The organism is Stenotrophomonas sp. C3(2023) (genome assembly GCF_032911385.1).
In the GTDB taxonomy this organism is placed as follows: domain Bacteria; phylum Pseudomonadota; class Gammaproteobacteria; order Xanthomonadales; family Xanthomonadaceae; genus Stenotrophomonas.
Genome location: NZ_JAWJLO010000001.1, coordinates 115343 through 346028 on the forward strand (window position 1 = coordinate 115343; position 230686 = coordinate 346028).

Sequence of the window (230686 nt, forward strand, 5' to 3'; positions counted from 1 at the left end):
AGCGGTGTCAGCAAGACGTTGCGCCAGGTACATGCCGGAGGACGCCGGCATGCGCTTGCAGGACCTGCCACGCACGCTTGAGGACACCCTGGAGGGGAACACGCAATGGATTCGTTGAACGCACGTCGCCGCGCCGCAGGCGCAACACCGTACAGTCTGCTCGCGCTGTCGATCGGCCTGGCGCTGGCTGCCGGCACCGCTGCCGCCCAGCAGACCCCCGAGCAGGCCGCCGCCGGCATGAACGCGGTGGACCTGGACAAGGTCGAGGTCAAGGCGACCTACCGCGAGAGCCTGCAGCAGTCGCTGGATGAGAAGCGCTACAGCATCGAGCAGGTCGACGCGATCTACGCCGAAGACATCGGCAAGTTCCCCGACCTGAACCTGGCCGAGTCGATGCAGCGCATCGCCGGTGTCTCCATCGATCGCGAGGGCGGCGAAGGCCAGCAGATTTCAGTGCGTGGCCTCGGCTCGGACTTCACCCGGGTGCGCGTCAATGGCCTGGAAGCCCTGTCCACGGCGGGCAACGGTTCCAACGGCGTCAACCGCGGCCGCGGCTTCGACTTCAACACCTTTGCCTCCGAGCTGTTCAGCCGGGTCAAGGTCAACAAGAGCCAGTCGGCACAGATGGACGAAGGCTCGCTCGGCGCCACCGTCGACCTGCGCGCTTCGCGCCCGTTCGATTTCGACGGCTTCCAGGCGTCGCTCAACGGCCAGTACGGCTTCAACGAGCTTTCGCGCAGCAAGGACCCGCGCATCTCCGGCCTGATCAGCAACACCTGGGGTGATGGCCGCTTCGGCGCGCTGATGTCGGTGGCCTACAGCAAGCGCACCATTTTCGAGGAAGGCTACAACCCGGTGCGCTGGGAGCACGGCAACTACCGCAACTCCAACCAGTCCAACGCCAACAACAACGGCACCTACGGGTTCTGCAGTCCGGTCGGCTACGACCCGCAGACCCCGCGCAACCCGCTTTCCAACGAGACCGCGCAGGGCGTGGGCAGCGCGGCCAACCAGGCGCGCAACAATGGCTGGGGCAGCTACGGCATCGATGCCACCCACTGCGGTACGGGTATCGACCGGCCGGCAGCCACGCCGGAGAACATCGCCGCCTACGAAACCGCCACCAATGCGTGGATTCCGCGCTACCCGCGTTACATCCGCACCGAGCACAACATCGAGCGGCTGGGCGTCACCGGTGCGTTCCAGTTCAAGCCCAACGACGACACCCTGCTCAACCTGGACCTGATGTATTCCAAGCTGGACAAGGACCAGCGCGAGGATTCGATCGGCGCCAACCTGCACCGCACCGCGCAGTACGGTGGCAAGACCCAGATCGCTGTGCGCGAGGCGCAGGTCGACGCGCAGAACCGGCTGGTCTACGGTGTGTTCGACAATGTCGACTTCCGTACCGAGTCGAGCGCCATCGAGGAAAGCACCGAGTTCAAGCAGTTCAGCCTGAACCTGGAACACCGCATCAACGACGCGGTGCGCGTGGACGCGCTGGTCGGCCGCTCCGAATCGACCTTCGAGCGCCCGGTGTTCTCGATGGTCAGCTTTGACAACAGCAACCTCGACGGCTTCGTGCTGGACATGCGCAACGGCGCCAGCATGCCTTCGATGACTTTTCCGTTCGCGCTCAACGACCCGGCATCGTGGGACTGGCTGGGCTACGGCACCGCACCGGTCAATGCCAATGGCACCGCGCGCGGCGGCAACATCAGCGAAGTGCGTCTGAACCCGCAGTACGTCGACAACACCTTCGACACCGCCAAGGTCGACCTGACCTTCAACATGTCGCCCACCTTCACCCTGCGCGCTGGCCTGGCCTACAAGGACTACCAGATGAGCACGCAGGAGTACCGCAACATCAGTTACGGCCGATTGTCGCAGGCGCTGCCGGACGGGCTGACCGTGGGTGACCTCAGCACCCAGCTCGGTGGTTTCGGCAAGGGCCTGGACGGCAACACACCCAATGGTTGGCTGATTCCCAACTTTGACCGCATTGCCGAGCTGCTGGACATCTACTGCAACTGCGATACCGGCACGCTGGGCGGTGATTACCGTCTGGCCGGCGTGGGCCACTTCGGCGCCTCCAACAACAACTTCGACGTCAACGAGAAGAGCTACGGCAGCTACCTGCAGCTGGACTTCAACACCGACCTGCTGGGCCGTCCGTTCCGCGGCAACCTCGGTGTGCGCTACGTGCGCACGCAGATCGCCGCCAGCGGGTATGCTCCGTGCCAGGCCGCCAACGTCGGCGATCTCTCCGATGCCTGCGAGCCGTTCCTGGGCGTGGCCAACGCCTCTTCCGAAGCAGGCGAGCGCCTGCTGGTGCCGACCACCGTCGGCCACAGCTACGATGACTGGCTGCCGGCACTGAACCTGGCATGGGATGTCACCGACAGCGTCGTGCTGCGCTTCGGTGCGGCCAAGACCATGGCCCGGCCGACCCTGTCCAACCTGTCGCCCAGCGTCAGTGGCGGCCCCACCGCGTTCCTTGACGAAGACCGCTACTACTCGATCAACCTGGGCAACCCCAAGCTTGATCCGTTCCGCTCGACCAACTACGACCTGAGCGCCGAGTGGTACTTCAACGAAGGTGCCCTGCTGTCGGCGGCGCTGTTCTACAAGGACATCGACACCTATGTGCAGCGCACGCGCCTGCTGACCACCTGGGCCGACATGGGCTACTCGCTGGACCTGCTGCCGGCCGGCTTCAGCCCGAACACCCTGTTCAACGTGCAGAGCTACTTCAACACCCCCGGCGGCCCGTTGAAGGGCTATGAGCTGACCTACCAGCAGCCCTTCAGCTTCCTGCCCGGCTTCTGGAAGAACTTCGGCATCCAGCTGAACTACACCCACGTCGAATCGAAGATCAAATATCTCTTCAGCTCGGGCACCGGCAACACCATCGTCACCACCTACACCGAGAACGACCTACTCAACCTGTCGCCGAACTCGTACAACGCCACCGTCTACTACGACGATGGCCGCTTCAGTGCGCGCGTCAGCACCAGCTACCGCGACGCGTACATCAACCAGATCCTCACCCGCGAAAGCGTCTGGGATCTGGACGGCAATCAGTTCGCCACTGCCGATGTCACCGGCAAGTACAGCGTCAAGAACGTGGACTTCAACATGTCCTGGAAGTTCAACAAGAACCTCACGATGAGCTTCGAGGCGATCAATCTGCTGGACACCGCGGACGAGCGCTATGTCGACTCGGCGCTGTCACTGCCTGACCGTTACACCCACACCGGCCGCCAGTACTACCTCGGCCTCCGTTACAAGTTCTGAGCGTGAGCACGCTTCCGCTGATGGCAACGCGCCGGTCACCTGCCCTCTCTCCGTGGGGATCGGTGCGCTGCCTCGGCGGGGCACCTCCCCGCCTGCCACGCCTGGCCCCGCGACGCCGTTCCGGCGCCGCCCGTTGTTGAAAGGAAGGTTCCATGTCACACGCCGTTGCCCCCCGTTCGTTGCGCCCACGCCTGCTGGCGCTGGCCTGTGCCCTTGCCACCAGCACGCCGGTGCTTGCGGCGCAGACGCCGACGCTGCTGTTCCATGTGGACGCCAGCCACGGCCTGGATGCGGTGGTGGCCAGCGGTGAAGCGGTTCCCAACTTCCGCGACAAGGTGCAGGTGGTCGACGATGCGGCGCTGGGCAAGGCGATCCAGTGGCAGGACGATGGCGTGCTGGCGTGGGATGCGCCGGGCAACATCCAGGCCCAGCGCGGCACCCTGGCCTTCGACTGGCGCCCGCGTTACGCCGTGGGCGAAGCCCCCTTCGTGATCTTCCGCGTCGGCTATGCCGACCACAGCAGCTGGGACATGGCCTGGCTGCGCATCGACTGGAACGGGCAGGGCTTTGATGCCTTCGTGACCGATGCGAACCTGGCCCGCACCCGCGTGTCGTTCAAACTCGACAAGCGCCCGGACCCGAAGCAGTGGCTGCACATGGCCTTCGCCTGGGATGAAGACCACGGCGTGCGTCTGTTCATCGATGGCCGCGAGGTGGCGCGTGTGGAGACCACCGGCGACTACGATGCCGCGCTGGATCAGCTGGGTCTGGCCGGCCGCGTGATGGCACCCTACCAGGTGCAGAGCCGTTACAACTTCCTGCGCGGCAGCGATTTCCAGCACATCCGCGTCTACGACCGCATGCTCGATGGCACGGCGGTGGCGGCACTGGCCCGCGGCAAGGACGTCACCAGCGCTGTGGCAGCAGCGACCGACCAGCGCGCCTGGCTGCACCGCTTTGGCTGGGAGGGCGCCGCACCACCGGCACTGTCCGCCGACGGCACGCGCATCCGCAAGATCGAGTTCGCCGACACCAAGGACCTGAAGCAGTGGATGTGGAAGGGAACCGACGGTATCGCCGAAACCACCTGGCCGGGCGTCTACAACCGCTCGCGCCTGCCTGGGCGTGATGATTACTTCCAGCTGCCCGACTGGAACACCTATGTCGAGGCCGGCCAGCATCTGGACCTGTCGCTGCCCGAAGGTGAGACGGTCAACCGCATCGAGATCCGCGGCGCGGCCTTCGGTACGCTGGCCCACGGCAGCACCGCCGAGAAGGCTACCGATGTACTGTTCACCCGCCCGCAGGGGCCGGTGCGCAGCGTCAACGACATCGCACCCCAGCAGGGCGGCGTGCTGCGTTTCAGCAACGTCGAGCAGGAAACGCCGATCCAGGAGATCTGGGGCTACCACGTCGACACCGGTCCCGAGCCGGACGGCATCGTCAAGCAGACCTACCTGATCGACAGCCAGGCCCTGCCCGACTACACCAACCTCGACGCGCTGCGCGCCTACATCGACGGTCGCTTCGCGCCGGCCGAGCGCAGCACGGTGATGGCCCTGCCCAAGGGCGCTGGCTCACGTCGTCGCGGCGCCGACAGTCTGCCGGCCAGCCCGCTGCCGATCGTGCATGTGCTGGTGCCCTCCGGCGTCGGTGACGCACCCGCCAACCAGCCGCTGATCCGCAGCTGGGCACACAGCTGGGAAAACATGTACGACGGTCTGGATGGCGTGGCCATCGACCTGCCCGCGCTGGATCTGCCCGCGACCCACGACGGACTGATCCCGCTCAACATCCGCATCAAGGACCCGATCTGGCCGGCGCGCGACATGATCGATGTCTCGGTGTCGGTGCAGCCGGGCAAAAAGCGCACCGTGTGGCTGGACCTGCGCGACCGGATTCTCACCGCCGACAGCCTGTGGCTGAGCATTGCCTCGGCCGCGCCCGGCTTTGACGCCAATGCGCTGGACGGTGCGGAGATCCGCATGGTGTTCAAGCCGCGCGCCGAGGCGATCAAGGAACACGTGGCCGACCGCTTCAACCAGGTGCGCGACAACTGGGGCTTCCTGGTCGAGGAACACACCACCTCCAAGCGCCAGCGCCTCTACGCGCGCGTCTACGCGGACCTGAGCGACCTGCTGCGGGTCGACCCGGACCATGAGCAGGGCCGGCTGTACTGGAACTACATCAGCTACAACAGCCAGGGCAAGCCACCGTTCACCCTGCCGCAGGCACCTGCGGGCGTGCCGACGTGGGCCTTCAACCAGGTGCAGGACCTGGCGCATGTGCGGCGCTTCATCGACTGGTGGATCGACCATCGCCAGGTGGCCTACGGCGATTTCGGCGGCGGCATCTCCGATGACTCCGACCTCACCCAGCAGTGGCCGGGCTTGGCGCTGATGGGCGTCAAGCCGGACCGCATCAATGCCTCGCTGACCGCGCTGTCCGATGCGGTCTACCGCAACGGCATGTTCAGCAATGGCCTGAGCACCATCGAGACCGACGAGCTGCACTCGTACGAAGAAGGCATCAACACCAACAGCGCGATGCTGTACCTCAACTGGGGCGACCCGCTGACGGTGGAGCGTCTGATGGAAACGGTGAAGGCACTGGATGAGCGCATCATCCTGCCCAATCCGCAGGGGCATCTGCTGTTCTCCAGCAACTGGTTCGGCGGCAACAAGATCTACCGCGAACCGAACTGGCAGTGGCAGAAGCCGTACTCGTTCCCGATCCTGCACCCCGCGTTCCTGCTGGGCCAGTTCAACGCCGATCCGATTGGCCGCAAGCTGGTGGTGGGCCTTGCCGACAGCTACCTGGCCCACGCCTACACCGACGACAAGGGCCGCTGGGCACTGCCCAATGAAATCAACTGGGCCACCGGTGAGACCCGCGGCGGCGAACTCAACAACGGGTCCGGCAGCGGCGACATCATGCACACCTTCTGGGCGGCGTGGCGCTGGACCGGTGATGACAAGTACCTCAAGGCGCTGGACTACCGCGTGCAGCGTGGCGGGCCGGGTGCACTGGCCAACCTGGGCGAGAACTATGTCGAAGCCCTTGGCCGCCAAGCCGAGTGGTACCCGAAGCTGCAGGCCGACGCCGAGGCCGGCAAGACCGGCTTCAACAGTCTGATGGCCTGGCAGGCGACCGGTGACACCCGCTTCATTGCCGACCTGCATGCCGAAGGCATCCAGGCCAAGGCACAGCGCGAGTACATGAACACTGACGGGCACTGGTGGTCGGACCGTGTCGAGGCACCGAGCGAGTTCCTGCAGCGCGCCCGCCTGGGCGGCATCGCGCTCAAGCGCAACCAGACCTGGCCCGGCCACACGGTGAGCTGGCGCTTCGACCAGGAAGACGCGGCCGAGCAGGTCGCCCTGCTGGTGCACGCCCCCTCGCGCGAAGCGTTCACCGTGACCAGTTACAACCTGGGCAAGCGTCGCATCAGCGCCGCGATGACCGGCTGGAACGTGGCCCCGGGCACCTGGACCGTGCGCAGCGGCGTGGACAGCAATGGCGATGGCAGGATCGACGGCAGGGCGGTGGAGCGCGACGTGCAGCTGGAAACCAGCATGGCCACCGAACTGCAGTTCCAGCCGGGACGCACCGAGATCTTCGAGTTCACCCTGAAGCGCCCTGGTACCCCGGTGGAGCAGCGTGCCGACCTCGGCATCGGCCGCGGCGACGTGCGCGTACAGGGACGTCAGGTGGAGGTGACCGTGCACAGCCTTGGCCACGTGGCCAGCGGCACCGGCGTGGCCATCCTCGAAGACGCCCGGGGTCGCGAAGTCGCCCGGACCGAAGTACCGGCGATGGAAGCCCCGAGCGACCTGACGCCGCGCACGCGCACCGTGCAGCTGCCCCTGCCCGCCGGCGACCGCAATGGCCTGCGCGTGCGCATCGCCCTGGCAGACGGCAGCGACGAAGTCACCCAGCTCAACAACGTGGTCGACATCGCCCCCTGAGCACAGTCGACAGCAGGCAAGGGGCCGGACAACCCGGCCCCAGCCGCGGAAGACAGCAGCAACAGCAACAGCAGCAGCGTGACGACCAACGGTCGTCACCTACCGGAAGCAGCTCCCATCAGTTGCCAGGTTTGCTGCCCGCCCTGCCATCCCGCAGAACACCACCCAGCCGTTGCAGTTGCCGTTGCAGTCGCAGTTGCTTCGGCGGGTGCAGGGCCGCAGGCCCTGCAACACCCCCCTACCCGCAATCCGTCTCCAGCACCTTGATCCGGCGCTGGTACCACCCGTCCCCCAGTGGCTCGAACACCGTGCTGCGCTCCATCGGCGCTTCATACACATGCACCGACACCGCGATATCGGTGTCGCTGGCATTGCGCAGCGTGTGGTACTCGTGCGGCGGAATCAGACTGCCCGCGCTGCCCTGCTCCCCATACATCACCTCCTGTGCAGCAAAACGGCAGCGGTCGCCATCAGTCTCTTGCATCGCATACGGTGTGACGATCAGTTCTCCCTGCCAGACGCCCTCCACGCACCACAGCGCATCATGGTCATGCAGCGGTGTGCCCTGGCCCGGCCCCCAGCACATCGCAATGACCACATAGCCGAGCTGTTCGCTGCGATACAGTTCGCGGCGCGCGTAATGGCCTGCCAACGGCTGCCGCACACACGGCGGCAGCTCGATGCGGGGATCGGCTATCGCATCGCGCAGCACCTGTCTGAGCGCGTACGTGATCGCGCGCGGATCGCGCAGACAGACAGCCGCATCGATGGCCTCGATCAGATGCTGATCGCCCCTGAACGGTACAAAGGTCGGTTTCTCTCCCATGCCAACAGTCTAGGCGAACGGCGTTAAGACAGCGTTCCACGTGACATGTGGCAACGCTATCCGTGCATTCGTCTGCGTGGATGTCTGGAACTTGAGCGAAGTTGCAGGTGAGTTACGACATTCAAGGCAACAGCAGCGGACGCATCGAAGGCACAGCACGCGCCAGCTCATCGGCAACGAGGGTGGCGAAGGTCTGCGCGCCCTCGTCGCCGAGATGTGTGTAATCAAAGGCACGCTTGGCCTGGCCCATCGGCTCGGTCAACGCATTGTTCTGCGCTGCGGCCGGCGCGCCTGGCGTCGGCGCGGCACCCACGGTGGTACCGGCCAGCGCGGCCACCACCTGTTCCGGTGCGGCTGGCAGTTGTGCCATGCGCATCGCAGCCACAGGACCCATCGCCTGCACCAGCATGCGGCTGCGCGCATGCAGGTCGACCAACGGCACCTTCAACTCCGTCGCAACCTGGCGAACCGCATCGGCCCACGGCGCGAGATCGTCAATGAGTTCGCCATTGGTGAACTGGCGCCGGGTGAGCGGCGTCAGCAACACGGGTTCGGCGCCGGCGGCGCGCACCTGGGCGACATAGCGACGCAGGTTCTCCGGGAACTCATGTGCCAGGTCCGTGGAACGACCCGGCTTGCCAGGCTGGTCGTTGTGGCCGAACTGGATCAACACCCACGTACGCACGTAGCCCGGGGTGCGCATTTCCGCCTCCACCAGATCCCAGGAGCCTTCGGCGCGGTAGTTGTAGGTGCTGCGCCCGCCGCGTGCCAGGTTGAGGCAGGCGGCAAACGAGGTCACGTGCCCGGCGCAGAACGCCGGGCCCCAGCCGCCCTGCACAGCGGTGGTGGAATCGCCGACCAGCACGATCTTGCTGGCGCGGATGGGCGCAGGCGCCGGCCGATCGGTTACGGCTGGGTCCGTCGCAGCATCTGCGGCGTGGCACAGCACAACTGCCAGCAGGGCAGCGGCAAGCTGGAACGGGCGGCGAAGCAGCATGGGCGTTTCCTTAACGTGTGGGGCGAGCCGTTGGCTAGCGGTGTCATTTTTCGCGCCTGCTGGCGCGCTGTTGATGCTGACTGTAACCGTGTGGGGGCGCAGCTGACTTGCTGCGGCGCAGAATGTCGCCGCTTCCTGCCTCTGCTAGGGTCCGTTTGACCATCGGTGTCATCCCTGCCGCGTGCCGGATCCAGACACCTCCGTTCAATCCGCCCAACCCAAGGAACGCCATGGCCCTGCCGACGTCCTTCCTCCGCCGCGCTTCGGTGCTGGCGGCCCTGCTGCTTGCCACCACTGCCGCCGCTGCCCAGAGCAGCAAGCCCGGCAGCCCCTGGCAGCGCGGCATCGAGAACCAGCGCCAGGCCGACCTCGGCAACGGCACCTTCCTCAATCCGGTGTTCGCCGGCGACCGGCCTGATCCATCGGTGCTCAAGGATGGCAACGACTACTACATGACGCTGTCCTCGTTCGATGCCTATCCGGGGCTGCCGATCTGGCACTCGCGCGATCTGGTCAACTGGCAGCCGCTGGGCCACGCGATCACGCGCAACGTCGGCTCGATCTGGGCGCCGGACATCGTCAAGCACGAGGGCCGCTACTTCATCTACTTCCCGGCGCGTACCGGGGGGACCGAAGGCAGCGAGCGCAGCAACTACGTGGTCTGGGCGGACGACATCGCCGGACCGTGGAGCGAGCCGATCAACATCGGGCTGGGTCGCTACATCGACCCCGGCCACGCCGTGGGCGAGGACGGAAAGCGTTACCTGTTCCTCTCCGGTGGCGATTACGTGCAGTTGTCCGACGATGGCCTGAGCGTGGTGGGCGAGCCGAAGCACGTCTACGACGGCTGGAAGTACCCGGAAACCTGGGACGTGGAGGCCTACGCGCAGGAAGGTCCGAAGATCAACAAACGGGGCGACTGGTATTACATGACCACCGCCGTAGGCGGCACCGCCGGCCCGCCGACCGGGCACATGGTGATCACGGCGCGTTCGCGTTCGATCCATGGGCCGTGGGAAAATGCGCCCAACAATCCGATCGTGCGTACCGTGAGCCGCGACGAGCCGTGGTGGTCGCGTGGCCACGCGACCGTCATCGAAGGTACCGACGGGCGCTGGTGGATGATGTATCACGGTTACGAGAACAGCTATTGGACGCTGGGCCGCCAGGCACTGCTGGAGCCGATCGAGTGGACCGATGATGGCTGGTTCGTGGCCAAGGGTGGCGATCTTGGCAGCCCGCTGGCCAAGCCGGCCGGTGAGTCGGTGGGCGCCCACGGCATGGCACTGTCCGACCGCTTCGACGGTGACCGCCTCGGCCACCAGTGGTCGTTCTTCAATCCTGCCCAGGACGAGTACAAGCGGCTGTCCTTCGGGAGCGGTGCGATGACCCTGCAGGGCAAGGGCCGTACCCCGCGCGACAGTTCGCCGCTGACCGCCATCGCCGGTGACAAGGCGTACCAGTTCGAGGTGGAGATGGAGATCGAGCCCGGTGCGATCGGTGGCGCGCTGCTGTACTACAGCGACCGCCTGTACGTGGGCGTGGGCAGCAATGGCGAGCGCATGGTGATGCACCGGTACGGCGTGGAGCGTCCCACCAATGGCCTGCCCGCTGGCAAGGGCGGCAAGCTCTGGCTGCGGGTGACCAACAACGAGCACATCGTGACCTTCCACACCAGCAGCGACGGCCGCACCTGGACCAAGTACCCGACCCAGATGGAAGTTTCCGGCTATCACCACAACGTGGCCGGCGGGTTCCTGGCGTTGAAACCGGCGATCTACGCGGCCGGTGACGGCAAGGTGCATTTCCGCAACTTCAGCTACCGCGCACTGGACTACTGACCGCGCGTAGAGCGGGGCTCTGCCCCGCTGGGTGGAGCCGACCCCACGGTCGGCTCGCGCGCCCCAGCGCGGCGTGCCGTGGCGATGGCAGCGAACAGCAGCCGGGCTACATCGTGCCGCGCTGGATGAAGGGTGCCTGCTGGTACAGCTCGCGCTCACCACCACGCGGGTCGTCGGCGAGCTGGCTCTGGCGGTCAAACACCAGCGTCTGCCGCCGCGGCAACGTGTAGGGCTCCCAATGCGGAATGCCGGCATGGTTGGGGTCGCCGCTGCGTGCGAAGGCCAGCAGGGCCTCACTCATTGCCGTCGCCACGGTGCGCGCATCGTCGCCACCGCCGGTGCGCGAGCCCGGCTGCGCGGTGTTGTCGAACACCAGCGGGATGTCCAGCGTGTGGAACGCGCCCATGCGGCCGCCGTCCAGCGGTGAGCCCCAGTCCAGCTGGTAGGCCCAGGTCGGGGCTGCGCCGGCCGGCTGACGGGCACGGGCTTCCAGCTCTTCCACCGCGCCGCGCCACGAGCGCCCGGCCGTGGTGGCAGCGAAGAACACCTCCGAAGGCGTGTAGTGCGGATACAAGCGGCGGTATCCGTCGATCACCCGCTGCGGCCGCAGGTCCACGTACTGCTGTTTTTCCAGCTTGGCTGGCAGCGTCTCCCAGGTCAGTTCGAAGTTGGCCGGGTCATTGCCCAGAAACGCACGCGTCTCATCGCGTGTGTTGCCGATCACCATGGGAATCGCCGCCGACTGGGCCGGTGCCTGCGGCCAGAACGGATGCACCGGCAACACTACGTCGTCCAGCACCGGGCCGAAGTACAGGCTGGTGTCCTCCACCCGCGAAGGATCGCGGGCACGCGTTGCGCCCAGCAGTTCGCCTGCCGGCAGCCGCAGCAGTGCGTCGATGTCCCTGGCGCCGACCTTGTCCATTGCAATCGCCGCGCGCTGTGCCGCGGCACGCGGACCGGCCGCCGTGACCTGCTGTCCGCTCATGGTCCATGCGCGCTGGAACAGGCCACGTGCCGCTGGCATGGCCATCAGCGTGGCGATCTTGGCACCGCCACCGGACTGCCCAAAGACGGTGACATTGGCCGGGTCGCCACCAAAGATGGCCGCGTGTTCGCGCACCCACTGCAGCGCCTGCACCAGATCGAGCTGCCCGACATTGCCCGAGCCGGCAAAGCGCGGATCGCCCAACGCGTCCAGGTACAGGTAACCGAAGACGTTGAGGCGGTGATTGACGCTGACCACGACCACGTCGCCGCGCCGGCACAACGCGCTGCCGTCATACAGCGGGTCGCTGCCCGAGCCATTGTTGTAGGCACCGCCGTGGATGTAGACCAGCACCGGGCGCTTGCGGCCGTCGCCCAGTGCCGGCGTCCACACGTTGAGGAACAGACAGTCCTCGCTGCCAGGCCCTTCGCTGCCGCCCTGCGGCGCCGCGTTGCCGTAGGCGGTGGCATCGGCAATACCGCGCCAAGCCTGTTCCCGGCGCGGCGCCTGGAAGCGCGTGGCGGCGGTGTCGGCACCATAGCGCAGGCCGCGGAACACGTTGATGCCATCCTCGCGCAGACCGCGCACGCGGCCTCCACGGACACGCACGATGGCCGACGGGTCCGTGCGCGGTGGCGCCGACCACGCAGCCGGAACCGCTGCGAGGGTGCTCGCGGCCAGTGCCCAGCGGGCACTGTCGCGCAGAAAACGGCGACGCTGCAGGTCGGCGGCGGAATCAGTCATGGTTGGTTCTCCTGTGAGGCCTGCAGGAAGCGCTGTGCCAGCTGGGGCCAGAGTGCGGTGGTGGAGCCCGCGGCGGTGCGCATGCCGAAGCCATGGCCGCCGTGGGCGAAAACATGCAGTTCGTGTTCGACGCCGGCAGCTGCCAGCGCCTGGGCCATCAGCAGGCTGTTGTCCACCGTGACCACGTCATCGTCGGCGGCGTGCAGCAGCAGCACCGGCGGCATGTCGGCGTGCACCTGCCGCTGCAGCGAGAACTGCGCGACCTGTCCGGCATCGGGATGGTCACCGAGCAGGCGCTGGCGCGAGCCGGCATGTGCCTGCGCACCCATGTCGATCACCGGATAGCCAAGCACCACGCGCCAAGGGCGCGCGCTGAGGCGGTCGATGGCGTCCTGTGCTGGGTAGGTGTCGAGCGCGTAGCCGGTGGCCAGCCGAGCCGCCACGTGGCCGCCGGCGGAGAAGCCCATTACTGCGATGGTGTCGGCCTCCAGGCCACGCGCGGCGGCCTGGCTGCGTATCAGCCGCAGTGCGCGCTGCGCATCGGCCAACGCGGCCTGTACCGGGCGCCCGGCCTGCGGCAGCCGGTAGCGCAGCACGAACAGGGTGTAGCCCGCCTCATCGACCCAGCCGGGCACCAGTTCGCTGCCTTCCTTGTCGATCACCACGCGCTGGTAGCCACCGCCAGGGATCACCAGCAGCGCCCGTCCGTTGGAGCGCGCCGGTGCATGCACTACCAGGTAGGGCGCATCGATCTGGTCGGCGTAGCGGTCAGGCTGCAACGGGTCGGGGCTGCGCTCGACGATGCGGGTAGCGCGGGGTGGTCCGCGCTCGCCCGGCACCCGGTGCGGCGGCCACAGTGGCAATTGTTCACCGGCCGCTTCTGCAGCGCCGCCGCCGGCCGCATCGGTGCGCATCGCGGGCACGGCCAACACAACCGGCACCGTCAGCAGAAGGCCGGAAAGGATTCCGATCAACAACGGGAAACGCATGTGGCACTAAGCTCCATGGGGATCTGATGAAGACCGGGGGGTGCCCGGCAGTAATTTTCTGACGCACTGCACATTGCCAGATGACACCGGTTTACCATATACACCTCATCCGAACGCTGTCGATGGGCAGTGCAACAACGCCAACGGGAGAGCATCCTTGAGCAACGATCACGGCAAACTGGAACTGCCGCCGCAACAGGCCGAGCAGGCCGAGTCCATCGCCCGCGCCTTCACCGACGCGCGCCGCGCCGGGGCCGCGCTGCCCGGCTTCCCGGGCGAGATCCCGCCGACGCTGGTGCACAGCTACGGTGTGCAGGACCTGGCCATCGCGCGCTGGGAGGACAGCGTGGTGGGCTGGAAGGTCGGCTACATCGCCGCCGAGCGCCGCGATGAATCCGGAGACGATCGTCTGCTGGGCCCGATTTTCAAAAACCGGCTCAAAGATGCTACCGGTGGAACAGTCGATATTCCGGTCTTCGTCGGTGGCTTTGCCGCAGTGGAAGCGGAGTACGTTCTTGAACTGCTGGAAGATGCGCCGGCCGACCAGCTGGAGTGGACACCTGAGCAGGCCGAGGCCCTGCCCTCGCGCCTGTACATCGGCGTGGAAGTGGCCAGCAGCCCGCTGGCGACCATCAACGAACTCGGCCCGCTGGTGGTGGTGTCCGATTTCGGCAACAACAACGGACTGCTGCTCGGCCCGGAGATCACCGACTGGACCGGCCGCGATGAAACCGCGCTGCGGGCCGAGACGCTGATCGACGGCGAGGTGGTGGGTACCGGCGGGGCCACGCGCCTTCCCGGTGGCCTGCGCACCGCCATCGCCTTCGCTCTCGGGCGTTCGGCACGCCGGGGTCGCCCGCTCAAGCGCGGTGACCTGATCGCCACCGGCAACGCGACCGGTATCCATGACATCGCCGTGGGCCAGGAGGCGCTGGTGCGTTTCCCCGGCTTCGGTGACATTGCCTGCAGGGCCGTGCCCGCTGGCTGATGCCGGCGGCCGGTGAACACGCGCGGGAGGGCGCAGATGATCACACGCAGAAACTTCCTGGCCACCGGAATCGGCGCGCTTGCCGCGCCGATGCTGGCAGGCTGCACGCGGCAGCAAGCTCCGGTGGCCGGCGGCCACCTGCTGACCGCCACCGACGTCCACGTGGCCGACTACCCCACCGTCACTGCGGTGAAGTGGATCGGTGAAACGCTGGAGCGCGAGACCGGCGGCCGCCTGCGGCTGCGCCAGTACCACTCCGGCCAGCTGGGCCGCGAGTCCGAAGCGATCGACATGGCGCGCTTTGGCGCCATCGATATCACCCGGGTGTATTCGGGTGCACTGAACAACGCCTTCCCGCTGACCCGTGCGCTGTGCCTGCCGTACGTGTTCGACTCGGTGCCGCATATGCGCGCCGCGCTCGACGGTGGCATCGCCGATGCGGTGCTCAAGGGCTTCGAGAGCCGCGACCTGGTGGGTCTGGCAATCTACGATTCCGGCGCGCGCTGTTTCTACAACACCAAGCACCCCATCGTGGAACCGAAGGACCTGCACGGCCTCAAGCTGCGCGTGGCGTCCTCGGACATCTTCATCCAGCTGATGCGCCTGTTCGGGGCAAACCCGACGCCGATGTCGCTGGGTGACACCTTCTCGGGCATGGAAACGCACATGATCGACGGTGCGGAGAACAACATGCGCAGCTTCCATTCCAGCCGACATTTCGAGGCTGCGCATTACTGGTCGCAGAGCGAGCACTCCTACGCACCGGACGTGCTGCTGATGTCGCGTGCCAGCTTCGAGCAGCTCACCCCGGCCGACCGCAGCCTGCTGCTGGAGACCGCACGGGCCTCCACCCAGGTGATGCGCCAGCAATGGGACGCCTCCGAAGACGCGGCCCGCAAGGCAGTCACCGACTACGGGGTGAAGACCAACGACGTAGACCTGGCCGCGTTCCGCCGTGCCGCCGAGCCCCTGCTGCGTGAGTACCAGCAGCAGCCCGAGCTGGCCGCGCTGGTCCGCCGCATCCGCGATTTCGCCTGAGGACGACCGCCATGACCGAAACGACGACACACGTCGCCGGTTCCGGCCAGCGCCTGCTGGACCGCATTGCCGACATTTCCATCTACATCGCCGTGGCCGCCCTGCTGGGGCTGGTCGTGGTCCAGGGCTGGCAGGTGTTTGCCCGCTACGTGATCAATGACTCGCCAAGCTGGACCGAGCCGGTCACCCTGCTGCTGCTGAGCACCGCGATGAGCCTGGGCGCAGCCTGTGGCGTGCATACCAACCGCCATTTCGGCTTCTACCTGCTCGCCGAACACATGGGCGCCGGACTGCGCCGCGCGGTGGACACCCTGGTGCAGCTGGTGATCGCCATCCTTGGCGGCTTCATCGCCGTATGGGCCTGGCAGTTGCTGGTCGATGGCCTGGACATCAAGACGGCCGGTGCCAACCTGCCGCAGAGCATCAACTACCTGCCGCTGGCCATTGGTGGCGCGCTGATGGTGCTGTTCGCCCTGAACCGCGCATGGAAGGTGCACCGCCCTGCTGTTGTGCACAGCGGCACCGAAGACGCCGAAGGAGATCGTTGAAATGGGAATTGCCCTTCTCTTTGCCGTGTTCGCGGTGCTGCTGCTGCTCGGCGTGCCTGTCGCCTATGCGCTGGCGGCTGCTGCACTGGCCACCCTGCTTTACCTGGATATTCCGAGCATCGTGCTGGTACAGCAGATTTCAGCCGGCACCGGCTCGGCGTCGCTGATCGCCATTCCACTGTTCATTTTCGCCGGCGAGATCATGATGCGCGGCGGCATCTCCGAGCGTCTGATCGCACTGGCCTCCTCGCTGGTGGGGCGCATGCGCGGCGGCCTGGGCCAGGTGTCGATCCTGTCCTCGCTGTTTTTCGGTGGTGTGTCCGGCTCGGCGATCGCCGACGTCTCGGCGGTCGGTGGCACGATGATTCCGCAGATGGTCAAGCGCGGCTATGACCGCGACTTCGCGGTCAACGTGAGCATCACTGCGGCGCTGGTTGCCCTGCTGGTGCCACCGTCGCACAACCTGATCCTGTTCTCGGCCGCTGCCGGCGGTGGCCTTTCCATCGCCGACCTGTTTGCCGCCGGCATCGTGCCGGCTCTGCTGATGACCGTGGCGCTGATGCTCACCGGTTACGTGGTGGCACGCACGCGCGGCTACGGCGTGGAAATCTTCCCGGGCTGGCGTGCGGTGCTGCTGCGCATGGTGTCCGCGCTGCCGGGTCTGGGTCTGGTGGCACTGATCTTCGTCGGTATCCGCGCTGGCATCTTCACCGCGGTGGAAAGTGCGGCCATCGCGGTGGTCTACGCCCTGCTGGTCACCACCCTGCTGTACCGCCAGCTGCGCTGGCGCGAGTTCTTCGAGACCGTCGTGCATGCGGCGCGCAGCACCGGTGTGATCCTGTTCGTGATCGCCACCGCTGCGGTATTCGGCTGGCTGCTGGCCTACCTGCAGGTGCCGACCGCTGCCGTCGATTTCCTGCAGTCCTTCGCCCACAGCCAGTTCATGGTGCTGTTGATGATCGTGGTCATGCTGCTGCTGCTGGGCACCTTCATGGACCTGGCACCGATGATCCTGATCTGCACGCCGATCTTCCTGCCTGTCGCGCGCGCCTACGGCATCGACCCGATCCACTTCGGTCTGGTGCTGGTGCTGACCGGTGGTCTGGGTCTGGTCACGCCGCCGGTGGGCTCGGTGCTGTTCATTGGTACCTCGATCGGCAAGATCACCGTGGGCCAGAGCATGCGCACGATCTGGCCGTTCTGGTTCGCCGCACTGGGCGTGCTGCTGATCGTGACCTTCTTCCCCAGCCTGTCGCTGTGGCTGCCCACCGCGCTGCGCAGCTGATGCGCACGCGGCTCGCCCTGCTGCTGGTGGCTGCGTTGCCGGTGGCCACCAGCATCGCGGCGCCACCGGCACAGGGCGAGCCACCGATCGCGGTAGCCGCCTTCAACGATGGGGTCAACCACTGGCGCAGTGGCAACGAGGGCGGCTACGCCCGCCACGACCCGGCCGACCATGTCGCCATCGCCGACAACCTGCTGCTGATGCAGCGTCGCTCCGGCGGCTGGCCGGTGAACCAGGACCCACTGCGGGTGCTCGATGCCGCGGCACACGAGGCCCTGCTTGCTGCGCAGACCGAACCCGGTGGCAGCTTCGACAACCGCACCACCTACACCCAGGTCGACTACCTGGCCCATGCCTGGCAGCGCAGCGGCGACGCCCGGTACCGCGAGGCGGTGCTGCGCGGGCTGGATTTCATCCTCGCCGAGCAGATCCCCGGCTGTGGTGGCTGGCCGCACTCGGTACCGGCCCGCTCGGCCTACCAGGCGCGCATCACCTTCGCTGACGATGTGACCACCGGCGTGCTGACGACCCTGCGGGCCGTGGCAAGCGCGCCGCGCTTCGACTTTGTCGACGCTGCGCGGCGCGAACATATCGCTGCGGCGGTGCAGCGCGGCGATGACTGCCTGTTGCGGCTGCAGGTCCGCCAGGCCGGCAAGCCCACGATCTGGGCAGGCCAGTACGACCCGCAGACTCTGCAGCCGGCACCGGGGCGCCGCTTCGAGCTGGCGGCGCTGGTCACCGACGAGAGCGTGGGCGTGGTGCGCTACCTGATGTCGATCGAGCAGCCGTCCGCCGAGGTGGTGGCCGCGATCAACGGGGCGCTGGCCTGGTTCCAGACCAATGCGCTGCAGGGCATGCGGCTGGAGACCGTCGAGGCCCCGGAAGAGCGGTTTGCCCACCACCGCAGCACCACCGACCGCCGGCTGGTCGCGGACCCGGCCGCGCCGCCGCTGTGGGGGCGTTTCCATGACCTGGCCGACAACAGCGTGGTGCTGGCCGATCGTGAAGGCAATCGGCTGCAGGACTACAGCCAGGTCGGTCGTGAACGCCGCACCGGCTACCACTGGTATGGCACCTGGCCGCAGGCACTGCTGCAGCGCGATGCGCCCGCGTGGCGGGCCCGCATGGCCGCGGCAAAGGCACCGCTCACCCTGCGACGGGCCTCCGGGCCGCTCTACGGGTACCATGCCTCCATGGCAGGCGCCGTTCCGGCTGCCGCCGCCCCTGTTTCTGCCACCGGGCTGGATCGCCACGGAGCAGGATTCCGCAGACTCATCTGGTTCTGAACATGTCAGTGCGCAACAAGAACGAAGCCGATACGCCTACGTTGGGCAAGGGCAAGGCTGCCACGATCAATGATATCGCGCGGCTGTCCGGCGTCTCGAAGAAGACGGTGTCGCGCATCATCAACAACTCGCCGCTGGTGCGCAAAGACACACGCGACAAGGTCGAGGCGCTGATGCGCGAGGTCGGCTACGTGCCCGATCCGCTGGCGCGTGGCCTGGCGTTCCGTCGCTCGTTCCTGATCGGGATGGTGTACGACAACCCGACCGCGCAGTACATCGTCGACATGCAGTACGGCGCGCTGGATGCGCTGCGCGGTTCCAGCTTCGAGCTGGTGGTGCATCCGTGCGACAGCCGCAGCCCTGGCTACATCGAGGGTGTGCGCCGCTTCGTGCAGCAGCAGAAGCTGCATGGCGTGATCCTGGTGCCACGTGCCTCCGAAGACCAGGCGCTGGCCGACATGCTCGACGAGATCGGCTGCCGCTTCACCCGCATCGCTTCGCTGCCGCTGGATGAAACCTCGCAGATGGTGGTCACCCATGACCGTGACGGCGCTGCCGAAGCGGCCGACTACCTGCTCTCGCTGGGTCACCGCGACATCGCGCTGATCACCGGCCCGCATGCTTACCGCTCAGCACACGAGCGCACCTCCGGTTTCATCGACGCGCTGGCCAAGCGTGGCATCGAGCTGCCGACCGAGCGCATCGTCGAGGCCGGGTACACCTTCGAGTCGGGTGTGGCCGCGGCCGAGAAGCTGCTGCTGGGCAAGCAGCGTCCGACGGCCATCTTCACCGGTAACGATGAAATGGCCGCCGGTGTGTACAAGGTGGCGCTGCGCGCAGGGATCAACGTACCGCGCCAGCTTTCGATCATCGGCTACGACGACAGCCCGCTGGCATCGCGGCTGTGGCCGTCGCTGACCTCGGTGCGCCGACACACCCGCGACACCGGGCGTACCGCTGCGGCGATGCTGATCCAGCCGGAGAACCAGGCCGCGCTGCAGATTGCCAGCGTGCGCCCGCATCTGATCGTGCGCGACTCCTGCCAACCGCCAGAAGATTGATCGGCCGGCCACCGCCTGCCAATCAGACTTTTGCGCTGCAAAATGACACCGGTGTCCAAGCGGGCTAGAATGCCCGGAAAACCGCGCAGCGCGCCGAATCCTCGGCCCGCCCCACGCTCTGGAGAAGCCATGTACTGCAAGACCCACTACGCCACCCATCCCGATGCCATCAAGGGCGCCAGCAATGACGACCTGCGCGATCTGTACCTGCTCGACGGTCTGTTCAATGCCGATACGGTCACCCTGAAGTACACCCACTACGAGCGCTTCGTGCTCGGTGGCGCGGCCCCGGTCAACGGCCCGGTCTCGCTGCCCAAGCAGACCGAGCCGGCTTCGGCGGCCGGTCACCCGTTCCTGGAACGTCGTGAGCTGGGCATCATCAACGTCGGCGCCGGTACCGGCACCGTCACCGTCGACGGCACCGTCTACACGCTGGGGCCGAAGGACGGCCTGTACGTCGCCATGGGCAGCGTGGATGTGGTGTTCGCCTCCAACGACGCCGCCACCCCGGCCGCCTTCTACCTGGCCTCGACCCCGGCGCACGCGCGCTTCGAGACCAAGCAGCTGTCGATCAAGGACGCGGTGGCACTGGACCGCGGCGCGCTGGAAACCAGCAACGAGCGCACCATCTACCAGTACATCGTGCCGGCCACCTGCCAGTCCTCGCAGCTGCTGCTGGGCCTGACCGTGCTCAAGCCGGGCAGCGTCTGGAACACCATGCCGCCGCACCTGCATGACCGTCGCAGCGAGGTCTACTTCTACTTCGACCTCGGCGCCAACGACCGCGTCTACCACTTCATGGGCGAGCCGGAAGCACAGCGCCACATCGTCATCCAGAACAACGAGGCCGTGGTGTCGCCGCCGTGGTCCATCCACATGGGTGCCGGCACCTCCAACTACGCCTTCATCTGGGCGATGGGTGGCGAGAACCTGGACTACACCGACATGCACGTGCTGGACATCTGCCAGCTCAAGTAAGCCCCACCTGTTGTCATCAGCATCGCCACCGGCTTCTGCGCCGGTGGCGGTCATACCGCACTTACAAGGATCGAAACCGCAATGGCTAATCCGTTCAGTCTGGAAGGCAAGGTCGCGCTGGTCACCGGTGGCAACACCGGCCTGGGCCAGGGTATCGCCGTGGCACTGGCAGAGGCCGGCGCCGACGTCGCCGTGGCCGGCATCGCACCGCCGACCGAAACCGTCGAGAAGATCACCGCGCTGGGTCGCCGCTGCCTCGCCGTGGAAGCCAACCTGATCAGCATCGAACCGGTCGAGCGCGTCGTGCGCGAAACCATCGAAGGCCTCGGCGGTCTGGACATCCTGGTCAACAATGCCGGTCTGATCCGTCGCGCCGATGCGGTGGATTTCAGCGAGCAGGACTGGGACGACGTGATGAACGTCAACATCAAGTCGGCGTTCTTCATCTCGCAGGCGGCCGGTCGTCACTTCATCGCGCAGGGCCGCGGCAAGATCATCAACATCGCTTCGATGCTGTCCTTCCAGGGCGGTATCCGGGTCCCGTCGTACACCGCCAGCAAGAGCGGCATCGCGGGCATCACCCGCCTGCTGGCCAACGAATGGGCAGGCAAGGGCCTGAACATCAACGCCATCGCGCCGGGCTACATGGCCACCGACAACACTGCGGCGCTGCGTGCTGACGAAGACCGCAACAAGTCGATCCTCGACCGCATCCCGGCTGGTCGCTGGGGTATTCCGGCCGACCTCGCCGGTGCGGCCGTGTTCCTGGCCTCCTCGGCCTCGGACTACGTCAACGGTGCCGTACTGCCGGTCGACGGCGGCTGGCTGGCGCGCTGACCGTCAACCATCCCAGCCGTGCACAGGGGCGCCGGGTGCAGCCCGTTCCCGCGCGGCCTCGTGGCAGACAGGAAAGCCGGGCCGTGCCCGGCTTTCTCTTTCAAGGTGCAGATCCATGCGACTGATGCTTTCGCTGCTGTTGCTCGTTGTCACCTGCGCGGCCCAGGCGGCGCCGGTACGGGTGTTCATCGCCGGCGACTCCACTGCCGCGGAGTACGGCCCGGAACGCGCGCCACAGGCGGGCTGGGGACAGGCGCTGCAAAGCTATCTGGACCCGGCACGGTTCGAGGTGCGCAATCACGCGCGCGGCGGGCGCAGCACGCGCAGCTTCATCGCCGAGGGCCGCCTGGACGCCATCGCTGCCGAACTGCGCGCCGGCGATATCCTGCTGATCCAGTTCGGCCATAACGACGCCAAGTTCGAGGACGCCAGCCGCTACACCGATCCGGATGGCGACTATCCGGTGTTCCTGCAGCGCTACGTGCAGCTTGCGCGTGACAGGGGCGCCACGCCGGTGCTGGTGACGCCGGTAGCACGGCTGCTGTACGACTTCGGCTCGCTGCTGGACACCCATGGCCGCTACACGCAGGCGATGAAGGCGCTGGCCGAGCGGGAGCAGGTGGCGCTGGTCGATCTCAATGCCAGCACCACCGCGTGGATCCGCGGCCTGGGCGAACAGGGTGCGCGCCCGTACTTCCTGTTCGTGCCCGAGCAGGGCAAGGCCGATGGCACGCACTTCAGCATGGCCGGGGCAACGGCCGTGGCCTGTCTGCTGGTCCGCGGCTGGAGCGAGCTGCAGCCGGCACTGCGCCAGGCATTGGTGCGCGATATCGACTGCGACGTTGGGCCACAGCCCGCGGCCGATCCCGCGCGGCCGTCGCAGGTGGTACACGAGGATGACGTGCGCCGCGAGCAGCCGGGCCCGCATGGTGGGGCCGGACCGACCACCGCCTATCCGCTGTTCGCCGACGCCGAGGGCCTTCCCTTCGTGCTGCGCAAGCGCGTGCTGCACAAGGGCGCAGGCATCGGCCTGCATCCGCAGCACAAGGACGAGATCTACTACGTGGTCAGTGGGCGCGGCAGCTACGTGCTCGATGGCCAGCAGCACGACGTGCGCGCCGGCCACGCATTGCTGACCCGGCCGGGCAGCTCACATGCCCTGCAGCAGGTTGGCGAAGACGACCTGGTACTGCTGCTGGCCTACCCCCGCTAGCGACGGGCCACCGCGATCTGTTCCGGTAGCGCCGACCCATGGTCGGCTCGCGCGCACAGCGCGGCGGGCCAGCGCGATCTGTACGCAGAGCAGCCGACCGTGGGGACGGCTCTACAACAGCTCCAGCGTGTACAGCGGCCGGCGCCTACACGTCGCCGCCGTCGGCCCAGCCTTCTCCCGTGCCCGCATTGAACACACGGTCGTCGGGCTGCACCTGCCCGGCCGGCAGGTGTGCCTGGTCGGCCAGTGCGGCGTAGATCGGGGTGAAGTCCGGGGACGTTGCCTGCATCAGCTGCTCGAAGCTGTCGATGACGAAGTAGGTCTTCTGGAACGTGTCGATGCGGTACCGCGTGCGCATGATCCGCTGCAGGTCGAAGCCGATCCGGTTCGGTGCAGCCGATTCCAGCGAATACAGCGACTCGCCCTTGGAGGAGACGATGCCGGCGCCGTAGATGCGCAGTCCGTCGGCGGTGTTGATCAGGCCGAACTCCACCGTGTACCAGTACAGCCGGGTCAGGTTCTGCAACGCTTCCGGACCAATCGCATGGGCTTTGACGCCGCCGCGGCCATAAGCCTCCATGTAGTCGGCAAACACCGGATTCATCAGCAGCGGGACATGCCCGAACAGGTCGTGAAACATGTCCGGCTCGGCGATGTAGTCGATCTGGTCCGGGCGACGGATCCACCAGGTCACCGGGAAGCGGCGGTTGGCCAGATGATCGAAAAACTCGAGCTCGGGCAGCAGCCCTTCCACCCCGACCAGGGTCCAGCCGGTGGCGGCGCCGAGCACCTCGTTGATCTGTTCGAAGCGCGGAATCTGCCGGGCGTTCATGCCCATCTGGTCCTGCGCGTCGAGGAACTCCTGGCAGGCCCGGCCCACCATCAGTTCGCGCTGGCGCTGGTACAGGGTGCTCCAGGTGGCATGGTCATCGGCGCTGTAGCTGTCCCATGGCTGGTCCACCACGGCAGTCGTGTATACCGGCACATACCCTTTATCGGTCTGCTGGTGTTCAACGCGGCGGGGTTGGCTGGCATCCATGGGGCTGCTCCTGGGAAACGGTCTGTTGATCCTAGGGCAGCCGGCACGCAACAGGGTTGCAAAGTTGCGCGCCTCAGTCGGTTGAGCGCAATATAATTGCGTCATCCACGTGTTGCGAGGCAGCAATGGTAGGGGAAGCCCAGTTTGACCGCACGGATATACGCTTGTTGGCCGAGATCCAGCGCGATGGGCGGGCGACCAATGCCGAACTCGCCGCGCGGGTCAATCTGTCTCCATCCGCGTGCCTTCGCCGCCTGCAGCGGCTTGAAGGGGAAGGCGTCATTGCCGGCTACGGCGCTCGGCTGGAGCCGCGCCGGCTCGGCCTGGGGCTGCAGGCGTTCGTCCGCGTGCAGCTGGAAAAACACGACCAGGCCGCGATCAGCCATTTCGTCGAAGCAGTGCTGGGCTGGGACGAGGTGGTGGCCTGCCATGCGCTGACCGGCGCTATGGACTATCTGCTGCACGTTTACGTGCGCGACCTGGATCACTTCTCGCGCTTCCTGCTCGACAAGCTGCTCAACGCCGGTGGCGTGGCTGACGCCAACTCCAGCTTCGTACTGCGCGCGGTCAAGGAATACCGGGCGCTGCCGCTGTCGCAGCTGGAAGGCTGAGCGCCTCGCGCCGCTCACGCCCGTCCTTCGTCACCGCGCCCCCGTGCGTTGCTACCCGCGCAAAGGGCAATCACGCGCCGACGTTTGACCCGGTCCCCCACATGCCGGAGCATCACGGCTTTACGGCGGTGCGGTGCACCACCGTGCCTCCTCTGTCCGTGGCCATGCTCGAAGACTTCGCACCATCCTCTCCGTGTTTTCTGCCGTTGCGTCGCCGTGTGCTCGCGCGCTACCTCGCCCACGGCATCCCACCTACGCTGGCGCTGGAGCAGGCCGGTCTGCTGGCCGCGCTGCTGTGCCGCCAGCAGCCGCAGCCGCCCGCACATATCGAGCGCCTGCTGCATGAGGCATGCGCCTTGTTCGCGGCAGATCCCGGCGCGGTGCCGGTGCAGCTGGGCGGCGGTGGCGGGCAGGGCGCCGACGTGCTGGAGACGTGGCAGCAGACGCTGGCCGGTGCCGGCGTGCTGCTGGCTGATGAAACCGTGGTCGAGCACTTTCTGGCCACCTCGCCGCTCGAATACCCCGGCCTGGCGTTCCAGCAGGCCTGCCAGGTCACACTGGCCGAGCATGTGATCCGCTGGCCGGCGCTGGTGGAGGACGACGGTGAGGCTTCTGCCGACGTGGACGATGAGGCACCCGATGCCGCGCGGCTTGATCGTCAGCCGGTGGAGCGCAATGGTCTGTATACCTCCGAGCAGGCCCGCGTGCTGCGTGCGATCGCGGCCAACCCTGATGAGCTGATCGACCTGCAGGGCTATGCAGGTACCGGCAAGGGCCACTTGGTACTGGCCTTGCTCGACGCGCGGCCAGGACGCTACACCTATGTGGCGCCGACCCGTGGCCAGGTGGAGGCCTTCCGCCCACGCCTGCCTGCCGACGCCGCGACCCGGCTGCTGACCCAGATCGAATTTGCCAACCTGCTGGCACGGCATGCCACGCGCAACGGCCGGCTCGGCAGCTTCGTGCCCAATTACCGGCAGAGCACGCTGCGCCCGCGTGAGGTCGCCAGCCGCATCGGGTTGCAGAGCATTGGCGCGCGTAGTCCCGAACAGGTGCTGCTGGCGGTGTTCGAGGGCATCAACCGTTGGTGCGCGTCGGCGGCGCCGCAGCTGCAGGCGCGCCATCTCCAGCGTGTGGTGCCGGGCGCGATGGTGGAAGCCGCCCCGTATCTTGCCGCCGCCGAGCATGTGTGGCGCTGCATGTTCGACCCGGTGGTGCAGAAGGGCGGCTGCCTCAGTCTGGGTGTGGCGCACATCGGCAAGTGGCTGTGGCTGCACGGTGCCACCCCGCCACTGCAGCTCGGGATGATCCTAGTGGATGAGGCACACGACCTCAGCCCTGCGTGGAAGCAGCTGTTGGCTACGCATGCGCCCGGTGTGGTCAGCCTGGCCGACCCGCATCAGCGTCTGCAGGGGCATGTGCCGCGCTGGTCGTCGAGCAAGCAGCTGGAAATGCACCAGTCGGTGCGCCAGGGCAGCCAGGTGGACAGCCTGGTCAACCGCTCACTGGCGCTGGATGGACTGGATGATGCGCCGCAGCCCTTCCATGGCGCCAGCGACCGTGCGACTGCCGTGCGGCGTTATGCGCGATGGGAGGAGGTGCCGGTCACCGGCATGCGCCTGTATGGCAGCGTCTGGCGGCTGTTGCTGGAGACCACCCGGCTGCTGGCAAAAGGTGCCAGGGTGCACGTGCATCCTGCTTCGCTGCGCACGCTGCAGCGCGATGTGCAGGTACCAACCGACGCCTGGCGCAGCCGGCGCGAAGGGGGCTCGGCCGCGCGCTGGGAAAGCTTTGCCCGTGCCTGCGAGCAGCGCGGGCAACGTGAGGTGGTCGATCTGTTCGCCAGCGGTTTCGATGCAGCGGCAATGGCCAGGCTGCTCGCCGCGCTGGTGGAGGAAGCCGATGCCACCGTCGTGCTGTGCCTGGCGCCACACCCAAAGAACATGCAGTACGCGCGCGTGTCGATGTCGGCCTGCTGCTTCGGCGCCAGTGATGATGCGCGCCTGCGCTACCACCCGGTGCGCGCCGCCTATCTGGCGATGACGCGCGCGAGTGGCGAGCTGTGGGTACCGCAGGATGCCGCCGACCTGTTGGAGGCCAGCGCCGCCGCGTAGAGCGGGGCTCTGCCCCGCTGCAGGCGGTCCCTGACGAGGTTGATCGCCAGAGCCCCGTCGCGCTGGACGCGGCAGCCGGCCAGAGGCCGGCTCTACGCTGGCTTCACCGCTTGGCTCAGCACTTCTCGTCGCGGCCCATCAACCGGCCCAGCCGCGAAGGCTGCTCGCAGACCGGCTTCGGCCTGGGGGCAGCCGCGGCCGCGCGCGCGGCCTGCAGCTGCTGCACTTTGGCGCGGATCTGCGGCATCGCCGCCATCGCCGCTTTTTCGCCCTCCAGAATGGCCGTGCCACGCTGGCTGAAATCAGCGGCGCCGATGTCCAGCACGCGCGGGCGGATGATGACATCGGCGCGTGCCAGTTCCTGTTCGCCCAGTCGCTGGCCCATGATCGCGATGGACTGGTTGACGATGCCCAGCATGCCGGTCGGGGTGCGCCCGCTGGCCTTGCTGGAGATGTCCACCGCGATGACGATGTCCGCGCCCAGCTGGCGCGCGGCGTCCACCGGCACCGGGCTGACCACGCCGCCATCGACGAACGTGTGCTGTCCGATCTTCACTGGCTCGAACACCCCGGGGATGCTGCTGGAGGCGCGCACGGCCTGGCCGACGTTGCCGCGCACGAACACCGCGCGCTCACCGGTTTCCAGGTTGGTGGCCACTGCGGCAAACGGCTTGCGCAGGTTCTGCGCCGCACGATTGCCGACCTGGGCGTTGACGTAGTCCTGCAGCTTCTGGCCCTGCACCAGCCCGCCGGAGAACAGCCGCACGTCGCGGATGCTGGCTTCGTCCAGCGCCACCGCCTTGCTCTGCATCTCGAAGGCGTCCATGCCGCTGGCATACAGCGCACCCACCACGCTGCCGGCGCTGGTACCAGACACCACCACCGGCTCGAAGCCGTTGGCCTCCAGCATCTTGATCACGCCGATATGCGCAAAGCCCTTGGCCGCGCCGCCGCCCAGGGCGACGCCGATCTTCACCGGTGTGGCTTTCGGTACAACGGTCGGAGCGGGTGGCGGGGTCGGCCGCGTGCTCTGCCCGCCGCAGGCGGCCAGCAGGGCGAACAGGGCGGCAGACAGCATCACGCGGGGACGAAGCAGGCTCATCGGCAGGTGCGCAGGCGGGAAAGGGCGCCAGCATACCGAAGCAGCGGCGGGCCCGCGCGGCCACGGCGCGACCCCATTCAGCCGGCTGAGCCGCGCTTGCCGCCGCGCTGGGCAGCGGATCGCAGCCGACCGGCCAGCCGCGAGAACGGCAGCGACTGCAGCCACACCTTGCCGGGCCCGGCAAGCGTGGCCAGGAACATCCCCTCGCCTCCGAACAGCATGCTTTTCAGACCCGTCACCCGACGCACGTCCATCGTCACGCTGGTCTGGAACGCGACCACGCAACCGGTATCCACGTCCAGCTGCTCTCCGGCATGCAGCTCGCGCTCGACCACAGCGCCGCCGGCGTGCACGAACACCCAGTCCTCACCCTGCAGCTTCTGCATGATGAAGCCTTCGCCGCCAAACAGGCCGGTCATGATGCGGCGTTGGAAATGCGCACCGATGCGCACGCCGCCGACTCCGGCCAGAAAGCTGTCGCGCTGGCACACCAGCTGCCCACCGTGCTGGTCCAGCCGGATCGGCAGCACCGTACCCGGATACGGCGCTGCGAACGCCACCCTTGCCGTGTCCGGGCCGCGCTGGCTGTAACGGGTGAGGAACAGGCGCTCGCCGCTGAGTGCGCGTCGACCCGCGCCGAGCAGGCCATTGAGCATGCCTTCGCCGCCGGTGCCGAGCACGGTCTCGATCTGTATGGCGGCGTCCTTGAACATCAAGGCGCCTGCCTCAGCGATCACCGTCTGCCCAGGCGCCAATGTGATTTCGACGAACTGCATCTCATGGCCGACGATCTGGAAGCCGATCCCAGCGGTCTGCTGCGCGGGCTGGGGGGGGCCGTTCACGGAGGGGGGCAACGCGGCGCCATCGGTATGGCGCAGCTCCGGCAGCGCATGCACCGACATCCAGTCCGCCATGCCTTCGCGCCAGGCCAGCGCCTGCGGATTGCCCTGTGCGAACTGCTGCGCGCTGTGCAGGTCGAGCGGGCCGACCTGCGCGGCCTGGCCGGGACAGTGAAAGTACCAAGGGGACATCTGCGGCTCCTGCAGGACGGCAGCCCCCAGTCTAGGGGCGGGGCGCGGTCGCGACGCCATCAGTGAATGGGCGTCGTTTGCGGCAGGCGTGTTGTATTGCAACAATTATCCGGTAGCGCCGTTCCAACCCCCTCCCAACACAGCCTACCGCCATGTCTCCGAACCGCACTGCCCACGGCCGTTCCCCGGTCGTGCACCCCCTCGTTGTCGCGCTTTGCGCCCTGCTGCCGATGGCCGCAACGGCGCAGCAGGCGCCTGCCGCCAAGGACCCGGTTGCCCTTGACGCCCTTCAGGTCACCGCGCAGCGGCGGGTGGAAAACGCCAAGGACGTGCCGGTGGCGATCACCGCCATCCAGGGCGAGAAGCTGGACGTGCTCGGTTCGGCCGGCGATGACATCCGCTTCCTGTCCGCGCGCGTGCCCAGCCTGAACATCGAGTCGTCCTACGGTCGTGCGTTCCCGCGTTTCTATATCCGTGGCCTGGGCAACACCGACTTCGATCTCAATGCGTCCCAGCCGGTCTCGCTGGTGTATGACGACGTCGTGCAGGAAAGCCCGCTGCTGAAGGGCTTCCCGCTGTTCGACCTGGCGGGTGTGGAAGTGCTGCGCGGCCCGCAGGGCACGCTGTTCGGCCGCAATACGCCTGCCGGCGTGGTCAAGTTCGATTCGGCACGCCCGTCGCAGGATGCCGATGGCTACATGAAGGTGTCCTACGGCACCTATGACACCTGGAACGTGCAGGGTGCCTACGGCGGCCCGCTGACCGACCGCTGGTCGGCGCGCGTGTCGGCGCTGTACCAGCGTCGCGAGAACTACGTCGACAACACCGTCGCCAACGCGCCGAGCTCAGGCTTCGAAGGCTATGACGAGGCCGCCGGCCGCGTGCAGTTCCTCTATGAGGGCGACGATGTGGAAGCGCTGTTCAACCTCCACAAGCGCAAGCTCAACGGCACCGCCCGTCTGTTCCGCGCCAACATCATCCAGCCCGGCAGCAATGCACTGGTGGAGAACTTCGACCGCGACAAGGTGGCCACTGACGGCCTGAACTTCTCCAATCTGGAAACCTGGGGCGGTAGTGCACGCATCAAGTGGGACCTGGGCCGCGTCACCCTGCATTCGATCACCGGCTATGAAACCGCTGAATCGTTGAACCATGGCGATGTGGATGGCGGCTACGGCGCGGCCTTCCTCGGCGCTGGCAACTCTGGTCCGGGGGTCATCCTGTTCCCCTCCGAGTCGGCCGACGGCCTGCCGCATCACCGCCAGTGGACGCAGGAGTTCCGCATCGAGTCCAACGAATGGGGCCGCTTCGACTGGCAGGCAGGCGTGTTCTACTTCGATGAAGATGTGACCATCGACAGCTTCAACTACGATTCGCTGACGCCGGGCAACCCGCAGACCGGTCATGCTGTGCAGAGCCAGCGCAACAAGGCCTGGGCGGTGTTTGCCTCCGGCGATTTCGATGTGACCGAGCGCTTCAAGCTGCGCGGCGGTGTGCGCTATACGCAGGACAAGAAGGACTTCACCGCCAGCGTGCTTCAGGCCGTGCCACTGGGCACCGAGGTCAGCGGTCCCTACCTGGCCAACACCGATGTCGACGATGTCAGCTGGGACCTGAGCGGCGTCTACCAGCTCACCGACAACGTCAACGCCTATGCGCGCGTGGCCAAGGGCTTCCGGGCACCGTCGATCCAGGGCCGGCTGGCCTTCGGCGGCGTGACCCAGGCTGACTCGGAGAAAGTGATCTCCTATGAAGCCGGCATCAAGGCCGACCTGTTCGACCGTCGTGCACGTCTGGGCTTCAACGTGTTCCGCTACAACGTCGATGGCCAGCAGCTGATCGCCGTGGGCGGCAGCAACAACACCGCCACCCTGCTCAATGCCGACAAGACCATCGGCCAGGGCGTCGAGCTGGACCTGGAAGCCTATCTGGCAGACAACCTGCTGCTGACCCTGGGCAGCAGCTACAACGATACCGAGATCAAGGACCGCAACCTGGCGGTGGCGATCTGCGGGGGCGGCTGCACCATCACCGACCCGACCACGGTGATCGACGGCGCTACCTATGCACTGGTCAACGGCAATCCGCTGCCGCAGGCGCCGAAGTGGATCCACAACCTGACCCTGCGTGCCGGTTTCCCGATCAACGACGCCAGCGAGCTCTACGTGTACACCGACTGGGCCTACCGCAGCCCGGTCAACTTCTTCCTGTACGAGTCGCCGGAGTTCCGCAGCCGCAGCTCGCTGGAAGGGGGGCTGCGCGTGGGCTACAACTGGGATTACGGTCAGTACGATGTGGCCGTGTTCGGCCGCAACCTGACCAACCAGACCCGCGTGGTCGGCGCGATCGACTTCAACAACCTTACCGGCTTCCTCAACGAGCCGCGCACGTTCGGTCTTGAGTTCACCGCGAAGTTCTGAGTCCTGGTTGCAGCAACATGGAAGGGCCGGCGTACTGCCGGCCCTTCTGGTTTCGATCCCATCACCCCGATGTGCATCGACCGCGCTCCACGCAGCATCGCCGCGCGGATGGCCGGCTTTGCTCCGGTAGGTGACGACCGTTGGTCGTCACGCTCCTGATTCCGCAACGTGCTGCGCTTCGCGCGGCTTACAGCGCGCTGGCCGGCCGGACCTTCAGTACGGCCTCTTCGGTGGTGCAGTCGCGGCTGGAATGCGCGCCGCGCGCTCGGGCGGCGACGATCTCCTTGCGGGCGGCCGCCAGGTCGCGCTGGAAATCGGGGTTGTCATGCAGGCGTGCCACGGCGGCCGCGCCCATGAAGCGCCCTTCCAGAATATCGCTCTGCCAGTGCACATTGCAGACCAGCCGGCTCTCGCCATAGTTGCGGCCGCGCAGCTGGATCGCATCGGCGCGCTCGGGCACGGCCTCTGACAGGATCAGCGCCCATGCCCACCCGATGGCGGTGTGCCCGGAAGGATAGGAGCCGTTGCTGCGCAGCGCGGTTTCATCCTCCGGCGTGCAGGTCGGCTCCCCGTTGGCCATGAAGGGCCGCGCCCGCTGGTACTGGTGCTTGGCCTTGCGGGTGGCAGCACTGGCATCGATACGGCTGCGTTCAAGCAGACGGTACAGTGCGGGGGTGCGCTGCGCGTCCACATCCAGGTCAATGGCGCAGGAGAACTGGTTGGCACCGGCCGGGAAGCCGAGCTCGGCATCCTGCGTGGCCTGGGCAAAGCGCGCGCTGCCACGCAGCGCGCGTGCCTGCTGGCTGACTTCCTCATCCAGCGCCCGCGCGGCCGTGCCTGCCGCCGGCGGCGCGGGCACCAGCAACAGACTGGCCGGCACGGCTTCGGCTGACAGATACCCCACTGCGCGGGTGGTGATCGAGGCTTCCACCGCCGACGTGCGCGGTTCGGTCGCGGCGCAGCCGCTCAGCGCGAGCGCGAGCACGGCGTGGGACAACCCACGGAAGGAGACGGTCTTCAAAAACATGGCGGACTCGGGATGGGAGGGCAGCGCGCATCATCGCAGTCTGTATGGATGGCTGCAGCACACCGGCGGTGATGGCCAGATTCGGCACGTTCCTGGATTCCCATAGAAATCCCGCAAAGGCAGACCAACGGCACGGAAACGACACTGACGCTGCCTGAGGATTGCACCCACACGCCGCCTTGGCCTATGCCCTGCGAGACAATGCCATGCCATGCCGCCTCCTCTGCATGCTCGGTGCCTGCATGATGCTCAGCGTTGCCACACTGGAGGCCCATGCACGCGATGTCCATGGCGTTGCCTTTGTCCACGGCACGGGCAGCCCCGAAGAACCCGCTGCGGACTATTGGCAGCCAGCGATCATCGAACGTGTCACCGAAAGCCTTGACGAGCGCGCGAACCATGTTGTCATCAAATGCGATTTCGACCAGTACGCGTGGAAGGCGGGCGCCGCAGGTTGTCTGGCCACGCAGCTGACCTCGTTTCTGGACACCCACGGCATCACCCGGCTGACTGTCATCACCCATTCCCACGGTGGCAACGTGGTGCGCTGGATTCTGTCCAACCCCAGCCAGGACAGCCGCTATCCTCGCCTGGTCACGTCCATCGACCAGGTGATCGCCCTGGCACCGTCGTCCGCAGGCACACCGCTGGCCGACGCCGTGATCAACGGGAGCAGCTTCGAGGTAGCGCTCGGGTGGTTGCTGGGGCGTCGCAGCGACGCCGTCCGCATGCAGCAGGTCACCCAGATGGCTGTCTACAACAGCGAACAGCTGTTCGGCACTGCAGGCAGGCCCGCCTTGCCGACGCCCTTCCGGGTGCTGGTGGGCAGCGATGTCGAAGCGGCGCCTTGGGATACCGACAGCGCATGTGGCGGGTACCTGCTCAACGTTGGACTGGAACTCACCCAGGCCTGGCTGGGGCCTTGCTCGGATGGCTTCCTGGAGTGCAGCAGCCAGCGCGCTGCCGGCGCGGAATGGTTCACCGATATCGGGCGCACCGACGGCGCCGAACCGCTCAGCCACGCGCAGAGTCGACGTGACTGCTTCGGGCTCGGCGCTCTGCTGCGCACCCAGGTTGATGCCCCTGGAGCGCGATGATGAGCAGGTCGTGGGATGTCCGCTGTGCTTCGTTGTTGCTGCTGCCCGTGCTGGCGGCGAACGCTGCGCAGCCGTTGCTGGTCAGCAATGACGACCAACGGCCAACGAAACTGTTGGCGGCCGAGCTGCCGCCGGGTCCGCATGAGCGGGCGCCGGTGGCGTTTGCCTGGGCCCTGGACCCGCACCGCGCCCTGCACCCCGCGCCGCCGACGCAGGCGGTCAGCCGCGGATTCGGGCTGCAGGTCGATGCGGCGCAGCTGCAGGCAGGCGTGGTGTTGCCGTTAACCGCGCGCGGCGCAGTGCTGCACCTGAGTCCTGGCCCCGGAGCAGCTGCGCTTCCGGCAGAACGGGTGCAGCTGCTTGATCGTGGCGGGCGCAACCGGGTTGCCGTATCGGCCGACACCGCGCAGCTGCGGCAGACCGGCATGGCTGCGGCCGAGGGCAGCAGCATGCTGCGCATCGCCGCGGACGCGGCGCCCGGCAGCTACCGGTTGCACGCCGCGCAGGCAAAGGGTCGCTACAACGTCCAGGTCATCGAGCCTGACAGCCCCTGGCAGCTGCACCTGCAACTCACCCGCACGCGCGGGCGGACGCAGGACGAACGCGTGCTGCAGGTACGCCTGCTCGGCCCTGACGGCAGCGCCAGTCCGCATGTGCACCGCGGGCACCTGGCAGGCGAAGCGCTGCTGGTCGCACCCGATGGCCGCAGCTGGCCGGTACCGCTGGCCGCAACGCAGGAGGGTCAGCTGCAGGCCCGTGTGTCGCTGGCGCACGCGCGGGGCGATGAGCAGGGCTTGTGGGAACTGCAGGTCTTTACCCAGACGGACGGGCTTCTACGCGATGGCAAGATTGCCTTTGCCGCCGCTCGCCCTACGGCACGCCTGACCGGTACCGTTCTGCCAGACCGGGCGAGCCGACGTATCGCCCTGCCGGTGGAGGTGGGCGCGGTCGGGCGCTACGCCCTGCACGGTACGCTGTATGCCACGGCGGCCGATGGCCGTCTGCGCCCGGTGGCCCAGGCGCAGGCCGCAGCCTGGTTCGCCAGCCCGGGTGCGGGCGTGCTGACGCTGCCCTTCAACCAGGTGCGGTTGCCTGCGGGCTTTGGCGCACCGTACGAAGTAAGGGAACTGCAACTGCATGATCAGAGCCGCCTGGGTGTCATCGAGCGGCGCCTGCGGGCCGTGCGCTACTGAGTGCGGCTCAGTCGGCGTAGGCGGTGAGTCTGCCCTCGTGCTCCACGACCTTGATGGCGCCGCCGAACACCTCCGATAGTGGCCCATCGCGCAGCAGCGCCTGGCGCGTGTCGTCGGCCAGCACCCTGCCGTCGCGCAGCAGCACCACCCGCTCGATTTCCGGGATCACTTCCTCGATGTGGTGAGTGACCAGCACCAGGGTGATGCCCTGCTGGGCGAGCGTGCGCATGGTGGCCACCAGCTGCTGCCGTGCCACCAGATCCAGGCCGGTGGAGGGTTCGTCCAACAGCAGCGCCTGCGGGCGATTGACCAGGGCGCGGGCAATCAGCACGCGCCGGGTCTCACCGGCCGACAACTCGGCATAGGCGCGTTCGCGCAGTGCGGTGGCACCGGTCAGGGCCAGCGTTTCGCCGACGCGCTCACGCATGGCGGGCGTGATTTCGCGGAAGGAGGGCACCACGTAGCTGGCAAAGAAGCCGGACAGCACCGCCTGCTCCACTGTGAGTCCCGGCATGTCCGACAGGTTGCTGCTGAGATCGCCGGTCACGATGCCCAGCTGCGAGCGCAGCCGGTCCGCCTGCCAGCGGCTCTGGCCCAGCACGCGCACGGCCACCGTGCCGGCACCCACGGCCAGCGGGTACAGCTCGCGGGTGATCAGCTTGATCAGGGTCGACTTGCCGCAGCCGTTGGGACCCAGCAGCGCGGTGTGCTGGCCCTGTGCGATGGAGAGGGTCAGGCCGTGCAGCACCTTTACCTGGCCACGCACGACGGTGGCATGGTCGAGTTCGATCAACGGCGGTGACGCGGCAGGGACGGAAGACTGGCTGGACACGGGCGACCCCGGTGAACGGGTGAGGGAGGAAAAAGATGAAGTTTGCAACGCCGCACGCCATCATGTCTGCCATGTTGCCGCCTTATGTCCTGCGTCCTGCATTCCATTGGCTGCGCCGCACGCTTGTTCGCGGGGCCGTGCCGCTGCTCCTGCTGCCGTTTGCGACAGTGGCACAGGTCACCGATACCGCCAGCTACCTGCAACGCATGGACACTGACGGCGATGGCCGGGTCAGCGAAGCGGAGTACCTGGCGTGGATGCTGTACGCCTTCGACCAGCTCGACCGCAACGGCGATGGCGTGCTCACCTCTGACGAACTGCCCGGTGGCAAGGGCAGGCCGATCACCCGCGCGCAGCAGCGGCAGACGCTGGTCGCGCGTTTTCACCGGCAGGACGCTGATGGTGATGGCTACCTGAGCGCGCGTGAACTGGCCGCACCGCCGCGCTGAAGCCCGGGCACGCTGTGCATGCCGGACAGCGCCGGCAGCCACTACACTGCGCCCATGCCTGAGCTTCCCGAAGTAGAAACCACCCGCCGTGGGCTGGCCCCGCATCTGCTGGGGCGCGCCATCCATGGGGTGATCCTGCGCCGTGCCGACCTGCGCTGGCCGATTCCGCCCGAGGTGGAGCGTCTGATGCCCGGGCAGCGCATCGACGAGGTGCGCCGCCGCGCCAAATACCTGCTGCTGGACACCGCAGCCGGCAGCGCGGTGCTGCACCTGGGCATGTCCGGCAGCCTGCGCGTGCTGCCCGGCGACACGCCACTGCGCAGTCACGACCACGTGGACATCAGCCTGGACAACGGTCGCCTGCTGCGTTTCAACGACCCGCGCCGCTTCGGCAGCCTGCTCTGGCAGCCGGCGGGTGAGATCCACCCGCTGCTGAAGGGGCTGGGTCCAGAGCCGCTGGACGCGGCCTTCGACGGCGATTACCTGTTCGAGCGCAGCCGTGGGCGCAAGGCACCGGTGAAAACGTTCCTGATGGATCAGGCGGTGGTGGTGGGGGTGGGTAACATCTACGCCGCCGAAAGCCTGTTCATGGCGGGGATCAGCCCGTTGCGCGAGGCCGGCCGGATCTCCCGCGAGCGCTACCAGCGCCTGGCCAACGCCGTGAAGACCATTCTGGAGTACGCCATCACCCGGGGCGGCACCACGCTGCGCGATTTCATCAGCCCGGATGGCGCGCCGGGCTACTTCGAGCAGGAACTGCTGGTCTACGGGCGCGACGCGCAGCCGTGCCGCCAATGCGGCCGACCGCTGCGGCATGCCACCATCGGCCAGCGCGCCAGCGTCTGGTGCGGCTTCTGCCAACGCTGAGCCGGCCAGCCGCTGACCGGCGGCCGCCGGTGCTGCCGCTGCCGGCTGAACGGGCCGGGCGGGTCTGCGCCCACAATTAACTTTCCTGTTCGCATAATGGCCGGCCCCTCCACCCACCGGCTGCCTGCATGCAACGACGCGACTTCCTCCGCAACGCCTCCCTTGCCCTGGCCGCCATGGGCCTGCCCGCGCTGCCGGCCTGCGCCGCTGGCGGCGAGCGCCAGCTGGGCCTGCGCCGGCTGGGAGAGCCGCAGCCGTTTGATTTCGCCAGCCTCAAGGGCCAGGCCCGCGCGCTGTCCGAAGCCGCCTACCAGACCCACAAGCGCACCCTGCCCGGTCCGGTCGAAGCGCTGGACTGGGACCAGTACCAGTCCATCCGTTACCGCCAGGACCATGCGCTGTGGGCCGACCAGCCCGGGCGTCACCAGGCGAAGTTCTTCCACCTTGGGCTGTACTTCCACTCGCCGGTGCGCATGTTCGACGTGGTGGATGGCAAGGCGCAGGAGCTGGCCTATGACGGGGCGGCCTTCGATTACGGCAGCAGCGGCATCAAGGGTGGCCAGCTGCCGGCCGACCTGGGCTTTGCAGGGTTCCGCCTCAACACACGCCAGGACACCGACCGCGATTTTGCCGCCTTCCTCGGTGCCAGCTATTTCCGCGCCGTGGGCAAGGAAGGTCAGTACGGCCAGTCGGCGCGGGGGCTGGCGATCGACACCGGCATGGGCCGGCCGGAAGAGTTCCCGGACTTCATCGCCTACTACCTGGAGCAGCCGGCCAAGGACTCGGACACCCTGGTAGTCTACGCGTTGCTGGATTCGCCCAGCGTGGCCGGCGCCTACCGCTTTGCCATCACCAACGGCGATGTGCTGCTGATGGACATCGACTGCGCGCTGTACCCGCGCAGGACCATCGAACGTCTCGGCATTGCCCCGTGCACCAGCATGTACCAGGTCGGTGAGAACGACCGCCGCATGGCGTGGGACTGGCGGCCGGAGATCCACGACACCGACGGCCTGTCGATGTGGACCGGCAGCGGCGAATGGATCTGGCGGCCGCTGTGCAATCCGCGCGAGCTGCGTTTCAACATGTTCGTCGATACCAATCCGCGCGGGTTCGGGCTGCTCCAGCGCGATCGCGACTTCGACCACTACCAGGACGATGGCGTGTTCTACGAGAAGCGCCCCTGTCTGTGGGTCGAGCCCAAGCAGGGCTGGGGCGAAGGCTCGGTGCAGCTGGTGGAGATTCCCACCGTGGATGAAACCTTCGACAACATCGTCGCGTTCTGGAACCCGAAGGAAAAGCCGCAGCCGGGCAAGGAGCTGCTGGTCGGCTATCGCCTGTACTGGGGCGCCCAGCCACCGGCACGCCCGCCGCTTGCCCACTGCGTGGCCTCCCGTACCGGCCTGGGCGGGGTCATCGGCAAGAAGCGCGAGTACTTCTCCTGGCGCTTTGCGGTGGATTTCGAAGGAGGCGAACTGGCCGCGCTGATCGACAAGGCCGAGGTCGAGGCCGTGGTACAGGCCAGCGCCGGCCGGGTCGAGATCGTTTCGGCGCGCCCGCTGCGTGAGATCAACGGTTACCGCGCGATGTTCGACCTGGTACCGCCGGAGGGCAGCACCGCGCAGATCGACATCCGCCTGTACCTGCGCAGTGCCGGCAAGCCGCTGACCGAAACCTGGCTGTACCAGTACAGCCCGCCGCCGGCCGGGGCACCGGAACGCACGTTGTACTGACGTAGAGCCGGGCAGAGCCCGGCGCTACAACGGCAATGCGGCCTGGGCCGGTTCAATACGTCCTTCGCCGCGGGTGATCTTCTTGAACTCGGCACGGCTGACCGACACGTAGCGGTCGTTGCCGCCGATCTCCACCTGCGGGCCGTCCTGCACCGCGTGGCCGTGTTCGTCCACGCGCACCGTCATCGTGGCTTTCTTGCCGCTGTGGCAGATGGTCTTGATTTCCTGCATCTCGTCGGCCCAGGCCAGCAGGTACTGGCTGCCCTCGAACAACTCGCCGCGGAAGTCGGTACGCAGGCCGTAACACAGCACCGGAATGCGCAGCTGGTCGACCACCTCGCTCAGTTGCCACACCTGCGCGCGGCTGAGGAACTGCGCCTCGTCCACCAGGACGCAGCCCAGTTTTCCATGCGTCTGGATGTCATCGGCCACCAGCTGCTGCAGATCGGTCTGCGGCTCGAAGGCGACGCCGGCCGCCTGCAGGCCGATGCGCGAGGCCACCACACCGCTGCCGGCGCGGTTGTCCAGCCGCGGGGTCAGGATCGCCACCCGCATGCCGCGCTCACGGTAGTTGTGCGCGCTCTGCAGCAGGGTGGTGGTCTTGCCGGCGTTCATCGCCGAGTAGTAGAAGTAGAGCTTGGCCATCGGCCTATTCTACGGGCCCGGCGTTGGCTGAACGAGCGCCGGCGCGGTCGCAGGTGTGCTGCAGGGCCCGATCCCAGGGCGACGCTGCCGCTACAATCTCCCCATCATGCATGGTCTCAACCCCCCCCAGGCTGCCGCCGTCCTCCACATCGAAGGCCCGTTGCTGGTGCTCGCCGGCGCCGGCAGCGGCAAGACCCGCGTCATCGTGGAGAAGATCGCCCACCTCATCAGCTGCGGGCGCTACCCGGCGCGCCGCATCGCGGCAATCACCTTCACCAACAAGTCGGCCAAGGAAATGCGCGAGCGTGTGGCCAAACGCCTGCGCGAGCAGGACGCCGACGAGGTCACCATCTGCACCTTCCACGCGCTGGGGCTGAAGTTCCTGCAGATCGAGCATGCAGCGGTCGGCCTGAAGCGCGGCTTCTCGATCTTCGATGCCGACGACGCGGCTGCGCAGATCAAGGACCTGATGTACGGCGCCAAGCCCGACGACATCGAGGACATGAAGAATCTGGTCTCGCGCGCCAAGAACGCCGGGCTCTCACCCGAACAGGCGATGGCCGCAGCGCGCAGCAACCGCGAGAAGGAGGCGGCCAGCATCTACGAGCGTTACCAGCTGCGGCTGACCGCGTTCAACGCTGTTGATTTCGACGACCTGATCCGGCTGCCGGTGCAGATTCTGGAGGAGAACCCGGAGATCGCCCTGGCATGGCGCGAGCGCATCGGCTACCTGCTGGTGGACGAATGCCAGGACACCAACGATGCGCAGTACCGGCTGCTCAAGCAGCTGGCTGGCGAGAAGGGCAACTTCACCTGCGTGGGCGACGATGACCAGTCGATCTATGCCTGGCGCGGTGCCAACCCGGAAAACCTGCAGCAGATGGGACGCGATTATCCCGCGCTGGAGATCATCAAGCTGGAACAGAACTACCGTTGCTCCAACCGGGTCCTGCGCGCGGCCAATGCGCTGATCGCCAACAACCCGCACGAGCATCTGAAAAAGCTGTGGAGCGACCAGGCCGACGGCGAGCGCATCCGGGTCTGGGAGTGTCGCAACAGCGAGCATGAAGCAGAGAAGGTCGCCGCCGAGATCGCCTTTGTGGCGCAGTCGCGCAACGTGCCGTGGAGTGACTTCTGCATCCTGTTCCGCGGCAACTTCCAGTCGCGGCCGCTGGAAAAGGCGATGCAGCTGCTGCGCATTCCCTACCATCTCACCGGCGGCACCATGTTCCTGGAGCGCCAGGAAGTGAAGGACACGCTGGCCTGGCTGCGCCTGCTGGTGAACCCGGACGACGACACGGCGTTCATGCGTGCGGTGCAGGCACCCAAGCGCGACGTGGGCGCCGGAACGTTGGCCAGGCTGGCCGAGCTGGCCTCCGAGAAGGACATGCCGATGGCGCAGGCGGCCGAGCACATCGGCGCGCTGCAGCAGCTGCCACCGCGCGCGGCCAACAGTCTGGCCCGCTTCACCGACATCCTGCGTGACCTGCGCGCACAGACCCGCGAGATCAGCTCGGGCGACATGATCCGCAAGGTGGCCAAAGAGTCGGGCCTGCTCAGTGAGCTGCGCCAGCAGGCCAAGGAAGAAGCCAGCTACCAGCGCCGTGCCAACAACATCGAGGAACTGGCGCAATGGTTCGAAGGCGGTCCGCGTGGTGCCACCGCCGCCGACCTGGCCGGACAGCTGGCGCTGCTGTCGCGCAGTGACAAGGACGAGGGCGGCAACCAGGTGCGCATGATGACCATGCATGCCTCCAAGGGGCTGGAGTTTCCGTATGTGTTCATCGTGGGCTGCGAGGACGGCGTGCTGCCGCACCAGGTCAGCCTGGACGAAGGCAACCTGCAGGAAGAGCGTCGTCTGCTGTACGTCGGCATCACCCGCGCCAAGATCCAGCTGTGGATGAGCTACAGCAAGCTGACGCGCAAGTTCGGCGAGCATATCCGGCTCAAGCCCAGCCGCTTTTTCGACGAGATTCCTGCCGAGGAGATCCAGCGCGACGGTGCCGATCCAGTCGCCGATGCCGCGCGGAAGAAAGAGCGCGCCAACGCCGGACTGGCCGCGATCTCGGCGCTGTTTGACTGACGACCTGCAGCCGAGCGCATGCCGTGACTGTGATGGAAAGCCCCCGCCTGCGCCTGCGCGCGCTTGAACCCGGACGCGACGCGGCCGCGATGCTCGCGCTGCTCAACGACCCCGGTTTTCTGCGTTTCATCGGTGACCGCCAGGTTCGCACCATTGCGCAGGCTGCTGCCTACATCGCCGAGCGCGTGCTGCACAGCTACGCGGTCAATGGCTTCGGGATGTACGCGGTGGAACGCCGCGCCGACGGCGCATGGCTGGGCAACGCCGGGCTGGTCCAGCGCGATGGCCTGCCCGCCCCGGACATCGGCTATGCCCTGCTGCAGCAGTACACCGGCCAGGGCTATGCCGGCGAAGCCGCGCAGACCGTGTTCGCTCATGCACGCAGCACACTGGGCCTGCACGACCTGTATGGCATCACCGACCTGGACAACACGGCCTCCGGGCGCATCCTGCTGTCGCTGGGCATGACCGGACGCGGTGTGATCCAGCTGCCCACCCTGCCCCAGCCCAGCCGCCTCTACGCCACACCGGGCGCGCCGGTGGTTCAAGTGCCAGCATGAGCCGGTGGGGTATCGTGCAGGCCTGTTTTCCTGCACGGATGCTCCGATGCTGATCAACGCGTATTCCACCCTTGGGCAGGTGCTCGCCCCGCCGCCGCAGGCCGCGAGCGCCGCGGTCCGCGGCCTTGAGGACCCTGCACTGGCTCCTCATCTGGGCGGCTTCGTCAACTACGTGTGCGGCCATGGCGATGGGCAGATGACCGCAGCGCGCTATCACCTGATGCGGCATGTACAGCGCGTTCGGCAGCACTATCTGTTCGAGATCGACGACGCCGAGCTGGCGCGGCTGCAGCCCTGGTTGCTGCAGGCCAACGCAGTGTGCTTCTTCGAAGATGGCAGCGTGCGCGATCCGGGCGGCCGGGTGTTGCTGGGCGAGACGGTCGACCCGCAGGCGCAGGTCCCGTATCCCATCGATGCGCAGGCGCGCCGCGAGCGCAGCCAGCAGCAGCTCCAGGCGCAGCAGCTGCACGTTCCGGCTTCATTGCCACCCGTGCCGGGTGCCGACGAGGCGCAGCTGCGCGAGCCTGCCGAGGTCTGGGCCAGAGCGCAGGCGCTGCTGGCCTGCGCGCTGCGCGCCGAGGCCCTGCAGGCGGGTGATCCACCGTTGACGCTGGCCGAACTGGCCGAACGCCTGCCTGCGTTGCCATCCGCATTAAGCCCGGCGGAGGCAGCCTTCTTCGAGCACGGCGATGCCGAGACCGCAGTGCCCTTCAGCTGGCGCTACGAGAGCCTGACGGTGCTGCTCTGGGCCTTGGGTCTGGTGGATACGCTGGCCTGGCCGCAGGTCACCTGCCCGGTCCCTGATGTGGTCGCTGCGCTGCTGCAGCAGGCCGACAGCGGCAGCGCACCAACTACCCTGCGCGACACCGCTGCGCTGCTCGATGCGCTGGACCTGCACTATCGCCTGCACTGGGTCGCGCGTGAAGCACAGCGCCAAGGGGTACCTATGCAGGGGGCACTGGTGGGCGGTGTGATCTACGAGCGCCACTACGCGCTGAACTGGCTGTTCTGCTTTGAACAGGCCGAGTGGGACGACGTCGATACGCCGACCTGATGTCGTATGCCGAGGACGCGCGGTGCGTCCTCGGCGGTTCCAGTTCAGCCCTGCAGGGCGGCGAGCTGGGCCTGCAGTTCGGCGACCGCGGCCTCAAGCTGTTCGACCCGGGCGCGCAGGTCGGGGTCGGCCGCCGCCGCACTGCTGCCGCCGCCGCCACTGCCGGCGTAGCGCGCCGCCAGCGCCTCGCCGTCCACCTCACCGCACAGCATATGTACATAGCGGTCCTCGCGCTGGCCACTGGCCCGCGGCAGTACCAGCACCAGCTCCCGCTGCTGCAGACGGTCGATGGCATGGCGCGCTTCGTCCGCATCGGCGAAGCGGTACAGGCGCTCGCTGCGCGACACCAGCTCGCCCAGCGTCTGCGGCCCGCGCAGCAGCAACAGCGCCAGCAGCACCGTCTGCTGCCGGGTCAGGTCCAGCTGGGACTGCAGGCGATGCTCGTAGCGGTCGGCACGCGAGGAAAAGTGCTGCCGGGCCAGGCCCAGCGTCTCCAGCTGGCGCAACGCATGCTGCACGCTGCCCGCGTCGATGTTCATCACCGGTTCGCGCGCGGTCTTCTGGTTGGCGGCCGACTGCGCCGCGTTGACCGTCAACGGGTAGGTGTCCGGGGTGGTGGCTTCCTTCTCCACCAGGCAGCCCAGCACGCGCGCCTGCACGGCATCCAGCAGGGGGCGGGTGGGGGCGTTGGCGTTGTCGGTCATGGCAGGCTCCAGGCGTACAGGGTATCCAGCCGCCAAGGATAGCCCTGCGCGTCGGCACTTTGCCGGTAAAATGCCCCGGATATCTGCATCCGGTGATCTCAATGCGTCGTTTTCCTGCCCTTCCTCTGATTCTGCTGGCCAGCGCTGCGGTCAGCCTGTCCGCCTGCAAGCGCGTGGACACCCCGGCGGCGGATGCCGCTGCGCCGACCACGGCTGCTGCCCCCGCCACCGAGGCCGCCGCGCACGACAACCTCAACGCCGTGCTGTGGATGCAGCGCGCACAGGAATACCGCGCCATCACCGAGCAGACCTACCGGGCCGCCGCCGACCGCCTGGACGAAGCGTTGAACGAAGCGCACTGGGACGCGCTGGTGCCGGAAGAACGCGGCAACGAGGCCAAAGGCCTCAAGCCAGCGGTGGTGCTGGACCTGGACGAGACCGTGCTGGACAACTCGCCTTACCAGGCCCGCCTGATCCGCGACGGCAAGGAGTACGACGAGGTGAGCTGGGCGCAGTGGGTGGCCGAGAAGAAGGCCAAGGCGATCCCCGGTGTGGTGGATTTTGCCAAGGCTGCCAACGCCAAGGGCGTGACCCTGCTGTACATCTCCAACCGAGCCGTGCACCTGAAGGACGCCACGCTGGCCAACCTGCGCGAGCAGGGCCTGCCGGTGGCCGACGACAGCGTGTTCCTGGGACTGGGCACGGTGGTGCCGGGCTGCGAGCAGGCCGGCAGCGAGAAGAACTGCCGCCGCCGCCTGGCGGGTCAGCAGTACCGCGTGCTGATGCAGTTCGGCGACCAGCTGGGCGACTTCGTTGAAGTCACCGCCAATACCAATGAAGGCCGTGACGCGCTGCTTGCGCAGTACCACGACTGGTTCGGCGAGCGCTGGTGGATGCTGCCCAACCCGACCTACGGTGGCTTTGAACCGGCGCAGTTCAACAACGATTACAGCCAGCCGGCACAGGCACGCCACCAGGCCAAGCAGGACGCGCTGGATTACGCACCATGAGCCGTGCGCCGCTGCCCCTGCGCGATGACGAGCGGCTGATCTTCGCCCTGGACGTGCCGGGGCGCGAGCAGGCCCTGGCGTGGGTCGACCGGCTCGGCGACAGCGTGGGCTTCTACAAGATCGGCATGGAACTGCTGGCTTCGGGCGAGTACTTCCAGGTGCTCGATGCGCTGGCGCAGCGCGACAAGCGGGTCTTTGTCGACCTGAAGTTCTTTGATATTCCCGCCACGGCTGCGGCGGTGATCAAGGGCCTGTCGCGCTGGCCGGTGAGCTACTGCACCATTCACGGCTGGCACCCGGCGATGATGGAAGCCTGTGCGGCCGTGGCCGGCCCCGACATGCGGCTGCTGGCGGTAACCGTGCTGACTTCGATGGGTCGCAGTGACCTTGCCCAGATGGGGCTGGACCGTGAACCGGTGGACGTGGTGGTGGAGCGCGCACGCGCAGCACAGGCCGCCGGCATCGACGGTGTCATCGCTTCCGGGCAGGAAGCGGCACCGATCCGCGCGGCGACCGGTGCCGGTTTCTCCATCGTCTGCCCGGGCATCCGCCCGGGTGGTCCGGTAGGCGATGACCAGAAGCGCACCGTGGACGTTGCGCAGGCCTTCGCCGACGGCGCTGATGCGATCGTGGTCGGCCGGCCGATCCGCCTTGCGGACAACCCGTCGGCGGCCGCAATGGCCATCCAGCAGGAAATCCGCGCGGCACGGCAGCGCTGAGCCATGCCGCCGCCTGCCTCGGCCCGTTGCACGGGCCAAGGCAGCGCCTCACTCGCCGGCGAGGGTGCGGGTGATGAAATCATCCACCTCGGCACTGGCCAAGCGCGCGTAGACGCCCGGCGCATCGGCGCGGGCGCAGCCGCGGCCCCAGCTGACCACGCCCACCTGCTGCCAGTGACCGGTCGGCGCCTGCACCATCAGTGGCCCGCCGGAGTCGCCCTGGCAGGAGTCCTTGCCCGCAACGCCGGCGCACAGCTCCACCTGGTCATCGACGGGCCTGTCCGCGTAGGCCTGCTTGCACGCGCCCATCGCCACGACCGGTACGCTGACATGCTGCAGCCGATTGCTCGCCGACGTGCCGCCTTCCTGCAGCGTGCCCCAGCCGGCGGTGACCAGCAGCAGCCCCGGTTGCTCGTAGCTGGCGCCCTGCCGGCCGATCAGCGTCGCCGGGGTGATATCGGTGACGGGTTCGGCCAGTTTGAGCAGCGCAACGTCCGCCTTGTTATCGCGTCCATAGCGCGGGTGGCGGTGCACCTCGGCCACCTCGACCGTGCGGGCGTCCGCGGCGTCCAGGCGGGCATCGCCCAGCCGCACTTCCAGGCGGTTCGCCGGAAGGCGGGTGCAGTGCGCCGCGGTCAGTACCCACGACGGCGCCACCAGAGTGCCGCCGCAGAAGTGACGGCCCACCGCCCGCGAACGAAGGCTGACCATGAAGGGGTACTGGCCGGAAGGCGCGTCGGTGCCGCCCACGATGGAGGGATGCACGGTGGGTGGGGCGGCGGTGGCTGCCCAGGCAGTTGTCAGGAAGCAGGAAAGCAGCAACGTCAGCAGTGGACGGGGACGCGTCATGGTTCTTCTCCTCGCAAGGGGGGCCTGCGTGCCCCATTGCGCGGGGTGCGGTCGCACAAAACCGGGACGGGCGTCCTGGACTGGACCGCGTGCGGGACTTTCCTACACGCGGTCGGGCGAATTGGTGCGGCGTCGGAAGCAACGGCAACGGCGTGACGACTGACAGTCGTCACCTACCGGCAGCGGTCGTCGCCTGCCGCAGCGTTTGGCGGGCGCTCAGGGGCGTTCCATGTGGTACTTCAGAAAACCGGCAATCTCGTCGCCCGCGATGCGCGTGTAGACGCCGGGGTTGTTGGGGCGGGCGCAGCCCCGTCCCCAGCTGACCACGCCCACCTGCTGCCATTGCCCCTGCGCTGACTTCACCAGTAAGGGGCCACCGGAATCGCCCTGGCAGGAATCCTTGCCGGCCACCCCGGCGCAGATCTCCACCCTGCTGTCGACGCCGCCCACCTGCCGTCGACAGGTGGCGGCATCCACATAGGGGACGGTGACATGCTGCAGCACACGGGTACCGCTGCCACCCTCGCGCAGGCGTCCCCAGCCCGCCGTGATCATGGGATGGCCTGCCACTTCGTACTGGCGGCCTGCCGTTCCGACCAGCCGGACGGGCGCCACGGCAGTCACCGGCTGGGCCAGCCTGAGCAGGGCGATGTCGGCCTTGTTGTCCTGCGGGTATCGCTTGTGCACGAAAACACTGGCTACCGGTACCACCTGGGCGCCCGGCCGATGCAGGTCGGCGTCGCCGATCCGGACCTCGAGCGAGCGGCTGACGATGCAATGCGCTGCGGTCACCACCCAGCTCGGGGCCACCAGCGTACCACCGCAGAAGTGACCACCGCCGCCGCGCTGACGCAGGCTCACCATGAAGGGGTACTGGCCCTTGGGGGCGTCGCTGCCACCGACGATCGAGGGTTGGACCGGTGCGGGGTTGGCCATCGACGCCCAGCTGGCTGTCGACAGTGCACAGGCGATCAGAACGTATGCGATACGCATGGGGAAGCTCCGCTGCGCCGGCATCAGCGCCGGCGCCCCCATTGCGACCTGTCTTGGCCGATAAAACCGGGCACTGCGCCACGTCAGAGCTCCGGCGCGGCGCTTTCCGACGGTTCATGGCGCTGTAATCCCCGGCGTCGGGGTACTTGTCGCCGGTGACGACTCTCCTTGAGAATCAGGCAGATGGGTTTTTCCTGAAGCATTCATTGCCCGCTGTCTTGTCGCTGACGACACCCAGCGGTCATGATGCGGGCCGGTCTGGGGAGTCCGCATAACCATGTCTACCGTCAATCGATGCTCGCTACGCAATATATGGTTCCTGGCGGCGCTGGTCCTTCTGTCGCAGACGGCATGCCGCAGTGGCGAGGATGATCGCGTCGCCCCACCGGCCGAGCCGGTGGCGGCGGTCCAAGCGATGACCCAGGCACTGGCCTCCAACGACCTGCAGGCCTACGCCCGGCTGTCGGTGCCGCCGCGCCAGTATGCGCAGCTGCAGCAGGCCTGGGCCGAGGGCCACAGCCGCTGGCCGCTGACCGAGCTGCCCCTGCATGACCAGCTTCTGCCGATGCTGCAGGCATTGTCCGCCGATGACGGGGCCGCCGGGCTGCAGCGCAGCTTCGACACCCAGCTGGCCGGCCAGGCCACGGCCGTGCGCCAGGCAGCACGCTCGATGGGCGTGTTCGGCGTGCAGTACCTGCGTCATCAGGACACCTATACCCCCAGCCAGCAGGCGCATTACATCCAGGTGGTGGAAACCCTGGCGGACTGGGCCGCCGACGCACCGCTCAGCGACCGGGCGCGGGCACGGGCCAGCATTGCGGCGCTGGTGCAGGCCGCGCGCGCGACGGGCATCGGCGATGACGCCCAGCTCCGGCAGCTGGGCATGGAGCCCAGCCTGCAGCGTATCGGACCGTTCCTGGCCAGCCTGAAGTCGGTGCTGGCCAGCTACGGGCTGGACCTGGATGCATCGCTGCGCGGGGTGACCGGTGAAGTCATTTCCGAAGAGGGCGACAACGCGCTGCTGCGGCTGCACTACCCCTTGGCCGACAAGACCGTGTCCCTGCAGATCCCGGTCACCCGCCGCGAAGGCCAGTGGTACCTCACCCGCACGCTGGCCGACACCGATGCATTGCTGCGCAATGCCCCGCAGGCCCAGCAGGCACGCGCCGATGCCGGCGTCGCAGATGCTGCTGAGACGGCGCAACGCGCCGACGCCCCCCCGGCTAAGCCATAATGACGGCGATGCCGAAACAGAATCCGCTGCCGTTCCCCGGCGAAGAACCCCCGAAGACGCCCGCCGACACGGTGCCGGCGTCCCCTGAGGCCACCGTCGGTGCGCCGCTGCATGTCGCCGTGCGCGCTGCCGCCGGTCGCCGTCCGCTGTGGGCCCGCCTGCTCGGCCGTCTGGTGGAGCCGTGGCTGGCGCTGAAGATCGAGCCGGAGGACCCCGGCCAGTACAACGACGGCCGCCCGGTCATCTACGTGCTGGAAGACTACGGTCTGTCCAACGCGCTCATCCTGGACAAGGCCTGCAGCGAGGCCGGCCTGCCTTCGCCGCTGGTGCCGCTGCCCGGCGACCCTACCGGGCGCAAGCGCGCCTATGTGGCGCTGTCACGGCGCAGCTCGAGCAATTCGTTGATTCCCGAGCAGCGTGGTGCCAAGACCCATTCCGATTCGCTGGCCAAGGTCCTGCAGGCCCATCGCGCACGGGGCGAGCTGGACGTGCACCTGGTACCGGTCTCGATCTTCGTCGGCCGCGCGCCGGACAAGCAGAGCGGGTGGTTTGCCGTACTGTTCTCGGAAAACTGGGCCCTGGTCGGGCGTTTCCGCCGCATGCTGGCGATGCTGCTGAACGGGCGCAGCACCATCGTGCGCTTCGCTCCGCCGATTTCGCTGCGCGGCACGGTGGATGAGGGGCTCGACCCGGAACGTACGGTGCGCAAGCTGCAGCGAGTGCTACGCACCCACTTCCGCCGCATCCGCGAGTCGGTGATCGGGCCTGACCTGTCGACCCGGCGCATGCTGGTGGACCAGGTGCTGGCGGCCGAGTCGGTGCGCGATGCGATCGCCGTGCAGGCCAAGCGGGACAACAGCAGGACCGCTGATGCCTGGAAAAAGGCGCATGCCTACGCGTGGGAGATTGCCGCGGATTATTCGAGTCCGGTGGTGCGCTCGGCCAGCTTCCTGCTCAGCCACGTGTGGAACCGCATCTATGCCGGCGTGCTGGTGCATCACCTGGACAAGTTCAAGGCAGCCGCGCCGGGCCATGAAGTGGTGTACGTGCCCAGCCATCGCAGCCATATGGATTACCTGCTGCTGAGCTACCTGCTGTACGACCGCGGCATCGTGCCACCGCACATCGTGGCTGGCATCAACCTCAACCTGCCGGTGGTCGGTACCCTGCTGCGCAAGGGTGGCGCGTTCTTCATCCGCCGCTCCATCCGCGGCAACGCGCTGTATTCGGCCGTGCTGAGCGAGTACGTGGCACAGCTGGTGGCCGGTGGCTATTCGCTGGAGTACTTCGTTGAAGGCGGCCGCTCGCGCACGGGCCGGCTGCTGCAGCCCAAGGGGGGCATGGTCTCGATGACGCTGCGCGCGTTCCTGCGCCAGCCGCGCAAGCCGGTGCTCTTCCAGCCGGTCTACATCGGCTACGAGAAGCTGATGGAAGGTGACAGCTACCTCGACGAGCTGTCTGGCCGGCCCAAGAAGAGCGAGTCGATCTGGCAGCTGCTGTGGAGCATCCCGAAGGTGCTCAAGCAGAACTACGGCCAGGTGGTGGTCAACTTCGGCGAGCCGATCGCACTGAACGACGTGCTGGCGGAGAAAGCGCCTGAATGGAAGGGCGAGGTGGTGTCCGAGGACGAGAAGCCGGCGTGGCTGTCGTCCACGGTGGACACCATCGCCGAGCGCATCCAGGTCCACGTCAACGCGGCGGCGGACGTCAACCCGATCAACCTGCTGGCACTGGCGCTGCTGTCGACGCCCAAGCATGCGATGGGCGAGGCGGACCTGATCGCGCAGATCGACCTGTGCAAGACGCTGCTGGTGGAAATGCCCTATTCCGAGCGCGTGACGGTGACCCCGCACTCGCCGGAGCGGATCATCGCCCACGCCGAAGAGATCAACGTGCTCACCCGCATCAAGCACCCGCTGGGCGATGTGCTCAGCGTGAGCGGCGATACTGCGGTGCTGCTGAGCTACTTCCGCAACAACGTGCTGCACCTGTTCACCGCCTCCTCGTGGGTGGCCTGCTGCTTCCAGAACAACCGCCGCATGGGCCGCGCCGGTCTGGTGCGGCTGGGCCGCACGGTCTACCCGTTCCTGCAGGCCGAGCTGTTCCTGCCGTGGAGCGAGGACGAGTTCGCCGACCGCATCGAGCAGACCATCGAGGTCTTCGTACGCGAGGGGCTGCTGCAGAAGGTGAGCGACGATGACGGCGGCATTCTCGCGCGCAACACCGGGCAGACCGATGAAGTGTTCCGCCTGCGCGCTATCGGTCATTCGCTGCAGCAGGCATTTGAGCGCTACTACATCGCCATTTCAGTGCTGGTAAAAAATGGCCCGGGCACGCTCGGGGCGGGCGAGCTGGAGAGTCTGTGCCAGCAGGCTGCGCAGCGTCTGAGCCTGCTCTATGCCCCTGCTGCGCCGGAGTTCTTCGACAAGACCCTGTTCCGCGGCTTCATCCAGAAACTGCGTGAACTGCGGCTGGTGTGGCCGGACGAAAACAGCAAGCTGCTGTTCGACGAGCGACTGGATGCGTGGGCCAAGGACGCCAAATTCATCCTTGGCCGCGAACTGCGGCATACGATCGAACGCGTCAGCCCGGAAGCAGCTCGGCCGGACGAGCCGCTTCCGCAGGACTGACCGAGCCCGGGGGGGCGGGCCATGCCCGTGCCCCCGGTTACGCCGGCTCGTCGGGAATCTGCAGGCTTTCGAGCTTGGCGATGCAGTCCTTGAGCTGCAGCCGGCGCTTCTTCAGTCGTTTGGACTCCAGGTCGTCCTGGCCATTGGCCGCCATGCGCGTGATGCGCTCGTCCAACGCCCGGTGCTCGGCGCGCAGCGTCGCCAGTTGGGCGGAAATCTCGGCAGGGCTGAAGGTATCCACACCCCGAGCATACCCGCGGCAGCGGATGCTGGGGAGAGGGCGCCAGCGGGCGCAGGGCAGTGGCCTGAGCCGGTAGAATGGTGGGATGACCGCCGTGCTGCCCCTGCCCGATCCATTGCCGCGTGCTGGCCATCGCCTGCCGCCGGCCGACCGCGCGCGGCAGAAGCTGGCCATGCGCCTGCGTCGCCAGGCCGGACAGGCCATCGCCGACTTCGGCATGATCGAAGACGGTGACAAGGTGATGGTCTGCCTCTCCGGCGGCAAGGACAGTTACACCCTGCTGGACGTACTGCTGCAGCTGCAGGCACGCGCCCCGGTGCGGTTCGAGCTGGTAGCGGTGAACCTCGACCAGAAACAGCCCGGGTTCCCCGAACACGTGCTGCCGCAGTATCTGGCCGGCCGTGGCGTGCCGTACCAGATCATCGAGCAGGACACCTATTCGGTGGTCACCCGGGTCATCCCGGAAGGGCGCACGCAGTGCTCGCTGTGCTCGCGCCTGCGCCGTGGCGCGCTGTACCACCACGCCGCCGTGCACGGGTTTACCAAGATCGCGCTGGGCCACCACTGCGACGACAGCGTGGCGACCTTCTTCATGAACCTGTTTCATCACGCCAGGCTGGCAGCGATGCCGCCGAAGCTGCGCAGCGACGACGGTCGCCACATCGTCATCCGCCCGCTGGCGTACGTGCGCGAAGCCGACATCGCCGACTATGCGCGGTACTGCGGTTTTCCGATCATTCCGTGCACCCTGTGCGGCAGCCAGGAAAACCTGCAGCGCCGGCAGGTCGGGCAGATGCTGCAGCAGTGGGACCGCGACCATCCCGGCCGGGTGGAGCAGATCGCCCGCGCCCTGGGTGACGTGCGCCCCGGCCAGCTGGCCGACCCGCGCCTGTTTGACTTCACCGCACTGGCCAGCCTGCCTGCCATGCCGGCCGATGCCGCAATGCATGAGACGCCGACCGCCTAGCCTGTGCGGTCCTCCTTCCTCTTTGAATCCGGATTTCCATGTTCTTTCGCAACCTGACCTTCTTCCGTTTTCCCACCAGCACCGATTTTTCCGAAGTGGACACGCTGCTGCCCCAGGCGCTGCTCAAGCCGGTCGGTCCACTGGAAATGAGCTCGCATGGGTTCATTTCGCCATTCGGCCGCGACGAGAAGGAGGTGTTCTCGCACCGCATCGGCGACTACCTGTGGCTTACCGTCGGCGGCGAAGACAAGATCCTGCCCGGCGCGGTGGTCAACGACCTGCTCGAGCGCAAGCTGGAGGAGATCGAGGAAAAGGAAGGCCGGCGCCCCGGTGGCCGCGAGCGCAAGCGGATGAAGGACGATCTGCTGCATGAACTGCTGCCGCGCGCGTTCGTCAAATCCTCGCGCAACGACGCCTACGTCGACCTGCAGCATGGCTATGTCGTGGTCGACAGCTCCAGCCGCAAGACCGGCGAACATTTCATGTCCGACATCCGCGGCCTGCTTGGCAGCTTCCCCGCGATGCCGCTCAATGCCGAAGTAGCACCGCGCTCGATCCTGACCGCGTGGATCGCTGGCGAACCGCTGCCCACCGGCCTGAGCCTGGGCGAAGAGTGCGAAATGAAGGATCCGGTCGAAGGCGGCGCGGTGGTCAAGTGCCAGCACCAGGAGCTGCGTTGCGACGAGATCGACAAGCACCTGGACGCGGGCAAGCAGGTGACCAAGTTGGCGCTGGTGTTCGAGGACAACCTGTCCTTTGTGCTGGGCGACGATCTGATCGTGCGCAAGCTGAAGTTCCTTGATGGCGCCCTGGACCAGCTCGAACACGCCGATGGCGATGGCCGTCGCGCCGAACTGGATGCGCGCTTCGTGCTGCAGAGCGCAGAGATCCGGCGCCTGTTCCTGTTGCTGGAAGAAGCGTTCAAGCTCAGCAAGGCTGACTGAACAGGCAACCGCGGCGCCAGCGACCCGCCAGGGGCCACCGCTGGCGCTATGCTGTCTGCATGAGCCGTCTGCTGCGCCGCCTGTTGTCCGTGCCCGCGCCATCTTCCACCACTCTGCAGCGCGATACCGTGCGCCTGCGGCTGGCCGAAGACGCGGAGATCGATGTGCTGCGCGTGCGCGATCCGCGCGCACGCCGGATCAAGCTCAGCGTGGACGAGCGTGGCGCACGGCTGACATTGCCGTCCCGGGCCAGCCTGGCCATGGGTGAGCAGTTTCTGCAGCAGCACCGGCACTGGCTGCAGGAGCAGCTGCAGCATTACCAGGGCACGCACCTGCCGGCCGCGCTGGTGCCGGGCGAGCCGGGCGAGTTGCCGCTGCGTGGTGAACTGCTGCCGCTGCGCTGGGAAGAAGGGCGCTTTGCACGCTTGCAGCTGGATGATCACGGCGCGTGCGTGCAGTGGCCTGCGCGCGCCGGCAGGCCTGCGCTGCAGCGGCTGCTGCGCGAGTTCTACGAGGCGCAGACACGCGCCGATGTGGGCCACTGGCTGCCGCGCTATCTGCCGGGCCTGCCGCGCGCGCCCTCGCGGGTGCGCTTGAAGGTGATGTCTTCGCAATGGGGCTCGCTGGCACCTGATGGCAGCATGGCGCTGGATCTTGCACTGGTCCTGGGTCGACCCGCTGCCTTCGAGTACGTACTGGTGCATGAACTCTGCCACCTCATCGAAGCCAATCACTCGGCGGCGTTCTGGCGCGAGGTGGAACAGCGTTTTCCCGACTGGCGCGCGCAGCGTGACTACTTCCAGAGCGAAGGTCGGCGGCTGAAGGCGATGCTGCGGCAGCTGGTGTAGCGCCGGGCTCGTCCCGGCGGCTCTCCGTACCGGTCGCGAGGATCCACCGCGCCTGCGCGCGGCGAGCCGACCGTGGGGTCGGCGCTACCGGAGCATGCCGGGCAAAGCCGGCGTCACGTGCGGCGCAGGGCGGCGGCGCTGGCCCAGCGTGCGGCCACGCGTGGCGCGGTGATGCATACCGCCTGGTCGGTTACCGTGGTAACGGCGCGCTCAAGCAGCTGGATGTCAGCCTCGTGCTGACGCGCCACGTGCGGGTCTTCAAAGAAGATCGCGCGCTGGCAGCGGCCTTCCAGCACGCGATCGGCAATCTGCGCATCGCCGCCCATCGGGCCGCTCTGGTAGCGGGTCACCCAGGGCGTGTCGGTGGGCCAGCCGCGGCTCCAGGCCAGCTCGTTGAGCCGCTGACCGGTGGTGCCGGTCGCCACACGTTCGGCAAAGCGGGAAAGCACGTCGAAATGCGCATCGGCAAATGCAAGCATCGCCGGCTTCATCGCATCGTGAGCAATCAAGGCCAACGTCTGCTCATGGAAGGCATGCAGATCGTCCGCACCGGCATCGGCGGCCATGCCCGCGTGCACGCGCTCGCACTCCACCCAATCGCGGGCCGTGGCTACGGTTGAAATGAACGGCTTGCCGTGAATCACGCACTGGCGCTTGAGTGCGATGGCTTCCGGGAAGATCGATGAAGGGTCCACCGGATCGATCAGGTAGACCGCACCGTCCAGCGTGCGCCCGTCCTCCATGCCCACCACTTCGGCCACCAGCTTCATCAGTCCACCGTCGCGGCCATAAGGGTAGCGTGCGAGCCGCAGCGCGCCCTGCAGCGGATCATGCCGGACGATGGCATCGAAGGTGCGGCCGACCGCGTGCAGCGTGACCTGCAGTTCGCGCAGACCGTCGCCACTGGCCCGCAGCCAGCGGAACAACGCTGCCTTCCCATCCTGATGGTGCAATCGGTTGGCGGCCAGGCCAAGACGCATATGAGTTCCTTCCAAGGGGCGCACGTCCAGTGTAAATCGTCGCATGCGACATCGTGCGGCGCAGATACAACAAATCGTATGGCGCTCGCCGCCAGCCCTGTTACGGTTTTCAACCACCGCGTCGCGGCGTACTGCCTGCCCGGCGTCACCACCGGCCCGGCCTGCCCGATCCTCCAACCTCCCCCTGCCTGAGGCTACTGCCGCCATGGACTGGACCTGGATGACCGCGTTGCTGCTGCTGATGGTGCAGGACATCTTCAGCCATCGGCGTCTGCTGTTTGTGCAGCAGCGTCGGCAGGCACTTGCCCAGCGCCTGGAGGCGATGGGTGCCAACCTGCCCGTGGTGGTCTACCGAGCGCGGCTCAAGCGCGACGGCCAACTGCGGCTGGAACAGGTACTGGGCGACGCGCCGCAGCTGTTTTCCGCAAGCGCGGCTGAGCTGAAGGCTGACCCGCACCGCGTACTCGACGCGGTACACCGTGCTGACCGCCGCCCGCTTCGTGCAGGCATCGAACACGCGCTGCGCAGTGGGCAACCTGTACGGCTGGTGTTCCGCTCCCGTGGTGTCAAAGGCGTGAGGCACGTTGCGATGCAGGCATGGCCACTGGAAGCGGAAGGCAACCGGGTGTGGAACGGATACTGGATGGATGATTCACAGGCATGGCGCCGGGCCGAGGCGACTGAACATGAGCGCCGTCGCGCTGCGCAGCAGGCACTGGCACGCGACCGCCTGCTGCAGGCGCTGGAAAGCGGTATCAAGGCGCCGATGCAGGCCCTTGCCGAGGCGGTCGGTGCGCTGCAGGGCGAGGCGCTGCCTCCTGCCCAGGCATCCGCCGTACAGGCGTTGGCCGATGCAACGCGGATGCTGGCCCAGCTGATGGAAGAAGCAGGCGGCAGCCTGGTACCGGAACATGCTGACGGCCCACCACACTGCCGGCCTGCCGCGCTTCGTCCGTTGTTGGAGCAGCTGCATCAGCTCCTGAATCCCGTGGCGCGACGCAAAGCCCTGGCCCTTGAGCTTCAGGTGTCGTCAGCGGTGGCCGACTGGCTGCTGCTGGATGACGCGCGGCTGCGGCAGGTGCTGTTGAACCTGCTGGGAAACGCGCTCAAATTCACCACGCACGGCGCGGTCCGGCTGGACGTGGAGGTGCTCGATGAAGACCTCGCGCGGCAGCGGCTGCAGTTGACGGTCAGTGATACGGGTATTGGCATTGCCAGCGACCGGCTCGCACAGGTGTTCGAGCCCTACCGCCAGGGCGCCAGGGACACCGCAAGACGCTTCGGCGGGACCGGGCTTGGGCTGGGAATCTGCCGACAGCTGGTCCAGAGCATGGGCGGTCAGCTGCGCCTGCACAGCCAGGCAGGCGTGGGCACCGAGGTCACGGTGACCCTTGATGCCGCGCGCGCCGCCAACCCCGCGCCCCCCCCACTGTGCACGCCGCACACAGCACGCGTGCTGGTTGCCGACGACCACCCTGCGCACCAGCTGATGGTGCAGTGGTGGCTGCTGGAACTGGGTCTGGAGTCGACGCTGGTTGCCGATGGCCATCAGGCACTCGTTGCCTGGCGCGAGGGCGGTTTCGCGCTGCTGCTGTGTGATGAGCAGATGCCGGGGTTGTCCGGCACCGCACTTGCCGCACGCATCCGCGCCGAGGAAAAGACAAGCGGCGCGCCCCGCACCGTGATCATCGGCATGAGCGCGGATGTGGACGGTGTGGCGCGCGAGCATTTCGACCGCGTACTCACCAAGACCGGCGGCGCGGCCGCGCTGCACGCCGCGGTCGCCGAGCTGTGCCCTGACCTGATCGAGGCCGGCGGCGCACCGTCGGCACCGCCACCTTCACCGTCGCAGCTGCAGCTGGATATCCGCCTGCTGCAGGCGCGCTTCGGTTCCGAAGAACGCGTGCGTGAGCTGCTCTGCACCCTGCAGAGTGCATTGGATGAGGACATCCAGCGGCTGCAGCGGGAAGTCCACAACAACCAGACAACCGCGATCAAGGCGCGCCTGCACCGCATCGCCGGCGCGCTGGGCAGCATCGGCTCGGTGGCGCTGGCCGACTGGCTGCGCCAGCTGCAGCCGCCGTTGGCCGAGCCGGACCTGCAGGCGCTGATGAAGCACCTGCAGGACTACCTGCGCCAGCTTCAGGCCGCCACTGCCTGAGCCTGCAGCAGGCGCGCGATGCTGTCCGCTGCATCACGGCCCTCGGCAACCGCGGTCACCACCAGATCGGCGCCGCGCACCGCGTCACCGCCGGCAAACAGCTGCGGGTGGCTGGTCTGGAACGGCAGGCGACCCTGGCCACCGGCTACGATGCGACCGTTGGCAGTGCCTTCGACGCCCTGTGCACTCAACCATTCCGGCACGCTCGGCGAGAAGCCGAACGCGATGATCACCACATCGGCCTCCAGCAGCGATTCGCTGCCCTCGATCGCCACCGCGGCCTGGCGCCCGTTGGCGTCGGGCTCGGCCAGACGGGTTTCCACCACCGTCACCCCGATGGCCTCGTCATCCGCGCCGGCTTCGATGGAAAGCGGCTGACGGTTGAACAGAAAGCGCACGCCTTCCTCGCGCGCATTGGCCACTTCGCGTGCCGAGCCGGGCATGTTGGCTTCATCGCGGCGGTAGGCACAGGTCACCCGCGCCGCGCCAAGCCGCACCGCGCTGCGCACGCAGTCCATGCCGGTGTCGCCGCCGCCGAGCACGACCACGCGCTTGCCGGTCAGGTCAGGCAGGGTGATCTGGTCTTCCCAGCCGGCAATCGGCCGGCCCTGTGGCGCGTCGCCGCCGACAATGCGGCTGTTCTGCACCAGGAACGGCAGCGCCGGCAGCACGTTTTTCAGGTCCTGGCCGGGCAGGCCGCCGTCGGTGTAACGGTAGGCGCCGGTGCCGATGAACACCGCGTCGTACTCGGCCAGCAGCTTCGCCACGCTGATATCGCGCCCGATCTCCACGCCCAGCCGGAACTGCACGCCCATGCCTTCGAGCACCTCGCGGCGGCGGCGGATGACGTCCTTGTCCAGCTTGAAGCTGGGAATGCCGAACTGCAGCAGGCCGCCGATCTGTTCATAGCGGTCATGCACCACGGCGGTGATGCCGGCACGCGCAAGGCGGTCGGCGCAGGCCAGCCCGGCCGGGCCGGCCCCGATCACCGCCACCCGGCGACCGGTGGGCTGTACTGCACTGAGGTCGGGGCGCCAGCCCTGGGCCAGTGCGGTATCGACGATGTATTTTTCCACCGCGCCGATGGTCACCGCGCCGAACTCTTCCAGCGTGCAGCTGCCCTCGCACAAGCGGTCCTGCGGGCAGACGCGGCCACAGACCTCGGGCAGCGGATTGGTGCTGTGGCACAGCGCCGCCGCTTCCTCGATGCGGTTTTCCTGCACCAGCTGCAGCCACTGCGGAATGGCGTTGTGCACCGGACATTTCCAGCTGCAGTAGGGGTTGCCGCAGTCCAGGCAGCGCCCGGCCTGGTACTGCGCCTCTTCCTTGCCGAACTTCCCGTACAGCTCACCCCAGTCGCCGGAGGTGCGCAGTTCCACTGGAATGCGCTGCGGCATGGTCCGGGGCAGGTCGAGAAACTGGAAGGCGTGCTTGCGGCTCATGGCGGACTCTTTTGATTCCCGGTGCCGGGCGGGGCCCGGCAGTACGGCAGTGGAAAAGCCGGCGCGTCCCATGCAGGCGACGGCGCCGTTGCGCGCGCTGACTCAGGCAGCGCGGCGCAGGGTTTCGGTCAGCGATTCGATGCTGGCGGCCTTGGGTTTGACCAGCCAGAAGCGGCCGATGTAATCGCGGAATTCATCCAGGATCTGCTGTGCCCAGATGCTGCCGGTCAGCTCGCGGTGGCGGCCGATCAGACGGTGCAGATGCTGGCGATAGTTCTCGAAGCCCTCGGCGGAAACGCGATGGATGTCGATCAGCTCATGGTTGTAGCGGTCGACGAAATCGCGGTCCACATCCAGCACGTAGGCCAGCCCACCGGTGAAGCCGGCGCCGAAGTTCAGGCCCACCTTGCCCAGCACCAGCACCACGCCGTCGGTCATGTACTCGCAGCAGTGATCGCCTGCGCCCTCGACCACCGCCAGCGCACCGGAGTTGCGCACTGCAAAGCGTTCACCGGCACGCCCGGCAGCGAACAGCTCACCGCCGGTGGCGCCGTACAGGCAGGTATTGCCGATTATGGCGGTGTTGCGTGCCTCGAAGCGCGCACCGCGCGGCGGACGCACCACCACGCGGCCACCGGCCATGCCCTTGCCGACGTAATCGTTGGCCTCCCCCTCCACTTCCAGGTGCAGGCCGCCCACGTTGAAGGCGCCCAGGCTCTGCCCGGCAGTACCGCGGAAGCGCAGGTCGAGGGGGGCATCGGCCATGCCCTGGTTGCCGTGCGCGCGGGCGATGGTGCCGGCCAGACGGGTGCCGATGGAGCGGTCGGTGTTGTGGATGAGGAAGCGATGCTCGCCGCCGCGCTTGTGCGCGATGGCATCGGCCAGCAGACCATCCATCTGCGTGGCCAGGCTGTCCGGCGACTCGTACAGGCGCTGCGCGGCACAGTGGCTGCCTTCGTAGCGGGCATCGGCCAGCAGGCGCGACAGGTCCACCCGTACCCCTTCGCGCGGCGCCACGTCGAGCTGGCGCAGCAGATCGGTACGGCCCACGATCTCCTCCAGCGAGCGCACGCCCAGACAGGCGAGCCAGCCGCGCACCTCTTCGGCCAGCAGGCGGAAGAAGTTTTCCACGCGCTCGGGCTGGCCGGTGAAGTGGTTCTCGCGCAGGCGCTCGTCCTGGGTGGCCACGCCGGTGGCGCAGTTGTTGAGGTGGCAGATGCGCAGGTATTTGCAGCCCAGCACGATCATCGGCCCGGTGCCGAAGCCGAAGCTGTCGGCACCCAGCAGCGCAGCCTTGACCACATCCAGGCCGGTCTTCAGGCCGCCATCGGTCTGCAGGATGGTCCGCGCACGCAGGTCGTTTGCCACCAGTGCCTGGTGAGCCTCGGCCACGCCCAGCTCCCACGGCACGCCGGCGTAGCGGATCGAGCTGACCGGCGAGGCGCCGGTGCCGCCGTCATGGCCGGAGATGGTGATCAGGTCCGCACCGGCCTTGACCACACCGGCGGCAATGGTGCCGACGCCGGCATGGCTGACCAGCTTCACCGAAACCAGTGCGGTCGGGTTGACCTGCTTGAGGTCATGGATCAGCTGGGCGAGATCCTCGATGGAGTAGATGTCATGGTGCGGCGGCGGCGAGATCAGGCCGATGCCCGGCTTGGCGTAGCGCAGCCGCGCGATCAGCTCGTTGACCTTGTGGCCGGGCAGCTGGCCGCCCTCACCGGGTTTGGCGCCCTGCGCCACCTTGATCTGCAGCACCTCGGCATTGACCAGATACTCGGCAGTTACGCCGAAGCGACCCGAGGCCACCTGCTTGATCTTGCTGCGCCTGTCGGTGCCGTAGCGTGCGGGGTCTTCGCCGCCTTCGCCGGAATTGCTGCGCCCACCCAGACGGTTCATCGCAATGGCCAGCGCCTCATGTGCCTCGGGCGAGAGCGCGCCGAGGCTGATCGCCGCTGTATCAAAGCGCGGGAACAGCGCACTGGCCGGTGCCACCTCGTCCAGCGGCGTTGGCGTGGCAGCGGGCACCAGCTGCAGCAGGTCCCGCAGTGCCGAGGGCGGGCGCGCATGCACCGCCTCGCAGTACTGCTGCCAGTGCTGCGCATCGCCGGTGCGCGCCGCGCGCTGCAGCGTCATCACCACGTCCGGGTTGTACATGTGGTACTCGCCGCCGTGCACATACTTGAGCAGGCCACCCACATCCGGCTTGATCTGGTCGTCCCACGCCTGCAGGCACAGCTCGCGCGCCTCGGCATCGAGCCGGGCGAAACCCATCCCGCCGATCCGCGACGGCGTATCGGGGAAGCACAGCGCCACCACCTCCGGCTCCAGCCCGACGATTTCAAACAGCTGCGCGCCGCGGTAGCTGGCCACGGTGCAGATGCCCATCTTGGAGATGATCTTCGACAGGCCCTTGTAGACGCCCTTGCGGTAACGGCGCCCGATCTGCGACTGCTCGCCGCCCTTGCTCAACTTCAGAATGCCGCGACGGCCGAGGTCGAACAACGTCTGGTAGGCCAGGTAGGGGTAGACCGCTGTGGCACCGAAGCCGAGCAGACAGGCCATGTGGTGCGGGTCGCGCGCCGTGCCGGTTTCCAGGATCAGGTTGACCTCACAGCGCAACCCGGCCCGGCACAGGTGGTGGTGCACCGCGCTGGTGGCCAGCAGCGCATGCACCATCGGCCGGCCCGCCACCGGGTAACGGTCGGAGAGCAGCAGCATCACTATGCCCTCGCGCGCAGCGCGCTCGGCCTCGGCGCAGATGCGTTCGATGCCTGCGCGCAGGCCTTCTTCTTCGCTGTAGGAGAGGTCGATGAGGCGGTTGGCCTCGACGTACTGCTCCATCTTCAGCAGCTGGCGCAGCTTGCGCTGGCTCAGCACCGGCGAGTTGAGAATGACGTGGTTCACCGTCTCCGCGCCGGCATGGAAGATGTTGGTCTCCTTGCCGAGCTGGGTGGACAGCGACATCGCGCAGTCTTCGCGCAGCGGGTCGATCGGTGGATTGGTGACCTGGGCAAAGGCCTGGCGGAAATAGTCGTACAGCGGCCGGCTGCGCTGGCTGAGCACGGCCAGCGGCGTGTCATCGCCCATCGAACCGGTGGCTTCCTGCTCGGTTTCGGCCAGCGGCCGCAGCACCTGCTCCACTTCCTCGGTGCTCAGCTGGTAGAGCTTGTGGTAGCTGCCCAGCGTACGGGCATCGAACGGCTCCTCCACCAGCGAGGGGTCGATCAGCTCGGTCTGCAGGTAGGTTACGCCCTGCTGCAGCCATTGCTTGTACGGTGCACGGCCGCGGTTGATGCGGTCCACCGCATCGGAGTCGAGCAGGTCGCCGCGCTTGAGGTCGATGGCCATCATTTCGCCCGGGCCGAGCTTGCCCTTGCGCACCACGCGCTCGGTCGGCACTTCCCACACGCCCGCTTCGGAGGCCACCAGGAAATGCCGGTCGGAGGTCAGCATCCAGCGCGCCGGGCGCAACCCGTTGCGGTCCAGCGTGCACACCGCATAGCGCTCATCGCAGGCAACGATGCCGGCCGGACCGTCCCACGGCTCGCTGTTGAGGCCATGAAACTCGTAGAACGCGGCCAGGTCCGGGTCCTTGAACTCCAGCGACTGGGTCGCCGGCGGCACCAGGATGCGCAGCGCCTGGATCAACTCCATGCCACCGGCCACCATCAGCTCCAGCATGTTGTCCAGACTCTGCGAGTCCGAACCGTGCATGGAAATCACCGGGTCGAACTCGGCGATGTCAAAGCGCGGCGTGGACCACACCTTGCTGCGCGCCTGCGCCCAGCGCCGGTTGCCTTCGATGGTGTTGATCTCGCCGTTGTGGGCGAGCAGGCGGAACGGATGGGCCAGCGGCCATCGCGGCAGCGTATTGGTGGAGAAACGCTGGTGGAAGACGATCGCGCTGGAGGCCAGGTCGCTGCGCTGCAGGTCCACATAGAAACGGCTGAGCTTGTCCGGCAGCACCATGCCCTTGTAGCTGATCGACTGCGGGCTGAGCGTGGTGACGTAGAAATCGGCATGCGCGCGCAGCTTCTGCTCGCTGCGGCGACGCGCCAGGAACAGGGCAAGCGTGAAGGCGGCTTCGTCCTGTGATGGATCGGCATCGACAAAGATCTGCTCGATGTGAGGCAGCGTATCGCGGGCCAGCTGGCCACAGACGCTGTCGTCGGTGGGCACTACGCGCCAGCCACGCGGTTGCGTGCCAGCCTCCCGCAGCTCGGCTTCGAGCAGCGCGCGGCACGTGGCAGCCGCCTGCGCGTCGTGCGGCAGGAACACCACGCCGGCTGCGAAGCGCTCGCCCACCGGGATGGCTGCTTCGGCGGCAATCGCCTTCAGGAATGCCTGCGGGCGACGCAGCAGCAGACCACAGCCATCACCGGTAAGCCCGTCTGCGGCCACGCCGCCACGGTGGGTCATGCGCGAGAGCGCTGCGATCGCGGTGTCCACCAGCAGCCGCGAAGGCTGGTCGTCCAGTTGCGCCACCATGCCGAAACCACAGGCATCGCGTTCGTGTTGCGGGTCGTAAAGCCCTTGGCGAGTGCGGGGGGCCATTGCTGCCTCTTGGTCAGGTGAGCGGGGACACCTTGACCCGCCTCTGGGGCGTCTTCCGTACGGGACGCAGCTCCAGAAACGCGTGTGAGGCCACCGGATGACTTGACTAGATCACAGATGCTGCGGCGCCGCAAGACACGGTTGCACGCGCAACCAAGAGGTATGCAAGTGCTTGTTTATCATCAGGAACAGGTGCCCGCCGAGGGGGCGCGACCTCACCGCCCGATGGGTGACGACCATCGGTCTTCATGCCGCCCGGTAGGTGACGACCGTTGGTCGTCACGCTGTTTCGCGCCGCAGGGCAGCGCCCTGCGCCATGACCGAGGATCAGCCGCAGCGAACGCCGCTGACCACGTTCTTTTCATCCAGCTCGACATTCAACCGCTCGCCGACGAACTCCATCGTGGTCATGTCGTCTGGGCGCAGCACGCGCAGTTCCTGCGCGCTGGCATCCTGCTGTGCCTGGCTGCCCAGAGCATCGGTGTACGTCTGGCCTACCAGGCCCTGCGCCTGGCTGGCATCACAGCTGCCCACCGGCGGTGCTTCGGTGGCTTTGCCGGCCTCATCCGCCGGCGCCGCAGCGGCATCGGCGGCCTGCTGGGCTTCAGTGGAAACAGCTTCCTGCTCATCCGGCGGCGGCGCCGAACAGGCGGCCAGCAGCAACGCGGCGGGAACGGCAAGCAGGAAGGGGTGTGACAGGCGCAGCGACTGCAGCAACGACATGGGTTCTCCTGTAACGACAACGTGAACAAACGCCGAGCATAACGGCTGCAGCGCGGTCAGGTGTTGGAGTTGCGTTATCCCGGCAGCAGACGCCAGCTTCAGGCGCCGTTGACGCGCGCATGCACGCGGCCTGCGCATAGTGCGCTCATGAGCACCCCTGCCCCTGCAACTTCCCCGGAGCGGCTTGCCGCGCGCGCTGCCGGCCTGCGCTATGTGCATGACGGCCAACCTGGACTGAGCCGACGTCGCGCCGGCAAGGGTTTCAGCTACCGCGATGCCGACGGCCAGCGCGTCAACGACGCCGACACCCTGCAGCGCATCCGCAAACTCGCCATCCCGCCGGCCTACACTGACGTATGGATCTGCGCGTGGTCCAACGGCCACCTGCAGGCCACCGGACGCGACGCGCGCGGGCGCAAGCAGTACCGCTATCACGCGCAGTGGGCCGACGTGCGGGGCGCCGGCAAGTTTGAGCGTATCGTGGCTTTCGGTGAGGCACTGCCGAAGCTGCGCCGCGCCCTGGCACGTGACCTGCGCCGGGAAGGGTTCCCGCGCGAGAAAGTGCTGGCCACCGCCGTGTCCCTGCTCGCCGACACGCTGGTGCGCGTGGGCAATGAAAGCTATGCGCGCAGCAACCGCTCCTACGGGCTCACGACGCTGCGCAACCGCCATGTCGGCATCAAGCCCGGTGGCATACTGCGCATCAGCTTCCGCGGCAAGTCCGGCCAGCAGCATGAAGTGGAAGTAGGCGACAAGCGCCTGGTGAAGCTGGTGCGGAGGCTGCAGCAGCTGCCGGGCCAGGCGCTGTTCCAGTATCGCGATGACGACGGCAACCTGCAGCCGGTCGACTCCGGCGAGGTCAACGACTACCTGCGCGAGGTGATGGGCGAGGACTTCACCGCCAAGGACTTCCGCACCTGGGGTGGCACACTCGAAGCGCTGCGTCTGTTCGCGACCACCGCGCTGCCGGAGCCGGCCAGCCAGCGGGCGCTGGCCCAGGCGCAACGCGAGGTGGTGTGCAAGGTGGCTGCGTTGCTGGGCAACACGCCAGCCGTGTGCCGCAAGGCGTACATCGACCCCTGCGTGATGCTGGGCTGGGAACGCGGCGAGCTCACCGCGCTGGCCGGCCTTCGTGGCCCGCGCCAGTGGGAGCAGGCCGCGCTGCGCTACCTCAAACGCGCCCGCGCCGCGCGCTGAGCGCTGGCAGCGCGGCCTGCCGAGCGAGCCGACCGGGGGGGCAGCTCGTGCCCGGCATCACCCGCAATGGATCGCGGTGATGTTGTTGTACGGTCCGGTCTGGATGGTCAGGCGCTCGCCGCCGCTCTGCGCCTGTCCGGCGGTGGCGTCGGCGTGACCGCTGGCAGTGGCTCCGCTCTGTGCGTCGCCGCGGATCACCCGGACCTGCAGGCTGTCACTGTCCACCCGCGCGCGCTCGACGGTCGACGCCGATGCAGCCAGGCCCACCGCGCCGCGCACCTTGTCGATGTGGCAGTGGCCAGAGATGACGCCGTCGATCGGCTGCACCTGGGCCAACGGCGCGCTGCTGCAGGCGGCGAGTACGGTGGCGGCGGCGGCCACGCTGAAAAAACGGATCATCGGCTTGCTCCTTGGGACTCGGGTGGTCAGCGTGCCGTGTGCCGCGTGCGTGCACGATGAAGCCATACACATCCCGCCCACGCCCGGTTCACTGCGTGCCACGGCCGCGCAACGCACACTGCAGGCCCATTCTGTGAGCACCGCCAGCCATAACCACTTGCACGGCGTGCCCACACCGAACAGGAGAACGCATGGCTACCAGCAAGAAGGTCCCCGCGCGCCGCAAGGCTTCCCCCAAGGTCCGCAAGGGCAGCGAACCGGCTGCCGCGTCCGCCACCGATGGCACCGAGCGCCCGCGCGTGGTCAAGACCGCAACGCGCAAGGCTGCGTCGACCGATGCACGCGCCGCACGCGTGGCGTCGCGCCAGCGCCGCCTGCAGGACCAGGAAAAAGCCAAGGATGCACGCGCGGCGAAGAAGGCTGCCAGCGGCAAGGCCAGCAAGGCCACCCAGGCCAGTGCGCGGAAACAGCCGGAGAAGATGCCGGCCCAGCACATCGAGAAGCCGGGCAACGAGCACGAGCTGGATCTGGCGCCGCGTTTTCTCGCACCCGACTACACCGGCAGCGGCAAGCTGCAGGGCATGCGTGCGGTGATCACCGGCGCCGACTCGGGCATTGGCCGCGCGGTGGCGGTGCTGTTTGCCCGCGAGGGCGCTGATGTCGCCGTGCTGCATCTGGACGAAGCAAAGGATGCGAAGGTCACCCGCGAACACGTGGAACGCGAAGGGGGACGCTGCCTGGTCATCGCGGGCGATGTGAGCGACCCGCGCTTCTGCGACAAGGCGGCGCAGAAAGTGGTCAAGGCATTCGGCGGCATCGACATCCTGGTCAACAACGCCGCGTTCCAGCTGCATTGCGAGCATCTGGAGGACCTGGAAGACGAGCACCTGCAGGAAACCCTGCAGACCAACATCGCCGGCTACATCCACATGGCGCGCGCGGTGCTGCCCTACATGGAAGAAGGCGCAAGCATCATCAACACCGGATCGGAAACCGGCCTGTTCGGCAGCAAGGCGCTGATCGACTACTCGGCCACCAAGGGTGCGATCCACGCCTTCACCAAGGCACTGGCCAGCCAGCTGCTGCCACGCGGCATCCGGGTCAACTGCGTGGCGCCGGGCCCGGTATGGACGCCGCTGAACCCGGCCGACAAGCAGGCACCGGATGTGGCCGAGTTCGGCCGCAACAGCGACATGGGCCGTGCCGCGCAGCCGGAAGAGTTGTCGCCGGCATACGTTTTCCTCGCCTCACCCGCCTGTGCCAGCTACATCAGCGGCGTTGTGCTGCCGGTGATGGGCGGACCCCACGGCTGAACAAATTCATCGAAACATGAATGAAAAGCCAGCAACAGTGCGCTTCATCTAGTTAACTGCGGTTATTTTGCTGCGTGTGCAACATTCCAGGCATCAGAACGGGGAAGGGCGGCCGATACCGGGGCTGCCCTTCCACGATCTGACCTGGACAGTTTCACCATGAAGCGTTCCCTGCTCGCCGCGACAATCGCCTCGTGCCTCGCCCTGACCGCCTGTGGCGGTGGTGGCGGCGGCAACGTCAAAAGTGACCCCGTACCCGCCACGCCGGTACCGCCGACCCCCACTACCCCGACCACGCCCACCACGCCGGCGCCGACCACCCCGGTAACCCCGCCGGTCACGCCACGCTACCGCGGCGAGGCCGACAATCTGCTGGTGCCGATCAATGCGGATGTGGCCCACAAGGCAGGCGCAACCGGAGCTGAGGTCAAGGTCGGCGTCATGGACGATTTTCTGCAGCCCGGCTATGCACCGCTGGCCGGCAACGTGGCGTTCAACAAGGACTACACCGCCAGCCCGGGTACGCCGGAATCCAGTGCCAACAGCCATCGCGGCCACGGCACCGTGGTGTCCTCGCTGATCCTTGGCGACACCAGTGGCACCTTCAACGGCGGCGTCGCCCCCGACGCGACGCTGCACTACGCGCGCATCTGCGCGGAAAACAGCTGCGGCAGCCAGGCCACGCGCAGTGCGGCCGAAGACATGGCTGCCGCTGGCGTGCGCATCGTCAACCTGTCGCTCGGCAACCAGTACACCGAGGCCGCACAGAACGCCAATGCTGCTGCCGCCTGGAAGTACGCGCTCGACCCGATCGTCAGGGCCGGCGGTCTGGTGATCGCAGCCACCGGCAATGAGGCCCAGAGCACGCCGGACTTCCCGGCCGCATCGCCGACGCTGGAGCCCACGCTGCGCTACAACTGGCTGGCCGTGGCGGCCGTCGAACTCGACGCCAGCGGCAAGCCCACCGGGCTGTCCACGTATTCCAATGCCTGCGGCAACGCAGCCGCGTTCTGCGTTGTGGCACCCGGCACCTACACCGCACCCATTCTGGCCGACAGCATGTACAGCGGCCGCGTGGCCGGTACCTCGATGGCCACGGCCACCGTGAGCGGTGTGGCCGCACTGGTGTCCAGCGTCTACCCCTGGATGACCGGGACCCAGCTGCAGGAGACGGTGCTGACCACCGCCACCGACCTGGGCGATGCGGGCGTGGATGCCCGCTTCGGCTGGGGGCTGGTCAATGCAGAGAAAGCGGTCAATGGCCCGGCCGCGCTGCTCACCGGCTGGACTGCCGCTGTCAGCCGCGATGCCACCTTCGCCAACGACATCAGTGGCAAGGGGTCGCTGACCAAGATCGGCAGCGGCACGCTCACGCTGCTGGGCAACAACACCTACACCGGCAGCACCGCCGTGCTGGAAGGCACGGTGAGCCTGCACGGCGCACTGGGCTCCGATGTGATCCTCGGCAACGATGCCACCTTCGCGGCCCATGGCGGTCGCATCGATGGCAACTACGAAGTGGTCAACACGCGCGCCACCACCGCTGTGCAGCTCGGCAAGCCGCTGCAGGTGACCGGCAAGGCCGCCCTGCAGGGCCATCTGCTGCTGCTGCCCGAAGCGACCGGCTACAGCGTGGGCGGAACCGAAACACTGCTCAGCGCCGGCACCCTGCAGGGCAGCTTTGCCGACGTGACATACGCCAACGGCTTTTTCTGGAATGCCGCCGTCGGCTACGACGCGCGCAACGTTACCGCTACACTCACCCGCGCCTCGGCGCAGGCGTCGGCGCGGGCGATGAGCGCGCCGCAGGCGGTGATCGACGGTGCCGGCCAGGCCGATGCGCTGGTGGCTTCGCTCGACCAGCACGTGCGCAACGGTGACACCGCCGGCCTGGACAGTCTGCTCTCCACCAGCGCAGGCCTGCTGGCGGTGGATGACGCGCGCGCGGCCGCCTCCCTGGCCACGCTGACCGGTCAGGTCCATGGCGTGCAGCGCACACTGGCGGTGACCTCCGCACTGAACGACCTGCGCGTGGCCGCCGACCGGCTGCCGCTGCTGGCCGACACCCAGGCACCGACCGCGTGGGTGCAGGCCGACTACCTCGACGGCGATCTCGACCGCGCCGGTTACGCCTCGGCCCGCTACCGCACCTCCGCGCTCACCGTGGGCCTGGACCTGCCGGCAGGCCGTGCCGGCACCGTGCTCGGCGTGGCGGTCACCGGCGGGCGCAACCGCGCCGACATCGCGGCCGCATCCAGCCGCCTGCAGGCCGACCGCATCGCACTGACCGGCTACGCCTGGCAGCCGCTCGGCGACGGTTACCTCTCCGGTGTGTTCTCGTACGGGCGCAGCGACGTGGACACCGCGCGCACCGTGATCGCAGGCAACGCCGCCGAGCGGGTGAGCAGTGCACGCGATGAGGCGGTGTTCAGCGCCCGCATCGAAGCGGGCATTACCTTGGCCAACGGGCTTTCCCCGTTCGTGGCCCTGGGTCATGTCAGCCATCAGCAGAGGGCCTTCGGCGAGGCCTCCGCGCTGGGCCTGGGTCTGGCCGCCGACGCCGACCATGTGGATACCAGCTTTGCCGACATCGGCCTGCGCCTGCACCAGCAGCGCGGCGCGTGGCGGTTTGACAGCGTGCTGGCCTGGCGCGATGTGTTCTCGGGCCGCAACACCGACTTCCGGGCAGGGTTCACCGGCCTGCAGGACGCGCGCTTCACCGTGGCCGGCGAACCGGTGTCGGCCGAAGCGCTGCGCGCCTCGTTCGGCGTCGGCTACCAGCTTTCGCCGACGCTGATGCTCCACGGCAACGCCGGTGCCGAGCGCGGTGCCAGCGGCGCCGACAACGTCAACGCCAACCTCGGCCTGCGCTGGGAGTTCTAAGCCACCCGTAGAGCGGGGCTCTGCCCCGCTGCTTGTTCCGCAGCGATGCGCACACCGCCCGTCGCCCGTAGAGCGGGGCTCTGCCCCGCTGCACGGCCAAGGCCCGCGCGCGACCTCAGCTCAGGTCGTGCAGCGCCCTGCCCAGCACCGGTCCGATCCTCATCTGCGAAAACCGCACCTCCAGTCCCGCACGCTCCGGGCTGCACGCCATCGGCCCCACCTGGTACGTGCGCGCGACGGGGAACGGACACAGCCGCAGCAACGGCCAGTGCCTCCCATCGGCCGAGACCTGCAGGCGCAACACGCCCGTATCCACGGTAGCGCGCATCCAGAAATCCGACGGGTCGCCGTCAAAGGCACCCGTCGCCCAATCCGAGTGTCCGTCGGTGAGCACGCTGCTGAGCATGGCGCGACCGTCGTTGAGCTCGATGCCCGCCTTGACCCATCGGCGCTCATCGACACGGATCATGATCCCCGCCTGATCGTAGAGCTGCTCGAACGTGCCACGGACCCGCAGCTGGCAGGTAAACCGTTCCGGTGCATCGAAGGCGAGAAAGTGGCCACTGTCGCGGGTGAATCCATAGTGGGTCTCACGCCAGAAATCGGTGCCTTCGTCAGTGACGACCTGGAGCACCTCTCCCGGCAGCACACGATGCACCTTGGGCGCGTTGAGCCAGCGGCCGCGCTCCCATTGGCTGCTGGGGTGCGCGTCGCCGCCCTCGACCAACTGCTTGTCAGCATCTGCCATAGCGCTTCCCTGGGCTGAAGATGCCGCCGTTGTAACCGCCTGCAAATCAATCCGTCAAACGAACCGAAGGCGGCACCGCGTAGAGCGGGGCTCTGCCCCGCTGCACTGCCCACGCACACCTCGCCCGAGGAACCGACGGCCAATCACCGGCTTGGGTCAACGTAGGACTCTTCTTTCAAGCGATCCCACTCAACTTTGAGGATCTCCTGACACTTCGCCACCAGTTGCGTTCTGACCGCCGCGAACTCGTTCTGTACATCGCTTGGTTGCCGTGCGCTCTTCACCCTGTCGAACCCGCCGACAACCCGCTCCAGGCGTGTCATCAGCGCGTTGAGTTGCTGATGTTTCTGCTCGGTCATGTTGAGCCTGAGCTCGATACGCAAGGCAAGCTGCAACGCCTCCTTGCGTAGTTCGGCGTAGTCGTTTCTAAACTTGTCGAACTCGCGATCCGACTCCTCATCCGACAAGTCCGTCAGCTGTGCCCTGCTAACGATGGCTTCCCAGCGATACGAGATCTCCTGCCAGAGCGTCACATACTGCGCGATATCCGCACGCAGCTCGTCAATCCACACCTGCCTCTTGGCCGAGACATTGGCCATGGCAATTCTGCGCGACGCGAGCTCCTGCATCGACAGCTGCTCGCTCAGCGACTGTTGCTGCTGCAGCGCCCGCTGTCTGCTGAGCTCCAGCTGCGTTCTGCGCAGCCGTGATGCGATGAATATCTGGGTGACGGTGCCGCACAGAATGGCGAGGAAGGAAACGATGACCGCGGCACCTGCCAGCCAGACCTTGTTGATGATCTCGGCATTCTGCACGGCTGTACCCGCGATGCTCTGGAATGCGACGTAAGCAACTGGACTCATTGCAGCTGTTCTCACCTTCGAGCAGAAGCCCTTTCCGAAAAACCTACACGCAGGCGCGCGGGTTGGCCAGAAGCTATCTGAAAAAAAATATTGGATGCCTTCGCCAGAAAGATGAGCTGAATCATCAAGCGCGTCGGGCCGCGCGCAGATTCCATGCCACGCGTTTTCAGTGGCGCAGCAAGATGTCGCTAATTACCAACTCCCGCGCCCACGTGGGCGCAGCTGCTCGAACGCACCGCGTTTGAACTCGCTGCTGGATTTTCTGGACTTCTTACACGAACACGCCTCATGGCCTGAATCGACGTTCTTGAAAGCGCGCGTGAGAACGGGATACAACCTCGCCCGTAGCGAGCACGTCCTGCGCACCATCATCACCCATCACGCGCATCGTCCACATCAAGCGCGAGCAGCAGGATGCCAATGACTAGCAGGACATGCTGGGCTACACCACCGTGCGCAAGCGAAACCGCTCGCAGACCTGTGGCTGGCAGAGCGGCGTGTCCCACACTGAAACCGGGCAGTGCCAGTGATGTGCGAGAAGGTCCGGTACTACGAAGACACGTCTTGTGCGAGGCGGCAGTTGCCGAAGGTGGACGTGCAGGTGCTTGCGATCCCGGGCGACGCGGAACTGCCATCCGGTACGCCGTCGTGATGAAACCCGGCTCTGCAGCGATCGACGCTTTCATAGCCATCCCATCAGTCCCATTCAACCACTGCAACATCGAGGCTACGCCCATGGTCGGTACCAACGAAACCCACCTCCAGCCGATCAAGGACAACGACATCGTCATCAATCGGCCGAAGAAAGGGGAGTTTTACATCCTCAGAGTAGACGTGGACTGCCCTGAGCATGGCGTGGTGTTCGAGAACAAGCGTCACGTCGTGACGCCGCCAGACAGGCTCCATCAGCCCAATGGCGCAGCGTTTCGCTTGTTCAATGAGATGCCTCGTCTGCGTCAAAGCCGGCCGGATTGCATGGTGAATGATCTCGCTTCCAGCTTCGGCGGCTATTGGCTCGTTTCCGAGCCACTGAAGCGAGTCTTTGAGTCCGTCGACCCAGAGGGATTCGCGTTCGCGGAATGCGAGTTCATCCTCCATGACGGTACCGTTGGACCGAAGCACTATCTGTGTGATGTGGTGCGAATACTTGACGCAGTCGATGAAACCACTTCAAAGATCCGTATTGAACTGGATGACGATTTCCCGGGCGGGAAGTACTACAGCGAAGGTAGTGCCGCCAGATTCGCTTTCAAAAAGGATGTCGTGGGTTCTGCGCACGTCTTCCTGACTCCCTACAACAGCATGAAGGTTTTCTGTGATCGCACGCTGCGAGACGCGCTGATCGAACACGGCTTCGGTAAAGAACCCAATACCCGTGGCGTGTTGCTCGAAGACGCTGCCGCTCTTGGGCTTTACACGCTACCTCCGAGCTACTGGCCGGAGAACCGCTGATATGGCGACCATCCTGCAAAGTCACCCTGTCAACGAGTCGAGAATGTTTGCTGAGCCCGGTTCTACAGCGAACAAGGGCTTAACGGCACACAATCGGATCCATCCAATCATTGCAACATCGAGGCTACACCCATGACCGGCAACAATGATAAGGGAAGTTTCGCACTTGATGACGGAGATATCGTCATCAACCGTCCGAAGTTAGGGGAGTTTTACATTCTCGGCGTAGAGATGGGCGGCCCCGAGCATGGCGTGGTGTTCGAGAACAGGAATCAAGTCGTGACACCACCAGGCAGGCTCTATCAACGTAATGGCGCAGCGTTTCGTTTGTTCAATGAAATGCCTCGTCTGCGTCAAAGCCGGCCGGATCGTATGGTGAATGATCTTGCCTCCAGCTTCGGTGGCCATTGGCTCGTTTCCGAGCCTCTGAAGCGAATCTTTGAGTCCGTCGACCCAGAGGGATTCGCATTCGCGGAATGCGAGTTCATCCTCCATGACGGTTCCGTTGGACCGAAGCACTACCTGTGTGATGTGGTGAGAACACTTGACGCAGTCGATGAAACCACTTCAAGAATCCGTATTGAACTGGATAACGACTTCCCGGGCGGGAAGTACTACAGCGAAGGTAGTGGTGCCAGATTTGCTTTCAAAAAGGATGTCGTGGGTTCTGCGCACGTCTTCCTGACTCCCTACAACAGTATGATGGTTTTCTGTGATCGCACGCTGCGAGACACGCTGATCGAACAAGGATTCGGTAAAGAGTCCGATACCCGTGGTGTGTCGCTTGAAGACGCCGCCGCGCTTGGGGTTTACACGCTACCTCCGAGCTACTGGCCGGAGAACCGCTGATATGGCGACCATCCTGCAAAGTCACCATGTCATCGAGTCGAGCATGTTCGGTGAGCCCGGTTCTACAGCGATTGAGAGCTTCACGGCGCACGATCGGATCCATACAACCATTGCAACATCGAGGCCACATCCATGACCGGCAGCAGTGACAAGAGCACTTTTACAGTTGGTGACGGAGATTTCGTCATTAACCGCCCGAAGGAGGGGGATTTCTATATTATTGACGTAGAAATGGGTGGCCCAGGGCATCGGGTTGTCTTCGAGAATGAAGATGAGCTTCTGACGCCACCAAGATTGATTCTGCGCCCGAAGGATGGGGGATTTCCGCTGCTCAAGGCGAAGCCTCGATTGCGCCAAACGCATAAAGGGCGGACCGTTAGAGACTTGGATTCCGATTTCAGCGGATACTGGTTGGTCTCGGAACCCCTGAAGCAGGTTTTCGAGTCCGTCGACCCGGAGGGCTTCGTATTCGCGGAATGCGAGTTCATTCTCCATGACGGCTCAATTGGACCAAAGTATTACTTGTGCGATGTGGTTAGAACACTTGATGCAGTTGATGAGACGACATCAAAAGTAAAGATCAAACTTGGGGAAGGCTTTCCACACGGCAAGTGCTATGACACGTCGGGAGGTGTCAGCCTCGCTTTCAGGAAGAATGTCGTGGGCCCAGCACACGTTTTCCGGACGCCCTATAACAGCATGACCATTTTCTGTGACCGCGTCTTGAGGGATGCCATCATTGACCGAGGTTTTGGCAAGAAGCCGAACAGGCGCGGTGTGCTCCTTACAGACGCTTCTGCGGACGGTATCTATGGGCTTCCAGCCAAGTACTGGCCAGAGAATCGCTGACGTGGCAACTATCCTGCAAAGTCACCATGTCATCGAGTCGAGCACGTTCGATGAGCATCGCCTGCTCAAGATACTTGCGAAGCACAAGTTGATTAACGCCGATGTATCGAGCAACCGCCTCTATCTGCCTTATCAGAAGGATTTTGCAGACCAGATCGACGCTGCTCCACATCGTGGCAAGACGGATAGTTCGTATACGGAAGGTGTCAAACGGCAATTAAACCTCATCTTGGAAAAGAACGGCGGCCCCGCGATTCTCGAAAATGCCAGTGCGCTGAGGAAAGCCCTTCCCGAATTTCTAGAACTCATGGACACGCTCAAAGTGGGCATGATCCACCGCGAAATCTTCCCCAGCATCCCCGGCAACATGTCGCGGGAAGAGGGGCGGCAGAGGAATCTCCAGAGCCTTTCCGATCTTGAGCAGGTGCGGGCCAATCACCCCGACACACTGAAGTCGCTGCGCTCGATGACCATGGTGGAATCCGAATGGGCGGCCATCACCCATTCCGAACGGCGTGTGATGGAGCTGATCGAACAGGTCCACAACGGCCCGATGCTGGTGGTGCGTGCCAAGGGCGAGCCGCCGGTGCGGGATGTGGCCGGGCGCATGGAGTTCAGGCTCGCCATTTCCGATGCGCAGGCATCCGGGCGTCTGGCCTTGTCCGATTCCAATGCCGCCAGAATCCAGCAGGTACTGCTGGATGACCTGCCTGGCATCGGGCCGCTCTCCAAGCATGGGGTGTACGACCTGATCGGTCTTTCACGGGCGAGCTACAAGCCGTTGTCGCAAGGCGGCTTCGCTACCCTCGAGGCGATACTCGGCGAAGTACCGCAGCACACCCTGCTGCGCGCAGCCGGTCCGTTGGCAACCGGTATCGACCTGACGCTGAGTCTGCAACGCGCGGCCGAACTGGACAGGCAGGACAATCCGCGGGCGGCGAAGTCGGAGCTGGAACGCTTCGCCGGGCGCAGCTTCGGCGGCTGGGCCGCCGGCACGACGGCGTACCTCGTCGGCGCCCCGGCCGCTTTGATCGCGAGCACGGCGGCAGCCGGTGCGATCGTGCTGGAGAAGGCGGTCGAGTGGAAAGATGCCCGCGACATTACCCACCAGACCGACCGCCAGAACGTGGAGTGGACGTTCAAGGACGGCAGCTGGAGCCGGGAAGCGCAGCTGGACAACCCGCGTGATGGGCTGGAACACCCCGTTGCGGGTCGTGTCCACGCCAGTTACGAGAAAACCCGCGAGCTGAATCTTGCGGCCAATAGCCGGGCCGCGGAAATCGCCTTGGCCAACGCACCCACGCCGCAGGATCCATTTGATATCCCTGCGGGCAACAGCGACCGGACCGGCGCGACCAACCCCAACTGGCGCCGTAATGCGGTGACCGAGGACTGGGAGCGTCTGGTCAATGTGGGTACATCCCGCGATCCGATCCTGCAACCGCAGACCGCAACGCCCGAGCGCGCGGCCGAGCTGAACCAGCAGGCCGTGGCCCGCATCCTGCAGAACATCGCCACCGGGCGTGAGTCCCTCGCCGCGCTGTACCAGGAACATCATCTCGCGCAGCGGGGCCACGAGCTCGGTGACCTGCCGCCCGCCGTGCAGGCCGCGCTGCCCAGGTCCCCTGTGGTGATCGGCAGTGACAACACCCGCTACGCGCGCAGCGATGACGGCGCGTGGTCGCACAACGGCGTTGTGGCGCAGGGCAACCTGGCGGCGGAACTGGAGCTGACGCGTGTGCTTCGCCAGCCGTTCCTGGTCGCGCACCAGCAACGGGTCGCGCAACTGCAGGCCCAGCCGCCGTTGACGCCCGAGCGGCAACAGCAGGATGAACTGGTCCATCGCTATCGGCTCTCCGGTATTGAGCTGGAACCCGATGTTGCCCAAGCCATTGCGTTGGCTACGCAGCGCACCCGCGACGCACACGGGCTCACCGGGCCCGTGCAATTGCAATCGCAGGCGGCGCAGGTGCAGCACGATGCCGCCGGCCAGATCATCAAGGGCGGCACCGCACGGGCACTGCGCGCTGTCGACCATTACCAGATGGGCGCGGACGGCGCGTATCGCGTCGTGGCCACCACCAGCACCGAGGATATCCAGCAGGCGCTGCAGGAGGTGCAGGCGAGCAAGCGACAGGCACCGCAATACGATGTACCCGAACATCGCATCGCGCCGCTGTCACCGCAGGAGCGGGACGCCCACCAGCAGGCGCTGAGTGAGGCCAATCGGCAAGGCCTGTCCATGCAGGAGGCGCACGACGTGGCACGCTCCGCGGCGACCACCGTGCATGCATCGCGTAGTACCGGCATGCAGGCGCCACGCGCGATGTTGGATGCGCAGCGCGAGCGTAAGCCGGCGCAGGCCACCGAAGCCCCTCCAGCACAAGCGCCGGCACCGGCTCACGCCGAGCCTGCACAGCCGGAGAAGGCTCAGCGCGTCACCCCACCTGCCGAACCGGCTCCCTCCGCGCCGACCACGCCCGATGAGATGGAGGGTCTGCGCTTGGGCCATCGCGGGCCGGCGGTGGAGTTTCTTCAGTACCGCCTGCACCAGGTCGGCGTGCACGGTCCGAACGGTCAGCCGGTGCCGCAGGATGGTCATTTCGGCCCTGAAACCGAGCATGCGGTGCGCCAGTTCCAGCAGGTCCATGGCCTCCCGGCCACGGGTGTGGCCGATCCGGCCGTGGACACAGCGCTTTCGCTGGCCCGGCAGCCCCGTCAGCAACCGCTGAGGTCGGCAGAGCCACCGGCATCCACAGAGCAGCTGGGGCGGCGGGCGACCGCGCCTGCCCGGCACGAAGCGCCCTCGCTCCAAAGCCCCGTCAACCAGGAGGAGACATCGCCGGCTGCACCGCATGTGGAGCGGGAGCGCACCGGCCATGCTGCCTCGGCGCGCCTCGACGGGGCGGGTGTGGGCTCAAGCCCTCCCAGGCGGGATGACGATCTTCCCGAGCACGCCGCGCCATGCTTACCCGCTGCGCAGCGGGCGTTTCCGAGCGATCACCCCGATTTCGCGTTGTTCGCCGCGATCCGCTCGACGCTGCCGGCAGGCACATCCGAAGAGAAGGCGGCCGAAGTGCTCCATGCGGCCAAGGAGGCCGGAGTAGAGCATGTGGCCGAGTTCAGGAAAACAACCGTCGAGCGTGACATCGCCTTCGTCTACGGAAACACACCGGGTTTCCACGCCGATGTGTCGCTGACCACGCCGGCACCGACGCTGGAAGAGAGTGTGCAACAGATCCAGGAACTGGCGCAGCAGCGTGCGCTGGAATTGGCGCAGTTCCAGAAGGAACAGCAACAGATCAATCAGAATCCAAGCGGGCCGGTGATGACGTCGGGAGGTCACACCTGAGCGCAGGCTATGGCTGGGCATCCAAGGCGACGGCGGTGGATAGGTTGCGTCGCGGCCTTGGCCTGGCTTTCCTGCGGTCGGTCTGGACTTGACTACATTTGTCGTCAGGTGCATGGTGGCGACACGTGTAGTCAACGGAGCATCCACCATGCGCGGCAAGACCATTGGGGACCAGGAACTGGCCCTGCTGCAGTACATCGATGAACAGGGCTCGCCCAGTGTGGGCGAGGTCGCCAGCGGCTATGGCGAGGCGCGCGGCCTGGCTCGCTCCACCGTGCTGACCATGATGGAGCGGCTGCGCGCCAAGGGCTACCTGCAGCGTCAGCAGCAGGCCGGCGTCTACCGGTACCAGCCCACGCGCGGTCAGCAGAGCGTGGTGCAGGGCGCCATTGCCCAGTTCGTGGACAACACGCTGCAGGGCTCGGTGTCACCTTTCGTGGCCTATCTTTCCGAGCGCCAGGCGGTCAGCGACGACGAGCTGGCCGAGCTGGAAGCGCTGGTCGCCCAACTGCAGTCCCGCAGACAGGAGAGCTGAGTCATGCAGAGCGTGCTGATCGAACTGTTGCAGCGGCTGGCCTGGACCAGCCTGCAGACCGCCGTACTCGTCGCCGTGGTGGCCGCGTTGTGCCGCTTCGTGCCCTCGCTCGCGCCCGCTGTGCGCTGCCGGCTGTGGTGGCTGGTTTCGCTGCAGGCGGTGGTGGGTCTGGTGTGGCACCAGCCGCTGCAGCTGCCTTGGCTGCCGGCGCCTGCCGTATCGGTGGCCCACAGCGTGGCGATGCCTGCCGAGACGCTGATCGCGACGACCACGACGGCTGCTGGAGCGCCGCTGCTGACCCCGACCGCAATCGCCGTGCCGGCGGCCGGCACCGGTGTTCCGGTGTGGGTCGCCGCCCTGGCCGCCCTGTGGTTGGCGGGCGTGCTGCTGATGACGCTGCGCACCCTGCGTGCGTGGCAGCGCAGCCGCACCCTGCTGTCCGACGCACGGCAATGCCACGACCAGACGTTGCTGCACGCGTTGGCCATGGCCGCCGAAGCCCATGGTCTGCGCCGCGCGCCGCGGCTGGCCATGAGCAGTGCCATCGACGCACCGCAGCTGGTGGGACCGCTGCGCCCGGTGCTGCTGCTGCCCGCTGGCGCACACGCGCTGCAGGGCGATGCGCTCGATCTCGCGCTCACGCATGAACTGCAGCACCTGCAGCGCCGTGATCTGCAGTGGGGCGTGCTGCCGGTGATCGCCGAACACCTGCTGTTCTTCCACCCGCTGCTGCGTTGGGCAGTGCGCGAATACGCACAGGCACGCGAAGAGGCCGTGGACGCAGCCGTAGTGGCGGGCCACGCTGACTGCCGCCACGACTATGGCCGCCTGCTGCTGCAGCTGGGCGTCTCGCCTCGCCCGCAGATGGGGGTGGCCAGCGCTGCACCGAGCACGGCCAGCCTCAAGCGCCGGCTGCTTTCGCTGCAGGCACAGCGTGCCTGCCCGAAGGCGCTGGCGGCAGGCCTTACCCTGGCAGTGCTGGCCGTGGCCATCGCGCCGATGCGGCTGGTGGCGTCAGCCCCGCCCGCCCTGCCGGCACCGCCCAGTGTGCCGGCCGCACCGGCTGCCGCGCAGGATGATGAAGACCCGATGGTGCTGATCACCCACGGCCGGCTCGATCTCGGCGCCCCGCCGCCGCGCGCCCATGTGCTGGTGGACGGGCAGCAGAGTTTTGCCAGCGCCGGGCTGGAGGACATCAAGCAGGCGCGCAGGGTGGTTGGCGAACACGCGCCGGCCTTGTGGTTCCGCGAGGGCGACGTGCGTTACCTCGTGCGCGACCCGGCGCTGGTGGCACCGCTGCGCGCGGTGTACGCCGAGGCAGCGGATCTGGGCCGGCAGCAGGGGACGCTCGGCCGCGAGCAGGGCGAGCTGGGACGCCAGCAGCGCGAGCGTGCCGCCGCCATCGCCCGTGATGCGATGCAGTCGACGCGCGCCGCGCTGGAAGAAGCGGGCCTGCGGTTGGACGAGCGCGACATCAACCGCGACGCCGCCGCCGAAGCTGATGGCATGGGCAAGCGCGTGGCAAGCCAGGTGGCGCGTGCCGAACGCGCCGCGCGTATGGCCGGCGATATCGCCACCCAGCACGTGCAGCGCAATGCCGATATCAGCCGGCTTGCCAACCAGCAGGCCGAGCTGGCTGGACGTCAGATCGCACTGGCCCAGCGGCAGACTGCCGTGCAGGAACGCGCCTCGCAGCAGGTGGAGCAGGTGATTGCCCGCGCTCTGGCCAGCGGCAAGGCCCAGCGCCTGTAGGGCCGACCCCACGGTCGGCTGCTCTTCGTACAGATCGCGGTGGCCCTGCCGCGCTGCGCGCGGTGAGCCGACCATCGGGTCGGCTCTACCCCACGATGCCCCCCGCCCGACGACCCCACGGTCGGCTGCTCTTCGGCCAGACCACGGCAGACCCGCCGCGCTGCGCGCTCGCCGGGCAGAGCCCGGCGCTACGAAGGCCTGCCGACGCCACCGGTAGGTGACGACCGTTGGTCGTCACGCCAGCACCGGTAGAGCCGACCCCATGGTCGGCTGCTCTTTGGCCAGCCCACGGCAGACCCGCCGCGCTGCGCGCTCGCCGGGCAGCGCCCGGCGCTACAAAAGCACGGCGCGGCCGTCAGCCGGCGAACAGGCCGCGCACGCGGGCGAGAAAGCGCGTGTCGGTGGTATGCGCGGCACGTGCTGCGCCGGCCTTTATCTGGCGCTCGATGGCGTAGTGCTCCAGGCTGGCTTCCAGGTCCGCTGCCAGCGCGTCCACGGCGGTCAGCAGCCGCTCGATGTCCTGCTCGGGGTCGCTATGGAACCAGTCGATCTGGAACCGCAGGGTCTGGCCAAACTGCTGCTCCAGCGGCGGCAGCGCCAGGCTGCGCAGCTGCATCGGCGCGCCACCGCGGGCTGCATCACGCACCCACCACGAGAGAAACTCCAAGGCCAGCAGCCCGGCAGTTCCGCCATCGAGCTCGAACTCGATCGCGATCAGCAGCTCACACGGCAGGCCGCCTTCGCTTCGTCGCAGCACCGCCAGTGGCAGGTCGGCGTAGGGCGGCAGCGACAGATCGCTGATGGTCAGCTCCGACACGTCGTGCTTGTTCACCGATGCGGTGCGCACGCCCGGTATGGACATCATCGCGTTGCTCAAGCGTTGTACGCGCTCAACCATGGTTCGCCTGCCTGGATGAAGTAAGGCGCTCGACACTAGCGGCTGACCGCGCGCGCTTCAATCAGTGAAAGATGATTGATGCGCTTGCTGTGCAGGCAGCAGTAATGCCGGCAACGCGCACGCTGTCGCAGCCAGCGCGTCGTCGCTGTCGCGGATTCCAACACGTTGTAGTCTGCGCTGCGGCGTTTGTGCGCCTTGGCACCACCCTGCTGTGCGCACCCTCACAGAAAGCCGGTTGCCTGCGCACAAGGGGGATTCAAGGCATGCAGCGCGACGAACGCATGGCAATGATGAAGGTGCCGGCGCCCCATGTGCCGCCCGGGATTGGCATCTCGAATCAATCACTACTTACGGATTTCGATACATTGCATGTATCGAAGAACGACGAGCCGTTCTGCTATGGCAGGCGGTGCGGGGGATCTTCGGGTCCGCCGGCTTATTCGTGCGCCGTTCGCAGTGATTGACCGGTATGCCAACCCGCATCGTCTGCCACCCTGCCGCTGCAGGGTGGCCCCAAAACTGGCAGTCAGACACATGGCAGGTTTTTCTCCCCCGCACGGCATCCCCCCTTTGGCCCACCCGGCCCTGCACGCGTTGCGCGATGGCTGCTGTGCCGACGGTACCCCGTGGACAGAAGTACAGCTTTTGCCAGCGCGTACGCTACAACTGGCGCAGGTCAGCCGCTGCCTTCACGGCGCTGGCGTGTTGCTGCAGCTGCTGCATGCGGCGCATGCCAGCCGGCAGGACGGTGAGCCGGCACCGTGGCTGGATGATTTCACGATGGACGGCCTGCTGCACGCCTCGCGCGAGCTTCTGGAATGTGCGGGCCAGCGTCTGGTACCGCGCGGGCGTTGAGGGGCATTCACCCGTCATTTACGGCGTTGAGCAACACTGCGACGGTAGTGACCCTCTCTCTTTCTGCAGGAGCATCCCGCATGCGCAACCGTCTCTGGCTTCTTGTTCTGCTTGCCCCGCTGGCAGCGTGCAGCACCACCTCACCGGCAACGGGCGATGGGGCTGCGTCGAATGAGGCGACAGTGCCGCAGTGCAACCCACAGGTGCTGCAGGCGTTGGTGGGCAAGACCGCCAGCCAGGCCGTGATTGATCAGGCGGTGCGTGAGGCGGGTGCCAAGAGCGCGCGTGTGGTGAAGCCCGGCATGGCGGTGACCATGGATTTCCGCGAAGACCGGCTGACGGTCAACGTGGATGCCAACAATGTGATCGAGCGCGCCGGCTGCAACTAGGTGGAGCGTGACGACCAACGGTCGTCACCTACCCGAAGCTGCAGCACGCGGGAAAGACGGTAGGTGACGACCGTTGGTCGTCACGCTGTTGCCGTTGATCTTTCCGCGTAGCCGTCGGGCACGGCTGCGCTGCTGGAGCGTGACGACCAACGGTCGTCACCTACCAGGCTGCGCTCAGGCTTCGGACAGTTGCAGGGTTTCGCGTTCGCGCTGTTCTTCGCGTACCAGCCGTTGCAGCAGCAGCGCCAGCGTCACCACGTCCTGGTGGTTGTGGTCGGCCACGCGGCGCAGATTCACTGCGTCGCCGCCGCGCAGGTAACGCAGCCAGGCGCTGGGGGCTTCGGAGCCGGGCAGGTCATCCTCGCGCACCACCTTCAACAGTTGGCGTTCGATGGTGGCCAGCCGGCAGTTTTCCCAGTTGCCCCGATAGCGGCGCCGCGTAGGGTGCAGCAGGTCCACGTGGTCCAGTGCGGTGATGGGATCACCCTGCCGTGCCAACCGGTAGCGGGTCTTCAGCAGCGGCGCGTCATAGCTGCGGCCGTTGTAGCTGCAGAAGATCGTGGCCGGTCGCAGCCAGCTGGCGAACGTGGCCAGCATCGTGCTTTCGGCGGCCATCGTGGTCATCAGCAGCTGGCGGATGCGCAGGCCCCCGCCCTGCTGCGGGTGCAGGTGCCAGTCGGCGGCGCCGATCATGAAGGCGCGGGTGCCGGTGCCGCCGGCCAGCCCGGTGGTTTCGGTGTCGAAGAACAGCAGGTCGTGCACGTCGGCGTGTTCGCCCTCGCGCCGGGCAAACGCCAGCGACAACGGCGCCGGTGGCACCGTGCCGGGTACAAAGGATTCGATCAGGCGCAGGCCGTTGGCGATCTCTTCGCCCGGCAGGACGCGATCCAGCGCGCGCGGAGCAGCCACACTGACCGCCGCCTCCGGGCGCCGCCCGCGCACGCCGAGCAGGCGGCGCAGGCTGGTCGCATCGGCCACCGCGCGCGGCGCTGCCGGCGTGCTGGGCTTGTGCCGGATCTCCTGCTCGACCCAGGCGAACACCGAACGCGCGGGCGCTGGCTGGCGCGCATCGTTGGCGGCCACCGGCAGCGCGGGTGCCGCTGGCGCCTCGGCAGCAGCAACCGGCGCAGGCGCTGCCGGCGCGGCGGCCTTGGCGTCGCCGGCCTGGCGTCGCAGCAGGCGCAGCTTGTCCAGGCTTACGCTCACGGCGCCAGCAGCTCCATCGGCTCGGCCACGTCCACCACCACGTCGGCGACATGCTGGCAGGCCTCGGCGTCGAACAGGTCCAGCACGCGCAGTGCCAGTGCGCGCGGCGAGGTTTCGTCCTCTTCCTGCGCCGCCAGTACCGGGCCCACGCAGGCGGGGCAGCCGGCACGGCAGTCGCAGCGCTGCACCAGCTCGCGCGCGCGCATCACCAGCTCGGCCTGGCGCTGCCACAACGGCTCGCTCAGGCCCACGCCGCCGGGGAAGTTGTCATACAGGTACACCGTGGGCACGAACTGCTGCAGCAGCTCCACCGCACCGGGGTCGCCCTCTTCGCCGCGCAGCTGGCCACGGCCGGCCTGGTCGGCAATGGCGAACCAGGCGCCATCGCCGTTGCCCACTGCTTTCTGCAGGTCGCGCGCGTCGGCCATCACTGCCACGGTAGCGACGATGTGCAGGGCGTAGGCCGCACCCAGGAAGCCGTCCAGCGCGTCCTGCTTGCTGGCAAACGCGCGCAGCAGCAGCGCCTGCGGCAGCTGCCACCACACTGCGGTGGTGTGCAGTTCCTGGTCGGGCAGGTTGACCGGGCCGTAGCCGATGTTCTCGTGGGTGTAGTAGCGGATCTTCTTGTAGCCGGCCACGCGGCGCACCACGTGTACCTCGCCGTGGTGCGAGTCACCTCGGCCGGCCACACCACCATCGAAGCGGTCCAGCACCTTGAGCTTGGTGAAGTCGATGCTGTCGGTGTAGTAGTCCACGTGGGTGCGGGTGACGTAGGCCTTGCGTCCCTCCCAGTCCAGCTTCTCGACCTGGTAGGGGGTGGACTGCACCATGTGGATGGCGCCCTCGTACAGGGTGAGCGCGGCGGCGGAATAGTCGACCTCGGCGATGATCTGCTGCTTGCCGTCGCTGCGGTCGACCACGACGAAATTGCCGTCGGCCACCGAGCGCAGGCTCACCGCATTGGCGGGGTAGCTGTCGGCGATCCATTCCCAGCGCTCCCCCTCGCGATGCACGACCTCGGTTTCGGCCAGGGCTTCGAGGAACACCTCCGGGTCGACCGGGCCGAACGCATCGCCGACCAGGAACGGCAGCTCAAAGGCGGCGCAGCGGATGTGGTCGAACAGGATCAGCGGCTGGTCCGGTGCGGTGCGTGCATGCTCGGGCGAGGCCTCGGCGAAGAAGTCCGGGTGGCGCACCACGTACTGGTCCAGCGGCTGCGAGCTGGCCACCATCACTCCCAGTGCAGGCTGCTGGCGGCGACCGGCGCGGCCGAAGCGCTGCCAGGTGGCGGCAACACTGCCGGGGTAGCCATTGAGGATCACCACGTCCAGGCTGCCGATGTCCACGCCCAGTTCCAGTGCCGAGGTGCTGACGATGCCGTCGATGCTGCCGGCACGCATCGCGCGCTCGGTCTCGCGGCGCTCGGTGGGCAGGTAGCCGCCACGGTACGCGCGGATGCGCGGCGGTTTGCGCGGGTCGTGGTCGAAGATGTCTTTCAGATATTTGGTCAGCACTTCCACCATCAGCCGGGTCTGGGCGAACACCAGCGTCTTCAGGCCGGACTTGATGGCGATGCGCGCGATGCGGTTGCTCTGCGAGCGCGCCGACGCGCGCAGGCCCAGGTCCTGGTTGACCACCGGTGGGTTCCACAGCAGCACCTGCTTGGGGCCGCTGGGCGCGCCGGACTCGGTGATGGCGCTTACCGGTGCTTCGATCAGCGCTTCGGCATGTGCCTGCGGATTGCCGATGGTGGCCGAGCACAGAATGAACTGCGGTTGCACGCCATAGAAGGCACAGATCCGCTTGAGACGGCGCAGCACGTTGGTGACGTGGCTGCCGAACACGCCGCGGTAGGTGTGCACCTCATCGATGACCACATAGCGCAGGTTTTCGAAGAACTGGGCCCACTTGGTGTGATGCGGCAGGATCGCCTGGTGCAGCATGTCGGGGTTGGAAACCACGATGTCGCCATGCAGGCGGATGGCCTGGCGCGCGTCGCCGGGCGTGTCGCCATCGAAGGTGAAGGCTTTCACCCCGAGGTCGCCGGCGCGGTTGAGCTCCAGCAGCTCGGCCACCTGGTCCTGGGCCAGCGCCTTGGTCGGGAACAGGTACAGCGCCTTGGCGTTGTCCTTCATCGCCGCGCTGACCACCGGCAGCGTGTAGCACAGCGACTTGCCACTGGCCGTGGGGGTGACGATGGCCACGTGCCCGCCGCGCTGGCTGGCCTCCCAGGCCTCGGCCTGATGGCTGTAGAGCTGTTCGATGCCGCGTGCCCTGAGTGCAGCGACCAGCGCCGCCGGCACGCTTTCGGGAATCGGCGCGTACCGGCCCTCGCGGCCGGGGATGGCAAAGCTGCCGGTGATGCGGTCGTGGTAGCGGCGCTGCAGGCGCGCACTGAGCAGGGCGCCATCGCGCGCGGGCAGTCCATCGCGGGTGGCCAGCGCCCGTTCGCTGGCTTCAGTACGGGGAGCGAGGGAAAAAGCCATGCGCACAGTGTCGACCGGAGGCGGGCATGGAAGCATAACGGTGTCTCAACGGGTGAGACACGCACAACGAAATCTGAAGCCTTCATCCGTATGCTGGTGACGAATGTGCTCACAACCAGGACGGGCCGTGGTGGCATCCCGGGCAGGACGATACGCAGCGCTGGCAGCGATGCTGCTGACTGGCGCAGTGCAGGCGCAGCAGGTCACGGGCGAGGACGCGCCTGTGCCGGCGGCGCCTGCGCGCGGCAACGAACCGGTCCAGACGCTGGGCGAGGTGCGCGCGCTGAACCCGGACGAGGAGGTGGTGGATCTGTACCGCTTCAAGAACCCGGTGAAGATCGAGGACAATCGGTTCAGCAGGTCCTGGAGCGAGCCGCCGACCCCGGAGCAGGTGGGCATGAGCGGCGGCTACGTGATGATGGGCATCAACTACGGGTTGATGAAGGCTGCGCAGGGCCTGCACAAGGTGACCGGTGGCCGCGACCAGATCCAGTCAGCCATTGCCCGGCCGCCGCCGACGCTCAGCGACGAACAGCAGCAGCGCGCCGAGCAGTTCTGTCAGCAGGATTGCGACCGGTAACGGCAGGCAGGGCCACCGCGCTCAGGCGGAAGGATGGCCATGCGCCGGGGCAACAGCGTGACGACCAACGGTCGTCACCTACCGGACGGCAACCGGGTGCGCCGCTCCAGCCACCACAGCAGCGTCAGCGTGAGCAGCAGACCGAGCCACCAGGGCCAGCGTGAGCCGGGCGCGGTCTGCGTCGGCACGACACTGCCCACACCACTGTCGGCCACGCGCTGCGCGGTGGCCTCGGCCATCACCGCCCGATGCAGCGCATGCGCGCTGGCAGGGTCGAAGACATACCGCCACAGGGTCTGCTCACCCAGCTGCAGAGGCTGCCAGCCGGGCTCGCGCGGCCACCAGGCAGCGCAGCGCTGCGGGCCGGAGGCGGGGTCCACCAGCAAGGGGGTGCCCTGCTGTGACAGCGCATCTTCCACCCCGCACAACAGCTGCCGTTGCCCGGCCCACGCCAGCGGCTGCGGCGACCACAACGGGTCGGTGCGAGGCTGGGCACGGGCCAGCACGCTGACGATATGGCTCCAGAGTTCGCCATGGCGGTCATCACGGCCGGCCAGCACCCAGCGCCAGGTATCGGTGAGCGGGAGCAGCCCGACGCGGCCCTGACCCACGGCCTGCCAGCCACCGATGGCCTCGCCCTGCGCACCGTGCAGCAGTGCATGGCCCGACGTTGCGCGCAGTGCCAGCTGCTCCAATGCCGGCAGCGCGGCATCGTGCGAGTGGCGATCGGCTTCCCGCCCGTCGGCCGTGGGCAGAGTGGTGGCCGCCAGCGGGCCACGCCGGGCCTGCAGCATCTGGCCGTCGCCACCGTCGCGCAGTTGCACGCTGGCGCTGCTGCCGTCGCCCTGGACCGGCAGGCCAAGCTGCGCCAGGCGCTGGCGTGCAGCGGGCGCGGGTGCGCCGGTACCGCGCACCAGCACACCCAGGCCAGCCTGCAGCGCACCGCGCAGCGCGGCGAGCTGGCCGCCACCCAGGGCGGCCAGGCTGCGTTCGTCGAGCACCAGCAGATCAGTACGCGCGAGCGTGGCAGCATCGATCGCGACGTTGCCATCGCCCAGGCTCAGGCCGGCACCGGCGTCGGACTGGACCTGGGTCACGATGCCGGTGTCGGTCGCCCAGCGGCGCAGGTACTTCAGTTCGGCACCGGGTGCACCGGCGCGCACGCGCATGCGCAGTGGCGCACCGGTCACCGTCTGCTGCGGCACCGGTACCGTCTCCACCACCTCGCCGTTGCCATCGAGCAGGCGCAGCCGGAACACGCTGCGACCGGCAGCACGCGCGACGCCGCTGAGCTGCACGCGCCCATCACTGGCCAGCGCCACGCGGTCGACCACGGCATCGGCCGGGTCGAGCAGTTCAGCCTTGCCATTGGCAACGCCATGGGCACGGGCCTGCAGCTCGAAACGCGCCCCGGGCGCCACAGCAGGTGGCGGCTGCAGCGCAACCCAGCCGCGCGGCTGCGGGCTCGGTTGCCAGTGCAGTGGCACCGGCAACGCGGTGTCACGGTCGCGCGCGGTCAGGCCGGCACCGACGAGGGTGAGCGCTGCGGCGGGGTGCTGACGCAACGCAGTGGCCAGGTCGGGCACGCGGATGCCGCCGGGCACGTGCTCGGCCTCGGGCAGCAGCAGGGGCGGAGCGTCACTGAGCGGCAGCGCCCCGGCCGCGCCAGCGTCGGCACCCAGCACGAGCCGGCCATGCGCCTGCACCGGAACCGGCGGCGGCAGCAGGGTGGCGTACAGCAGCGCCGCAGCGACCGCCTGCAGCAGGACGACCGCCAGCAGCCGCGGCAGCGGGCGGCGGGGTGCACGCAGCTGCCGCGCGCTGGCCAGCAGCACTGCCAGCAGCAGCGCGGCGGCCAGCCAGAGATTGAGCGCGGGCAGGGTCATGGGCGGGCTTCCAGAGCATCGAGATAGCGCTGACCCATCCCATCGCTGGCCTGCCGCCGCAGCGCCTGCGGCAGGGGGCGCTGCAGCGCGCGCCACAGCTGCGCACGCAGGCGCGTGCGGCAGTCGTTGCAGTCAGGGGTCAGGCGCAGCTGTTCGATGGCGGCAGCCAGATCGAGGGCGTCAGGCAGATGGTCGGCATTGCGCTGCTGCCACGCCGCCAGCGCATCCAGATCCGTTTCGCCGCCGCTGTCGCCCAGCCGCTGCCACGCCTCCACGATGGCCGGGTCCGGCGCGCGGCGCGGCGCCAGCGTAAGCACACGGCTGTCCAGACCGTTGCGCTCGCCCCCCAGCCGCCGGCTTTCGTCGATCGGCGGCAGCTCGGGCCCGACCCGGGCGAGGTAGATGCGTTCGGCCTGCTGCACCTGCTTGATGAAGGCCAGCGCCCGGTTCGCATACGGCAGTGCTTCGCGGGGGCGACCCTGGCGAAGCTCGCCTTCCGCCGACCACATCTGGTCCAGCGCGGCCTTCAGCGTGGCGCGGGTCTGCGGGTCGAGCAGGGTTGCGGCCTCGGCATGGTCGTGGGTGTGGCCGTACTCGGCAAGCACGTCGGTCGCGCTGCCGAACACCGGCGCCGCGTCACCGGCAGCACTGCCATGAGCGTGCCCATGGTCATCGTGGGCGCCGGCCTGGCTGTCATGGGTGTGGCCATCATGGCCGTCATGGTCTTCGTGTGTGGTGGGCGCGTCGTTGGTCGGCACGTCGCTGGTGGGCAGGTCGTCGGTGGGCGGCGGCCGGGGCGCGCCTTCGCTTTCTTCGCCGAGGAACTGCCCATAGCGCAGGCGCAGGATGCGCTGGTCCACGCCGATCGCATCACTGCGTTTGACGAAGGTCCCCGCATCCAGCCGCGACTGCTGGGCGAGCAGCGCTTCGGCGTCGATGATGATCTGGCGCTGGCTGCGGAAATAGGCCGGCATCGCCTTCTTGATGCGACCCTCCAGTTCGGCGCCGAGCACCGCTTCGGTGCTGGGCAGGCGCAGGATGACACTGTTGCTGCGGCCGACCTGCGGGACGGGCGCATGGTTGTCGCGCACCTCAAGCTGGGCAATCACATCGTTGCCCGGCTGCGCGCCGGCTGCGGCCAGATCCACGGTATGTGCGAAGCGCCGGGTGGTGCCGCTGCCGCTGCCGGTCAGGGTGACGCTGCGGCGGACGAAGCTGATGTTCTCGCCACTGCCCTGGGTGACCGTGATCGACAAGGTGGCCTGCGCGGCCACTGCATGGTCGTCGCTGGCTTCGAAGCGCAATGCCCAGCGCTGCTGGCCTGGCGTGGCGAGGATCAGCGTGCCGGCCGGTTCGATCACACGCACGCTGGGGGGCCTGTCGGGCACTACCTCCAGCCGGTGCAGGCGCGTCTGTGCCAGTGCCGGCTCGGTAACCACGCGATACAGTGCCGACGCCGTGGTGGCGTCCTGCGCGACCCACGCACCGTCCGCTTCACGCAGGGGCAGCCGACGGCCGTCGTGGAACTGCAGCCATGCCTGCTGTGGCGCATGGTTGAAGCGCAGCGACCAATGCAGCTCGCTGTCGGCAGCGACCTTGGCATCCAGACTGTTCTGCCGCTGCATCGTCTGGCCGGTGTAGCGCGGCGGGGTGATCTGCAGCTGGGTGGCCTGCAGCTGCAGGGGCGCTGTGGCGGTGGTTGCCGATGCAGCGGGCGACGCAGCGCGGGCAGGCTCGCGCGACGACGGCCAGAAGGCCACCAGCAGCAGTGCGCCACCTGCTACCACCGTACTGGCGAGCAGACGCCGCCAAGGCCAGCGCGGGGCCAGCGCCGGCAGCGCCGGAGACAGCGCGGCGAGCACGAAGGTGCGCTGCCGCCGCTGCAGCGGATTGAGGCCGCGCTCGTCGGCGAACAGCAGGTCGGCGCTGTCCTGGCTGTGGCCGCTGGCGTCGAGCTGGCGCTGCAACCAGCGGCGGTCCAGCTGGCGCGCCCGCGCCGTGGCCGCTGCGGCAGCTGTCAGCACGCTCCCGGTGAGCACCAGCCACGCGGCATCGACACCTGCCAGATGCGCGGCAAAGGCGGCCAGCAGCAGCGCCCACGGCAGACCAAACGCCAGATCGATGGCGGCGCGGCGCCGGCGGGCGCGCTGCCAGGCACGCTGCAGGGACGCCATGCTCATACCGGCCGCCTGCGCCGCGGCGCACTGGCCAGCCAGCGCTCGAGCGCGAACAGCAGCGCGATCAGCCCGCCCAGCCAGGGCGCCAGCTCACGCGGTGGGGCCGCCTGCCGCGGCAGCGCTGCGCGGACGGGCAGGTGATCCTGTGCATCGCCCAGCCGCGCCACCGGCGTGCCCTGCAGGGCCAGCTGCAGCACACGCGGCAGCTCGGGGGCGTGCAGGGCGGGGTGGGTGCGCGCATCCCAGGCGCCGAGCAGATGCAGCTGCCGGCCGTGCCCGTGGCGCTGTTGCACCAGCAGTGGGGCGCCATCGTCATCGCGCAGCAGTACCTGGGCATCGGCGGGGGCGGGGCTGGCGCTCAGCACCGTGCCACCTGCCTGCAGCCACGCCTGCCAAGGCGCGGGCAGCGCAGCGCCGCTGGCCCACACGCCGATCTCGCCGGGGGCGGGCAGCGCAGGGGCGGCCAGCACCGGTGCCAGCGGTTGCCCGGTCCAGGCCTGTTGCAGCGCCGCCAGCCAATGCGTGGCCTCGGCGCTGGCCCCTTCCTGCAGGCGCAGCCGCAAGGGGCGTTGCGCGTCGGTGGGCGCGCGGTAGGGTGCGGCTACCGGCTGCCACTGGACCTCACGGGACAGGCGCAGACGCTCGCCATCGAGGCCGGGCAACGGATCGGGCACGTACACGGTGAGGGCGGTGCCGGCCGGCAGCCGTGCATCCAGCTCGCGCAGCAGGCTCGGCAGCGGTACGCCGTGGGCGGCCTGCGGTTTTTCAACGGCAGGGAAGCCGGGTGCCAGCCAGCGCCAGTGGCGCGTGGTGTCGGTGCCGCGCAGCGCGCGGGCATCCAGCCCGGGTGCCACCACCGCCCACGCCATGTCGGTGGCGGCAACGTCGTTCACCACCGGGCGCGCCAGCAGCAGCGCCAGCGCGGCCAGCAGCAGCAGGCGCACCAGCAGCAACGGCCAGTCGTCAAAACGCGGGCGCTGGCGCGACCGCTGCCGTGCGCGCAGCCAGCGCAGCGCGGCGAAGTCGAGCGGGGTGTAGGGCGTGCGGCGCGCGAGGTGGATCAGCAGCGGCACCAGCAGTGCGCCCAGCGCCAGCAGACCCAACGGGAACAGCAGGCTCATCGGCCGCCCCCGCGCTCAAGCAGGGCGCGCAGTGCCAGCTCGGGTGGCTGGTCCAGCCAGGCGGTGGCACTGGCGATGCCACTGGCCTGCAGCTGCGCCTGCAGCGCGACGCGGGCCTGGGCGAAGCGTTGCAGGTAATCCGCGCGCAGGCTGGCACCGTCGCCGAGCAGTTCCTCACCCGTTTCCGGGTCGCGGAAGCGATGGCCGGTGGTGAATGGAAACTCGCGCTCGTCGGCACCCAGCACCTGCAGCGCCGCCACCTCGCGGCGCGCGCTGGCCAGCTGCTGCAGCAGCGTGATGGCGGCTTCGTCAAACCCATCGCCGAGGTAAAGCAGCAGGTCGCCGGCGCGCACCCGCTCCCACAGCGGGCGTAGACGCGCGCTGTCCGGCCAGCGGCCGGTAGCGCTCAGGCCCTGCAGCTGCAGATGTACGCGGTCGCGTTGGCGCGCGCCCTGGCCTGCCGGCACCAGTTGCAGGCCATCGCCATTGATGGCCAGCATGCCGAAGTGATCGCCCTGCTGCAGGGCCAGCTGCAGCAGACAGGCGGCAAGCAGCTGCATGTGGTGCAGGCGGCTGTAGCCGGGGCGTGCCTGGTCACTCTGGCCGGCCGATGCGGTGGCATCGAGCAGCAGCCACACGGTGATCGGGCTTTCGCGTTCGGATTCGCGCACGAAGAAGCGGTCCGAGCGCGCGTAGAGCCTCCAGTCGATCTGCCGCAGGTCGTCGCCGGGCTCGTAGGCCCGGTACTGCGCGAACTCCAGGCCGCTGCCCCGGCTGCGGCTGGCGTGCTGGCCGATGCCACGGCTGCCGCTGGCCAGGCGCGGCTGCAGCCGCAACGCGCGCAGCCGCGCACGCAGGTCTGGCGGCAGCTGCAGGGGCGGGGCCTCACGCATCGCTTCAGCCGTGGAACGGCACGGCCTGCAGCAGCGCGGCGACGACATCGTCGGCACGCTTCTGCTCGGCCTCGGCGGCAAAGGAGAGCAGCAGGCGGTGGCGCATCACCGGCGCAGCCAGCGCCTGCACGTCCTCGCGGGTGGCGGCGAAACGGCCCTGCAGCAGCGCCCGTGCCTTGACCGCCAGCACCAGCGACTGACCGGCGCGCGGGCCGGCACCCCACTTCACCCACTGGTTGATCGCCGCCGGCGCACCCTCGCCCGGGCGGCTGGCGCGCACCAGCCGGTTGATCCAGTCGAGCACATCGGCGCTGAGGTGCACCTGGCGTACCGCGGCCTGCAGCGCCAGCACGGCCTCGGCATCCATCACCTGCGGCACGGCTGCCCCGGGCGCGCCGGTGGTCTGCTCGAGAATGCGCCGTTCTTCGTCCTCGCTGGGATAGTCCACCTGCACATGCAGCAGGAAGCGGTCCAGCTGGGCCTCCGGCAACGGGTAGGTGCCGGCCTGCTCGATCGGGTTCTGGGTGGCCAGAACGAAAAACGGCTGCGGCAGCGCGCGGGTGGTGCCGGCGTGGCTCACCGTATGCTCCTGCATCGCCTCCAGCAGTGCGGCCTGGGTCTTGGGCGGGGTGCGGTTGAGTTCGTCGGCCAGCAGCAGGTTGGTGAACACCGGGCCCGGCTGGAAGCGGAAATGACGATGGCCGGTGCCATGGTCCTCCTCCAGCAGCTCGGTGCCGAGGATGTCGCTGGGCATCAGGTCGGGGGTGAACTGCACGCGCCGGAACTGCAGCTCCAGCGCCTGCCCGAGCGAGCGCACCAGCAGGGTCTTGCCCAGCCCGGGGGCGCCTTCGAGCAGGCAGTGGCCGCCGGCCAGCAGGCCGATCAGCAGCTGCTCGACCACCTGCTGCTGGCCGACCACGGCCTGGCCCAACGCATCACGCAGGGTCTGCAGGCGGGGCAGCAGGGAGTCGAGGTCGGGGGTACTCATGCGCGTCATGCCTTCTGTGGTGCCGGGCGGCGCCCGGTGTGTGCTGCCGTCGAGCGGGGCTCGACGCCGGTCAGTTGTTCAGGGCGTACATCACGATGTTGACGCCGAAGCGGGTGTTGTCCTCGGCCAGGAACCGCTTGTTGCGCCAGTCGTAGTCCCATTCGCAGCCGTAGTCCTTGTTGCTGTAGAGCACGCCCAGCCGGCCATCGACCTGGATGCCCTTGAGGTAGTCGTGCACCAGGTCGTCACCCCAGCCATTGAGTTCGAAGCTGGTGGCCGGGGGACCGTCGGGGAAGCGGAAAAAGCTGCGATACAGCGCATGGTTGTTGGGCAGTTTCTGCAGTGCCCTGGTCCCGAACAGCCGTGCCATCTGGGCTTCGAAGGAGGTAGCGAACAGGCCGTCGATGTCATGGTTGCAGTCGTCAACGAAGACGAACCCGCCGTTGCGCACGTAGCGCACGAAGTTCTGCCGCTCGGCGGCGTTGAATTCCACCAGGGTGTGTCCGGCCAGGTAGCAGAACGGCGCCTGCAGCATGCGCGGGTCGGCCAGGGCCACCACGTGCTCCTGCGGGTCCACGCGCAGCGAGGTGTAGTCGATGAGCGAGGTGATCAGGTTGGACGGCATCCGCGCGTCCACATCCCAGTCGCCGGAGTCGTACTGCAGGCGGGTGAACCAGAAGTCGTAGCGCGAACTGCGCGGGCCTGCCTGTGCCCAGCCCGGCAGCGCCGCCGTCGAAGCGGCAGCGGCCAACCAGCGCAGGCAGGCCCGACGGTCCATCAGACCGCGTCGGACAGCGAGGTGAAGGTGAAATCGCGCAGACGCATCGGCGGAATCATCATCACGAAGCTGGACTCGTCACCGGCCACGCGCACCGGCTTGCCGAGCTCGTCGATGTTGTTGAGCATGATCACCGGCGATTCGTTGAAGCGGAAGTTCTTCACCGGGTGCTTGATCTGGCCGTTCTCGATGTAGAAAGTGCCGTCGCGGGTGAGGCCGGTCAGCAGCACGGTCTGCGGGTCGACCATGCGGATGTACCAGGTGCGGGTCACCAGGATGCCGCGCTGGGTTTCGCGCACCAGCTCGGCGGTGGACTTGGTGCCGCCGCTCATCAGCAGGTTGCCGGGCGTCGCCTTGGCGGTCTGGCCCTGCTTCTGGGCCCAGAAACGCGAGTAGTCGAGGTTGGCGATCCTGCCGTTCTCGATGATGGCCATGCGCTCGCGCGGCATGCCTTCGTTGTCCCATGGCAGGACCGGGGCTTCGGCATGCCACGGGTCGGCAAACATGTTCACGCGCGGGTCGAAGACCTGCTCGCCGAGCTTGTTGCCGCCGCCCTTCTTCGACAGGAAGCTGCGGCCTTCGTCGGCCGAGCGCGCGCTGAAGAAGTTCATCATGAAGCTGATCAGACCGGCGGCAGCGGCCGGTTCCAGGATGACGGTGTACTTGCCCGGTTCCAGCGCCTTGGCTTCGGCCGACTCGGTGGCCTTGCGCATGGCGATGCGCACGTCCTGCTCGGCACGGAAGTCGGCGGCATCCTTGAGGTTGCGGCCGACCCAGCCCGAGCCACGCCCGTCTTCGGTGCGCACGGTGCAGGTGTAGTCGAAGCTGGTGGTGCGCTGGTAGCCGAAGTTGCCGTTGCTGTTGGCGGTGGCCACAAAGCCCTGGCCGTCTTCGAGGAAGCCGGCGGCAATCAGGCCATTGCCACGGCACGGGGCGATCGAGTCGGCGGCGACCTTGGCCCGGAACGCCGGGTCGATGGCCGCAGTGGACTCGCTGAAGGTGGGGCTGGGGCGATAGGTCTGCTTGCCGATGGCCGGCATGAACTCCGGATTTTCCGGGGCCAGCCGGGCCAGGTCTTCGGCACGGCGGACCACGCGCTGCAGGGCTGCATCGTCGAACTCGTTGATCGAAGCGGTCCCCACGCGCTTGCCGAACGCCACGGTGACGGCCAGCTCGGTGTTGTCCACGATGCCGCTGGTGGACACGTTGTTCAGCGCGAAACGGATGTTGCCGGCCAGCGACCCGGCCAGCACCGCCGTGCATTCGTCGGCCGTGGACAGGGCAATGACCTTGTCGAGGATGGCCTTGGCCTGGGCTTCAGTGAAGATACTCATGGTTCAGGGGCTCCTGGCCGCTCAGCCGAGGCTGCGGGCGGTGTTGATGACGTTGATGCCGTTGAAGCGCGCGGTCGAGGAACCGTGCGAGACCGCCGAGACCTGGCCCGGCTGGCCCTTGCCGTCGAAGAACGAGCCGCCCAGGCGGTAGTCGCGTTCATCGGCAACGGCGGTGCAGGCGTTCCAGAACTCCGGCGTGCGGATCTGGTAGGCCACGTCCTCGAGCATGCCGGTGATCTGGCCGTTCTTGATCTCGTAGAACAGCTGGCCGCCGAACTGCGCGTTGTAGCGCTGCTGGTCGATGGAGAACGAGCCATCGCCGATGATGTAGATGCCGTTCTCCACGTCCTTGATCATGTCGGCCACGCTCAGCGGGGTCTTGCCCGGCGCCATCGAGACGTTGGCCATGCGCTGGAACTGCACGCTGGACCAGGAGTCTGCATAGCAGCAGCCGTCGGACTCGGTCTTGCCGAGAATGTGGGCCTGGTCGCGGATGGTCTGGTAATCCACCAGCTTGCCTTCGCGGATCAGGTCCCAGCGCTTGCACTTCACGCCTTCGTCGTCGTAGGCCACTGCGCCGAGGCTGCCCGGCTGGGTCTTGTCGGCGAAGATGTTGACCAGCTCGCTGCCGTACTGGAACTGCTGCTCGCGCTTGTCCAGCGTGGCGAAGCTGGTGCCGGCATAGTTCGCTTCGTAGCCAAGCACTCGGTCCAGCTCCAGCGGATGGCCGATGGCTTCGTGGATGGTCAGCCAGGTATGCGAGGGGTCCAGTACCAGGTCGTACTTGCCGGGCTTGACCGAGGGTGCCTTGAGCTTTTCCTGCGCCTGGCGCGCGGCGGCGATGGCGTCTTCGCGCATGTCGTAGGACGAGCTGTAGTTGGTCACCCCGTTGGGGGTGAGCACCTTGCCCGAGCTGGCCCCATCGAGGTATTCGTAGCCCATGCCCATCGGCGCGGAGAGGCCTTCGCGGGTGCGGAACTTGCCGGTGGTCTTGTCGATGGCGGTGACCGTCATCGGCACCCAGATACGGTGCACGTCCTGGTCGATGTAGGAGCCGTCGGTGGAGGCGAAGTACTTCTGCTCGTTGACCAGGAACATCATCGAGTTGACGAAGTTGGCACCGGCGTCGATGGCCGCAGCATTGACGTCCAGCAGCAGGTCGACCTTCTCCTTGATCGGCACTTCCATGGCATTCTTGCGGATCGGCGTACGCCAGCTCACTTCACCCACGCCCGGTGCGGCGGCCAGCTGCACCGGCGCGGTCTGGATGCCGGCGTTGGCGCGGGCGATCACCGCTGCCTGCTGTGCGGCCTTGGCCACGTCGGCCGGGGCCAGCTGGTTGGTGGCGGCAAAGCCCCAGGCACCGTTGACCAGCACGCGGATGCCTACGCCACTGGACTCGGTGTTGACCACGTTCTGCACCTTGTCCTCGCGGGTGATCACGAACTGCCGCAGGTAGCGGCCGATGCGCACGTCGCAGTAGGTAGCGCCAGCACTGCGTGCGGCCTGCAGGGCAGTGTCGGCCAGGCGCTTCTTCAGCGCCGGGTCGAGGGTCGACTGCAGCTGTTCGGCGGCGATGGCGCGGCCGAACATCGAAGGCACCAGCAGACCACCGGCGGTAAGCCCGGTCAGGGCGAGAAAGTCACGTCGTTGCAAGGCAGCTCTCCACGTCGGGATAAGGGACGGAACTCATGCGCCGAGACTGCGCGCGGTGTTGATGATGTTGATGCCGTTGAAGCGGGTGGTGGACGAGCCGTGGGACACCGCCGACACCTGTCCGGGCTGGCCCTTGCCATCGAAGAACGAGCCGCCAAGGCGGAAATCGCGGTCATCGCAGATCGCACTGCACGCGTTCCAGAACTCAGGCGTGCGGATCTGGTAGGCGGCATCCTCGACCAGCCCGGTGATCCGGCCGTTCCTGATTTCATAGCAGAGCTGGCCGCCGAACTGCGCGTTGTAGCGCTGCTGGTCGATGGAATAGGAGCCACGGCCGTGGAAGTACAGGCCGTTTTCCACGTCCTTGATCATCGCCTCGACGCTCAGCGGCGCCTTGCCCGGCGCCAGTGACACATTGGCCATGCGCTGGAACTGCACACTGGACCACGAGTCGGCGTAGCTGCAGCCATGCGAGGCCTCGCGGCCGAGAATATGCGCTTCATCACGGGTGGCCTGGTAGTCCACCAGGATGCCGTCGCGCACCAGGTCCCAGCGCTGCGTGCGTACGCCTTCGTCGTCGTAGCCGACCGCACCAAGGCTGCCAGGCTGGGTCTTGTCGGCGAAGAAGTTGACGATGTCGCTGCCCCAGCGGAAGCCGGCATCGCGCTTGTCCAGCGTGGCAAAGCTGGTGCCGGCGTAGTTGGCCTCGTAGCCGAGCACGCGGTCCAGCTCCAGCGGATGGCCGACATTCTCGTGGATGGTCAGGAACAGGTTGGATGGGTCGAGCACCAGGTCATAGCGGCCTGGCTTGACCGACGGAGCGCTGAGCTTCTGCCGCGCGTGGCGCGCCGCCGCCACGGCATCCTCGCGCGGGTCGTAGGAATGACCGTAGCCGATGACGCCGCCGGGCAGGCTGTACTTGCCGCTGGCCTGGCCATCGAGAAACTCCCAGCCCATGCCCATCGGTGCGGACAGCCCGTTGCGGGTGCGGAAGCGGCCGCTGGCCTTGTCCACGGCCGTGGCGGTGAACGGCAGCCAGATGCGGTGGATGTCCTGGTCGATCCACGAGCCATCGGTGGAAGCGAAATACTTCTGTTCGTTGACCAGGAACAGGGTGGAATTGAAGAAGTCGGCGCCTGCGTCCAGCGCAGCGGCGTTGATGTCCAGCAGCAGGGCGACCTTGTCCTGCACCGGCACGGCCATGGCATTGCGGCGCAAGGGCGTGGCCCATCGCACCTCGCCCACGCCGGGCGTGGGCGCCAGCTGTACCGGGCGGCTCTGCACGCGCGCGTTGGCGCGGGCGATGGCCACCGCATGCCCCACGGCCTGCACCACCTGTTCCGGCGTGCGCTGGTGCGTGGCGGCGAAGCCCCAGGCGCCGTCGACGATGACCCGCACACCCACGCCGGCCGACTCGCTGTTGGTGACGTTCTGCACCAACCGTTCGCGGGTGATGACTGCCTGGTTGAGATACCGCCCGATGCGCACATCGCAGTAAGTGGCACCGGCAGTGCGCGCCGCCTGCAGCGCGGCATCCGCCAGGCGCTTGCCCAGCGCGGCATCGCCCGGTTCCAGCAGCTGCTCGGCGGCGATCAGCCGCGTATGCGGCAGCATCATGCCAGCCAGGCCCGCGCCAGACAGCGCAAGAAACTCTCGACGTCGCACCGCTTGCTCCCGTTCCCCGAGCCACCCGTGACCGGTGGCTGCTTGACCCTTCGACTGTCGCCAGCGCCCCGCGATCGCGCAAGTGACTGCAGTCATGGTCGAGGCACGGCACAATGCCGTTTTGCAGACAGGGATCACATCATGGCCGGAAAACCTTCTGCGCCGTCGGTGCAGCGCAACCGCGAGCCGATCGCACAGGCGCTGGCACCGTTCATGGCCGACCGCCGCCGCGTGCTGGAGATCGGCAGCGGCACCGGCGAGCATGCGCTGTACTTCGCCGGCCTGTGGCCGCACCTGCAGTGGCAGCCCAGCGACCATGCCGATCATCTGACCGGCATCGAGGCCTGGCGCGCTGAGGAAGCGCTGCCCAATCTGCTGCCGGCACAGGCGCTGCAGGCCGCGCTGCCCCCGGCGCCAGCGCTGGCATTGCCCACAGGCACTGCGCCTTTCGATGCAGTGTTCAGTGCCAATACGCTGCACATCATGAGCTGGGCGCACGTGCAGGCCCTGTTTGCCGGGCTGCCGTCGATCACCGTCGCCGGTGCCGTGCTGGCGGTGTACGGCCCGTTCAACTACGCAGGTGGCTTCACCAGTGAGAGCAATGCGCAGTTCGATTTGTGGCTGAAGGCGCGTGACGCCCGCAGCGGCATCCGGGACGCCGAAGCCGTACAGGCACTGGCCGCGCAGGCCGGCTTCAGCGCGGTGGATGATCTTGCTATGCCGGCCAACAACCGCCTGCTGGTGTGGCGACGGGAATGATCAGGCGTCGGCGGCCGCGCATGGAGGCAGTCGTCAGGCTGCTGCTGCCTGGACTCTGCGTATGAACCTCTCACAGGCATTGTGGGTCTGTTCGATCAGACGATGAAGAATCTCATGGCTTGTGTCCTGCTGTTCCATCAGCCGATGAACGGTGTTGGCCTTGTCCGGCAGCCGGTATGCCATCAAAGCCATCCGCTTCAGACTTTCGGACGGATCCAAACGTAGTTGTTCCGAGAGCGTCACCCAGTCATTCAAGCGGATGTCCCACCAGTTGTAATGGCTGCCGATGCGCATGGCCATCCGGATTGCTCTGATGTCGAGCTCGGAATAGGCAAGCGCGCTGGAAATGTCATACAGGGGCGCAAGTCTTGTGACGCCTCCATTGCCGATCAACAGGGAGTAATTTTTTGCATGGGCGTCGGTGCCGCCAATGAAATAGTTGAACGCCAAGGCATCGAACAGGTGGCGCACATCCTCGGCGGGACTACTCGAGTGTGTCCATAGAACACTCGCAAGATCTGCCGGACCCGGTCCACCCTGATTCTGGTACTTCAGGTGGGGACGGACGCCCAGAGCCTGACAGAAGTCCTCCTGGTGCAGACGGAACCAACTGCCATCCTTCTCGTAGCGATCGTAGCGTTCCACGCATATCGCTGACTCCGTACCTATCTGAAGGCGATTACTGGACGCGGCGGGCAGGCCCATCTCCCTGGCCAATGCCAGGCAGAACATCTCGTTCTCTACGTATCCGCTGAAGTCGCCGCTCGGCGGCTTGAGAATATGCGTAGTCGGAATGCGCCCAGAAGGGAGAGCCCATCCTTGTCCGGTATGCAGCAATGCGATCTTTGCCTGCGCGCCTGCAAGACTGAACTGGCCAGGATCATCTGGTCTGCGGGTGGCCCCCACGTCCTGCCGTACCCGCTGCAATCGAGCGGCCACGTCTTCATCGGACAACGGCGTTATTGCGTCCAGCGCACCGGAAGCCACCAGATCAAGGCGATCGTCTGTAACGAACTGCATCGCGCCGGCGCATTCCTCACCCACATGCGCAAGCATGCCGAGTGGATTGCGGGCGGAAACGTGGAAAGCAGAAGCCCACCGGTCCAAGGTGGCTTCATTGTCTGGCAGCAGGCCCCACAGAACGGCAGATACCGTCTGAGTGGAATGAGCCTGTCGGGCCAGAGGCAGGCTCATCGACAATGGCACTGCCTCCGCTGAAGCAACCCATGATGGTGCGTAGGTGAGTTCGGGGTGTGCGTGGGTGTTCTGCTCCACGGTCCCGACCTTGCTGGCACCCATCAAAAGGTTGAGTTTCATCTTTTGCGCTCACCCGAGGGCGGTGGCTGATCTCGCTTGCTGGCGAGCTGCTGCCTGGACGCATAATCAAGCTCCTGTTCGACCTCCTCCATGATCCGCATGAAATCCACCCTGCTGCCAGTGGAGCGGTTCGCGTGCCCTGGTGCGTTTGCGGTAACCGGGGCTCGGCTTGACGAACCCCGGTGGGACGCCAGCACCTCGTCCATGCTGGGCGCTTGTTGCGATGAAGGCGATGGGTTCGGGGCCGGTGCATCCACGCTGAGCCTGAGACCGAGGACGTTCATTACCCGCAGCACCAGATGCAGCTCAGCGCGGGCCTTTCCCTTCTCGATATCGATGACCCATTGACGGCTGACCCCGGTGCGTTCAGCCAGCCCGGCCTGATCCCAGCCAAGCGCCTTGCGGCGTTGACGGATGGTAAGCGCTAGATCGTCGGTCGTCTTCAGGACAGGCATGCGCTCAATGTATGCGTATGACTACTTCCTGGCAAGTGCCATTGAGCGAATAAATGCCATTTAAATCAATAATTTAAAAAAATAAATCATCACTAAAGCATGCGATCGACTACATTTCAACGAATGTAAACGAACGCCGACAATTGCTTGAATGTCGGCGTTCGATTACATCAGGCGACCTGCACGATATGCAGCGCCTTGGGGTCGCGCCACTGGGCCAGCAGCGCGGCCTCGCGGACCTTGGCCTTTTCCAGGTGCGCTTCCTTGATGTGGCCGTAGCCGCGGATGTGCTCTGGAATGCTGGCGATCTCCACCGCCAGCGCCAGCCGGTCATCGCTCAACCCGTCCAGCAGCAACTGCACGGTGGCCTCGTAATCGCTGATCAGCTGGCGCTCGCCCCGCCGCTCGGCAGTGCGGCCGAACGGGTCGAAGCGGCCACCGCGCAGGAACTTCAACCGTGCCAGCACGCTGAAGGCCTTCAGCACCCACGGTCCATACTCCTTCTTCAGCAGGCGGCCGTGTTCGTCCTTCTTCGCAAACAGCGGCGGCGCCAGATGAAAGCGCAGCTGGTAATCACCGTCGAACTGCTGCTGCACACGGCGCTGGAACTCGCCGCTGGTGTACAGGCGCGCCACCTCGTACTCGTCCTTGTAGGCCATCAGCTTGAACAGGTAACGGGCCACGGTTTCGGTCAGCGCGGTCGAGCCGCCGAGCGCATCCTGCTCGACCTGGCGCACGCGCTGTACCAACTGCTGGTAGCGGTCGGCATAGGCGCGGTCCTGGTAGTCGATCAGGAACGCGTGGCGTCGCGCGATCATCTCGTCGAGCGAGCGCGACAGGCGCGCATCGTCCAGCGGCAGGAAGGCCACGTCGGCGCTGTGCGAAGGCAGGCCACGCAGCTCGCGTTCGTCACCGGTATTGCGCGGCGCGGCGGTGGCGCCCCATTCGTTGCCTTCCCACTCACCCGGCGGCAGCGCATGCAGTGGGCCCGGGGTGACTTCGCTGTCGGTGTGCTGGTTGCGCACCAGACCGGCGGCCTGCTGCACCGCCTGCGGATCGACGGCGGCCAGACGGCCCCAGGCAAAGGCCTGCTGGTTCATCGCCACGGCCGCACCGTTGAGCTCGATGGCGCGCATCAGTGAGTCGAACGAGAGCGGCACCAGTCCGTGCTGCCACGCGTAGCCGAGAATGAACAGGTTGGCGCCGATGGCATCGCCAAGCAGCGCGGTGGCCAACTGGGTGGCGTCGAGCAGCAGCGGCTCCTGGCCACCCAGCGCCACCCGCACACCGGCGATGATGTCGGCAGCGGGGAACTGCATGTCCGGTCGCGTGGTGAACCCGCCCGGCATCGCCTCATAGGTGTTGAGCACCACCTGCGACCGCCCGGCGCGCACCTTGGACAGCGCCCAGTAGTCGTTGACCACCACCATGTCGCAGCCCAGCACCAGGTCGGCCTCGCCGGCGGCGATGCGCACCGCGTGGATGTCCTGCGGGCGCTGGGCAATGCGGATGTGCGTGGTGACGGCGCCGCCCTTCTGCGCCAGCCCGGTCTGGTCGAGCACGGTAGCGCCCTTGCCCTCCAGATGGCCGGCCATGCCCAGCAGTGCACCGATGGTGACCACGCCGGTGCCGCCGACGCCGGTGATCAGGATGTTCCAGGGCTGGTCAAGCGTGCCGCGTACGGTCGGCGCCGGCAGGTTTTCCAGCAGGGTTGCGGCATCGCGCCGGCTGCCCTTGCGCGGCTGGCCACCGTGCACGGTGACGAAACTCGGGCAGAAACCGGTGGTGCAGGAATAGTCCTTGTTGCAGTTGGACTGGTCGATTTCGCGCTTGCGGCCGAACTCGGTTTCCTTGGGCAGCACCGAGACGCAGAAGCTCTTCCTGCCGCAGTCGCCGCAGCCCTCGCAGACCAGCGAATTGACCACCACGCGCTTGGCCGGGTCCTCCAGCTTGCCGCGCTTGCGGCGTCGGCGCTTTTCGGTGGCGCAGGTCTGTTCGTAGATCAGGATCGAAACACCCTTGACCTCGCGCAGGCGCTTCTGCACCGCCTCCAGTTCGCTGCGGTCGTGGAACTCCACATCACTGGGGAAATGCTCGCGCTGGCGCGTCCACTTGGCGATGTTGTCCGACAGCACCACGATGGTGTGGATGCCCTCGGCGCGCATCTGCCGGGCAATGTCCGGCACGCTCAACGGGCCGTCCACCGGCTGGCCGCCGGTCATCGCCACCACATCGTTGTAGAGGATCTTGTAGGTGATGTTGACGCCGGCCGCCACGGCCTGGCGGATCGCCAGCGAGCCGCTGTGGAAGTAGGTACCGTCGCCCAGGTTCTGGAACACGTGGGGGGTGTCGGTAAACGCGGCCTGGCCGGCCCAGGTCACCCCTTCGCCGCCCATGTGGGTGAAGGTATCGGTGCTGCGGTCCATCCAGGTCACCATGTAATGGCACCCGATGCCGCCCAGTGCACGCGAGCCTTCCGGCACGGTGGTGGAGGTGTTGTGCGGGCAGCCCGAGCAGTAGTGCGGCACGCGCGGGAAGCTGGCGCGCGGCAGGGCCAGTTCGGCTTCCTTCTCCTGCATCCACTGCAGGCGCTGCTCGATGGATTCGTTGCTGTGCCCGGTGGCCTGCAGCAGGCGCAGGATGCGCTGGCCGATCACCCCGGCGATGGTAGCCGGGGTCAGCTCGCCGGTGGACGGCAGAATCCATTGCCCGGCCTCGTCGTACTTGCCGACGATGGATGGCCGCTGGCCCCGGCCTGCCGGCCAGTTGAAGAACTGCTCCTTCATCTGGCGCTCGATGAAGGCACGTTTTTCCTCCACCACCACGATGTCTTCCAGTCCCTGCGCAAAGCGCGCGATGCCCTGCGGCTCCAGCGGCCAGGTCATGCCGACCTTGTAGACGCGGATGCCGATCCGCGCGCACGCTGCTTCGTCCAGGCCAAGGTATTCCAGCGCCTGCAGCACATCCAGGTAGCTCTTGCCGGTGGTAACGATGCCCAGCCGCGCCTGCGGCGCATCCATCACCACGCGATCGATGCCGTTGGCGCGTGCGAAGGCCTGCGCGGCCGCCACCGCATAGCGGTGCAGGCGCATTTCCTGGTCAAGCGGTGGGTCCGGCCAGCGGATGTTGAGGCCGCCGCCCGGCATCTCGAAGTCGTCGGGCAGCACGATGCGGCGCGCGAACGGGTCCACGTCCACCGACGCGGAGGACTCCACCGTCTCGGCGATGGTCTTGAAGCCGATCCAGCGGCCGGTATAGCGGCTCATCGCCCAGCCGAGCAGACCCATGTCGAGGATGTCCTGCACGCCGGCCGGGTTCAGCACCGGCATCATCGCGCTGACGAACTCGTCCTCGCTGCCGTGCGGCAGCGTCGAGCTGCGGCAGGCGTGATCGTCGGCGGCCAGCGCCAGCACGCCGCCGAACGGCGAGGTGCCAGCCGCGTTGGCGTGCTTGAACACATCGCCGCAGCGGTCCACGCCCGGGCCCTTGCCATACCACATGCCGAACACGCCCTGCACCTTGGCGCCCGGGAACAGGTTGGTCTGCTGCGTGCCCCAGACCATGGTGGCGCCGAGGTCCTCGTTGAGGCCGGGGGTGAACTTCACCTTGGCTGCTTCCAGGTGCTGGCGCGCCCGCCACAGTTCCAGGTCGAAGCCGCCCAGTGGGCTGCCGCGGTAGCCACTGATGAAGCCGCCGGTATCGAGCCCGGCGGCCTGGTCGCGCAGCCGCTGCATCAACGGCAGGCGCACCAGCGCCTGCACCCCGCTCAGATAGATCCGGCCCTGGCTGCGCGTGTATTTGTGGTCGAGCGTGTAATCGCGGTCGATCAGGTCGGCGGAGGAGGGCGAGGTAAGTTGCGCGGTGCTGGACATGGCGGGCCTGGCTGGAAGCGGCTGGCGGCGGGCCATGGCAGGCATGGCACGAAAGGCGCCGATTGTAACAGTGGCGCCGTGGGCGGCCGGCACTCGCATCCGGACGCTTGCTGCGGTTAGGATCGGGGTGGGAGGTTGTTGTGACAACCTGGGGGCAAGTCGATGACAGTTGCAGTACGGTGGGTGGTCGGCGTGATGCTGGCCGCATTGGCGGGGGCCGCGTGGGGAGAAACAACGCTGGCGCCGCCGCAGGAGTTCTATTTCGATAACGACCCGGCCGCGCAGGTGGTCGAGGTCGTCAAGGGCGAGGGCAATGATCTGGTCAACCAGCTCATGCGCCAGCGCGAGCGTGGCCGCAAGCAGCTGGAGGCCACCGTGCAGCTGGCCTCGGTGGCCATCGGCCAGGGACGCGTGGAGCTGGGTGAAAGCCTGTATGCCGAGGCGCTGAAGAGCGGCGCGCTGAACTCGCCGCAGGGCCGCCAGGTGCGCTGGAACTACGGCTGGGACCTCTACCGCCTGGGCCGCTACGATGCGGCGCTGGAGCAGTGGAACCTGGCCGCTGATGCGCTGCGCGGCAATGCTGCCTGGGCGCCGCCGACCTATGCCGTGGCGTTGTGGCAGCTGGGTCGCAGGGACGAGGCGGTGCAATGGTACGCGGCGGCGGCGCGCACCGAGCCGGCACAGTGGAGCGGCAGTGACCGGTTCGCCGCGCTGCTGCCGACCTGGCGCGAGAGCGAACGCGCCACGCTCAAAGAGGTGCAGCAGGCGTGGGCGGCCAACCCGCCGGCCTGGCCCTGAGCTGCACCGGGCGCCTGCCGCCGGGCACCTCTGACTTCAAGCTGTCACGATGGCACTGGACGCATTCGCACTGATACTGGCCATGCTCGGCCTGGGCATGCTGTTTGCGCGGCTGCGCGTGCTGCCCGCCGACAGCGCGCAGGTGCTCAACCAGGTGGTGTTGTACGTGTGCCTGCCTGCCGCGGTGCTGACCTATGTGCCGCGGCTGCATCTGGACGCCAGCCTGCTGGGGCTGATGGTCACCCCGTGGGTACTGATGCTGGCCACCTGGCTGCTGGTCAGCCTGGCAACGCGCCTGTTTGGCTTTGCCCGGGACGTGCATGCGGTGCTGCTGATCTGCGTGGCGCTGGCCAACTCCAGTTTCATCGGCTACCCGATGGTGCGCGCCCTGCTGGGCGAGCAGGCACTGCCGTATGCGGTGGTCTACGACCAGTTCGGCACCTTCCTGCTGCTGTCCACCTTCGGCCTGGTCGTGCTGGCGCGCTACAGCGGTGACCGCCCGCCTGGGGTGACCCAGGTGGTGGCACGCGTGCTGAAGTTTCCGCCGCTGTGGGCGCTGGTGTTCGCGCTGCTGCTGATGCCGGCGCAGTCGCCGGCGTGGATCGGCAACGCACTGCAGCAGTTGGCCGACGCGATGCTGCCGCTGGTGATGCTGGCGGTGGGGCTGTCGATCCAGCTGCGGCTGCCGCGCGAGGAGCTGTTGCCGCTGGGCATCGGGTTGGGACTGAAGCTGGTGCTGATGCCGGCCCTGTCGCTGCCGTTGTCGTGGCTGCTGGGATTGCAGGGGGTGATGCTGCAGGCCAACGTGCTGGAGTCGGCGATGCCGACGATGATCACGGCGGCGGCGTTGGCGATCGCGCACGGCTTGGCGCCGCGGCTGGCGGCGGCGATGGTGGGGTATGGGATTGTGGCGTCCCTGCTCACGTTGCCGGCATGGATGTGGGTGTTGGGGCGCGTGTGAGCACCGGGGTGCCGGGCAGCGCCCGGCACTGCGCGCGTCGTGCGGGGCCCTCACTATCACCGTCACGGGCCGCGGTGTACGCTCAGGCTTCGTTCCCCGGAAGCGAGGCCTGCATGAAGACGATCCTGGTGGCCGGTTCAAAGGGTGGGGTGGGCAAGACCACCATCGCCACCCACCTGGCTGCGCATGCGGCGCTGCAGGGCCAGCGGACGGTGATCGCCGACGCCGACCCGCAGGGCTCCAGCACCCGTTGGGCCCAGCGTCGCTCGGAGCTGGAAAGCGCGGTGCTGCCGATTGATGTCTACCGGCGCAGACAGTGGGCCCAGAAACTGCCCGATGGCACCGAAACGGTGATCATTGATGCCCCTGCAGGCGCCCTGGCCGACGACATCCCGCATTTCCTCGACGCCGCTGACGCGGTGGTCGTGCCGGTATTGCCGTCGGCGCTGGACATCGAAGCCATCGTCGGCTTCCTCAACAGCCTGGCGCGGGTGCCGCGCGTGCATGACCGCAGCCTGCCGGTCGGTCTGGTGCTCAACCGCACCAAGCCGTGGACGCAGACCTCGCAGCAGGCCGTGCAGATGCTGGCCGACTGGCCCTATCCGGTCATCGCGCAGCTGCGCGACAGCCAGAGCTACGTGGTGATGACCGGCCTGGGCCGCAGCCTGTTCGATTACCGTTCGGCACAGGTGCGGGAGCATCAGGCCGACTGGGAGCCCCTGCTGAAATGGCTGGCCAAGGCCTGAGCCTGTGACCTGCGTTGATCGCCCTTCATTGATGGATGACCTACATGCGTGAACTGATCCTGCTGCGCCATGCCCACGCCGAAGCGGCCATCACCGGTCAGGCCGACCTGGACCGTCCGCTGTCGCCGGTCGGGCTGGCCGAAGCCGAAGCGGCCGGCCGCTGGCTGAAAGAAAACAATCTGCTGCCCGACCAGGTGCTGTGCTCGCCGTCGCGACGCACGCGCGAGACACTGGAAGCCGTGCTTGGCGTCATCGGCTATGCCGAACAGCGCCTTGAGGACCGCATCTACGAGGCCGCGCCGGGTACCCTGGCTGGCCTGATCGATGAGCACAGCGATGTCCAGCGGCTGCTGGTCGTGGGCCACAATCCCGGCATGGAGCAGCTGGTCGCCCTGATGACCGAAGGCTCGAGCAGTGACTACCGCGGCATGCCGCCGGGCGGCGTGGCCGTACTGAGCTTCCCGGCTGAGGCGAGCATCGAGCCCGGTGTTGCCACCCTCAACGCGTTCTGGTGGCCGTGAGCCGATGAACCCGCGCTGGGTGCTGCTGCTGGCCTTGACCGGTGTTCCGGTCGGCGTGGTCGCGCAGCCGCTGCTGCCGGCCGTGCATGCGCGCGGTCCGCTGCAGCTTGATCCGCAGCGCACCCACTTCGGCTTCGAGGTCCGCAGCCGGCTCGGGCAACGCATCGTCGGCAACTTCCCGCAGTTCGAAGGGCGGGTGGAAGTGCTCTCCGACGGTCGCCACCAGGTACACCTGAAGATGTTCACCCGCCACGTCGAGATTCCCGGCAAGCCGCGCTATACCGGCTGGATGCGCGGAGAGGATTTTTTCGATGCGGCGCGTTACCCGGTGGTGGAGTTCGATTCGCTGCCCTACGACCCGGCTGCGGTCGAGCAGGGCGGTGACATCCAGGGCCGGCTGATGCTGCGCGGCGTCAGCCATCCCGAAACGCTGCGGGTGGAGCCAGCGGAATGTGCCCGTCCGGGCTATGATTGCGATGTCGTCAGCCGTGGCACGATCCTGCGTGGTCGCTACGGCATGGACAGTTGGCAGCTTGCCCTGAGTGATCGAGTGACCTTCGTACTACGCGCGCGCCTGAGCGAGGCGCCAAAACCGTGAACCCCCTGTTGCGCTGGATGCTGCTGGCAGCCCTGCTGCTGCTGGGGGGCTGCGCCTCCCTCTCCACTGCCGAGCGCGAACGCGCGGCAGGCATTGCCGTGCAGGCACGTTCGCAGCAGGTGGACTGCCAGCAGGCCGACCGTTGCGCCGAGGATTCGCCGCTGCGCGCGCTGGCCGGGCGTGCGTTCAGCCAATCGCGCCCGGACCGTCCGCAGCATTTCGCCACCATCCTCGACCAGGGAGAAGATGCACTGGTCGCCAGGCTCAACCTGCTGCGCAGCGCCACCCGCAGCATCGACCTGCAGACCTACATCTTCGACAAGGACGACAGTGCGCGGCTGGTCATCGACGAGCTGCTGGCCGCGTCGCGCCGCGGGGTAAAGGTACGGCTGCTGATCGACCAGCTCTCGGCGATCTCCGACCTGCAGATTCTCGGTGCATTGGCCAGCGCCCATCAGAACTTCGAGCTGCGGGTGTACAACCCCACCTTCGGCAAGGCCCGCCTGAACTACTTCGACTACGCCGGCAGCGTGCTGTGCTGCTTCCGCCGCTTCAACCAGCGCATGCACAACAAGCTGCTGGTGGTGGACGATGCGATCGGCGTGGTCGGCGGGCGCAACTACCAGGACGACTATTACGACTGGGACGCCGAATACAACTTCCGCGACCGCGACGTGCTGCTCGCCGGGCCCGAGGCACGGGTGATGGCCGCCAACTTCGAGGCCTTCTGGAACGCGCCGCGCAGCATCCCGGCCGAGCGCCTCAATGATGTGGGCCGCACCCTGCTCGACAGCGGCCCACCGGTGCTGGAGCCGGCCCAGTACCGCCGTCCGGAGCGGGTGGAGCGGGTCAGCCGCGAGGCCAGCGACCCCGACTACGTCGGCCGCATGTTCGTCGACACCGCACTGCCGGTAAGCTCGGTGCGCTACGTCGCGGACCTGCCGCGCAAGCACCGTCGCGAGCGTGCCGGGCATCCAGAGTATGGCCAGCACATCACCGAGCCGCAGCTGGACCGGCTGATCAAGGGTGCCCGGCAGGAGGTGCTGCTGCAGACGCCGTACCTGGTGCTTTCCAAGCCGGCGCGTGAACTGTTCCGCGACCTGCGCAAGCGCGAGCAGCCGCCGAAGGTGCTGGTCTCGACCAACAGCTTGGCCGCCACCGACAATCCGATCGTCTACGCGCTGTCGTACAAGTACAAGCGGCGCAACCTGCGCGAGCTGGGCTTCAACATCTTCGAGTACAAACCGTTCCCGCTGGACGCGCCGGTCGATTACCGCAACCTGCTGCCCGACCCGATCGGCCGCGGGATCGACGACGAACGGCGCGGCTCGATGCTGGGCGGCAGCGCGGCCGGCAGCAACGCACGCCCACCGGGCAGCGGTGCCGGCACTGCACCCGAGACCGGCAACCACCGCGCGATGCGCCTGACCGCCAGCGCCTACGACAATGCGCGCGCCCGTCGGCGCGCCGCCGCGGCCAACGGCAGCGAGGTAGAGCGCGATCTGCTGCGTACCGAAACCCGGCCCTCGTTCCTGGGCAGCAAGGCGGTCAACCGGCCCCTGCCGGTCACCCGCAGTGGTGCGCGCATGGGGCTGCATGCCAAATCGCTGGTGGTGGACCGTCGCATCGCGGTCATCGGCACGCACAACTTCGACCCGCGCAGCGAGAACTACAACACCGAAGGGGCCGTCATCATCGACGACCCGGTGTTCGCCGCACGTCTGGCCGACAGCATCCTGCGCGACATCGAGCCGCAGAACTCGTGGACGGTGGCGCCGCGTGCCAAGCCGGTGGTGCTGTCCGGCCTGAACTACAGCATGGGCAAGGCCTCCGAGGCGCTGCCGATTCTTGATTTCTGGCCGTGGCGCTATGCCACGGTGTATGAGTTCCAGCCTGGCCCGGACTGCCCGGCACCCCTGCCACGGCAGGACCCCGGCTTTTCGGCGTGCTACCAGCCTGTCGGTGACTTTCCCGAGGTCAACGTCGGGCCGAAGTGGCTGCTGGTGCGCATGCTGACCGCCTTCGGTGCCGGCCTGGTGCCCATTCTCTGACCTGGAGGTATAGATGGCTGCGGTGTTCCGTGCCCCGGTTTCGCTCGAGCAGCTCAACGCGCTCAGCCGCAATACCGTCATCGCCCAGCTGGGCATCGTTTTCACCGCCGCCGGTGACGACTGGCTGCAGGCCACCATGCCGGTGGATGCGCGCACCCATCAGCCCTACGGCATCCTGCACGGCGGCGCGTCGGTGGTGCTGGCCGAAACGCTGGGCAGCAGCGCCGGCAACCTGTGCGTGGACACCGCCGAGCAGGTCTGTGTCGGGCTGGAGATCAACGCCAACCACGTGCGTGCCAAGCGCGATGGCGTGGTCACCGGTACCGCGCGTGCCATCCACGTGGGCCGCAGCACCCAGCTGTGGGACATCCGCATCGAAGACGAGCAGGGGCGGCTGGTCTGCACCTCGCGCCTGACCTTGGCAGTGGTCGCCGCCGGCCACGGCTGAGTCGGATTTCGCCGCCAGATCGCCATGCGCAGGCGCATGGCCCGGTCCGGCAATGACCTTGGCGCGCCCGTGCTGGCGGAGCCTGCGGCGCTCGGGTATCGTGCGTGGATGAAATCCCCCGCCTCCGCCTCCCGTGGCGGCGTAGCGCGTGTCTGCCGCTACCTGTACCGCGTTCCCCTGCTGCTGGTCCACCTGGTCGTGTTCCTGCCGCTGATCCTGCTCGGCATGCTGCCGCCGTGGGGCAACGTGCGCGTGGGTGATGCCACCTTCGGCGACAAGGTGGTCAACTGGTGGTCCGGCGGGCTGATGTGGATCTTCGGTTTCCGCCTGCGCCGCATCGGTCAGCCGCTGCAGGGCGCGGTGCTGTTCGTGGCCAACCATGTGAGCTGGGTCGACATCTGCGTGCTGCACAGCCAGCGCATGATGGGCTTTGTGGCCAAGCGTGAGATTGCCGGCTGGCCGGTGGTGGGCTGGCTGGCGGCACGTGGCCAGACCATCTTCCACCAGCGTGGCAGCACCGAGTCGCTGAGTGGTGTGATGGACGCGATGGTCGAGCGCCTGCGCCAGAACAGGGCGGTGGGCGTGTTCCCGGAAGGCCGCACCCGTGGCGGCCGCGACGTCGGCCCGTTCCACGCGCGCATCTTCCAGGCGGCGGTGGAAACCGGCGTGCCGGTGCAGCCGGTGGCGCTGGTCTACGGTGCTGGCGGCAACGCGCAGACCATCGTCGCCTTCGGTGCCAGCGAGAGCTTCTTCGCCAATTTCCTGCGTCTGCTCGGCGAGCCGGCGCGGCAGGCAGAGGTGCATTTCCTCGAGCCGATCAGCAGCCACGACCTGGAAGGCCGGCGCCGCATCGCCGAGACCTCGCGCGGCCGCATCGTGGCAGCGATGAGCGGCGCCTGAGCCGCTGGTGTCGCTGCCCGCGCCCCTGCTGACGCTCGACCCGGCCACGCCGGGGCTGCTGAGTGCGGACGACTACCGGCCACCGCGCTGGCTGCGGAATCCGCACCTGCAGTCGATGCTCAGCTCCAGCCGCATGCGGCTGCTGCGCGGGCAGGCGCTGCTCACCGCCAGCGGCGCGCAGACCCGTGAGCTGATCCTCGACGGCGGCCAAGGCGTGCGTCTGCAGGCTTGGCACAGCAGCATCGCCGGACGGCAGCCGCAGGGCATGGCGCTGCTGCTGCATGGCTGGGAAGGCAGCGCCGAATCCAGCTACATGCGCATGACCGCCGCGCGCATGCTCGAGCAGGGCTTTGACGTGGTGCGGCTGAACTTCCGCGACCACGGCAATACCCATCACCTCAATCCCGGCATCTTCCACTCCAACCTCATCGAGGAAGTGGTGCATGCCGCTGGCGACGTGGCCGCGCGCTGGCCGACGCTGCCGCTGGTGTCGGCCGGCTACTCGCTGGGCGGCAATTTCGTGCTGCGGCTGGCATTGCATGCGCCGGCCGCCGGTGTGCCGCTGCGGCGCGTGGCTGCGGTCTGCCCGGTGCTGGACCCGGCGCTGACGATGGACAACATCCAGAACGGGCCGGCGATGTACGACTGGTACTTCCGCCGCAAGTGGGCCGGTTCGCTGCGGCGCAAGCGCGACCTGTTCCCCGACCTCGGCGACTGGGATGACGCCGTGCTGCGGCTGGACATCCGCTCGCTGACGACCTGGCTGGTCGAGCACCACACCACCTTCGGCACGCTGCAGGCCTATTTCGATGGCTATTCCATCGCCGGCGAGCGGTTGACGGGGCTGCAGGTGCCGGCCGATATCCTGATGGCCAAGGACGATCCGGTGATTCCCTATGCCAGCTTTGGCGAGTGGGCACTGCCGGCGCAGGCACGCCTGCAGACCGCCAACTGGGGCGGCCACTGCGGGTTCCTGGAAAACTGGCGCGGCGACGGATTTTCCGAGCGCTGGGTGGCCCAGCACCTGGCGCAGGCGCGTACGCACGGCTGAGCCGGCGCTGGCCGCACAGGCCGTTACAATGCGGGTTTGCCCCAGAGCCGGACCCGCCCATGCAAGACCAGATCCTCCAAGCCCTGCGGCTGAACGATGCCGACCAGGCCGTGCAGCTGGCCAACCAGTGGATCGCCAGCGAGCCGCAGCAGGCGCAGGCCTACCGCTGGCATGCGCTGGCCCTGCAACAGCAGGGGCAGCTGGCCCAGGCGCAGGACAGCGTGCGGCAGGCCCTGGCGCTGACGCCGGATGACGCCAGCCTGCATCTGCAGCATGCCGGCCTGCTGCTGGCACTGCGTCAGCTCGACGAGGCCAGCGAAGCCCTGCAGCGCAGCACGGGCTTGAACCCGAATGAGTTCTCCGCCTACCTGGTGCAGGCGCACCTGGCGATGGCACGCAGCGACATGGACACCGCGACGGCGCAGGTGCGCCTGGCCGCGCGCATCGATCCCGACCATCCGGAAGTGGCCGCGCTGGAAGGCATGGTCGCGCTCAACCAGGGTGACCTCGACCAGGCGCTGAGCCGCCTGTCGGCCGCCGCTCGCGCGCTGCCTGACGATGCCCGCATCCTCTACGCGCTCGGCTTCGCGTACATGGGCAAGGAGATGCTGGCCTTTGCCGAGCAGGCCTTCCGCCGCGTGCTCGAGTTGAACCCCGCCCTGCACACGCTGCAGGGGCTGGTGGTGCAGCTGGCACTGCGCCAGGGCAACCTCGAAGCGGCCTCGCAGATGCTGGAAGTGGCACTGGCCCAGCAGGGTCTGGACGCTCCGGGCCTGCGCCGCCTGGCGGCCGAACTGGCGCTGCATACCGGCCAGCCGCTGCAGGCGCTGGAGCACCTGCGTCCACAGCTGGCCACCGCCGCAGGCGACCGGCAGCTGCTGCAGCTGCTGCTGGTCTGTTGGGAACGCCTGAACCGCGCCGACGAAGCACGGACCGAACTGGACGCCGCGCTGGCTGCACCAGGCAATGACCAGCTGCATGACCTGTGGCTGGCCCGCCTGGCGGTAGAGCCGGTCGGCGGCGAAGGCGCCGTGGCCGTGGTCGAGCGCTGGCTGGCGGCGATGCCCGGTCACCTGCCGGCGCTGGAAACACGCATGCGTCTGCATGACATGGCGCGCGAACACGAGCAGGCCGAAGCCGTGGCCGCACGAATCGTGGCGCTGGAGCCGGGTCGCATCAGCGGCGAGCGCCGTCTGGTGGACGGTCTGCTCAGCCGCGATGGCGACGCTGCCGTGCGCTACGTGCGGACGCTGGTGGACAGCGCGCCGGAGGCCAACCGCAGCGAGCTGCGCACCTGGCTGGGCGAAGTGCAGGACCGTGCGGGACAGCAGCGCGACGCGCTGCGCACCTGGCTGGACCTGCATGCCGAAGCCGCACCGCAGCGCCTGCCGTTGCCGCCGCAGGCCAAGGCGCCGGCGAGCTGGCCGGACATGGGCGCCCTGCCTGACGCGGACCCGGACACCACCTCGCCGATCTTCCTGTGGGGCGCACCGGGTTCGGGCGTGGAACGCGTGGTGACCACGCTGGCCGGCATCAGCAAGGTGCTGCGTGCCGACCGGCTCGGCGCCAGCCCGCCCAACGATGCGTTCCAGAACTACCACACGCTGCAGGACCTGGCCTCGGGCAAGCTGACCGCCGAGGGTCTGGTGGCCAGCTGGCGTGCACAGCTGCCGCAGCGCGGCCTGGCCAACGACACCATGATCGACTGGCTGCTGTGGTGGGACAACGCACTGCTGTGGGCTCTGCGCCCGCAGCTGCCGCAGGGTCGCCTGCTGGTGGTGCTGCGTGACCCGCGCGACATGCTGCTGGACTGGATCGCCTACGGCGCGCCGGTGCCGTTTGCAGTGAACTCACTCAACGAAGCCGCCGAATGGCTGGCCCGGGTGATGGCCCAGGTGGCCACGCTGCACGAGCAGAACCTCTATCCGCATGGGCTGCTGCGCATCGACAGTGTGGGCAACGACCCGCAGGCGATGGCAAGCCTGCTGGAAGAAGTGTTCGGCGGCCGCGTACCGCCGGCCCAGGCCATCGGTGCGCCGCGCCTGCCGGGCGGTCACTGGCGCCAGTACCGCGATGTGCTGGGCGCAGCGTTCGAGCTGCTGACCCCGGTCGCGGTGCGTCTGGGTTACGACCAGGACTGAGCACGTCATACAGCCGGGCCAGCGCCCGGCTTCATCCCCTGCTTGAGGACATCCGCATGAAGCTCGACAGCCAGAGCCTGGTCAACGGCCAACCGATCGACCGTGAGTTCGCCGCAGGCGACCACGATGGTTTCGCACCCAACCGCAACCCGCACCTGGCCTGGAGTGACGTGCCCGACGGCACGCGCTCGTTTGCGCTGCTGTGCGTGGACCCGGACGTGCCCACCGTGCCGGAGACCGTGGGCCGCCAGGACATCAGCGTGCCGGTGGACCAGCCGCGCTGTGATTTCGTCCACTGGGCGATGGCTGATATTCCCGCCGGGGTGCGTGAGATCGCCGCAGGCAGCTGCAGCGACGGCTTCACCGCCAAAGGCAAGCCGACCCCGGCCGGCCCGGCGGGCACGCGTCAGGGCCTGAACGACTTCACAGGCTGGTTTGCCGGCAACCCGGACATGGCCGGTGACTACCTCGGCTACGACGGCCCGTACCCGCCGTTCAACGACGAACGCGTGCACCGCTACTTCTTCCGCGTCTTCGCACTGGATGTGGCCACGCTGGACCTGCCGACGCCGTTCACCGCCGCCGACGTGCACCGCGCCATGCAGGGCCACGTACTGGCCGAAGCCACCCTGCACGGCACCTACACGCTGAATCCAACGCTGTAACCGGAACCCGCCCGGCCCTCACCTCGGATGTTGCTTGTGTCAGCTGCGAGAGGCTGTGCCGTTGGCCGTCACTTCCCGGTGGAGGTCTCCACCACCATATCCAGCACATAGGCCAGCGCCGACGCATCGGCCGGCGGATTGTCGATCTTGAAGCGCTTCACCCGCAGCACGTTGTGCGTGCCCGCTTCATGCTCGTACCCCTGGATCGTGTCGTAGAAGTTCGTGTACTCGCCCGGCTCGCCCTGCCTGATGCCGTTCTCGTCGAACCTGACCTCACGCACCTGCAGGCACTGCTTGTCCTTGATCAGCGGATGCGGGCACAGCTTCGTCTGCGGCGCCACTTCCAGGAACACGATCTCGCCCGGGCCGCCGTAACGGGTTTCGGCGGTCGGCTCGGGCGCAAACACCAGCACGTCGCCGGCACCTGTCCTCAGGGTCAGCTGGCCGCCGTCGGAAAGCTCGGTCTTCAGCTCGCCCTGCAGACGGCTGCCGACAGCCTTGTCGAGCGCCATCATCGCCGGCTCGGCGCAGGCCATTTCAGTGGAGACCATTGGGCCCACCGTCAGTGTGCCGGTACCGACGGTATAGCTGCCGCCCATGCGGTTGCAGGCGTTGTCCACCGACACCCGACCATCGGCAAACAACAGGGTCACCGGCTTGTCGCTGCGCGCGAACAGCGCATCGATGCGCTTGCCGTCGGCACCGGTGGCGTCCTGCAGCAACCAGTGCTGGCCCTGCAGATGCTGCGCATCCAGCTGTGCAGCGGCACGCTGGCTGGCTGCGGCTGCCGCGCCCGGGGCGAGGTCGTCAGTGGCGCCGACCGGGGCCGGATGGTCGCTGCAGGCAGCCAGCAGGGCCAGCGGCAGGATCAGGCTGAGGGTGCGTTTCATGGCGGTCTCCTTGATTAGTCCTGGTGTACAAACGCACGGCATGTGCGAACGGGGTCTGCGCTGGCCTGCAGGATTCAGATGCCAGCTGGCAGGAACAGCAGCAGGGCCGCGCCGAGCAGGATGCGGTACACCGCAAACGGCGTGTAACGGTGCGACTTGATGTAGCCCAGCAACCACTTCACTACGACAAAGCCGGTGATCACCGCGGCAACGAAGGCCACGCCGACCTCGCCCCAGTTCTCGCTGGCCAGCTTGCCCTCCTTGGCCAGCTCGAGGAAGGCGTAGGCGCTGGCGGCGAACATGGTGGGAATGCCGACCAGGAACACGAACTCGGTGGCCGCAGCGCGACGGCTCAGGCCCAGCACCATCGCCAGGAAGATCGCCGAGGCCGAGCGCGAGGTACCGGGAAACACGCCGGCCACCACCTGCGCCAGACCCACGCCGATGGCCACCGTCCAGGTCACTTGGGCACGGTCGGGCAGACGCGCGGCGTACAGCTCGACCAGCAGCATCCAGATGCCGCCGATGATCAGCGCCCATGCCACCGGCGTGACGGTCTCCGGCAGCTCCCAGCCGGCCAGACGGACCGGCAGGCCGACCACGGCGGTGACCAGGAAGGCCGCGCCCAGCTTCATGACGTAATCGCGGTTGGCGCGGTCGTGCAGGCCGGTGGCCAGTTGCCACAGGCGCTGGCGGAACACCAGGGTGATGGCCAGGATCGCGCCGGCCTGGATGATGATGTTGAAGAAGTCCGAGCGGGCGCCCAGCCAGTGCTGGGCAATCAACAGGTGACCGGTGCTGGAGATCGGCAGAAACTCGGTGATGCCTTCAAGGATGCCCAGCAGCAGGGCGGAAAACAGATCGGACATGGGGCGGGCAGGGGAAGTCGGTAAAGGCGGTCAGGATAGACCATCGGGCCGCGCACCAATCGAGTGCGCCGGGATGCGTGCGCACCATCGTGGTGCGCGTCGTCATGCACCATTCACGTGCACGCTTCGGTAAATCAGGCACTTGGCAGCGTACAGAAGTTGGCACGGCGCTTGCTGTAGTACAGGCAGACACACCTAATCCCACCCGAGGTCGTACCGATGTCCGTGGAAAACGTTGAGAAGCTGATCAAGGACAACCAGATCGAGTTCGTCGATCTGCGTTTTGTCGACATGCGTGGCGTCGAGCAGCATGTGACCTTCCCGGTCAGCATCGTCGATGCGTCGCTGTTCGAAGAGGGCAAGATGTTCGATGGCAGCTCCATCGCCGGCTGGAAGGGCATCAACGAATCGGACATGGTGCTGATGCCGGACCCGGCCAGCGCCTACATCGACCCGTTCTACGCTGACCCGACCATCGTGATCAGCTGCGACATTCTCGACCCGGCGACCATGCAGCCCTACGGCCGCTGCCCGCGCGGCATCGCCAAGCGCGCCGAAGCCTACCTGAAGGCCTCCGGCATCGCCGAAACCGCCTTCTTCGGCCCGGAGCCGGAGTTCTTCATCTTCGACTCGGTGCGCTTTGCCAACGAGATGGGCAACACCTTCTTCAAGGTCGGTTCGGAGGAAGCGGCCTGGAACAGCGGTGCCAAGCTCGACGGCACCAACAGCGGCTACCGTCCGGGCGTGAAGGGTGGTTACTTCCCCGTCCCGCCGACCGACTCGCTGCACGATCTGCGCGCCGAGATGTGCAAGACGCTGGAACAGGTCGGCATCGAGGTCGAAGTGCAGCACCACGAGGTGGCCACCGCCGGCCAGTGCGAAATCGGTACCAAGTTCAGCACCCTGGTGCAGAAGGCCGACGAACTGCTGCGGATGAAGTACGTCATCAAGAACGTGGCGCACCGCAACGGCAAGACCGCCACCTTCATGCCCAAGCCGATCGTCGGTGACAACGGCAGCGGCATGCACGTGCACCAGTCGCTGTCCAAGGGCGGCACCAACCTGTTCTCCGGCGACGGCTACGGCGGCCTGAGCCAGCTGGCCCTGTGGTACATCGGCGGCATCTTCAAGCACGCCAAGGCCATCAACGCATTCGCCAACGCCGGCACCAACAGCTACAAGCGCCTGGTGCCGGGCTTCGAAGCGCCGGTGATGCTGGCCTACTCGGCCCGCAACCGTTCGGCCTCGTGCCGCATTCCGTGGGTCTCCAACCCGAAGGCGCGCCGCATTGAAATGCGCTTCCCCGATCCGATCCAGTCCGGCTACCTGACCTTCACCGTGCTGATGATGGCCGGCCTGGACGGCATCAAGAACCAGATCGACCCGGGCGCGCCGAGCGACAAGGACCTGTACGACCTGCCGCCGGAAGAAGAGAAGCTGATCCCGCAGGTCTGCTCGTCGCTGGACCAGGCGCTGGAAGCCCTGGACAAGGATCGCGAGTTCCTCAAGGCCGGTGGCGTGATGACCGACGACTTCATCGACGGCTACATCGCGCTGAAGATGCAGGAAGTCACCAAATTCCGCGCGGCCACGCACCCGCTGGAATACCAGCTGTACTACGCCAACTGAGCACGCGCGGCGGTGACGAAGGACCTCCCTCCCACCTTCGTCACCGCCGCTTCTTTGCGGGCTGGGGAGCCCACAACGAAGCAGGCCTGCCAGGTTGTTGAACGTGTTGTACCCCCAGGGGCAAGAGAGACCGGGTACGCGACATGGGCCGCCCTCCCTCCCGCGTCGGCCGTGCAAGGAGAGAGGCACGGCCGTCCCGGCCCAGTCGCCAACCGGCGCAGCAACAGCCAGGGCCATCGCACGATGGCCGCTGGTTGCCTGACGCCACGTCGCTGCCGCGTCGTGGACCCATCCACCATCGGGATATGCGCATGAAACTGATCTCCGCCATCATCCGGCCGTTCAAGCTCGACGAGGTCCGCGAGGCCCTTTCCGATGCAGGCGTGTCGGGCATCACCGTGACCGAAGTCAAAGGCTTCGGCCGCCAGAAGGGCCATACCGAGCTGTACCGCGGCGCCGAATATGTGGTCGATTTCCTGCCCAAGATCAAGATCGAGACCGTGGTGACCGACGAGCGTCTGGACGCGGTCGTCGAAGCGATCCAGGGTGCCGCCGGCACCGGCAAGATCGGCGACGGCAAGATCTTCGTCACGCCCGTCGAACAGGTCATCCGCATCCGCACCGGCGAAATCGGCGCTGACGCGCTGTAACCCCCCTTCCGGAGATCCCAGCATGAAGCGTCGCTTTTTCACCGGGTGGCAAGCCCGGTTCCATACCGTGTGCCTGATGATGCTGCTCAGCGCACTGGCCGTCGGTGCGTTCTCTGGTCAGGCGCACGCCCAGGCGCAGACCAATCCACTGCCGACCGAGCAGGTGCAGGTTGAGCCGCTGGCTGCCGAGGCGCCTCCCGCACCCGCTGCCGCAGTGGCCGAGGCCGCTGCCAGCTTCGACCGCGGCGATGTGGCCTGGATGCTGACCTCCACGCTGCTGGTGCTGCTGATGGTGGTGCCCGGCGTGGCGCTTTTCTACGGCGGCCTGGTGCGTTCGAAGAACGTGCTGTCGGTGCTGAGCCAGGTGCTGGTGGTGTTCTCGCTGGTCGTCGTGCTGTGGGCGGCCTACGGCTACAGCGCGGTGTTCAGTGCCGGCAATCCCTTCTTTGGCTCGTTCACCGAGCATGCCTTCCTCAAGGGCTTCAGCGCAGAGTCGGTGGGCAACACGCCGATCGCTGGTCTGCCGGACTACCTGTTCGTCGCGTTCCAGTCGACATTCGCCGGCATCACCACGGCGCTGATCGTCGGTGCCTTCGCCGAGCGGATCAAGTTCCGCGCGGTGCTGCTGTTCTCCGCGCTGTGGTTCACCCTGAGCTACATCCCGATGGCGCACATCGTCTGGGGCGGCGGCTACCTCGGTGAAATGGGCGCGATCGATTTTGCCGGTGGCACCGTGGTGCACATCAACGCCGGTGTGGCGGGGCTGGTCGGCGCGTACTTCGTCGGCAAGCGGCTGGGCTACGGCCATGTGGCGCTGAAGCCGCACAGCGTGCCCTACACCTACATCGGGGCGATGCTGCTGTGGGTGGGCTGGTTCGGCTTCAATGCCGGTTCGGCCGCCGCCGCCGACACGGTCGCCTCGCTGGCCTTCATCAATACCCTGCTGGCAACCGCCGCCGCCGTGCTGGGCTGGACGCTGGTGGAGGCCATCACCAAGGGCAAGCCCTCCGCATTGGGCGCCGCCTCGGGCGCCGTAGCCGGCCTGGTGGGCATCACGCCAGCCTGCGGCACGGTGGGTCCGCTGGGCGCCATCGTCATTGGTCTGGTCGCCGCCGTTGCCTGCGTCTGGGGCGTGACCGGTCTCAAGCGCCTGCTCAAGGTGGACGACACCGCCGATGTCTTCGGTGTGCACGGGGTGGGCGGCATTGTCGGTGCGCTGCTCACCGGTGTGTTCAGCGCGCAGTCGCTGGGTGGCACCAAGGCGGATCTGGATATCGGCCACCAGGTGTGGGTGCAGTTCGTCAGCGTGGCCTTCACCATGATCTGGTGCGCGGTGGTGACTGCCGTGCTGCTGCTGTTCGTGCGCATGGTCGTCGGCCTCCGGGTGAACGAAGAAGCCGAGCAGACCGGTCTGGATGTCACCTCGCACGGTGAATCGGCCTACGAGGCCTGAGCCGGCACCACGTATTTCGGGGGAAGTACCTTGTAGTTTCTGTGGACGTATCTGGATGACGTCACCGCCGGCGACCCTCGGGTCGCCGGTCTTTTTTTGGGGCGGTGTGAGCTCTTCGATCACCGCTCACTGCGACGCGCTGAATCGCCGTCACATTCCAGCCGATGCCTGCCAGCGGACGTGAGCCCGCCCGGCTGCGCTGTGTGACCGTTTCCAGCCGCGCAGCCGAGGGCGTTCATCAGCGCGCATCGGTCAACGCGAGCGTCACACTTTCACCACGCCTTCATCCGACCGACGGTCGTCAAGGACCCTGTAAGCGGCGCGGCGATTGCCTTAAAGTTCCTGCTCCGCCAGCCGCTACTCCGTCGGCTGGTTCCGGATTCATGCCAAGGAACCGCATCGCCGTGCAACAGGGACGTACCGTAGGCAGCCGTCGGCTGCAGTGGCGCTTGACCGTGGGTGTCGCACTGGCGCTGGCCAGCGTGCAGGCCCACGCGCAGGTCGTGGGCGCCGACCAGGAACTGCTGCGCCAGCAGGAACGCGAGCGCGTGCTGCGCGAGCAGCAGGAAGCCACGCCCGATGTCCGCCTGCAGGCCACGCCGCCCGAGGCGGTCGGGCGACTGCCCGCCGACGAGTCGCCCTGCTTCCCCATCCAGCACATTGCGCTGGCCGGCGATCGCGCCGACCACTTCCGCTGGGCACTGGCGGCCGCAGACCCGTCCGATGACCCGGCTACCGGCCGCTGCCTGGGTACGGCCGGCGTGGATATCGTGATGAAGCGCGTGCAGAACGCGATCATCGCGCGCGGCTACGTCACCACGCGCATCCTTGCCGCACCGCAGGATCTCAAGACCGGCACGCTCACCCTCACGGTGGTGCCCGGTCGCGTCCACGCCGTGCGCTTTGCCGGCGACGCGGATCGTCATCCGGCGCTGCGCAACGTGATGCCGGCACGGCCGGGCGACCTGCTCAACCTGCGCGACATCGAACAGGCGCTCGAAAACCTGCAGCGTGTGCCCACGGCGATGGTCGACATCCAGATCGCACCGCCGCAGGACGGCACGGACGCGCAGCCCGGCGAGAGCGATCTGCTGATCAGCTGGCAGCAGCCGCGCCGCGTGCGCGTCAGCGCGACGCTCGACGATGCTGGCAGCGAATCCACCGGCAAGCTGCAGGCCGGTGCCACGGTGTCGCTGGACAACCTGGCCGGCATCAGCGACCTGTTCTACTTCAATGCAGGCACGTCGGTCTTCAATGGCAGTGACCGCGGCACCGACAGCTGGTCGGCGCACTACAGTGTGCCGTTCGGCTGGTGGCTGCTGGGTGCCAATGCCAGCGAGTACGACTACCGCCAGACCGTTGCGGGCGCATTTGAAACCTACGAGTACAGCGGTTCGAGCCGTAACGCCGAGCTGCGCCTGACGCGCATGCTGTTCCGCAACGCGCACGCCAAGACCAGCATGCATGCGCGTGGCTGGTACCGGGAGTCGGACAACTTCATCGACGACACCGAGATCCTGGTCCAGCGTCGGCGCATGGCCGGCTGGGAGCTGGGCATGGCCCACCGGCAGTTCATCGGCAGATCCACCTTCGATGCCAGCGTGGCCTACCGTCGCGGCACCGGTGCCTTCAATGCGCTGATTGCCCCGGAACAGGGCTTTGGCGAGGGTACAGCGCGCGGCCGGGTGATCACCGCCGACGCACAGCTGAGCGTGCCGATGCAGTGGGGGCGGCAGGCCGTGCGCTACACCGGCAGCTGGCGCGCGCAGTGGAACCGGTCGCCGCTGGTGCCGCAGGACCGCTTTTCCATCGGTGGCCGTTACACGGTGCGCGGCTTCGACGGTGAGATGTCGCTGACCGGCGAACGTGGCTGGCTGCTGCGCAACGAGCTGGCCCTGGCCATGGGCGGCGGTGTGGAGAGCTACCTCGGCGTGGACCATGGTCGGGTCGGCGGGCCCTCGACGGCCTGGCTGCTGGGCGATCGCCTGACCGGCATGGTGCTGGGCGTGCGCGGCGCGTCGCGCCATGTGCAGTGGGATGCCTTCGTCGGCAGCCCGCTGGACAAGCCGCGTGGCATGCAGACCGCCTACACCACGTTCGGAATGAACCTGGGCGTTTCGTTCTGAGGTAACTGCTGCAGAGCCGGCGGGATGTTCCCGCTGGTGGCAAGGAGCACCGCGCCGTTCGTGCGCGGCACCATCATGCTGGAGTGAAGGGAAGCATCGCCGTGAATCGAGTCTACCGTCTGGTTTTCAACCGTACGCTGGGTGTCATGCAGGTGGCATCGGAACTGGTGACCTCACCACGTGGCGGCATCGATGAGCGCGGTGGGCACAGCATGGCCACGCTGCGGCCGATCAGTTTCGCGCTGTGGCTGATGCTGGGCTGGGTCGGCATGGCGCAGCCGCTATCGGCGCAGCAGGGGCCGCAGGCCGGCGCCGGGCACATCGTGGCCGACCCCGGCGCACCGGCGCAGCAGCGGCCCACCGTGGTCACCTCGGCCAATGGCACCCCGCAGGTCAACATCACCACGCCCAGCGCGGCAGGCGTCTCGCGCAACCAGTACCAGCAGTTCGATGTCGGCCCGCAGGGCGTGATCCTCAACAATTCGCGCGGCGATGTGCAGACCCAGCTCGGCGGCTGGGTGCAGGGTAACCCGTGGCTGGCCACCGGTACCGCGCGGGTCATCCTCAACGAGGTCAACGGTAGCAACCCCAGCCAGCTCAACGGCTATGTGGAAGTGGCCGGCACCCGCGCGCAGGTGGTCATCGCCAACCCGGCCGGCATCCAGGTCGATGGCGCCGGTTTCCTCAACGCAAGCCGGGTCACGCTGACCACCGGCGCCCCGATCGTCAACAACGGCGCGCTGGAAGGCTACCGCGTCGAGGGCGGGGCCATCCGCATCGCCGGTGCCGGCCTGGATGCCAGCCGCACCGACTACACCGACATCATCAGCCGCTCGCTCGAGGTCAACGCCGGGGTATGGGCCCAGCAGCTGCAGGCCACGCTGGGCAGCAACGTGGTCAGCGCTGACCACACGGCCGTGCAGAAGCAGCAGCCGGGGACGGCGGCGCCGGCCTTCGCGCTGGATGTCGGTGCGCTGGGCGGCATGTATGCCAACCGTATCTGGTTGGTGGGCAACGAGCACGGGCTGGGCATGCGCAACGCTGGCAGGATCGGCGCGCAGGCCGGCGAGCTGGTCATCACCGCCGATGGCCTGCTGCAGAACAAGGGCGCGGTACACGCCCAGCAGGACACCCGCATCAACGCCACCGGCGGCATCGCCAATGCCGGCACGCTCAGTGCCGAGCGCGAGCTGCGGGTGGACACGGACGCCGGGCTGGACAACAGCGGCGGCACGCTCAATGCGCGGCGGCTGGAGATCAACGCCGCCTCGCTGCGCAACCAGGGCGGGGCCATCGAGCAGGTCGGCGCGCAGGCGCTGCAGCTGCAGGCGCGTGACCTGGGCAACGTGCAGGGGCGCATCGGCACCGTGGCTGCGGGTGGCAGTACGCCCGGTGGTGGTACCGGTGGTGGCGACGGCGGCAGCACCGGTGGTGGCGGTACCGGTGGCACACCGGGAACCGGGGGAGCTCCGGGCAATGGCAGCGGCGGCACGCCGACCGTGCCGACCGCGCCGCTGGCCACCGGCGTGCTGAACATCGCCGGTGCACTGGACAATGGCGGAGGCAGCATCGACGCCACCGGCGTGATGCAGCTTGATGCCCGCAACAGCCTGGACAACAGTGGCGGCACGCTCGGTGTGGACACGTTGCAGGTGCAGGGTGAGGCCCTGCGCAACGTCGGCGGCACGCTGCAGGTACAGGGCGCCGCCAGCGCGCAGGTGCAGCAGCTGGACAACAGCGGCGGCCGGATGACGCTGACGCAGACCTTCGGCCTGCAGGCACAGTCGGTGCTCAACCGTGGCGGCAGCATCGCCCACGGCGGCGTTGCGGCCACCCAATGGTGGGTGGGGACGCTCGACAACAGCGACGGCAGCATCGCCAGCAACGCCAGTGCCCTGGGTCTGCTTGGCACCACGCTGATCAACGCCGGTGGCAGCATCAGCCACGCCGGCAGTGCAGGTCTGCAGATCCAGGCCGGGCAGCTGCTGGGCAGCAAGGGCGCCATCGCCACCGCAGGTGACATCGCATTGCAGCTGGGTCGCGCCGACCATCGGCAGGCCCAGCTGATCGCCAACCAGATCACGTTGGAGGCCGTCGCCTTCGACAACCGCGGTGGCAGCGTGGTGGCCACGGGCCAGCAGGCCAGTCTGCTGCGGGTGCAGGAACATCTCGACAACAGTGAGGGTGGCACGCTGGCCAGCAATGGCGATCTGCTGATCCGCACCGCGCTGCTCGGCAATGCACAGGGCACCGTGCAGCAGGCCGGCGTCGGTACCCTGCACATCGAAGCGGATGACCTGCAGGGGCAGGGCGGCACGCTGCTCAGCAATGGAAGCCTGCTGCTGCGAGGTGACAGCACCCAGCTGGCGGGCGGCACGACCGCGGCGCAGCGCATCGATATCGACACCGGCGACCTGGTGACCGCCGGCGGCACACTGACCTCGGCCAGCACCGATGTGCTGCGCCTGCAGGTGGCGCGCACGCTCGACAACAGCGGCGGCAGTATCGGCAGCAACGGTGCGCTGTCGCTGGACAGCAGCATGCTGGTCAACAACGGAGGCAAGCTGATCGCAGCGGGCAGCGACGGCAGCGCGGTCCGCGCCGGTACACAGCTGCAGAACCAGCAGGGCATGCTGTCCAGCAACGGCGACCTGGTCATCGAGACCGCCGCGCTGGACAACCGGAGCGGCGCCATCGATCACGCCGGCACGGGTGCCCTGCAGATCAGCGCCACAACCGTGGACGGGGCAAAGGGCAGTATCGCCAGCAACGGCGCGCTGCAGCTGCATGCGCAGACGCTGGCGCTGCAGGAGGCGGCCACGCGGGCGCAGCAGGTGAACATCCGTGCCGACCAGCTGGACAACAGCGGCGGCAGCCTGCTCTCGCTTTCCGCGCAGGCCATGCAGCTGCAGGTGGGCGGGCTGCTGCGCAACGACCAGGGAACCATCACCGCCAACGGCGCACAGCAGATCAGCGCCGGTACGCTGTCCAACCGCGGTGGTGCGCTCAATGCAGCCGGCACCGGCAACAGTGCCGTGCAGGTCAGTGGCAGCTTCGACAACAGTGGCGGTACGCTGGCCAGCAATGCAGCGGCGCTGCAGGTGCAGGCCGGAGCGCTGCTCAACCGCGACGGTACGCTCAGCCACGCCGGCGATGCCGCGCTGCGCATCGAAACCGGCGCGCTGGACGGGCAGAACGGCCGCATCAGCACAGCAGGCCTGCTGGAGCTGCGCGCGGACGAAATCGACCACCGTCAGGCGACGCTCGCTGCCACGCAGCTGCAGCTGCAGGCGAAGGCAGTGGACAACCGTGGCGGCAGCATCGTAGCCACCGGCACCGGGTCCAACAGGGTGACGGTGGACCATGCGTTCAACAATGGCGACGGTGGCGTACTGGCCAGTAATGGCGATCTCTCGGTGCGCGCGCGTACCCTGGACAACACCGGGGGTACCGTGCAGCAGGCCGGCAGCGGCACGCTGGCGATCGAGGTGACCACGCTGGCGGGGCAGGATGGCACCCTGCTGAGCAACGGCGCGCTGCAGCTGGAAGGCCAGGACATCGACCTGGGCGGCGGCACCATCTCGGCCCGACAGGTGCGGATCGACAGCGAACGCCTCAGTACGGCGGGGGGCGCACTCAGCGCCGTGGGCGAAGGCAGCCTGCAGCTCATCGCCCGTTCGCACCTGGACAACACCGGCGGCAGCATCGCCGGCAACGGCGCAGTGGACATCGCGGCCGGGCGCATCTTCAACGACCACGGCAAGCTGATTGCCGCCGGTGAGCAGGCCTCGCGCATCCGTGCGCAGCAGCTGGACAACCGCAGCGGTACGGTCTCCGGCAACGGGGACCTGCATATCGACACCCGCACGCTCAACGGCGAAGGCGGCACGCTCGCCGCCAGCGAGGCGCTGCTGCTGACCGCTGACAACGTGGACCTGCGCGACGGGGCAACCGGCGCCCGCCAGATCACGGTCGCGGCGGGCAGCCTGGACAACAGCGGCGGCGTGCTCAGTGCCACCGGCGCGCAGGCGCTGCAGCTGCACGTGCGCGAGGCGTTGCGCAACGACGGCGGCACGCTGGCGGCCAACGGGGCGCAGCACATCGAGGCAGGCGCCTTCTCCAACCGCGATGGCACGGTAAGCGCGGCCGGTACGGCGGCAAGCCATATCCGGGTGGATGGTGAGCTGGACAACAGCGCGGGCCTGATCGCCAGCAACGGCGCGACGCTGGAGATAGGCAGCGGCAGCCTGCGCAATGTGGCAGGCACACTCAATCACGCCGGCACACAGGGCTTGAGCTTGAAGACCGGCGCGCTGGATGGCCGCGACGGGGTCATTGTCACCGCCGGCGCGCTGACCCTGCAGGCGGGCGAGGTCGACCATCGTGGCGGTACCGTGCAGGCGGTGCAGCTTGCCGTGGACGCGGCCGGGTTCGACAATCGCGGCGGCCAGCTGGTTGCGACCGGCAGCGGAGCCAACCGCATCACCGTGGCGCAGGCGCTGGACAATGGTGACGATGGCCTGATCGCCAGCAATGGCGACCTGCAGATAAGCGCGGAGCGCCTCGGCAATGCGGCTGGCAGCATCCAGCAGGCAGGCAGTGGCGCGCTGGTGATCGACGCGCAGACGCTGGCAGGTGCCGCTGGCACCCTGATCAGCAACGGCAGCCTGACGCTGACCGGCGAGACCACCGACCTGCGTGATGCGGCGACCTCGGCGCAGAAGATCGACATCACCACCGGCACGCTGACCACCGCCGGTGGCACACTGGCCGCGACCGGCACCGACACCTTGACGCTGCAGGTGCGCGGTGCGCTGGACAACACGCGCGGCACCGTAGCCAGCAACGGCGCACTGGCGCTGCAGGCCGGCGCGCTGCGCAATGACGCTGGCACGCTGCAGGCCGCCGGAACCGGTGGCAGCCAGCTGCAGGTGCAGCAGGCACTGAGCAACCGCGACGGCCGCATCCTGACCAGCGGAGCGCTTGCCGTGGACGCGGCCAGCCTGAACAACCAGGGCGGCACGCTGCACAGTGCAGCAGACCTGAGGGTGTCGGTCGACGGACTGCTGGACAACAGCGCCGAAGGCCTGCTTGCCAGCGGCGGCGCGCTGCAGCTGCAGGCGCAGACGCTGGACAACCACCGTGGTGGCATCGAACAGGCCGGCGCAGGCGAGCTGCGGATCGAGGTGGACGCGCTCGACGGCGCCAAGGGACGCATCATCAGCAATGGTGCGCTGGCCCTGCAGGGTGAAGCGCTGGACCTGAGCGGTGCGACCACGGCTGCAAAGCAGATCAGCGTGCAGGCCGGCAGCCTGCAGAACGCAGGCGGCACGCTCAGCGCCACCGGCGAGCAGGCCATGCGTCTGGACGTGCGCGATGCGCTCGGCAACGATGGCGGCACCATCGCCGCCAACGGCAGCCAGCAGATCAATGCCGGTGCGCTATCCAACGTGGCCGGTACGTTGAGCTCGGCCGGCAGCGCGGACACCCGCATCGCCATCGCCGGGCAACTCGACAACACGCGCGGCACCCTCGCCAGCAATGGCGCCGATCTCCATCTGCAGGCGGACACGCTGGTCAACCAGGCTGGACGCATCAACCACGCCGGTCAGGGCATGCTGGTCGTGGACAGCGGCGACCTGCACGGGCAGAACGGTGTCATCGCCAGCGCAGGTGCGCTCACCCTGCGCGCGGACCAGGTCGATCATCGGGGTGCGACGCTCAGTGCGGATCAGCTGGACATCGAGGTTGAAGAGCTGGATAACCGCGGCGGCACCGTACTGGCCACCGGCACCGATGCCAACGTCATCACCGTGCGGCAGACGCTGGACAACAGCGACGACGGCACGCTGGCCAGCAATGGGGACCTGCAGCTGCGCGCTGCCACCCTGAACAACATCGACGGCACCGTGCAGCAGGCCGGCACCGGACGCCTGGCCATCGACGCGACGACCTTGAACGGCAAGGGCGGCACGCTGGTCAGCAATGGCGCGCTGGAACTGCGTGGCGCGCGTGCCGATCTGCGTGAGGGTACGACCTCGGCGCAGCGCATCAGCATCCACGCCGATGAGCTGACCACCGCCGGTGGCCAGCTGGTGGCCAGCGGCAACGACGTGCTGGACCTGCAGGTACAGGGGCGACTGGACAACACCGGCGGTACCGTGGCCACCAATGGCACGGTGAAGCTGACCGCGCATGCGCTGATCAACAGCCAGGGCACGCTGCAGGCGGCCGGCAACGGCAGCAACCTGCTGCAGGTGACCCAGACGCTGGACAACCGGGATGGCCGCCTGCTGGCCAGCGGCAATACGCATATCGACGCCGGCTATCTGGTCAACCAGGCCGGCATCCTGCAGGCCGGTGGCGCCCTCACCCTGGACGTGGAGGGAGCGCTGGACAACAGCGCGCAGGGTGCCATCGCCAGCGGCGGCGACGCGCAGATCACGGCGACGACGCTCGACAACCAGTCCGGCAGCATCGAACACGCAGGCGAGGGCACACTGGCCATCGCGGTGAACGAACTGGACGGCGCCAAGGGCCGCATCGTCGGCAATGGCGCGCTCACGCTGGAAGGCGACCGCCTGGACCTGTCCGGCGGCACCACCGGCGCGCGGACCGTCAGCGTCAGCGCCGGCAGTCTGGACAACAGCACGGGCATGCTGAGCGCTACCGGCACCGGGCCGATGGTGCTGCAGGTGCAGGGCACGCTGCGCAATGACGGCGGCACCATCGCTGCCAACGGCGCCCAGCAGGTCACGGCCGGCACGCTGTCCAACATCGACGGCACGCTCAGTTCAGCGGGTACCGGCGTCACCCGCATCGATGTCGACGGTCGCTTCGACAACACCGACGGCGTGGTGGCCAGCAATGGCAGCAGCCTGCACATCGACGCGCGCGAGCTGGTCAACCAGGACGGCACGCTCAGCCATGGCGGCGACGAGCTGCTGGCTCTGCACGCGGACACGCTGGACGGCCACGGCGGCACCATCGCCAGTGCCGGCCAGCTGACGCTCGAGGCGGGCAGCGTGGACCATCGCGGTGCGACGCTCAATGCAGAGCAGTTCACCGTCACTGCCGCCAGCTTCAACAACCAGGGCGGCACGGTACTGGCGACGGGCGGCCAGCCCAGCAGCCTGCAGGTGACCGGCCTGCTGGACAACGGGGCCGGCGGCACGCTGGCCAGCAATGCAGACCTGACGGTACGGGCCGATGTGCTCGGCAATGCCGGCGGTACCGTGCAGCAGGCCGGTGCCGGCACGCTGGACATCACCGCCCGGACGCTCAACGGCCAGGGCGGCAAGCTGCTCAGCAACGGCGCTCTGCAGCTGAGCGGTGAACAGACCGACCTGCGCGACGCCACCACCGCAGCGCGCGCGGTGCGCATTGACACCGGCAATCTGACCACCGCAGGCGGCACGCTCAGCGCCAGCGGGACCGGTGTGCTGTCGCTGCAGGTGAGCGGGGTACTGGACAATACGGCGGGTACGCTGGCCGGCAATGGCACGCTGGACGTGCGTACCGCCCGGCTGATCAACAACCAGGGCACCGTGCAGGCCGCTGGCGCCGGCAGCAACCTGCTGCAGGCAGGTGCGGCGCTGGAGAACCGTGGCGGACGCATCCTCACCACGGGTGATGCGACCCTGAAGGCCGCCAGCCTCGACAACCGCGGTGGTGTGGTCCATGCCGACGGCAGTACTACGCTCACGGTGGAGGTGGACGGACTGCTGGACAACAGCGCGCAGGGCACGCTGTCTTCTGGGGGTGCGGCCGATATCAGCGCGCAGGCGCTGAACAACGAGAGCGGCACGCTGGCGGCGGGTGGCGCATTGCAGCTGGATACCCAGGGGCAGCTGCGCAATGCGGCCGGCCTGATCCAGGCGGGCGGCCTGCTGCAGCTGAGCAGCGCGGGCGCGGACAACCAGGCCGGGCGGATCATCGCCGGCATGCTGGCCCTGGACACGCGCGCTGCCACGCTGGACAACCGCGCCGGCACCATCGCCAGCCTGCTCGGCGCAGCTGACCTGCGTACCGGCCAGCTCGACAACAGTGGCGGCCTGCTGCAGTCGGCGGGCAACCTGCGTATCGACACGGCCGGGCAGGCCCTGCGCAATACCTATTCCAACGGCAACGGCATCAACAGCGCAGGCACGCTGGACATCGTCACCGGCGCACTCGACAACCGCGGCGGCAGCGTCTTCGGCCAAGGCAACATCACGCTCCATGCGGTCACCGTGGACAACGGCGCCGGTGGCAGCCTGAGCGGTGCCAACAACCTGCTGCTGCGCGCGCAGCAGTTGGGCAACGTCGGCGGCGCGATCACCGTCGGAGGCAATGCGGACATCGTACTGCCGGGTTCGCTGGACAACCGCGGCGGGCTGGTGGCTGCCGGTGGCACGCTGGCCGTACAGGCCGACAGCATCGACAACCGTGACACCCGCACCGCCGCCGGTGGCCCGGCGCGCGGCCTGCAGGGCCAGCATGTGCAGCTGGGCAGCAACCACCTGTACAACCAGAACGGGCAGGTGCTGGGCGATACGGTGAACCTGCAGATCAGCGGTCACCTGGACAACAGCGGCGGCCAGGTCTCGGCATCGAAGACCTCCGATGTGCGTGCCGACAGCATCGCCAATGCTGGTGGTGTACTCGTGGCCGGGACGCACCAGATCGTGCGCACGCGCGAGATCACCGGCGGCGGCCAACTGCTGTCGCAGGGCGACCTGACCCTCGAGCTGGGGCAGAGCCACACCAACACCGGCGAACTGGCGGCCAATGGCACGCTGACCCTGGCCATCCAGGGCAACCTGGACAACCTGGGCAAGCTGCAGGGCGGCGGGGTGAACATCAGCGCAGGCAACATCAAGAACGCGGCCGGCGCCGAGATCAGCAGCGTCGGCCTGACCCGGGTGGTGGCTGCCGGCGAGCTGAACAACCGTGGCCTGCTTGATGGCCAAGTCACCCATGTGGATGCGGGCACGCTGAACAACATCGGAACCGGCCGCATCTACGGCGACCACGTGGCGATCAATGCCGGCGCCCTCAACAATGTCGCCGAGACGGTCGGCGGTGTGCAGCGTTCAGCCACCATCGCTGCGCGCCAGCGCCTGGACCTGGGCGCCGGTACGTTGACCAACAGTGGCAGGAGCCTGATCTTCAGCGACGGGGACGCACGCATCGGCGGTGCCCTCAGTGGGCTGACCGCGGTGGGCAATGCCCAGCGCATCGACAACCTCGGCTCGACCATCGAGATCGCCGGCAACCTGGACATGGCCGCGCTGGCGGTAAACAACCTGCGCGTCAACTACGACCTGCGCGAGAACGTGGTGACCGTACATGCGCCGGTGACGATGAACCAGCCGGCGTGGTTCCAGAACAAGAACAACACCGGCGCGCTGCGGACCACCTCCAACTACCAGCCGTACGAGATCTACTATCTCGACCCCAGCGCCATCCTCGAGGATGGCGATTACATCACCCCGGACGGGCAGAGGATCCGCCGCGCGGTGGTCAAGCTCACTGCCAACACCAGTGCGTACTACTTCGGCCATGGCGGCCTGCACGGTGCGCGCGGTGAACGCGCGCGACTGAACGTGGCCGAGGGCACCTTCACCATCTACTACGTCGGTCGCGCCGACAACCGCAACAACCCCGACCAGCTCGGTGCAGCGGCGGAAGATCCGTTCCGCGACCTGACCAGGCTGGGGCCGGGTGCGCCCGCCTTCAGCTACGAGACCGACAATCTCACCTACAACAGTGCCTACGGCACCTGCACCACCAACTGCGTGCAGCTGATCACCTATCTGGACTACCACGATCCGGACACCACGCTGACCCACATGCATCGTGATGCCAACAACACCGAGGACAACGAGAAGTACCGCATCGCCAGGCGTACCACGGTGGAGGACGTGCTGGTCTCTGCCGGCGACAACGCAGTGATCAACAGCGGTGGCAACATGCGCATCACCACTGACGCATTGACCAACCACCTGGCCAGCATCGGCTCCGGCGGCAACCTGGACATCGTCGGTCTGAACGTGGCCACTGCCACGCTGACCAACACCGCGCGTACCCTTGTGCGCAAGGACACGTACAGCAGCGCTGCCTACAGCTACCGTGGCCGCTACATCGACACCACCACCCGCGAGATCGTGCAGGAAGTGGGTGTCATCGGTTCGGGCATCAATGCCGCCGGCAGGCTGACCATCGACGTCGGCGAGCTGCGCAACGAAAACGTGGGTGCGGGCAGCCCGAACGTGAGTGGCGGCGCGATGGCCGGCAACGTCAACACCAACGGCCCCGGCGCAGGATCGGTCGGGCCGGGTGCAGGGCCAGTGCAGGGGCCCGGACAGACCAGCGGCCAGGGCGCTGATGCGGTGAACGCACAGGGCCCGGGCAGTGTCGGCGCGGCCCAGGGCCCGCAGGGGCAGGCCGTGCAGGGACCGGGCAGCCTGGCTGGCCAGAAGGCAACCGCTGCGCAGATGCAGGCGCCCGAGGGGGCCGGTGCCGCACAGGGCGGCAGCGGCAGCGGCGTGCAGGCACCCGGACAGACGTCAGGTCAGCAGGCCGGCGCAGTACAGACGCAGGGGCCGGTGCAGGCCGGTGCAGCCGGGCAGGGGCCCGGTCCGGCGCAGGCAGTCAACGCAGGCCAGGCCGGCCAGGCCACGGCCAACGGCCCGGCCACGGTGCAGGCCGGGAGTGCGGCCGGCAGCGACGGCAACGCGCTACTCGGCCGACAGCAGGCCGTGGCCGCGTCCGGTGACGACCCGCATCTGGTGGTGACCGCCGCGCCCAACACCACCCCACCCAGTGCCAGCCTCTTCACGGTGGACGCCAACCGCGGCGGCTACCTGGTCGAGACCGATCCGCGCTTTGCCAGCTATCGTGATTGGCTCAGCTCGGATTACCTGCTGCAGCGTGCCGGGTACGAGCCGTCGCAGACACAGAAGCGTCTGGGTGATGGTTTCTACGAGCAGAAGCTGGTGCGTGAGCAGATCGGGCAGCTGACCGGCCGCCGCTTCCTCACCGGCCACGCCAGTGATGAAGACCAGTACCGCGCGCTGCTTGAAGCCGGTGCCACCGTGGCCAGCGAATGGGGCCTGACCCCGGGCGTGGCGCTGAGCGCCGAGCAGATGGCACGGCTGACCAGCGACATCGTGTGGCTGGTGGAGCAGGACGTGACCCTGGCCGATGGCTCGGTCACGCGCGCGCTGGTGCCGCAGGTCTATCTGCGGGTGATGCCGGGTGATCTCGACAACAATGGCGCACTGTTGTCGGGCGCCGATGTGGACATCTCGGTACGTGGCAACCTGGTCAACAGCGGCTCGATCGCGGGCCGCCAGCTGGTCAGCATCGACGCGGGCAACATCCGCAACCTGGCCGGTGCGCAGATCGGCGGCCAGCAGGTGGGGCTGCAGGCGCGCCAGGACATCGAGATCATCGGCAGCACGATCACCGCCACCGATGCGATCGGACTGAAAGCCGGCGGCAACATCACCGTGGCCTCGACCACGCATGAGGGCAGCAATGGTGGCCAACGCGTGGTGCAGCAGACCACCACGCTGGACCGCGTGGCCGGCCTGTACGTGACCCACAATGACGGTGCCGGTGTCCTCAGCGTCAACGCGGGCGGCGATGTGGAACTGCGTGCCGCGCAGTTGAGCAATGCCGGTGCAGAGGGGCTGACGGCAATCGTGGCCGGGGGCACCCTCAACCTCAGCTCGATTGCCGAAAAGAGCAGCACTGCGGTTGACTACGCCAGCGGCGGCACGCTGCGCCAGAGCCAGCTGACCCACATCGGCACCACCATCAGCGGGGCAGGCGATGTGGTGCTCAAAGCAGGCAACGACATCAACCTTGCCGCCGCCACGGTCTCGGCCGCCAACGCGCTGGTCGCGCAGGCCGGGCGCGATATCAACAGCCTCGCCGTGGTGGACACCAGCAGCTACGACAGCAGCACGCGCAGCCGCAACAATGCACGCACGGTCAGCGCCAGCGAGGGCTGGGTGCTGGGCAACCAGCTCAGCGGTGGCGAAGGCGTGGCCCTGCAGGCCGGTCGAGACATTACCCTGCAGGCCTCCACGGTGGACAGCAGTGCTGGCGGCGTGCTGCTTTCGGCAGGGCGTGACGTGGCGCTCACCACCGCGCAGCAGACCCACAACCTGATGGTGGACGAATCCACCCGCAGGAAGAGCACGCTTTCCAGCACGCGTACCACTACCCATGATGAAAGTGCAGCGAGCTATGCCGTGGGCACCATCGTCGGCGGCAAGACAGTGGACATCATCGCTGGCAACAACGTCGGCATCAGCGGCTCCACTGTGCTCGCTGAAAACGACCTGCGCATCGCGGCGGCCAACAACATCACCATCGAGTCGGCACAGGACACCTACAGCGAGGCCAGCAGCTTCAGCCAGAAGAAGTCCGGCATTACCGGCGGCTTTGCCAACGGTGTGGCCTCGGTGGGTTACAGCAGCTCGCGCAACAACAGCCAGAACGCAAGCCAGTCCACCACCCAGGTAGCCTCAGCGGTGGGCTCGCTGGAAGGCAGCGTGCTGATCAACGCGGGCAACCAGCTGACCATCGCCGCCTCGGACGTGGCGGCAGGGCAGAACCTGACGCTGGCCGGCAAGGACATCAAACTGATTGCCCGCCAGGACACCCAGGACGCGCAGAGCAGCGCGTCGAGCAGATCCAGTGGCTTCTCGATGGGTGTGACCTACGACCCGACCAAGGCCTACCGCAGTGCGCGCGACAACACCACCGACGGCATGGCCGACAGTGGCTCGACCATGGGCGAGATCACCCGCACCGCCGAAGGCATGGCCTCGGGTCTGCGGGCGGCGACGACCTCCACGGTGATCACCGCCGGCAGCCAGCGTGCCAACAGCAGCCAGAGCACCGCCACCAGCGATGCGCGGGTCGCCCAGCTGAGCGCCGGCGGCGACCTGACGATGGTTGCCAATGGTGGTTCCATTTACAGCCAGGGTGCGCAGTTGGCCGCCGAGGGCGATGCCCTGCTGCTGGCGACCAAAGACATCGTCTTCGATGTGGCCCACAACACCCAGAGCAGCGAAAGCAGCAGCCGTGCGAAGGGCTGGGGCATGGCCAACAACACCAGCGGCCTGCCGTTTGGTACCAACAACGCGCGCAGCGAAGGCAACGGCAGCAGCGATACCATCACCGGTACCCAGCTTTCAGTGGGTGGTGGGGTGCGCATGGCCACCAGCGAAGGTGACATCGCGCTGACCGCGGCCAACATCGTGGCCGAGAAGGATGTGAACATCCACGCTGCCGGTGACCTGACCATCCGTAGTGGCCAGGATACGGTGAGCAACACCAATACCTCGCGCAGCAAAGCGATCGGCACGGTACAGGTATCCGACACCGAAAAGTTCTCCGGCTGGCACCGGCAGGAGCACGACGATGACAGTGCGCAGGTTTCGCAGGTGGCCAGCAACGTCGGCAGCCTGGGTGGCAACGTCAACCTGAGCGCGGGGGGCACCTACAGCCAGATCGCCAGCAACGTGGTGGCTGGCAACGACATCAACATCACCGCTGCGCAGATCGAGCTGTTGACCGCTGATGAGGTGGGTCACTCCTCGCAGCGCGATGATGATCTGAAGATCGGTGTGTTCGCACGGGTGAAGTCGCCCTTCATCGACCTGATCAACAACGTCGACGCGGCGCGCCAGTCTGATGGCCGCCTGCAGCAGATGCAGGGGATGGCTGCAGCCGCCAACGCATACCAGTCGGCCAGTGCGGTCGCCAATGCGATGGGTGCCGGTGGCAGCGGTGCCCTGTTCAGTGCCGAGGCCGGCATCGGCTTCAAGACGGCCGACAGCAGTGCTGACAGCCGCAGTGTGGTGTCGCAGGGTTCTACGCTGCAGGCAGGCGGCAACCTCAACCTGACCAGCACCAAGGGTGACATCCACGTGGTGCAGGGCAATCTGAGCGCGGGCAATACGCTCAGCCTGGACTCGGCCGGCGACATTCTGCTGGAAGCGGGCAGGGCAGAGCTGGCCGACCGCAGCAGGAGCAGCAACGCCGGCGCCGAAGTGGGCGTGGGCGTTTCGGTGGGCGCGCAGACCGGCGTCTATGTGTATGCCGAAGCGAGTGTTGGCAGCAGCAGGTCCAATGCCGAAAGCACCACCTGGCAGAACACCACGCTCAGTGGCCAGAACATCTCGCTGCGCGCCGAGGGGGATACCACCCTGCGCGGCGCCACGGCCACCGCTGACCGCATCGACGTGAAGACCAGCGGCACGCTGACCATCGAGTCGCTGCAGGACGTAGCCGAGAGCATGGCCAGAAACAGCCAGGTGGGCGGTCGCGTGCAGGTCTCGTTCGGCACCGCGTGGAATGCCGATGGGTACGCAAGCGCCGGCAAGAGCAACGGAAGCTACCAGGGCGTAGGCCAGCAGAGCGGGCTGTTCGCCGGTGACGGCGGGTATCACGTGGACGCCGGACACGTGAAGCTGGTGGGTGGTGCCATTGCCAGCACCAACGCCAGCAACAGCGAACTGAGCGCGCAGACGCTGAGCTTCAGCGACCTGCAGAACCAGATGCAGCACAGCACAAGCTCGGGCAGCATCAGCGGCGGCTACGGCGGAGGCGCCAGCAACTGGGCACCAACGACCGAGGGTGCCACGCCGAACTTCGGCGGCGGTGTGCCGATGAACCAGAAGGGCGGCGACAGCAGCACCACCTATGCCACCCTGACCGAGGGCACCATCGTCATCGGCGGCAAGCAGGTGAGCGCCGCCGAGCTGGGCGTGAATACCGACGCTGCCGCCGCCCATCGCGCGCTTGATGCGATGCCCAACGCAGAGCTGCAGCTTGCCAACCAGCAGGCCATGGCCAATGCCATGGGCACGGTGATGGCCACCAGCAAGCAGATTGCCGGTGATATCGGCAACCAGGCCATGCGGGATCTGGAGAACAGCTACCTGGCCAAACTGAGCGAAGGAGAGCGGGAGCGGTTCAAGGCACTGGATGCGCAAGACCGGGATCTGGAACTGAGGACGCAGCTTCCCAACGGCTATCGCTTTGCTGTTGAGCAGCAGGAGAAATGGGGCATTGGTAGCAACAATGGCCGCGCGTTGGAAGCAGTGACGACGCTGCTGGTGGGGGTGGTGGCCGGTCAGGGAGGGACCCAGGTCGCGGCCAACACGTTGGCGCCCTATGCGGCCAACCTGATTGGTGACAAGTTCGACACCAAGCACGGCAGTGATCCCAATGTGGCGGCCCAGCTGCTTTCGCACGCACTGCTGGGCGCCCTGCTTGCCGAGATCAACGGCGGCAATGCGGCGGGCGGAGCGGCCGCGGCCGCAGGCGGTGAACTCGCAGCGCAGATGCTGACCCAGGCGCTGTATCCCGATCACGAAGGCGAGCTGAGCGGCGCTCAGAAGCAGACAATTCTCGCGCTTTCACAGGTGGTGGGGGCCATTGCAGCAGGCGTCGGCAAGGGCGTGGGCGAGGCGGCGTTGGGCTCGGATCTTGCAGGCAATGCAGTGGAGAACAACTGGCTGTCGAAGCAGGAAGTTGCCGCGGCCGATGAGGCGATGAAGGCATGTGATGCCAAAGGTGATGCCGCAGCCGCTTGCCGAAAGCAGATCGTGGACGCGATGAACGAGCTTGATCGTACGCGTGATCGCGCTCTGTTCGATGGCGAACGGCGCATCAACCAGGAACGCTTGGAGAAGCTCCGCGACATCAGCGCGCTGTGCGGCAGGGACGCGGCATGCCACCAGCTCGAGAATGCCTTCCTCGACAACTGGTACCGCGACCAGCGTGCCGTGCTCGCTGCGGATCTTCGCAACGTCCCCCGCGATCAGCTTGTACTGGGCGGCTATTATCCCAATGGCAAGGCATCCGCCTTCCTGGACGGGTTCATGGAAAGAGCGAAGGGTACGCCGGATCGCGCGGTAGCCGCCTACGACTACCTGGCCGAGAGGAAGCTGGGAATCTTCGGTGATCTCTATGATGGAACGGTCAACGCGATCAAGGGCGCGGGTGAATGGTTCACCCGTGACATTCCCGCCCAGGCAATCGAACAGAAAATCGATTATCTGGCGACCTCGGGTGTCGAGAATCTAGGTGGGATGACCTTTGACGGCGCGCTGGGCACCCTTACGGGGTATCTCGGCGGCCAAGCCGTTCAGCTGGTTGCCGGAAAGTGGCTACCCCTGACCGGCAAGGCCTTGGATGACTTCATTGACAGGACCGCGACCGACAGTCTGCTGCGTAGCGGTGGGCTACATCGGCCTGACGGAACACCGATCCTGGATCTGAGATCACTGAGCACCGACCAGAAACGCATGGTCGGCGAGATGTTTGGCGAGAGGGGCGTCAAGGCAATCATTCCGGAGGGCCAGAAGCTGGCACGCGTGCAGGGGGCCGGCACCAATGGAATCGACGATCTGTATCGAGTGAGCAGGCCGGATGTTGACTACGTCATCATCGAGTACAAGTACGGCTCGTCGAAGTTGGGCGATACGCTCGACGGTCGTCAGATGAGCGATTCGTGGCTTACGGGCCAAAGAACCGGCTTTGATAGGATACAGGACGCTGTGGGTGACCCGCGGGCAGCTGCTGACATCCAGCGCGCGCTCGCGAGCAACAGAGTTGAACGCTGGGTGGTCCACACCGATCCTCAAGGTGGCGTTTCCGTCGGGCTGCTCAACGCGTCCGGCCGGTTCATTCCCCGCCCTGACATGGCCTCGAAAATCCTTGGTAAGTAAGCGTGTCACTGGCAGGAACCGGAACATGAAAACTGATCCCATCGGTGAAGCGGCATCCATGCTGGCGTCGGAGACAAGTAATGGTTGATCTGAAGCGCGATCCGAAAGGCTCGATGGCGTACTGGAACACGTGGACCGAGTTCTCGGAGTCCACGATAGAGGCCATGTGGCGTCAGGTGCGCGATGGCATCGAGAACGAGGCGTACAAGCCCCAGTTCCTGTTCGACATTGCCCGGCGTCATGCCGATCTGATGCTGTACCGCTACTCACGCGGGGATGCCGTGCACTCCCTCACCAGCAGCTTTGAGGGCCTTCTGGATGCATGGGAGGCTTCGGATCAGTTCGGCGCAACGGTGTGGGACGAGGAGACGTTTGCGCTCCGTCGCTCCTGGTCAAAGAACATCGATTTCTACAACCTCTGCTTCCGGTTGATCGGCCTGGCCACGCTGCTCGACATTCCCGAGGTACAGTGGAAGCGGCTGCTGGCGTTGATTGCCAACGAGGGCGAGGATGTCATTCTCGACACGGTCATAGCCCACCGTAGCCCGGAGCGCGGCATCGGCTCACGCGTCTGCTTCCCCAAGGCATACGGCTCGCTTCACAAGGTGCTGCGGGCCGAGCCGGCGGAGCGGCCAATGCTGCTTCGGAAATTCCTGGAAGTCTGGTTCAACGGGCTTGAGCTGGCGGGCCCGGCTGAGATGGATCGTGCTTACAGGACGCCGTACTGGTGGAAGTCATGCGCCGACGAAGCGCATGGCATGAAAGGCGGGTACTTTGGTTGCTGGTGTGTAGAAGCTGCGGTCGTGGCCAAAGTACTGGCGATTGATGACCTCGCCTGTTTGCCGCACCCCCACTATCCCGGTGACTTGCTGATCGACGGACGCAGCCCACGGTATGAAGATGCAGCGTCACCCTTGGAGACAGTTGAAGCTCCCGGTGGTGCTGAGACAAGGAGTTGGCTCGGTCGTTTGCTGGCCAAAGCATCCTCAAAGCGGCGGTAGCGTGTGCGCATCCGCTGCGAGCACCCTGCGTGACAGCGGCGTGTTGCACTTGGCAGTTGAGTCCAAGAAGCCTCACTGGCTTTGTTGGGCGTAAAGCCTTACAGCTGGTCGCGGGCAAATGGATTGCGTTGACGGGTAAGGCGCTCGATGAGTGGAGGCGTTCGTGAAAAGCGTCGGAGATATCAGGATGTTGAGACGAGACCCGGGATTCCCTCTGTCTTACTGGAATGATCGATGCGCCTACCTGGAAGGGCGAATTGCAACCCAGTGGAATATCGCCAAAGGCGACGATGTTGATCGCGGGTACCTGCCCCAGTATGTCTTCGACATCGCGGTGAAGCATCTGTCTTTGATGCTGTTGAAGTACTCGCGCGGCGATGAAAAGGAGCAGATCCTCCCGTTGCTGGCCGGTCTTATCGATGCTTGGGAGCAGGCAAACTTACTTGGTGAGACGGTCTGGACCGACGAGGAAAGGCGCCTTCGCAACGCGTGGCGGGAGAGTCTGGACGCCTACAACAATGCCTTCAATATCGTCGGCTTTGCGTTGCTTCTTGGGGCGACGGATGATCAATGGCGCCGGCTGCTACGGCTGGTTGGCAATGAAGGCGAAGATGCTTTGTTGGACAGTGTAATCGCCTCACGCCAGCCTGGAAGGAGAATTGGTGGGCACCTATGCCACCCGCAAGCGTACATGTCTTTGCTGGCGGTCACCATGGCAGAGGAAACGGCCCGATCTGAAGGTCTCGCATCTTACGTAGATGGCTGGTTTGCCAGCCTTGAGAATGCCGGACCTTTCACACTGCCTCGCAGCTTCCGTACGCCGTGGTGGTGGACAGCATGCAAAAACCCGACGTTGGCAGCCAAGGGGGCCTACCTCGGCTGCTGGTGCGTGGAAGCTGCTGCGGTGGCCAAGGTGTTCGCCATCGACGATCGCGCAGTGCTGGCGCATCCGCACTATCCGGGTGACCTCATCGAGGACGGGCGCAGTCCTCGCTATCCTGACGTAGAAGTGCCTGCCGTTTCCGGGCAGCGTCCAAGTCGCCTGGGATGGCTGAGGAGGTGGGCAGGTCGGCTATGAGCGAAGCACGGGAACGCGTCAGTGGCAGGAGCCGAAAACATGAAGCTCATCCCATCGGTGACGAAGCATCCAGGTTGGCGCTGGAGACCGGTGATGGTTGATCTGAAGCGCGATCCGAAAGGCTCGATGGCGTACTTGGAACACGTGGACCGAGTTCTCGCAGTCCACGTTGGAGGCCATGTGGCGTCAGGTGCGCGATGGCATCGAGAACGAGGCGTACCAGCCCCGGTTACTGTTCGACATTGCCCTGCGTCATGCCGATCTGACGCTGTACCGCTACTCACGCGGGGATGCCGTGGACGACCTCACCAGCAGCATTTAAGTTCTTCTGGATGCGTGGGAGGCTTCCAGCTGAGATGACCAAGAGGTGCCTGATGAGTGTTTCAAATTTGAGTTTCAGCTTCCTTGATGTGGATTCCGGCAAGGCATCTGATCTGCCCCGAATCGAGGGTGCTTTCATTGCTTACACACCTGAACAGTGGCGTGAGGGGAGCGGAGATGGAATATTCACCTGCACCGATGACGAGAAGGGTGTGGCTGATCTCTACCTCGTTGATGATGGCAAGGAAAGGGTATCGGTACGCTACAACCATCGGAAAAATGGTGAGCGCAGTGGTGTGGAGTTTTACTCTGTAGGTGATCGGAGCAGAATTGATACCGTTTTGGTCGTTGGTGAAGACCAGTTTGTTCCATCAGGCTCGTTGATCGATCCACGCTTGGCTTGGAAGGTACTCAATGAGTTTGTGTCCTCGCCAAACGAGATTCCGCAGAGTGTCGAATGGATTTCTTCCCAGGATGTGAACTGGCCTCAAGACTGGTGATGGATGCCTACAGCGGGCGTCAATCATCCTGCAGATCCTATGGGTGAAGGGGGGATGCCGTGCATTCCCTCGCCGGTCAGCGCAGTGGTGCGGAAGCCTGTCCCTGGCAGAGGCCGTGGTGGGCTGGAGACGACCCACGGTAGTGCCTGCTCGCGCCTGCAACGCCGCTCTGCTTAGAATCAGGCCATGACCCGATTCCGCCTGATTCCGCCTGCGCTGCTGGTGTGCGCCCTGTCCGCCTGCAGCAGCACACCGCCCGAGCCACGCAATCCGCTTGCCACATGGGTGCCTTCGCCCAACCACAATGCGCGTACGCCGGTGGTCATCGTGCTGCACCACACCGACCAGACCTCGGTGCGGCAGAGCCTGGCCACGCTGCGGGGTTCCAACAGCGGTGGCAAGGTCAGTGCGCATTACCTCATCGGTGCCGACGGCCACCGTTACCAGCTGGTGTCGGACGAGCGGCGCGCCTGGCATGCCGGGGCAGGGCGCTGGGGCACCATCAGTGACCTCAACTCGGCCTCGATCGGCATCGAGCTGGACAACGATGGCCGCAGCCCGTTCACCGAGGCCCAGATCGCATCGCTGATCGTGCTGCTGCGTGACCTGAGCGAGCGCCTGCGCATTCCGCCGCAGCAGGTCATCGCCCATGCCGACCTCGCGCCGGGCCGCAAGCAGGACCCCAGCCGTTTCTTCCCGTGGCAGCGGCTGGCCGAGGCCGGTTTCGGCGTCTGGCCGCGTGCGGCCGATGGCCTGCCGCCGCCGGGTTTTGATGCCTGGCAGGCATTGGCGCGGTTCGGCTACCCACTGGAAAACCGTGCCGCTGCGGCAGGCGCATTCCATCGCCGCTTCCGCGGCCGCGACGACCTGCCACCCGAGCTGGATGCGGAAGATGCGCGCATCCTGCACTCGCTGCTGCTGCAGATGCCACAGTGAGACGAGCGTTGTGCGCGGTCAGCCACGCTATGATGCAGCGATGACCCTGTCGACGCGCTCCTTGAACCGCAGGCGCTGCAGCCTGCTTGCCCTGGTCCTGCTTGCCGGCTGTGCCACCACGCCCGGTGGGAAGCACGAGGCTGGCGCACCGCCGCCGGGCGCCACCTACGTCGAGGCCGGCTGGTCGGCGCTGCCGCCGGTCAGCGATGCGGACCTGCAGGCCGGCTTTGCGGCCTGGCGCGCGGGCTGCGAGCGGCTGAAGAACGATGCCGCCTGGGCCGCGCCCTGCGCTGCGGCGACGACTGTGGGCACCACGCCGGCGCAGATCCGGCACTTTCTGCAGAACACGTTCGATGTGGTTGCACTGCGCTCGGCAGGCAACCGCGCGGAGGGACTGATCACCGGGTACTACGAACCGATCTACCCGGGCAGCCTGACCCGCACCGCGCGGGCCGCCGTGCCGGTGTACGGCGTGCCCGATGATCTGGTGGTGGTGCAGCTGGACAGCGTGTATCCCGAGTTGAAGGGCAAGCGCCTGCGCGGGCGCCTGGACGGCAGGGTGCTCAAGCCTTATGACGATGCCGGCAGCATCGCCCGCAATGGCGCCCGCGCGCCGGTGCTGGCCTGGCTGACCGACCCGATGGACCTGCAGCTGCTGCAGATCCAGGGCTCGGGCCGCATCCGCCTGGACGATGGCACGCAGGTGCGCATGGCCTATGCCGAGCAGAACGGCCACCCGTACAAGCCGATCGGGCGCTGGCTTGTCGCGCAGGGCGAGCTGACGCAAGATGAGGTCAGCATGGAGGCCATCCGTGCCTGGGCCAAGCGCCACCCGGCGCGCGTGCCGGAGATGCTGCGCAGCAACCCTAGCTATGTGTTCTTCGTGCGCAACCCGGACAGTCCCGAAGGGCCGCGCGGCTCGTTGAACGTGCCACTGACCGCCGGCTACAGCGTGGCGGTGGATCGCAGCGTGGTGCCGCTGGGCAGCCTGCTGTGGCTGGACACCACGCGCCCGGATGGCGCGGCGCTGGTGCGTCCGGTCGCCGCGCAGGACACCGGCGGTGCGATCACCGGCGAAGTACGCGCCGACCTGTACTGGGGCACCGGCGATGCCGCTGGCGACCTGGCCGGCCACATGAAGCAGCAGGGACGCATATGGATGTTGTGGCCCAAGGGTAAACCGTTGCCAAAGCCCTGATGGCACAGCGTCTGCTGCGGATTCGAAAGAAGATACTTACCTCCAACGGAAGGAAACATGCAGCTACAGAGCTTTCTCCTGACTATCGTTCTTTGTATCGCATCGTTCGCAGGACAGGCTGCGAACACAAGCTACGTCGCGGTAGATGTCGCCAATATCCGCACGGCGCCGGAGGGTATGGTTGTCGGGCGTGCCACTCGTGGCACCTCTATAGTTGTCTACGGTAACTCAGGCGGTTGGAGTCGCATATCCCCTGAGGATGCCAGCCCACAATGGGTTCACTCGACTCTACTTTGCTCGAAGGACGACTGCTGGCGTCGTGTCGCAAAGCCGAGCGGTGCACATCGGGCTGTAAACGGATCAAGGAGCACCCTTACGCCGTCCATTAGACGCCCCTCGGCACCACCGAGGATGAATTATAACAACGGCAGCTCGTGTCCCTGTTCTGGTAGGAACATCTGTATAGGCCCGCGCGGTGGTCGCTACTGTATAACCTCTGGTGGCAACAAGCGATACGGTGTGTAGACGCGCCGGGTCTGGGCCCTCCGAGCCTTCCTAAACACCGACAGAAGGACCAACTATTCCGAAAGGTGCTATCGCCGGATCTCATGTCCGCTTCTGGCGGAAAACAGACATTGTCGGTGCAGGCGTTTGGGGGTATACATCGGACGTAGGGTAGCGCTGCTTCCGAGGAAAAGGCTTGGCGTCAGTATTCTCTTTGTCATTCCGGATTTTTACTGGTTTGTCGGCAAGGCTGGCCCGAGGATCAAGCCATTGAACGCTGGCCGGCAGGGGCGAGGCGCACTGACGAAGATGCCAGCTGCGAAAGGCAGGGTAGGAAGTACAGAAGCTAGTTGGAGACTAGCTCATAATCTCATAACGACTTGGAGGTCTACATGCAAGAATCACGAAAAGACTGGAGCTGGTCGCCGGGCGGGTTCTTGTTCTGGAGCGTGACGATCGCGCTGGCGGTAGGCTTACTGTCACTGCTTTTCGTCAACTTTCCTCTCCGGTTGGGTCTCGGCGTTTCCGAAGAAGTCCGCGCAGCATATTGGGGGGCCGCCATTGGTGCTGGTATAGGGTTAGCTGGTGCTTTAGTAGCCATTGTTCTTGCGCGTCGCTCGCAGGACACGTCCCAAGAGGTTCTGAGTCTAGAGCAACGCTCAGAGCGAAGAGAATTGGATGCAATGGTAAGAGTGGAGGCTCTAGGTAGTGCAGAGACGCTGCGATTGCTCGGCGAAGCCATTGTGACATTCATAGCTTCCTGGGCGCCTGTCGAAAAAGACGTCAAGCCTGAAATAGTGCGGAACTGGCTTCTGGGAGCGACATCACCAAATCAGAATGCAAACTTGGGACGGCTCACTTGGGGCTATGTGCCAACACCGAGAGATGGCGAGCTTACCTTGAGTGCGTCTGCCAGGCTCGTAGATGCTATCGATAATACTCTGAAGTCCCCTGTTGCGTTGTCGGCTGCGAGTCATGCGTGCGGCCAGCGTGAATCGACTGGAGACAATCGCTCGGTACGTGACCGGTTGATTGAGTCGCGAGCATATCTCGTTAACAATCTTCGAGATTTTCCTAAGCATGAGATACTGGCGGTCTCATCCTTGGTAAGTGATGTCCTGGTCGATAAAATTAGGAAGGTTCACTTCAATTCGGGCGTGAGTGCAGCGGTTCTCGAGCAACGTGTAGAGATATCGAGCCTCATAGCGTTCGTTGGAACACTAATGGCGCGTGACATCCGCAAAGGTCACATCAAGCCCGTTGGAATTGAATCAATCTTCGAACTGCTCCACCTCATTCCAGATCGCAACTCACTGATTCACTCGTTGGAAGAGCACTTCGGCGATGGCGGCGTCGATTCAGCGAACTCAGCAACAGTGAGGGAATCGATCAGTCGAGTGCTTGATGGAGGAGGCGTAGCTGACTCTCTGCTCGAACAACATTCCGCCAGCGTGGCGATTTGCGCCTGTGTTGCCGCGGAATGCGCTGGGGCAGCCGTCTCGTTAGTCGATATCCCAATCAACAAGAACACACTTGAACAAGTTCTCGCAGCAGCTTTAAGACTATCAGCTCAAGCCGATAACAAGCTCGCTCTAGCAGATGTTCGAAACGACAAAGACCTAGCTTTAGAAGCGCTTGCAGATCGATATGAATCTCGAGCACTTACTGCGCGATTCACTGGTGTCGAGGATGTGAAAGCTGTTCGGGATTCACTCTGGAACGATATTTGGATCCTTGGGCATCGAAGCCACCGTAATAGGCCGCTCGCAGCACGCGCGTTTCGCGCCATGTCCAACACAGCATGGCTGATATCCCAGCCAATTGCGCACCTTGATGGGAGGAAGACGGCGAAGGATATGGTGGAGAAGGCCTCTTCCGAGATGCTTGCGCTGTCCCATGACTACGACGAAGCCCTGGAAGCCCTCCGTAGAGCCCCCGCAGAGGATGCTCTTCTGGCAAGGATAGCTCAGCGCTTTTCACTAGTTCTAGAGGAATCTCCCCTAACCAAGAGGGAGTTAGAAGAACTTGTCGGGGACATGGAGGACGAACATATGGATGGCCTAGAAAAGCGATTGGAGAATTTGCGACAACTCCTCTTCGATGTGGCAGTTGCTTTGCACGCTACCCTCCGACTGGAGCTTCAGCACGCCTGACCCATCCCGCCTCTTTTTGCACTACATTGGTGCAATGAGTGTCCCACCCTCACCCGCACCGACCATTGATGCCCTGGGCACGCCGGTAGCCTGGTCCGACCTGCAGGGCCGCATTGTCGGCTGCAATCTGGCGTTCGCGCGCTGGATGGGCGTAAGCGTGCGCCGCCTGCTCGGCCAGCCGCTGGTGTCGCTGGAGGCACAGGGCGAGGCGCTTGCCCACTTTCTGGCCCGCGATGAGCGCGACAGCCTGCGGCTCAACCGCCTGGCACTGGCGATGCCGGGTGACGCGCCACGCTTTGCCGAGGGCTGGATGAGCCGGCTCGATGAAGGTGGCTGGATGCTCGAAGCGCACCCGGTGGACGAGTTCCCCGGGCTGGACCCCACGCAGGCGCTGCCCAGTGCGCTCAGTGCGGCGCTGAAGGGCCTGGCCCATGAGCTGCGCAACCCGCTGGCCGGTCTGAAGGGCGCGGCGCAGCTGTTGGCCCGGCGCGCTGCGCAGCGCGATGCCGGTGAGCGCGAGCTGATCGCGCTGATCGGCTCGGAAATCGAGCGCCTCAACGGCCTGCTTGATCAGCTGCTGTCGCCGGCACCGCCTGCCCCGCATGCGCCGCTGAACATCCATGCCGCGCTTGAGCGCGTGCTGCGCCTGGCCGAGAGCGAGGCCGCATGGGCGGTGCGCCTGCAACGCGACTACGACCCCAGCATTCCCGAGCTGCACGGCGATGCCGACCGGCTGAGCCAGGCGGTGTGGAACCTGGTTCGCAACGCCATGCAGGCCGGCGCCGGCAGCATCACCCTGCGCACGCGCGTGGAGCATGGCGTGCGCATCGCCGAGCGCCTGCACACACTGGCGCTGCGGCTGGAGATCGTCGATGACGGCCGCGGCGTGCCCGAAGAGCTGGCCGAGCACCTTTTCCTGCCCCTGGTCAGTGGCCGTGCCGAGGGCACCGGTCTTGGTCTGGCGCTGGCCCAGCAGGTGGCGCGCGAACACCGGGGCACACTGACCTACCGCTCGCGTCCAGGACATACCGTTTTTACCGTGCTGCTGCCGATCAGCAGCGCGCCAGCTGCCGGGGAGGCTGTGCATGGCACCGCTTGAGGGCCACCGCGTGTGGGTGGTGGATGACGACCGTGGGGTGCGCTTTGTGCTGTGCACTGCGCTGCGCGAGGCCGGCTACCAGGTGGAAGGCTTTGACAGTGCTGCCGCTGCATTGGACGCGCTCGCCGGGCAGGCGCCGCCGGCGCTGCTGTTCACCGATGTACGCATGCCCGGTGACGACGGGCTGGTGCTGCTGGACAAGCTGAAGGCCGCACACCCGCAGCTGCCGGTCATCGTCATGTCGGCCTATACCGATGTGGCCAGCACTGCCGGCGCGTTCCGCGGGGGGGCGCATGAGTTTCTCTCCAAGCCGTTCGATCTGGACGACGCGGTGGCGTTGGCCCAGCGCGCTCTGCCGGGTGTGGAGGCCGAGACGGTGGCGCCGATGGATGAGAGCCGCCAGCCGGCGCCGGCCAGCGCGCCGCAGCTGGTGGGCGATACGCCGGCCATGCGCGCGCTGTTCCGCGCCATCGGCAAGCTGGCGCAGGCACCGCTGGCGGTGCTGATCACCGGCGAAACCGGCACCGGCAAGGAGCTGGTGGCCAATGCGCTGCACCGCGAGTCACCGCGTGCGGCCGGTCCCTTCGTGGCACTCAACACGGCTGCCATTCCGGCCGAGCTGCTGGAAAGCGAGCTGTTCGGCCATGAGGCCGGTGCGTTCACCGGTGCGCAACGTCGCCACGTGGGTCGCTTCGAGCAGGCGCACGGCGGCACCCTGTTCCTCGATGAGATCGGTGACATGCCCCTGCCGCTGCAGACGCGGCTGCTGCGTGTGCTGGCCGAGGGCGAGTTCTTCCGGGTGGGGGGCCGCGAGCTGATCCACGTGGACGTACGCGTGGTCGCCGCCACCCATCAGGATCTGGAAGGTCTGGTGGCGCAGGGCCGCTTCCGTGCCGATCTGCTGCATCGGCTGGACGTGGTGCGCCTGCAGCTGCCGGCGCTGCGCGAGCGTCGCGACGATGTGGGCCAGCTGGCCGCCACCTTCCTCGCTGCGGCCGCGCACCGGCTGGATACCCCGACCAAGCGACTCACCGCCGCCGCGTTGCAGGCACTGCGCGAGCACGACTGGCCGGGCAATGTGCGTGAGCTGGAGAACGTGTGCTGGCGTATGGCCGCGCTTGCCGCCGCCGACACCATCGGCGTAGCGGATGTGGAGCTGGCACTCAACCGGCGCAGCACCCAGGCACCGGCGGGCGCAGCCGGTGATGCAGCGCAGTGGGAAGCGCTGCTCTCGCGCTGGGCACGGCAACGCCTGGCCGAGGGCGCTGAGGGCCTGCATGCGCAGGTGCGCGAACGGGTAGACCAGGCCCTGCTGGAAGCTGCGCTGCAGCTCACTCACGGACGCCGTGCCGAGGCGGCCGCGCGGCTCGGGCTGGGTCGCAATACGCTCACCCGCAAGCTGGGGCCAGGACGTCGCCGCAGCCCTTCCTGAGCCGTTCTGCCCGCGCACCTGCACGGGGGCTTGCCAACCTGTTGCCATGGCGTGGACAGTGCGCCACGTACCGTCATCTGCAAGGAGATCCTGATGTCCTCGATTCGCTACCTGCTGCCGCTGTCTGCCGCGATGCTGCTGGGCGCCTGTGCGTCCGCACCGACGCCGGCCCCTGCGCCGCCTGCCGTGGCTGCAGTGAGCACGGCACAGATGGCCGAGGCCAACCTGGCACCGGCCTCGGCCAGCATCGTCAGCGGTCGCCTGGCGCTGGTGCCCGAAGCCGGTGGCGTGCATATCACCGGCATGATCGGCGGCCTGCAGCCGCTGCAGCAGCCAGCCTTCCATGTGCATGAGCGCGGCGACTGCAGCGCGGTGGATGCCAGCAGCGCTGGCAATCATTTCAACCCGACGCAGCAGCCGCATGGTGCGCCGGGCAGTACAGGCCGTCATCTGGGTGACATGCCGAACCTGCGCGCCGACGCGCAGGGGCGCGTGAATGTGGACGTGCACCTGCCGGGCGTCACGCTGGGCGGTGGCGCGGCCAATGACATCGCCGGTCGCGCGCTCATCGTGCACGCGCAGCCGGACGACTACCGTAGTCAACCTGCCGGCAATGCCGGCGTCCGCATCGCCTGCGGCATCATCCGCGTGACGCGCTGATGTCTCGTTTCCGGGCGATGCCTTCCCCTTGCAAGGAGAACCACCCATGCGTCTGATCCATACCTCGCTGTTTGCCGCCATCACCGCGCTCGGTCTGTCGGCCTGCGGCCAGCAGCCGGCAGCACCAGAAACCGCTGCTGCACCGGAAGCCCCGGCCAACACCGCACAGGCCACCCCGGCCGCCGATGCTGCTGCTGCGGCCGACACCGCGCCTGCCGCAGTGGCTGAACTGGCACCCACCGCGGGCAACGAGACCAAGGGGACGATCCGCTTCAGCATGGTCGACGGGCGCATCCACGCGATGGGCCAGATCAGCGGCCTTAAGCCGAACAGCGAGCACGGCTTCCATATCCATGAGAAGGGTGACTGCAGCGCGCCGGACGCCACCAGCGCTGGCGGACACTTCAATCCGGGCCAGAAGGACCACGGCAACATCACCGCCGACGTCCACCACGGCGGTGACATGCCCAACATCAAGGCCAACGCCGATGGCGTGGCGATGATCGACGGCCCGGTCTCGAGCAACGTCAATCTGGGCAAGGGCGATGATTTCGACATCGTCGGCCGCGGGCTGATCGTGCACGCGGATCCGGACGACTACGTGACCCAGCCGACCGGCAATGCCGGTGCACGCCTGGCCTGCGCGGTGATCAGCAAGGCGCAGTAAGCGTTGTCACCGCCGGGCCTGGCCCGGCGGTTTCCGCGGCGCCTGCGCGGTGAGCCGACCGTGGGGTCGGCTCTACCGGTCGGGCTCAGCGCGCCAGCAGGGCGCGGGCGTCCTGGCCGGCCTCGCAGTGCACGTACAGCACGGCAATGCCGTGGGCTTCCAGCACGGCGGCCATCTGCCGCTGGCGCATCAGGAACTGTTCGTAGATGCCATGCAGGCGGTCGCAGTCATCCTTGCCGTGGCTGTAGTGCGCGCACCAGCCGGCCGGGTCGAACAGCGCCATGCGTACTTCGCCCTGGTGGTAATGCAGCAGCGGTTCGGGGCTGGTATCGAGCCACTCGTCCTGGTCCTGCGCAAACAGCGCGGTCTCTATCAGCGGCCACAGTACCGCCAGGCCCTGGTTGTCGTACTGCATCGACATCATCGCGGCCAGGTCGTTGACCGTGAAATAGCGGGCGTGCTCGACGCGCGCGCCAAAGCTGTTCTGCGCCATCAGCGCGGTATCGGCATGGGCCATACCGTTGGCCAGCAGGGTGTCTTCCAGTGCATCGGCCACCGCCGCCGTGGTGGCCAGCTCGGTGCCGGCCAGCAGGAACGGCACCACGCGCAGGCCACCGCCCGCCAGCGAAGCGTCGGCCTGGAACGGCAGCGGCACATCGCCGTTGGCATCGGCACCGAAGGCCAGCACGCGCGGACCCTGGTTGCGGCCAGGCGCACGTGCCTGCAGTTCTTCCAGACGACGATGCACCGGCCAGCCGGGACGCAGCACCTCAGCCGGATCGAAATGGGCAGCGGCGAACACCAGGTCCAGTTCACTGGCCTGCGGCACCAGCTTGGCAAGGTCGCGGCCCACGCGTTCGGCCAGTTCACCGGCTTGTTCGGCCGTCAGCGCCGCCTGTGCAGGGGCCTGGCCGTCGGCCAGTTCCAAGGCCAGCAGGCCAAGCGCGTTCATGCCGGGGTTGGGTTTGCTCATGGTTTCACGGTTGGCCCGTCACAGGGCGGCAGCTACACTTGGGTCCATTATGCCTGCTCTCCCGTGCAGGCCATGTTGCAGACCTTCGTCCACTGCCAGGAATGTCCATGCCCACTGCTCGCCCCGTCGCCATCCTTGGTGGTGTCCGCATTCCGTTCTGTCGCCAGAACACCGCCTACTCGGACGTTGGCAACCTGGGCATGTCGGTACGCACGCTGGGGGCGCTGGTCGAGCGCTTCGGTCTGCACGGTCAGCAGCTGGGCGAAGTGGCAATGGGCGCGGTGATCAAGCACCCCAGCGACTGGAATCTCGGCCGCGAGGCCACGCTGTCCTCCGGCCTGTCGCCGCTGACGCCGGGCATCACCCTGCAGCGGGCCTGCGGCACCTCGCTGGACAGCATCATCACGGTGGCCAACAAGATTTCGCTGGGCCAGATCGAGTCGGGCATCGGCGGCGGTTCGGACACCACCTCGGACGTGCCGATCGTCTACGGCAAGAAGCTGCGTGCGCGACTGCTGGCGGCCAACCGTGCGCGCAGCACCGGCGACAAGCTGCGTGCACTCACCCGCGGCTTCAAGCTCTCCGAGCTCAAGCCGGAGTTTCCCGGGGTGGCCGAGCCGCGCACCGGCAAGAGCATGGGCCAGCACTGCGAGGACATGGCCAAGGAATGGAACATCTCGCGCGACTCGCAGGACGAGTGGGCAGTGTCGTCGCATCGCAAGCTGGCCGCTGCGTACGAGCGCGGTTTCTTCAAGGACCTGATCGCGCCGTTCCGTGGCGTGGAGCGCGACAACATTCTGCGTGCCGACACGTCGCTGGAGAAGCTGGCGACCTTGAAGCCGGCCTTCGACAAGGCATCGGGCCGCGGCACGCTGACCGCCGCCAACTCCACGCCGCTCACCGACGGCGCGTCCGCGGTGCTGCTGGCCAGTGAGGAATGGGCACGCGCGCACGGGCATGCGCCACAGGCGTACCTGCGCGATGCACACGTGGCGGCGGTGGATTTCGTCCATGGCGAGGGCCTGCTGATGGCGCCGACCATCGCCGTGCCGGAGATGCTCAAGCGCAACGGCCTGACCCTGCAGGACTTTGACATCTACGAGATCCACGAGGCGTTCGCCGCGCAGGTGCTGTGCACGCTGCGCGCGTGGGAGAGCGAGGATTACTGCCGCAACCGCCTGGGTCTGGACGGCGCGCTGGGTCGCATCGACCCGGACAGGATCAATCCGCTGGGTTCGTCACTGGCCACGGGCCATCCGTTTGCGGCCACGGGCGCACGCGTGATTGCCACCGCGGCAAAGCAGCTTGCCGAACGTGGGGGTGGTCGCGCGCTGGTGTCGATCTGCACCGCCGGTGGCATGGGCGTGGTGGCCATCGTCGAGCGCTGAGCGCCACGGTTGCTTCGCGGTACCTGCCGTGGGTGACGCCTGCGGTAGGTGACGACCGTTGGTCGTCACGCTTTACGCGGAAAAGCAGCGGGGCAGAGCCCCGCTCTACAGGTGACGCCTGCGGTAGGTGACGACCGTTGGTCGTCAGCTTTACGCGGGAAAAGCAGCGGGGCAGAGCCCCGCTCTACGTGCGCGGGAAGCCGTTCTCGTCGCGGATCTCACCGGCGTCATACACCGGCGGCTGCACTGCGATCGGCTGCTCTTCCACCGTGGCACGCGCCAGGGTCGGCTCGGGCCGCACCAGCGCAACGCTGTCACGGCCATGATGCACATGCAGCGCGTTGGCCAGGCTCTGCGCAGCCAGGGTGGTTTCGCCACGCTGCTGGTAGCTGCTCCCCAGCAGTTCCCAGGCAGGAGCGCCGGCACCCGCGGCGATGGCCTCGTGCAGCAGCGTTTCGGCATCGTCATGACGACCCTGCGCCAGCTGCGCGTGCGCCAGCGCCAGCAGCAGGGCCGGCGAGTGCGGGTGGTCACGGCGCCAGCGTACGAGGTTGGCCTCGCGGGTCGCCCAGCGCTCGCTGGGCAGGTCGCCGTAGGTCCACACCAGCAGCTCGCTCCAGCTCTGGTCCAGTGCCTGCTCCACCGCCTGCAGGGCTGGCTCGTCCCAGCCCAGCGCAGCGGCACTGTTGGCGTAGGCCATCAGCACCTCCGGGTCGTTGCGCAGCGCCTTGGGCGTAGCGTCCCATTGCGCGGCGAGCGCGTTCACGTCGGGTGCTTCGACCAGCGCGAACCAGGCCAGACGCTTCTCGGTCTGCACCAGCTCGTCGGCCGGCAGCACCTTGCTCTGGCGCAGCGCGCCGAGCTGGCCAAACGCTTCCTGCGAGCGCCCGGCCTGCTCCAGCGCCTGCCCACGCAGCCACAGGCCGCGCGGCGGCAGCGGTTGCACGTTGGCGGCATCCAGGGTGTTGATCGCATCGACTGGCAGGCCATCGGAAAGCTGCTGCTCGGCACGCAGCAGGGCAGCGCCGGTGGCATCCACGGCGCCCATACGCTGCAGGTAGCCTTCGGCAACGCCGTTCTCGCCGCGTGCGCGTGCGGCACGTGCAGCGCCGGCCAGGGCCACGCCGGTGACTTCCTCGTCCTGCGCGGCGCCATCGAACAGTTTCTCCGCACGCTGCCAATGACCGTGCTCGTAGGCCTGCATGCCTTCGATCAGGCGCGCCCGGCCCTGCTTGCGACGGTAGCGGCCCCATGCACGGAACGGCGCGGCGATCAGGCTCCACAGCAGCCACAGCACCAGCAGGCTTACCAGCACCAGCAGGGCAACCTGGGGCAGATTGCTGCGGTAGTCGGTGCCGCCGTAGCGGAAAATCACTTCGCCATAGCGGCTCAGGTCGCTGGTACCAAGGTACTGCGCGCCGACCACACCCAGCGCCACAGCGAGCAACAGGACAACAAGGGATATCACCGTCTTCATCAGGGAGTCTCTCCATCACGCAGTGAACGCAGCTGTTGCAGGGTGCTGCCCAGCTCGGGGGCCGCAGGGCGCAGGGGCGCGCTGCGTAGTTGCTGGAGTTCAGCACGCTGGCTGCGCAGGGCCGGTGAATCCGGCCATAGCCTGCTCATCCAGCGTTCAATCTGCGTTGCGGCCAGCGCCAGCGCATCGCTGTCACCGCGCTCGATGGCGGCACGGGCGAGGGTGATCTCCACCATCAGGGCGTCGCGGCCGGAGACGCGCTGGGCATCGGTGAGCGGGCCATGCATGCGACTGGGCGTGATCTCCACGAACGGGGCCAGCAGCACCTGCCACAGCGGACGCTTGGCCGGTGCCGGCTCACTGCTGGCGTCGATCTGCAGCGGCAGGGTCTCCAGCGCACTGCTGAAGCGGTCCAGCCGCTGCAGCGCGTCGGCACGCGGGCCGTTGCCCAGTGCGTCGAGCGCGTTGCGTTCCTGGATGAGGGCCTGACGCAGGTTCAGGCCTTCGTTGTCGGGCAGGTCGGCCAGCGCAGCGGCGGCCAGCGCGTAGAGGCGGCGTGCGCCCTCGACATCGCTGGCGCCGAGCAGACGCTGGCTGGCCTGGGTGAGCAGCAGCTCGGCTTCGTCGCGGTGCAGGACGTGGCTGTGCTGGCGCGCGCTGTCGGCCAGCTTGGCCATGTTTTCTTCCAGCAGCGCGCTGCGCTGGCCGAGGCCGAGCACTTCGTCGCGCAGCACGCGGTTGGTGCTGGCGGTGTCCTGCAGCCGCTGCGCGGTGGCGCGCTGGTCGCGGCGCAGCGCATCCACGCTGTCCTGCAGGCCCTGCAGCCGCACGGCCTCGGCTTCGGCCTGCTGCAGGTCGCGCTGCTGCAGCCGCTGCCATGCCTGCCAGCCCCAGCCACCCGCGGCCAGCAACAGCAGCACGGCCAGCAGGCCGATGACCCAGCGCAGCGGGCGGCGCGAGCGGGGCGAGGGTACAAGGTCGTCTTCAATCATCGGGGCATCCGTGTCAGCCCGGAACAGGGCCGGGCTACTGGCAGGGCGACAGCATCGTGCAGGCGATCAGCGGCGGCAAGCTGCCGCGCGCCGGGCTTCAGCTTCTGGCGAGGCGTGGCAGCAGCTGCTGGGCGGCGGCGGCCAGCTGCGCCGGCATCGGGCCTTCGGCCTGCGCGACATGCGCCAAGCCCAGTGCCTGCGCCTGCTCGCACAGGCGCGCGCTGGCAGCCAGCACACCCATCCCGCGCCGCCAGCGTGACTGCCAGGGCAGCGGCAGCTGCTCCCAGACGCGTTGCAGGGCTTCACCGCTGCTGAGCGCCAGCAGCCACGGCTGCGGCGAATGCGACAGACGCGCCAGTGCGCGCGGCGGCAGGGTCAGCGGGGTGCGCTGGTAGACATTGGCGCGCACCAGCTGCGCGCCGCGCTGCTGCAGCGAAGCGGCAATCAGGCCGCGCCCTCCCGGCGCGGTGACCAGGCCGATCTGCCGGCCCTGCATCTGCTGCAATGCGGGCAGGGCCAGCAGCCCCTCACTGTCCATCCGCGCTGGTGCCTGCGCGCCCTGCACCCCCGCACGCTGCAGCGCCCGCAGCGTGCCTTCGCCGACGGCGAGCCACTGTTGCGCATCGCAGGACGGCAGGCCGGGCAGCAAGGCCTGTGCGGCCACCACGGCCGCCGGGCTGGTGAATACAGTGGCGTGCGCGCGCAGGGCGGCGTGCAGGGAGGTGCGGGCGGCCTCGTCCGTGCAGCGCTGCAGGCGCCAGGGCGCAAGCGCCACCGTGGCCACCGCCCCTGCAGCGGCCGCCGCCTGCCGCAGTGCCGCATGCTGGCCCTGCGGCCGCAGCGACACCAAGGTCCATCCACACGGTTTCGCATGTTGGTTCATTGCCTGCATTATGCGGGCCCGCGTTGTTGCTGGTGTTGTCATTGATGTCTGAGCAAACCGTTCCGTCCGCGCTTTCCATCCTGCAGCAGGTGCTGGACAGCATGCCGCCCGTGCGCGCCATGCAGATCCGCGTGCAGGACTACCAGGACGGACAGCTGCGGCTGGCCGCGCCGCTGGCCGCCAATGTCAACGACAAGGGCAATGCCTTCGGTGGCAGCCTGGCCTCGGCGCTCACGCTGTCCGGCTGGGCGCTGGTGACGCTGCGGCTGAAGCTGGCCGGGCACGAGGCCGAGGTCTATGTGGCCGACAGTCACCTGCGCTACCTGGCGCCGGTGTACGCCGACCTCGACGCCTGCGCCGAGGCCGCGCCGGAAGCCGACTGGGACACCTTCCTGGCCACCTTCGCGCAGCGTGGCAAGGCCCGCATCAGCGTGGTGGCCACCCAGCCCGGTACCGACGGCCGTGCCGCTGCCGAGCTGAGCGGGCGGTTTGTCGCCTTCGCCAAGCGGTAGGATGGCAGCCTGATGTCCTGGGGAACGTGCACATGCAACGCCTGATCCGCCTGCTGGCCCTGCTCATGCTGCTGCTGGCCACCGCCAATGCGCTGGCCGCCGGGCTGAGCCGCAAGCAGCGCCAGCAGCTTGAGGAGATCCAGACCGCCTACGGCGCCACGCTGCGCTGGGGAGGCGTGGAAGACGCGATGGGTTACATCGACCCCGAGGTGCGCCGCGAGAAGCCGCTGACCGCCTTCGAGCTCAACCGTTACGAGCAGATCCGTATCTCCGGTTACCGCGAGCGCAGCGCCAACCCGCTGCCCGACGGCACCTGGGAGCGCCGCGTCGAGGTGGGCGTGATCAACGTCAACACCCAGGCCGAGCGGACCGTGGGCGTGGTGGAGCGCTGGCGCTGGGACAAGGACGCCAAGCGCTGGTGGCAGGTGTCCGGCCTGCCCGACCTCTGGCAGGGCATGTGACCCCCCGCAGGCGGCCAGACCCGCGCAGGGCCCCGACCGGTGGCCCTGCGCGCCTGCGCGCCCTTGTGCGACAATCTGCCCCCGCTTAATCGACCCGTGACCTGAGTGAATTACGAAGAGTTGATGGCCTTTGCCGGCCGAAACCCGATGCTGTCCATCGCCCTGGTGGGCCTGACCGCAGCGATCATCGTCACCGAGATCCGCCGCCTGTTCCGTGGCTACACGTCGCTCAAGCCGGCGGGCCTGACCCAGCTGGTCAGCGCCGGTGACGCCGTGCTGGTGGACCTTTCGGCCAGCGGCGAGTACGAGAAGGGCCATATCGTCGGCAGCCGCAACGTGCAGCCGAGCCAGTTCAGCCCCACCCACAAGCTGGTGGCCAACGCGCAGAAGCGCCCGGTGGTGCTGGTCTGCCGTAACGGCAACGCCTCGGAAACCGCCGCCAAGGCGCTGAAGAAGGCCGGCTTCGAGCAGGTCTATGTGCTTGAGGGCGGCATTCCGGCGTGGCAGCAGGCCGAAATGCCCCTGGTCAAGGGTCGCAATTGACCCCAAGCGGTGGGGAAGGGGTTGTGCCAGCGCGCAGCCGCCCCCATCGCTGTTGAAGCAGCATCACGTCATATCGACATAAACGCGAACAGCACTATCTGGAGCACAGTAAATGTCCGAAGAAAACACCAACGGTGCAGTGGCACCCGTCGACGCCGCCACCGGTCCTTCCTTCACCGTAGAGAAGATCTACGTCAAGGACGTTTCCTTCGAGTCGCCCAATGCTCCGACCATCTTCAACGATGCCGTGCAGCCGGAACTGCAGCTCAACCTGAACCAGCAGGTCCAGCGTCTGGGCGAGAGCGCCTTTGAAGTGGTGCTGGCCGTGACCCTGACCTGCAAGGCCGGTGAGCGCACCGCCTACGTGGCCGAAGTGAAGCAGGCCGGTGTGTTCGGCCTGTCGGGCCTGGACCCGCAGTCGATCGACGTGCTGCTCGGCACCCAGTGCCCGAACATCCTGTTCCCGTACGTGCGCAGCCTGGTCAGCGACCTGATCCAGGCCGGCGGCTTCCCGCCGTTCTTCCTGCAGCCGATCAACTTCGAAGGCCTGTACGCAGAAACCCTGCGCCAGCGCCAGGAGCAGGGCGAAGGCACCTCGCTGGCTGACTCCGAACCGGCAGGCAACGCCTGATCGGCGCCGCCACGTCGCCGATGAGCAGCGCTACCGACAAGATCGCCGTGCTTGGCGCCGGTTCCTGGGGAACCGCGCTGGCCAGCCTGATTGCCCGGCACGGTCACCCGACCGTGCTGTGGGGCCGGGATGCGGTGGTGGTGGAAGCCATCGACCAGCGGCACGAGAACCCGCGTTATCTGCCGGGCATTGAACTGCCCGAAACCCTGCGCGCCACCACCGACCTGGCCGATGCCGTGCGCGACGCCGCCTGGATTCTGGTGGTGACGCCCTCGCACGCGTTCGGCGAAACCGTACGCGCGCTGGCACCGCTGCGCCCGGCAGATGCCGGCGTGGCCTGGGCCACCAAGGGCTTCGAGCCGGGCTCCGGGCGCTTCCTGCACGAAGTCGCACGCGAAGTGCTGGGCGAGGACGTTCCGCTGGCGGTGGTCACCGGCCCGTCGTTTGCCAAGGAAGTGACGCTCGGCCTGCCGACCGCGATCACCATCCACGGTGACGTACCGGAGTTCTCGCAGATCGTGGCCGATGCGATGCATGGACCCGCCTTCCGCGCCTACACCGGCGACGACATGGTGGGCGCCGAGCTGGGCGGTGCGATGAAGAACGTTCTGGCGGTAGCCACCGGCGTTGCCGATGGCATGCAGCTGGGGCTCAACGCACGCGCAGGGCTGATCACCCGTGGCCTGAACGAAATGCTGCGGCTGGCCGCCGCGATTGGTGCCAAGCCGGAGACCCTGATGGGCCTTGCCGGACTGGGTGACCTGGTGCTGACCTGCACCGGCGATCTCTCGCGCAACCGTCGCCTGGGTCTGGCGCTGGGCCGGGGCCAGAGTCTGCAGGACGCGATCCGCGAGATCGGCCAGGTGGTCGAATCGGTGCAGACCGCCGACGAAGTGATGCGCCAGGCCCGTCGCCACGGCATCGACCTGCCGATTTCCGACGGCGTGCGCCAGGTGCTGCATGGCGAGCAATCTCCGGAAGAAGGCCTGCGCGCCCTGCTGGGCCGCGAACAGAAACCCGAGTATCCGGACACCCTGTTCAAGTGACCCAAAGAAACCCGGCCCCGCCGGGTTTCTTTTTGCCCCCCGCCCGGTAGGTGACGACCGTTGGTCGTCACGCACCTGCCTGCGGGTTGCCGGGCAGAGCCCGGCACTACGCGTGCGGCACACAGCGCGCGTGCAGATGCTCCCGCAACAGGCGTCGGTATAGCCGACCCTACGGTCGGCTTCCGCGCGAAGCGCGGCAGGGTCGCCGGCATCTGACCGGAGAGCAGCCGACCATGGGTCGGCTCTTATCTCTTGCCGATCTGGCATCTTAGGTGCCGAGAGCCCGGCGTGGGCGACCGTTCGGCTCTGGGTCTTGCGACCGCTCTACCAGAGCAACAACGGGCTTCGCGCGCCGCAGGCAAAAAGAAGCCCGGCGCAGGCGCCGGGCTTCGGGTGGCGTGTGGGAGAGAGTCACACACCGGTCACGCACTAACGAACCACTGAATTACCAGGTGAAGCGCGGGCCCACGAACCACTCGCGGTCGCCAGCCTTGGCCAGCTTCACTTCGCCACTCAGGCCCCAGTTCGGGTTGAACTTGGCGGTGGCGCCGACGCGGCCGTAGAACTCGCCGTCCGGGTTGATGCCGTGCTTCTTGCTGTAGTCCTCGTAACCGGCGAAGGCATAGCCTTCCAGGTTCGGGGTGAACGAGCTGCGCACACCCACTTCGGTGGAGTAGCCGTTGAAGTCCAGGCCACGCTTCGGATCAAACTTCTGGTACGCCACGCGGGCCACCAGGTCGGTGGTCGGGGCGATGCCGTAGTTGTAGCCCACACCCAGGCGCCACTGGTCGACGTCAGCCTTGGTGCGGTCGGTTTCCTGGGCGCTGTAGTCACCGAAGATGTGGAAGTTCGGGTGCACGGCGACCGAGCCCTTCACCGCCCAACCATCAGCATCGCCACCCTTGGCGTCGGTGTTCACGTAACCGCCTTCCACATAGTTGTAGGACAGACCGTCGGCAGCCGAAGCAGCGAACGGCATCACCGCAACCAGGCCCAGGGCAAGCAGGGAAGTCTTGTTCATCGGGACACACACCTTTCTTGATTATGGTTTCGCCGAAGGCCACAGGGGAGAGAAACCGCGCCTCCAACGAGTGTTAATTATCCGTTCGCTGTCACAATCGGCACTGAATATAGAACTGACCAGTGCATAAATTGAAGGCGCGTTCAGGGAACAATCGGCGCGCGGCTAGTTGCGCAACCAGAGGTTTTCACTTCGCTGCACCTATGGTTGCGCGCGGGCAGAAAACCTTTGGTTGCAATGGTCAAGCAGTAGCACTGGCGCCCAAGGAGATCGCGCACTCGGCTCCTTTCACGCTTGTCCAGATGCGAAGGGTCTCCCGTTGCGACTTTGCTACCTGCCCGATCAGCCGAGAAGGTGGCATCGGCTCCGCCTCCGTCGGGACGTTGGTCAGCAGCACTCAGTGGCCCAGAAGATCATTCTCGGCCAGGTCGAACAGGCTGGCTATGAAGTTGGGCAGGGTGTGCGCAGTGGAACTGGGCCAGTGTTCGAGCTCGCCGACCAGTCGGGCTGTAGTTCTCGGAGCTATCGAGCAGCGGCATCAAGGTCGTTCATACAAGCGACCGTAACATCGATATTCAACCGTAACACGCTCCGGTTACGGTCAAATCTATCTGTTACAGATCCGCGCTTGAACGTGTTAATGGCTCGCCTGATGCTACTGCAATAGCTAACGATCGCCATTGAGGCGCTCTAAACCATCTATGTAAATCCGGATCAAGGTGTTTCGCCCCCAGACGTAATGCGCTACTCGCAATCGACGTCCGCTTTCGGCCAGGAGCGGACATCGCCGGAGATGCCGCGCAGCGTAATCATTGTGTTCAATTGGGCCTTCATTTCGATCCTGATGCTGTTCTCCTTGCAGATGCTGTTCGATCCTTCGCGTGTCGCTGCGAGGCTCGTATCGGGCGTCACGCTGCAGGTACCTGTCGCAGTGTCATGCGCGCTCGCTTGTTCGTTGCTTTTGATCGCAGCAGCAGGTGTGCGAAATGCGCTTGTAGTCCCGTCCGTCCGGCACGTCGAAATATACGTAAGGGATCTGCCAATCGAGTTCTCCGGCTACAGCATTCTGCAACTCACTGACCTGCACATCAGGGGCATAGCGATGCAGCTCTCCGGACATACGCATGGAGGCCTTGCACCTGGGACTGCGCTTTGGCCCGGGTTTGCCTTCCGGATAGCTAGGCCACCTGAGCTGACATGCATTACTCTGAGAAGAGAAGGCTGGTCAGATGTGCCGTGATAACCGATGACTAACGATGCCACCCGTCTCAGAGTGGCTGGGCATCGCTTTGCTGTAGGACCTGTTATGCAGTTATCACGCAATGCATGTAAAAGTGAACGTCATACCTGATGGGGGCAGCGCAATGATTGAGGCCGCGAGCATTCGTTGGCTGCACGGCAGTGGTGAACCGGGATCGAGCCCACGCCGGCCCGCCAGTACCTGCCCTGCACCTGGAGCCATCGTCGCGCTTGTGCAGGAGCGCCTGGCGGAACTGCTGCCGCGCCCTGCCGATCCGCGCGATGCCATTGCCAGCGCGATGCATGGCCTGGTCCTGGCACCGGCCAAGCGCCTGCGCTCGATCCTGCTGGTGATGTCCGCCTCCGAGCTGGGGCAGGACCATCCGTGCGTCATCGACCTAGCCTGTGCGGTGGAACTGGTGCACGGCGCCTCGTTGATCCTCGATGACCTGCCCTGCATGGACGATGCGCAGCTGCGCCGCGGCCAGCCGACCGTGCACCGGGTGCACGGCGAGGACGCGGCCATCCTGGCCTCCATCGCCCTGCTCAGCCGTGCGCTGCAGCTCACGGCGGAAGTTGAAGGTGTCTCGCCGCAGCAGCGTGCGGCGCTGGTGGCCGTGCTGGCCACTTCGATCGGCAACCAGGGGCTGGCCTGCGGACAGCTGCGCGATCTGCGCAGCACTCTGGAGCAGTCGCCCGAAGACGTGGCACTGACCAATGAACTGAAGACCGGCGCGCTGTTCGGCGCCGCGATGGAGATGTCGGCCATCGCGGCCGGTGCCGACGAGGTCACCCAGCGCCAGCTGCGCAATGCCGCCCTGCAGCTTGGCCACGCGTTCCAGCTGCTGGATGACCTCAAGGACAACCTGGACAGCGCCATCAGTGGCAAGGATGGCGGGCAGGATGCGGGTAAGGGCACGCTGGTCGAGCTGCTCGGTCCGGCGGAGGTCCGCCAGCGTCTGGCCGGACACGTGGAAGCGGCCTGCGAACTGCTCGGCAGTGCCTACGGTCCCGACAGCCGGCTGCGCACCTACGTGCTGCATCTGTTCGGTGGGATGTGAGTACGCTGGCTCCGGGCGTGCAGGAAGCGGGCCCGTTGCAGGACGTAGCGGAGATGGTCCGGCGCAAGAATGATCACCTGGACGTGGTGCTGGACCCGGCGCGGGCGGCCACCACCACCACCACCGGGTTCGAGCACTACCGCTTCGAGCATTGCGCATTGCCCGAGCTGTCCCTGGATGCCATCGACCTGAGCGCCCGGCTGGTGGGCAGGTGCCTGCGCGCGCCGCTGCTGGTGAGCTCGATGACCGGCGGCGCGCTGCGTGCATCGCGCATCAACATCCACCTGATGGAAGCGGCGCAGGCGCTGGGCATCGCCCTGGGCGTCGGTTCGCAGCGCGTTGCGCTGGAAGCCGGCGTGGACCATGGCCTGACCCGCGAACTGCGTCGCCATGGTCCTGACGTTGCGTTGCTCGCCAACCTCGGTGCCGCGCAGCTGCGCGGCGATCAGGGCATCGAGGCGGCACTGCGCGCCGTAGACATGATCCAGGCCGACGCACTTATCGTTCACCTCAATCCCCTGCAGGAAGCCGTGCAGGCCGGCGGTGACCGCGACTGGCGGGGGCTGCTCGATGCCATCGCCCGGGTCGCGCGTGCGCTGCCGGTGCCCGTAGTGGCCAAGGAAGTTGGGGCAGGTCTCTCGGCGCGGGTGGCGCGGCAACTGGTGGAGGCGGGCGTGGCAGTGGTGGATGTCGCCGGCGCGGGCGGAACCAGCTGGGCGGCGGTGGAGGGTGAGCGTGCCCGAGACCCGCATGACCGCGCCGTGGCACTGGCCTTCAGCGGTTGGGGCATCCCGACGGCGGAGGCTGTCCGCGAGGTGCGGCAGGTCCTTCCCACGATTCCGATCATCGCCTCCGGCGGCATCCGCGATGGCGTGGATGCGGCCAAGGCGATCCGCCTCGGTGCAGACACCGTGGGCCAGGCGGCCTCGGTGCTCACCAGTGCGCTGCATTCCAGCGATGCGGTGGTGGACCACTTCCAAGTGATCATCGAGCAGCTGCGCATCGCGTGCTTCTGCACCGGCAGCGCCGACCTGGCCGCGTTGCGGAAGGCGCCGCTGCGTCTGGCCGCAGCCCCGGGAGAGGTGGGCGGATGAGTGGTCCGGCGGTGGACGCACCACAGCGCCATATCGGGTTCACCGCGCCCGCGTTTCCAAGCCACTGGCGCGCACTGGAGGCGCTGGCACACGTGCTCAGGGCGCGTGGCCATCGGGTCACGTTCTTCCACCAGCCCGATGCGGCCGCGCTGCTGGATGACTCGGCCATCGGTTTCCAGGCCATCGGCGCCCGCTCCCACCCCAGCGGATCTTTGCCGGCGGTGCTCCGGCGGGCGGCGTCCCCGGGCTCGCCTCTGGGCCTGCGCCGGGTGATCCAGGACATGGCTGCGGCCACGGACATGCTGTGCCGAGAACTGCCACAGGCGCTGCGCGATGCCGGCGTAGACCTGCTGGTGTGCGATCAGATGGAGGCGGCCGGTGGACTCGTTGCGGAGGCGATGGGAATCCCCTGCGTGTCCGTGGCGTGCGCGCTGCCGATCAACCGCGAGCCCGGCATTCCCCTGCCGGTGATGCCGTGGCGCTATGCGGCGACGCCGCGCGACCATGAAGTGCAGCGTGCCAGTACGCAGGTCTACGACCACATGATGGGCGCCCACTCGCGCGTCATTCAGGCGCATGCTCAGGCGTTCGGCATCACGCCGCGCAGTGCGCTGCACGAATGCCTCTCGCCCCTCGCGCAGATCAGCCAGACCACTCCCTCCTTCGATTTTCCACGCCAGGCGCTGCCCGCCGGTTTCCATGCCGTAGGCCCGCTGCGGCCGGCGCACGCGCAGGTGATGCCTGAGCTGGGCTTGTCAGAGCAGCGTCCGTTCGTGTTTGCTTCGCTGGGCACGCTGCAGGGGCAGCGCCGTGCGCTCCTGGGACGCATCGCACGGGCCTGCCAGCATGCCGAGGTGCAGGTGCTGATCGCCCACTGCGGTGGCCTTACCCATCGTGAAGCCGGCGCCCTGCGCGTGCCGGGCCGGGTCTGGGTCACCGATTTCGCGCCCCAGCAGGCGGTGCTGGCGCGGGCCGACGCGGTGATCTCGCATGCAGGGCTCAACACCGCGCTGGATGCCTGTGCCGCGGGCAAGCCGGTGCTGGCGCTGCCGATCGCCTTCGACCAGCCCGGCGTGGCAGCACGTCTGGTGCATGCCGGTGCCGGCCTCAAGGCCTCGCCGCGCTGGGCGTCCTCGCGCACCCTGGGCACGTTGCTGTGCAGGCTGCTCGATGAGTCGGCGTTCGCGGCCAATGCACGCCGGCTCGGCGCCGAGATCGCCGCGGCCGGCGGTGCCGAGCGCGCGGCTGACATCATCGAACAGGTCGCCGTCCACGGCGTACCCCTGCACGAACACTCGGCCTGATGCGCGCGCCGTACGACCTGATTCTGGTGGGTGCGGGCCTGGCCAACGGGCTGATCGCCCTGCGCTTGAAGCAGGTGCGTCCGGAGCTGCGCGTGCTGCTGCTGGAGCGCGGCAACGTGCCCGGTGGCAACCACACCTGGTCCTTCCACCACAGTGACCTGACACCGCAGCAACGCGCGTTCATCGCGCCGCTGGTCTCGCATCGCTGGGAGGGCTATACGGTCCAGTTCCCACGCTACCAGCGGACCCTGCGCGGCGGCTACGCCAGCGTTCTTTCCGGAGTGTTCGCCACGCGGCTGCTGGCCGCGCTCGGCAACGACCTGGTGTGCAACATGGACGTGCGCAGCGTCGCGCCGACGTCGGCGACGCTGGCCGACGGGCGCCGGCTCGATGCCATGGCGGTGATCGATGGCCGCGGTGAACGCCCGGGCCCGCACCTCACCCTCGGCTACCAGAGCTTTCTCGGCCAGGTGCTGCGCACGCGGACGCCGCACGGACTCACCCGACCGGTGATCATGGACGCCGACGTGGCGCAGGGCGAGGGCTACCGCTTCGTCTACGTGCTGCCCTTCGCCGAGGACGTACTGCTGGTGGAGGACACGCACTACGTGGACGGCGCCGGCGTCGACCTGCCGCGCTTGCGAACGCACATCGCAGCGTACCTGCAGGCACATGGCTGGCAGGACGCGCAGCTGCTGCGCGAGGAGCATGGCGTCCTGCCGATCACATTGGCCGGTGACCCGGATGCGTTTTGGCAGGAGCGCGCCGCGCAGCCGTGCAGCGGCCTGCGCGCAGGCCTGTTCCATCCCACCACGGGGTTTTCATTGCCCGAGGCGGTACGGCTGGCCGATCTTGTGGCGGGCCAGCAACGCCTGGACGCTCCCGCATTGTCCAGCGCCATCCAGGCGCACGCGCGCGCCTGCTGGCGTCGTCACGGGTTCTTCCGCGGTCTGAACCGCATGCTGTTCCTCGCCGGCAGGCCCCAGGACCGCTGGCAGGTGATGCAGCGTTTCTACGGCCTGCCCGAGCCGCTGATCGAGCGGTTCTACGCCGGCCACCCGACCCTGCGCGACAAGCTGCGCATCCTGTCCGGCAAACCGCCGGTCCCCGTTTTCGAAGCCTGCAGCGCCTTGCTGGCTTCTCACGCCTCACTGCAAAGGAAGCCCTGAATGAGTTCCCCCAAGCGCGCCGTCGTCATCGGTGCAGGCTTCGGCGGCCTGGCACTGGCCATCCGCCTGCAGGCCGCCGGCTGCCAGACCACGCTGCTCGAACGCCGCGACAAACCCGGCGGCCGTGCCTACGTTTACGAAGACGAGGGCTTCATCTTCGATGGCGGCCCGACCGTCATCACTGATCCTTCCGCACTGGAGGAGCTGTTCACGCTCGCCGGTCGCCGCATGTCCGACTACGTGGAACTGTTGCCGGTCGATCCGTTCTACCGGCTTGGCTGGGAAGACGGGACGCAGTTCGACTATGTCAACGACCAGGATGCGCTCGAACGCCAGATCCACGCGCTCAATCCGGACGACGTGGAAGGCTATCGCGGCTTCCTGTCGTACTCGCGCAAGGTGTTCGAGGCCGGCTACCTCAAGCTCGGCGCGGTGCCGTTCCTCTCCTTCCGCGACATGCTCGCGGCAGCGCCGGAACTGGCGCGCCTGCAGGCCTGGCGCAGCGTCTACAGCATGGTCTCGCAATACATAAAGGACGACCACCTGCGGCAGGCGTTCTCGTTCCACTCGCTGCTGGTGGGGGGCAATCCGTTCGCCACGTCTTCGATCTACACCCTGATCCACGCCCTGGAACGCGAGTGGGGCGTGTGGTTCCCTCGCGGCGGCACCGGTGCGCTGATCCGCGCCATGGTGCAGCTGTTCACCGACCTCGGCGGGCGCATGGAAGTCAATGCCGATGTGGCGCGCATCGAGGTCGAAGCCGGCCGTGCCACCGGCGTGACGCTGCAGGGCGGCGAGCACATCGCGCTGGACATGCTGGCCTCCAACGCCGATGTAGTGCACACCTATTCCAGGTTGCTGGGACATCACCCGCGCGGCGTTTCCGAAGGCCGCCGGCTGGCGGGCAAACGCTCGAGCATGTCGCTGTTCGTCCTGTATTTCGGGCTGCGCCGCGTGCACCAGGATCTGCGCCACCACACGGTCTGCTTCGGCAACCGCTACCACGGGCTGATCGAAGAGATCTTCAACGGCGACGCGCTGGCCGAGGACTTCTCGCTCTACCTGCATAATCCCTGCGTGACCGATCCTTCGCTCGCGCCGGAGGGCTGCAGCAGCCTGTATGTGCTGGCGCCGGTGCCGCACCTGGGCAACGCGGACATCGACTGGGACGTCGAAGGCCCGCGCTACCGCGACCGCATCTTCGATTATTTGGAAAAGCACTACATCCCGGGCCTGCGCGAGGATCTGGTGACCAGTCGCTACATCACCCCCTTCGACTTCCGCGATACGCTCAATGCGCACCAGGGTTCAGCGTTCTCGCTCGAGCCGGTGCTGATCCAGAGCGCCTGGTTCCGTCCGCACAACCGCGACAGCGTATTGCCCAACCTCTACCTCGTCGGCGCAGGCACGCATCCCGGCGCGGGCGTGCCGGGTGTGGTGGCCTCGGCCAAGGCCACCGCCGGGCTGATGCTGGAGACGCTGGAGCGATGAGCGATACGCTCCAGGCCCATGCTCGGCAGACCATCGCGCGCGGCTCGAAGAGCTTTGCCGCGGCCTCGCGCGTGTTCGACGCGCGCACCCGCCGCGGTGCGACGCTGCTGTACCTGTGGTGCCGCCACTGCGATGACGTGGTGGACGGGCAGACGCTCGGCCACGACCAGGATGCTGCACGGCGTGGCGACGGCCAGCAGGCGCTGCGACGACTGCGTGCCTATACCGCGAAGGCCTGCAGTGGGGCCGACATCGACGAGCTTCCCTTCGCTGCCCTGCAGGAGGTGGTGCGCGAGTTCCAGATTCCGGCGCGCTACCCTTCCGAGCATCTGGACGGGTTTGCGATGGACGTGCAGGAACAGCGCTACGACACGCTGCAGGACACCCTGCGCTACTGCTATCACGTGGCCGGCGTGGTCGGCATCATGATGTCGCACGTGATGGGGGCGAAGGATCCGGTGGTGCTCGACCGCGCCTGTGATCTGGGGCTGGCCTTCCAGCTGACCAACATCGCGCGTGATCTGGTGGAGGATGCCGCGGCGGGCCGCTGCTACGTGCCGCAGCAATGGCTGGACGAACTCGGCCTGGAGCGCGCGACTCTCGGTGATCCGGCCAACCGCGAGGGGCTGGCGGTGATCGCCGCGCGCCTGGTGGACACAGCCGAGACCTACTACGCCTCCGCCCGCCTGGGCATCGCCTCGCTGCCACCGCGCTCGGCCTGGGCGGTGGCAACCGCCCACGACGTCTACCGCGAGATCGGCCTGCAGGTCAGGGCACTCGGGCCGCGCGCGTGGGACCAGCGCGTGTCCACCTCGACATTGCAGAAACTGCGCATGCTGGCCACCGGTGGCGCGCTGGCCTACCGCGTGCGCCGGGCGCCGGACGTCCCGCGCTCGCGCTCGGCCGAGCTGTGGCAGCGCACCTCCCGGGCCGACTGATGGGGACGGCGCCAGGACAGTGCGGTTCAGTCGGCGCGGTCTTCCGCGTCCGCCGACGCGCGCCGCACCGGGCCACCGTGCAGGCGGCGCAGTTCGGCCTTCAAGGTCTCTATCTTCGGTACCCACAGGAAGCCGAAGGACACGCAACCATGTCGTCCTTCCACCGCGTGGTGCATGCGATGGGCCTGGTACAGCCGCTTCAGGTAACCGCTGCGCGGCGCGTGGCGGAACAGCCAGCGACGGTGCACCAGGCCATCATGGGCGACGAAGTACAGCAGGCCGTAGGCGGTCATTCCCGCGCCGATCCACTCCAGCGGATGCCAGCCCTGGCAGCCCAGGTAGATCAGCGCGATGGCGATGCCTGCGAAGAACACCGCGTACAGGTCGTTGCGCTCGAAGGTTCCGTGGCGCGGCTCGTGGTGCGAACGATGCCAACCCCAGCCCCAGCCGTGCATGATGTAGCGGTGCACGAGCGCGGCCACGCCTTCCATCGCAGCAAGGGTGGCCAGGAAAACAAGCGTGTTGATGGTCAGGCTCACAGGCGCGCAGGACAGGGGCAGGAAGGGGCCAAGCGTAGCAGCCGCGCGCAGGCCCCGGGTGACGGTCGGCCACGCCACGCACGGCTTGCCGCATGAGCGGCGTGCCCGACCTCGGCCGCCCGGCCTACGGCTGGCTCAACAGCGCCGTGGAATGGACCTTCCAGCGACGGCGGCGCAGCGCAGTGGCGCTGGTGGCCGTGCATGTGGTCTGGCTGCTCTGGATGCAACGCCCGCTGCTGTGCAGCGGGGGCGATACATTCCTGTGGCCGCCATTGGGCACTCCGCACAATTCACAGCACATCGCCGACTGGTACTCGCTGCTGCACCTGGGGTTCGGCATGACGGTGGCCATGGTGCTGGCGTGGATACGCCCGCAATGGCGCCTGCGCGACCGGGCGCTGGTGGCGTTGATCAGCGGCACTGTCTGGGAAATGGTGGAGAATACGCAGGCGCTCATTGCGCTGCTCTCCAATGCGGGCAGCGTTGCACCGGATTACTTCGGCGACAGCATCGTCAATTCGCTGGCCGACAGCCTGTTCACGCTGTGCGGCTTCTGGGCGGCCAGCCGCCTGGGCTGGCGCAGCACGCTGGTGCTGGTGGCGCTGCTGGAACTGGCCGTCTCGCTGGTCATCAAGGATGGCTGGCTGCTGACCCTCGTGCGCCTGCTGGCGCCCTAGCGGTGCACGCGCCCCCATGCCTGCTCCGGTCGCAGCGCTCTTGACTGTTCCGCGCCTTGTGAACGCAGTGCTTGATCTGAAGAGCAAAGGGAGCTGCCCCAGCACCGACTCTTCTTGGCCCCTCTGAAATGACCACTGATTTCCTGCTCAGGTGTTGCTTTTCCCGAAGGAGACACCGATGAGCGAAATGATGGAAGAAGAGATAAAGCGCTGGACGGCCGGCGCAAGTCGGCGCTGGTCCTTGAGATCATCCAGGGCGAGACGACGGTGGCCGCTGCCAGCCGGCAGTTCGACCTGGCCCCAGCGGAGATCGAAAGCTGGGTTGAGGACGGCAAGCGCGGTATGGAGAACGCTCTGCGGGCCAAGCCCGAGGACGTTCGCGAGCAATACGAGCGGCAACTCAAGGACCTGCAGGAAGCCTACGGCTAGGCCATGCCGGAGATCCGTACCCGAAAAGAGCTGGCATCCCTGCTGGGAAAGGACGAGAGCTGACGCTCTCGGTCCAGCGGGGACTGAAGGACGAAGGCGTTTCCGTTCCAAGGACCGAGCTGTGCCAGTGGCTCGGCCTTGCCCGCCGCACGACGTACTACAAGCCGACCAGGTCACCTGCGAAGGTGAAGCCTGAGCTTGCCGAGCCCATGAAAACAGATGATCGAGGCCGAGCCGAGCTTTGGCTATCGCACCGTCGCCGCCTTGCTTGGCATGAACAAAAACACCGTGCAGCGGATCTTCCAGTTGAAAGGCTGGCAGGTGCGTAAGCGTGCCCTTGGCCAGCGTCCCAGCATCGAGGCGAAGATCTCTTGTGCCGAAAAGCCGGACCAGCGCTGGGCGACCGATCTGTGCCGCGTCTGGGGCGGAAAGGACGGTTGGCTCAGCCTGGCACTGGTGATCGACTGCAGCACGCGCCAACTGCTTGGCTGGCACCTGTCGCGCACTGGCAAGGCGAGTGCAGCCTCGGCTGCTTTGGAGCAGGCCCTGATCACGCGCTACGGCACGCTGGGGCGAGTGCGGGAGCCGTTCCTGCTTCGCTCGGACAACGGGCTGGTGTTCACCAGTCGCGACTGCACGCGACTGGTGCGTAGCTGTGGTCTGAAGCAGGAGTTCATCACCCCACACTGCCCGCAGCAGAACGGGATGGTCGAACGCGTGATCCGGACGCTCAAAGAGCAATGCGCGCACCGGCATCGCTTCGAGAACCAGACCCACGCACTGTGGGTGATTGCTGACTGGATCGCCTTCTATAACCAACAGCGTCCGCATCAGGCGCTGAAGATTATGACCCCAGATGCGGCTTATGCCGCTACATTAACCGCGTGACCTGAGCAGAAAGCGGTGGGTCATTAAAGCTCAATCTATCGTTGCGCAGCTACGCTCGGTTCGCTGCTGTCGATGCGCGTCGCGCCAGCCTGATAAAGCCCTGCACGTACCAGCGCACGTGCTGGCCAGCTGCTGTCATAGGCGTGGTCCTTCAAGGCTCGAATTTCCATAGTTCATAGTGTCTACAGCTTGCCGGGAGGGTGGCCGTTACTTCGCGTAACGATCTCTCGTCACTGTGGAAGCACTGTCATGAAATACTTCGGCAACCTGAAAGTTGCATCAAAACTCGCGCTGGGTTTCGGCGTGCTGCTGGCCCTGCTCATTGCCTCGTCATCGTTGGCCATCTATCAGTCCGGCCAGATCCAACGCCAGACCGACCTTCAGGCGCGGAACAACCAGCAGGTCAAGCAGTTGTATGCGATGCGCAAGGTGAACTTCACCAACGAGCGCATGCTCCGCGACGTGATCCTGAGCGGTTCGCGCAACCTGGCGTCGATGGTGGCCAACATCCAGGTCGGGCGCAGCGAGTATGCAAAGGCCAAGGCGGCATTGGACGCCATCCCCACCGATGCCCAAGGGCAGAACGTGCGCGACCAGATAGAGGCGATGCGCGGGCCGGCGGTGGCAACGCATGACCGCATCATCGAGCTGGTCAGGCGTGGTGACGACGCTGGCGCCGAGGCGCTGCTTTTCGGTGAGGGGCAGGCGTCGATGACAGCCCGTGAAAAGGCAGTGGTGGATGCCATCGCGCTGCAGGAAGAGCATAACGCCGCCAGTGCTGCTGCCGTCGAACACGCCCTGGCTTCCACGCGCACCGTGCTGATCAGCTTTGCGCTGCTGGCCGTGGCGATCGGCGTGTTGATGGCGTGGGCCATAACGCGCAGCCTGGTTGGGCCGCTGCGCAAAGCAATGGACGTATCGCGTGCGATCGCCAACGGCCGCTTTGACGTGGTCAGCGGCACCCGCAGCCGCGACGAAACCGGTCAGCTGCTGGCTGGCATGGATGAAATGAGCAGCCGTCTGCGTGCATTCTCCACCGCGCAGCAGACCATGGCGCAGCGCCATGACGCCGGCGAGCTTGGCTACCGCATCGACGCCACGGCATTCCCGGGTGATTTCGGCAGGATCGCCGACAACACCAACACGCTGGTCGGCAGCAGCGTGGCGCTGACCGAGCGCATCGTCGATGTGATGGGACGCTACGCGGTCGGCGACCTGTCGCAGGACATGGAGCCGCTGCCGGGTGACAAGGCCCGTTTCACCGAGGCGATGACCACCACCAAGCGCAACCTGGCCGCGATCAACCAGCAGATCCACCAGCTGGCTTCGTCTGCAGCGGCAGGTGATTTCAGCCAGCGCGGTGATGAGACTGCCTTCGACCACGACTTCCGGGGCATGGTCGAGCGGCTCAACATGATGATGCACGTCAGCGACGAGAACCTGCGCAAGCTTTCGGCACTGCTGAAGTCGATCGCCAGCGGCGACCTCACCGCACGGATGGAGGGCGAGTACCAGGGCGTGTTTGCCAGCATGCGCGATGATGCCAACACCACCGTGGGTCAGCTGACCGGCATCATCGGCAGCATCCAGTCCGCTGCAGGCAGCATCAGCACGGCGGCGGTGGAAATCGCCAGTGGCAACAATGATCTCTCGCGGCGCACCGAGCAGCAGGCAGCCAACCTGGAAGAGACCGCTGCCTCGATGGAAGAGCTTACCTCCACCGTGCGCCAGAATGCCGAGCACGCACGCCAGGCCAACCAGCTCGCCATCGGCGCGGGCACCGTCGCCTCCGATGGCGGCAAGGTGGTGCAGGATGTCGTGGTGACGATGCGTGCCATCGAAACCTCGTCGAAGAAGATCGCCGACATCATCTCGGTCATCGACGGCATTGCCTTCCAGACCAACATCCTGGCACTGAACGCGGCAGTGGAAGCGGCGCGTGCGGGCGATCAGGGCCGCGGTTTTGCGGTGGTCGCCAGCGAGGTACGCACGCTGGCACAGCGCTCGGCGGCTGCGGCGAAGGAGATCAAGGGTCTGATCGAGGACTCGGTGGCCAAGGTGGAGCTTGGTGCGGGGCTGGTGGACAAGGCCGGCGACACCATGAGCGAGATCGTGACCTCGGTGCAGCGGGTCACCGACATCATGGCCGAGATTTCAGCTGCCTCGCAGGAGCAGTCGGCGGGGATCGAACAGGTCGGCCAGACCGTGGTGCAGCTGGATCAGACCACGCAGCAGAACGCGGCGCTGGTGGAAGAGGCGACGGCTGCGGCGCGCGCGATGGAGGAGCAGGCGGAGGCATTGTCTGCGGCGGTGGCGCAGTTTACGTTGTCGACAAACGCAGCGACCGCAGTGAGGGCAGAAGGGAAGCTTGTGGCGCTGTTGCCGTCGGTGTCGAAGGCGGCCACCTCAGAGGTCAAGCCGGCCGTGAATCCGGCGCCGCGCCGTGCGCTGGCGCTGCCCACGGCCGGCGAGGAAGGCAGCTGGCAGGAGTTCTGAGCGGTCTGTTGTGTGGTTGGGGGTATGTTGGCCGGCAGGGCCAGAGGCAGTGACGACCAACGGTCGTCACCTACCGGGGCCCATGCGATCAGCAGGGCACCCGCTCCAGCCACGTTGCGCAAGGCCAGCGGCCGAACAACCACCTGTTCTACGCCCGTGGCGAGGACCATACTCTGCGCCATGACCCCGCCGCGCATCTCCCGCGCCCACCTGACCGCGTTGCTGCGCAGCGATGCCTGGCGTCGCCGTGCGGCGCTGTGGCTGGGTGCGGTGGCGGTTGCGCTGATCGCCATCCTGTTCGCCAAGGCCAGCGATGCGGCCTTCGCGCTGTTCCAGCGGGTCATCGCGCACTCGCCACGGTGGGCGCTGCTGCTCACGCCGGGCATCTTCGCCCTGCTGGCGTGGCTGACCAGCGGTGCGATGCGGCCCACCCGGGGCAGTGGCATTCCGCAGGTCATCGCGGCGCTGGACACGCCCGACGCGGCGTTCCGCCGCAGCAACCTCTCGCCGCGGTGTCGGCAAACATCGCTGCGGCGTTCAATACGCCGCTGGCCGACATCATGTTCGCCATCGTAAGTTGTAGTCGACCAGCTCAGTCAAATGCCTGCACTAAGCTCCCTGTCCTTCCGGAATACTCCTGCATACACCGCAGCAGGAGGGACACATAACCCTGCCACGAAGCGCCGTTGCACAGCCGTGTCACATCGCCGCATTGCACGTGTACGTCTGTTCAAACGGAGCAGTCGAGACACCGTCAGCGTCCACCAACCAACGCTTGTATCGGAAGGTGCCTGACTGACCGACGTTATTGCTGGAGCAGTTGATCTCTTGGGTTATAGGTGAGCGGGTCGGAGAGTTCACCGTGCGATGAAACCGTGAGCAACTCCAGCCTGAAGGGCATGAGACGGGCTGCGAGTACACTTTCACCGGGTACGTTGGGTTGCCCGAGTAGGAAATCAGGTAGCTGAAAGGTGTGTTAACGCTTCCAATCACGTCTGGTATTGAATCAATTTTGAATGTTTCGCAATTTTTGCCTTCATGGTACAGCCTGATACCCTTTGCCATGCCTGCTGCTGCTGCAGTCCGAAATGCTTCGCTTTTCAGTGCCGTTGCATCTTGGGCGTTGCTGTGGAACCCCACCTCGATCAACGCCGCCCTTTTGGATGGGTCAGTTAGGCGCAGTTCGCCGTAATTTCCGTATCTGGGTTGTAAGTCGACGCTCCAGTTTCTGTAGAAGGGGTGTGCTTGAATGGTCTCCTTCATTGAACACAGCATGCGAGCGACAAACCGCGCATCATCCTGGCGATCTCGTTGGTAAAATCCCAAAGTTCCACGGATCGAAGTATTCGTCGAGCCATTGGTATGAATGTGCAACGAGTAGCTGGCGTTTACATGGTTGGCAAAGAGTGGGCGTGCGCGGATGTCGTCGTCTTCATGCCCATCTGGATCGTTATCATTGTTCAATGAGTTCCATATCTCCGGATTGTCCGGATACTGGCTCTCCAGCCAGGTTCGGGCTGACATTCTCCACCATGGTTGATTGCTCGGTGCGTGGATTGTGGCCTCGTTGGTACGCGCTTTTGCTACGCTCATATGAGACTTGTTGATCAGGTCTGCTGCTACGTCACGGGCGAAATAGGGGGTGACGAAGTCCTCCCGCATGCCGTTCATCAACGGGCGGCGCGTCTCCCACTGGCGGCTGACACCGTTGTAAAAATAGCCATGCCCGGCCGATACCATCACGACGACGGGCGGACCGTCCTGCCGTTCTTCCTTGGTTGTATCGGCTGCCGGTGTCGTTGCGGGTAAGTCCGGGTGGTAGTAAAAGATGTCCTTGCCCCCATACGTACAGGTATAGCCATCAATACGCACCGCGTCCTTGAGGATGGAGATCGCCTCGGTCATCAGGAAATGGCATTGGCGTTCTGATGCGGCGCCCGCAGTAGCCGGCACAGCATCGCGTCCGAGATCTATCAGCATTTCCCTGTTCCCCGGGTTCAGGGTAGTCGTGATCACGACTTTCTTCTGCCCCGGGAGCAGGGGCTCGCTTTCCACGGCTTGCTGCAACTCCCTGTCGAGTAACGTTTCAACTTCAGCCCGTTCAGATGTGGGCAGTTCAGGAGCTCGCCTTGCTGGCGTGTGAAGGTTGTCTGCCAATGCAGAAAGCGGTGCGCTGGACGTGAGCGCGAGCAGCAGGGCCGCAACTGTTTTCATTCCGATGATCCGTAGTCGTTCATTGTTCAATTTCTGGATGGATGCGTAACGGGATGCTCTGACCAACATCGCCGAGAGGCGCTCTGCTTGATCTCACGGTGCGAGCGAGAACTGGTCGGTCGCCTTGCCGGAGGGAGGAGTCAGGGCCTCTCTCTTCCCGCGCTTCCTCATCATCCAGAGTGCCGAAGACTGCGCGCGGTGCGCCATAAGCAATGCTGCAAACTGCGTCGTGCCGCACCACGACTCTCATCGGGCACCTCATGTTCCGAGGCGGCGTCACGCGCTCGATATGCGTATGAGTGCAGTCATGGCGTTGAAGAACCTGACCGACCAGCAGGGCGCTCGCTCCAGCCACGTTCCGCAACGCCAGCGGCCGCACAACCGCCTGTTCTGCGCGCGCAGCAAGGACCATACTCCGCGCCATGGTCCCGCCGCGCATCTCCCGCGCCCACTTGGCCGCGCTGCTTCACAGCGAGGCCTGGCGTCGCCGTGCGGCGCTGTGGCTGGGTGCGGTGGCGGTTGCGCTGATCGCCATCCTGTTCGCCAAGGCCAGCGATGCGGCCTTCGCGCTGTTCCAGCGGGTCATCGCGCACTCGCCATGGTGGGCGCTGCTGCTCACGCCGGGCATCTTCGCCCTGCTGGCGTGGCTGACCAGCGGTGCGATGCGGCCCACCCGGGGCAGTGGCATTCCGCAGGTCATCGCGGCGCTGGACACGCCCGACGCGGCGTTCCGCCGCAGCAACCTGTCGCCGGCGGTGTCGGCAGGCAAGCTGCTGCTCACCTCGTTGTCGCTGCTTGGCGGCGCCTCGGTAGGGCGAGAGGGCCCCACCGTGCACGTGGGTGCCAGCCTGATGTATCTGTTTGGCCGCTGGTTCGGCTTCAAGGACCCGCGCGAGCTCTCGCACTTTCTGCTGGCTGGCGGTGCGGCCGGTATTGCGGCGGCGTTCAATACGCCGCTGGCCGGCATCGTGTTCGCCATCGAGGAACTGAGCGGGCGCTTCGAGCACCGCTTCTCCGGCACGCTGCTCACGGCGGTCATCGTCGGCGGTGTGGTGTCGCTGGGTCTGCTGGGCAATTACACCTATTTCGGCCATGTGAGCGCACGTCTGCCGCTGGGGCAGGGCTGGGCGGCCATCGTGCTGTGCGGCGTGGTGGCAGGGCTGCTGGGTGGACTGTTCGCGCGCATGGTGCTGGCCACGGTGGCCGGCCATCCGCTGTGGCTGGGCCGGCTGCGCCAGCGCCATCCCGTGCTGCTGGCGGCGGGGTGTGGCCTGGTGGTCGTCGGACTGGCGCTGGTGTTTGGCAACGGCGCGTTCGGTACCGGCTACGAGCAGGCGCGCAGCCTGGTGCAGGGGCAGGCGGTGGTGGGGCACGAGTTCGGCCTGATGAAGCTGCTCGCCAATCTGGCTTCCTATGTCGCGGGTATTCCCGGTGGCCTGTTCTCACCGGCGCTGGCGGTTGGCGCTGGCATCGGCCACAACCTGGCCGTGCTGATGCCGGGCGTGGACCCGCGTGCGTTCGTGCTGCTGGGCATGTGCGCCTACCTCACCGGTGTCACCCAGGCGCCGCTGACCTCGGCGGTGATCTCGCTGGAACTCACCGACAGCGGCGACCTGCTGCTGCCCATCCTGGCCACCGTGCTCATCGCGCGCGGCGCCTCGGGGCTGGTGTGCCGCGTGCCGATCTACCGCGGGTTGGCCGAGCAGCTGTTGGCAACAACGGCGCCTTCTTCCAAGCCCCGGAGCTGAGCGCGGCAGGGGCAACGCAACATGCCTGTGCGCTTGTAGGCTGCGCCTGAAATATTATAACGTTGCGGGCCGTGGCGGCTCTGGCTTGCCGCGCCATGGAGTCGTGAAGGAGACCGCATGCCCGCTGCACCCCGTTCAACGCTGGTCGGCGTGCCGACCGCCGCCGTGCCTGCCCCGCGCGGCGTTCGACTGCAGAGCATCGACGCGCTGCGTGGTCTGGTGATGGTGCTCATGCTGCTCGATCATCTGCGCGAAACCTGGTTCCTGCACGTGCCGGTCGCCGACCCCATCGATGCGACCACGGCGCTGCCGGCGATGTACTGGGCGCGGCTTGCGGTAAGTCTTTGCGCGCCCATCTTCGTAGCGCTCACCGGCGTCTCGGCGTATCTGTTCAGCACTCGGCATACGCTGGCCGAAACCCGCACCTACCTCGTCAAGCGCGGCCTGGTACTGATGGCGCTGGAGGTCTTCTTCCTCTCCGAGCTGTACTGGGGCATCGCGGCGCCGACGTTCTGGCTGCAGGTGATCTGGTGCATCGGCGTATGCATGATCGCGCTGGCGATGCTGATGGGTCTGCCGCGCCGGCTGCTGCTGGCCGCAGGCCTGCTGATCGTATGCGGGCACAACCTGCTTGATGCCATCACGCTGGGTCCGGATGACCCGTTCTTCGTGCTCTGGGCGATGCTGCACCAGCGCGATGTGATCGCCCTGCCGTTTGGTTTCGTTGCCAAGACCACCTATCCGGTGCTGCCGTGGATCGGGGTGATTCTGCTCGGCTTTGCGATCGGGCCGTGGTTCGGCCCTGGCGTGGACACGCGCGTGCGTCGGCGGCGCCTGCTGCAGCTCGGTGGCGTGATGCTGGCGGCCTTCGTGCTGCTGCGGTGGTGGAACGGCTACGGCGACACGCCATGGTTCGTGGTGGACGGTGACGCGATGCGCACGCTGATGAGCTTCCTCGCACTCACCAAGTACCCGCCGTCGCTGCTGTTCCTGCTGTTGACGCTGGGCATCGGCGCGCTGCTGCTGGCCGGCTTCGAACGCCTGCGCGAGGGCCGCGTGCTGGCGATGCTGTCGGTCTTCGGCGGTGCCCCGATGTTCTTCTACCTGCTGCACCTCAGCGTGCTGCGGGTGCTGTATCACAGCGCTTACGCGATCTGGGGACCGACCCAGGGCAGTGTGTTCGGGGTCGAAAACTACGGCTGGGTGCTCGTCTGGTACGTGGCCCTGCTCATTCCGCTGTATCTGCCCACGGCGTGGTTCTCGCGCTTCAAGGCCGCGCGGCGCGACATCGCCTGGCTGAAGTACTTCTGAGCACTGGGCGCCGTGGTCGCCTGCGGCATAGGCTATCGTGCTGCTGAGCCGATGCACCTGCGCGTGCGTGGTTCGACTCCGCAGCCCACGAGAACAGACACATGCAGACCATTGGCCTCATCGGCGGGATGAGCTGGGAATCCACGCTGCCCTATTATCGCCGCATCAACGAGACGATCCGCGACACGCTGGGCGGGCTGCATTCGGCCAAGGTGCTGCTGCACAGCGTGGACTTCCACGAGATTGAAGTGCTGCAGCGCGCCGGAGACTGGGACGCGGCGGGACAGGCGATGGCGGCAGCCGCGCGTTCGCTGCATGCCGGTGGCGCGGACTTCATCGTGCTGTGCACCAACACCATGCACAAGGTCGCCGATGCCATCACTGCGGCGACGCCGTTGCCGCTGCTGCACATCGCCGACGGTACGGCGGCCGCGCTGGCCGGGGCGGGCATTGCCCGGGTCGGTCTGCTCGGAACGCGGTTCACGATGGAGCAGGACTTCTACCGCGCACGCCTGGCGTCGCGCGGCTTTGAGGTGCTGGTGCCCGAGGCCGATGACCGCAACGACGTGCATCGCATCATCTACGACGAGCTGTGCCAAGGGGTGATCGACGCATCATCGCGGGCGGTCTACCGCGCGGTGATGGCCCGGCTGGTCGCGGCAGGGGCGCAGGGCATCATCCTGGGCTGCACCGAAATCGCGCTGCTGGTCGGTCAGACCGATGCCACCGTGCCGCTGTTCGATACCACCGCGCTGCACGCCGAAGCGGCGGCACGACGCAGCCTGGAGGGCTGAGTCGGGCTGCAGAGAGCAATGCCGTCGGGCCACGCCCACGCGGCGCGGTCCTGGGTCTGTCAGGTCGGACGCTCGGCATGCCGAACCGAGGCCCGGCCCCGTGCCGAGGCGCTTCAAGGCCCTTTCAAGCCATGTCCCGGGACAGACCCTGCGACATTTTGTCGCCGATTTTCACAGTGGCTTCAGGTTTGGCGACAGTGGGCCGATAGAGCGCGTATCCACCCCTCGTCACCATGGAAGCGATGCAATGGAATACTTCAGGAATCTAAAAGTGGCTGCGAAGCTCACACTGGGCTTCGGTGTGCTGCTGGTCTTGCTCATTGCATCGTCATCGCTGGCCATCTACCGCGCTGGCGAAATCAACGATCAGACCCGGATCCAGGCGGAGAATGACCGCCAGGTGCAGCAGCTGTACACGATGCGCAAGGCGAACTTCGTCAACGAGCGCAACCTGCGCGACATGATCCTGGACGGCTCGGACAACGGTGAGGCGATCTTGGCGAACATCCAGGCAACGCGTGCCGAGTACGCTGCGGCAAAGAAAGCACTGGACGCGATTGTCACCGATGCCGAGGGGCAGGCCTCGCGAGACCGCATCGAGGCGACGCGCGTGCCGGCCGTGGCGATGCACGACCGCATCATCGAGTTGGCCAAGGTCAATGATGATGATGGTGCCAAGGCACTGCTCTACGGTGAAGGACGAGCCCTGATGCTGGCACGTGAAAAGGCGCTGCTGGATGCTGTCGCCCTGCAGGAACAGCACAATGCCGCCAGTGCCGCGACCGTCGAAGCCGCCCTGGCCTCCACGCGCACCGTGCTGATCAGCTTTGCGCTGCTGGCCGTGGTGATCGGCATGCTGATGGCATGGTCCATCACGCGCAGCCTGGTTGGACCGCTGCGCAGTGCGATGGACGTATCGCGCGCGATTGCCGACGGCCGCTTTGACGTGGTCAGCGGTGCACGCAGCCGCGACGAAACCGGTCAGCTGCTGACCGGCATGGATGAGATGAGCAGCCGTCTGCGTGCATTCTCCACCGCGCAGCAGACCATGGCGCAGCGCCATGACGCCGGCGAGCTTGGCTACCGCATCGACGCCACGGCGTTCCCGGGTGATTTCGGCAGGATCGCCGAGAACACCAACACGCTGGTCGGCAGCAGCGTGGCGCTGACCGAGCGCATCGTCGATGTGATGGGAAGCTACGCAGTCGGTGACCTGTCGCAGGACATGGAGCCGCTGCCGGGTGACAAGGCCCGTTTCACCGAAGCGATGACCACCACCAAGCGCAACCTGGCCGCGATCAACCAGCAGATCCATCAGCTGGCTTCGGCCGCCGCGGCAGGTGATTTCAGCCAGCGCGGTGATGAGACCGCCTTCGACCACGACTTCCGGGGCATGGTCGAGCGGTTGAACATGATGATGCACGTCAGCGACGAGAACCTGCGCAAGCTTTCCGCACTGCTGAAGTCGATCGCCAGCGGCGACCTCACCATGCGGATGGAAGGCGAATACCAGGGCGTGTTTGCCAGCATGCGTGATGATGCCAACACCACCGTGGGTCAGCTGACCGGCATCATCGGCAGCATCCAGACCGCTGCAGGCAGCATCAGCACGGCGGCGGTGGAAATCGCCAGCGGCAACAACGATCTCTCACGGCGCACCGAGCAGCAGGCGGCCAACCTGGAAGAGACCGCTGCCTCGATGGAGGAGCTGACCTCCACCGTGCGCCAGAATGCCGAGCATGCACGCCAGGCCAACCAGCTCGCCATCGGCGCGGGCACCGTGGCCTCCGATGGCGGCAAGGTGGTGCAGGATGTCGTGGTGACGATGCGTGCCATCGAAACCTCGTCGAAGAAGATCGCCGACATCATCTCGGTCATCGACGGCATAGCCTTCCAGACCAACATCCTGGCACTGAACGCGGCAGTGGAAGCGGCACGTGCAGGCGATCAGGGCCGCGGTTTTGCGGTGGTCGCCAGCGAGGTACGCACGCTGGCGCAGCGCTCGGCGGCCGCTGCGAAGGAGATCAAGGGCCTGATCGAGGACTCGGTGGCCAAGGTGGAACTTGGTGCGGGGCTGGTGGACAAGGCCGGCGACACCATGAGCGAGATCGTGACCTCGGTGCAGCGGGTCACCGACATCATGGCCGAGATTTCAGCTGCCTCGCAGGAGCAGTCGGCGGGCATCGAACAGGTCGGCCAGACCGTGATGCAGTTGGATGAAACCACCCAGCAGAACGCGGCTCTGGTGGAAGAGGCGACGGCTGCGGCGCGCGCGATGGAGGAGCAGGCGGTGGCGTTGTCCGGTGCGGTAGCGCAGTTCAAGTTGTCGGCAGGGGGGGCGACGGCGGCCGCGGTGCCACCGCCGGCGCCGCTGTCGGCGGCGACGAAGGTGGCCACTGCTGTGACCAGGCCGGCAGCGAAACCGGCAGCACGTCGGGCGCCGGCACTGGCGGTTGCAATTGCTGATGAGGAGGGCAGCTGGCAGGAGTTCTGAGCGGCCTGTTGAACGGCACGATGGAGCTGGTTGGCAGGGCCGGGGAGAGTGACGACCAGCGGTCGTCACCTACCGGGGCCAGGGCGGATCGGGGTCGGAAAGCGTGACGACCAACGGTCGTCACCTGCCGGGACGAGACGGGGCCCACACATGCCTTCAGCAGTGCACCACGTCCTTCACCGCGCCCTGCAGGGCATCGATATGGAAGGGTTTGGCCAGAAAGCGTGCGTGCTGGTGCGGGCGGGGCAGGGTGTGACCGTGCCCCGCCGAGGCGAACAGGTAGGGAATGCCGAGGTCGGCCAACCGATCGGCCACGGGATACACCAGCCCGTCGCCCAGCTCGATATCGAGAATGGCACCGTCAAACTGCGCATCGTCCAGATACGCCAACGCCTCGCGTACGCCGTGGGCATGGGTGACCTGGTTGCCGCGGTCGGTCAATGCCATCTCGACCAGCAGGGCCAGGTCCACCTGGTCTTCAACCAGCAGCAGGCGGCAGCCACCGGGCTGGGCGTCATGATGCATCTGCATGGTGAGATCCCGACGTTGGTATGTTGAGTGGCTGCCAGTCTGGTACGCCTGGCATAAAGGCACTGGCTGCGTGCTGTGTGCATGACGCGAAAGCGTGCATGCACCGCGCTTGCGCGCGCTGTGGCAGCATGCAGGTACATCCCCCAAGGAGTCGCCGCATGCGTCTTTCCGAACAGCAGCTGGACATCCTGCGCGCCATCCTCGCCACCGATCCGGTTTCGGCCGAGGACGCTACGTGGGCGGTCAAACATGGCCTGGCGGTCCAGGCTGAAGATGGTGATATCGATCTGACCCAGGCCGGACGGGAGCTGGTGGGCGCTGACTGAACGACCGCGCGCTGGTGACGGCGCCGCCGCTTGGCCTCTCATAGGCGCTGGCGTACCCTGCGCCACCGTGGATGCTGCCTGCGTTGCCGATGAAGTACCGCCGTTTTCTGTTTGACCTTGACGATACGTTGCTCGATTTCAGGGCCTCCGAGCGCCTGTCGTTCGAGCGCACCCTGCAGGCCCTGCAGATCGATGCTCCGCTGCACGACCTGTATGCGCGTTATCAGCTGGAAAATACCGCGCTGTGGAGCCAGCTCGAACGCGGCGAGGTGAGCAAGGACGCACTCAAGTGGCAGCGCTTTGCGCGCACGTTCGCAGCCTTTGGCCTGGACGCCGACTCCCATCAGGCCGGCGAAGTCTACCTGCAGCTGCTGCCGCAGACCGTTGTGCTGGTGCCGGGTGCAGAAGCCTTGTGTCGGCAGCTGGCGGCCGTGGGCGAGCTGGGCATCATCACCAATGGCATCGAAGCAGTGCAGACGCGGCGCATCGCCGCCTCGGGGCTGGCGCCGTGGATCCACTTCGTTGCCACCTCGGAAGCCTGCGGATACGCCAAGCCGGACGTGCGCTTCTTCGCCTATGCCAGTGCCCGCTTCAGCACATTCTCCAAGGCTGATACGGTGATCGTCGGCGACCGTCTGGAGGCCGATGTGCTCGGTGCCAACCGGTTCGGCATCGACAGCTGCTGGTTCAATCCGGCCGGTCTGGACAACCCGACCACCGTACGCCCCACCTGGGAAGTGGCCAGTCTGCACACTCTGGCCAGCCAGCTGAAGTAGCCCCATCAGCCGGCTCAGCTGCTCAAGGCTCTATCACCAGAGGACGCCGCAGGCGGCTTCAGAGCTGGCCGTCGCGCAGGTAGTCGAACAGTTCGGCGTCGCTGTTGAGGCCGAGCTTGAGCATGGCATCACCCTTCTGGCGGCTGATGGTGCTGGCGCTGCGGTGCAGCATGGCGGCGATGTCCTTGATCGCCATGCCCTTGCCGATCAGTCGCACCACCTCCACCTCCCGCGGCGAGAGGGGGCGGCCCTGATGCTCGTCCATCGAGGTGCTGCCGGCTGCGTCCACACGTTCCTTCAGTGCCTGGCTGACATACGGGATGCCGCGGTGGACGCTGCGGATCGCCGCCGGCAGTTCGTCCATCGGCGAGCCTTTGTCGACCAGGCCCAGCACCCCGGCCTCGCGCACCATGCGCAGGATGGCCAGGTTGCTCGACACGCTCAGCATGAGCACCGGCAGGTCGGGATAGTGGCGGCGGATCATGCTGATCATCGCAAAGCCGTCAGGGGAGCTGCTCTCGGGCATCGAGTAGTCGGTGACCAGCAGGTCACACGGCTGGGATCCCAGCAAGGCGAGCAGTTCCTGCGCGGAGCTGGCCTCGGCCACCACCTCGCCCACGCCGCTGGCATGGATGACCGAGCGTGCTCCGAAGCGCACCACGGGATGATCGTCGGCAATGATGATGCGTAACGTCATGTTCTAGTATGGCCCGGGGCGGTCGGAAAGCTGGATGACAGCAGTTGGAGGCGATTTGCCCATTCTATGGAGAGCGAACCACGTGCGCACGAACCCAAGGAAACAGGGGTATTGGTGGATTGGGGTCCTTCTGTGGCTGATCCCAGCGCTGGCGTGGGCTGCACCGGTGATGCAGGGGGCGCCCGGCGCCGACGCGGGTGAAACACAGCCGACGTTGGTGGTGGGGGTCTACGACAGTGGGTGGCCGCCCTTCGAGTTCATCGAGGACGGGGAGGTCAACGGATTTGCTCCAGATCTGCTGTCGCAACTGGCGGCCTCGACGGGCATGAAGGTGGAGTATCGGCGCTATCCGGACTGGATGCATGTGCTCGATGCCGCCTGCCGGGGTGAAATCGATGTGGTGATGAACATCGCCGCTGGTGGTGCTGCCCATCGCTGCCTGCTGTACACCGCGCCCTACGCGCGTTCGCCGATGGCCGTGGTAGGGCGTCCCGACGATCTGCGCGCCTCCGAAGATCCGGATCTGGTCGACCTGCGCGTGGTCACCGAGCAGGGGTTCCTGACCGGCCCCAGTGTGCGCGCACGCTTCCCGGCGGCGCGCCAGCTGCAGGCCAGCGGCACCCTGCAGGCGCTGCAGCAGGTGCAGGCCAACGAAGCGGACGTCTACATCGGCAATGCGTTCGTGGCCAGCCAGCTGATCCGGACCCACCAGCTCACCGGCCTGCAGCTGCTGCGGCCCAGCGATCTGCCGGAAGAGGCGTTGCGGTTGGGCGTGGTGCCCTCGCGTCCGCAGCTGCTGGAACTGTTGGACAGCGCGCTGGCGGCCCTGCCAGCGGCAACGCGGACGCGGATGGAACACCGCTGGCTGCAGCCGCCGGTATGGTCTGCCGCGGCACGACGCGCGCTGGACCAGGCCGAGCAGCGGGCGTTGAGCACGCCGCTGAAGATCGGGTTTGCGCCCAATGCGGCGCCGCTCTCCTTTGCCGATGCCGACGGCCGGCCTGATGGTCTGGCCAGCGTGTATCTCAAGCGACTGGTGGCAGCCGGCGCCACGCTTACCCCGGAAACCAGCCACGACTGGTACGAAGTGCGTGAAAAGATGCGCAGCGGGCAGCTCGATGCGGTGATGGGTGTTCCAGCCGATTCGACCTACCTCGGCGATGACTGGGTGTTCAGCCAGCCCTTCATCCAGGTGCCCAATGTGATCGTCACCCGGCGCGGCAGCACGGGTGTCATCGACCTGGACGACCTGGACGGCAAACGTGTTCTTCTTTCAGACCCTGACCGCCTGCGCAGCAAGGTGCTGCAGGCCGCACCGCAGGCGCGTGTGGTCGCGGCCCGCAGCACCGAACAGGCACTGCAGCGGCTGCGCGATGGCGAAGCCGATGCCTACGTCGGCAATCTTGCCGCCGTGGACCGGCTGCTGCGCGACCGCTTCGCCGACGTGTTGCAGGTGGCAGCGCCGGCCGGGTTCGACGACCCGATCGCGCTGGCGGTGAAGCGCCGCCATGCTGCGCTGGCGACCACCTTTGACCGTGTGCTGCAGCAGATGGATCCCAACGAGCGTGAGGCCCTGCGTGACGCCTGGCTGGCCAGCGACGCGCATGCCCGTCAGGACTGGCCGGTGTGGTTGGGCTGGGCGGTGCCGCTGGCGCTGCTTCTGCTGGCCGCGCTGGTGGTCCATCTGCTGGGCTGGTGGCGGTTGCGAGGCGAGCTGGTCGAGCGACGGCAGCGGGAACAGCGGCTTGAGGATCTGACCAGCAACCTGCCCGCGGTCATCTACCAGATGCGGCGCAGTGTCGACGGTGAGATTTCCTTCCCGTATATCGCCGGTGACCTGCAGGCGCTGTTCGGCATCAACCGGACACAGGCGATGGCCGATGTGGGTGCCCTGCTGGCATGCATCGACGAACGTGACCGTGCTGCGGTGGAAGAAAGAGTGCAGCAGGCGGCACGTACGTTCAGCCCGTTGGCGATGGAGTACCGCACCGCCCCACACGGGCGCTGCATCTGGGTGCGCAGCCAGGCGCAGCCCTATGCCACTGAAGCGGGTACCGTGACATGGAGTGGATACTGGGTGGACGTCACCGAGGCGCGGGCCCAGGCAGATGCACTGTTGGACGCCAAGGCGGCGGCCGAGCAGGCGGTGGCTGCCAAGGCGCGCTTCCTGGCGGTGATGAGCCATGAGATCCGCACACCGATGAGCGGCGTGCTGGGCATGCTGGAGATGCTGGCCCACGGACAGCTGACGGCCGAGCAGCGCCGTCAGGTGGAACTGGCCGAGTCGGCCGCGCAGAACCTGCAGATGATGCTCGATGACATCCTGGACTACGCGAAGATCGACGCCGGCGCGCTGCGTCTGGATCCGCTGCCGATGCCACTGCGGCCGCTGCTTGAAGCGCTGCAGCAGCAGTTCGAGGGCACGGCGCGCGGCAAGGGGCTGCACTGGCTGGTGAAGGTGGACCCACGTCTGGCCACCGTGCATGAGGTCGACGGTCTACGCCTGCGCCAGGTGCTGTACAACCTGCTGGGCAATGCATTTACCACCACCCGGCAGGGCAGCGTGATCCTGCGTGTGGATGTGCTTGATGCCAGCTCGCCCAGCCTGCAGTCGGTTCGGTTGAGTGTGGTCGATACCGGTGAGGGCTATGCGCCGGAACAGCTGAGCATGGCGTTGCAGCCACTGGAGGATCCCGCTGCGGTGCTGCCGGTCGGCATGGCCGGCACCGGACTGGGTCTGAGCATCAGCCAGCGCCTGGTGCAGTTGATGGGCGGGCAGATGGTGGTGCACAGCGTCCCGCGTCGCGGTACCGAGGTGGAGGTCGTGCTGCAGCTGCTGGTGGCCAGTGACGACGACGTGGCCGCAGCGCTGCCTGGCGGGCAGGGCGCCGAGCCGCTGCCCGTCGCGCTGCAGCAGGCCAACGTGCTGGTACTGGAAGACCACCCGGTGGCGCAGGCGATGATGGCTTGGCGGCTGGAAAAGCTGGGGGTGCGTCATGTGCTGGCCAGTGACGGCCGGCAAGGCCTCCACCTGCTCGCCAGTCAGTCGTTCAGCCTGGTTATCGCCGATTGTCATATGCCGGTGATGGACGGCTACGTGTTCACCCGCCTGCTGCGCGAACGCGAGGGGCGCACCGGTGGGCCACGGCTTCCGGTCGTGGCGCTGACCGCCAGCACCTTGGCCGATGACCAGCGACGCTGTCACGATGCCGGCATGGACGAGGTGCTGCTCAAGCCCTTGTCGCTGGCGCAGCTGCGCGAATGCCTGCTGCGCTGGTTGACGCCGCCGCAGGGGTAAGCGGGGCCGGGCCGCGTCCGACGACGCGGCATGGGCCGTCGTTACCGGGCGTGTTCCTTCAGGTACTCGATGACCAGTCGGCGCCGCTCGGGGTCCGGGAACGCGTTGTACATGCGCGTTCCCGGCACGCTGCGGGTGGGTGAGGCCAGAAAGGCGTCCAGTGTCTGCTCGCTCCAGACGATGTCGGCCTGCTGCATGCCGGCCGAATAAGGGTAGCCGGCCACGCTGCCGGCACGCCGGCCAAGCACGCCGTGCAGGTTCGGCCCGAAGCGGTGGATGCCGCCGGCATGCACGGTATGGCAGCCGGCGCAGATCTCGAAGGCCCGCTCGCGCTCGCGGGCCTGCTGTTGCGCAGGGTCCAGCGGGACCTGCGCGCCACAGCCGGCCAGCGCCAGCAGCGCCGGCAGCCAGAGCGGCACAGACAACCGCATGGCCGCTTACATGCCCGAGTAGTTGGGGCCGCCGCCACCCTGCGGCGTCACCCACACGATGTTCTGGGTGGGGTCCTTGATGTCGCAGGTCTTGCAGTGCACGCAGTTCTGCGCGTTGATCTGCAGCCGCTCGCTGCCACCCTCACCGACAAACTCATACACGCCCGCGGGGCAGTACCGCGCTTCCGGGCCGGCATATTCGGCCAGGTTCACTGCCACCGGAATCGACGGGTCCTTCAGGGTCAGGTGGCTGGGCTGGTTCTCTTCATGGTTGGTGCTGCTCAGGAATACCGAGCTGAGCCGGTCGAAGGTCAGCACGTTGTCCGGCTTGGGGTAGGAGATGCGCGCATGCTGCGCAGCCGGCTCAAGGCAGGCATGGTCCGGCCTGTCGCGATGCAGGGTCCACGGCGGGTTGCGGATGCCCAGCTTCGGCAGCAGCCATTGCTCGACACCGGTCATCAGCGTGGCCATGTTGCGGCCCTTCTTGAACCACTGCTTGAAGTTCTTGGCCTGCTGCAGCTCGGCGTGCAGCCAGCTGGCCTCGAAGGCCTTCGGATAGGCATCCAGCTCGTCATGCTGACGGCCGGCGGCCAGCGCGTCGAAGGCGGCATCGGCAGCGAGCATGCCGGTTTTGAGCGCGGCATGACTGCCCTTGATGCGGCTGGCATTGAGGTAGCCGGCCTCGCAGCCGACCAGAGCACCGCCGGGGAAAACGGTCTTCGGCAGCGACAGCAGGCCACCGGCAGTCAGCGCACGTGCGCCGTAACCGATGCGCTTGCCGCCCTCCAGGTGCCGACGGATCGCCGGGTGGGTCTTGAAGCGCTGGAACTCCTCGAACGGGCTCAGCCACGGGTTGCGGTAGTCCAGACCGACCACGAATCCGATGGCGACCTTGCCGCCTTCAGCGTGGTACAGGAAGGAGCCACCGTAGGTGTCACTGTCCAGCGGCCAGCCGGCGGCATGCACGACCAGGCCCGGCTCGTGCCTGGCCGGGTCGATCTGCCACAGTTCCTTGATGCCGATGCCGTAGGACTGCGGGTCCTTGCCGGCATCGAGCTGATAGCGGGCGATCAGCTGCCGGCCCAGATGGCCGCGTGAGCCTTCGGCGAAAATCGTGTAGCGCGCATGCAGGGCCATGCCGCGCTCGAAGTTGGGGCCGCGCGTGCCGTCCTTCTCGATTCCCATGTCGCCGGTGGCCACGCCGATCACCTGGTCCTGCTCGCCATACAGCACTTCGGCCGCAGCAAAGCCGGGGAAGATCGCCACTTCGAGTGCCTCGGCCTGCTGCGCCAGCCAGCGGGTTACCTCACCGAGACTGACGATGTAGTTGCCTTCGTTGTGGAAGCATTCGGGCAGCAACGCCTGCGGCGTGCTGCGCGCGCCGGTCTCGCTGAGGAACAGGAACTCGTCGCGGGTGACCGCCTGCTTCAGCGGCGCGCCGCGCTCGGCCCAGTCAGGAAACAGTTCACTCAGCGCGCGCGGGTCCATCACCGCGCCGGAGAGCACATGCGCGCCAGGCTCGGAGCCCTTCTCCAGCACGCACACCGACAGGTCGGTGCCCGCCTCGACCGCGCGCTGGCGCAGCCGGATGGCGGTGGCCAGGCCGGCCGGACCTGCGCCGACGACGACGACATCGAATTCCATTACTTCTCGCGGCGACAGTTCGGTGGCTTCAACGCTCATGAAATACCTGACTCTTGGGTAGGCCGGTGGTGCGGACTGACCGGCGGTTGCCTGGGAATCGCCTGTGCTGCGGTGGCGAAACGACTGTTTGAATCCTGCAGGTTACCGGGATGCGTTGTTCGCGCCTAGAGCGCGTGCCGCTTGAGAAATGCACTGGTTTGCGTGCTGCAGTGCAGCGAACGCGGTGAGGTGCCCAGGCCCCGGGCCTTGGCATTGAGAAGCTGCAACGCCAGAGGCGAAACGATTGCTTGTTCGGCGCCTTCTGCATTATGTGCACGGTATCGCCATCCCCTGCCGGGCTCCTTGCATACGCTGGAGGTGCTTGGTGGCACGGGGGATGCGCGATGCCCTACGAACTCTACATCCGTGAAGTTGCTGCCCCTTACGGCGACTGCCAAGCATCCAGCGGCGTGTCTTCCGACGAAGCGCATGCCGCGCTGCTGTGTCCCGCTGCACGCGTCAGCCTGTTGGCCGCCGCGATCATCGCACTCGGCAGCCAGCACGCGGCGCGTTACGCCGAGGCCCAGCTGCGGCACGCCGTGCGGCATGTGCGCGCGCTGCAGGCAAAAGCGCAGGCCGGCATGGCGGCAATGCCCTGCCTGCGGCTGCGCTTTTCCACGCAGAAGCTGCCGCCGGGCAAGTTCGACGAGCTCGACAAGCAGCTTGCCGGTCAGCAGGAGGGACTCAACGCGCTCACCGTGGAGCAGTATCTGCAGGCACGCGCGCGCTTCGGCCCCCAGCAGCGCAACCGCAACGTCGCCCGGCATGCGCGCAGCGCCGAGCGCGAACGGCTTCTGCAGGAACACACCCGGAGTCTGCTGGCGCAGGGGCTGGACGCCGCGCAGGCGCAGCAGCAGGCCGAGCGCGAGGTGGAGCGGGCGATGCGCACGCTGCACGCCCTGCACAACCCTGACCTGGTGGCGGGCGGACGTGACGAGATTGCGGGTTTTGGCGACGGCCAGGTCAACTCCACCATCGGCCGCCAGTGGAGCCACGCGCGGCGCGGCGCCCTCACGCGCGTGCAGGAACTGGACCGTGCCGCTGCTGAAGTGGCCGAGGAAGCGCGCAGCTATTGCCACATGAATGGGCTGTTGGAACGCGGCGATTAGCCGCAGCCAGGTGGCTCGACCTGTCTGGGCGCAGCGACGACAATGCCGGTATCTCTTTCTGCCGGTGAGCCGTTCAATGGGCCTGAGTCCGCATGATCTGTTCGATGTACGTTCCCTGCTGGACGATGAAGAACGCGCCATCCAGGACGGCGTGGCCCGTTTCACCGACCAGCGTGTGCTGCCACTGATCGGACAGGCGTTCGACGACGCACGGTTTCCGGCCGAGCTGATTCCCGAGATCGCCAGCCTCGGTCTGCTGGGCGCGACCTTGCCGGTCGAACACGGCGGCGGCGGGCTGGGGCCGGTAGCCTACGGCCTGATCTGTCAGGAGCTGGAACGGGGAGACTCAGGCCTGCGCAGCTTCGTGTCGGTGCAGAGCTCGCTGTGCATGTACCCCATTCATGCCTTCGGCAATGATGCGCAGCGCCAGCAGTGGCTGCCGGCGATGGCGCGCGGTGAACTGATCGGCTGCTTTGGCCTGACCGAGGCGCACGGCGGCTCGGACCCCTCCAGCATGCGCACCCGCGCGGTGCGTGACGGCAGCAGCTGGCGCCTCAACGGCAGCAAGATGTGGATCACCAACGCCCCTATCGCCGACCTGGCGGTGGTCTGGGCGCAGACCGACGAAGGCGTGCAGGGCTTTGTGCTGGAAAAGGGCATGCCCGGTTTCAGCGTGCAGGACATCCACCGCAAGATGAGCCTGCGGGCCTCGCAGACCGGGGCGTTGTTCTTCGACGACGTCCGCGTTCCCGATGAGAACCGCCTGCCGGGGGTGAAAGGCATAAAGGGACCGTTGTCGTGCCTGAACCAGGCGCGCTATGGCATCAGCTGGGGCCCGATTGGTGCAGCAACGGCCTGCCTGCAGGAGGCGCTGGCGCACGCCGGCGAGCGGATTCTGTTCGGGCGCCCGCTGGCGGCCACGCAGAGCGCGCAGATCAAGCTGGCCGACATGGCGCGGCGGATCACCACCGCGCAGCTGCTGGCTCTGCAGCTGGGACGCCTGAAACAGCAGGGTCGTCTGCAACCGCAGCAGGTGAGCCTGGCCAAGTGGAACAACTGCCGCATGGCCATCGACATTGCCCGAGAGTGCCGCGACCTGCTGGGCGGCGCAGGGATCACCACCGAGCATGTCGCGATCCGGCATGCGCTGAATCTGGAATCGGTGATCACCTATGAGGGAACCGAAACCGTGCACCAGCTGGTGGTGGGACGCGAGCTGACCGGCATCAGCGCGTTCTGAGCGGCGCCCTGGGTGGCAACGTCACGTGCGCGCAGTCCGGCGCGGCGGGCAGAAGCCGTGACGACCAACGGTCGTCACCTACCGAAGCAGCTTTCGGTCAGGCGCCGCCGATGAAGTCGTGCTGGCGCCAGGCTTCGTACATCAGAACAGCGACGGTGTTGGAAAGGTTCAGGCTGCGGTTGCCTGGCCGCATCGGCAGGCGCAGGCGCTGGCCTTCGGGCAGCGCGTCCAGCACCTCCTGCGGCAGGCCGCGGCTTTCCGGGCCGAACAGGAACGCGTCACCGTCAGCGAAGGCCACGCTGTCATGCCGCACGCTGGCGCGCGTGCTCAACGCGAACAAGCGCCTGGGGGCGATGCGCTGCAGCGCGGTGTCCAGGTCCGGGTGGACCTGCATTTTCGAGTATTCGTGGTAATCCAGACCGGCGCGCTTGAGCTGCTTGTCCTCCAGCGCGAACCCAAGGGGCTCGACCAGGTGCAGCTGCGCGCCGGTGTTGGCACAGAGCCGGATCACATTGCCCGTATTGGGCGGAATCTCCGGCTGGAACAGTACGACATGAAACGTGGGGGCCTGGCTCATCGGACCAGTTTACCTGTGCGGCAGCGGGCTTACGGCTTGGCCAGCACCACGGCGGCTTCGCGGGCCAGGGCCTGCACCTGTGCCGTGGAGGGCCGCACGTGCAGCACCGGCAGGTTGACCACCACGTTGCCGGCCATCCCCAGTGCGGTGTTGGCCAGCTGGGCGGCATAGCGCTCGGCCTCCAGTTCGGCAACCAGCGCGATGCGCTGCTCCAGGCTGGGACGTACCTCGACCGCAGCGAGCGTGGTGATCGGCGCGGCCACCGCAGTGGCCTCCGGTGCGGCCACACCGGCCAGCAGGGTCGCATCCGGGCGAACCTGCACCGCCGCCAGCGTGGGGATGCTGCTGGCCGCTTCCCAGGCCTGCTGGGCCAGCTGCTCGGCGTCGGGGCGGACCTGCACGGTGTCCAGGGTGGGGAGCGAAGATGCCTGCACCGACGAAACAACCGCGGTACCGACGATCAGAGCGATGGCGATGGCGATGGTCTTGGTGTTCATGGCGGGGCCTGTTTAGTGTGTGTGGGCGGTGGTGTGGTAGTAAGGTAGTACACCAAATCTGGTCATGCAACAGAAATCGTCGAATCAACGCTTTTGTTCAGCGAGCAGTCATGTTCATTCGATTCGCTGGATACCACAGCTGGGATGGAGCAAGCCCTGTGCCAAGTGCAATCCCTTTTAATTCATGCATTTGCGGCGGGGTCTTGTGTCCGGCGTGCGGACACCTGTCCGCGCCGGTGGCCGGACGGACGTCATTGCGCGGCGCGCAGTACTCCCTGAAGACGCCTTGGGCGCCATGACCGCTGGACGATGTGCAGGCGCGCGGCTGCGCGCTAGGATCGCGCTTCACTTCCGTCGACCAAGGAACAAGGAATGACCCCCCGCCCGCGCGCCCGCGCTGCCCTGCTTGCTGTTTCCCTGGCCGCCGCCCTTGGCGGACTGGCGCCGCTGCCGCTGCTGGCCAGGCCGGCCGCGACCGCCTCGGTCGACATTCCGTTTGAGACCTTCACCCTGCCCAATGGCCTGCGCGTGGTGGTCCATACCGACCGCAAGGCGCCCATCGTGGCGGTCAATGTCTGGTACCACGTGGGCAGCAAGGACGAGCCGGCCGGTCGCACCGGCTTTGCCCACCTGTTTGAACACCTGATGTTCCAGAGCAGCGAGAATCACGACGGCGAGTACTTCGAGCCGTTCAAGCAGGTCGGTGCCACCGGTCAGAACGGCACCACCAACACCGACCGCACCAACTATTTCGAGAACGTGCCGACCACTGCGCTGGACATGGCGCTGTGGATGGAGTCCGACCGCATGGGCCACCTGCTCGGTGCGATCGACCAGGCGGCGCTGGACGAGCAGCGCGGCGTGGTCCAGAACGAGAAGCGCCAGCGCGAGAACCAGCCCTATGGTCAGGCGTGGAGCGAACTCAACCGCGCGCTGTACCCGGCCGGCCACCCGTATCACCACAGCGTGATCGGCTCGATGAACGACCTCAACGCCGCCTCGCTGGACGACGTCAAGAACTGGTTCCGCACCTGGTATGGCCCGAACAACGCGGTACTGGTGCTGGCCGGCGACATCGACGTGGCTACCGCCAAGGACAAGGTGGCGCGGTACTTCGGCAGCATCCCGGCCGGCCCGACCATGGCCCAGCCCAAGGTGGACGTGGCACCGCGTCCGGCGGACACGCGTGAAGTGATGACCGACAAGGTGCCGCAGGCACGCGTCTACCGCGCTTGGAACGTCGCCCAGGTCGGCACCACCGACATCGACCAGCTGCAGCTGCTGGGCCAGGTCCTCGGTGGCGCCAAGGCTTCTCGTCTGGACCAGCGTCTGCTGCACCAGGAAAAGCTGGTGGACAACATCAGTGCCGGTGCGATGACCTCGCAGCTGGGCTCCAACTTCGTGGTGATGGCCACGGTGAAGCAGGGCGTCGACCCGGCGCGCGTGGAAGCGATCATCGATGAGGAGATCGACCGTCTGATCAAGGACGGCCCGAGCGCCGAGGAACTGGCCCGTGCCAAGACCGCGTTCCGCGCCGGTTTCATCCGCGGCATCGAGCGCATCGGCGGTTTCGGCGGCAAGGCCGACGCGCTGGCCGAATGCGCCGTGTTCACCGGCGATCCGGGCTGCTTCCGCCAGTCGCTGGCCACCATCGAAGGCACCAGCGTGGCCGACGTGCGCGCGGTAGGCAGCAAGTGGCTCGGTGTGGGCAGCCACACCCTGGTGATCGAGCCGGGCGAGCGCATGGTGCTGGAGGAGGAACCGTCGGTGGCACCGGCGCCGTTGCAGCTGCCGCCGGTGGATCCCACGTTCAGCACCCTGCCCGAGCAGGTCGACCGCAGCGCCGGTGTGCCGCAGACCCGGCAGTTCCCGGAGCTGAAGTTCCCGCAGCTGCAGCGCGCCACCCTGCGCAACGGTACCCGGGTGATCCTGGCCGAGCGCCACGAAATTCCCGTTGTGCAGTTCAGCTACCAGTTCCCGGGCGGCTTCAGCGCCGACCAGGACCGCAAGCCGGGTACCGCCAACTTCACCATGGGCCTGATGACCGAAGGTGCCGGTGACCTGGGCGCCCTGGCCTTTGCCGATGCGGCCGAGGCACTGGGCGCGCAGATGGATGCGTCGGCCAGCCTGGATGCCAGCACCGTCTATCTCTCGGCGCTGAAGGAAAACCTGGCGCCGTCGCTGGCCCTGTACGCCACCATGCTGCGCCAGCCGCGCTTCGACGTCAGCGAAGTGGAGCGGGTCAAGGCCAGCTGGATCGCTGGCATCAAGCAGGAGAAGGCCGATCCGTCGGACGTAGCGATGCGCCTGTTGCCGCCGCTGCTGTACGGGCAGGGTCATCCCTACGCGATTCCCTTCACCGGCAGCGGTGATGAGGACGCCATCGCCAGCCTCGACCGCCAGGCGCTGGTGGATTTCCACAACGACTGGCTGCGCCCCGAGCAGGGCACGCTGATCGTGGTGGGCGACACCACGCTGAAGGAGATCGTGCCGCTGCTCAACCGCCAGTTCGGCAACTGGAAGAGCGAAGGTCCCGCGCCGCAGGTCAAGCCGGCCACCGCAGTGGCCCTGCCCAGCGCACCGCGCGTCTTCCTGGTCGACCAGCCCGGTGCGATCCAGGCCAACGTGTTTGCCGGGCAGCTGCTGCCCTCGACGATGGACCCGGGCGCGCTGCGCATGGATATCGCCAATGGCGTGCTGGGCGGTGACTTCACCTCGCGCCTGAACATGAACCTGCGCGAGGACAAGCACTGGTCGTACGGTGCGCGCAGCACGGCGATCAACAGCGTGGGCCAGCGCCCGTGGCTGGCGATGGCGCCGGTGCAGATCGACAAGACCGGCCCGGCCGTGGCCGAGATGCGCAAGGAGATCGTGGCCTTCGTCGACGGCAGCAAGCCGGCGACCGCCGCCGAGGTGCAGCGCATCCGCAACATCCAGACCCTCAGCCTGCCGGGAGCCTATGAGACGGCCGCTGCGGTGCTGGGCACCATCGGCAGCCTGGTGCAGTACCAGCGCCCGGACGACTACGTGTTCACGCGCAAGGCCGAGATCGAAGCGCTGACCCCGCAGCAGGTGCAGGACGCGGCCAGCGGCCTCAAGCCCGGTGCGCTGACCTGGGTGGTGGTCGGTGACCTCAAGCAGACCGAAGCGGCCGTGCGTGCGCTGGATCTGGGCGAGGTCAAGGTCATCGACGTCGACGGCAAGCCGGTCAAGTAAAGCCGCAGGGCGGGGGAGCGGGGCGGTGAGCCGCGCCGCTCCCTCTGTCCGGCTACCCCCGATTCAGCTTGTTCAGGCAGAATCACCCCATACCTCTCCAGGATCTGTGCCATGCGCGTTCTGCTGTTGTCTGCACTGCTGCTTTCCGCCACTGCCTGCACCTGGGTGCCGATTGAAACGAGCGGCAAGGGCGTGCGCGTGCTGCCGGCCGGCCCGCTGCCGCCGGGCTGCCAGAGCAAGGGTGAGGTGGTGGTGTCGGTCAAGAGCAAGGTAGGCTTCTACAACCGCAACCCGCTGCGCGTGCAGGACGAGCTGGAAACCCTGGCGCGTAACGAGGCGCCCAGCGCCGGCGCCAACGCCATCCAGGCGGCGGCACCGCCGGCCGACGGCAGCCAGCGTTTTGCCGCGTTCCAGTGCCCGCCGCGCTGAGCCGGGACCCGGTGGGCATGTCCATACGCCTGCGTCGAATTTCGTAAAGATGCGGTTAAAGGCCGAGGGCTATAGAATGGCACCCCCTTTCGCCTGAGCCTTGGCGCTATTTCGATGCTCTTCAAGAATGTCTCGATCGCCGGCCTGGCGCACGTCGATGCGCCGCACACGCTGACGACGAAGGAAATCAACGAACGCCTGCAGCCGACCCTGGACCGCCTTGGCATCCGCACCGACGTGCTGGGTGACATCGCCGGCATCCACGCGCGCCGCTTGTGGGACCCGGGTGTGCTGGCCTCCGACGCCGCCACCATGGCCGCCCGCAAGGCGCTGGAAGACGCAGGCATCGCGGCCGGCCAGGTGGGTCTGCTGATCAATACCTCGGTCAGCCGTGACTACCTGGAGCCGTCGACCGCCAGCATCGTCTCGGGCAACCTCGGCGTCAGCGAAGAGTGCATGACCTTCGACGTCGCCAATGCCTGCCTGGCCTTCATCAATGGCATGGACATCGCCGCGCGCATGCTGGAGCGGGGTGACATCGACTATGCGCTGGTCGTGGACGGTGAAACCGCAAACCTGGTGTATGAGAAGACGCTGGAGCGCATGACCGCCCCGGATGTCACTGCCGACGACTTCCGCAACGAGCTGGCCGCGCTGACCACCGGTTCCGGCGCTGCAGCGATGGTGATGGCGCGCGCGGAGCTGGTGCCCGACGCCCCCCGCTACAAGGGCGGCGTGACCCGGTCGGCCACCGAGTGGAACCAGCTGTGCCTGGGCAACCTCGACCGCATGGTCACCGACACCCGCACGCTGCTCATCGAGGGCATCAAGCTGGCCCAGAAGACCTTCACCGCCGCCCGGGAAGCGCTTGGCTGGGCCGTGGAAGAGCTGGACCAGTTCGTGATCCACCAGGTCAGCCAGCCGCATACTGCGGCCTTCATCCGCAACTTCGGCATCGACCCGAAGAAGGTGATGACCATCTTCGGCGAGCACGGCAACATCGGCCCGGCCTCGGTGCCGATCGTGCTGAGCAAGCTCAAGCAGCTGGGCAAGCTGAAGAAGGGTGACCGCATCGCGCTGCTCGGCATCGGCTCGGGCCTGAACTGCTCGATGGCCGAAGTGGTCTGGTAATCAGACCGCAATGTCCGTAACAAAGGGCCGGTTGAACCGGCCCTTTTCACAGGTGCCCCGCATGCGCGATCTCCCCGGTTATCCCTCCCACCCGCAGCGTTTCCAGGTGCGTCCCGGCCTGTCGATGAGCTATCTGGACGAAGGTCCGCGCGATGGCGAGGTCGTGGTGATGGTGCATGGCAACCCGTCCTGGAGCTATTACTGGCGCACGCTGGTGGCCGGGCTCTCGGACCGTTACCGCTGCATCGTGCCGGATCACATCGGCATGGGCCTGTCCGACAAGCCCGATGACAGTCGCTACCGTTACACCCTGCAGTCGCGCGTGGACGATCTGGATGCGCTGCTGGCGCACCTTGGCATCACCGGCCCGGTCACGCTGGCCGTGCACGACTGGGGCGGCATGATCGGCTTCGGCTGGGCGCTGGCGCACCATGCGCAGGTACAGCGGCTGGTCGTGCTCAACACGGCGGCCTTCCCGATGCCGGCAGCGAAGAAGATGCCTTGGCAGATCGCGTTGGGGCGGCACTGGAAGATCGGCGAATGGATCATCCGCCGCTTCAATGCCTTCTCCGCCGGCGCCTCGTGGCTGGGCGTGGAGCGCCGGATGCCGTCCGATGTGCGCCGGGCGTATGTCGCGCCGTATGACACCTGGGCCAACCGCATCAGCACCATCCGCTTCATGCAGGACATTCCGCTTGGGCCGACCGATGCGGCCTGGTCATTGCTGGAGCAGGCCGGGCAGGCACTGCCGCGCTTTGCCGACCGTCCCGCCTTCATCGGCTGGGGTCTGCGTGATTTCGTCTTCGACCATCACTTCCTGGCCGGCTTCCAGGCGGCCCTGCCGCAGGCGCAGGTGCATGCGTTCGAGGATGCCGGCCACTACGTGCTGGAAGACAAGCACGAGGTGCTGGTGCCGGAGATCCGCGCGTTCCTGGACGCCAACCCGCTGCAGGGTAGTTGACTGCGTCGCATCCGTGGCCGATCCCATGGTCGGCTGCGCTTCGTACAGATCGCAGAAAGAGGCCGCGCTACGCGCTCGCCGGGCAGAGCCCGGCGCTACAGGCACCGCGATGTCACCGGTAGGTGACGACCGTTGGTCGTCACTGCTTGTGCCATCCGCGCCTCGCGCGTGAGCCGACCGCCGGGGCGGCTCTACCGGGGTCAGGCTGCGACCGGTGCCTGCGGTGAAGGACTGTTGCCGTTGTCATCGGGATGGTCGTCGTCGTTGTCGGCGTCGTCGCGCCACCGCCAGTCGGCCAGCGTCAGCGGCGGCATGCCATGCACGATGCGGGCCTTGTCACACTGCGGGCTGGCCTTGCCGTACTCCCATGAGGCATCCACTTCACGGCACACGCTGGGCCGGTTGGGGTGGATGCTGCAACGTGAGTACACGCCGATCTCCGCATCCAGCGCAACGCAGCGGACCGGCTTGGACATCGTGCCGCGCATGCACAGCCGGTGCGGGTCGAGCACTTCGGTCAGCGCGTGCGGCACGCCGCCGGGGGTGACCTCGTCCGACTCCATCCAGTGGAAGGCCACGCGGTACTGGGTGCAGCAGGCGCCGCATGTCATGCAGGGATGTTGCATGGTCGCGCCGCCTCGGGCGGCAGGAGAATGGGAACGAAGCTGCGGATTCTCCACGAAGCCGGGCGCCGCGCAAGATTTTTCCGAAGCGGCGACAATGAACGGATGAACCGACCCTGCAATATCGCCGCGCGGCTGCCCGAACTGGCCCGCCAGCGCCCTGACCAGATCGCCATCCGCTGCCCCGGCCGACGGGGCCCCGGCAACGGTATGGCCGCCTACGACGTGACGCTGGACTATCGCCAGCTGGATGCCCGCAGCGACGCCATGGCGGCGGGCCTGGCCGCCTACGGCATCGGCCGCGGGGTGCGCACGGTGGTGATGGTGCGGCCCTCGCCGGCCTTCTTCCTGCTGATGTTCGCGCTGTTCAAGCTCGGCGCGGTGCCGGTGCTGGTCGACCCCGGCATCGACAAGCGCGCGCTGCGGCAGTGTCTGGACGAGGCCCAGCCCGACGCCTTCATCGGCATCCCGCTGGCCCATGTGGCAAGGATCGCCCTGCGCTGGGCGCCGTCGGCGCGCAGGCTGGTCACGGTGGGGCGACGGCTGGGCTGGGGCGGGACCACGCTGGACGCGCTGGAGCGCCAGGGCGCCAACGGGGGGGCGATGCTGGCCGACACCGACGGTGATGACATGGCAGCCATCCTGTTCACCAGCGGCTCCACCGGCGTGCCCAAGGGCGTGGTCTACCGCCATCGGCACTTCGTGGGACAGATCGAGCTGCTGGGCAGCGCCTTCGGCATGCAGCCCGGCGGTGTGGACCTGCCGACTTTCCCGCCGTTTGCCCTGTTCGATCCGGCGCTGGGTCTGACCTCGGTGATTCCGGATATGGACCCCACGCGACCGGCCAAGGCCGATCCCGCGCGGCTGCATGATGCGATTTCCCGCTTCGGCGTGACCCAGCTGTTCGGTTCGCCCGCGCTCATCCGCGTGCTGGCCGACCACGGCCGACCGCTGCCGGGGGTGACCCGGGTGACGTCGGCTGGCGCGCCGGTGCCGCCTGACGTGGTGGCCCGGCTGCGTCGCCTGCTCCCGGAGCAGGCGCAGTTCTGGACGCCGTACGGTGCCACCGAATGCCTGCCGGTGGCGGTGGTCGAGGGCCGCGAGCTGGAGCGCACCCGCGCGGCCACCGAGAGCGGCGCTGGTACCTGCGTCGGACAGGTGGTGGCGCCGAACCTCGTGCGCATCATCGCCATCGACGACGCGCCGCTGCCGCAGTGGTCGCAGGTGCGCGAGCTGGCGGTGGGCGAGGTCGGCGAGATCACCGTGGCCGGGCCGACCACCACCGACAGCTACTTCAACCGGCCGCAGGCAACGGCGGCCGCCAAGATCAGCGAGACGCTGGCCGATGGCAGCACCCGCGTGGTGCACCGGATGGGCGATGTGGGCTATTTCGATGCGCAGGGACGGCTGTGGTTCTGCGGCCGCAAGACCCAGCGTGTGGAGACCGCGCAGGGTGCCTTGTACACCGAGCAGGTCGAGCCGGTGTTCAACACCGTGGCCGGGGTGGCACGCACCGCACTGGTCGGCGTGGGCCCGGCCGGCGCCCAGCTGCCGGTGCTCTGTGTCGAGCTGCAGCGTGAACAGTCCGACAGCCCGGCGCTGCGCACCGCGCTGCTGGCCAGGGCGGCAGCCGAGCTGCCCGATGCCCGCATCGCGCACTACCTGGTGCATCCCGGCTTCCCGGTCGACATCCGCCACAATGCGAAGATCGGCCGCGAGAAACTGGCTGCATGGGCCACGACCGAACTGGAGAAGCAGGCATGAAGATCCTTGTCACTGGCGGCGGTGGCTTTCTCGGCCAGGCCCTGTGCCGCGGTCTGGTCGAGCGCGGCCACCAGGTACTGAGCTTCAACCGCAGCCATTACCCGGCACTGCAGGCGTTGGGCGTCGGGCAGATCCGCGGCGACCTGGCCGACCCGCAGGCGGTGCTGCACGCGGTGGGCGGCGTGGACGCGGTGCTGCACAACGCCGCCAAGGCTGGGGCCTGGGGCAGCCATGACAGTTACTACCAGGCCAACGTTGTCGGTACCGACAACGTGATCGCCGCCTGCCGTGCCCACGGGGTCGGCAGGCTGGTCTACACCTCAACGCCGAGCGTGACCCACCGTGCCACCCACCCGGTGGAGGGCCTGGGTGCCGACGAGGTGCCCTATGGCGAGGACTTTCAGGCCCCCTATGCAGCGACCAAGGCCATTGCCGAGCAGCGGGTGCTGGCGGCGAACGACCCCGCGCTGGCCACCGTGGCGCTGCGGCCGCGCCTGATCTGGGGGCCGGGGGACCAGCAGCTGGTGCCGCGTCTGGCCGAGCGTGCGCGCAGCGGGCGGCTGCGGCTGGTGGGCGATGGCAGCAACAAGGTCGACACGACCTATATCGACAATGCCGCGCTGGCGCACTTCCTGGCACTGGACGCGCTGGCGCCGGGCGCCGCCTGCGCCGGCAAGGCCTACTTCATCTCCAACGGCGAGCCGCTGCCGATGCGCGAGCTGCTCAACAAGCTGCTCGCGGCCGTGGGAGCACCCCCGGTGGAGAAGACGCTGAGCTTCAGGACCGCCTACCGTATCGGTGCGGTGAGCGAGCGGCTGTGGCCGCTGCTGCGGCTGCCCGGCGAACCGCCACTGACCCGCTTCCTGGCTGAGCAGCTGTGCACGGCGCACTGGTACAGCATGGAGCCGGCCCGCCGCGACTTCGGCTACGTGCCGCAGGTGAGCATCGAAGAGGGGCTGCGTCGCCTGCGCGAGGCTTCGTGACACCGCGCTCACCAGGCTGAGTCCTTCATCCGCCGCAGAGATTCCCGTCACCCATCGCACACCGGCCGCGCGGGAGTATGGACCCCTGCCAACCCCGGCACGACCAACCGCGAGGATCGCTCATGCTGCATTACGCCGTCATTTTCTTCGTCATCGCCATCATCGCAGCCGTCCTCGGCTTCTCCGGCATCGCCGGTGCGGCCAGCAACGTTGCCTGGATCCTCTTCGTGGTGTTCCTGGTGCTGGCGGTGATCTCGATGTTCCGCAAGCGAGTATGACCTCCCGCGTGTCGGGGCGCCCCCGTGGCGCCCCCACGCCCCGAATATGCATCGCACCGCGATGCACGCGTCCGGCACGCTAGAATGCCGGGATGGCACTTTCCCTGCTCTCGTCCCTCAAGCCGCTCGCCGGCCGCGCACTGCAAGCCGCGCTGAATCGCGCCCTTGCGCTGGACCCTGATACCGGCCACGCGCTCGCCGCCCTCGACGGCCGGCACATCGATCTCACCCTCGAAGCCCCTGCACTGGCCATGCGCATCAGCGTGGACGGTGATCAGCTGCGAGTGGGCCCGGTGGATCAGCAGGAAGCCGATCTGGCCGTGCGCAGCAGCCTGGCCGGCGTGCTGGCCCAGTTGCCATTGCTTTCCAGGGCGCGCGCGGCGTCCGCCTCGCCGGCCGGCCGCGTGCGTGTTGCCGGTGATGCCGAGCTGGCCCGTCGTCTGCAGCAGCTGGCCAAGGGCTTCGACCCCGACTGGCAGCTGCCGTTCGTGCGGGTGTTTGGTGAGGTGATGGGGGTACAGGTGGCCAACACCCTGCGCAGTGCGCTGCTGCGCGCGCGTCAGGGTGCCAGCGACCTGGCGCATAGTGCCGCCGAGTTCGTCACCGAGGAGTCGCGCGATGTGGTGCCGCGCGGCGAGCTGGATGCCTTTTACGATGATGTCGATGTCCTGCGGGACGATGTGGAGCGGCTGGCCGTGCGCGTGCAGCGACTGCGGGGTGTGGCATGAAGGCCCTGCTGCGTGCCAGTCGCATCGGCCGGGTGATCCTGCGTTACCGCCTGGATGATCTGCTGCAGGGCACCTCCGCCGAGCGCTGGCTGCGGCTGGCCAAGCCCTTCGTGCCGCGCGCATCGGCGGCCATCGCCGCGCAGTCGCGCGGTGCCCGCCTGCGGCTGGCACTGCAGGATCTCGGACCGATCTTCGTCAAGTTCGGGCAGATCCTCTCCACCCGCCGCGATCTGGTGCCGCCGGATGTGGCGGTGGAGCTGACGCTGCTGCAGGACCGGGTCAAACCGTTCGACGGCGACGCCGCGCGTGCCATCGTCGAGCAGGCGCTCGGCCTGCCGGTCAGCGAGGCCTTTGCCAGCTTCGACACCGAGCCGCTCGCCTCCGCCTCGATCGCCCAGGTGCATGCGGCGACGCTGGCCGACGGTCGCCAGGTGGTGGTCAAGGTGCTGCGCCCGGACATCGAGAAGCAGATCGTTGCCGACATCGCCCTGCTCAACTCGCTGGCCACCCTGGTCGAGCGCACTCACCCGCGTGCGGACAAGATCCGCCCGCGCGAGATCGTCGCCGAGATCGAGAACACGCTGCAGGCCGAACTGGACCTGCAGCGCGAAGGCGCCAACGCCAGCGTGCTGCGGCGGTTCTGGCAGGATTCGGAGGACCTCTATGTGCCGGAGGTGATCTGGAGCCACACGGCCGAGCGCGCGCTCACCCTGGAGCGGGTCTGGGGCATTCCCTCGGACGACATCGTGGCACTGGACCGTGCCGGCATCGACCGCAAGGCGCTGGCTGCCAAGGGCGTGCGCGTGTTCTACACGCAGGTGTTCCGCGACAACTTCTTCCATGCCGATGCCCATGCCGGCAACATCTGGGTGGACGCCGACCCGGAGCGGCGTGCCAACCCGCGCTTCATCGCGCTGGATTTCGGCATCATGGGCCAGCTCTCGCAGCAGGATCAGTACTACCTGGCCGAGAACTTCATGGCCATCTTCAACCGCGACTACCGGCGCATCGCCGAGCTGCATGTGCAGGCCCGCTGGATGCCCGACCATGTGCGCATCGACGACCTGGAAGCGGCGGTGCGCTCGGTCTGCGAGCCATACTTCACCCGCCCGCTGTCGCAGATTTCGCTGGCCGAAGTGCTGATGAAGCTGTTCCGCGTGGCCCAGCGCTATCAGCTGGTGCTGCAGCCGCAGCTGATCCTGCTGCAGAAAACCCTGCTCAACATCGAAGGGGTCGGCCGCCAGCTCGACCCGCAGATCGATATCTGGGCGGTGGCCAGGCCGGTGCTGTCGCGCATCCTGCGCGAGCGTTACAGCCCGCGCCGCGTGCTGCGCGAAGTGCGCAAGCGCCTGCCGGAGATCATCACCCAGGCGCCGGACATGCCGCGCCTGGTGCACGACTGGCTGACCCAGCAGGTGGAGGGCCGCCACGAACTGTCGATGCGCTCGCGTGATCTGGCCGCCCTTGATGCCAGCCTGCAGCGCCTGCAGAGGCGCGCGGTCGGCGCCATCACCGGCGTGGGTCTGTTGGCCATCGCTGCGCTGATGTATGTGCTGGAAGCGCCGGGTTGGTACCTCGGCGATGCGCCGGTGCTGAGCCTGCTGGCCGGCGCCGTCGGTGCAGTGGCCCTGCTGCGTGCGTGGTGGCGATGAACGCCGCCCTGCAGGCGCTGAAGGCCGAGCTGGCGCAGTTCGGTGCCGACAACGACGCGCGCCACAGCGAGCGCGGCCAGCGCATGCTCAACATCACCGCCGACACCGGCGAACTGCTGGCCCTGCTGCTGCGCCATGGCAAGGCACGCGATGTGCTGGAAATCGGCACCTCCAACGGCTATTCCACCTTGTGGCTGGCCGAGGCGGCGGTCGCTACCGGCGGTCACGTGACCACGCTGGAATGGGCGGCGGACAAGGTGGAGATGGCGCGCAGCACATTTGCCCGCAGCGGCCTGCAGGCGACCATCAGCCTGCTGCATGCCGACGCCGGCGTGTGGCTGACACAGGCGCCGGCGGACAGCGTGGACCTGCTGTTCCTCGATTCTGATCGTGAACAGTACGTCCACTGGTGGCCGCACCTGCGCCGTGTGCTGCGTCCCGGCGGCCTGCTGGTGGTGGACAACGCCACTTCGCACGCTGCGCAGATCGAACCGCTGCGCGCGCTGCTGGCCGCCGATCCCGCCTTCAGCAGCAGCCTGCTGCCGGTGGGCAACGGCGAACTCCTGGGTCTGCGCCTGCACTGAGCGCGCCGCCGCAGGCCCGGGCCGGGGCAGCACGGCGCGCTCCGTCGTGTGCGCATCGGCTGTCCATCGCCGATAATCGCCCGGTGAGTACCGAACCTGACCTCCTCGCCGCGCGCGAAACCGCCATCGAACCCCTGCAGCTGCTGCACCAGGACGACCGCCTGGCGGTGGTCAACAAGCCTGCCGGGCTGATGGTCCACGACAGCAAGCTGGCCCGCGGGGAGGATGATTTCCTCGCCGACCGCCTGCGCGAACAGCTCGGCCGGCCGATTTTCCTGGTCCACCGTCTCGACCGCGCGACCAGCGGTTGTCTGCTGCTGGCCTTCGACCGTGAGGCTGCCAGTGCGCTGGGCAAAACGCTGATGGGTGGCGGGGTGACCAAGGACTACCTGACCGTCTGCCGCGGCTGGCCTGCCGAGGAGACGTGGCAGGTGGACCACGATCTCGATGGCGGCCCCGGCAAGCCGGTGAAGAAGCAGGCCATCACCGATTTCCAGCGCCTGGCCACCGGAGAGCTGGCGGTACCGGTCGGCGAGTTCAGTCACTCGCGTTACGCGCTGCTGCGCTGCCAGCCGCAGACCGGCCGTTTCCGGCAGATCCGTCGCCACCTCAAGCATCTGTCGCATCACATGATCGGTGATACCAGCCACGGCGATGGGCGCCACAACCGCATCTTCCGCATGCAGGGCGTGCACCGCATGCTGCTGCATGCCGAGCGCCTGCGTTTTCCGCATCCGGAAGGGGGCCAGATCGACACACATGCACCGGTGGACCGGGAGTTCCAGAAAGCCCTCGACCTGTTCGGCTGGACGGTGCCCTGACCGCGCGTCGCGCTCGGGCAGAGCCGCCGGCTCCCCGAGCTGCAGGGACGTTGCATGCGTAGAGCCGACCCCACGGTCGGCTGCTCTTCGCACAGATCGCGAAAAAGGCCGCGCTCCGCGCTCGCCGGGCAGAGCCCGGCGCTACCACGGTACGCGGGTCAGTCGGCCGGGGCTTCGTTGACGATCCTGTCGATGTCGCTGGCCAGGTCGGCCATCAGCGGCTGCATCCGCGCCTGCATCGCCACCATCACCTCCTGCATCAGGCCCGGCGTCTTGTCCAGCAGGCCCTGGCCGGCCGAGCTCTCATAGAACTCCGCCATGGCCACTACTTCCTCCTTGGTGAAGGTCTTCTTGTACAGGTCGACGTACATCGGGCGCAGGGTCTGCCAGGACACCGCCTGGCGTACGGCGCTGGCGCCGCGCTCCTGGATGCGGCGCAGCTGGTCCTGCTGCGCGGCGGTCAACTGGCGCTGGGCGGCAAACTGCTGGATCTGCTGCTGCTGCATCTGCAGGATCTGCGGCAGCATGGTGTCGATCATGCTCTGCGCGCGCGACGCCGACAGCAGGCGATTGATGTCGCCATCGGTCGGTGCGGCCGCCAGGGCGACTCCGGGGCCGACCAGCAGGGCCAGCAGCAGCGCGCCACGGCGCAGCAGGGGGGAAACGGTGAAAGTCGGGAACGTCATGCGGGCTTCCTGCGGTACATGGAGCGCCCAGCATAACCGCTGCGTCAGCGAAGGCGACCCGTTGCGCGCCTGATCGCCGGTGTAGTCCACGTGTTGACGACAGCCAATCGGTGCGGCTGCCGTTACAATGCGCGCATGGGTACTGGACCGGTCACCGTTTCCGCACAGTTGGCGATTCCCGATGGGGAAATCGTCGAGCGGTTCGTGCGCGCGAGCGGAGCCGGTGGGCAGAACGTCAACAAGGTTTCGACGGCGGTGGAGCTGCGTTTCGACGTGGCTGGCTCGCCTTCGTTACCCGAGCCATTGCGCGCGCGCCTGCTGGCACGCCGCGACCGGCGGGTGACCAGCGAAGGCGTGCTGGTCATCGACGCACAGCGCTTCCGTACCCAGGACCGCAATCGCGAGGATGCGCGCGAGCGGCTGGCCGAGTTCATCCGTGCCGGTCTGAGCGTGCCCAAGGCACGCAAGGCCACCAAGCCGACCTACGGGTCGACCCTGCGTCGCCTGGACGCCAAGAAGGGACGCGCGCAGGTCAAGCGCGGCCGTTCCACCCGCAATTGGGAGTAACCGTTTGAACGATTCCACGTCGCTGTTGCCCGAAGTGCCGCCGAGCATGCCGCAGGTCAAGCCCAACGCCTTCCTGCGCTGGCTGGCACGGCTGGTCCTGCGCCTGGGAGGCTGGAAGGTGGTCGGCACCCTGCCGGACCTGCCGAAGCTGGTGTTCATCATCGCCCCGCATTCCTCCAACTGGGATGGTTTCTGGGGCATGGCGGCCAAGATCGCGCTGGGCATGCAGGTGAAGGTGCTGGGCAAGGCGTCCTTGTTCTGGTGGCCGCTGGGCCCGCTGCTGCGCCGTCTGGGGGTGATTCCGCTGGACCGCAGCTCGCCGCAGGGCACGGTGGAACAGGCGGTGAGCCTGATCCGCAACTCCGAGCGCATGTGGTATGCCATCACCCCGGAAGGCACCCGCAAGGCGGTCAAACAGTGGAAGGCAGGCTTCCTTAAGATCGCGCGGATGGCCGAGGTCCCGGTGCTGACCGCCTATTTCCATTACCCCGAAAAAACCATCGGCATTGGCCCGGTGTTCCACCCCAGCGGCGATGACCTGGCCGACATGGCAGCGATCCGCGAGTTCTACCGGCCGTGGATCGGCAAGACCCGCGGTACCGTCTGATCCCGGTGGCGCACAGCCACCCGGGCCGGGCAGATCAGGCGCCACATCCGGCATAGGCGAGGGCGCCGCCACAGGAGTAGGGTGGAGGGCTGGCGGTCCATCCGGGCTGCCCTCAAGGAGCCCTTTCACATGTCGCGTACCGTTGTCCTGGCCGCCGCCATCAGCCTGGCGCTGGCAGCCTGTTCCGGCAAGGAGTCCACCCCCGTGTCCGAAGCCCAGAATGCGCCGGCCCAGCAGCCGGCTGATGCCTCCACCAACCCGCTGCTGAGCGCGAGCACGCTGCCTTACCAGGCACCGCCGTTCGACCGCATCCAGGACAGCGATTACCTGCCGGCCTTCAATGAAGGCATGCGCCAGCACCTGGCTGAAGTCCGCCAGATCGCCGACAGCAGCGAGCCGGCGACCTTCGACAACACCATCGTGGCGCTGGAGCGCAGCGGTGAGACCTTGACCCGCGTCTCGCGCATCTTCTTCGGCCTGGTGCAGGCCGATACCAACGAAGCGCGTCAGGCCATCCAGGAAGAGGTGGCGCCGAAGCTGGCCGCCCACCAGGACGAGATCAATCTCGACCCGAAGCTGTTCGCGCGGGTGAAGTCGCTGTACGACCAGCGCGACAGCCTGGGCCTGGACCCGGTGCAGAAGCGCCTGGTCGAGCACTACTACGACGGTCTGGTGCGTGCGGGCGCTCAGCTCAACGATGCCGACAAGGCCACGCTGCGCACGCTCAACGTCGAAGAGACCACGCTCTCCACGCAGTTCCATACGCGCCTGGTGGCAGCCACCGCCGCCGGCGCGGTGGTGGTGGATGACAAGGCCCGGCTGGCCGGGCTGGGCGAGGATGCAATCAATACCGCCGCCGCCGATGCAGCCGCGCGCAAGCTCGACGGCAAGTTCCTGCTGCCGCTGCAGAACACCACCCAGCAGCCGGTGCTGGGCGCATTGAGCGACCGCGAGCAGCGCGCCGCCGTGCTCAAGGCCTCGGAAACCCGTGCCGAGCGCGGCGATGCCAACGATACCCGGCAGACCGTGCAGCGCCTGGCCCAGCTGCGTGCGCAGAAGGCCAGGCTGCTGGGATTTGACAGCTACGCCGCCTACAACCTGGGCGACCAGATGGCCAAGACGCCGGCCGCCGCGCTGAAGCTGCTGACCGACACCGTGCCGGCGGCCACCGCCAAGGCACGCAGCGAGGCGGCTGACATCCAGCAGGTCATCGACGCGCAGAACGGCGGCTTCAAGCTGGCCGCCTCGGACTGGGATTTCTACGCCGAGCAGGTGCGCAAGGCCCGCTACGATCTGGACGAGTCGCAGATCAAGCCGTACTTCGAGCTGGACAACGTGCTGCAGAACGGCGTCTTCTACGCCGCCACCCAGCTGTATGGCATCACCTTCAAGCAGCGCACCGACATTCCGACCTACCACCCGGACATGAAGGTCTACGAAGTGTTCGACAAGGACGGCACCTCGCTGGCGCTGTTCTACACCGACTACTTCAAGCGTGACAGCAAGTCCGGTGGCGCGTGGATGGACGTGTTCGTCGAGCAGGATGGGCTGACCGGTGCCAAGCCGGTGGTCTACAACGTCTGCAACTTCACCAAGCCGGCCGCAGGCCAGCCGGCGCTGCTGAGCTTCGACGACGTCACCACGCTGTTCCATGAGTTCGGCCACGCTCTGCATGGCATGTTCTCCAACGTGAAGTACCCGTCCATTGCCGGTACGGCCACCTCGCGCGATTTCGTCGAGTTCCCCTCGCAGTTCAACGAGCACTGGGCGCTGGACCCGAAGGTGTTCGCCAACTACGCGAAGAACTACCGGACCGGCGAGCCGATGCCGCAGGAACTGGTGGACAGGATCCTCAAGGCGCGCAGCTTCAACCAGGGCTATGCCACCACCGAGTACCTGTCGGCCGCGCTGCTCGACCTGGCCTGGCACACGCAGAAGGCCGATGCCCCGCTGCAGGACGTGGATGCCTTTGAAGCCGCTGCGTTGAAGAAGTACAAGGTGGACCTGCCGCAGGTGCCGCCGCGCTACCGCACGACCTACTTCGACCACATCTGGGGCGGCGGCTACTCGGCCGGCTACTACGCCTACTTCTGGGCCGAGGTGCTGGACCACGACGCGTTCCAGTGGTTCACCGAACACGGTGGCCTCACTGCGGCCAACGGCCAGGCATTCCGCGACAAGGTGCTGTCGCGTGGCAACAGCGTGGAGCTGTCGCAGCTGTACCGCGACTTCCGCGGCAAGGATCCCTCGGTCGAGCCGCTGCTCGAGTTCCGCGGCCTGAAGTAAGCAACAGCCGGACGGCGGGGGAAACCCCGCCGTTTTTCGTTTGGCGCGCCGGGCGCTGCCCGGGAACCATCGGGCTGCACGGCCGGTCATACCGCTCTCATCATCGGAGCTTTGTCATGGATGCGGTCGCCCCACCCCCGTTTTCGCAGCGCGCCCTGCAGTGGCTGAAGAAGGAAGCGCTGCCGCTGCTGATCATGCTCGGTCTGCTCGCCACCGCGCGCGACACGCTGGCCAACCACTACCAGGTGCCCAGCGGCTCGATGCAGCCCACCCTGGAACCCGGCGACCGGGTGGTGGTGGACATGCGCGCCTACGGGCTGCGCCTGCCGTTCACCCAGGTGCGCCTGCTGGACGCCGGCGTGCCACAGCGCGGTGAGGTGGCGGTGTTTGATTCGCCGGCCGACGGCACGCGGCTGATCAAGCGTGTGGTGGCGGTGGCCGGTGATCACGTGCAGGTCCGGAACGGCCATCTGAGCATCAACGGCCAGGCGCTTTCGTCTGCGGAAAGCCCGCTGCAGGAGCAGTTCGGCAACCGGACCGCCACCCTCGAACTCGACCGTGGCGGTGGTCCCGATGTCGCCGACGTGCAGGTGCCGGCCGGCAAGCTGCTGGTGATGGGGGACCATCGTGGCGACAGCTATGACGGCCGATACTTCGGCTGGGTCGATGCCGACCTGGTGTACGGCCGCGCCGTGGCGGTCTATTACCGCCGGGGCGAAGGACTGGAGTGGCGACGCCTTTGACGACAGGCCGAGGCAGACCCCTCGCGTCGTAGCGCCGGGCCCTGCCCGACGAGCGCGCAGCGCGGCGGTGGAACCCCAAAGCAACATCACGAGCGTGACGACCAACGGTCGTCACCTACCGAGCCCTGCACATGCAACTGACCCGGTCGTAAAACATATCAATCGGGTTACTTCAGGTTATGGATCGAATGGGTGACCGGGTCCATGCTGAGCGCCGTTCCCCTTTTGCCGGCGCCGACCCCTTCGCCGGATTGACTGCAATGAATGGCGATACCGCCGCACCCGACACCCGCATCCAGCAAGGCACCCCGGCCTTCCATCGCACCGCACTGGCCTTGTTCCTGGCCGGTTTCTCCACCTTCGGCCTGCTGTACACAGTGCAGCCGCTGCTGCCTGGCTTCAGTCGCCACTTCGGTGTCTCGGCGGCAGGCAGCGCGCTCGCGCTGTCATTGAGCACCGGACTGCTGGCGGTGATGATGCTGGTGGCGGGCCTGATCTCCGACCGCATCGGCCGCCGCAACGTGATGATTACCGCGCTGCTGGCCTCCACCGTACTCTCGGCGGCCAGCGCACTGGTGCACGACTGGAGCACCCTGCTGCTGCTGCGCGCGCTGCTGGGCATCGCGCTGAGCGGTGTGCCGGCGGTGGCCATGACCTATCTGGTGGAGGAGATGGACAGCCGTGCGTTGGGGCTGGCCATGGGACTGTACATCGGCGGCAACGCGGTGGGCGGCATGAGCGGGCGGCTGATCGCCGGCATCGTCGCCGACCACTGGGGCTGGCGCTGGGGCATCGGGGCGGTGTCGATCATCGCGCTGGCAAGTACCGTCCTGCTGTGGATGCAGCTGCCGCCCTCGCGGCACTTCCGGAGCCGCCGCGGGGGCCTGCGACAACTGCCAACGCGTTGGCGCGCGCTGTTCGCCGACCCCGGCCTGCCATGGTTGTTCGTCACCGCGTTCGTGCTGATGGGCGTCTTCGTCACGCTCTACAACTACCTCGGCTACCACCTGCTGGCTCCGCCCTACGGGCTCAGCCAGACGGTGGTCGGTCTGATCTTCAGCGTCTACCTGGTGGGCACCTTCAGCTCGGCCTGGATGGGCCAGCAGGCTACCCGCCATGGGCGCGGCCGGGTGTTGTCGATCTGCTACGCGCTGATCGCGCTGGGCATCGTGATGCTGGCGCTGCCCTGGCTGTGGAGCATGGCGCTGGGCATCGCGCTGGTGACCTTCGGATTCTTCGGTGGCCATTCGGTGGCCAGCAGCTGGGTCGGCAGTCGAGCCGGGGCGATGCGGGCGGAGGCTTCTGCGCTGTACCTGTTTGCCTATTACTTCGGTTCCAGCGTGCTCGGCGCGATCGGTGGGCTGGCCTACACCGCGTTGGACTGGCAAGGCGTCTGCGCCTTTACCGGCCTGCTGACCCTGACCGGCGCCGGCATCGCCTGGCGGCTGTGGCGCCGCCCGGAGAGCCACGCCCTCGCTGTCGCTGGCTGCGGTAGGTGACGACCGTTGGTCGTCACGCTGCAGCGGCGCAGCCGTGCTGGTTTCGAGGCCGCCCGTTTAGAGCAACCGCGTGACGACCAACGGTCGTCACCTACCGGGACGTCGGCCACCCCGGCACCGTCGTCAGCCGGCCGGCAAGCGCGCCAGCAGCAGCGCGGTGAAGTTGCGGATCAGCGGGGTCACGCTCTCCCGGCGCCAGACCAGCTGGACTTCCGAATGCGCGCCGCTGTCGGCCAGCGCGACAAAGCACGCACCTTCCACATGGATGTGGTCACAGGATGCCGGCAGGATCGCCGCGCCGAGGCCGGCAGCAGCCAGGCTGATCAGCGTGGAGGCTTCTCCGGCCTCCTGCACGATGCGCGGCGTGAAGCCTGCTGCCGCGCACAGCGCGATCGTGTGATCATGGATGCCGGCACCGGCACTGCGGTGGAAGGCCACGAACGGCTCATGCGCAAGCTGCTCCAGCGCCAGCACCGTGCTTGCGGGATCGCGGCCGCGCAGGGCAGGGTGCTGGCGATGCAGCACCACCGCCAACGGGTCGGTGAACAGGCTGCGTGCCACCAGCTCGGGCGGCAACGTACGCCGGCGGATGATGCCCACGTCCAGCTCGCCTTCCAACAGCGCGTCGATCTGCTGCAGGGTGTTCATCTCGCGCAGCTGCAGGCGCACCTGCGGGTAGCGCTGGCGGTAGTCAAAGATGGCGCGCGGAATCTGCGCCGACAACGGCGTGGCGCGGGTCAGGCCGATATGCAGCTCGCCGCGTTCACCGCGCTGCACACGCTGTACCTGCTCCACCGTGGCATCCACCTGCAGCAGCAGCGAGCGCGCCTGTTGCTGAAGCAGCGTGCCCGCCTCGGTGAGCTGCACGCGCCGATGGCTGCGCACGAACAGCTGCGCGCCGATCAACTGTTCCAGCTGTCGGATCTGCTGGCTGAGCGGTGGCTGGGACATACCCAGACGCTCGGCTGCCTGGCCGAAGTGCAGGGTATCGGCGACGGCCAGGAAGTAGCGCAGGTGGCGCAGTTCAATCGACATGGCCCAGTGTACCTAGCGCTCTGAATGCCCGCTCTGGTCGTACTCGCGCGGGCTCAGCAATTCGGGCTGGATCAGTTCGATGAACGCTCGCGCCTGCGCCGAGAGCACCTTGCCGCGGCGCATGATGACCCCGTAGCTGCGCTCGGGAAACCACGGGCGCATCGAGCGCGCTACCAGGCGTTCGCGGTCACTTTCGTTCAGGCACAGCGCCGGCACGATGGAAATGCCCATGCCCATCGCCACGTACTGCTTGATGACCTCCCAGCCGCCCACCTCCAGCGCCACCGTGTAGGGCAGGCGATGGCGCTGGAACACCTGGTCCACCAGCCGGTAGGTGATCTGGCGTCGCGGTGGCAGCACCAGCGGGTAGCCGGACACCGCCGACAGCGCCAGCTCGCCACGCGCCAGCGGGTGCCCGTGCGGCACGATCAGCATCTGTTCGAAGCGGTAAGCCGGTGCGTAACTGAGGTCGGCCGGCACGTCGGTCATCGAGCCCACCGCCAGGTCGGCAGCATCGCTGCGCAGCAGATCGGTGCCATCGGCGCTGATCGCGTTGTGCAGGGTGAGGCGAACGTCCGGGTGCACCTGCCGGTAACGTTCGACGATGCGTGGCAGCAGATAGAGGATGGTGGAGCTGTTGGCCGCGATGTTGAGCTCGCCGGCATCCAGCCCGGCCAGCTTGTCGCGGAAGCTGGCTTCCAGGCCGTCGAGATTTTCCACCAGCGGCTGGGCCAGGTCGTACAGCAGCTGGCCCTCACGGCTGGGCACCAGACGACGTCCGCTGCGCTCGAACAGCACCACGCCCAGGTCGCGCTCCAGCGCCTGCAGCTGCTGGCTGACCGCCGGCTGGCTGACGAACAGTGCCTCAGCCGCCCGTGAGACCGACCCCATGCGCACGGTCTGGCAGAACGCGCGCAGTGGCTTGAGCCGGTCAGACTTGTAGGAAAAACGCGGACTTGGAGCGCGCGGTGGGGGCATGATGTCACAAGTATAAGCACACCTTATCCAAGCAATTGCAATAACTGCTTTGTCAAATACGGCGCGGCGCGCGACGGTGGCGGTGTCCCCAACGCAGGAGTCCATCATGTCCGTCGTTGCTGTCGCCGCCCCGTCGTCACCGGCCAAGGCCACGCCCGGCATCCACCTGCTGGCGCAGGTCGCCGGCCAGTCCGCCGTGCTGCCGCCCCCGCTGCTCGCGCTGCTGGTTTCACTGCATCGCGCGGTGGAGCCCGGCCGCCAGGCCCAGCTGGCCGCCCGCCGCGTCCGGCAGGCGTTCTTCGACGGCGGCGGCCTGCCCGATTTCCGCACGGACACGGTGGCCATTCGTGAAAGCGACTGGCAGGTTGCGTCCATCCCGTCGGCGCTGCTGGACCGGCGCGTGGAGATCACCGGCCCGACCGATCCGAAGATGGTGATCAACGCGCTGAACTCCGGCGCCAGAGTGTTCATGGCCGACTTCGAGGATTCCACCGCACCGACCTGGCGCAACCTGCTGGCGGGACAGCAGACGCTGGCTGCTGCAGTGCGCGGCGACCTTCAGTTCACCGCCCCTGCGGCTGGCAACAGGCCGGCCCGGCACTACATGCTGCGGCCGCAGGACGAACAGGCCGTGCTGATCGTGCGCCCGCGCGGATGGCACCTGGATGAGAAACACGTGCAGGTGGATGGCCAGCCGCTGGCCGGCGGCCTGTTCGATGCGGCTGTGTTCGCCTTCCACAACGCGCGCGCCCTGCAGGCCAGAGACCGCGGCCCCTACCTGTACCTGCCAAAGCTGCAGCGCATGGAAGAAGCCCAGCTGTGGGAGACCGCGCTGTCGCACATCGAAGCCATGCTCGGGCTGCCGCAGGGCCAGATCAAGGTGACCGTGCTGATCGAGACCCTGCCGGCGGTGTTCGAGATGGACGAGATCCTGCATGCGCTGCGCGAGCGCATCGTCGGCCTGAACTGTGGCCGGTGGGATTACATCTTCTCCTACCTGAAAACCTTCCGTCGGCACGCGGACAAGGTGCTGCCCGAGCGCGGCCAGGTGGGCATGACCCAGCCGTTCCTGAAGGCCTACTCGGAGCTGCTGATCCGCACCTGTCACCGTCGCGGCGCGCATGCCATGGGCGGCATGGCCGCCCAGATCCCCATCAACGACGACGCCGCCGCCAACGAGCATGCGATGGCGCGGGTGCGCGCGGACAAGCTGCGCGAGGTCAGCGCCGGCCATGATGGCACCTGGGTTGCCCACCCGGCGCTGATTCCGGTGGCGATGGCGATCTTCGACGAGCACATGCCCACACCGCATCAGCACCACGTGCTGCGCCAGGACGTGCGTGCTGACCGTGACGCGTTGATCGCAGCGCCACACGGCACGATCTCGCGCGCCGGGTTCGAGGGCAATGTCGAAGTCTGCGTGCGCTATCTCGCTGCCTGGCTCGACGGCAACGGCTGCGTGCCGATCCATCACCTGATGGAGGACGCGGCCACCGCCGAGATCAGCCGCAGCCAGCTGTGGCAGTGGCTGCACACGCCCGGGCAGCAGCTGGACGATGGCACCGCGATCGAGACCGCCCTGCTCGACAGCGTACTGGCCCGGTTGCCCGCACAGTTGGGCGATGCCAGCCGCCTGCCTGGCGGGGGGCGCATCGCCGAGGCGATAAGCCTGCTCGGTGAGCTCAGCCGCAGCCCGGAGCTGGATGACTTTCTGACCCTACCCGCCTACGCCCGGCTGGGCGTGTAGAGCGGGGCGCTGCCCCGCTCAGCCGGGCAGAGCCCGGCTCCACCCACTACACCCATCGCACCTGGAGAACGTCATGAGCACTTTGCCCACCGCCGATCAGATCCAGCACGACTGGAACACCAATCCGCGCTGGCACGGCATCAAGCGCAACTACAGTGCCGCCGACGTCGTGCGGTTGCGCGGCACCGTCCACGTCGAGCATTCGCTGGCCCGGTTGGGCGCGGAAAAACTGTGGCGGTACCTGCATGAAAAAGACTTCGTCAACGCGCTGGGTGCACTCACCGGCAACCAGGCCATGCAGCAGGTCAAGGCGGGACTGAACGCCATCTACCTGTCCGGCTGGCAGGTCGCAGCCGATGCCAACCTGGCCGGGCAGATGTACCCCGATCAGTCGCTGTATCCGGCCGATTCGGTGCCGGCAGTGGTCAAGCGCATCAACAACACCCTGCTGCGCGCGGATCAACTGCACCACGCCGAAGGCAACGACAGCATCGATTTCCTGCAACCCATCGTCGCCGATGCGGAAGCCGGCTTTGGCGGCGTGCTCAACGCGTTCGAGCTGATGAAGGCGATGATCGAAGCCGGTGCGGCCGGCGTGCACTTTGAAGACCAGCTGGCTTCGGTGAAGAAATGCGGCCACATGGGCGGCAAGGTACTGGTGCCCACCCGCGAAGCCATCGAGAAGCTCAACGCCGCGCGGCTGGCTGCCGACGTGCTGGGCGTGCCGACCCTGTTGGTGGCGCGCACCGATGCCGAAGCGGCCGACCTGCTGACCAGCGACATCGACGACAACGACCAGCGCTTCACCACCGGCGAGCGCACCGTGGAAGGCTTCTACAAAACCCGCAATGGTCTGGACCAGGCGATCAGCCGCGGCCTGGCCTACGCGCCCTACGCCGACCTGGTGTGGTGCGAGACCGGCAGGCCGGACCTGGAGTTCGCGCGCCGGTTTGCCGAGGCGATCCATGCGCAGTATCCCGGCAAACTGCTGGCCTACAACTGCTCGCCCAGCTTCAACTGGAAGCAGAACCTGGACGACGCCACCATCGCCCGGTTCCAGCAGGAAATCGCCCGCTACGGTTACAGGTTCCAGTTCATCACGCTGGCCGGCTTCCATGCGCTGAACTACTCGATGTTCAACCTGGCCCATGGTTACGCACGCCGCCAGATGAGCGCCTTCGTGGAACTGCAGGAAGCAGAGTTTGCTGCAGCCGAGCGTGGCTTCACTGCGGTCAAACACCAGCGCGAGGTGGGCACCGGCTACTTCGACGCAGTGACCCAGGCGATCCAGGAAGGCAGGTCGTCCACCACCGCGCTGACCGGCAGCACCGAAGAAGCGCAGTTCCATGGTGGCCGCGCTGCCTGATCGCGGACGGCAACGTGCAATAACGCGTTCATGTTCGAGGCAGGCGTGGGGTACGGGACAGTGCCCGGCACCCCACGCGCGGAGGTGAATCCGCGCGCTTGGGAAAACCGCGCGCGCGGGGCGTACGGGCAGCGTTGCTCGTGTCACACCCCGGCATGCGCGGACGATATTCCGCAAGGTATTGTATTTGAATGATTTTTTCAGGTGCCGGGAAGCGCGTTCAGGCGCCGCCCGGCTCGGCCCGGCGTTGCGAAAAATGTTAACCAGCGCACGTTTCTGGGCGGTGTTATGCTCCGCGCATCAGTAGGGATTCACTGAAGTCGGGACCAGGGGATGAGCGGCAAGGGGCTGGCCGAGAACGCGCACGTACCAGCGGACGTTGCCTCCACGGCGATGGCCGAGATCGTGCACGCCATTCTCTCCGCCGAAGAGTTCGCCCTGTTCTCCCGTTTCGCACACCAGCGCCATCTGCATCGTGATGAGTATCTGTTCCGCCGCGGTCAGCGCGGCAGCAGCATGTTCATCGTCGTCAGTGGCCACATCGAACTCGATTTCGGCGAAGACCTGGTGACCAAACAACTGGGCGCCAATGAGTTTTTCGGCGAGCTGGGCCTGTTGATCGGCGAGCACCTTCGCAGTGCCGACGCGCGCGCGATGGGCGACTGCGACGTGCTGGAACTGGGCAACGCCGATTTCCATCGTCTGGTGGACTCCGAGCCTGGTCTGGTGGCGTATTTTCTGCGCCGCACGATCATGCGCGTGGTCGGTAACGAGCAGGCGCTGATCGCCCAGCTGCGCCGCCGCAATCATGACCTGGAAGCTGCTCTGGAGAACCTGTACGTGACCACGCACCAGCTCAGCCATACGCGCGAGCTGGTGCGTACCGACGAGCTGACCGGCCTGCACAACCGTCGTGGGCTTTCGCTGTACCTGCAGGAGCGCCGGGCCGCAGAGAGTCCGCCGCAGGCCCTGCTGCTGATCGACTGCGATGGTTTCAAGCAGATCAATGATGCGCACGGCCATCAGGCCGGCGACCGCGCACTGCAGGCCGTGGGCAATATCCTGCGCTCGATGGCCGGTGCGGACGATCTGGCGGTGCGTCTGGGCGGCGATGAGTTCTGCCTGCTGCTCAGCCACGCCGATCAGCAGGTGGCCCAGCATGCGGCCGACTTCATTCTGTACGCCGTGCAGGGCCTGCGTGAGCGCAGCCACGGTACGCCGCAGATCTGCTTTCTGAGCATCGGCGCGCATCTGCTGCAGCACGGCGACGACTGGAGCGACTGGTATGCCCGGGCCGACCGCGCCCTGTACGAGGCCAAGCGGCAGGGCGGTCGGCGCGTGTGCTGGCCCCACGACCTCACCAGCAACCGCTAGCAGGCCGACGCATGGATGACGTCGCCGGCACCGTCCACCAGGTCTCGCAGCTGCGCGCTCTGCTGTTCACTGACCTGTGCGATTCGACCACCCTGGTCGAGCACATCGGCGACAGTGCGGCCGCTGCCCTGTTCCAGCAGCACGACCGGCTGGTAATGGCGCTGCAGCAACGCTGGAACGGCCAGCAGATAGACCGGTCCGACGGCCTGTTCGTGCTGTTCGAGCGCCCGGCGGATGCACTGGGCTTCGCGCTGGACTACCAGCAGGGTCTGACCACGCTGGGGCATGAGCATGAGGTGCCGCTGCAGGCCCGGGCGGGCCTGCACGTCGGTGAGGTGATCCTGTGGGAGAACAGCGTGGAAGCCATCGCGCTGGGCGCCAAGCCGGTGGAGGTGGAAGGCCTGGCCAAGCCGATGGCCGCACGACTGATGCAGCTGGCGCAACCGGGGCAGATCCTGGTTTCGGCCACGGCCGAGTCGATGGCGCGGCGTGCGGCCGCCGAACTTGGCGACACCGGCAAGGGGCTGCGCTGGAAATCCTTCGGCCGTTGGCGCTTCAAAGGCGTTGCGCAGCCTATGGAGGTGTTCGCGGTGATGGCCGCCAATGCGCCGAGCAGCGGGCGCCCGCGGCAGAGCGCCAAGGCGATGCGCGACGTGCCGTTGTGGCGGCGGCCGTATGCGCTGGCCGCGCAGCTGGCGCTGGTGGTCGCTCTGCTGACGGGCGGGTGGTTGCTGACCCGGCCGCAGCCGGCCATCGCCTTCGGCGAGCGCGACTGGGTGGTGGTGGGAGACCTGCGGAACCTGACCGGTGAGGCGTTGCTCGATGGCTCTCTGCAGCAGGCATTCCGGATCAGCCTGGAACAGTCGCGCTACGTGAACGTGGTCAGTGATCTGCGTGCGCGCGAGACCCTCAAGCAGATGCGCTTGAACCCGGAGGCCGTGCTCGACAGCTCGGTGGCATCGGAAGTTGCGCAACGACTTGGTGCACGACTGCTGCTGATGCCGACCATCGCCGAAGTGGGAGGACGGCTGCGGCTGACCGTCGAGATCGTCGACCCCCAATCGAGCCAGTCGCTCTCGGTGGCGTCGGTGGACGGCAAGGGACTGGAGTCCGTTCTCGGTTCGACCGACCAGATGACGGCCGAACTGCGACACCGACTGGGCGAAGCCAGCGAGCGCGTGCACGCCGACTCCGCACCGCTGCCTGCTGTCACCACCGCGAGTCTTGATGCACTGCGTGCCTACGCACTGGGGCAGAGTTTCTACTCCAGGGGCGACTATCCCGGCGCATTGTCCATGTATGAGAAGGCGGTGTTGCTGGATCCCACGTTCGCATTGGCGTGGATGGCGCAGGTGCGCGCGCGGTTTGCCAACGTCGACCATGCCGGGGCCATGAAGGCGCTGGAACAGGTCGACGCGCACCGCGCGCGCCTGCCGCCTCGCGAGAGCCTTTACCTGGACGCCTGGCGGGCAAGCCTGCTTGAACCCGGCAAGGCCGGTCAGGCCTGGGTGCAGCTGGCAGCGCTGTATCCTGATTACCTGGCCGCTCACCACAACGCGGCAATCTGGCTCTATTCGGACAACCGTCTCGACGAGGCGTTGGTGCACGCCGAGCGTGCGGCAGATCCGCGTTTCGAGCTGGCCAACGTGGCGCAGGACCAGATGGGACGGATTCTGATGGCCAAAGGCGATGGGCCAGGGGCCCATCGCGCTCTGCAGCGTGCCGTTGACGGCGGTCGCACGGCGAGCCGCCGCTACCTCAGCTGGGTCGCTGCTGTGCGCGGTGAATTTGCCGAAGCCGAACGGGTACTCGCCCTGCCACCGTCCTCGCGTCACGCCGTCATCGAGCAGGTAAGCCTGGCAGCAGACCAGCGTCAGTGGAACCGGGCATTGCAGCTGGCAGTGCAGGCGCACGAACGCTTCCTGCGGTCCGACAGTTTCGATGGCAGGACGCTGATGGTACCGATGACGGCTGTGATGGCCGCGGCGGGCGATCGCGAGCAGGCGCTGCGCACGGCGCGCTTGGCCGTCCAGCAGTCACTGCCACGGGTGCTGGGCCGCGGTGCGCGCGATGCGGATACCTCGGAAGACGCGATGGTCGCCCTGGGGGCGTCGCTGCTTGCCGCGCGTCTGGGGGACGCTGCGCTCGGCGAGGGCGTGGTACGTGCGCTCGAAGCACCTGGCGCTCCCGAACAACAGCCGCTTCCGTCAGAGATGGTGGCGGTGGTGAAGGCGGAAATCGCGCGCGGTCGCGGGCAGCCGGGGCTCGCGATGCAGCTGCTGCAGCCGTGGCTTACCGCATCAGCGCGTTACCAGACCCGCGTGGTGGCCATGGACGCATTGCGCGACCAGGGCAATACCCGCGACGCGCTTCACATGGCCGACGGGCTGGCCGGCGCGCGGGGGCTGGCCTATGCCGAGCTTGATTGCGGCTACTGCTTCCAGACCTTGAATGTCATCGACAGCAACCGTGCCAGAGACCTGGCAGCGGCACTGCGCAGGCCTGCTGGCAGTGCGGCGGCGGTTACGGCCCCTTGAGCGTGAAGCCCGGACCCGGGCTGGCATCCAGCGCGGGCACGATCTGGGTAATCTGAGCGGTCAGCATCAACTTCAGTTCTTCCTTGGCCGCGAGAATGGCTTCCTTGGAGGCCAGCTCGTTGACGTGGCAGCAGAGCACCAGCGCTTGGGCATCGGTTGCAGGAAAGCCAACTGCAACCAGGGCAGCAGCGGGGTCACTGACAAACAGCGCACGGAACGCATCGTCGTCGGCAAGTCGGCAGATCAGCTCAAGTGCAACAGCGGGGGGCAGTGCGGGCAGTGACACAGGGTTCCTCGGAAATAAGAAGTCAGGCGACTGTAGATCGGCCTCGACAGAAGCTACTTGAGCAGGCTGTTGAAGATGTGGCGGGTGCAGCCGTTATCACGGGACAACGTTCTGGAACCTGTGTGCCATGCCCGATCGCCACGCTTCACGATTCCGTCGCTGCGAGATTCTCGTGCTGGAGCCACGCGAGGAGCCTGCGTTCGATCTGGCCTCGCTGCTCGGTGGTGGCGCGGGCATATCGCGGCGCCTGCGCTGGCTGGCGCTTGCGCCGCACCTGGGAACCGAGGTCGAGGTCGATGAGCGGCAGCGCGAGTTTCTCGGCAGCACCAGCGCTACGCATTGGCAGGCGCTGCCGGCCGGCGGTGATCAGGCAGAGGTCTGCCAGAGCCTGCTGCAGGCTGGCCTGCTGGTCAGTGAGCATCCTGCCGATCCTGCCCAGCAGCGCCACCATGATGCCGACCAGCGTCAGCGCACTGCCCACTGGCATCCGCTTGCTGCCGTGCTGCATGCATTCACGCGATGGCAGGGCGTGGACGCGGTCAGCAACACCCGCGAATCAGCAACGGACACGGCGGTAAGCATGCGTGCGGTTCTGGGCGCGCCGCCCGCGCCGACGCGGGTACAGGCGTGCGGTACCGGGCTCAGCCTGCCGCTGCCTGAGGACACCGCATTCGATGACCTGCTGGCGCGCCGGGCCACATGCCGCAATTTCGACGAAACGCGCCCGCTGCCATTGCAGCTGTTCTCGCGCATGCTCGCGCGGACCTTCGGTGCGCGCGGCTCCGTGCAGGTCGGTGATGACCTCCGCTTCCACAAGAAGGGCAGTCCGTCAGGAGGGGGGCTGCACCCCACCGAGGCCTACCTGATCGTGCAGAACGTCGAAGGCATCGAAGCGGGGCTCTACTATTACAGGCCCGAGGGTCACCACCTGCTGCGCCTGCCCGATCCTGCGGCCGGGCTGCGCGCCTTCGCGATGGAGGCCCTGGGCCAGCAGGACTGGTTCGCCAACGCGCATTGCGTGGTGACCCTGGTGCCGCGGTTCGACCGCACGTTCTGGAAGTACCGCCGGCATGCGAAAGGCTACCGCGTGGTCGCCCTGGAAGCGGGCCATCTTTCGCAGACGCTGTACCTCTCGGCAACCGACCTCGGGCTGGGTGCGTTCATTACCGGGGCGATCAACGAGCGTCTTCTGGAAGAGGTGTTTGGTCTGGATGCGGTGTGCCAGGGGGCGCTGGCGATGTGCGGCTTTGGCTGGCGCGCCCACACGATGGAGACGGCCGAACTTGATCCGGCCGGCCGCGTATGGGAGCGGACCGGCGCATGACGTGCTCGGGGGCCGGGTGTGCCATGCCCGGCCCCCGGTGAATCAGCCTGCCTCGAAGTCCACCAGCACCGCGCCATCACCCACCTGGTCCCCGGCCTTGGCCCGGTAGCCCTTCACCGTTCCATCGGCCGGTGCCTGCAGCGTGTGCTCCATCTTCATCGCCTCCAGCACCAGCAGCGGCGTGCCGCGCTTGACCACGGTGCCGTCGGCCACAAGGGTGGCGACGATCCGGCCCGGCATCGGTGCCAGCAGACTGCCGGCATCACCCACGCCCTGTTCCGACTCGCCAACCGGGTCGTGCAGGGTGAAGCGCCGCTGGCCATCGCGACCGAAGAGATGCAGCTGCTCGCCATCGGGCAGCACCTGCACGCTGCGGCGCTGGCCATCGATCTGCAGGGTGAGCAGGCCATCGGCGACGGTGCCGTTGAGCTGCTGCATCGCCTGGTCATCGCGCTGCACCTGCCAGCCATCCGGCTGCGTCCACACCTTCAGCACATGCCGCTGTTCGCCATGCTGCAGGTGGACAACGCGCGGTGCTGCAGCACCGATGCGCCAGCCGTCCTGCTGCTGCCACGGTGACTGGCGGTCGCGTGCATCGGCCGCCGCTGCCGGCGTGCTCGCCACCGCGGCGACGGCAGCCAGCGGCCACGCGGCCTCATCGACATGCGTGCCAGCCTCCAGCGCGGCCTGCTCCCGCTCGATCAGCGCGGTATCCAGCCTGGCCTGCGCGAACGAGTCGGTGAACAGCAGGCGGCGCAGGAAACCGGCGTTGGTGGTCACGCCCACCACCTGGCAGTCGGCCAGCGCCTGGCGCATGCGTGCCAGCGCGGCATCGCGATCCACATCCCAGACGATCAGCTTGGCGATCATCGGGTCGTAGAACGGGGTAATGCTGTCGCCCTGTTCGACGCCTGTATCCACGCGCACGTGCGCGCTCGGCGCGGGCAGGCGCAGATGGCGCAGGGTGCCGGTGGAGGGCAGGAAGCCACGGTCGGCATCCTCGGCATAGAGCCGCGCCTCGATGGCATGGCCGCCGATGCCCAGCTGTTCCTGGCGCAGCGGCAGCGGCTGGCCGGCCGCCACGCGCAGCTGCCACTCCACCAGGTCGGTGCCGGTGATGAACTCGGTGACCGGATGCTCGACCTGCAGGCGGGTGTTCATTTCCATGAACCAGAAACCGCCGTCCGGGCCGGCGATGAACTCGACCGTGCCGGCGCCCACGTAGCCGACGGCACGGGCGGCGTCCACTGCCGCCTTGCCCATCGCGGCACGACGCGCTTCGGTCATGCCCGGGGCAGGGGCTTCCTCCAGCACTTTCTGGTGGCGCCGCTGCACCGAGCAGTCGCGCTCGAACAGGTAGACCACGTCACCGTGGCTGTCACCGAACACCTGGATCTCGATATGACGCGGGCGCTCGATGTACTTCTCCACCAGCACGTGCGGGTTGCCGAACGCTGCGCTGGCTTCGCGCTGGCAGCTGGCCAGCGCATCGATGAAATCTTCGCTGCGCTCGACCTTGCGCATGCCTTTGCCGCCGCCACCAGCGCTGGCCTTGATCAATACCGGGTAGCCGATGGCATCGGCCTGCCCGCGCAGAAAGCCGGGGTCCTGCTGGTGACCATGGTAGCCCGGGGTCAGCGGCACACCGGCGTCGGCCATCAGCGCCTTGGCCGCACTTTTGTCACCCATGGCGCGGATCGCGCTGGCGGGGGGGCCGATGAAGGTGATGCCCGCTGCCGCGCAGGCGTCGGCGAATTCGGCGTTCTCGGAGAGGAAACCGTAGCCGGGATGGATGGCCTGCGCGCCGCTGCGACGTGCAGCGTCCAGGATCACGTCCGCGCGCAGGTAGCTGTCACGCGCGGCGGCCGGGCCGATGTGGATGGCTTCGTCGGCCAGGCGCACGTGGCGGGCGTTGCGATCGGCGTCGGAATACACCGCCACCGTGGCGATGCCAAGACGGCGGCAGGTCGCGATCACGCGGCAGGCAATCTCGCCGCGGTTGGCGATGAGGATCTTGCGGAAGGTCGGGGCGGTGTTCATGGCAGCAGGCTCGTTCATGGCGCAGGTCACATGCGGAACACGCCGAAGCGTGTCTGCTGCGGGGCGGCGTTGAGGCTGGCCGACAGGGCCAGAGCCAGGACGCGGCGGGTGTCGGCCGGGTCGATGACACCGTCGTCCCACAGCCGCGCGCTGGCGTAATAGGGATGGCCCTGCTGCTCGAACTGCTCGCGGATGGGCGCCTTGAAGCTCTCTTCCTCCTCGGCCGGCCACTGCCCACCCTTGGCCTCGATGCCATCGCGCTTGACCGTGGCCAGCACGCTGGCAGCCTGCTCACCGCCCATCACGCCGATACGGGCATTGGGCCACATCCACAGGAAGTTGGGCGAGTAGGCGCGGCCGCACATGCCGTAGTTGCCGGCACCGAACGAGCCACCGATGACCACGGTGAACTTCGGCACCTTGGCACAGGCCACGGCCATCACCAGCTTGGCGCCATCCTTGGCGATGCCACCCTGCTCGTATTTGCGTCCGACCATGAAGCCGGTGATGTTCTGCAGGAACACCAGCGGAATGTTGCGCTGGGTGCACAGTTCGATGAAGTGCGCACCCTTGAGCGCCGACTCGGAAAACAGGATGCCGTTGTTGGCGATGATGCCAACTGGATAGCCATGCAGGTGCGCAAAGCCGGTGACCAGGGTGCTGCCATAGCGCGGCTTGAACTCGTCAAAGCGCGAACCGTCCACCAGTCGGGCGATCACCTCGCGCACATCGAATGGCTTGCGGGTATCGGCCGGGATCACGCCGTACAGTTCGTGTGCGGGCAGCAGCGGTTCCTGTGGCGGTTGCACCGCCATCGCCGGCTCGGGCTTGCGCCAGTTGAGCTGGGCGATGATGCTGCGGACCCGCGCCAGCGCCTGCAGGTCGTTGTCGGCCATATGGTCGGCTACGCCGGACAGGCGCGTGTGCACGTCGGCACCGCCGAGGTCCTCGGCACTGACCACCTCGCCGGTAGCGGCCTTCACCAGCGGCGGGCCGCCGAGGAAGATGGTGCCCTGCTCACGCACGATCACCGTTTCGTCGCTCATTGCCGGCACATAGGCGCCACCGGCCGTGCAGCTGCCCATCACGCAGGCGATCTGCGGGATGCCCTGGGCGGAAAGATTGGCCTGGTTGTAGAAGATGCGACCGAAGTGATCGCGGTCCGGGAACACCTCGTCCTGCAGCGGCAGGAACGCGCCGCCGGAGTCGACCAGATAGATGCACGGCAGATGGTTCTGCTCGGCGATCTCCTGCGCGCGCAGATGCTTCTTCACCGTCATCGGGTAGTAGGTGCCGCCCTTGACCGTGGCATCGTTGGCCACGATCACGCATTCCACACCGCTGACGCGGCCGATGCCCGCCACCACACCGGCGCAGGGGACGGCGTCGCCATACATGCCGTGGGCCGCCAGTGGCGCGATTTCCAGCAGCGCGCTGCCGGGGTCGAGCAGGGCGTCGATGCGGTCGCGCACCAGCAGCTTGCCGCGCGCGGTGTGCTTGGCCCGTGCCGCCTCGCTGCCGCCGAGCGCGGTGCGGGCCAGCGTGGCGTGCAGGTCGTCCACCACGGTCTGCATGGCAGCGCGGTTGGCTTCGAAGGCGTCGCTGCCCGGTTGCAGCTGGGTCGTCAGTACGGTCATGGGTCTGGCCTTACAGGGTGCGCTGGAACAGTTCGCGGCCGATCAGCATGCGGCGGATCTCCGACGTGCCGGCGCCGATCTCGTAGAGCTTGGCGTCGCGCCACAGGCGGCCGGTCGGGTACTCGTTGATGTAGCCGTTGCCACCGAGGATCTGGATCGCCTGGCCAGTGAGCCAGGTGGCCTTCTCGGCGGCATAGAGGATCGCGCCCGCCGCGTCCTGACGGGTGGTGCGGCCCTGGTCGCAGGCGCGCGCCACCGCGTAGACGTAGGCGCGGCAGGCGGCCAGGCCAACGTACATGTCGGCGATCTTGGCCTGGATCAGCTGGAAGTTGCCGATCGGCTCACCGAACTGATGGCGCTCGTGCACGTAAGGCATCACCACGTCCATGGCCGCGGCCATCAGGCCCAGCGGGCCGCCGGAGAGCACGACGCGCTCGTAGTCCAGCCCGGACATCAACACGCGCACGCCGCTGCCTTCGGTGCCCAGCACGTTTTCGGCCGGCACCTCGCAGTCCTGGAACACCAGCTCGCAGGTCGGCGAGGAGCGCATGCCCAGCTTGTCCAGCTTCTGCGCGGTGGAGAACCCTTTCATGCCCTTTTCGACCAGGAACGCGGTGATGCCCTTGGCGCCGGCGCTGGCGTCGGTCTTGGCGTAGACCACCAGCACATCGGCGTCAGGACCGTTGGTGATCCACATCTTGTTGCCGTTGAGCACGTAGCGGTCACCGCGCTTGTCGGCGCGCAGTTTCATCGAGACCACGTCCGAACCGGCGCCCGGCTCGCTCATCGCCAGCGCGCCGACCTTGCTGCCCTCGCACAGGCCGGGCAGGAAGCGCTGCTTCTGCTCTTCATTGCCGTTCTTGCGCAGCTGGTTCACGCACAGGTTGGAGTGCGCGCCGTAGGACAGGGCAATGCCGCCCGATGCGCGGGATATCTCCTCCATCGCCACCACGTGGGCGAGATAGCCCATGCCGCTGCCACCGTACTGCTCTTCCACGGTGATGCCGAGCAGCCCCTGCGCGCCGAGCTGCGGCCACAACGACAACGGGAACTGGTTGGTGGCATCGGCCTCGGCCGCCAGCGGGGCGATGTGGGCGGCGGCGAACTGGGCAACGCTTTCGCGCAGCAGGTCGATGTCCTCGCCAAGGGCGAAATCCAGGGATGGCACGTGCATGGGGGCGGCTCCACGGTCAGCAGAAAGGGCAAAGGGGCGCGCCGGTGGGGATGCGGGCAGGTGACCCGCGCGGGCGATGGACCCAGCCTAGCGCCATCGGGTTAAAAAGTGAACACGAGTTCAAAAAATGAATCTACAATCACGCCATGGCCTACAAACGCTCGGCATTGATGGAACAACGCATGGCAGGCGCGCGCGAGCGCATCCTGCTGGCCGCGCGCGAGCTGGTGGCCGCCGGGGGCTACCGCAATGCGCCGGTCACCGCCGTGGCCGCGCAGGCCGGGGTGTCCACCGGTCTGATCTACCGGCACTTCCCGTCCAAGGCCGAGCTGTTCGTCGAAGTGCTCAATGCGGCGGTGGACCATGAGGTCCGCATCATGGAGGGCATCGGGGCCGGACCCGGCAGCGCCACCCAGCGGCTGCAGCAGGCGGTGATCACCTTCGTACGCCGCGCGCTGGCGGGCCCTGGCCTGGCCTACGCGTTCATCGTCGAGCCGGTGGACCCGGAGGTGGAGGCCGAGCGCATCCGCGGACGTCGCCGTTTTGGCGATGTCTTCCGCCAGCTGGTGGAGCAGGGTGTGGACAACGGCGAGTTCCCGGCCCAGGACGCGGAGCTGACC

178 protein-coding genes and 3 pseudogenes (1 of these 181 only partly in view) are annotated in these 230686 nt (G+C 67.1%); 121 read left to right on the plus strand and 60 right to left on the minus strand.

Annotated features, from left to right (window positions below; translation table 11 throughout):
- The first annotated feature begins 105 nt into the window (after window positions 1-105).
- Window positions 106-3297 (plus strand): TonB-dependent receptor, encoded by a 3192-nt coding sequence (locus RZA67_RS00445; protein WP_317210556.1) that lies wholly within the window; start codon window positions 106-108, stop codon window positions 3295-3297.
- Between the two features lie 152 nt (window positions 3298-3449).
- Window positions 3450-7265, plus strand: a complete 3816-nt coding sequence (locus tag RZA67_RS00450; protein ID WP_317210557.1) for a LamG-like jellyroll fold domain-containing protein — start codon at window positions 3450-3452, stop codon at window positions 7263-7265.
- Between the two features lie 238 nt (window positions 7266-7503).
- On the opposite strand, the gene RZA67_RS00455 is transcribed toward RZA67_RS00450, so the two are convergent.
- Together RZA67_RS00455 and RZA67_RS00460 are read right to left on the minus strand one after the other, a co-directional pair.
- Complete coding sequence (locus RZA67_RS00455) at window positions 7504-8091, minus strand: cysteine dioxygenase family protein (protein ID WP_317210558.1); 588 nt, start codon at window positions 8089-8091, stop codon at window positions 7504-7506.
- Window positions 8092-8212: 121 nt separating this feature from the next.
- On the minus strand, window positions 8213-9088 hold the full coding sequence (locus tag RZA67_RS00460) for a rhamnogalacturonan acetylesterase (protein WP_317210559.1): 876 nt from the start codon (window positions 9086-9088) through the stop codon (window positions 8213-8215).
- 230 nt (window positions 9089-9318) lie between these two features.
- On the opposite strand from RZA67_RS00460, the gene RZA67_RS00465 reads away from it, so the two are divergent.
- Window positions 9319-10929 carry a family 43 glycosylhydrolase gene (locus RZA67_RS00465; RefSeq protein ID WP_317210560.1) on the plus strand — a complete coding sequence of 537 codons (1611 nt, stop codon included), beginning with the start codon at window positions 9319-9321 and terminating at the stop codon, window positions 10927-10929.
- Between the two features lie 106 nt (window positions 10930-11035).
- On the opposite strand, the gene RZA67_RS00470 is transcribed toward RZA67_RS00465, so the two are convergent.
- Both RZA67_RS00470 and RZA67_RS00475 read right to left on the minus strand, forming a co-directional pair.
- Window positions 11036-12658 carry a carboxylesterase/lipase family protein gene (locus RZA67_RS00470; RefSeq protein ID WP_317210561.1) on the minus strand — a complete coding sequence of 541 codons (1623 nt, stop codon included), beginning with the start codon at window positions 12656-12658 and terminating at the stop codon, window positions 11036-11038.
- Window positions 12655-13572, minus strand: a complete 918-nt coding sequence (locus tag RZA67_RS00475; protein ID WP_317213762.1) for an alpha/beta hydrolase — start codon at window positions 13570-13572, stop codon at window positions 12655-12657. Before RZA67_RS00475 ends, RZA67_RS00470 begins: the two co-directional genes overlap by 4 nt.
- Window positions 13573-13825: 253 nt before the next feature.
- Between RZA67_RS00475 and RZA67_RS00480 the strand changes: the two genes are divergently transcribed.
- The 9 genes from RZA67_RS00480 (at window position 13826) to RZA67_RS00520 (ending at window position 22881) form a co-directional block, all read left to right on the plus strand.
- The gene (locus tag RZA67_RS00480) at window positions 13826-14635 is read left to right on the plus strand and encodes a 2-keto-4-pentenoate hydratase (RefSeq protein ID WP_317213763.1); all 810 of its coding nucleotides are present in this window, start codon (window positions 13826-13828) and stop codon (window positions 14633-14635) included.
- Between the two features lie 36 nt (window positions 14636-14671).
- Window positions 14672-15673 (plus strand): TRAP transporter substrate-binding protein, encoded by a 1002-nt coding sequence (locus RZA67_RS00485; protein WP_317210562.1) that lies wholly within the window; start codon window positions 14672-14674, stop codon window positions 15671-15673.
- Between the two features lie 11 nt (window positions 15674-15684).
- Window positions 15685-16221: a TRAP transporter small permease gene (locus RZA67_RS00490; RefSeq protein ID WP_317210563.1), complete on the plus strand. Its 537-nt coding sequence runs from the start codon at window positions 15685-15687 to the stop codon at window positions 16219-16221.
- 1 nt (window position 16222) lies between these two features.
- Window positions 16223-17506 carry a TRAP transporter large permease gene (locus tag RZA67_RS00495; RefSeq protein WP_317210564.1) on the plus strand — a complete coding sequence of 428 codons (1284 nt, stop codon included), beginning with the start codon at window positions 16223-16225 and terminating at the stop codon, window positions 17504-17506.
- Complete coding sequence (gene pelA, locus RZA67_RS00500; RefSeq protein ID WP_317210565.1) at window positions 17479-18792, plus strand: pectate lyase; 1314 nt, start codon at window positions 17479-17481, stop codon at window positions 18790-18792. The genes RZA67_RS00495 and pelA overlap by 28 nt, the downstream gene beginning before the upstream one ends.
- Before the next feature lie 2 nt (window positions 18793-18794).
- Window positions 18795-19853: a LacI family DNA-binding transcriptional regulator gene (locus tag RZA67_RS00505; protein ID WP_317210566.1), complete on the plus strand. Its 1059-nt coding sequence runs from the start codon at window positions 18795-18797 to the stop codon at window positions 19851-19853.
- Between the two features lie 129 nt (window positions 19854-19982).
- Window positions 19983-20831 carry a 5-dehydro-4-deoxy-D-glucuronate isomerase gene (gene kduI, locus RZA67_RS00510; RefSeq protein WP_317210567.1) on the plus strand — a complete coding sequence of 283 codons (849 nt, stop codon included), beginning with the start codon at window positions 19983-19985 and terminating at the stop codon, window positions 20829-20831.
- 81 nt (window positions 20832-20912) lie between these two features.
- A complete protein-coding gene (gene kduD, locus RZA67_RS00515; protein ID WP_317210568.1) occupies window positions 20913-21668 on the plus strand; it encodes a 2-dehydro-3-deoxy-D-gluconate 5-dehydrogenase KduD in 756 nt (251 codons plus the stop codon).
- Window positions 21669-21783: 115 nt separating this feature from the next.
- Window positions 21784-22881, plus strand: coding sequence for a GDSL-type esterase/lipase family protein (locus tag RZA67_RS00520; protein ID WP_317210569.1), 1098 nt, complete (start codon window positions 21784-21786; stop codon window positions 22879-22881).
- A gap of 145 nt (window positions 22882-23026) precedes the next feature.
- Here RZA67_RS00520 and phhA read toward each other — a convergent pair whose 3' ends face one another.
- A complete protein-coding gene (gene phhA / locus RZA67_RS00525) occupies window positions 23027-23920 on the minus strand; it encodes a phenylalanine 4-monooxygenase (protein ID WP_317210570.1) in 894 nt (297 codons plus the stop codon).
- A gap of 125 nt (window positions 23921-24045) precedes the next feature.
- Between phhA and RZA67_RS00530 the strand changes: the two genes are divergently transcribed.
- Both RZA67_RS00530 and RZA67_RS00535 read left to right on the plus strand, forming a co-directional pair.
- A complete protein-coding gene (locus tag RZA67_RS00530) occupies window positions 24046-24531 on the plus strand; it encodes an Lrp/AsnC family transcriptional regulator (protein WP_317210571.1) in 486 nt (161 codons plus the stop codon).
- 143 nt (window positions 24532-24674) lie between these two features.
- Complete coding sequence (locus RZA67_RS00535; RefSeq protein WP_317210572.1) at window positions 24675-26645, plus strand: hypothetical protein; 1971 nt, start codon at window positions 24675-24677, stop codon at window positions 26643-26645.
- A gap of 115 nt (window positions 26646-26760) precedes the next feature.
- Here RZA67_RS00535 and RZA67_RS00540 read toward each other — a convergent pair whose 3' ends face one another.
- Window positions 26761-27747 carry a patatin-like phospholipase family protein gene (locus RZA67_RS00540; protein ID WP_317210573.1) on the minus strand — a complete coding sequence of 329 codons (987 nt, stop codon included), beginning with the start codon at window positions 27745-27747 and terminating at the stop codon, window positions 26761-26763.
- 77 nt (window positions 27748-27824) lie between these two features.
- Entirely contained in the window at window positions 27825-28778 is a 954-nt protein-coding gene (locus RZA67_RS00545) for a TIGR00266 family protein (protein WP_317210574.1), read from the minus strand.
- A gap of 152 nt (window positions 28779-28930) precedes the next feature.
- Between RZA67_RS00545 and RZA67_RS00550 the strand changes: the two genes are divergently transcribed.
- A complete protein-coding gene (locus RZA67_RS00550) occupies window positions 28931-31198 on the plus strand; it encodes a TonB-dependent receptor (protein WP_317210575.1) in 2268 nt (755 codons plus the stop codon).
- A gap of 187 nt (window positions 31199-31385) precedes the next feature.
- On the opposite strand, the gene RZA67_RS00555 is transcribed toward RZA67_RS00550, so the two are convergent.
- Window positions 31386-32225, minus strand: coding sequence for a phosphatase PAP2 family protein (locus RZA67_RS00555; protein ID WP_317210576.1), 840 nt, complete (start codon window positions 32223-32225; stop codon window positions 31386-31388).
- A 242-nt stretch (window positions 32226-32467) separates the two neighbouring features.
- Here RZA67_RS00555 and RZA67_RS00560 point away from each other — a divergent pair, with 242 nt between their 5' ends.
- Both RZA67_RS00560 and RZA67_RS00565 read left to right on the plus strand, forming a co-directional pair.
- Window positions 32468-33322, plus strand: a complete 855-nt coding sequence (locus tag RZA67_RS00560) for a hypothetical protein (RefSeq protein ID WP_317210577.1) — start codon at window positions 32468-32470, stop codon at window positions 33320-33322.
- Entirely contained in the window at window positions 33322-34515 is a 1194-nt protein-coding gene (locus RZA67_RS00565; RefSeq protein ID WP_317210578.1) for a DUF4785 domain-containing protein, read from the plus strand. Before RZA67_RS00560 ends, RZA67_RS00565 begins: the two co-directional genes overlap by 1 nt.
- A gap of 7 nt (window positions 34516-34522) precedes the next feature.
- Here RZA67_RS00565 and RZA67_RS00570 read toward each other — a convergent pair whose 3' ends face one another.
- A complete protein-coding gene (locus tag RZA67_RS00570; RefSeq protein WP_317213764.1) occupies window positions 34523-35308 on the minus strand; it encodes an ATP-binding cassette domain-containing protein in 786 nt (261 codons plus the stop codon).
- A gap of 74 nt (window positions 35309-35382) precedes the next feature.
- On the opposite strand from RZA67_RS00570, the gene RZA67_RS00575 reads away from it, so the two are divergent.
- From RZA67_RS00575 to RZA67_RS00585, 3 genes are all read left to right on the plus strand, one after another.
- Window positions 35383-35796: an EF-hand domain-containing protein gene (locus RZA67_RS00575; protein WP_317210579.1), complete on the plus strand. Its 414-nt coding sequence runs from the start codon at window positions 35383-35385 to the stop codon at window positions 35794-35796.
- Between the two features lie 54 nt (window positions 35797-35850).
- Entirely contained in the window at window positions 35851-36663 is an 813-nt protein-coding gene (gene mutM, locus RZA67_RS00580) for a bifunctional DNA-formamidopyrimidine glycosylase/DNA-(apurinic or apyrimidinic site) lyase (protein WP_317210580.1), read from the plus strand.
- A gap of 128 nt (window positions 36664-36791) precedes the next feature.
- On the plus strand, window positions 36792-38396 hold the full coding sequence (locus RZA67_RS00585; protein ID WP_317210581.1) for a glucan biosynthesis protein D: 1605 nt from the start codon (window positions 36792-36794) through the stop codon (window positions 38394-38396).
- Between the two features lie 24 nt (window positions 38397-38420).
- Here RZA67_RS00585 and RZA67_RS00590 read toward each other — a convergent pair whose 3' ends face one another.
- On the minus strand, window positions 38421-39041 hold the full coding sequence (locus RZA67_RS00590; protein ID WP_317210582.1) for a thymidine kinase: 621 nt from the start codon (window positions 39039-39041) through the stop codon (window positions 38421-38423).
- A gap of 106 nt (window positions 39042-39147) precedes the next feature.
- On the opposite strand from RZA67_RS00590, the gene RZA67_RS00595 reads away from it, so the two are divergent.
- The 3 genes from RZA67_RS00595 to RZA67_RS00605 are packed head-to-tail and all read left to right on the plus strand — an operon-like array spanning window position 39148 to window position 42738.
- Complete coding sequence (locus RZA67_RS00595) at window positions 39148-41124, plus strand: UvrD-helicase domain-containing protein (RefSeq protein ID WP_317210583.1); 1977 nt, start codon at window positions 39148-39150, stop codon at window positions 41122-41124.
- A 23-nt stretch (window positions 41125-41147) separates the two neighbouring features.
- Entirely contained in the window at window positions 41148-41684 is a 537-nt protein-coding gene (locus tag RZA67_RS00600) for a GNAT family N-acetyltransferase (RefSeq protein WP_317210584.1), read from the plus strand.
- Window positions 41685-41730: 46 nt separating this feature from the next.
- Complete coding sequence (locus tag RZA67_RS00605; protein WP_317210585.1) at window positions 41731-42738, plus strand: DUF4272 domain-containing protein; 1008 nt, start codon at window positions 41731-41733, stop codon at window positions 42736-42738.
- Window positions 42739-42782: 44 nt separating this feature from the next.
- Here RZA67_RS00605 and RZA67_RS00610 read toward each other — a convergent pair whose 3' ends face one another.
- Window positions 42783-43442, minus strand: a complete 660-nt coding sequence (locus tag RZA67_RS00610; protein WP_317210586.1) for a DUF480 domain-containing protein — start codon at window positions 43440-43442, stop codon at window positions 42783-42785.
- A gap of 101 nt (window positions 43443-43543) precedes the next feature.
- On the opposite strand from RZA67_RS00610, the gene RZA67_RS00615 reads away from it, so the two are divergent.
- Complete coding sequence (locus RZA67_RS00615; protein ID WP_317210587.1) at window positions 43544-44452, plus strand: 5'-nucleotidase, lipoprotein e(P4) family; 909 nt, start codon at window positions 43544-43546, stop codon at window positions 44450-44452.
- Window positions 44449-45171: an orotidine-5'-phosphate decarboxylase gene (gene pyrF / locus RZA67_RS00620; protein WP_317210588.1), complete on the plus strand. Its 723-nt coding sequence runs from the start codon at window positions 44449-44451 to the stop codon at window positions 45169-45171. Before RZA67_RS00615 ends, pyrF begins: the two co-directional genes overlap by 4 nt.
- Window positions 45172-45219: 48 nt before the next feature.
- Here the strand turns inward: pyrF and RZA67_RS00625 are convergent, their stop codons facing one another.
- On the minus strand, window positions 45220-46020 hold the full coding sequence (locus tag RZA67_RS00625; protein WP_317210589.1) for a serine protease: 801 nt from the start codon (window positions 46018-46020) through the stop codon (window positions 45220-45222).
- A 216-nt stretch (window positions 46021-46236) separates the two neighbouring features.
- Window positions 46237-47013: a serine protease gene (locus tag RZA67_RS00630; RefSeq protein ID WP_317210590.1), complete on the minus strand. Its 777-nt coding sequence runs from the start codon at window positions 47011-47013 to the stop codon at window positions 46237-46239.
- A gap of 277 nt (window positions 47014-47290) precedes the next feature.
- Between RZA67_RS00630 and RZA67_RS00635 the strand changes: the two genes are divergently transcribed.
- Both RZA67_RS00635 and plsB read left to right on the plus strand, forming a co-directional pair.
- Entirely contained in the window at window positions 47291-48247 is a 957-nt protein-coding gene (locus RZA67_RS00635) for a hypothetical protein (RefSeq protein WP_317210591.1), read from the plus strand.
- Window positions 48247-50877 carry a glycerol-3-phosphate 1-O-acyltransferase PlsB gene (gene plsB, locus RZA67_RS00640; RefSeq protein ID WP_317210592.1) on the plus strand — a complete coding sequence of 877 codons (2631 nt, stop codon included), beginning with the start codon at window positions 48247-48249 and terminating at the stop codon, window positions 50875-50877. Before RZA67_RS00635 ends, plsB begins: the two co-directional genes overlap by 1 nt.
- Window positions 50878-50914: 37 nt before the next feature.
- Here the strand turns inward: plsB and RZA67_RS00645 are convergent, their stop codons facing one another.
- Window positions 50915-51118 carry a YdcH family protein gene (locus RZA67_RS00645; protein ID WP_317210593.1) on the minus strand — a complete coding sequence of 68 codons (204 nt, stop codon included), beginning with the start codon at window positions 51116-51118 and terminating at the stop codon, window positions 50915-50917.
- An 85-nt stretch (window positions 51119-51203) separates the two neighbouring features.
- On the opposite strand from RZA67_RS00645, the gene ttcA reads away from it, so the two are divergent.
- The 3 genes from ttcA to RZA67_RS00660 are packed head-to-tail and all read left to right on the plus strand — an operon-like array spanning window position 51204 to window position 53877.
- Window positions 51204-52085 (plus strand): tRNA 2-thiocytidine(32) synthetase TtcA, encoded by an 882-nt coding sequence (gene ttcA, locus RZA67_RS00650; RefSeq protein WP_317210594.1) that lies wholly within the window; start codon window positions 51204-51206, stop codon window positions 52083-52085.
- 38 nt (window positions 52086-52123) lie between these two features.
- The gene (locus RZA67_RS00655) at window positions 52124-53029 is read left to right on the plus strand and encodes a recombination-associated protein RdgC (RefSeq protein ID WP_317210595.1); all 906 of its coding nucleotides are present in this window, start codon (window positions 52124-52126) and stop codon (window positions 53027-53029) included.
- Window positions 53030-53088: 59 nt separating this feature from the next.
- Window positions 53089-53877, plus strand: coding sequence for a SprT family zinc-dependent metalloprotease (locus RZA67_RS00660; RefSeq protein ID WP_317210596.1), 789 nt, complete (start codon window positions 53089-53091; stop codon window positions 53875-53877).
- A 113-nt stretch (window positions 53878-53990) separates the two neighbouring features.
- Here RZA67_RS00660 and RZA67_RS00665 read toward each other — a convergent pair whose 3' ends face one another.
- Entirely contained in the window at window positions 53991-54857 is an 867-nt protein-coding gene (locus RZA67_RS00665) for a methylglyoxal synthase (RefSeq protein WP_317210597.1), read from the minus strand.
- A gap of 205 nt (window positions 54858-55062) precedes the next feature.
- Here RZA67_RS00665 and RZA67_RS00670 point away from each other — a divergent pair, with 205 nt between their 5' ends.
- Window positions 55063-57018, plus strand: coding sequence for an ATP-binding protein (locus RZA67_RS00670; protein ID WP_317210598.1), 1956 nt, complete (start codon window positions 55063-55065; stop codon window positions 57016-57018).
- Here the strand turns inward: RZA67_RS00670 and RZA67_RS00675 are convergent.
- The 3 genes from RZA67_RS00675 to RZA67_RS00685 form a co-directional block, all read right to left on the minus strand.
- A complete protein-coding gene (locus tag RZA67_RS00675) occupies window positions 57000-58460 on the minus strand; it encodes an FAD-dependent oxidoreductase (protein WP_317210599.1) in 1461 nt (486 codons plus the stop codon). The genes RZA67_RS00670 and RZA67_RS00675 overlap by 19 nt on opposite strands.
- A 102-nt stretch (window positions 58461-58562) precedes the next feature.
- The gene (gene gltB / locus RZA67_RS00680) at window positions 58563-63017 is read right to left on the minus strand and encodes a glutamate synthase large subunit (RefSeq protein ID WP_317210600.1); all 4455 of its coding nucleotides are present in this window, start codon (window positions 63015-63017) and stop codon (window positions 58563-58565) included.
- 327 nt (window positions 63018-63344) lie between these two features.
- Window positions 63345-63740 (minus strand): I78 family peptidase inhibitor, encoded by a 396-nt coding sequence (locus RZA67_RS00685; protein ID WP_317210601.1) that lies wholly within the window; start codon window positions 63738-63740, stop codon window positions 63345-63347.
- Window positions 63741-63887: 147 nt separating this feature from the next.
- Here RZA67_RS00685 and RZA67_RS00690 point away from each other — a divergent pair, with 147 nt between their 5' ends.
- On the plus strand, window positions 63888-64937 hold the full coding sequence (locus tag RZA67_RS00690) for a DNA topoisomerase IB (RefSeq protein ID WP_317210602.1): 1050 nt from the start codon (window positions 63888-63890) through the stop codon (window positions 64935-64937).
- A gap of 57 nt (window positions 64938-64994) precedes the next feature.
- On the opposite strand, the gene RZA67_RS00695 is transcribed toward RZA67_RS00690, so the two are convergent.
- Window positions 64995-65336 carry a hypothetical protein gene (locus RZA67_RS00695; RefSeq protein WP_317210603.1) on the minus strand — a complete coding sequence of 114 codons (342 nt, stop codon included), beginning with the start codon at window positions 65334-65336 and terminating at the stop codon, window positions 64995-64997.
- Window positions 65337-65527: 191 nt separating this feature from the next.
- Here RZA67_RS00695 and RZA67_RS00700 point away from each other — a divergent pair, with 191 nt between their 5' ends.
- Together RZA67_RS00700 and RZA67_RS00705 are read left to right on the plus strand one after the other, a co-directional pair.
- On the plus strand, window positions 65528-66649 hold the full coding sequence (locus RZA67_RS00700; protein WP_317210604.1) for an SDR family oxidoreductase: 1122 nt from the start codon (window positions 65528-65530) through the stop codon (window positions 66647-66649).
- A 159-nt stretch (window positions 66650-66808) separates the two neighbouring features.
- Window positions 66809-69532, plus strand: a complete 2724-nt coding sequence (locus tag RZA67_RS00705) for a S8 family serine peptidase (protein ID WP_317210605.1) — start codon at window positions 66809-66811, stop codon at window positions 69530-69532.
- A 115-nt stretch (window positions 69533-69647) separates the two neighbouring features.
- Here RZA67_RS00705 and RZA67_RS00710 read toward each other — a convergent pair whose 3' ends face one another.
- The gene (locus RZA67_RS00710) at window positions 69648-70280 is read right to left on the minus strand and encodes a DUF1349 domain-containing protein (RefSeq protein ID WP_317210606.1); all 633 of its coding nucleotides are present in this window, start codon (window positions 70278-70280) and stop codon (window positions 69648-69650) included.
- A 143-nt stretch (window positions 70281-70423) separates the two neighbouring features.
- Entirely contained in the window at window positions 70424-71143 is a 720-nt protein-coding gene (locus RZA67_RS00715) for a hypothetical protein (RefSeq protein ID WP_317210607.1), read from the minus strand.
- A gap of 349 nt (window positions 71144-71492) precedes the next feature.
- Here RZA67_RS00715 and RZA67_RS00720 point away from each other — a divergent pair.
- The 7 genes and pseudogenes from RZA67_RS00720 to RZA67_RS00750 all read left to right on the plus strand — a co-directional run.
- Window positions 71493-71795, plus strand: a pseudogene (locus tag RZA67_RS00720) (hypothetical protein); the annotation flags it as partial.
- A gap of 83 nt (window positions 71796-71878) precedes the next feature.
- Window positions 71879-72595, plus strand: a complete 717-nt coding sequence (locus tag RZA67_RS00725) for a DUF1629 domain-containing protein (RefSeq protein WP_317213765.1) — start codon at window positions 71879-71881, stop codon at window positions 72593-72595.
- Window positions 72596-72727: 132 nt separating this feature from the next.
- On the plus strand, window positions 72728-73444 hold the full coding sequence (locus tag RZA67_RS00730) for a DUF1629 domain-containing protein (protein ID WP_317210608.1): 717 nt from the start codon (window positions 72728-72730) through the stop codon (window positions 73442-73444).
- 132 nt (window positions 73445-73576) lie between these two features.
- A complete protein-coding gene (locus RZA67_RS00735) occupies window positions 73577-74293 on the plus strand; it encodes a DUF1629 domain-containing protein (RefSeq protein WP_317210609.1) in 717 nt (238 codons plus the stop codon).
- A gap of 1 nt (window position 74294) precedes the next feature.
- Window positions 74295-77645 carry a peptidoglycan-binding protein gene (locus RZA67_RS00740; protein ID WP_317210610.1) on the plus strand — a complete coding sequence of 1117 codons (3351 nt, stop codon included), beginning with the start codon at window positions 74295-74297 and terminating at the stop codon, window positions 77643-77645.
- A gap of 148 nt (window positions 77646-77793) precedes the next feature.
- Window positions 77794-78180 (plus strand): BlaI/MecI/CopY family transcriptional regulator, encoded by a 387-nt coding sequence (locus RZA67_RS00745; RefSeq protein ID WP_317210611.1) that lies wholly within the window; start codon window positions 77794-77796, stop codon window positions 78178-78180.
- Window positions 78181-78183: 3 nt separating this feature from the next.
- The gene (locus RZA67_RS00750) at window positions 78184-79932 is read left to right on the plus strand and encodes a M56 family metallopeptidase (protein ID WP_317210612.1); all 1749 of its coding nucleotides are present in this window, start codon (window positions 78184-78186) and stop codon (window positions 79930-79932) included.
- A 355-nt stretch (window positions 79933-80287) separates the two neighbouring features.
- Here RZA67_RS00750 and RZA67_RS00755 read toward each other — a convergent pair whose 3' ends face one another.
- Window positions 80288-80830, minus strand: coding sequence for a hypothetical protein (locus tag RZA67_RS00755; RefSeq protein ID WP_317210613.1), 543 nt, complete (start codon window positions 80828-80830; stop codon window positions 80288-80290).
- Between the two features lie 71 nt (window positions 80831-80901).
- Here RZA67_RS00755 and RZA67_RS00760 point away from each other — a divergent pair, with 71 nt between their 5' ends.
- The 3 genes from RZA67_RS00760 (at window position 80902) to RZA67_RS00770 (ending at window position 82074) form a co-directional block, all read left to right on the plus strand.
- Window positions 80902-81294, plus strand: a complete 393-nt coding sequence (locus RZA67_RS00760; protein WP_317210615.1) for a hypothetical protein — start codon at window positions 80902-80904, stop codon at window positions 81292-81294.
- Between the two features lie 238 nt (window positions 81295-81532).
- Window positions 81533-81685 (plus strand): hypothetical protein, encoded by a 153-nt coding sequence (locus RZA67_RS00765; RefSeq protein ID WP_317210616.1) that lies wholly within the window; start codon window positions 81533-81535, stop codon window positions 81683-81685.
- 80 nt (window positions 81686-81765) lie between these two features.
- The gene (locus RZA67_RS00770) at window positions 81766-82074 is read left to right on the plus strand and encodes an I78 family peptidase inhibitor (protein ID WP_317210617.1); all 309 of its coding nucleotides are present in this window, start codon (window positions 81766-81768) and stop codon (window positions 82072-82074) included.
- Between the two features lie 174 nt (window positions 82075-82248).
- Here the strand turns inward: RZA67_RS00770 and RZA67_RS00775 are convergent, their stop codons facing one another.
- The gene (locus RZA67_RS00775) at window positions 82249-83280 is read right to left on the minus strand and encodes a ribonuclease H-like domain-containing protein (RefSeq protein WP_317210618.1); all 1032 of its coding nucleotides are present in this window, start codon (window positions 83278-83280) and stop codon (window positions 82249-82251) included.
- Window positions 83277-85766: a DEAD/DEAH box helicase gene (locus RZA67_RS00780; protein WP_317210619.1), complete on the minus strand. Its 2490-nt coding sequence runs from the start codon at window positions 85764-85766 to the stop codon at window positions 83277-83279. Before RZA67_RS00780 ends, RZA67_RS00775 begins: the two co-directional genes overlap by 4 nt.
- A 169-nt stretch (window positions 85767-85935) precedes the next feature.
- Between RZA67_RS00780 and RZA67_RS00785 the strand changes: the two genes are divergently transcribed.
- The gene (locus tag RZA67_RS00785) at window positions 85936-86346 is read left to right on the plus strand and encodes a hypothetical protein (protein WP_317210620.1); all 411 of its coding nucleotides are present in this window, start codon (window positions 85936-85938) and stop codon (window positions 86344-86346) included.
- A 74-nt stretch (window positions 86347-86420) separates the two neighbouring features.
- On the opposite strand, the gene RZA67_RS00790 is transcribed toward RZA67_RS00785, so the two are convergent.
- The 9 genes from RZA67_RS00790 to RZA67_RS00830 form a co-directional block, all read right to left on the minus strand.
- Window positions 86421-88232: a hypothetical protein gene (locus RZA67_RS00790; protein WP_317210621.1), complete on the minus strand. Its 1812-nt coding sequence runs from the start codon at window positions 88230-88232 to the stop codon at window positions 86421-86423.
- On the minus strand, window positions 88229-90406 hold the full coding sequence (locus RZA67_RS00795; RefSeq protein WP_317213766.1) for a hypothetical protein: 2178 nt from the start codon (window positions 90404-90406) through the stop codon (window positions 88229-88231). The genes RZA67_RS00790 and RZA67_RS00795 overlap by 4 nt, the downstream gene beginning before the upstream one ends.
- A gap of 2 nt (window positions 90407-90408) precedes the next feature.
- On the minus strand, window positions 90409-91530 hold the full coding sequence (locus tag RZA67_RS00800) for a BatA domain-containing protein (protein WP_317210622.1): 1122 nt from the start codon (window positions 91528-91530) through the stop codon (window positions 90409-90411).
- The gene (locus RZA67_RS00805; RefSeq protein WP_317210623.1) at window positions 91527-92423 is read right to left on the minus strand and encodes a DUF58 domain-containing protein; all 897 of its coding nucleotides are present in this window, start codon (window positions 92421-92423) and stop codon (window positions 91527-91529) included. Before RZA67_RS00805 ends, RZA67_RS00800 begins: the two co-directional genes overlap by 4 nt.
- Window positions 92424-92427: 4 nt before the next feature.
- On the minus strand, window positions 92428-93411 hold the full coding sequence (locus RZA67_RS00810; RefSeq protein ID WP_317210624.1) for a MoxR family ATPase: 984 nt from the start codon (window positions 93409-93411) through the stop codon (window positions 92428-92430).
- Between the two features lie 70 nt (window positions 93412-93481).
- Window positions 93482-94189 carry a DUF4159 domain-containing protein gene (locus tag RZA67_RS00815; RefSeq protein WP_317210625.1) on the minus strand — a complete coding sequence of 236 codons (708 nt, stop codon included), beginning with the start codon at window positions 94187-94189 and terminating at the stop codon, window positions 93482-93484.
- Window positions 94189-95523: a TldD/PmbA family protein gene (locus RZA67_RS00820; protein ID WP_317210626.1), complete on the minus strand. Its 1335-nt coding sequence runs from the start codon at window positions 95521-95523 to the stop codon at window positions 94189-94191. Before RZA67_RS00820 ends, RZA67_RS00815 begins: the two co-directional genes overlap by 1 nt.
- 21 nt (window positions 95524-95544) lie before the next feature.
- The gene (locus RZA67_RS00825) at window positions 95545-97179 is read right to left on the minus strand and encodes a TldD/PmbA family protein (protein ID WP_317210627.1); all 1635 of its coding nucleotides are present in this window, start codon (window positions 97177-97179) and stop codon (window positions 95545-95547) included.
- 33 nt (window positions 97180-97212) lie between these two features.
- The gene (locus RZA67_RS00830) at window positions 97213-98844 is read right to left on the minus strand and encodes a TldD/PmbA family protein (RefSeq protein WP_317210628.1); all 1632 of its coding nucleotides are present in this window, start codon (window positions 98842-98844) and stop codon (window positions 97213-97215) included.
- Window positions 98845-98985: 141 nt separating this feature from the next.
- On the opposite strand from RZA67_RS00830, the gene RZA67_RS00835 reads away from it, so the two are divergent.
- A complete protein-coding gene (locus RZA67_RS00835) occupies window positions 98986-99603 on the plus strand; it encodes a DUF938 domain-containing protein (protein ID WP_317210629.1) in 618 nt (205 codons plus the stop codon).
- Window positions 99604-99636: 33 nt separating this feature from the next.
- Here RZA67_RS00835 and RZA67_RS00840 read toward each other — a convergent pair whose 3' ends face one another.
- The 3 genes from RZA67_RS00840 to RZA67_RS00850 form a co-directional block, all read right to left on the minus strand.
- Entirely contained in the window at window positions 99637-100920 is a 1284-nt protein-coding gene (locus RZA67_RS00840) for a type II toxin-antitoxin system HipA family toxin (protein WP_317210630.1), read from the minus strand.
- A complete protein-coding gene (locus tag RZA67_RS00845) occupies window positions 100917-101375 on the minus strand; it encodes a helix-turn-helix transcriptional regulator (protein WP_317210631.1) in 459 nt (152 codons plus the stop codon). The genes RZA67_RS00840 and RZA67_RS00845 overlap by 4 nt, the downstream gene beginning before the upstream one ends.
- Window positions 101376-101545: 170 nt before the next feature.
- Window positions 101546-105247: an indolepyruvate ferredoxin oxidoreductase family protein gene (locus RZA67_RS00850; RefSeq protein ID WP_317210632.1), complete on the minus strand. Its 3702-nt coding sequence runs from the start codon at window positions 105245-105247 to the stop codon at window positions 101546-101548.
- A gap of 162 nt (window positions 105248-105409) precedes the next feature.
- Between RZA67_RS00850 and RZA67_RS00855 the strand changes: the two genes are divergently transcribed.
- The 11 genes from RZA67_RS00855 (at window position 105410) to RZA67_RS00905 (ending at window position 116127) form a co-directional block, all read left to right on the plus strand.
- Complete coding sequence (locus RZA67_RS00855; RefSeq protein ID WP_317210633.1) at window positions 105410-106045, plus strand: tetratricopeptide repeat protein; 636 nt, start codon at window positions 105410-105412, stop codon at window positions 106043-106045.
- 49 nt (window positions 106046-106094) lie between these two features.
- A complete protein-coding gene (locus RZA67_RS00860; RefSeq protein WP_317210634.1) occupies window positions 106095-107006 on the plus strand; it encodes an AEC family transporter in 912 nt (303 codons plus the stop codon).
- A gap of 113 nt (window positions 107007-107119) precedes the next feature.
- On the plus strand, window positions 107120-107752 hold the full coding sequence (locus RZA67_RS00865) for a ParA family protein (protein ID WP_317210635.1): 633 nt from the start codon (window positions 107120-107122) through the stop codon (window positions 107750-107752).
- A gap of 44 nt (window positions 107753-107796) precedes the next feature.
- Complete coding sequence (locus tag RZA67_RS00870) at window positions 107797-108273, plus strand: histidine phosphatase family protein (RefSeq protein ID WP_317210636.1); 477 nt, start codon at window positions 107797-107799, stop codon at window positions 108271-108273.
- A 4-nt stretch (window positions 108274-108277) separates the two neighbouring features.
- Window positions 108278-108871, plus strand: coding sequence for a YceI family protein (locus RZA67_RS00875; protein ID WP_317210637.1), 594 nt, complete (start codon window positions 108278-108280; stop codon window positions 108869-108871).
- Window positions 108868-110922: a phospholipase D family protein gene (locus RZA67_RS00880; protein ID WP_317210638.1), complete on the plus strand. Its 2055-nt coding sequence runs from the start codon at window positions 108868-108870 to the stop codon at window positions 110920-110922. The genes RZA67_RS00875 and RZA67_RS00880 overlap by 4 nt, the downstream gene beginning before the upstream one ends.
- A 13-nt stretch (window positions 110923-110935) precedes the next feature.
- Entirely contained in the window at window positions 110936-111370 is a 435-nt protein-coding gene (locus tag RZA67_RS00885; protein ID WP_317210639.1) for a hotdog fold thioesterase, read from the plus strand.
- A 108-nt stretch (window positions 111371-111478) separates the two neighbouring features.
- On the plus strand, window positions 111479-112270 hold the full coding sequence (locus tag RZA67_RS00890; RefSeq protein WP_317210640.1) for a lysophospholipid acyltransferase family protein: 792 nt from the start codon (window positions 111479-111481) through the stop codon (window positions 112268-112270).
- Window positions 112271-112328: 58 nt separating this feature from the next.
- Entirely contained in the window at window positions 112329-113321 is a 993-nt protein-coding gene (locus RZA67_RS00895) for an alpha/beta fold hydrolase (RefSeq protein ID WP_317213767.1), read from the plus strand.
- A gap of 59 nt (window positions 113322-113380) precedes the next feature.
- On the plus strand, window positions 113381-115462 hold the full coding sequence (locus tag RZA67_RS00900) for a tetratricopeptide repeat protein (RefSeq protein ID WP_317210641.1): 2082 nt from the start codon (window positions 113381-113383) through the stop codon (window positions 115460-115462).
- Window positions 115463-115518: 56 nt separating this feature from the next.
- The gene (locus tag RZA67_RS00905; RefSeq protein ID WP_317210642.1) at window positions 115519-116127 is read left to right on the plus strand and encodes a YbhB/YbcL family Raf kinase inhibitor-like protein; all 609 of its coding nucleotides are present in this window, start codon (window positions 115519-115521) and stop codon (window positions 116125-116127) included.
- 68 nt (window positions 116128-116195) lie between these two features.
- Here the strand turns inward: RZA67_RS00905 and RZA67_RS00910 are convergent, their stop codons facing one another.
- Window positions 116196-117017 carry an META and DUF4377 domain-containing protein gene (locus RZA67_RS00910; RefSeq protein WP_317210643.1) on the minus strand — a complete coding sequence of 274 codons (822 nt, stop codon included), beginning with the start codon at window positions 117015-117017 and terminating at the stop codon, window positions 116196-116198.
- Between the two features lie 74 nt (window positions 117018-117091).
- A complete protein-coding gene (locus tag RZA67_RS00915) occupies window positions 117092-117886 on the minus strand; it encodes an undecaprenyl-diphosphate phosphatase (RefSeq protein WP_317210644.1) in 795 nt (264 codons plus the stop codon).
- A gap of 219 nt (window positions 117887-118105) precedes the next feature.
- Here RZA67_RS00915 and glnA point away from each other — a divergent pair, with 219 nt between their 5' ends.
- The 16 genes from glnA to RZA67_RS00995 all read left to right on the plus strand — a co-directional run bounded on the left by glnA (window position 118106) and on the right by RZA67_RS00995 (window position 152032).
- Entirely contained in the window at window positions 118106-119515 is a 1410-nt protein-coding gene (glnA, locus tag RZA67_RS00920) for a type I glutamate--ammonia ligase (protein ID WP_317210645.1), read from the plus strand.
- A 311-nt stretch (window positions 119516-119826) separates the two neighbouring features.
- Entirely contained in the window at window positions 119827-120165 is a 339-nt protein-coding gene (locus tag RZA67_RS00925) for a P-II family nitrogen regulator (protein WP_317210646.1), read from the plus strand.
- Window positions 120166-120187: 22 nt separating this feature from the next.
- Window positions 120188-121618, plus strand: a complete 1431-nt coding sequence (gene amt, locus RZA67_RS00930; protein WP_317210647.1) for an ammonium transporter — start codon at window positions 120188-120190, stop codon at window positions 121616-121618.
- Window positions 121619-122001: 383 nt separating this feature from the next.
- Entirely contained in the window at window positions 122002-123744 is a 1743-nt protein-coding gene (locus tag RZA67_RS00935; RefSeq protein WP_317210648.1) for a ShlB/FhaC/HecB family hemolysin secretion/activation protein, read from the plus strand.
- A gap of 101 nt (window positions 123745-123845) precedes the next feature.
- Window positions 123846-140483: a hemagglutinin repeat-containing protein gene (locus RZA67_RS00940; protein WP_317210649.1), complete on the plus strand. Its 16638-nt coding sequence runs from the start codon at window positions 123846-123848 to the stop codon at window positions 140481-140483.
- Window positions 140484-140563: 80 nt separating this feature from the next.
- Window positions 140564-141484: a PoNe immunity protein domain-containing protein gene (locus tag RZA67_RS00945; protein WP_317210650.1), complete on the plus strand. Its 921-nt coding sequence runs from the start codon at window positions 140564-140566 to the stop codon at window positions 141482-141484.
- 163 nt (window positions 141485-141647) lie between these two features.
- Complete coding sequence (locus RZA67_RS00950) at window positions 141648-142562, plus strand: PoNe immunity protein domain-containing protein (protein WP_317210651.1); 915 nt, start codon at window positions 141648-141650, stop codon at window positions 142560-142562.
- 178 nt (window positions 142563-142740) lie between these two features.
- On the plus strand, window positions 142741-142884 hold the full coding sequence (locus RZA67_RS00955; RefSeq protein ID WP_317210652.1) for a hypothetical protein: 144 nt from the start codon (window positions 142741-142743) through the stop codon (window positions 142882-142884).
- A 52-nt stretch (window positions 142885-142936) separates the two neighbouring features.
- The gene (locus tag RZA67_RS00960; RefSeq protein WP_317210653.1) at window positions 142937-143383 is read left to right on the plus strand and encodes a hypothetical protein; all 447 of its coding nucleotides are present in this window, start codon (window positions 142937-142939) and stop codon (window positions 143381-143383) included.
- Between the two features lie 186 nt (window positions 143384-143569).
- Complete coding sequence (locus RZA67_RS00965) at window positions 143570-144319, plus strand: N-acetylmuramoyl-L-alanine amidase (protein ID WP_317210654.1); 750 nt, start codon at window positions 143570-143572, stop codon at window positions 144317-144319.
- Window positions 144320-144359: 40 nt separating this feature from the next.
- Entirely contained in the window at window positions 144360-145517 is a 1158-nt protein-coding gene (locus RZA67_RS00970; protein ID WP_317210655.1) for an MltA domain-containing protein, read from the plus strand.
- Window positions 145518-146413: 896 nt separating this feature from the next.
- Entirely contained in the window at window positions 146414-148174 is a 1761-nt protein-coding gene (locus tag RZA67_RS00975; RefSeq protein WP_317210656.1) for a hypothetical protein, read from the plus strand.
- Between the two features lie 34 nt (window positions 148175-148208).
- Window positions 148209-149273, plus strand: coding sequence for an ATP-binding protein (locus RZA67_RS00980; RefSeq protein ID WP_317210657.1), 1065 nt, complete (start codon window positions 148209-148211; stop codon window positions 149271-149273).
- The gene (ntrC, locus tag RZA67_RS00985) at window positions 149260-150705 is read left to right on the plus strand and encodes a nitrogen regulation protein NR(I) (RefSeq protein WP_317210658.1); all 1446 of its coding nucleotides are present in this window, start codon (window positions 149260-149262) and stop codon (window positions 150703-150705) included. Before RZA67_RS00980 ends, ntrC begins: the two co-directional genes overlap by 14 nt.
- Before the next feature lie 93 nt (window positions 150706-150798).
- Entirely contained in the window at window positions 150799-151365 is a 567-nt protein-coding gene (locus RZA67_RS00990) for a superoxide dismutase family protein (protein WP_317210659.1), read from the plus strand.
- Window positions 151366-151411: 46 nt separating this feature from the next.
- On the plus strand, window positions 151412-152032 hold the full coding sequence (locus tag RZA67_RS00995; protein WP_317210660.1) for a superoxide dismutase family protein: 621 nt from the start codon (window positions 151412-151414) through the stop codon (window positions 152030-152032).
- Between the two features lie 85 nt (window positions 152033-152117).
- Here RZA67_RS00995 and RZA67_RS01000 read toward each other — a convergent pair whose 3' ends face one another.
- Complete coding sequence (locus tag RZA67_RS01000) at window positions 152118-153005, minus strand: hypothetical protein (RefSeq protein ID WP_317210661.1); 888 nt, start codon at window positions 153003-153005, stop codon at window positions 152118-152120.
- Between the two features lie 92 nt (window positions 153006-153097).
- On the opposite strand from RZA67_RS01000, the gene RZA67_RS01005 reads away from it, so the two are divergent.
- A complete protein-coding gene (locus RZA67_RS01005; protein ID WP_317213768.1) occupies window positions 153098-154393 on the plus strand; it encodes an acetyl-CoA C-acetyltransferase in 1296 nt (431 codons plus the stop codon).
- A 184-nt stretch (window positions 154394-154577) separates the two neighbouring features.
- Here the strand turns inward: RZA67_RS01005 and RZA67_RS01010 are convergent, their stop codons facing one another.
- From RZA67_RS01010 to RZA67_RS01020, 3 genes are all read right to left on the minus strand, one after another.
- The gene (locus tag RZA67_RS01010) at window positions 154578-155870 is read right to left on the minus strand and encodes a heme biosynthesis HemY N-terminal domain-containing protein (RefSeq protein ID WP_317210662.1); all 1293 of its coding nucleotides are present in this window, start codon (window positions 155868-155870) and stop codon (window positions 154578-154580) included.
- Window positions 155870-156862: a uroporphyrinogen-III C-methyltransferase gene (locus RZA67_RS01015; RefSeq protein WP_317210663.1), complete on the minus strand. Its 993-nt coding sequence runs from the start codon at window positions 156860-156862 to the stop codon at window positions 155870-155872. Before RZA67_RS01015 ends, RZA67_RS01010 begins: the two co-directional genes overlap by 1 nt.
- 97 nt (window positions 156863-156959) lie before the next feature.
- Window positions 156960-157745 carry a uroporphyrinogen-III synthase gene (locus RZA67_RS01020; protein WP_317210664.1) on the minus strand — a complete coding sequence of 262 codons (786 nt, stop codon included), beginning with the start codon at window positions 157743-157745 and terminating at the stop codon, window positions 156960-156962.
- 44 nt (window positions 157746-157789) lie between these two features.
- Between RZA67_RS01020 and RZA67_RS01025 the strand changes: the two genes are divergently transcribed.
- From RZA67_RS01025 to RZA67_RS01045, 5 genes are all read left to right on the plus strand, one after another.
- Entirely contained in the window at window positions 157790-158257 is a 468-nt protein-coding gene (locus RZA67_RS01025) for a YiiD C-terminal domain-containing protein (RefSeq protein WP_317210665.1), read from the plus strand.
- Window positions 158258-158289: 32 nt separating this feature from the next.
- Window positions 158290-158718 (plus strand): hypothetical protein, encoded by a 429-nt coding sequence (locus RZA67_RS01030; RefSeq protein WP_317210666.1) that lies wholly within the window; start codon window positions 158290-158292, stop codon window positions 158716-158718.
- Between the two features lie 105 nt (window positions 158719-158823).
- On the plus strand, window positions 158824-159261 hold the full coding sequence (locus RZA67_RS01035) for a rhodanese-like domain-containing protein (protein ID WP_317210667.1): 438 nt from the start codon (window positions 158824-158826) through the stop codon (window positions 159259-159261).
- 112 nt (window positions 159262-159373) lie between these two features.
- Complete coding sequence (gene secB / locus RZA67_RS01040; RefSeq protein ID WP_317210668.1) at window positions 159374-159892, plus strand: protein-export chaperone SecB; 519 nt, start codon at window positions 159374-159376, stop codon at window positions 159890-159892.
- 20 nt (window positions 159893-159912) lie between these two features.
- The gene (locus tag RZA67_RS01045; protein WP_317210669.1) at window positions 159913-160938 is read left to right on the plus strand and encodes an NAD(P)H-dependent glycerol-3-phosphate dehydrogenase; all 1026 of its coding nucleotides are present in this window, start codon (window positions 159913-159915) and stop codon (window positions 160936-160938) included.
- Window positions 160939-161383: 445 nt separating this feature from the next.
- On the opposite strand, the gene RZA67_RS01050 is transcribed toward RZA67_RS01045, so the two are convergent.
- Window positions 161384-161959, minus strand: coding sequence for an Ax21 family protein (locus RZA67_RS01050; RefSeq protein WP_317210670.1), 576 nt, complete (start codon window positions 161957-161959; stop codon window positions 161384-161386).
- A gap of 934 nt (window positions 161960-162893) precedes the next feature.
- Window positions 162894-163085 carry a hypothetical protein gene (locus tag RZA67_RS01055; protein ID WP_317210671.1) on the minus strand — a complete coding sequence of 64 codons (192 nt, stop codon included), beginning with the start codon at window positions 163083-163085 and terminating at the stop codon, window positions 162894-162896.
- Window positions 163086-163323: 238 nt separating this feature from the next.
- On the opposite strand from RZA67_RS01055, the gene RZA67_RS01060 reads away from it, so the two are divergent.
- From RZA67_RS01060 to RZA67_RS01085, 6 genes are read left to right on the plus strand one after another with little or no spacing between them, the layout of a single operon-like run.
- Window positions 163324-164259, plus strand: a complete 936-nt coding sequence (locus tag RZA67_RS01060) for a polyprenyl synthetase family protein (RefSeq protein WP_317210672.1) — start codon at window positions 163324-163326, stop codon at window positions 164257-164259.
- Entirely contained in the window at window positions 164256-165353 is a 1098-nt protein-coding gene (gene fni, locus RZA67_RS01065) for a type 2 isopentenyl-diphosphate Delta-isomerase (RefSeq protein ID WP_317210673.1), read from the plus strand. Before RZA67_RS01060 ends, fni begins: the two co-directional genes overlap by 4 nt.
- On the plus strand, window positions 165350-166657 hold the full coding sequence (locus RZA67_RS01070) for a glycosyltransferase (RefSeq protein WP_317210674.1): 1308 nt from the start codon (window positions 165350-165352) through the stop codon (window positions 166655-166657). Before fni ends, RZA67_RS01070 begins: the two co-directional genes overlap by 4 nt.
- On the plus strand, window positions 166657-167826 hold the full coding sequence (gene crtY, locus RZA67_RS01075; RefSeq protein ID WP_317210675.1) for a lycopene beta-cyclase CrtY: 1170 nt from the start codon (window positions 166657-166659) through the stop codon (window positions 167824-167826). Before RZA67_RS01070 ends, crtY begins: the two co-directional genes overlap by 1 nt.
- Window positions 167827-169317, plus strand: coding sequence for a phytoene desaturase (locus RZA67_RS01080; RefSeq protein WP_317210676.1), 1491 nt, complete (start codon window positions 167827-167829; stop codon window positions 169315-169317).
- Entirely contained in the window at window positions 169314-170255 is a 942-nt protein-coding gene (locus RZA67_RS01085; protein ID WP_317210677.1) for a phytoene/squalene synthase family protein, read from the plus strand. The genes RZA67_RS01080 and RZA67_RS01085 overlap by 4 nt, the downstream gene beginning before the upstream one ends.
- 26 nt (window positions 170256-170281) lie before the next feature.
- Here the strand turns inward: RZA67_RS01085 and RZA67_RS01090 are convergent, their stop codons facing one another.
- Window positions 170282-170872, minus strand: coding sequence for a sterol desaturase family protein (locus RZA67_RS01090; protein WP_317210678.1), 591 nt, complete (start codon window positions 170870-170872; stop codon window positions 170282-170284).
- Window positions 170873-170886: 14 nt separating this feature from the next.
- Here RZA67_RS01090 and RZA67_RS01095 point away from each other — a divergent pair, with 14 nt between their 5' ends.
- The 5 genes and pseudogenes from RZA67_RS01095 to RZA67_RS01115 all read left to right on the plus strand — a co-directional run.
- Window positions 170887-171471, plus strand: coding sequence for a DUF2585 family protein (locus RZA67_RS01095; protein ID WP_317210679.1), 585 nt, complete (start codon window positions 170887-170889; stop codon window positions 171469-171471).
- A 178-nt stretch (window positions 171472-171649) separates the two neighbouring features.
- Window positions 171650-171963 (plus strand): annotated as a pseudogene (locus RZA67_RS01100) (DUF1153 domain-containing protein).
- Between the two features lie 156 nt (window positions 171964-172119).
- Window positions 172120-172788, plus strand: a complete 669-nt coding sequence (locus RZA67_RS01105; RefSeq protein WP_317210680.1) for an IS3 family transposase — start codon at window positions 172120-172122, stop codon at window positions 172786-172788.
- Between the two features lie 249 nt (window positions 172789-173037).
- Window positions 173038-175284, plus strand: coding sequence for a methyl-accepting chemotaxis protein (locus tag RZA67_RS01110; protein ID WP_317210681.1), 2247 nt, complete (start codon window positions 173038-173040; stop codon window positions 175282-175284).
- Window positions 175285-175464: 180 nt separating this feature from the next.
- Window positions 175465-175788: pseudogene (locus RZA67_RS01115) on the plus strand (chloride channel protein); the annotation flags it as partial.
- A gap of 195 nt (window positions 175789-175983) precedes the next feature.
- On the opposite strand, the gene RZA67_RS01120 reads toward RZA67_RS01115, so the two are convergent.
- A complete protein-coding gene (locus tag RZA67_RS01120) occupies window positions 175984-177498 on the minus strand; it encodes an N-acetylmuramoyl-L-alanine amidase (protein ID WP_317210682.1) in 1515 nt (504 codons plus the stop codon).
- 422 nt (window positions 177499-177920) lie between these two features.
- Here RZA67_RS01120 and RZA67_RS01125 point away from each other — a divergent pair, with 422 nt between their 5' ends.
- The 4 genes from RZA67_RS01125 to RZA67_RS01140 all read left to right on the plus strand — a co-directional run bounded on the left by RZA67_RS01125 (window position 177921) and on the right by RZA67_RS01140 (window position 183845).
- A complete protein-coding gene (locus RZA67_RS01125) occupies window positions 177921-179246 on the plus strand; it encodes a chloride channel protein (protein WP_317210683.1) in 1326 nt (441 codons plus the stop codon).
- Window positions 179247-179363: 117 nt separating this feature from the next.
- On the plus strand, window positions 179364-180557 hold the full coding sequence (locus RZA67_RS01130) for a heparan-alpha-glucosaminide N-acetyltransferase domain-containing protein (protein WP_317210684.1): 1194 nt from the start codon (window positions 179364-179366) through the stop codon (window positions 180555-180557).
- Between the two features lie 101 nt (window positions 180558-180658).
- Window positions 180659-181351 (plus strand): aspartate/glutamate racemase family protein, encoded by a 693-nt coding sequence (locus RZA67_RS01135; protein ID WP_317210685.1) that lies wholly within the window; start codon window positions 180659-180661, stop codon window positions 181349-181351.
- A 271-nt stretch (window positions 181352-181622) separates the two neighbouring features.
- On the plus strand, window positions 181623-183845 hold the full coding sequence (locus RZA67_RS01140) for a methyl-accepting chemotaxis protein (RefSeq protein WP_317210686.1): 2223 nt from the start codon (window positions 181623-181625) through the stop codon (window positions 183843-183845).
- A 156-nt stretch (window positions 183846-184001) separates the two neighbouring features.
- Here the strand turns inward: RZA67_RS01140 and RZA67_RS01145 are convergent, their stop codons facing one another.
- Window positions 184002-184376 carry a response regulator gene (locus tag RZA67_RS01145; RefSeq protein ID WP_317210687.1) on the minus strand — a complete coding sequence of 125 codons (375 nt, stop codon included), beginning with the start codon at window positions 184374-184376 and terminating at the stop codon, window positions 184002-184004.
- Window positions 184377-184534: 158 nt separating this feature from the next.
- On the opposite strand from RZA67_RS01145, the gene RZA67_RS01150 reads away from it, so the two are divergent.
- Window positions 184535-184702 (plus strand): hypothetical protein, encoded by a 168-nt coding sequence (locus tag RZA67_RS01150; protein ID WP_317210688.1) that lies wholly within the window; start codon window positions 184535-184537, stop codon window positions 184700-184702.
- Between the two features lie 71 nt (window positions 184703-184773).
- Window positions 184774-185478 carry a YjjG family noncanonical pyrimidine nucleotidase gene (locus RZA67_RS01155; RefSeq protein ID WP_317210689.1) on the plus strand — a complete coding sequence of 235 codons (705 nt, stop codon included), beginning with the start codon at window positions 184774-184776 and terminating at the stop codon, window positions 185476-185478.
- A 58-nt stretch (window positions 185479-185536) separates the two neighbouring features.
- Here the strand turns inward: RZA67_RS01155 and RZA67_RS01160 are convergent, their stop codons facing one another.
- Entirely contained in the window at window positions 185537-186175 is a 639-nt protein-coding gene (locus tag RZA67_RS01160) for a response regulator transcription factor (RefSeq protein WP_317210690.1), read from the minus strand.
- A gap of 169 nt (window positions 186176-186344) precedes the next feature.
- Between RZA67_RS01160 and RZA67_RS01165 the strand changes: the two genes are divergently transcribed.
- Window positions 186345-189473: a transporter substrate-binding domain-containing protein gene (locus RZA67_RS01165; RefSeq protein WP_317210691.1), complete on the plus strand. Its 3129-nt coding sequence runs from the start codon at window positions 186345-186347 to the stop codon at window positions 189471-189473.
- Window positions 189474-189514: 41 nt separating this feature from the next.
- On the opposite strand, the gene RZA67_RS01170 is transcribed toward RZA67_RS01165, so the two are convergent.
- Both RZA67_RS01170 and RZA67_RS01175 read right to left on the minus strand, forming a co-directional pair.
- Window positions 189515-189904: a c-type cytochrome gene (locus RZA67_RS01170; RefSeq protein WP_317210692.1), complete on the minus strand. Its 390-nt coding sequence runs from the start codon at window positions 189902-189904 to the stop codon at window positions 189515-189517.
- Window positions 189905-189910: 6 nt separating this feature from the next.
- Window positions 189911-191587 carry an electron transfer flavoprotein-ubiquinone oxidoreductase gene (locus RZA67_RS01175; protein WP_317210693.1) on the minus strand — a complete coding sequence of 559 codons (1677 nt, stop codon included), beginning with the start codon at window positions 191585-191587 and terminating at the stop codon, window positions 189911-189913.
- 344 nt (window positions 191588-191931) lie between these two features.
- Here RZA67_RS01175 and RZA67_RS01180 point away from each other — a divergent pair, with 344 nt between their 5' ends.
- Together RZA67_RS01180 and RZA67_RS01185 are read left to right on the plus strand one after the other, a co-directional pair.
- Entirely contained in the window at window positions 191932-192696 is a 765-nt protein-coding gene (locus tag RZA67_RS01180) for a polymorphic toxin type 15 domain-containing protein (protein WP_317210694.1), read from the plus strand.
- Window positions 192697-192760: 64 nt separating this feature from the next.
- Entirely contained in the window at window positions 192761-193936 is a 1176-nt protein-coding gene (locus RZA67_RS01185) for an acyl-CoA dehydrogenase family protein (protein WP_317210695.1), read from the plus strand.
- A 97-nt stretch (window positions 193937-194033) separates the two neighbouring features.
- On the opposite strand, the gene RZA67_RS01190 is transcribed toward RZA67_RS01185, so the two are convergent.
- Both RZA67_RS01190 and RZA67_RS01195 read right to left on the minus strand, forming a co-directional pair.
- Window positions 194034-194513: a tRNA (cytidine(34)-2'-O)-methyltransferase gene (locus RZA67_RS01190; protein WP_317210696.1), complete on the minus strand. Its 480-nt coding sequence runs from the start codon at window positions 194511-194513 to the stop codon at window positions 194034-194036.
- A gap of 29 nt (window positions 194514-194542) precedes the next feature.
- A complete protein-coding gene (locus RZA67_RS01195) occupies window positions 194543-195010 on the minus strand; it encodes a hypothetical protein (protein WP_317210697.1) in 468 nt (155 codons plus the stop codon).
- Window positions 195011-195382: 372 nt separating this feature from the next.
- On the opposite strand from RZA67_RS01195, the gene RZA67_RS01200 reads away from it, so the two are divergent.
- From RZA67_RS01200 to RZA67_RS01215, 4 genes are all read left to right on the plus strand, one after another.
- The gene (locus tag RZA67_RS01200; protein WP_317210698.1) at window positions 195383-198226 is read left to right on the plus strand and encodes a pitrilysin family protein; all 2844 of its coding nucleotides are present in this window, start codon (window positions 195383-195385) and stop codon (window positions 198224-198226) included.
- Between the two features lie 111 nt (window positions 198227-198337).
- Complete coding sequence (locus RZA67_RS01205; protein WP_317210699.1) at window positions 198338-198655, plus strand: DUF4156 domain-containing protein; 318 nt, start codon at window positions 198338-198340, stop codon at window positions 198653-198655.
- A 114-nt stretch (window positions 198656-198769) separates the two neighbouring features.
- Window positions 198770-199786, plus strand: a complete 1017-nt coding sequence (locus RZA67_RS01210; protein ID WP_317210700.1) for a 3-oxoacyl-ACP synthase III — start codon at window positions 198770-198772, stop codon at window positions 199784-199786.
- Between the two features lie 61 nt (window positions 199787-199847).
- Entirely contained in the window at window positions 199848-200747 is a 900-nt protein-coding gene (locus RZA67_RS01215; protein ID WP_317210701.1) for an alpha/beta fold hydrolase, read from the plus strand.
- Window positions 200748-200947: 200 nt separating this feature from the next.
- On the opposite strand, the gene RZA67_RS01220 is transcribed toward RZA67_RS01215, so the two are convergent.
- Complete coding sequence (locus RZA67_RS01220; protein ID WP_317210702.1) at window positions 200948-201373, minus strand: YkgJ family cysteine cluster protein; 426 nt, start codon at window positions 201371-201373, stop codon at window positions 200948-200950.
- A 102-nt stretch (window positions 201374-201475) separates the two neighbouring features.
- On the opposite strand from RZA67_RS01220, the gene oleC reads away from it, so the two are divergent.
- The 7 genes from oleC to RZA67_RS01255 all read left to right on the plus strand — a co-directional run bounded on the left by oleC (window position 201476) and on the right by RZA67_RS01255 (window position 208180).
- Complete coding sequence (gene oleC, locus RZA67_RS01225) at window positions 201476-203134, plus strand: olefin beta-lactone synthetase (RefSeq protein ID WP_317210703.1); 1659 nt, start codon at window positions 201476-201478, stop codon at window positions 203132-203134.
- Window positions 203131-204117, plus strand: coding sequence for a 2-alkyl-3-oxoalkanoate reductase (gene oleD / locus RZA67_RS01230; protein ID WP_317210705.1), 987 nt, complete (start codon window positions 203131-203133; stop codon window positions 204115-204117). Before oleC ends, oleD begins: the two co-directional genes overlap by 4 nt.
- A gap of 122 nt (window positions 204118-204239) precedes the next feature.
- On the plus strand, window positions 204240-204395 hold the full coding sequence (locus RZA67_RS01235) for a DUF1328 domain-containing protein (protein ID WP_317210706.1): 156 nt from the start codon (window positions 204240-204242) through the stop codon (window positions 204393-204395).
- A gap of 92 nt (window positions 204396-204487) precedes the next feature.
- Entirely contained in the window at window positions 204488-205123 is a 636-nt protein-coding gene (locus tag RZA67_RS01240; protein ID WP_317210707.1) for an SCP2 sterol-binding domain-containing protein, read from the plus strand.
- Window positions 205120-206775 carry a ubiquinone biosynthesis regulatory protein kinase UbiB gene (gene ubiB, locus RZA67_RS01245; RefSeq protein ID WP_317210708.1) on the plus strand — a complete coding sequence of 552 codons (1656 nt, stop codon included), beginning with the start codon at window positions 205120-205122 and terminating at the stop codon, window positions 206773-206775. Before RZA67_RS01240 ends, ubiB begins: the two co-directional genes overlap by 4 nt.
- Window positions 206772-207359 (plus strand): class I SAM-dependent methyltransferase, encoded by a 588-nt coding sequence (locus RZA67_RS01250; RefSeq protein ID WP_317210709.1) that lies wholly within the window; start codon window positions 206772-206774, stop codon window positions 207357-207359. The genes ubiB and RZA67_RS01250 overlap by 4 nt, the downstream gene beginning before the upstream one ends.
- 83 nt (window positions 207360-207442) lie before the next feature.
- A complete protein-coding gene (locus tag RZA67_RS01255; protein ID WP_317210710.1) occupies window positions 207443-208180 on the plus strand; it encodes a pseudouridine synthase in 738 nt (245 codons plus the stop codon).
- A 158-nt stretch (window positions 208181-208338) separates the two neighbouring features.
- Here the strand turns inward: RZA67_RS01255 and RZA67_RS01260 are convergent, their stop codons facing one another.
- The gene (locus RZA67_RS01260) at window positions 208339-208866 is read right to left on the minus strand and encodes a DUF2059 domain-containing protein (protein WP_317210711.1); all 528 of its coding nucleotides are present in this window, start codon (window positions 208864-208866) and stop codon (window positions 208339-208341) included.
- A gap of 135 nt (window positions 208867-209001) precedes the next feature.
- Here RZA67_RS01260 and arfB point away from each other — a divergent pair, with 135 nt between their 5' ends.
- From arfB to RZA67_RS01285, 5 genes are all read left to right on the plus strand, one after another.
- Window positions 209002-209433, plus strand: a complete 432-nt coding sequence (gene arfB / locus RZA67_RS01265; protein ID WP_317210712.1) for an alternative ribosome rescue aminoacyl-tRNA hydrolase ArfB — start codon at window positions 209002-209004, stop codon at window positions 209431-209433.
- A gap of 46 nt (window positions 209434-209479) precedes the next feature.
- Window positions 209480-210040, plus strand: coding sequence for a lysophospholipid acyltransferase family protein (locus tag RZA67_RS01270; protein WP_317213769.1), 561 nt, complete (start codon window positions 209480-209482; stop codon window positions 210038-210040).
- Window positions 210041-210169: 129 nt separating this feature from the next.
- Window positions 210170-212326, plus strand: a complete 2157-nt coding sequence (gene dcp, locus RZA67_RS01275) for a peptidyl-dipeptidase Dcp (RefSeq protein WP_317210713.1) — start codon at window positions 210170-210172, stop codon at window positions 212324-212326.
- A gap of 116 nt (window positions 212327-212442) precedes the next feature.
- Window positions 212443-213069 carry a signal peptidase I gene (gene lepB / locus RZA67_RS01280; RefSeq protein ID WP_317210714.1) on the plus strand — a complete coding sequence of 209 codons (627 nt, stop codon included), beginning with the start codon at window positions 212443-212445 and terminating at the stop codon, window positions 213067-213069.
- Window positions 213070-213329: 260 nt separating this feature from the next.
- A complete protein-coding gene (locus tag RZA67_RS01285; RefSeq protein WP_317210715.1) occupies window positions 213330-214568 on the plus strand; it encodes an MFS transporter in 1239 nt (412 codons plus the stop codon).
- Window positions 214569-214691: 123 nt separating this feature from the next.
- Here RZA67_RS01285 and RZA67_RS01290 read toward each other — a convergent pair whose 3' ends face one another.
- Both RZA67_RS01290 and RZA67_RS01295 read right to left on the minus strand, forming a co-directional pair.
- Window positions 214692-215603, minus strand: coding sequence for a LysR substrate-binding domain-containing protein (locus RZA67_RS01290; protein WP_317210716.1), 912 nt, complete (start codon window positions 215601-215603; stop codon window positions 214692-214694).
- Window positions 215604-215615: 12 nt separating this feature from the next.
- On the minus strand, window positions 215616-216581 hold the full coding sequence (locus tag RZA67_RS01295; RefSeq protein WP_317210717.1) for a LysR family transcriptional regulator: 966 nt from the start codon (window positions 216579-216581) through the stop codon (window positions 215616-215618).
- 106 nt (window positions 216582-216687) lie between these two features.
- Here RZA67_RS01295 and aceB point away from each other — a divergent pair, with 106 nt between their 5' ends.
- From aceB to RZA67_RS01315, 4 genes are all read left to right on the plus strand, one after another.
- Window positions 216688-218328 carry a malate synthase A gene (aceB, locus tag RZA67_RS01300; RefSeq protein ID WP_317210718.1) on the plus strand — a complete coding sequence of 547 codons (1641 nt, stop codon included), beginning with the start codon at window positions 216688-216690 and terminating at the stop codon, window positions 218326-218328.
- Between the two features lie 73 nt (window positions 218329-218401).
- Window positions 218402-219694 carry an isocitrate lyase gene (gene aceA / locus RZA67_RS01305; protein ID WP_317210719.1) on the plus strand — a complete coding sequence of 431 codons (1293 nt, stop codon included), beginning with the start codon at window positions 218402-218404 and terminating at the stop codon, window positions 219692-219694.
- 333 nt (window positions 219695-220027) lie between these two features.
- Complete coding sequence (locus RZA67_RS01310) at window positions 220028-221068, plus strand: GGDEF domain-containing protein (protein WP_317210720.1); 1041 nt, start codon at window positions 220028-220030, stop codon at window positions 221066-221068.
- Between the two features lie 11 nt (window positions 221069-221079).
- Window positions 221080-223605 carry a putative peptide modification system cyclase gene (locus tag RZA67_RS01315; protein WP_317210721.1) on the plus strand — a complete coding sequence of 842 codons (2526 nt, stop codon included), beginning with the start codon at window positions 221080-221082 and terminating at the stop codon, window positions 223603-223605.
- Here RZA67_RS01315 and RZA67_RS01320 read toward each other — a convergent pair.
- Window positions 223592-223891: an NHLP-related RiPP peptide gene (locus RZA67_RS01320; protein ID WP_317210722.1), complete on the minus strand. Its 300-nt coding sequence runs from the start codon at window positions 223889-223891 to the stop codon at window positions 223592-223594. The two genes, RZA67_RS01315 and RZA67_RS01320, sit on opposite strands and share 14 nt — an antisense overlap.
- Window positions 223892-224018: 127 nt before the next feature.
- Here RZA67_RS01320 and RZA67_RS01325 point away from each other — a divergent pair, with 127 nt between their 5' ends.
- Window positions 224019-225215, plus strand: a complete 1197-nt coding sequence (locus tag RZA67_RS01325; protein ID WP_317210723.1) for a putative peptide maturation dehydrogenase — start codon at window positions 224019-224021, stop codon at window positions 225213-225215.
- A gap of 42 nt (window positions 225216-225257) precedes the next feature.
- Here the strand turns inward: RZA67_RS01325 and RZA67_RS01330 are convergent, their stop codons facing one another.
- The 3 genes from RZA67_RS01330 to RZA67_RS01340 are packed head-to-tail and all read right to left on the minus strand — an operon-like array spanning window position 225258 to window position 230066.
- Complete coding sequence (locus tag RZA67_RS01330) at window positions 225258-227273, minus strand: acetyl/propionyl/methylcrotonyl-CoA carboxylase subunit alpha (RefSeq protein WP_317210724.1); 2016 nt, start codon at window positions 227271-227273, stop codon at window positions 225258-225260.
- Between the two features lie 8 nt (window positions 227274-227281).
- Window positions 227282-228892, minus strand: a complete 1611-nt coding sequence (locus RZA67_RS01335; RefSeq protein WP_317210725.1) for a carboxyl transferase domain-containing protein — start codon at window positions 228890-228892, stop codon at window positions 227282-227284.
- A 10-nt stretch (window positions 228893-228902) separates the two neighbouring features.
- The gene (locus RZA67_RS01340) at window positions 228903-230066 is read right to left on the minus strand and encodes an isovaleryl-CoA dehydrogenase (RefSeq protein WP_317210726.1); all 1164 of its coding nucleotides are present in this window, start codon (window positions 230064-230066) and stop codon (window positions 228903-228905) included.
- 146 nt (window positions 230067-230212) lie between these two features.
- Here RZA67_RS01340 and RZA67_RS01345 point away from each other — a divergent pair, with 146 nt between their 5' ends.
- Window positions 230213-230686, plus strand: the 5' portion of a protein-coding gene (locus RZA67_RS01345) for a TetR/AcrR family transcriptional regulator (protein WP_317210727.1). 138 nt of this gene lie beyond the right edge of the window; 474 of the gene's 612 nt are visible here — the first part of the coding sequence; its start codon is at window positions 230213-230215; the stop codon falls past the right edge of the window.

Excerpts from the sequence above, each read along its gene's own strand:
- RZA67_RS00445 (WP_317210556.1), top strand. The coding sequence starts at position 106 with ATGGATTCGTTGAACGCACGTCGCCGCGCCGCAGGCGCAACACCGTAC.
- RZA67_RS00450 (WP_317210557.1), top strand. The coding sequence starts at position 3,450 with ATGTCACACGCCGTTGCCCCCCGTTCGTTGCGCCCACGCCTGCTGGCG.
- RZA67_RS00455 (WP_317210558.1), bottom strand. The coding sequence starts at position 8,091 with ATGGGAGAGAAACCGACCTTTGTACCGTTCAGGGGCGATCAGCATCTG.
- RZA67_RS00460 (WP_317210559.1), bottom strand. The coding sequence starts at position 9,088 with ATGCTGCTTCGCCGCCCGTTCCAGCTTGCCGCTGCCCTGCTGGCAGTT.
- RZA67_RS00465 (WP_317210560.1), top strand. The coding sequence starts at position 9,319 with ATGGCCCTGCCGACGTCCTTCCTCCGCCGCGCTTCGGTGCTGGCGGCC.
- RZA67_RS00470 (WP_317210561.1), bottom strand. The coding sequence starts at position 12,658 with ATGACTGATTCCGCCGCCGACCTGCAGCGTCGCCGTTTTCTGCGCGAC.
- RZA67_RS00475 (WP_317213762.1), bottom strand. The coding sequence starts at position 13,572 with ATGCGCACCGATGCGGCCGGCGGCGGCGCTGCAGAAGCGGCCGGTGAA.
- RZA67_RS00485 (WP_317210562.1), top strand. The coding sequence starts at position 14,672 with ATGATCACACGCAGAAACTTCCTGGCCACCGGAATCGGCGCGCTTGCC.
- RZA67_RS00490 (WP_317210563.1), top strand. The coding sequence starts at position 15,685 with ATGACCGAAACGACGACACACGTCGCCGGTTCCGGCCAGCGCCTGCTG.
- RZA67_RS00495 (WP_317210564.1), top strand. The coding sequence starts at position 16,223 with ATGGGAATTGCCCTTCTCTTTGCCGTGTTCGCGGTGCTGCTGCTGCTC.
- RZA67_RS00505 (WP_317210566.1), top strand. The coding sequence starts at position 18,795 with ATGTCAGTGCGCAACAAGAACGAAGCCGATACGCCTACGTTGGGCAAG.
- kduI (WP_317210567.1), top strand. The coding sequence starts at position 19,983 with ATGTACTGCAAGACCCACTACGCCACCCATCCCGATGCCATCAAGGGC.
- kduD (WP_317210568.1), top strand. The coding sequence starts at position 20,913 with ATGGCTAATCCGTTCAGTCTGGAAGGCAAGGTCGCGCTGGTCACCGGT.
- RZA67_RS00520 (WP_317210569.1), top strand. The coding sequence starts at position 21,784 with ATGCGACTGATGCTTTCGCTGCTGTTGCTCGTTGTCACCTGCGCGGCC.
- phhA (WP_317210570.1), bottom strand. The coding sequence starts at position 23,920 with ATGGATGCCAGCCAACCCCGCCGCGTTGAACACCAGCAGACCGATAAA.
- RZA67_RS00530 (WP_317210571.1), top strand. The coding sequence starts at position 24,046 with ATGGTAGGGGAAGCCCAGTTTGACCGCACGGATATACGCTTGTTGGCC.
- RZA67_RS00540 (WP_317210573.1), bottom strand. The coding sequence starts at position 27,747 with ATGAGCCTGCTTCGTCCCCGCGTGATGCTGTCTGCCGCCCTGTTCGCC.
- RZA67_RS00545 (WP_317210574.1), bottom strand. The coding sequence starts at position 28,778 with ATGTCCCCTTGGTACTTTCACTGTCCCGGCCAGGCCGCGCAGGTCGGC.
- RZA67_RS00550 (WP_317210575.1), top strand. The coding sequence starts at position 28,931 with ATGTCTCCGAACCGCACTGCCCACGGCCGTTCCCCGGTCGTGCACCCC.
- RZA67_RS00555 (WP_317210576.1), bottom strand. The coding sequence starts at position 32,225 with ATGTTTTTGAAGACCGTCTCCTTCCGTGGGTTGTCCCACGCCGTGCTC.
- RZA67_RS00560 (WP_317210577.1), top strand. The coding sequence starts at position 32,468 with ATGATGCTCAGCGTTGCCACACTGGAGGCCCATGCACGCGATGTCCAT.
- RZA67_RS00565 (WP_317210578.1), top strand. The coding sequence starts at position 33,322 with ATGAGCAGGTCGTGGGATGTCCGCTGTGCTTCGTTGTTGCTGCTGCCC.
- RZA67_RS00575 (WP_317210579.1), top strand. The coding sequence starts at position 35,383 with ATGAAGTTTGCAACGCCGCACGCCATCATGTCTGCCATGTTGCCGCCT.
- mutM (WP_317210580.1), top strand. The coding sequence starts at position 35,851 with ATGCCTGAGCTTCCCGAAGTAGAAACCACCCGCCGTGGGCTGGCCCCG.
- RZA67_RS00585 (WP_317210581.1), top strand. The coding sequence starts at position 36,792 with ATGCAACGACGCGACTTCCTCCGCAACGCCTCCCTTGCCCTGGCCGCC.
- RZA67_RS00590 (WP_317210582.1), bottom strand. The coding sequence starts at position 39,041 with ATGGCCAAGCTCTACTTCTACTACTCGGCGATGAACGCCGGCAAGACC.
- RZA67_RS00595 (WP_317210583.1), top strand. The coding sequence starts at position 39,148 with ATGCATGGTCTCAACCCCCCCCAGGCTGCCGCCGTCCTCCACATCGAA.
- RZA67_RS00605 (WP_317210585.1), top strand. The coding sequence starts at position 41,731 with ATGCTGATCAACGCGTATTCCACCCTTGGGCAGGTGCTCGCCCCGCCG.
- RZA67_RS00610 (WP_317210586.1), bottom strand. The coding sequence starts at position 43,442 with ATGACCGACAACGCCAACGCCCCCACCCGCCCCCTGCTGGATGCCGTG.
- RZA67_RS00615 (WP_317210587.1), top strand. The coding sequence starts at position 43,544 with ATGCGTCGTTTTCCTGCCCTTCCTCTGATTCTGCTGGCCAGCGCTGCG.
- pyrF (WP_317210588.1), top strand. The coding sequence starts at position 44,449 with ATGAGCCGTGCGCCGCTGCCCCTGCGCGATGACGAGCGGCTGATCTTC.
- RZA67_RS00625 (WP_317210589.1), bottom strand. The coding sequence starts at position 46,020 with ATGACGCGTCCCCGTCCACTGCTGACGTTGCTGCTTTCCTGCTTCCTG.
- RZA67_RS00630 (WP_317210590.1), bottom strand. The coding sequence starts at position 47,013 with ATGCGTATCGCATACGTTCTGATCGCCTGTGCACTGTCGACAGCCAGC.
- RZA67_RS00635 (WP_317210591.1), top strand. The coding sequence starts at position 47,291 with ATGTCTACCGTCAATCGATGCTCGCTACGCAATATATGGTTCCTGGCG.
- plsB (WP_317210592.1), top strand. The coding sequence starts at position 48,247 with ATGACGGCGATGCCGAAACAGAATCCGCTGCCGTTCCCCGGCGAAGAA.
- ttcA (WP_317210594.1), top strand. The coding sequence starts at position 51,204 with ATGACCGCCGTGCTGCCCCTGCCCGATCCATTGCCGCGTGCTGGCCAT.
- RZA67_RS00655 (WP_317210595.1), top strand. The coding sequence starts at position 52,124 with ATGTTCTTTCGCAACCTGACCTTCTTCCGTTTTCCCACCAGCACCGAT.
- RZA67_RS00660 (WP_317210596.1), top strand. The coding sequence starts at position 53,089 with ATGAGCCGTCTGCTGCGCCGCCTGTTGTCCGTGCCCGCGCCATCTTCC.
- RZA67_RS00665 (WP_317210597.1), bottom strand. The coding sequence starts at position 54,857 with ATGCGTCTTGGCCTGGCCGCCAACCGATTGCACCATCAGGATGGGAAG.
- RZA67_RS00670 (WP_317210598.1), top strand. The coding sequence starts at position 55,063 with ATGGACTGGACCTGGATGACCGCGTTGCTGCTGCTGATGGTGCAGGAC.
- RZA67_RS00675 (WP_317210599.1), bottom strand. The coding sequence starts at position 58,460 with ATGAGCCGCAAGCACGCCTTCCAGTTTCTCGACCTGCCCCGGACCATG.
- gltB (WP_317210600.1), bottom strand. The coding sequence starts at position 63,017 with ATGGCCCCCCGCACTCGCCAAGGGCTTTACGACCCGCAACACGAACGC.
- RZA67_RS00685 (WP_317210601.1), bottom strand. The coding sequence starts at position 63,740 with ATGTCGTTGCTGCAGTCGCTGCGCCTGTCACACCCCTTCCTGCTTGCC.
- RZA67_RS00690 (WP_317210602.1), top strand. The coding sequence starts at position 63,888 with ATGAGCACCCCTGCCCCTGCAACTTCCCCGGAGCGGCTTGCCGCGCGC.
- RZA67_RS00695 (WP_317210603.1), bottom strand. The coding sequence starts at position 65,336 with ATGATCCGTTTTTTCAGCGTGGCCGCCGCCGCCACCGTACTCGCCGCC.
- RZA67_RS00700 (WP_317210604.1), top strand. The coding sequence starts at position 65,528 with ATGGCTACCAGCAAGAAGGTCCCCGCGCGCCGCAAGGCTTCCCCCAAG.
- RZA67_RS00705 (WP_317210605.1), top strand. The coding sequence starts at position 66,809 with ATGAAGCGTTCCCTGCTCGCCGCGACAATCGCCTCGTGCCTCGCCCTG.
- RZA67_RS00710 (WP_317210606.1), bottom strand. The coding sequence starts at position 70,280 with ATGGCAGATGCTGACAAGCAGTTGGTCGAGGGCGGCGACGCGCACCCC.
- RZA67_RS00715 (WP_317210607.1), bottom strand. The coding sequence starts at position 71,143 with ATGAGTCCAGTTGCTTACGTCGCATTCCAGAGCATCGCGGGTACAGCC.
- RZA67_RS00725 (WP_317213765.1), top strand. The coding sequence starts at position 71,879 with ATGGTCGGTACCAACGAAACCCACCTCCAGCCGATCAAGGACAACGAC.
- RZA67_RS00730 (WP_317210608.1), top strand. The coding sequence starts at position 72,728 with ATGACCGGCAACAATGATAAGGGAAGTTTCGCACTTGATGACGGAGAT.
- RZA67_RS00735 (WP_317210609.1), top strand. The coding sequence starts at position 73,577 with ATGACCGGCAGCAGTGACAAGAGCACTTTTACAGTTGGTGACGGAGAT.
- RZA67_RS00745 (WP_317210611.1), top strand. The coding sequence starts at position 77,794 with ATGCGCGGCAAGACCATTGGGGACCAGGAACTGGCCCTGCTGCAGTAC.
- RZA67_RS00750 (WP_317210612.1), top strand. The coding sequence starts at position 78,184 with ATGCAGAGCGTGCTGATCGAACTGTTGCAGCGGCTGGCCTGGACCAGC.
- RZA67_RS00755 (WP_317210613.1), bottom strand. The coding sequence starts at position 80,830 with ATGGTTGAGCGCGTACAACGCTTGAGCAACGCGATGATGTCCATACCG.
- RZA67_RS00760 (WP_317210615.1), top strand. The coding sequence starts at position 80,902 with ATGATTGATGCGCTTGCTGTGCAGGCAGCAGTAATGCCGGCAACGCGC.
- RZA67_RS00770 (WP_317210617.1), top strand. The coding sequence starts at position 81,766 with ATGCGCAACCGTCTCTGGCTTCTTGTTCTGCTTGCCCCGCTGGCAGCG.
- RZA67_RS00780 (WP_317210619.1), bottom strand. The coding sequence starts at position 85,766 with ATGGCTTTTTCCCTCGCTCCCCGTACTGAAGCCAGCGAACGGGCGCTG.
- RZA67_RS00785 (WP_317210620.1), top strand. The coding sequence starts at position 85,936 with ATGCTGCTGACTGGCGCAGTGCAGGCGCAGCAGGTCACGGGCGAGGAC.
- RZA67_RS00790 (WP_317210621.1), bottom strand. The coding sequence starts at position 88,232 with ATGACCCTGCCCGCGCTCAATCTCTGGCTGGCCGCCGCGCTGCTGCTG.
- RZA67_RS00795 (WP_317213766.1), bottom strand. The coding sequence starts at position 90,406 with ATGGCGTCCCTGCAGCGTGCCTGGCAGCGCGCCCGCCGGCGCCGCGCC.
- RZA67_RS00800 (WP_317210622.1), bottom strand. The coding sequence starts at position 91,530 with ATGAGCCTGCTGTTCCCGTTGGGTCTGCTGGCGCTGGGCGCACTGCTG.
- RZA67_RS00805 (WP_317210623.1), bottom strand. The coding sequence starts at position 92,423 with ATGCGTGAGGCCCCGCCCCTGCAGCTGCCGCCAGACCTGCGTGCGCGG.
- RZA67_RS00810 (WP_317210624.1), bottom strand. The coding sequence starts at position 93,411 with ATGAGTACCCCCGACCTCGACTCCCTGCTGCCCCGCCTGCAGACCCTG.
- RZA67_RS00815 (WP_317210625.1), bottom strand. The coding sequence starts at position 94,189 with ATGGACCGTCGGGCCTGCCTGCGCTGGTTGGCCGCTGCCGCTTCGACG.
- RZA67_RS00820 (WP_317210626.1), bottom strand. The coding sequence starts at position 95,523 with ATGAGTATCTTCACTGAAGCCCAGGCCAAGGCCATCCTCGACAAGGTC.
- RZA67_RS00835 (WP_317210629.1), top strand. The coding sequence starts at position 98,986 with ATGGCCGGAAAACCTTCTGCGCCGTCGGTGCAGCGCAACCGCGAGCCG.
- RZA67_RS00840 (WP_317210630.1), bottom strand. The coding sequence starts at position 100,920 with ATGAAACTCAACCTTTTGATGGGTGCCAGCAAGGTCGGGACCGTGGAG.
- RZA67_RS00845 (WP_317210631.1), bottom strand. The coding sequence starts at position 101,375 with ATGCCTGTCCTGAAGACGACCGACGATCTAGCGCTTACCATCCGTCAA.
- RZA67_RS00850 (WP_317210632.1), bottom strand. The coding sequence starts at position 105,247 with ATGTCCAGCACCGCGCAACTTACCTCGCCCTCCTCCGCCGACCTGATC.
- RZA67_RS00855 (WP_317210633.1), top strand. The coding sequence starts at position 105,410 with ATGACAGTTGCAGTACGGTGGGTGGTCGGCGTGATGCTGGCCGCATTG.
- RZA67_RS00860 (WP_317210634.1), top strand. The coding sequence starts at position 106,095 with ATGGCACTGGACGCATTCGCACTGATACTGGCCATGCTCGGCCTGGGC.
- RZA67_RS00865 (WP_317210635.1), top strand. The coding sequence starts at position 107,120 with ATGAAGACGATCCTGGTGGCCGGTTCAAAGGGTGGGGTGGGCAAGACC.
- RZA67_RS00870 (WP_317210636.1), top strand. The coding sequence starts at position 107,797 with ATGCGTGAACTGATCCTGCTGCGCCATGCCCACGCCGAAGCGGCCATC.
- RZA67_RS00875 (WP_317210637.1), top strand. The coding sequence starts at position 108,278 with ATGAACCCGCGCTGGGTGCTGCTGCTGGCCTTGACCGGTGTTCCGGTC.
- RZA67_RS00885 (WP_317210639.1), top strand. The coding sequence starts at position 110,936 with ATGGCTGCGGTGTTCCGTGCCCCGGTTTCGCTCGAGCAGCTCAACGCG.
- RZA67_RS00890 (WP_317210640.1), top strand. The coding sequence starts at position 111,479 with ATGAAATCCCCCGCCTCCGCCTCCCGTGGCGGCGTAGCGCGTGTCTGC.
- RZA67_RS00900 (WP_317210641.1), top strand. The coding sequence starts at position 113,381 with ATGCAAGACCAGATCCTCCAAGCCCTGCGGCTGAACGATGCCGACCAG.
- RZA67_RS00905 (WP_317210642.1), top strand. The coding sequence starts at position 115,519 with ATGAAGCTCGACAGCCAGAGCCTGGTCAACGGCCAACCGATCGACCGT.
- RZA67_RS00910 (WP_317210643.1), bottom strand. The coding sequence starts at position 117,017 with ATGAAACGCACCCTCAGCCTGATCCTGCCGCTGGCCCTGCTGGCTGCC.
- RZA67_RS00915 (WP_317210644.1), bottom strand. The coding sequence starts at position 117,886 with ATGTCCGATCTGTTTTCCGCCCTGCTGCTGGGCATCCTTGAAGGCATC.
- glnA (WP_317210645.1), top strand. The coding sequence starts at position 118,106 with ATGTCCGTGGAAAACGTTGAGAAGCTGATCAAGGACAACCAGATCGAG.
- RZA67_RS00925 (WP_317210646.1), top strand. The coding sequence starts at position 119,827 with ATGAAACTGATCTCCGCCATCATCCGGCCGTTCAAGCTCGACGAGGTC.
- amt (WP_317210647.1), top strand. The coding sequence starts at position 120,188 with ATGAAGCGTCGCTTTTTCACCGGGTGGCAAGCCCGGTTCCATACCGTG.
- RZA67_RS00935 (WP_317210648.1), top strand. The coding sequence starts at position 122,002 with ATGCCAAGGAACCGCATCGCCGTGCAACAGGGACGTACCGTAGGCAGC.
- RZA67_RS00945 (WP_317210650.1), top strand. The coding sequence starts at position 140,564 with ATGGTTGATCTGAAGCGCGATCCGAAAGGCTCGATGGCGTACTGGAAC.
- RZA67_RS00955 (WP_317210652.1), top strand. The coding sequence starts at position 142,741 with ATGTGGCGTCAGGTGCGCGATGGCATCGAGAACGAGGCGTACCAGCCC.
- RZA67_RS00960 (WP_317210653.1), top strand. The coding sequence starts at position 142,937 with ATGAGTGTTTCAAATTTGAGTTTCAGCTTCCTTGATGTGGATTCCGGC.
- RZA67_RS00965 (WP_317210654.1), top strand. The coding sequence starts at position 143,570 with ATGACCCGATTCCGCCTGATTCCGCCTGCGCTGCTGGTGTGCGCCCTG.
- RZA67_RS00970 (WP_317210655.1), top strand. The coding sequence starts at position 144,360 with ATGACCCTGTCGACGCGCTCCTTGAACCGCAGGCGCTGCAGCCTGCTT.
- RZA67_RS00975 (WP_317210656.1), top strand. The coding sequence starts at position 146,414 with ATGCAAGAATCACGAAAAGACTGGAGCTGGTCGCCGGGCGGGTTCTTG.
- RZA67_RS00980 (WP_317210657.1), top strand. The coding sequence starts at position 148,209 with ATGAGTGTCCCACCCTCACCCGCACCGACCATTGATGCCCTGGGCACG.
- ntrC (WP_317210658.1), top strand. The coding sequence starts at position 149,260 with ATGGCACCGCTTGAGGGCCACCGCGTGTGGGTGGTGGATGACGACCGT.
- RZA67_RS00990 (WP_317210659.1), top strand. The coding sequence starts at position 150,799 with ATGTCCTCGATTCGCTACCTGCTGCCGCTGTCTGCCGCGATGCTGCTG.
- RZA67_RS00995 (WP_317210660.1), top strand. The coding sequence starts at position 151,412 with ATGCGTCTGATCCATACCTCGCTGTTTGCCGCCATCACCGCGCTCGGT.
- RZA67_RS01000 (WP_317210661.1), bottom strand. The coding sequence starts at position 153,005 with ATGAGCAAACCCAACCCCGGCATGAACGCGCTTGGCCTGCTGGCCTTG.
- RZA67_RS01010 (WP_317210662.1), bottom strand. The coding sequence starts at position 155,870 with ATGAAGACGGTGATATCCCTTGTTGTCCTGTTGCTCGCTGTGGCGCTG.
- RZA67_RS01015 (WP_317210663.1), bottom strand. The coding sequence starts at position 156,862 with ATGATTGAAGACGACCTTGTACCCTCGCCCCGCTCGCGCCGCCCGCTG.
- RZA67_RS01020 (WP_317210664.1), bottom strand. The coding sequence starts at position 157,745 with ATGAACCAACATGCGAAACCGTGTGGATGGACCTTGGTGTCGCTGCGG.
- RZA67_RS01025 (WP_317210665.1), top strand. The coding sequence starts at position 157,790 with ATGTCTGAGCAAACCGTTCCGTCCGCGCTTTCCATCCTGCAGCAGGTG.
- RZA67_RS01030 (WP_317210666.1), top strand. The coding sequence starts at position 158,290 with ATGCAACGCCTGATCCGCCTGCTGGCCCTGCTCATGCTGCTGCTGGCC.
- secB (WP_317210668.1), top strand. The coding sequence starts at position 159,374 with ATGTCCGAAGAAAACACCAACGGTGCAGTGGCACCCGTCGACGCCGCC.
- RZA67_RS01045 (WP_317210669.1), top strand. The coding sequence starts at position 159,913 with ATGAGCAGCGCTACCGACAAGATCGCCGTGCTTGGCGCCGGTTCCTGG.
- RZA67_RS01050 (WP_317210670.1), bottom strand. The coding sequence starts at position 161,959 with ATGAACAAGACTTCCCTGCTTGCCCTGGGCCTGGTTGCGGTGATGCCG.
- RZA67_RS01055 (WP_317210671.1), bottom strand. The coding sequence starts at position 163,085 with ATGCGTATGTCCGGAGAGCTGCATCGCTATGCCCCTGATGTGCAGGTC.
- RZA67_RS01060 (WP_317210672.1), top strand. The coding sequence starts at position 163,324 with ATGATTGAGGCCGCGAGCATTCGTTGGCTGCACGGCAGTGGTGAACCG.
- RZA67_RS01070 (WP_317210674.1), top strand. The coding sequence starts at position 165,350 with ATGAGTGGTCCGGCGGTGGACGCACCACAGCGCCATATCGGGTTCACC.
- crtY (WP_317210675.1), top strand. The coding sequence starts at position 166,657 with ATGCGCGCGCCGTACGACCTGATTCTGGTGGGTGCGGGCCTGGCCAAC.
- RZA67_RS01080 (WP_317210676.1), top strand. The coding sequence starts at position 167,827 with ATGAGTTCCCCCAAGCGCGCCGTCGTCATCGGTGCAGGCTTCGGCGGC.
- RZA67_RS01085 (WP_317210677.1), top strand. The coding sequence starts at position 169,314 with ATGAGCGATACGCTCCAGGCCCATGCTCGGCAGACCATCGCGCGCGGC.
- RZA67_RS01095 (WP_317210679.1), top strand. The coding sequence starts at position 170,887 with ATGAGCGGCGTGCCCGACCTCGGCCGCCCGGCCTACGGCTGGCTCAAC.
- RZA67_RS01105 (WP_317210680.1), top strand. The coding sequence starts at position 172,120 with ATGATCGAGGCCGAGCCGAGCTTTGGCTATCGCACCGTCGCCGCCTTG.
- RZA67_RS01110 (WP_317210681.1), top strand. The coding sequence starts at position 173,038 with ATGAAATACTTCGGCAACCTGAAAGTTGCATCAAAACTCGCGCTGGGT.
- RZA67_RS01120 (WP_317210682.1), bottom strand. The coding sequence starts at position 177,498 with ATGAAAACAGTTGCGGCCCTGCTGCTCGCGCTCACGTCCAGCGCACCG.
- RZA67_RS01125 (WP_317210683.1), top strand. The coding sequence starts at position 177,921 with ATGGTCCCGCCGCGCATCTCCCGCGCCCACTTGGCCGCGCTGCTTCAC.
- RZA67_RS01130 (WP_317210684.1), top strand. The coding sequence starts at position 179,364 with ATGCCCGCTGCACCCCGTTCAACGCTGGTCGGCGTGCCGACCGCCGCC.
- RZA67_RS01135 (WP_317210685.1), top strand. The coding sequence starts at position 180,659 with ATGCAGACCATTGGCCTCATCGGCGGGATGAGCTGGGAATCCACGCTG.
- RZA67_RS01145 (WP_317210687.1), bottom strand. The coding sequence starts at position 184,376 with ATGCAGATGCATCATGACGCCCAGCCCGGTGGCTGCCGCCTGCTGCTG.
- RZA67_RS01150 (WP_317210688.1), top strand. The coding sequence starts at position 184,535 with ATGCGTCTTTCCGAACAGCAGCTGGACATCCTGCGCGCCATCCTCGCC.
- RZA67_RS01155 (WP_317210689.1), top strand. The coding sequence starts at position 184,774 with ATGCTGCCTGCGTTGCCGATGAAGTACCGCCGTTTTCTGTTTGACCTT.
- RZA67_RS01160 (WP_317210690.1), bottom strand. The coding sequence starts at position 186,175 with ATGACGTTACGCATCATCATTGCCGACGATCATCCCGTGGTGCGCTTC.
- RZA67_RS01165 (WP_317210691.1), top strand. The coding sequence starts at position 186,345 with ATGCAGGGGGCGCCCGGCGCCGACGCGGGTGAAACACAGCCGACGTTG.
- RZA67_RS01170 (WP_317210692.1), bottom strand. The coding sequence starts at position 189,904 with ATGCGGTTGTCTGTGCCGCTCTGGCTGCCGGCGCTGCTGGCGCTGGCC.
- RZA67_RS01175 (WP_317210693.1), bottom strand. The coding sequence starts at position 191,587 with ATGAGCGTTGAAGCCACCGAACTGTCGCCGCGAGAAGTAATGGAATTC.
- RZA67_RS01180 (WP_317210694.1), top strand. The coding sequence starts at position 191,932 with ATGCCCTACGAACTCTACATCCGTGAAGTTGCTGCCCCTTACGGCGAC.
- RZA67_RS01190 (WP_317210696.1), bottom strand. The coding sequence starts at position 194,513 with ATGAGCCAGGCCCCCACGTTTCATGTCGTACTGTTCCAGCCGGAGATT.
- RZA67_RS01195 (WP_317210697.1), bottom strand. The coding sequence starts at position 195,010 with ATGAACACCAAGACCATCGCCATCGCCATCGCTCTGATCGTCGGTACC.
- RZA67_RS01200 (WP_317210698.1), top strand. The coding sequence starts at position 195,383 with ATGACCCCCCGCCCGCGCGCCCGCGCTGCCCTGCTTGCTGTTTCCCTG.
- RZA67_RS01205 (WP_317210699.1), top strand. The coding sequence starts at position 198,338 with ATGCGCGTTCTGCTGTTGTCTGCACTGCTGCTTTCCGCCACTGCCTGC.
- RZA67_RS01210 (WP_317210700.1), top strand. The coding sequence starts at position 198,770 with ATGCTCTTCAAGAATGTCTCGATCGCCGGCCTGGCGCACGTCGATGCG.
- RZA67_RS01215 (WP_317210701.1), top strand. The coding sequence starts at position 199,848 with ATGCGCGATCTCCCCGGTTATCCCTCCCACCCGCAGCGTTTCCAGGTG.
- RZA67_RS01220 (WP_317210702.1), bottom strand. The coding sequence starts at position 201,373 with ATGCAACATCCCTGCATGACATGCGGCGCCTGCTGCACCCAGTACCGC.
- oleC (WP_317210703.1), top strand. The coding sequence starts at position 201,476 with ATGAACCGACCCTGCAATATCGCCGCGCGGCTGCCCGAACTGGCCCGC.
- oleD (WP_317210705.1), top strand. The coding sequence starts at position 203,131 with ATGAAGATCCTTGTCACTGGCGGCGGTGGCTTTCTCGGCCAGGCCCTG.
- RZA67_RS01235 (WP_317210706.1), top strand. The coding sequence starts at position 204,240 with ATGCTGCATTACGCCGTCATTTTCTTCGTCATCGCCATCATCGCAGCC.
- RZA67_RS01240 (WP_317210707.1), top strand. The coding sequence starts at position 204,488 with ATGGCACTTTCCCTGCTCTCGTCCCTCAAGCCGCTCGCCGGCCGCGCA.
- ubiB (WP_317210708.1), top strand. The coding sequence starts at position 205,120 with ATGAAGGCCCTGCTGCGTGCCAGTCGCATCGGCCGGGTGATCCTGCGT.
- RZA67_RS01250 (WP_317210709.1), top strand. The coding sequence starts at position 206,772 with ATGAACGCCGCCCTGCAGGCGCTGAAGGCCGAGCTGGCGCAGTTCGGT.
- RZA67_RS01260 (WP_317210711.1), bottom strand. The coding sequence starts at position 208,866 with ATGACGTTCCCGACTTTCACCGTTTCCCCCCTGCTGCGCCGTGGCGCG.
- arfB (WP_317210712.1), top strand. The coding sequence starts at position 209,002 with ATGGGTACTGGACCGGTCACCGTTTCCGCACAGTTGGCGATTCCCGAT.
- RZA67_RS01270 (WP_317213769.1), top strand. The coding sequence starts at position 209,480 with ATGCCGCAGGTCAAGCCCAACGCCTTCCTGCGCTGGCTGGCACGGCTG.
- dcp (WP_317210713.1), top strand. The coding sequence starts at position 210,170 with ATGTCGCGTACCGTTGTCCTGGCCGCCGCCATCAGCCTGGCGCTGGCA.
- lepB (WP_317210714.1), top strand. The coding sequence starts at position 212,443 with ATGGATGCGGTCGCCCCACCCCCGTTTTCGCAGCGCGCCCTGCAGTGG.
- RZA67_RS01285 (WP_317210715.1), top strand. The coding sequence starts at position 213,330 with ATGAATGGCGATACCGCCGCACCCGACACCCGCATCCAGCAAGGCACC.
- RZA67_RS01290 (WP_317210716.1), bottom strand. The coding sequence starts at position 215,603 with ATGTCGATTGAACTGCGCCACCTGCGCTACTTCCTGGCCGTCGCCGAT.
- RZA67_RS01295 (WP_317210717.1), bottom strand. The coding sequence starts at position 216,581 with ATGCCCCCACCGCGCGCTCCAAGTCCGCGTTTTTCCTACAAGTCTGAC.
- aceB (WP_317210718.1), top strand. The coding sequence starts at position 216,688 with ATGTCCGTCGTTGCTGTCGCCGCCCCGTCGTCACCGGCCAAGGCCACG.
- aceA (WP_317210719.1), top strand. The coding sequence starts at position 218,402 with ATGAGCACTTTGCCCACCGCCGATCAGATCCAGCACGACTGGAACACC.
- RZA67_RS01310 (WP_317210720.1), top strand. The coding sequence starts at position 220,028 with ATGAGCGGCAAGGGGCTGGCCGAGAACGCGCACGTACCAGCGGACGTT.
- RZA67_RS01315 (WP_317210721.1), top strand. The coding sequence starts at position 221,080 with ATGGATGACGTCGCCGGCACCGTCCACCAGGTCTCGCAGCTGCGCGCT.
- RZA67_RS01325 (WP_317210723.1), top strand. The coding sequence starts at position 224,019 with ATGCCCGATCGCCACGCTTCACGATTCCGTCGCTGCGAGATTCTCGTG.
- RZA67_RS01330 (WP_317210724.1), bottom strand. The coding sequence starts at position 227,273 with ATGAACGAGCCTGCTGCCATGAACACCGCCCCGACCTTCCGCAAGATC.
- RZA67_RS01335 (WP_317210725.1), bottom strand. The coding sequence starts at position 228,892 with ATGACCGTACTGACGACCCAGCTGCAACCGGGCAGCGACGCCTTCGAA.
- RZA67_RS01340 (WP_317210726.1), bottom strand. The coding sequence starts at position 230,066 with ATGCACGTGCCATCCCTGGATTTCGCCCTTGGCGAGGACATCGACCTG.